Source organism: Fluviicola taffensis DSM 16823 (assembly GCF_943372375.1).
In the GTDB taxonomy this organism is placed as follows: Bacteria; Bacteroidota; Bacteroidia; order Flavobacteriales_D; family Crocinitomicaceae; genus Fluviicola; species Fluviicola taffensis_A.
Genome location: NZ_CALRYJ010000001.1, coordinates 229,870 through 460,555, shown reverse-complemented (window position 1 = coordinate 460,555; position 230,686 = coordinate 229,870). Strand labels below are relative to the sequence as shown.

Below are 230,686 nucleotides of genomic sequence, written 5' to 3'. Positions count from 1 at the left end.
CCGGATTTTTTGGAATCTTGAGCGGAGCAGGACTGGTTGGATATCTTCATCCGGAGATTTCCGCTATTTCACTAGCTACTTCTTCTGTCCTATTGGGAATCGTACTGGATTATTCCTTCCATTTTTTCACGCATCTGAAACACTTGGGAAGTGTTGTGAAAACGGTAAAAGAGATTAGTTCTCCCATGACTTTGGGAAGTTTCACAACCATTGCTGCACTATCTGCCTTACTTTTCACCAATTCGGTGGTACTTCAGAATTTCGGGTTGATAGCGCTTTGTACCTTATCAGGATCGGTTATTTTCACCTTGTTATTTCTTCCGGTTCTCATTGAACGATTGAATATCCGGATCAACGAAAACAGAAACTATAAAAATAGGTTTAAACTAAACAAATCGTTCGTTCGCGTCTCCTTCTTGCTGATTTCTTTGATTTCTTTGGTTTTCTTGTACAAGTCTTCGGGAGTGAATTTCGATTCGGATATGAACAACTTGTCATTCCACACACCGGAATTGAAGAAAAAGGAGAAATTTTATACGGGAATCAATCCCAATACGGATAAGAAACTATTTGTTTTTTCGTCTGCTCCAACCAAGGAGGATGCGCGCTATCAAAATGATGCAGTTTATGAAACTTTTGTTTCAACCAGGGGGCAATACGGAATTTCTGAATTTATTTCCTTGTCGCCCTACCTGCCTTCGAATCATACTTTGAAGCAATCGGAAGATAAATGGGTACTATTTTGGAAATCCAATCCAAAGGTGGAAGAGGAGATCAGACGACTTGCACCTGCATCCGGATTGAATGCTAACGGTTTTGGATCCTTTTTTGAATCCATTAAAAATCCTTCTTTTGACAAACAGGAAGGGGAGGAATTGGTAGGTGAAATAGGTCTTAACAAGTTTGTTTCCGAAGATCGGGGCTTACATACCTATGTCACCTCCATTACGGTAAAGAAAGACAAACAGGATCTTGTCAAGGAACAATTGGCGAAAATAGATGGTGTATTTGTGCTCGATATTTCAGAGATGGCCAAATCCATGTTGAACGTGGTAAAACAGGATTTCGATTACCTGTTCTTATTTTCATCGTTACTTGTGTTCTTTTCATTGTTGGTTATCTACGGAAGGATCGAATTGACCTTATTTGCCTTTTTCCCTATGGTTTTAGGCTGGATCTGGATTTTGGGAATAGCAAGTATCTTCGATATTCCGTTCAATTTCATCAATATCATTGTTGCGACCTTCATCTTTGGATTAGGGGATGATTTCAGCATCTTCACCACCGATGGATTGATCCAGCAAGCCCGGACAGGCGAGAATTCACTGAAATCGACACAATCCGGAATCATCCTTTCCGGAATAGCGACCATAATCGGAACCGGAGTTCTTATTTTTGCCAAACATCCTGCTATTCATTCCATTGGAGCGATCAGTGTGATCGGAATCGGATCCATTATGCTCATCACACTCTATGTTCAGCCACGTGTTTACAATTTCTTTGTATTGAATCGATTGAAGAAAGGGCGCGGACCGATCACCTTTTTCTATTTCATTTACAGTCTCCTCTTGTTTTTCTATTTCTTTGTCGGAAGTCTGATCCTGAATATCCTGTTGATTTTCATCCTGATTCCAACACCGATAAAACGAATTCATAAACGAAATATTCTGAACTTTTGTATTTCCAAATTGGCTAAATCAACACTCTATGCAGGGATTCATGTAAAGAAAAAAGTAGTTGATGCCCATAAGTTGGATTACAAGAACCCAAGTGTCATCATTCCGAATCACACTTCGTTCCTGGACATTCTCGTGGTTTTGATGTTGCATCCGAAAACGATTATCATGGTGAAGAAGTGGGTTTATAACTCTCCGATTTTTGCTCCTTTTATTCGTTATGGTGGTTATCTGTTCGCTGAAGAAGGTGCCGAAGGAAATTTGGATGAAATCAAGAGTCGCATCGAACAAGGTTATTCAATCGTAATCTTTCCGGAAGGTACACGAAGTGCTGACGGAGAAATCAAACGCTTTCACAAAGGAGCTTTCTATATTTCCAAGGAATTGAATATCCCGATTCAACCCTTATTGATTCTTGGAAATCACGAAGTCAATCCGAAGAACGACCTGATTATTAATCAAGGTCAGATCCTGATAAAACCATTGGACCGATTGGTTTCTCTGGAAGGGGAATCGTATAGTGAATTTTCTAAGCGTGCAGTAAGGATCATGCGCGAAGGAATGCAGGAGTTCAGAAAGGAATATGCGGATACGTCTTTCTATACACGAAAAGTACTTGAAAATTACTTGTTGAAGGGTCCGATTTTGGAATGGTACGTCCGGGTTAAGTGGATGATGGAGCGGAAGAACTTCGATTTCTATAATCGGTTGATCGGGGATAAAAAGCGCATTGTGGATGTGGGATGTGGTTATGGATACCTTTCCGTTTTCCTGAATTATTTCGATTCGTCCAGGGAAATTGTTGGAATGGACTATGACGAGGATAAGGTAGCTGTGGCAAATCATTGTATCAAGAAGTCTGATGGATTAAGTTTCCAAACTGCAGATATTCGCGAATGGGAATTACCGGAAGCGGATGTCTACTTCTTTAATGATGTAATCCATTATTTGCGTCCGAAAGAGCAGTTGGATTTATTGGAGAAAGTGAACCAAAAATTGGGTAAGGATGGAATTATCGTTATCCGAGATGGAATCATTGAATTTCAGGATAGATTGAAAAACACCAAGTTAACAGAGATTCTTTCCACGAAATGGTTTAAGTTTAACAAGACAACCAATGAGCTATCATTTTTGTCTGCAAAAGAAATTGAACGTTTCGCTACGGATAATGGACTTGGATTCGAATTGATCGAGCATTCATCCAAGACCTCCAATGTATTGATGATCCTTAAAAGACAATAAGTTGAACTCCGGACAAAAAATAGTGGTGATTGGTAGTGGAATCGGCGGCTTGGTAAGCGGCTTGATATTGGCTAAGCACGGCTATCATGTTCAGGTTCTGGAGAAAAATCATCAGATTGGCGGTTCATTGCAGGTTTTCAGTCGTGATAAGAAGATCTTTGATACCGGTGTCCATTATGTTGGCGGATTGGATAAGGGAGAAAACTTGTATCAAATTTTCAAGTATTTGGAAATATTTGATGATTTGGAAATGAAGCGATTGGATGCCCATGCCTTTGATATCGTGCGTTTGGCAAATGGAGTAAGGGTTAATCATGGAATAGGCTATGCGAATTTCAAACAAGAACTGAAAAATAGTTTCCCTGAAAATCAGGAGGATGTAGATCGCATTGCAGATCAGATCCAGCTCTATTGTACCTACTTTCCGCTTTACAATATTGAGCTGGAGTCAGAGATCAATTATGTGGAACACACCGAAATATTGGAAGTTGGGGCTTGGGAACACTTGTCAACCTTAACAAGCAATGAAGATTTGATCAAAGCGATTTTGGGATCAGGACCTTTATACGCCGGAGTGAAAGGAGTGACTCCATTTTACGTTGTTGCTCTGATTTTGAACAGTTTCATAAAGGGAAGTTACCGTTTTGTAAATGGAGGTTCCCAGATAGCGAAATTGTTGATGAAAAGGATCGCGGAGAATGGAGGTGAAGTGTTGAGAAGAAAGGAAGTGGTTTCTGCAAACTATCAGGAGGATGGAACGATCAGATCCGTGATTTGTTCAGACGGGTCAGAGTTTGAGTGTGATTTCGTAATCTCTAATCTGCATCCCAAAGAAACAGTTCGTTTGTTTGGAAGGGACAGATTCAGATCAGCTTACGCCAATCGGGTGAATGCACTTCCGAATACCATTGCATCATTCATGATTTACATTTCACTTCATGAAAATGCACTTCGGTATTTCAATTCAAATTATTACGACTATTACACGGATGAGATCTGGAATGAAGAATTTCATTTTTCGGAAGCTTGGCCGCAAATGACGTTTACATCTGCACAAGTTTCAAAGAATACGGAAGAATACGCAGAATCCATCTCAGTGATGTGTTACCTTGATTTTAATGAGTTCAAATCATGGCAAGACTCCATACGCACCATTGTAAAAGAAGGAAGCAGGGAAGAGTCCTATGAGCAATTCAAAAAGATCTGTGAAGAGCGCATTTTGAAGCGCATTGAAGAACGCTTTCCGGAAATCAGATCAAAGATCAAAAATATTTATTCTTCTTCCCCCATCACCTATCGGGATTATGTTTCGACACCCGATGGCTCGATGTATGGGATCCAGAAGGATTTCAAGCATACCCACAAGACGCAAATCAATACAAAAACCCATATTCCCAACCTGTTTTTAACCGGTCAAAACATTGTTTTTCATGGAATTTTGGGCGCGACCATTGGTGCTCTTGTAACATCTTTTAATTTTGTAGACAATAAGCAAGTAGTAGAAAAAATCAAAATGTATGACTAAAGAAGTTGATGTTGTAGTAATTGGGGCAGGACCAGCGGGTTCTGTAGCGTCCTCTAAACTGATTAAAGAGGGCTTAAAGGTTTTGGTTTTAGAAAAAATGCAGTTTCCAAGATTCGTCATTGGTGAAAGCTTATTACCCCACAGTATGGATTATTTGGATGAATTAGGTCTTCTTCCTGCTGTTGAAGCCTTAAAATTCCAGGTTAAAACCGGAGCATGTTTTTATCACGATGGGGAGCGGTGTGATTTCCTGTTTGAAAATCAGTTTTCAAAAGGTTGGTCGTATACTTTTCAAGTGAAGCGTGCTGATTTTGACCATACTTTGATCAAGGAGGTTGAGAAACAAGGCGCTGAAGTGGAGTTTCAGGCTGAGGTGACAGATGTGAAAACGTCTGCTACCAAACAAGTCGTTACTTATCGCGATGCAAACGGTGATATTCATGAAGTTCACTGCCGTTTCGTAATGGATGCAAGTGGATATGGACGTGTACTTCCTCAAATGTTTAATTTGGAAGTCCCTGTTTCAACTCCGCCACGTGGAGCTGTTTTTGCTCACTTGGATGATACCAGAAGAACTCCGGAAGACGGAAGAAATATTTTTGTTCATGCATTTAACGACAATACTGCGTGGATCTGGTCTATTCCTTTTTCGGATGGTACGGCTTCTGTTGGAATTGTCGGAAAGAAAGAATTCGTTGATGAATGCTATGCGGATGGCGGAAAGTTGTTCAAGCAGAAAGTGGCTGAATTTCCCGGATTAAACGGTCGATACGATGGTGTGGAATTCATGTTCGAACCACGCACGATTCTCAACTATGCCGTTTCCGTGAAACAAGTGTACGGGGAAGGATATGTCTTGTGTGGAAATAGCACGGAATTCCTGGATCCGATCTTCAGTTCAGGAGTGACATTGGCAATTTCTTCCGGTTATAAGGCTGCTACATTGGTTGCTAAGCAATTGAATGGAGGAGAAGTGGATTGGGAGAATGAATACAGCGTTGTCCTGAAAAAAGGAATTGATGTGTTCAGAACTTATGTATTAGCTTGGTACGAAGGAACCTTAGGAGATATTTTCTTCAGTGAAAAAGTGGATGAAACAATCCGACAACAAATTTGTTCTGTTTTGGCGGGATATGTTTGGGATGAAACAAATCCGTTCGTTAAGAAACACAGCACCTTGGTGAATGCCATTGCTCACATTGTGAAGATGTAATAAATAAAAAAGTCAAAAAGTCGGGGCGGAAAATTTTCCGCCCCGACTTTTTTATTTGAAAATAATTTTCTCCGGTTTGCGCATGTGATTCTTAAACACCTGACTTCTCAAATAGTCGGTTTCCAAAAACACAAAATGGGGAACAACCCGCAATTTCGCTTTGCAATCTTCAATGATCTGGTTCATAACCGGTGAATGTTCTATCCGGTTTTCCAGCAGGATGGTAATGGTATCGTGACCTAAATAATCTTTCGCAACTTCGATCTTGTAACAGGTGATTTCTGATCTGCTGTCAAAAATCTCGTAAATTGAAGGTGGAAAAATAGTGGTTCCTTTGAATTTAATCATTTGGTTCTTCCGACCTAAAATAGGTCCGACGCGTGGAGAAGTTCTTCCACAGCTACAGGGTTCTCTGTAAATACGTGCAACATCACCTGTTTTATAACGGATCAGCGGAGTTCCTTCCGTTCCCAATGTACTGATGACAATTTCACCTTTTTCGCCATGTGCGAGTTCGTTTCCTTCTTCGTCCAGAACCTCCAGGTAAATCAGGTCTTCGTTCAAATGTCCACCTTGATGCGCTTGACATTCCGTAAAAGCAGCGCCCATTTCCGTAGAAGCATAGGTAGAGAATAATTCGATATTCCAATCCGCATGAATGCGTTTTGCCAACACATTTTCAGACAGGTCATCTTCACGGATCGGTTCACCGATACAAATCGCGGAACGAACGGAAGTCTGGTTCACATCGATGCCGTTCTGCTTGGCGTAATCGATAAGCGTAATCAAGAAGCTTGGTACGGCAATAAGGATAGTCGGTTTGTTTTCCAGGATCGAATTCCACTGCAATGCCGGAACTCCCGGACCAATGCGAATCATTCCTGCATTTAACTCCTGAACCCCTAAATAATAAGCCAATCCGGCCATGAACTGCTTGTCAATCGTAGTCATGAGCTGAAACAGATCTCCGGATTTGGCGCCCGTCAATTCAAACGATTCCTTTTCGTTTTTGGCTAATCGAAGTAAATCTTGTTTTGTCAGATATAGAGTTACCGGTTTTCCTGAAGTGCCGGATGTTGTGACGTATTCAGCAATCTGATCGGAAGGAACGCACAGAAAATCGCGGTTACTTTGCGATAAATCCTCTTTTGTAGTAAATGGAAGAGTCCGGAAAGTTTCCCAATTCAATTGTTCCAACGAATGTTTTGCGAAGTGTTTTTGGTAAAATGGAGCATGCTTTACGGCATATTGAATGGTGTCAACCAATTGCTCAAGTGCTTTGCTATTTTCCATTTTTTCGACAGTCTTTGATCAAATTTCGCAATTCTTCTTCAATCTGAGGGGAAGCAACCCGCTTGGTAAGTGCGATTTCGAAGTTGGAAATGGCTTTTTTGGGTTGTTTTTTCTTCTGGAAATACTTTCCTAATTGCTCGTATGTCACGTATGATTCTGAATTGTTTGAAATGAAATCCGCAATCTGCTTTTGGGAAAGATTCAATTCCTTGTCAAACATCAGGTAAGCACTGATTTGTTGTTTAACGGTTTTGAAGGCTTTGAATTTTTGGTAAGCTACCGAAGTGACAAAGGCATCTTGTGGAATTGAATCCACCAATTGGATATGCTTTGTCCGGAATGTCTTTGTTAGGTCATAGCCAAGGAAAGTACCTAATTGATAATCGGAACTTGAAATGAAGTACAACCTGCTTTCCGGTTGCATCACGACACTGTGATGTGCTTGCAATTGATTCAATGCTCTTGGATTTCCCATTCCTAAAGTGTCGCCATCCCAACCAGTTTGATTCCGGAGAATAGTAGCTGCAATTACCGGGTTCAATGCCTTGGATTTTCCAAGCAACTGGTTCATCCGCTCGAAACGGTACTTCGAATCGCTTTGGGAAATATTTTTGATGTTTATATTGTCTTTTTTGAATCGTTCCGATTGGTAATGATTGGCGCAGACCAGGACGTCCGTTTTACTTTCATAAACGCCCATTTTTTTAGGGGATTTTTCAATCAATACCGCCTTTCCATCTGCAGCAGATGAAACCATCAATGTTTCAGAAACAAAGGTGTTCCGTTTTTTGGCGATTGCTACCGCTTCATCGATGTTTTTGGCATATTGCAGAATTTCACGGGCCAAAAGCGAAATGGGCATTTTTGAGCTGGTCGGCAAATCGGATTTCGACGCGTTGATAGTAACTGTCAACCCTTTTTCGTTCATCCCGGAAGCAACACCGGTGAATCCGGCCCAGGAATAAGAAGTGAACTTGTATCCCTTGCTTGGATTGACAAAAATGATCAACTTGTTTTTCGCAAAATCGTCACCCACATAAAAGTCAAAGTTTCTTCCCACCAGCAACTGCTGATTCTCACTTTTTTCCCCTTTCACCACAAACGACGTACAACCGACTACGCTGTAATCGTTCAGTGCATGACCGATGTCGTGAGCTGCATGATAATTCAGGATGCGGGTATATTTTGAGGCAATGTAATCGTATCGATCGGAAAATGCCAGTGAAATACCATAAATCTCCTGTTGGTTTTCAAGCGGAATATTCTCCGGCAAATCACTGTTGAAGAAACCGACCATCAACTTGATGAGGTGTCTCCAAAGCTTATTGGGAAGGAAATTATTGATTTGACCGACAAAAATATCTTCTTGTTCCTGTACCAATTCCTTGGCAAGTTTCCCATAAATGACACCTCGTTCATAGGGTTCGCCTTCCAGGTACATTTCCCAAATACCGAATTCGTTTTTCTTCAGGTATGAATTGCCTAATACGTAATGATCTTTTCCAACTTGTTTTCGTTCACCAACATGAATAGTTGGAACTTCAGGTGTGTCAATTTGGGCATTGAAGAGAACGATCGTAAATAATACGAAAATGAATGCAAAAAGTAACTCGGTTGGAATCCAAATGAGACGGAATAGGTATTTTAAAATGGTTTTGATCACGGGCATTGAATAATTGAGTACAAATATAAGTTATTTTTGAGGGGAATCCTCCCACATTTCAAGTACGCTCAGCTATGATAAGTATAATTAACAATCCGAATTCTACCGTCGCTTATTTCAAGCAGGAAGACTATGATCAGTTGATTTCAAGTGGCGTGAATAAGCGTGCAATTGAAAAAGGCGGCATCAGGACCTTGCTTCAGGAACTTGGCTACGGTGAGGACGAGATTCTTTACAAGGAAAGCGGACAACCCTATTTGAAGGATAAACCCGAATTATTCCTGTCGATCTCCCACGCGAAAGGCTGGTTTGCTGTCATCATTGGAGTCGAACCTGTGGGAATCGATATCCAAACGCAATCATCCCGATTGAAGGAAGGTCAGGATTACTTTCGAAATGAAAATGAACGTTCCTTTTCTGAGGATGAGACAGCGCTTCATTTGATCTGGGGGGCGAAGGAGGCTTTCTATAAATTGAAATCCGGTGAACTCCGAGATTTGAAAGAAGATGTCAGTGTTTCGGGCATTTCAAGTGATACGCTGGTTCTTACTTTTGAATCGACCGGATACGAACTGAAGTATTTATTGCTTGAAAATGCATTTCTTGTTTTTACGATTTGAAAAACAGCTCTTTGGACAAGGAATGAGAGTCCGGATTTTGATTCCCTTTTTTTGAGCGGTGCTTTCAAATCTGACAATAATGATACATTTGTCTTATTGATAACATACTACCTATGAAAAAAGTATTTTTTGGATGCTTGTTTGTGACAGTTTTGATTTCCTGCAAAAAGAATCACGATTGCTCTTGCGATTACTACACAAATGGAGAAAAACAGACGACCAATATCACTCCGTATAAAGAGACCAAAGCCAAGGCAAAGAAAAAATGTGAAGACATGAATAGCGAAGGAAGTTTTAGTTTCGGAGGGATGACGGTTCAAAATGAAACAAGATGTACGCTTGTTAACTAGTTAAAACGAATTTTATGAGAAAGGCTTTGTTTCTAATTGCTTGTTTTGTCGGCTTTCAATCTTTGGGGCAGACATTCCACGTGTCGGATACCTCAGCCTTAATTGTGAAGACCACCAACCAATCTCCGGCTCATTGGTACATTGAGGTGTTCTCCGATTTATCCGTTGATACTTCACTTAGGTGGAAAGCGACGCATTTTGATAATGTTCCTGTGGAATGGGAAATTTTGATGGATGATCAGACCAATTCGTATTCCAATGTTCAGGTAGGCGATAGTGCCGATTTTGAATTGTTGGCCAATCAAGCTTTTGCTAAGAAATTGATCATTGGAGCTGTTTTGAATGGAACTCCCGGACATGGAATTTGCTACTTTGATGTTTATGATCCGGAGAATCCTTCTTTTGTTCAGACAATCAGCTATGAATTCATCGTTACATCAACTGTCAATGGATTGATCGATCTGAATGAAGATTCCTTTCTCGAATGGAAGACCGGTATCTTGAAAGTGAAGGATGGACGGGAAGCCGAATTTGAAGTCATTGATTTAGCCGGAAGAACAATTTTGAAAAACAAACTAATAAATCAGTTAGAAGTTTATAAACTTTCGGATAATCAAGTTTTAATTATTAAAGTGACACTTGATAATAATACATGTATTATTAAGATATTCAATTGATTGAAATTTATTGTTCTTCGATATCCAGAATTTTATCAGCCAAAACAGAACTAAGTTTATAGTAGCTTTCTTCTGACCAACCACCAACATGAGGAGTAAGCAGGATCTTATCTGATTCCAATAGGAACTTCAATTCTTCATTGTGTGAACTTTCAAAGAAATTTTCGAACGATTTTTTTTCAAATTCATTCACGTCTAGTCCGGCTGCTTTGGTTGTCCCTTTTTGAATAGATTGAATTAAAGAATTAGTTTCAACTATTTTTCCTCTCGATAAATTCAGTAAATAGATTGATTTTCCGAGTCCATCGAAAAATTCCTGGTTTGCAAAATGGATGGTTTCTTCATTTTGTGGGATATGAAAAGAGATGACATCTGATTTTCGGAGAACTGCTTCCAGCGTTGCTTCAATGACAAAATCATCTCCGAAACCGGTCTTGTATTTATCGTAAGCTAAAAGCGTGATATCAAAACCGCGTAGTTTCTTTGCAAATGCTTTTCCATTGTTACCAAATCCGATGATTCCGACAGTTTTTCCATCCAGTTCCACTCCTCTGTTACCTTCGCGATCCCAGATTCCGTTCTTAACATCCCGATTTGCCGTATGAATTTTATTCATCATGCACAATAGCATTCCCAATGCATGCTCACCAACGGCATTCCGATTTCCTTCAGGTGCATTGTAAAGCTTGATTCCGCGTTTTTCGCAATAAGCCTCATCAATATTTTCCATTCCTGCTCCTGAACGAGCTATGAACCCAAGGGTCGGAGTGAATTGTAAAAAGGATTCATCTAGTGTGAAACGGGAGCGAATGACAAGTCCGTGAGCATCCTTCAATTGGGTTTCACATTGCTCTCTTGTCCAGTTGTGGGCTTCAATACATTCGTATTCACCACTTTGAATGAGTCTTTCGGAAAGAATCGGGTGAACAGTGTCGAGAAAGAATACTTTTTTCATGGAATGAATTTGGTACTCCGAAGTTACTTCTTATTCTTTTTCCTCTGACTTCTTTAGTGCAAACTGCAAAATAAACTTGACAATTTGTTCTATCATGGAAAGAGTTGTGCCATTTCCTTCTCCGATATACTCCCGGAGTAAATTCATCGGTCGCAGGTTTTCACCGGTCTTTTCGAAGCCCATTTTTATCTTCTGCGCATGAATTTCACGCTCGAGCTTGAGGATTTTCAAATCCAGCTCAATCTCTTCAAAAGAAGAATAGATTCTTGGTTTTTTTTCCATCAGTTATCGAAGAATAGTTTAGAAAATCCGCGCACAAATCGTCGCTCGACAAATTTGAGGCGTAGAAAACTGATTAAGATAATCAATACGAAGTAAGCTCCGGCAACGATAAGGAAACCTAGAGCGATACTGTCAATTGCGTTTCCGATAGCCAATGCTGCTGCAACGGATCCAAAAAGGAGAGCAATCATCAAGAAGAAACCAAGCAGAAGAAACCGGACTATCATCCTGGTTGATTTCATAACAAATTGAAATCCCCACAGTTTGTAGTATTGAACAGTACTTTCTACATAAGCCTTCGTTTCTTCTTGAATCTGCTGAGTGCTCTCTTTTAATTCTTCAAATGCCATCTTATTTAGCTGTTGCGGCGGCTTTTTTAGCTCCTTTTTTCAAAAGTTCCAATTTGTCTTCTAAAAGTGAGATCAATTCATCTTTTTCATGGATTCCACTTGAAATGGCGTTATCCAGAAATTCACTGATGTCTTCACCTGCATTTTCTGCTTTACGATGCAACAATTCAGCTAATTCGTGATATTTATCCAATAAACCATCTTTCCCCTTACCCAAATTGTCTTTTAACTTTTGACGGGTTGCGGATCCTTTATCCGGGGCTAACAAAATTCCGACTCCTGCTCCGATTACTGCACCTGCTAGAAGTGCGATAATAATATTTCCTGTGCTACTTGACATGATATTTTGTTTTATGTGTTCTTAATAAATTTAACCAAAAAATCGAGTTTGCTGAAGATAGGGGAGATCTTTTAACGTTAATTCTGAGTTTCAAAAGGGTTTGGCCACGAATTTACGAATCCTTTGCTCGGCTAACGCGCTCGCTAAATATCCATTTCGTAATGTAAGTTGCACTTTTTTAAAGTACAAACCGTTTGTATTTTAGACTGTCTTCATTGAAATTAACCAATAATCCAAGTGGCAGATCAGAAACTGCGAGATAGTTAATGACTTGTGCAAAATGAGATCTTGTAAGTTGGGCGGTAGATTTTACCTCCAGAATAATGGAATCAAAAACGACGAAATCCGCGTAAAAATGATGAGGTAGAATAATGTCCTTATAATGAACCTTGAATTCCTGTTCTCGAGTGAATTGGATTTTCTCTCGTTTGAACTCATATTCCAAAGCGTCTTTATAAACTATTTCGGAGAAACCATGCCCTAAATTTTGATGGACTTCCATGCATAAACCTATAATTTCATAGGCTTCACTTTTTAATACTAATTGCTTCATTTACTTTAAGATAGCAAAAAAGTTCATTTCAAAAAATTGGAAAAGCGTTAAAATAGTTCAAATAAACAAAAATAAGCGAGCGCGTTAGCCGAGCTGAAATTTGTGAATTCGTGGCGAGTCTGTTACTTCAACTCAGACATGACGAAGCTACTGTTCACCTGCCCGATATGCGGAATGCGTGCCAGCTGGTTCTTCAGGAAATCCTGGTACACTTCCATATTCGCCACTTCAATCGTTAGCATGTAATCCGTTGCACCTGCCACATGATAGGCATGACTCACTTCCGGTAATTCCTTGATGGCATTTTCAAACACGTCAATTCCTTCCTTTTCATGACTTTTCAAGCTCACCTGACAAACCACTTTCAGATCTTTCCCGATTGCCTTTCGATTGATAAGCGCGGTATATCCTTGAATGACACCAACGCGTTCCAGGCGCTTGATCCGCTCGAAGGTCGGAGTGACCGATAATCCGATTTTATTGGCCACTTCTTTATTATTCATCTTTCCGTTCGATTGGAGCAGTGTAATGATTTGTTGATCAATGGAATCCAATGCAGACATAGCTTTTGTTTTAGAAAAATATTCTGGTTTGAGTTGCCAAACGGGTATAAAACAGAATATGTAAATTGTATTTCATGAAAATAAGGAATAATATTCTACGATTGATTCAACTGGCAAAATTTGTTTTTACTTAGTGGACGTCAAAACGATTATAAATTCGGAATCTGAAAGATTTAGTTGGATTGATATACGTGATAAGATAGGAAACTGTTAAAAAATTTCGTTTTTGATCGAGCGGATGATTGATATTGAGCAAGATGTGGTTTTGCAGCAATTTATTTCACAAACGATTAAACAACGTTTTATAATATTTCTCCGTCATAGATAGAGAAAGTGGGAGTTGATTGATTTATTACAAAACAAGAACCCCAACGCTTACGCTGAAGCTACAGCGAAGGCGCATAGACACCACAGTCTAAATTACTACTGCAATGCCCGGTTGACGAAAATTCGACCGGGATTTTTTTATTCTGTACCATCACCTTTTGTAATGAATCTCCCCATTTTCTCAGAGAACCGAATGCCGGCTTTATCGACAAATTGATAGTAGAAATGCGAGACGAGAAAAGACACAGCCATGGATGCAAGGAATGAAATCAAAAAGGGAACGAAATAGGTTCCCGGTTTCCATAATTGTAGAAAAATGAAACATCCCAGTGAGCACATGACAGCCAAATGCAGTAAATAGAAGGAAAAGGAGATCTTTCCAAGATACAAGAAGGGTTTGATTGAAAAGAAACGTATGAAATTTCTATCGAAACAGATGACAAACAGGATGCAAAAAGCTCCCAATACATGGAAAAGATCATAACTGTTAGTGCAGCTCCATGCCAAAGGTTTCCAGATACTTTGCTCGGTGAAGAATCCTTGGGGGTAGGAACTGAAATAAACTCCCGTAATCAGAAGAACCAGTTTGATACTGATCCCTTTCCAGCCTTTTGGAAACGAAAAGCCATCTACGAAAAGCTTACTGATCAATGATCCGAGTATGAAAGCAGCATAGAATTTCTTGTCAGTACAAAGGATTACCGCCGCGACAAGAATATGAAGAAGAATCGTCTTTTTATTATTCCCCATCAATGCTAGAAAGGAAAACAGTAATAGAGAACCCAGGAATTCAATGGTCATGGTCCAAAGCACCGCATTGTATCGGTTGTCATTATTTAAAAAGACATCCAGGAAGATATTCTTCAGGACATCTCCCAAACCTTTCATATCGCTATACAAACCTTGGAACCAATCCTGCGATTTGGTGATCTCACCGACATGTTGGTGTGAGAAAAGTCCGAATAGATGGAGCAGGTAACAGATCACAACCGATCCGGCCACCGGAAGAAGCAATCTGAAATAGCGTTTGGCGGCATATTCCGTCAAGAGTTTGCGGCTTCCCGATTGATGAAACTTATAACTGAGTACAAAACCACTTAATACGAAGAAGATCGAAACTGCGAAACCGCCGTTAAAGAAGATGTTGAGCGGTGTTTTTGCAATCAGCATTTCCGCTCCGCCGTTTCCCAAATGGATTTTCTCCGGATTCAGATAATTGATGGCAGGAAAGAACCCCAACCCGAAATGGTGCAGCACCACTATCATCATAGCTACCCCGCGAACGCCATCCAGGAAACCCAGACTATGCTTTTTAGATTCGATACTCATGCGGGACTAAAGTAGGAATAAAATGGGTTGGGAGTTCCAATCAGTGATTATCACACAGGAGTTAACTGATCGTTATTTTTCCAGATTCAATTTGGAGATGCGAGAACGAATGGCACCGTTTGTTCTTCCAAAATGGGTAGATAGGTTTTTTATACTCATACCTTCTATAAACATTTCGGAGAGTTGAATGTCGAACTCGTCTGTCCAGGGTTTGTATGCATCTTTATGTCTGGTTCTAAATTCTTCTACAGAATAACTTTTTGGAGGAGGAACCTTCGAATTGGTTATTTCTTTAGTGACAATTTCAGCCTGATCTCCGAACTCAGGTTCAACCTCTAATAGGTGGATTGTTTCTGAATTTTCAGTTATTTGAAATGAAGTCGGAATCAAAAGTGCGGGAATTGATAATTTGTTCTTAGTACGTGTAATAGCAACATATAGCAAATTTATTTCTTCGTTTAGTTTGGTGTAGTCCAGATTTGCTTTTTTTAGTTCGACAGCAGCTTTCTTTATTTTTTCTTCTGTAATGAAATCGTTTGCCAATTCAATCGAATCATATTCCATTCCCTTGCAGCGATGAACAGTCGAGAAAATCATTTCAGCCTGTTCTTTATCATCATGATTTAAGTGTTTTTCCTTGATAGTTTTAATAATTTCCGGAATTTCGTTTCCATATTCTTTCACTATTTCCACCATCATTCCAAGCTCAAGGTCTTCCGTTTTCGAAATATACCCTTCCAATTCTTGTATCGATTGCATTTCCTGGATTAGCTTATCTCGAATTAATCTCCGTTTGTTGTTGTACAAATTCAAAACATCGTAAAGAGATGCCCCATCTTCTGCGTAAGTATAGGAATTGAAATTTCCTTCGAAATAGATGTTTTGAACCTGTTTATTTTTTGTTACGAACTCGATGGCCTTTAAAAGCAAGCCCAAATTTGTACGTGCAATGATAGCTTTAGATTTTAATTCCTTATTTTTTGCACTTCCAATAATGGTCAGATTGACCTTTAAATCCAAATATTTCTTCCAATTCAATACAGATAGCGCCAAATCTGCAATTTCTTGATTGAAACGAAAGCTATTAGAAAGAAAATAAGTTTGGTAATCTGCCTTCTCCAAAGAATTGACTGCAAAGCGCCAACTATAGATCTGTTGATGTGTATCCCCAACAATCACTTTTACAGCTTCCTGATTGAAGAAAACTTCCAGCATGGCTGCAGAAGCGTCTTGACCTTCGTCAAAAAGAATATAGTCATAAGCGAGTTTAGGATTTGATAATTGAAATTTCTTCAGATAAAAATCGTGAGTAATATCCATTTTACCCTGCTCCATTTTTTCAAATAATTCCTTCGTATTCTTTAAGATATAGGAATAATGAAGTTTAACAAATGCTTTCGCCTTAAAACCGGTAACAATTTCCAGGTAATCCAAATCTTCAAAGGTTCGTTTATCACTATTGCAGAAGTAGGAAAAGTATTTCTTGATATGATTTGCCAGAACAAATTCAGAATGCTTTTCTCCGTCACCAATGAGTGCCAGGATCTTGGCAATCTCATGAATTTTATAACCTTGTGCATTAATTCGATAAGGACTATTCATCACAATATGCCGATAAGCGAGGGAATGGGCTGTTTCAACGGTTACATTTTTGAGACCTTGCTGTTGGAATTTTCTCTTTGCGTCCAATTTCACTGATCTGTTGAATGCCAGGTAAAGAATTTTGCTTTTAGCAGGTTTGCTTTTAGCATACTCGATAATCGTAGTGGTCTTCCCGGATCCGGCAACAGCATTGATTTTCATGTTTCCGGATCCACTTAAAATTTCTTTTTGTTCTGAAGTTAATTTCATAAAAGCGAATAGTTTAAAAAATGAGGTTTAAAGGCAAGAAAAGACCTTTTCCTTATTTAAGTTCAGAATTATTTTGGAGAAAATCAAGAAATTATTTTGTTGATTATCAATCCGAACAATGAAATTTCTTATCCGGTAACTCTTTAAATCTGAAACTAGAATACTTCATAGCTCCATGACTTTTTTAATTGCTTTTAACAAATCAAAACCTTCAATAACTAAGTGCTGGAGGTGACGGAGCTCCTCTTATTCATTCTCCATTTTCAATTCTCCTAATTCTCCCTATCTTCGCACTACAAAATCTTTTGAATACATACACATGAATCCCAATACTCCCTTGTTGATTTACAACAGCCTTTCTGGTGAAAAAGAAGTGTTTAAGCCCATAATCGCCGGTAAGGTGGGAATGTATGTCTGTGGACCTACGCTTTATAGCGAGCCGCACATGGGGAACATGCGTACCTTCATCAATTTCGATTTGATTTACCGCTACTTGCTCTATTTGGGTTACCAGGTGAAGTATGTGCGCAACATTACGGACGCCGGGCATATTACGAATTCGGCTGGTGAAGCGGTTGATTCGATTGGAAAAGCTGCACGTGTGGAGCAAGTTCAATCCTTGGAGATCGTGTACAAATACAACGTGAAATTCCAGGATTTGCAACGCATATACAACTTGTTGCCTCCGTCCATTGAGCCTACAGCTACCGGACATATTCAGGAGCAAATCGAAGTGATTGAGAAAATCATCGAGAACGGATTCGCTTACGTGGTGAACGGATCGGTATATTTTGATGTGCGCGCTTACGGAGAGAAATTCGAATATGGAATCCTGAGCGGTCGGAAAGTAGATGAATTGGCGGAAGAAACCCGCGAATTGAATGCACAGGATGAAAAACGCTTCTTCGCAGATTTCGCCTTGTGGAAAAAGGCAAATCCGGACGATATGCAGATCTGGCGCTCACCGTGGGGCGATGGAAACCCGGGTTGGCACATCGAATGTACTGCCATGAGCACGAAATATTTGGGAGATCAGTTTGATATTCACGGAGGTGGATTGGATCTGAAATTCCCGCATCACGAGGATGAAATTGCACAAAGTTGCGGTTCTGCAGGCGTAAGTCCCGCAAATTACTGGATGCATGCAAACATGTTGAACGTGAACGGACAGAAAATGTCCAAATCCCTGGGGAATTACTTCTTGCCAAAGGAAATCGTGGATGGAACGACGGAGGTGTTTGACAAACCGTATTCGCCACAAGTGATCCGTTTTTGCATGATGCAGGCGCATTACCGCAGTACCCTGGATTTCACACCGGATTCGTTGAACGCAGCAGAAAAAGGATTTACGCGTCTATCTGAAGCATACGGGAAACTAGGTTCTTTGGAAACGGCAGATACTTCTTCCCAGAATGTTCAAGCGCTGGTAGATTCATTATATAAAGCAATGAACGACGATTTCAATGCACCGATGCTGGTAGCAGGGTTGTTTGAAGCGGTGAAATACATCAATACTGTTTCGGAAGGGAAAGCAACAATCACTTCAGGTGATTTGGAATTGTTGACCAAGGAATTCACCGGATTCGTATTCGATGTTCTCGGTTTGACCATTGAAAAAAGTTCTGCAGGTTCAGATGGCGCTTTGACGGCGGCAATGGATTTGGTATTGGATATGCGTAAATCGGCACGTGAAAACAAGGATTGGAGCACATCAGATAAAATCAGAGACCGTTTGGCAGAAGCTGGAATTGTTGTGAAAGACGGCAAGGATGGCGTGACCTGGACGGTTAAATAGAGGATTCATGTCTCCCCTTGAGGGGAGAACAAGAGGGGTGGCCATCCCCCTTTGTCCCCCTTCGAAGGGGGAGATTGGTTAGGTCCTCCCAAGTAACAATATGAGTGAGAATTTCGGAAAAGCATACAAACTCTGCAGTCGGAAAACGATTGACTTTCTCTTTAACGAGGGAAAGCAGCTGCGTGCGTTTCCGTTAAAGGTGTATTATTCCGAAAGCGAATCGGTGGAAAAGGTTCCTTTTCAAGTCGTACTTTCTGCTCCAAAACGTCAGTTTAAAAGGGCGCATGACCGCAATTATGTGAAGCGTTTGATGAAAGAGGTTTTGCGCAAAGAGAAACAACCCCTGGAAGATGTATTGAATGAATCCGGAAAGCAATTGTCACTCTTCATCATTTATACCAACAAGGAAGTCTTGACTTATCAGGAGTTGGAAAAATCTGTGCGGAAACTGCTAGTGAAACTCATTGCTGAATTGAAAGGCGAAGCTTAATCAGACTATCCATAATAATCCTAGGTGTTTTTCTCCTACAGATTCACAAATTAAAAGCGAGCTTATCAGTCTCGCATGTCATAAAGTGGCATTTAGTCTACATAAACTAGAACTTTCGGTAAGGATAATTCTTTTTATTAAAATGCTTGTTTTTGAAATCCACAATTAAACCAACTCCAATAAGACATTGAGATAATTAGGCTTCCTAAGTTCGATATAATGATTGGAAAAAGACGGGTTGCTGATGCGGCCGGTAGGCGCATCTAACTTATCTGTGCATCAGTGGGAAAACAAATGTATTGCTACAAATGTGCGGGCTTATGATAAATCTAGGGTTGTTTGTTTATTTTACGATTCGTCAAAAAACCTAAAAAAACCAATCCTTTTCCCAATCTTTCGGTATTTTTACCTCCTTAGACACCATTTTACGGAATGGTTTTTGAAAGACATCACACTAGAAAAAGCGAAGCTTTTGATGAAAATCAAGTGGTAGCGCAGTTAAAGAAATTTAAAAATATGAAGCAATTCTTGCATGTTTTCGCCTTGGTAAGCATCCTTATCGGGTTCAGTTCTCCACTAAAAGCACAGTCTAACGGATTTGAGGAAATTAAATCCATGGAATTGATGGATCTCATTTTCCAGCAATTGGAAACCAACTATGTGGATGAGATCAAGCCGGGAGAAATGAGTAAAACGGCTATTGATGCCATGTTGAAACAATTGGATCCGTACACGGTTTATTACCATGAATCAAACATGGAAGATTACCGCATGATGACAACCGGACAATACGGTGGAATCGGTGCGTTGATTCGGAAAATGGGCGATTACACCTTTATTGCAGAACCTTACGAAGGAAAACCGGCACAAACATCCGGAGCAATGGCCGGAGATAAGATTCTTTCCATTGACGGAAAAGATATGAAGGGCAAACCGAGTGATGAGGTTTCAGATGCCTTGCGCGGACCGAAAGGTTCCACGATTCAATTGAAAGTGGATCGTGCCGGACAGGAAAAAACAATCTCCATCACACGTGATGAAATCAAATTGGCGGATGTTCCGTATTTCGGAATGCTGAACAATGGAACTACCGGATACATCAAATTGAATAGCTTTACGCAAACCGCTTCTGCTGAAGTGATTTCAGCTTACGGAAAATTGAAACAACAAGGAATGACTTCGTTGGTGTTGGATTTGCGCGGAAATGGCGGTGGTTTATTGATTGAAGCAGTAAAAATTGTGAATGTCTTTGTGAAAAAGGGACAGACAGTTGTGACAACCAAAGGACGTATTCCGGAAGAAAACAGAACCTATGCAACATCTGCGGATCCTTTGGATCTGACGATTCCATTAGTTGTCTTGGTGGATGGAGGTTCGGCTTCAGCATCCGAAATTGTTTCGGGAAGCTTGCAGGATTTGGATCGTGCAGTGATTATCGGAGAGAATTCCTATGGAAAAGGGTTGGTTCAACGCACGTTTGATCTGAAATACGGTTCGAAAATCAAATTGACAATCTCTAAATATTATACACCATCCGGTCGTTGTGTGCAACGTTTGGAATACTACGATAAAGAATTGGATGATAAACCTAAAGCTATCGCAGATTCCTTGTTGAAATCATTTACAACTGCAAACGGGCGAAAAGTGATTGATGGAAGAGGGATCGAACCGGATATCGTTGTGGAGAAAGGTGATTATTCGCGTTTGCTATTGATGTTGGTTAGCAATAACGTTATCTTCAATTACGCAACGGATTACAAGCGTTCACACGAAACAATCGGTCCGGCAAAGACTTTCCAATTAAGTACGGAAGACTATGCAGCATTCAAAGCTTATGCATTGAAACAGGAATTTACCTATTCGACAGCGTCCGAGGAACAATTGGAGCGCATGAAGAAAACGGCTGAGGACGAAGGTTATTTTGAGGACATTAAATCCGACTACGAACAGTTATTGTCGAAAGTGACTCCATCAAAGGAACGGGATTTGGATAAATTCAAGGAAGAGATTAATGACATTTTATCCAGCGAGATCGTATCGCGTTACTATTATCAGAATGGTCGCGCAGAACAAGCGTTCCAATTCGATAAAGATGTTCAAAAAGCAGTTGAAGTTCTATCCGATACCAAAAAGCTAAATACTATTCTTGGAAAATAAGCGTTATCGATTCATATAGCGATTACTTATGCTGGATAGACTGACCGGTAAGCCCGTTCATTATTATATTCAATTGGTTGCAATGATGGGAATTGCAGCTGGATTGCCTTTTAGCAAAATTCCCCTTTCAATTGGAATGATGCTTTTAGGGCTGAATGTCATTTTGCTCTGGGATTGGAAAACCGTCTGGAAAAATTGGAGTTCCAACAAATGGCTGTGGCTCTTGTTTGCCTATTTCGCAATCGAACTCCTTTCCGTCTGGTGGTCGGCAAACAAAGCGGAAGCGTGGGATGTTATTCGCAGGGAACTAACGCTTTATGTAATTCCACTTACCATCGTAGCGATTCCTTTAACTGCCTTCAAACATTACAAATGGGTTGCTTTAAGCTTTTTGGCGGCTGTTTTCCTCACCAGTTTTATCAATGTAGGAACCTACTTTCATTGGTGGGGATCCAAAATCTACGATGATATCCGAAGCCTTTCATTATTTGTCTCGCATTTGCGTTATGCAATGATGATCATACTTGCGGTGGTATTTTGCGCAGCATGGTGGATCCGGAAGTTTCCATATCGTTGGATCGCAGCGTTATTGGCAATCTGGTTCATTTTTTATACCATTCTTTCTCAAATTGGAATGGGAATGTTTACACTTTCCGGTGTGATCTTGATGATGTTTTGGTTTAAAGTGAAATCCATTCGAATTCGTTGGATAAAAAGAACTTTTATTGCTTCATTCAGCGCTTGTGTTCTGTTCGTTGGAATCTTCCTTTATGTGAAACTTCAACCCATTCCCCAAAAAGTGAAAATCAGCGTTGCCAATTATGGAACCAGGTCCGTGAATGGGAACCTCTATACCTTCGATTTGATGGACAGCATCAATTGGGAAAATGGATATCCCGTTCAGGCTTTCGTTGCAGAAGGAGAATTGAGAAACGAATGGTCAAAATGTTCCAAAGTGAATTATGATACCGGTGTGGATCTGAAAGGAAATCCGGTTCGGGATATTTTATGGAGATACATGACCTCCAAAGGATTGAGAAAAGATTCGGTTGATTTTCAAAAGATGAGCAAACAGGATATTCGAAATGTCGAACGTGGATTCGCTTCGGTGGAGATGGCAAAAGGTGGAATCTCTGCTCAGATATACCGCATGCGTGGTCAATTGAATGATGCTGAAAATCCAAATGGAAAATCACTTTTGGAAAAAATAGAATCTTTGAAGGCAGGAATCACCATTATAAAAGGACATCCGGTCAGTGGAGTCGGAGTTGGGGATCTGAAAGCATCTTTTGCACAAGCCTATGAATCGAATCATTCAAAACTCACCATTGAAAATCAGCATTTGACACACAATCAATTTCTGACCACTTGGATCGCCGGCGGAATGTTTTGTTTTATTGCTTTTATCAGTTTGTGGATTGCCCAGTTTACTACTGCGTTGAAAATTAATGCATTCGAATGGACTGGTTTCCTGGTGATCACCTTACTTTCTTATTTGATTGAGGACACTTTACAAACCCAAACGGGTGTGACATTTGTAGCTTTCTTTTTCGCCTTCTTCATTACGGGAAGGAAGATTTTGTATCCGAAAGATTAGTTCCCTCGTTCAAAAGCTTCAATCGTTCAACCGTTTAAATAATTGTGAATGGAACACTTTGAACTTTTTAAACTCATAAGCTGGCAAAACGTAGTCGAAGACAACCTTATTTAGATTTAATATTCATGTAACCGACAATTGGTTGGTTCTTGGGTTTTAAAGACTTACTTTTGCATCAAAATTGAGTATCCATGCGTTTCGAACTAACGAAAGAATTCTTAGAGCGCATCCGACAAGCCATCTCGTCGGAGGATGACCAATGGGTTAAACAGCACATTACAGACCTCCACTTTGCCGATATTGCTGATATCATGGATGAATTATCCATGGAGCAATCCAAGTATCTGTATTATCAGTTGGACGAAGAACTTCAGGCAGATGTTCTGATGGAGTTGGAGGAAGAGGTACGTGATCGTTTCCTGGGGACTTTGTCGTCCAAGGAAATGGCAGAGCAGCTGGAGAATTTGGATTCCGATGATGCCGCCGATATCCTGGGGGAACTTCCTGATGATAAGATCCAGGAGGTCATTTCTCAAATGGAGGATGACGAGGCTGCTGATGACATCGTTGATCTCTTGAATTACGATGAAGACACCGCCGGGGGACTCATGCAAAAGGAGTTTATCCAGGCTAGAGTGGACTGGCCGGTGAATCGCGCATTGGTTGAACTTCGAAGACAAGCAGAAGATGTGGAGCAGGTTTATACGATTTATGTGATCGATGACTTGAACAAGTTGGTCGGAGTACTTTCATTGAAAAGATTGCTTTTTGCGAGTCCGAAAACCCCGATTCGGGATCTATACGAAGGCAAGAATTTGATATTTGTCACTACCAGTGATTCTTCTGAAAAGGTTGCGAAAGTGATGGGAAAATACGATTTGGTTTCGGTACCGGTTGTTGACCTGCAAGGAAAATTGGTCGGACGCATTACCATCGATGATGTCGTGGACGTGATCAAGGAGGAAGCGGACAAGGATTTCCAATTGGCTTCGGGTATCTCGGAGAAAGTGGAATCCAATTCCAGTGTTTTTCGTATTTCACGAGCGCGTTTGCCTTGGTTGCTGATTGGAATGCTGGGTGGAATTTTGAGTGCACAAGTTATCTCGCGTTTTGAAACGAATATTACCCATCTTCCGGCTCTTGCCTTTTTTATTCCATTGATTACTGCGATGGGAGGAAATGTAGGAGTACAGTCTTCTGCAATCATCGTGCAATCGCTTGCCCGTGGCAATGACCCCTTTGATAGTATCTTTTCAAAAGTGGGGAAAGAAGCCATTGTCGGTTTGGTGAACGGTTTGCTTTGTTCCTCATTGATTTTCGGAATTTCTTACTTCTTCAATGATTACCGCTTGGCTTTGGTTGTCGGGATCTCACTATTTACCGTAACTATTTTCGCTGCCATCTTCGGAACAATGATTCCGTTGATCCTGAATCGCTATAAAATTGATCCTGCTCTGGCAACAGGTCCCTTCGTTACCACCACGAATGACGTATTGGGTCTGTTTATCTATTTCACAGTAGGTCTTTTATTGTTGAATTAGAAGAAAGTATCTATCATATCCCTCTTTTTCTTTTACCACAAATACACAAATTAAATGGCTCGGCTACCGCTCTCGCATGGATTGTGGATAAGCGCTACCGGTAGGAGCGCTAAAAATTTGCGCATTTGTGGGAAATATAGAATCACTTGTATTTATCGAACAAGATATAAAAACAATAAATTTTAGAACGTTGTTTTTTAGCCTTTTAAGGTCTATTAGTAAATAAATTTCAATTTTTTTTCACTTTCAAAAATCCAAAACTTTTTACTGGTCGTAACTGAGTCAAAATTATTTAATTCAAAACTTAACGATTATGAAAAAGGGTTTATTATCAATCGCATTAATTGCTACAACAGCAATCTTTTCTAACTCATTCGCTCAAGACAAAACGGTCATGGTTGGTGGAGAGTCTATGTATCCTGCAAAAAACATTATTGAGAATGCGGTTAATTCAAAAGATCACACAACTTTAGTAGCAGCAGTAAAAGCTGGTGGATTAGTTGAAACATTACAAGGAAAGGGTCCTTTCACCGTATTTGCACCTGTAAATGATGCATTCGAAAACCTTCCTGCCGGAACTGTAGAAACATTGTTGAAACCGGAAAATAAAGGAACATTGGTGAAAGTATTGACTTACCACGTTGTTGCCGGTAAAATGGACTTCAACACGATTGCAGCAGCAATTAAAAAAGGTGGAGGTAAAGCTGAAATGACAACTGTTGCCGGAGGTAAATTGTGGGCTATGATGAATGGTGATCACAACATTACATTGAAAGACGAAGCAGGAAACGTTGCAAACATCTCTACATACGATGTGTATCAATCAAATGGGGTGATTCATGTGATTGATAAAGTGTTGATGCCTAAAATGTAATTTCCACGGAGGCTGATCCTGAATCGAAAAAGAACTGGGAGTTACAGCGTCAACAACAATTCAGGATAAAGTACCAACCAACAAACTCATAGCAAGAGTTGAATCCGGACTCCCGACGATTTTGTCGGGACGTCCGGGTTTTTTGTTTTTATTCCACCACCGTATTTCTTTTCACTAGGATCGGACGAAATAAATCCTGTTTTTATCTACCAACCCCTCGATTTCTTGAAAAGCCAATTTTTCAGAAAGTGGAACCCATTCAAAGTATACACAAATGGATTGATTACCTTTGTGAAAATTTTCCGCATGACATTTCACGATTTAAATATCAAAAAACCAATACTTACTGCATTGGATGAGTTGGATTATACTACTCCAACAACTATTCAGTCGGCTGGATTTTCCGTGATGATGTCTGGAAAAGATGTGATTGGTTTAGCTCAAACCGGAACCGGGAAAACATTGGCTTATTTGCTTCCCACGCTTTCTCTGTGGAAGTTTTCCAAAGAACCGCATCCACAAATTCTGATTATAGTTCCGACTAGGGAGTTAGTTGTTCAGGTGGTGCGCGAGGTCGAAAAATTGACACCGCACATGAATGTTGCTGTCGGTGGCGTTTATGGTGGGGCAAATATCAATACACAAGCATCCATGGTTTTACAAGGATTGGATGTATTGGTTGGAACTCCTGGCCGTATATTTGACCTGCACGCAAATGGATCATTACAACTGAAGCATGTTAAAAAAGTGGTGATCGATGAGGTGGATGAAACACTGAACTTAGGTTTCAGACCACAGTTGATGCGTATTTTTGAGCTGCTTCCCGAAAAAAGACAGAATCTATTGTTTTCCGCAACGCTTTCAGAAGAAGTGGAAGCATTTCTTGAAGCCTATTTCGACAATCCGATTAAAATTGAAGCGGCGCGCGTAGGAACTCCTTTGGAAAAGATCAAACAGGAAGCGATTGCGGTTCCGAATTTCACTTCAAAGGTCAATTTGTTGAAACACCTGCTTGAAGAGCACAAGGATATGACCAAAGTGCTTGTATTCGTTTCTTCTCGCGTCTTAGCTGAAAAACTGTTTGAGGAATTGGAACCAATCTTCAGCGTTGAATTGGGAATTATTCACTCCCAAAAAGCTCAGAACTTCCGGTTTAATGCCGTGAACCATTTTCAGAGTGGGATTTACAAGGTATTAATTGCAACGGATTTGATCGCACGTGGTATTGATGTGACGGATGTGACACATGTCTTTAACTTCGATATTCCGGATAACCAGGAAAATTACATTCATCGAATCGGTAGAACAGGTCGTCAGGATAAGGAAGGTCATGCGATCAGCTTTGTGACGGAAAAGGACAGAGAATTATTTGCCCAGATTGAAGCGTTCATGAATAAAGAGGTGACAATTCAGGATTTTCCGGAGGAAGTGGAATTGTCCGAGTTGGTTTTGGATTTCGAAAAACCTCAGGTGGGGATGAAAACCCTGGTTAAAACACCAAAAGGTCAAGCCGGACCTGCATTTCACGAAAAGAAAGACAAAAACAAAAAAGTCAACGTTCGCTACAATCATAAGAAAGCCATGCAGGATAAATATGGCAAGCCAAAGAAAAAGGGAAATAAGAAGAAGTAATCTTATCCTTTTGATCGTTTAGTGAGTAAACGGCGCATCGGTTTTTCAAAAGACAAGTATACGATAGCCGAAAAAACTAGCAAAATCAGTACATAAAGCCAAAATAGTTTTGTCTCTTTTTTATCGGACATTGCTGGAATATATCGCTGACAAACTAACAGCACGATGAATTGAAAAATGTACACAGAATAGCTAATCTCTCCTAAAAATTGAAGTGGTTTCCAAGAAAGTATCGTCTTTACTTTTCCCTGTATTACTGAAACAGCTATTATAAAAAGTCCAAAATACAATGCCATATACCCGTTTTGTCTAAAACGTTCATGCGCTATTGTGTCACAATACATTCCCCATAGGAAATAGATCCCACTTAAAATAACAAGGACATAAATCTTCCTCCTCTGCAGGATAAGCCAAGATTGATTCCGTGCGAACAGAATTCCCGCGCAAATACCGATTAGGAATGTTGAGACATGCAATAATGGAAAATAATTCATGAAATAGCTGGGGGCATTTTCCGTCATTAACCATTGAATTGTCAGAATATTTAAACACCATGAAACAAGAGCTAAAATCAGTATGAATTTATTTTTGAGTCGTACAATATAGTAATAGATCCAAGGGAAAATGAAGTAAAAGAATACTTCAACAGACAGTGACCAGGCAGGAAAGTTAATGTCTAAAGCTATTTTGTATTTCCAAGATTGAAGTAGGAAAAGGGAGAAAAAATACTGATTGACCTGCCAAACGAGGGAAATACTTGGGTCGTATTCGAACCTGACTGCAAAAAAAAGAATAATGGATAAAAAATAAACCGGGTAAATGCGCGCGAAACGCCGCTTCCAAAATAATTTCTTTTCAATTTGATCGGGTAATTCGTTATTTTTCGCTTGCGATACCACCAATATAAAACCGGATAATACAAAAAAGTAGGTAATTCCGTTAATGAGATCACCCCCAAATTGGGAAATATGCTTTGTATTCATAGGCCAGCTAAACAACCCGAAATGAAGAATGACAATGGAGATACTAGCTAAAAATCGGGTAACGGTTAGTTGAGGGATTTGCATAGACCATTCTTTACCGCCGAAATTAACCATAAAATCCATCATAAAAAACGTTAAGTGAATCGTTAATTTTAACATTTCACCTACATTCGTTATTCTATGATTAAGATTCGGATCAATCTCGTAATTACAGCAGTATGGATAGCCATGCTTGCACTCTTGTTGATTCAAATCTTCCAAACCTTACAGCTATACGACCGAAAATCAGATGATTTCAAGAGTAAAGTCAACACAGCGCTGGAACGAATAGCCATTCGTTATGAGAAAGTAGAGGATTTGCGCAGGTATTCCAGCTTGATGAGCAAGGATGTTTCAGGCCAATACAGAGATGTTCTCCAAGAAGAATTCCAAAATTTATTCGAGGTGAAAGAATCCATTTCCATTCGCGATACAGTGTTGAATGTAAAGGGAAGATTGGAAAATTACCTGATTGTAACAGGAAATAGTTATGACTCGATTTCCGGATTATACTCCAAGCAGGAAGTTCTGGCCCGCGATGTAAGACAGATTCACGAATTATTCGATGGTGGCGGAACCAGTTTGTTCCATAAAGATTCCGTTCGGGCAGCCTACCATTTGGATCAGCGTGTGATGCACAAGATTGTCAAGAAAGCGAAATACATCAACGAATTGATGGTGGAAACATTTCGGGATAACATGTACCTGGATCCGGAAAAACGAATCAATCTGAAGATTTTGGATTCAATCATACGGAAAGAATTGGTAGCTGATAAATTACCCGATGACTTCAAATTCGTAATCGTAGAGGAAAACAACGAACCGGTCAAGTTCAAACAAGGTTTGGCGAACTACGATGAGAAGTTGGATACTGTAAAAACACAGGTAGCCATGCTGTTTCCAAATAAGATTTTGGAAGACAAGCTTTCATTGCATCTGAATTTTCCGAACAGCAAGTTCTTCGTTTTGAAGTCGATGGGAAGTTTGCTCATCGTGAGTCTGATACTTGCCATCTTGATTATTATCACCATTTCGTATATGTTCCGTACCATTTTGACTCAAAAGAAGTTGTATGAATTGAAAAATGATTTCATCTCGAATATGACACATGAGTTCAAGACGCCGATTTCAACAATTTCCCTGGCATGTGAAGCGATGCATGATCCTTCCATGATGGGTGGTCAAACGGAAACCGCTGCTCCATTTGTTAAGATGATCCAGGAGGAAAACAAGCGTTTGGGAGTATTGGTGGAATCCATTTTGCAAAGTGCGGTGATCGATCGCGGTGAATTGAAGGTACAGATGGAACAAGTTCCAGTAATTGAAGTCATTCAATCGGTGGCAAAAACTGCTTCTTTCCGGATTGCAGGATTGGATGGCGAATTGATTCTTCAAATGCCTAAGGAAGAGGTATTTATTGAGGCTGACCGGATGCACTTCACCAATATGGTGAACAATTTGGTTGATAATGCAGTCAAATACAGTAAGGACAAAATCCATGTGACGGTGAAACTGGAAGTTTTCGCAGATCGCTTGGAATTGTCCGTGATTGATAAAGGAATTGGAATAAAACGTGAACATATCTCGAAAATATTTGATAAATTGTACCGTGTTCCGACTGGGAACGTTCACAATGTGAAAGGTTTCGGTTTGGGATTGAGTTATGTGAAAGCACTCTCAGACATGTTCGGTTGGAGCCTTCACGTAACAAGTCAGGTAGGGGAAGGTTCAGAATTTCGTGTAACAATAAAAAGATAATTATGGGGAAGCAAAAATCAATTTTATTAGCAGAGGACGACGACAATTTAGGTCAATTATTGCAGACTTTTCTTAAAGCTAAAGGTTACCAGGTTGAGCTTGCTCGCAATGGAAAGCATGCATATGAAAAATACACGGACGGACATTTCGATTTCTGTATTTTTGATGTGATGATGCCTGAGATGGACGGCTTTACACTTGCAAAAGAAGTGCGATTGATCGATCCCAAGGTTCCAATCCTTTTCCTTACTGCAAAAGCGATGAAGGAAGATAAATTGGAAGGTTTTGAAAGTGGTGCGGATGATTACATGACAAAACCTTTCACCATGGAAGAGTTGTTGGCGCGTATCGAGGCAATTTTAAGACGCACAAGCCCTTCGGATAATGAAGAAAGCGAAATGCAACAGATCGGGACAATCCAATACGAGCCCGTTTCACGAATCCTTCATTTGAAGGAAGAAAACAAGAAGTTGACTACGAAAGAAGGTCAATTGCTTCACTTGTTGTGTAAAAACAGAAACGAAGTATTGGATAGACAAGCAGCTTTGCGTGCAATTTGGGGTGATGACAATTACTTCAATGGTCGTTCAATGGATGTATACATTGCAAAATTGCGGAAGCTTTTGAAGGAAGATGAACGCATTGAGATTTTGAACATCCACGGAAAAGGATTTAAATTGATTGTTCACGAATAAATTCTTAGAGCTATTGCTCAATTGGGGATAAAAACTATATTCGCTCCCGTGATGCGGAAAAGAAATCAAGAGACCCGTCCGCCATGGCAGATGGGTCTTTTTTCGTTTAGTAAAAAAACGGGCTTTTTACTGATACTTTTGGTATTTGGTAACCAGGCTCATGCACAAGAAGTATTTTCCATTTATTATCCGAGCGGTGATTATAAACTCCTGGAAGATAACAAGCAGGAAATCAATAAATACATCTTTTCGCACAACCTAAAGAAAATCGACAGTTTACAAGTCATCGGATTTGCTGATTCGACAGGTAAGAAGAGACTCAACTTCCGACTTTCAAAAAAACGTGCCGACAAGGTCAAGGATTTCCTCGAAGAGATCCTTCCTGCAAAAACCATCATTTCAAGCTTTGCCAGAGGAGAGGAGAATGCCCTTCGAAATCCCAATGAGAATCATAGAAGAGTGGAGATTCATTTGTTCTACGCAGGCAGACGATTGGTGGAGGACACGACTGAATTGTACGAATATTTTGGGAATACGAAAACCTGCTTTGTCCTTTCGGATTCAATCATGAAAAACTGCAACATCATCCGGTTCAATGATGGAAGGACGAATTACGTGGTTTTGGAAATGGAACCGCATCTCTTTTCCAAGAATCAGGTTTATTATACACTTACAAAAAACTCGCAATACGCAAAAATCGTCAAGTGGAAACTGGAACTAAGTGGTGAAGGATGGTGGAGACATGAGCGGTATCGGGCACGAATCAAGGAAGTGGATTTCGAGTCGTATGGGATTTTGACCAAGAAAGAAGTTCGGGAGGATTACAATGAATGCATGGTTTGTGATAAAGACATGAATGCTCCGTTGAAACTGAAGTCGGAACTCTTGCCTGAAGTCTATGTGATGCAAAATTTGCAACTGAGAAAGAAAACCCTGGAAGGAGAATATGTGCTCATTGTGCCACAGGATTATATTACACCGACAAGATCTTATTACTTGGACAGGAATTATGATCAGGAGATCAAATGGCGAACTAAGTTTGGAATTCGGAACAGACCCTATTTCTTTGCAACCGTCTCAGGGGATTATTTAAAGAACAAAGATTGGAATGTCTACTCCAATCGGTCTACCTGTATTTCGGCTGGTGATTCATTGAAGATCAATTATCCGCTGGACACCTTGAATCCACATCAATGTTTGCCTGAATCCAGAGGAGGATTGAATGCGTTGGAATACGGATTGGAAGCGAATTACTGGAATTATGATTCCCGGGCAGCGACTATTTCCGGGTATGCCCAATACACCGGAACCCGTTTTGAATACAGTGTCAATGTCGGAGTGGACTTGAAAGCCCGTATTTTGGCAATGGTGAAGACGGATTATTTATTTTTTTCCTATGACCCGTTCAAGCAGACATTTATCGGAAATTCGAATCGGTCCGTAATCCATGATTTTCACCCAACATTGGCTGCATATGTGGGAAGTAATCTATCTTTTCTAAGTGATCGTGGAAGTGCAGGATTGATTCATGCTGTTTATATTGGCGCCGCTTATAAGAACAATCCGTTTTCGTTCGCCTTTGACCGCTTTTACACAAATTTTGGAATCTGCACCAATTACCTCCATTCCGGTGGCTTGAACTTTTCATTGTATTTGCAAGTGGGAGTGAAGTTTAAAATCTAGGTCAGCAGCTTAAAGTCTAAATTTAGCAGTAGCGTAATAAAAAGACGAAAATTTAGTGCCGCTTTTAAAGCAAAAGTGGTTTTAGAAGCACTCAAGTAGAAAGAGAACTTGCAATAATTGTCCTTGGGATATTGGGATACGTGATCCATGAAAAATGCATGCTAATACATCTTGATTTTGAAAATAGGCTGTCCTATAAAATGGGAAAAAGATAGTTGAAAAAGTTAACGCCTTGATATTCTTTGTTAATAGCTTTTTATATAATCTTCCAATTTAACTTTGTCAGCTAAATTCATTTTCTGTTTTAAACGCATTTTGGACTTTTTAACGCTGCTTACTTGTATATTTAGAAGGCTTGAAATTTCTTTGTCAGAAAGGTTAAGCTTTGTCAAAGCTATGAGTCTGAAGTCCGTTTTTGATAAATTGCTATGTGCGGATTCGATTTTCTTTCGAAAATCAGGAAAAAGGAGCTGCAATTTAGAAATAAACTGAAGCCACTCATTTTCATCAGATGCAATTTTTGAAATTTCAACTTTAGACATTCCATCAATTTGATTCGATTTGATGTAACGGTCTAATTCCTTAATTAGATTGATTTTGTCGAGCAATTGAGTTTTTGTTGTTTCTAATTCGTTTTTAACAAAATCATTCTTCATTGTTTGCTTAGCTAGTTCTGATTCAGCGATGTTTATACTTAGTTTATTGATTTTATTTTTTTGTCGTGAAAGGAGAAAAAGGACAATCAATGAAATAAAAACAAAGAGAAGAATAATCAAGATTATTCGTGTTCGGCTTGCTTCAATTTGTAGTTCTTTTTTAATCAACAGATTTTTTTTCTTATTGAGTTCCGATTCATATTTTATATCTAACTCCTGAATATTCCCCAGAACATCTTTATTCATGATTTCCTTCAGTGTTTTTTGATATAATTTGTGGAATTTTAGTGCATTCGAAAAATCCTTCTTCTTTTCATAAACCTTATAAAGGTATTCATAGCAATAGGATAAATCTGCTGTTGAATTCATTGATTTGGCCAGAGCAAGTGCGTTATTGGACAATTTCAAGGCTTCTTCTAAATTTTCCCTTTCTAAGTAAAATTTACTGAGGTTCAATTTAACATGTAATATTCCTTTTTGATTATCACTTGCCGTAAAAACCCTTAGCGCATAGTTGTTGTAATAAAAGGAGGAATCCAATTCGTTTCTTTCCAAAAAAATATCTCCCAAATTTTGTGCAGAGTACCCTAATATTAACGAGTAATTGATTGATTTGGAAATTTGGAAAGCTTGTTGGTTATAGAACAAAGCCGAATCTATGTTTAGTTCTTTATAACTGTCTCCCAAATTATAATATGAATGGACTAGATGAATCGTATTGTTCGTTTTTTTTAAAAGCTGAACACTTTTTTTATAGTAGTAGATGGATCTTTTAATGTCTCCTTTAATGGAATAAACTTGTGCTGCATTTCCGAAAAAAGTTGATTTCCTATAATCGTCAGGCTGCAGTAATGTGGATGCTTTCATGTTGTAATACAATGAAGAATCATATTTTGCTTGGTACAAATAGATGCTGGAAAGCGCAAAATAATTAGACACTTTGAAGTCTACAGATTCCTCCTCATTATTTAGATTTTTGAGTATTCTGAAAGCAATTGATTTTGCATTTTCAAATGCACCTAAACCAATGTAATCATCGCAAGCGACTCTTAATAGTTTATTTTTTGAAAATTGATCGCCTTTGTTGAAATTAGACAAGCACTTAAAAATGAGTTTAAGCGAATGCTCATAATTTCCTTTTCGGTGTTGAATCAATGCTGATAATCGTACTATTTCATAGCAATCTTGAGTAGTAAGTTTGATCTTATTCTTTCTTACCGAATCAATATAGGCATTCGTTAAATCGTATTCACTAATATGTAAATTATACGCTGCGCAATTCAGATAATACCGATTCAAATATTTTTTTTGTTTTTTAAACGGATTCTGATTGCTTAATACTGTTTTTGCAGCGGCAGGATCTTTTGGTAAGAGATTATCAAACTTTTTGTCCAATATATCGAATGAAGATTGCCCTCGTACAAAAAATGACACAAAAAGGAAAATGGATATCGACAAGAGTTTTTTTGTGCTCTTATTATTTAATTTAAAGAAAGACCATACTGTCACTTCCACGTTGTCTTTGATTTTAGTCTACAAAAGTAAGCACAGATATATAAAGAATTAAGTTAAAAATGGTTTCTTGATGGTATAATTCTAGTTTTTATGGGATGTCTCCCTTTTGTCTAATTTATAACTGAAACATAGAAGTTTTTCTGTTCTAAGTTTGCAAAAAAATAAACTATGAAAAGATTCCGTTACTTATTGATCTTAGTTGTCTTTGGGCATTTTTCTTTTATAACACTTTCACAGGAAGTCCCTAAATCGGAGTTTTTATTGAATTCGATACAAACTGCCTTCGAAGAAAATAAAGGACAAGTTACCGGATCCGATGCTGATCAAGTAAAATACACCTTTAACAAAGGTGGGTTGAAACTGTTTTTATTAAAAACAGGGCTTGCGTACCAGTTTACAAAAATTCATCTTCCGGAAGGACAACATCCAACATCCAGGCACGATCATTTTCCGAATGGTAAACTCTATGCTGCGAATGACGAGAAATTCCGGACAGAAACCTACCGGATGGATTTGAAACTCATCAATGCCAATCAAAGCGCCAGAATTACGACTGAAGGGAAAAGCACTGAATTTGTGAATTATTACAACCATCAGGCGTTGGATGTTCATAGTTATACTAGGGTCATTTACCATGATATTTATCCGAATATTGACTGGGTCATTTATACAAAAAATGAAAGCGTGAAATATGATTTCATTGTGCATCCGGGTGGAGACCCAACACGCATTCAATTTGAATCTGTTTGGGCGGAAGAGATTCAACTTACCGCCGATGGAAGTTTGGTGCTGAGTAATAGAATGGGGAAAATTACAGAACAAACACCCGTCAGTTTTCAGAGAGGAAAAACAATTGGAACGCATTTTAACCTCAGCAATACTACTACCATAGGTTTCGATGTGGATAGTTATGATAAAACAATAGATTTAATCATTGACCCTACCATTGTTTGGGGTACTTATTATGGTGGTGAAGTGTACGATTATGCATATTCCGTCAAGGTTGATGATTCAGGGAATATATTTATAAGTGGTGAATCCAATTCGACTACTGCGATAGCCTCTGGGGGATACCAAAACACGTTAAATACGAATAGCACTGATGTTATGTTGGTTAAATTCAATTCATCAGGTGTGCGCCAATGGGCAACCTATCTCGGTGGGAATATGATTGACGATGCCTTTTCAAGTGCAATAGATCCTTCCGGGAATGTATATATCTGTGGAAGAGCGAATTCAAGTACAGGTATTGCATTTGCAGGACATCAAAATACACAAGCTGGAAGTGAAGATGGATTTTTGGCTAAATTCAGTACCATAGGCTCATTGTTATGGTCAACGTACTATGGCGGATCAAATTTAGACCAATTAAAGGCCGTTGATACCGATGCACTAGGCAATGTATTTGTTGTTGGGTTTACACTGTCAACCTCTGATATTGCGACCGTAGGGTCTGATCAACCTACGTATGGAGGTGGTTTTTTAGATGCGTTTATTGTAAAGTTTAATGCCGATGGTATTCGTCAATGGGCTACCTATTATGGAGGTTCCGGCATGGATCGTGGGCTTACCTGCAATGTTGATATTAATGGAGATGTATATGTTGGTGGATTCACAGTGTCAACAAATGGAATTTCATCAGGAGGATTTCAAAACACCTATGGTGGTGGCGGTACTGATGGGTATCTGGCTAAATTCAATACAAATGGTGTCAGAATTTGGGCAACTTATTATGGGGGCTCATCTGATGAATCAGTTGAAACGTGTACTACCGATCTTTCAGGAAATGTGTTTATCGGAGGGAGTACCCAGTCCACTAGTGGAATCGCATCAAGTGGTTTCCAGAATACGATCACGTCAGGTTCGGAGGACGCCTTTCTTGCTAAGTTTGATAGCAATGGCCAACGACTTTGGGGAACTTACTATGGCGGTTCCGCAGTTGATATAGCAAATAGTTGTGTAACGGATGATTTGGGCAATTGCTATTTAACAGGTACCACTTCTTCAAGCACGGGAATAGCATCAATGGGAATGCAGAATACCCATTCGGGAGATCGGGATGGTATGATAGTGAAATTTGATCCCAATGGAACCCGTTTATGGGGAAGTTACCTCGGAGGAACTAGTTATGATGAAATTCTTGGTGGTACAGTTGATTTGAATAACAATATCTATATCTGTGGTTATTCCAACTCCTTAGCAGGTATCGCAACCGGTGGCACGCACCAAACTTCGCGAAACGTAGGTCCGGACGCCTTTTTAGTTAAAATAAACGATATAACACCCTGCACACCAACTATCAGTATAACTAGTGCGCAAGGAGCAACAATCTGTTCAGGAACCTCGGTTGATTTTACTGCTGCCATTACCAACGGAGGAGGCACCCCGATCTACCAATGGAAAAAGAATGGCGTTAACGTAGGTTCAAACTCATCCGTATTTTCTACAAGTTCTCTAACCAGTGGCGATGTGATTACCTGCGAATTGACAAGCAACGCCGCTTGTGCCACTCCTGCAAGTGTATTGAGTTCGGGTATTACCATGACGGTCAATCCGACTGTTGTACCGACTATTTCGATTACGAGTGTGCAAGGAGCAACAATCTGTTCAGGAACCTCGGTTGATTTTACTGCTGCCATCACCAATGGAGGAGGCACCCCGACTTACCAATGGAAAAAGAATGGCGTTAACGTAGGTTCAAATTCATCGGTATTTTCGACAAGTTCCCTGACCAGTGGCGATGTGATTATGTGCGAATTGACGAGTAACGCCGCTTGTGCCACTCCTGCAAGTGTATTGAGTTCGGGCATTACCATGACGGTCAATTCAACTGTGGTACCGACTATTTCGATTACAAGTGCACAAGGAACAACAATCTGTTCAGGAACCTCGGTTGATTTTTCTGCGACGATCGCCAATGGAGGAGGCACCTCGACTTACCAATGGAAAAAGAATGGCGTTAACGTAGGTTCAAACTCATCCGTATTTTCTACGAGTTCTCTAACCAGCGGCGATGTGATTACCTGTGAATTGACAAGCAATGCTACTTGTGCAAGTAGCACAACTGCATTAAGCTCAGGAATTTCAATGACTGTAAATATTGCGCTTAATGTAACCGTTTCAGTCAATGGAATAACACTTACCTCCAATCAAATTGGGGCTAGTTATCAATGGATTGATTGCGATGGGATGAACCAAGCTATACCTGGAGCTACTGCGGAATCCTATACACCAACCAGTAATGGAAGCTATTCGGTAGTTGTTTCATTTAGTAATACTTGTGTAGATACCTCAGACTGTATAGTAATCAATACCCTTGGTTTAAAAGAACAAGATTTGGAGAATGAACTAGAAGTATATCCCAACCCAAGTCAAGGCGTTTTCTTTATAGCATCAAGAAGAGCTATTAAAGCAATTATTATCGATGGGTTAGGTAAAGTAATTACCAACATCGATTTGAAAAAGGGCACCAATCAGATTGATTTAAGCACGCAGGCTAGAGGAGTCTATTACATCCAACTGGATGCAAGTTCTCAACATCAAAAGGTTCAACTAATTATTAATAATTAGAAATGAAAGGCATGAAAAAACACTTTTTCATGCCTTTCATTGTTATGGTCGTTATAGCTTGTAAAAAAGTGTATGCTTGTAGTTGCTCAGTTGGTTGATGAGCTAACAAAAAAGGAACTGTAGAAAAGTCACAATATTCGGAAGTTCATGCATGCTTTTAAAGCTATATATTGATTTTTTAAGGGACCAAAATAAAGGATGATTCGATTCTTTTGTGTTTCGACATTCAAAATAAGTGCTGCTCTTTCTGACCTTACGAACTGTATAAAACTTGTTTTTATTGAACAATTAGATTTGAATTTTAAAGAGTTTGTTGATTCAGTCCTCTCACAATAATTCTGTCTTTAAAAGCGATAGCTTTTGCTTATCTTTGTTCTAGAAAAATGAAACTATGATACGCATTCAGAACTTTATCAATGGCGAATTGCTTGCACCTGTCAAAGGTCAGTACATCGATAATTACGAACCTGCAACAGGTAAGGTTTATGGTGAAATTCCGAATTCTACAGAAGAGGATGTTGAGTTGGCAGTGATAGCTGCTGAGAAAGCATTTCCGATTTGGTCGAACATGACAAATGAAGAGCGCGGAGCAATCATGATGCGGATCAGTTTGGGAATCGAAAAGCGCATGGATGAATTTGTTGCTGCAGAATCACGCGACAATGGGAAACCACTTTCATTGGCGGCACACGTGGATATTCCTCGTGCGGTTTCAAACTTTCATTTTTTCGCAACAGCTGTTGAACACTTTGCTTCCGAATCTCATTACATGGAAGGAATGGGAATCAATTATACTACCCGCAAACCAATTGGAGTTGTTGGGTGTATTTCACCATGGAATTTGCCTTTATACCTTTTTTCCTGGAAAATTGCTCCGGCACTTGCTTCAGGAAATTGTGTCATTGCAAAACCTTCTGAAATTACTCCATATACAGCATATCTCTTGAGTGAAGTGGTGAAAGAAAGCGGAATGCCTGCCGGAGTATTGAATATTGTTCACGGTTTGGGTCAATATGCAGGTGATGCCATTGTGAAACACCCGAAAATTAAGGCAATCTCGTTTACCGGAGGGACCAAGACAGGAGAATACATTGCGCGGACTGCCGGACCGATGTTCAAGAAATTGTCGTTGGAATTGGGAGGAAAAAACCCGAACATCATTTTTGCAGATTGTGATTTTGACGAAATGATCAAAACGACCGTTCGGTCATCTTTTTCAAACCAAGGTCAGATTTGCCTTTGCGGTTCACGGATCTTCATCGAGCGCAGTATTTACGACAAATTCAAGACGGCTTTTATTGAACGGGTGGAGAAACTGACAGTTTCCAATCCTAAGGATCCGAACGCGAAAATGGGAGCTGTTGTTTCCAAACCGCACATGGAAAAAGTGCTTTCTTACATTGAACTGGCAAAAGAGGAAGGCGGAACGATTTTGACCGGCGGCCATCGGGTGTATCTGGAAGTTCCGTATGACGACGGATATTACCTTGCTCCAACTGTAATAGAAGGTCTTTCTTACGATTGCAGAACGAATCAGGAGGAGATTTTTGGTCCGGTGGTGACATTGACCCCTTTTGACACCGAAGAAGAGGTGCTTATGATGGCGAATAGTACACAATATGGACTCAGTGCTACTATTTGGACATCCGACTTGAAAAGAGCGCACAGAACGGCGGATAAAGTGCAAGCAGGAATTGTTTGGATCAACTCGTGGTTGGTTCGTGACTTAAGAACTCCTTTCGGTGGTGTTAAAGCATCCGGAGTCGGAAGAGAAGGGGGTTGGGAAGCATTGCGCTTTTTCACCGAAGCGAAGAATGTGTTTATTCCGTATTAATTACGAATTACGTACAAATGCTTTTTTCTAAATAAGAAAGGTGACTGAGCGTAGTCGAAGTTACCTTCTGAATTTCCCCCTTTTCAGGAAACTCGCCACTTGAAATTCCAGCGAGCCGTATACTTCTTTTTTCTTCAAAGAATCGATGTGGAATAAGATATCTGTTCCTTTATAATTCCACAGACCATTGCAAGACGAACCTGTCGTCACTTTCGGAGATCTTCCGGCAGTATATGCACTAATGGTTTTTGGAAGGATATTTAACGATAAAGGCGGAGAAAACAGGAAGTGGTAGTGCTTTCCTTGTTTTGTGACAATTCCTTTTGAAAAGAGCGCAGAAACCAATTTGTTCCCACTTTCGTTTACAGAAAACAACATGGAATAAGCTGGTACAGCAACCTGATTGGTTTTCCGGATTTCTATGGGTTCAAAGTTTTCATCGTAGCTCATTTCCACGACTTCTTCGTTGATTAGTTGCGTTCCTCCTTCCTGGAAGGACAAATCGCCTTCCCAAGCCTCGAAAAAAGTGGTTGTGGGAAAACTGACCTTTTGTCCAAGTGCCACAATCCATTTGTAAAGCGGGTCGTTTGGATTTTTCTTGAACTCTGTGATATCCAAATGAATTTCCAGTGCTTTCGTAGAGAATTTACTTCGTTCAAAAGTAGATCCTGCTTTCTTCTCCTTTATTTTCAGTCTTTTGGGAGAATGCAGGTAGGTCTTTAATTTAATATTTAACGAGTCGCTGTCATGAGCAAACATCGCATAATCAAACCCAAATTTCTTAAGCCTTGGAGAGTTTGAATAGAGTACGATATCCTCCTCTTTAAAAACCGGATTTTTCAGGAATTTTTCCCAGGAATTTTCAATGTCCCCTTCGTGTGCAAAAATGGCTTTTCCAAGTCTGCGCTTGATTTTTGAACCTTTATAAACCAGCAAATAGTTTTTGTCGTAGAAAATGTAAAGTCCCAAATCTTTGATCTTCTTCACTTTCCGGTTGTAAATGATGGTGTCCGAAATGTGGATGTACTGTTCCAGGCGATTCAATCCATTCTGGATCTTTGAGCTGTCGTTCACCGTGACAAACGTTCCCCATTCGTCCTTCCCATTGGAAAAGAAATAACCCGTGCTTTGGATATCGATTCCAATTCCTTTTGCTTGTCCAAGGATAAAATCATAGGTCATGTATTCCCTGAATGGAACTTTGTTCTTGAACATCATCGAATTCGTTTCCCGTGCGATGTCCAACAGATTGTATCTGCCGACAATTTCGCTTTCAGGTAGACGATCGAGAAGGGATGGTGGCGGATCCGGTGCAAACAGACGCGGACGGATGTATAGGAATAAAGCCAATGCTGCGCACAGCAATGCAATTAACATGACTTTATTTCCAACCCCTTCCGTTCTCATTTAACGTGTTGTTGATACCAAATATGCTGTGTTTACTAAATCCAACAGGTATTTCCCGGCATTGTCAAAAGCACCATCAAACGTGTAAGTCAGATTGTAGGTTGTTTTTTGACTGGTTGTTTTGGAAGAAATGACTTCGACCTCTCCCTTTTTACCTTTCATGGAAGCCAATACATCAAAACGGTGGTCGGTTAGAATGGATTCAGGTAAACGGCTGATCATGTCCCCCAAATTCATATACCCATAGATTGAACCGCTTTTAGCTGCGTTTTTAGCTTGTTTTCCTGAAATTGCTTCTAAACCGTATCCATTGGAATGATTCTTCGCCAAATCCTCGTCATTGGTGAAGATGAACAAACCATTCTTATTGATCATATACAAGGGAACGGAATTCAGGATCGCCTCTTCATAAACCCAGTAATCACCCATGTTCTTGAACTGGGAAGTGATTCGGGACATGTGTTTCAGGATTTTGTTCGGAATATCCGGACGACCGGTTGTAAATCCTAAGGTAAAGATTGGCATGTCTTCCTCTGCCTCAATTTCCTTTTCGCCGTATTCAAAAGTCTCTTCGTCATAAAAGAACTCAATGCGTTTTGTTTTCACACGTTTGATTCCATTGAATGTGCCGAACATACTTCCTTTATAAGTATTGAAAAGCTCATCGGTATTGACAAAGTCATTCAACAATTCGATTGTCAATACGTTGGCAGAAATGCGTGCATTCTTTTCCTCGCTTAAGATTGGCATGATCACCTCATATGCTTTTTCGTATCCTTTTTTCAAGTCGATTGCATAGGTAAAGAAGCCGGTATTGTTTTTCGGGATGTATTTCAATACGTTTTTGTCAAACTTGGCACTGTTTAATTCCTGGTAAATGCTTCCCAATCCTTCGCCATAGTATGCTTCGACTTTCAAATCAATGGATTTTTGATTGAGTACGATATCACCTAACATCACATTCCCGGTGTATAATTCGTTCAGATCACGGTATAAATCCGGGAACATTGCCTGCAAGTAGAATAAGCTGTTTGTGTTTTTAAAATTGCGGCTGTTATCCAAATAGAAAATACCGTCTGAAGTATGTGTCAATTGTGCTGCCAATCTGGAATCCACTGCTTTTAGATTCACCTTTTTCACGAAAAGCTCTTCTGTGATGATGAACAAACGTTTACGTGAATATTCGGACTCAATACTGTCGCGCAATTCGTAATAATTTTTGAATAGGTCGTTGATTTCATCAACAGCAACCGGAGTTTCGTCCACCTCTTCTTCAATGATTTCCACTTCATCACCGTCTTCGTTCAGAGCCGGATCATCATCCATCAATTCTTCCTCATCATACGTGTCCATTTGTTCCTCATCGTAGTATTCGTCTTCCGTCCATGGAAGCTCAAATCCTCTGGAAGTCCAGATGGAATCCGTTATTTCAGTCAGTTTATCCTGATCTGTATCTACACGAATCAATAATCCGACATTTCCCTGGATCATCAAATGATTGAAGTAGTTGTTGTAGTATTCCGTTCCGGGAACCAGACTTTCCTTGCGGTCAAAATCGTCAAAAACGCTGAACAATTTCTCCTTGTCCGTGATTCCGAATGTGAAACCCGAAATTTCGAATTCCGGATTCTTTCCATAGAAAATATTCATTTTCTGGTTGAAGTCAATTCCGGCATCCTTGAGTGTTTTCCCTTGTGTGGAACCATCAAATAATTCGGACTGCAATTCAGTCATGAAATCGTATGAAACCAATTCATCCATGGATACTTTCTGAAGAATGGAAATGTTGTTCAGACTAAAGACTGTAACTGCATCTTTAGGAATAACATCTTCTGATTTCTGTCCCCATGAAATTGCTCCCAAAAGGGTGATCGGAATTAAGATTTTAATTTTCATAAATGAATGAATGAACGGATTCTACACGAAAGTAAAATCATTTTTTGAATTGGATGTGCTATTTCGTTTATCAACCAGTATTTGGTTGATAACTTGTGTTAAAATGAATCCCTTTTTGATTAATCTACGGAAATCAATAGGAAACAATAATCGTATTTCTAAGAATGGATGGATTTGTAGCAACTGAATAAGTGTTCGATTCGATTAAAGCGGCCATTTTACTTGGAGAGATCCGTGCTTGGGTATTGTCACATTTAACAATCGGTTTATCGAATCTGGAAACGGCTATATATTTCCCCTTTTTCAGATTTTCCTGGTCTTCGGCTTTCATTTTATGAATCACACTTTGGAAACTCGGAACGATGCGGGTGAGTGTTTTTCCGTCCCAGCTTAGCCAGCTTTCATCCAATGCCGGATCATTTTTATCCTTACTCTCTTCCTTTACGATCTCCCGGATTCCATTTTGCAAGGCAACTACGTTTTCAAAGTCACACGAAATGGTGAAAATGAAGTCGTTGTAGTTCGATTCCACCTTTACATTTGAAATTCCTTGTTTTTCCTCGAGCTTATTGCGGTAATATTCTATTTTTTCCTTGATTTCCGGAAGTTTTGGAATCCGCCTTCCATCTACGCTGTCAAGTGCCAGGATCGAATTGATCTTTACCTTGCTTGCACTCATATTGATGGTGTAGCGGTATTTCCCGGTTCCGTCCATATGAATGGTAATATCATCAAATAAATCTACACAAGAAGAAAGTGTAAGAACTAGAAAACCAATTAGAAAAATTCGCATAAGTCAATTTCAGGTACAAAAGTACGGAACAGGATGAATCAAAAACAATACCAGAAGAAGAAATATCAATTATTGTAGGAAAGAATTTTCGTTTTCCGTCACGGTAAAAGTGGCTGAGCGACCACAAATAAATGCGCGATTGTCCGAAATATGACCTACAGGAGCATCAAATGCGATTGGAAATGAACGATAATTCGCGTGTTCCAAAATGAGCTCTTCAACTGTCCATTCCGTTGGAGTTGCGGTGTCTTTCATATCGGTCATTCCACCGACTATTAATGCTGCAATGCGATCAAATACACCGGCAAGGCGGAAAGCCCAAAGCATTCGGTCGAGATGGTAAACCTGTTCGCCGATATCTTCGATGAATAGAATGGCGTTTTCGTAATTCGGGGAATAGGGTGTTCCGAGCAAAGAATAGAGAATGGATAAATTTCCACCAACTACATTTCCAGTTGCCGTTCCCGGTTTATTGGAGGGATTTGCTTTCCAACGGTATTCGTTCGGTTTTCCGCTCAATACGTTCAGAATGGATTCCAACGATTCTTTCGAGTTTTCCCGGAAGTTGAGCGGCATGGTGGAATGTGCGCTTTCAATTCCCAACCTCAATCCCAGGCAATGAAAGTTGGTAATGTCTGAAAATCCCAGGATCCACTTGGGTTCGCGTAACAGATTTGCCCAATTCACCAGGTCAAACAAACGGATTGCACCATAACCACCCCGATTGCAAATAATTGCTTTCACATCCGGATGATCGACCGCCCATTGCAAGTCACTCGCGCGATCTGAATCTGTTCCGGAAAAATAACGGTATTCGTTTGAAGCATTTGAACCTACAAGCACCTTGAAACCTTGATTTTCAAAGTACTTCTTTGCAAATTCAATGTGTGTCACTTCGATCGCCTTTGCAGGAGATACCAATGCTATTGTGTCACCGGGAACCAATTGAGGAGGACGAATCATGCGCTAAAATTAATTCAAAAGGATGAATGAAAAATATAAAAAATACGTAGGGGCGCGATTAATCGGAGTATATGTATTATTCGCACCCAAACCTTTTCGAGGATACCAAAACAATTATTTTACCGCAAATGCACAAATGTTTGAGGCGCTTACCAGTCGCCTCCGCCTCTCATAAATAGTATTACTAATTGCTTATTTGGTTCAAAAGCGAGTGCGGTGCGCCTATGCTGAAGCTTCAGCGTAAGCATTAGCCGAGCCATTAATTTGTGCATTTGTGGGAGAAAATAAGAATGGGTGTCATCCCGATAGCTATCGGGAGTGATTAATTCCCGATTAATCGCGCCCCTACTATCTATTTCTACTATCTATTAAGCGTTAATCGCTCCCATTACCACCATGTTTTCCATAGTTGGAGTTGGGCTACCACCCATTTTTTCCAATGTGATTGCAAATGCTGTAATGTTTTGAGCATTTACATCGAATGGTTCAGTCATTTGTTCCACTTCATCGTAAGTGAAAACACCTACAGAAACAGGTTTTCCATCTGCGATCACCCACAACTGATATTGCATGTTTGCAGGAGGAGGAGTGATTTTATCCGCATGCATCACTGCTTTCTTCATTCCTGTACTCCACATTACTTTTACAGCAGCTTCAGGTTCCATTTCGGTACCTTTCAGCATGACTGTCCGTGTGCTTTGTTCAGCAAGAACTTCTTGTACGGTTTGCAAGTGATCTTTTTCCAAAACCATGGCTTGTAGTACCTGACTATCTTCCAGATGTTTTTTTTCCATGGAAGCCAAAGAAGAATCCAGGCGTTTCACTTCCTGATTGGAAATGAACCAAAGTGATCCGATTCCAATGGTAAGGATCAATGAAGCAGCAGCCATCATTTTCCACATCGGACTTACTCCTGTAATTTCCGGAGTAGGTTTCATGGAAATGATTTTCGCTTCTTGCTTGCTTGCTTCAGGTCCCCGATAGCTATCGGGATTATCTTGAGGTGTTTCGGAGATCGTCTTTAAAATAGATGCACGAATGGCTGAATCCGGAGCCACCGCACTTTCAAGCATCATTTCTTCGCAACTTTTTTGTATGCGAATAAACTCGGCTTGAATTTCTGGGTATATCTTGGAAAGACACGCAACCTCCTGAACTTCCTGTGGGGAAGCGAGACCGAGTGTTACCGACTCCAAAATTCCTGACGCTATGTATTCGTTTATATCCACAATATCAATAATGTAAACCATTTTCTTAACTCCGCCATGGCCATGCGCGAACGGGTTTTCACAGTTCCGAGCGGAATATCCAACTCATCTGCTACTTCTTGTTGCGTGTACCCCTTGAAGTATAAGTATTCAATCATTGTTTGTTGTTCAACCGGAAGGCTATCTACCAATTGTCTTAAACCGATAGTGCTCACATTCTGTTGAACTGTTACAGAGCTATTTACGGTGGTTTCCAGAATTTGGATTTCGGACTTACCTTCTTTTTTTAATTTTCTTAATGCATCAATGGATGTATTCCTTGCTATATTGAGCATCCAGGTGAAAAAACTACCTTTCGTATCATCATACATCCGGATGTTTTTCCAAACCTTGATGAAGGTATCCTGAAGAACATCCTGGGCAATGGCTTCGTCATTAATGAATCTACCAATTACCCCATTAATCGCTCCACAGTAACGATCATAGACTTCCGCAAAAGCTTTCTGATCACCTGCTTTTACTTTAGCTACTAAAGCATTAATTTCTATGTTATTCAATGAATCCAACACAGCGAATTTAAGGAATTAAATTAATTCAAAATTCAAAATGAAAAATTAGGAAGAAACAAGGTTTTGAATTTTGCGTTTTTCATTTTGAAATCCCCTTTAGGCTCTCAATCCTTTTTATTAAATTTGCAGTCTTTTTTAGAAGACCTAAAATTATTTAATACACAGACCAATGAGTCGTAAATACGAAGAATATCAAGGACTAAATTTGCCCAATGTGGCGCAAGCAGTTCTTGAAAAGTGGAAAAATGAACGCGTTTTTGAAGCTTCCATCGCTACACGTGAAGGGGCGGAGCCGTTTGTTTTCTTTGAAGGGCCGCCATCAGCGAATGGTTTGCCGGGAATTCACCACGTTATGGCTCGTTCGATTAAAGATATTTTTTGTCGCTACCAAACCTTGAAGGGAAAACAGGTGAAGCGCAAGGCCGGATGGGATACGCATGGTTTGCCTGTAGAATTAGGTGTTGAAAAGGAACTGGGAATTACAAAAGAAGATATCGGGAAGAAAATCTCGGTGGAAGATTATAACAAAGCCTGTCGTGAAGCGGTAATGCGCTACACGGATATTTGGAACCGATTGACGGAAGAAATGGGTTATTGGGTGGATATGGAAGATCCGTATATCACTTATGAACCGAAATACATGGAATCTGTTTGGTGGTTACTGGGTCAGTTGTATGAGAAAAACCTATTGTACAAAGGATACACGATCCAACCGTATTCGCCTATGGCAGGAACCGGACTTTCATCTCATGAGTTGAACCAACCGGGTTGTTACCGTGATGTGAAGGATACGACGGTTGTTGCACAATTCAAGATATTGGAGAATCAAAAATTACCGTTCCATGACAATGTAGGTGCGCGACGCATCGCGTACCTACTTGCATGGACCACAACTCCGTGGACACTTTCTTCAAACACTGCATTATGTGTTGGACCGAATATTGAATACGTATTGGTTTCAACATTTAATCCGTACACTTTTGAACCCGTTCAAGTTGTTTTGGCGAAGGATTTGCTTTCTGCTCATTTTGGAAAAGGATTCTTGCAAGTTGAAACAGAAAACGAATTGGATAACTACGAACAAGGAGCTAAGCAAATTCCATTTATCGTTCTTGGTTCTTGCAAAGGTTCGGACTTGGTCGGAATCCGTTACGAACAACTATTGCCGGGAGCTTTGCCTTTTGAAAATGCAGATCAGGCATTCCGTGTGATTTCAGGGGATTTTGTCACCACTTCAGATGGTACTGGAATTGTTCACATTGCGCCTACTTTCGGTGCGGATGATGCGCGCGTTGCAACTGAATCAGGTGTTCCAGCCATGTTGGTACTGGATGACAAAGGAATTCCGGTTCCATTGGTTGATTTGCGTGGTCGTTTCCGCAAGGAAGTTTCAGATTCCGTATTTGGTTTGGCCGGAGAATATGTGAAGGCAGATTACCTTACGGATGCTGAAACACAGGAGGAATTTGAAAAGCAAAAGAACAGCTTAAAAGCAATTATCCCGGATTTGAAAGCATACATGTCTGTTGACGAGCGTATCGCCTTGAAATTGAAAATTGAGAATAGAGCATTTAAGATCGAGAAATACGAACACAGTTATCCGCATTGTTGGAGAACAGATAAATCCGTTTTGTATTATCCGTTGGATTCCTGGTTCATCAAAGTGACTAATGTGAAGGAACGCATGATGGAATTGAATAATACCATCAACTGGAAGCCGGCTTCAACCGGAACAGGTCGTTTTGGCGAATGGCTGAAAAATGCGAATGATTGGAACTTGTCCCGTTCGCGTTATTGGGGAATTCCAATTCCAATTTGGTCCACTGAAGACGGAGATGAGCGGATCTGCATTTCGTCTGTTGAACAACTGAAAGCGGAATGCGATAAAGCTGTTGCTGCAGGATTGATGGTTGAAAACCCGATGAAGGCATTTACACCAAATGATTTCTCCAAAGAAAACTACGGACAAATCGATTTGCATAAAAACTATGTAGATGAAATTACCCTGATTTCACCTTCAGGAAAGCCGATGAAGCGCGAAAGTGATTTGATCGATGTGTGGTTTGATTCGGGTGCAATGCCGTATGCACAATGGCATTATCCGTTTGAAAACAAGGAATTGATTGACGATCGAAAAGCATACCCTGCTGATTTCATTGCAGAAGGAGTGGATCAGACACGCGGATGGTTCTATACATTGCATGCGATTGCTACGATGTGTTTTGATTCGGTGGCGTATAAAAATGTGGTTTCGAACGGATTGGTGCTTGACAAGAACGGACAGAAAATGTCCAAACGACTTGGAAATGCGGTAGATCCTTTCGAAACATTGTCGAAATACGGTCCGGATGCGACGCGCTGGTACATGATTACCAATGCACAGCCATGGGATAACCTGAAGTTTGATACAGAAGGAATTACAGAAGTTCAACGCAAGTTCTTCGGAACGCTTTACAATACTTATTCGTTCTTTGCCTTGTATGCGAATATCGATGGATTCAATTATTCAGAAGCAGAAATTGCTTTGAATGAAAGACCGGAGATTGACCGTTGGATCTTGTCGAAATTGAACTCATTGATTGCTCAGGTAGATGAGGCTTATGCTTCTTTCGAACCAACTAAAGCAGGGCGATTGATCCAGGATTTCGTTTCAGATCAGTTGTCGAACTGGTACGTGCGTTTGTGTCGTCGTCGTTTCTGGAAAGGGGATTACGAAGCGGATAAGATTTCTGCTTATCAAACGCTTTATACTTGTTTGGAAGCTGTTGCAATCATGGGTTCACCTATCGCACCGTTCTATTTGGATCAGTTGTTCTCTGATTTGAATGCGATTTCAGGTCGTCATGATGTGAATTCCGTGCATTTGGCATACTTCCCGAAATCGAATCCGGAATTGATCGATTTGGAATTGGAAGCACAGATGGAAATTGCTCAAAACGTTTCTTCCTTGGTTCTTGGACTTAGAGCAAAGGAGAAAATCCGTGTTCGCCAGCCATTGCAAAAGATCATGGTTCCGATTTTAGATAATCATTTCGCTGCAAATATCCAGCACGTTCAGGAATTGATCTTATCTGAGGTGAATGTGAAGGAATTGGAGTTGTTGGCTCACGAGAATAACGTGTTTGTGAAGTCAATCAAACCGAATTTTAAAACGATTGGTCCGAAATACGGAAAACAAATGAAAGCGATTGCTGCATTGGTTGGACAAATGGACCAGCATGGAATAGCTGAAATCGAGACGAATCAAGGCTGGACCGGAAACATTGATGGAGATGAGGTTGTTCTGGATATGAATGATTTCGAAATCCGCGCGGAAGATATTCCGGGATGGTTGGTTGCTTCTGAAAACGGATTGACCGTAGCACTGGATAGCAGTATTTCTGAAACGCTTCGCATGGAAGGTGTAGCAAGGGAATTGGTCAATCGCATCCAGAATTTGCGTAAAGATTCAGGCTTAGAGGTTACGGACAAAATTCGATTGACACTCAAATCTTCCGAATTCATCCAATTGGCCGCAGAAGCGAATAAGCAATTTATTTGTGATGAAGTGCTGGCAACCGATTTGAAGATTACTGCAGAAAGTTTTGAAGGTCTTTCAACGGATATCGAAGAAGAAGCGGATACGTTGATCAAAGTAGAAAAGGTTTAATATATTTGTTAGCTGGGAGAAGACTATATGATATTGGTTTTCTCCCAACTTAGTTGAAATCACCTGCGTTATCTTTCATTATTTATGAAATGTCATTTAAATCAATTTACCATGTTGAATCGAATTTTAGTTATTCTTTTTTTTAGTTTTTCTACTGCTTATGCTCAGGATACCGGTTGGACTATTTCCAATGCAGGCGTTGGTACTTCGTTTGGATCCGATGTTGAAACAGACACGGACGGAAATGTCTACGCATTTGGATCTTTCACAGGCACTGTAGATTTGGATCCTTCTTCCAATGTTGCTCAGCTGAATGCAATTGTGGGTGAAACAGCCTGCTATATCGCTAAATATGATGCTGCAGGAAATTACCTCTGGTCGAAGAAGTTGAGCGGGGTTGTATTCGCACAGGATCTTTTGGCACTGGATTCCCAGGGAAATGTTTTAATCGCACTCTCTTTCCAGGATTCACTGATCGATTTGAATGGGAGTATCCATTATTCTTTGGCTGGTTCAATGGATATCGGAATTCTGAAATTGGACGGTGATGGGAATCAACTCTGGATCAAATTTACCCAAACAAATACACTGGAGCGATTTTTTTGCATGAAGGTCGATAATCAGGATCATATTTTGCTGAATGGTGTTTTTACAAGTACGTTGGATGTTGATTTCGGTCCGGGTATGGAACTGATTTCTCCGGCAGGAAGTTTCGATGAGTTCGTTCTGAAACTGGACGAGTTGGGAGATTTTATGTGGGTGCAAACCTGGTATGGCGGATTGGATGAGGTGCAAATGGATGGGGAACGAATGGATATTGTAGACATGGCGATAGATACTTCCCGAAATGTTTGGTTAACCGGTTATTTCAATACGACCATTGACTTTGATCCGTCTTCCGGAGATTTTACCGTTCAAAATACGACCAATGACTTCCGGGCATTTGCCTTAAAATTAGACCAGTCGGGGAATTTTCTGTGGGCAAAAACATTTGCAAGTACGATGGAAATCAGTTCAGCCGAAATAGGGGTAAATGAACAAAATGAAGCAGTTATCGGAGGGGTGTATCAAGGAACGGTTCAATTGGGTTCCGAAACCCTTTATTCACCCGATAACCAGAATGCTTATTTGTTAAAGATGGATGAGAATGGAACGACTCAATGGGCGCGCAATATTCAATGCCAGGGAATCAGTGGGATTAGTGCCCTGGAAGTACTGAGTACCGGTGTGATCCAGTTTGCAGGAGTTTTCCATGATACGATCTATTTTATGTCGCAGACGATAGGCAGGCAGTTGATCCCTGTTAATCCAGTTGACACTTACTGCGCCTGGTACACCAATTCAGGAGATGTAAAATGGGTTACCCGGTTTGAAGGGTCCGAATCGGTAATCATATTGGATATCACGAAAGGTTCGGATGATACGGTTGCCATGACAGGATACTATAAAGGAATCATTGATTTTAATTTGGGTTCATCGGTGGAAAATGAAACTTCGCAAAACACTTACCGTGGTTTTGTGAAGAAAATGTATTTTGATCCTTCCATTTCCCTTGGGTTAGAGGAAGAGGAAATGCATCTTTCGTATACCAACCCAGTGAATGATTACTTATTTTATCAATCAGACGCAATTATTGAAAATGCATCCATTTTTTCTCTGGATGGTTCTCTCGTCAGGGAACTAACTAATCCTGTGGGAGAAATCGATTTCCGGGGAATTCATTCAGGTGTGTATTTGGTGCATTTTAAATCCGGTAAGGGAATGCTTACTGCAAGAATTGTTCACCTGTAAATCAAAGATTCGATCTATACGAATTCATTTTTGAAGCAATTCATGCTGTTTTCTTAGTTGGTCTTCTTATTTTTAAGGAAAAGTGGGAGCGAGCAGGATGCAAGTGTTTAGAAGAACCAAGAAAAAAAAATTGGATGAGTTGTTTGATTCGTTTTACAACGAAGTGGATTATTCTGCCAATAACCTTCAATTTCTGGTTGATCTGGTTGCTCACTTTCGCCCGGAGAAAATAAATAAAGACCAGCCGGTTAGCATTCGATCCTTATTAGATTACCTGGAAGAAAATGCAGTTAAGCGCTATGCCATGTCTGTTTATCTTCGGAATGTGTTTCAAAACCGCAAATTCACAGCTATTTTAACGGATTCCGGAATTATTCGGGATGCTTACTTCATACGAGAAGTAAGGGAGCGTTTGACCTCAAAGATTTTACCCGAACAACCTGAGCCGGATACTTTGCAGTTTTTGTTGAACCAGGTTTTTTACAAGCAAAGTGACTTTGAGTGGATCCAGGAAATTTCGCTTATTGAAATCAACGAATTGGTTGTTTTACTCGATTTGCAGACCATTTACGGAAGTGAAGAAAGTTCTTCCAATTCTGCAATTACTGAAATTGTAAACGGAATCAGTTTGCTCATTCAACGAATAAGTGGAAGGGCTTTGGAACAGGATGTACTAATCATGGTTCCGGAATATGAAGACATCCAAAGTCCATTTGAATCATTTGAAAAGAAGTTGGATATCCTGTTGTCAAAGATCATTCACCAACGCAATTTTTCCGTTTCTGCAACCGATACTGATTTTCAGGATCTGGTGCAATTGCTGCAAGGGTGTCATCAGATCATCAATACAGCTTTTGATAACAGCGCAAAATTCGGGATTTCCATTCGTGTGAATCAAAGTTTGTTGCGAATCAGGCAGCAACTGTTCCGGATAGAAGTGCTTTTACCTTTACTAGCAACGGATTCGGAAGAAGACAAGCGGGACAATTCGATTTATCTGGCCATCAAACTCATCAAATTCAACTGTAGAAAGAATAACATCCGCAGGTTGATGTTGGATAGTACCCAAACGATTGCTTATGAAGTGACGCAACACACGGCAAAGACGGGAGAACATTACATTACCGAATCGAAAAAGGAATACATGCACATGCTTTTGACGGCAATGGGTGGAGGATTGATCGTTGGTTTCCTGTGTCTGTTCAAAGTCATTTTGGGAAAAGCCGAAGTGAGTGATTTTGGTCACGCATTCCTGTATAGCATGAACTATGCGTTCGGATTCATTCTTATTTATCTTTTGGGATTCACATTGGCAACCAAACAACCAGCCATGACAGCTGCTGCGATTGTTAAATCAATCGAAAGTGGATTGTCCAGTTCGGTAAATGATGCGGACAGACACCGCTCGTTTGCAATCCTGTTTTCACATTTGTTCCGTTCCCAATTCATTGCTTTTGTCGGGAATGTCTTGGTGGCATTTCCGGTTGCACTGCTCTTGATCTGGTCTTTGCAGGGATTAGCCGGTTTTCAGATAGTAGATCAGCACAAAAGTGAGGTATTAATGACCGACCTGAACCCGATTGGATCCTGGGCGATTTTACATGCGGCAATTGCCGGTGTTTTCCTGTTTCTATCCGGGATTATTTCCGGTTCGATTTCCAATAAGATCAAGCACAAGAAGATTTACAATCGCATCAAGGAACATCCGGTTTTAAAGATTTCCCTGGGGAAAGAGAATGCCAAGCGCTTTGCAGAATGGATTGAAGAGAAATGGGCGGGTGTCGCATCCAATTTTTGGTTTGGAGTATTCCTGGGTTCCACTGCATCTATTGGTATTTTCTTGGGATTAAACCTGGATATCCGGCACATTACCTTTGCAGCCGGAAACATGGCGCTTGGATTGTTTGGGGGAGATTTTGAAGCAGGCTGGTATCCGATCCTGATGGCAATTCTGGGAATCGGAATCATTGGCTTCGTAAATTTCATTGTCAGTTTTGCGCTTTCCTTGTGGCTCGCTCTGCGTTCACGTGATATTCCCATCTCAGAGCTGAAGTATTTATTTCATTCTGTTTGGTTGTATTTCAAGTACAAACCGGTTTCTTTTTTCTTGCCATTAAAAGATTCTTGATAAGTTCATTTATTGATGCATCAATTGATGGAACCCGCAGTAAATCAACCTTCAATATGTTAAATAATTCAGAAATCAACTACTGATTGTATATCTTAGTGCCACATTAATTATTTTTTAACTTACTATGAAAAGACAATCACTCCTAGTGGTTTCTTTCGCATTACTTTGTTGTGGTTCTGTTTTCTCTCAGGAATTAGGCGCAACAAAAGTTGCTAAGGAAAAACCAGCTCAAAAAGAAGAGAAAGGCTTAAATCGAGCTACTCCTATTTCTCAAAGTGTTCACAACGAACCCTTAAAATCAAAAACAAATTCTAAGGAAACTCCTGCAAAAAAGGAAGCCCAACCGATAGATCGTAAAACAATCAAATCGCCCAAAAAAACAGTTAAATAAACCCTATGAAAGCAATTAACTTACGAAAAGTTGCATTGGGTTTATTCTCAACTGCACTTATTACATTTGGATCGAGTTCGCTATCCAATGCGCAATCATTTACAGAAGGGTTTGACGATGTGGCAACCCTTACCGATTGGTACGTCATGAATAACAGTGATTTGCCAAGCACTACGGCTGGTTGGGGTCCTGGAAACCCGACAATCTTCCCTGCTTATGCCGGAGCCAATACGGACTCATACTTGAGTTGTAATTATCAATCAACTACTTCTACAGCAACAAATGCAACGATTAGCAATTGGCTGTTTAGCCCGAACCGTGTTTTCAATAACGGTGATGTGATCTCATTTTGGTCACGTATTCCTGCTGGAACAGAATATCCGGATCGTTTACAAGTTCGATTGAGTACCAGTGGAAATAGTACAACAGTTGGTACAACCCCAACGTCTGTTGGTGATTTTACTACCTTATTGTTGGAAATAAATCCAACATTAACTACCGGTGTTTATCCAAAAGTTTGGACTCAATATACAATCACTATCAGTGGTTTATCCGGTCCGACTTCCGGAAGAGTAGCTTTTCGTTACTTTGTAACAAGTGGTGGATCAAATGGAGCCAACTCCAATTATATTGGAATTGATTCCTATTCTTATACTTCAACACTAGCTGCACCAGGTAATAATGACTGTGCCGGAGCTGCTTTATTAACAGAGGGTGTATCTTGTACACCAACTTCCGGAACGATAGCTGGAGCGACTGCTTCAATTCCTACAACAGTTTGCGATGGTACTGCAAATGACGATGTATGGTATCGATTTGTTGCAACCTCTGCGAATACAAAAATCACCGTGGATGGATCAACAAACTTTGATGCAGTTTTTGAAGTCTTTTCAGGAAGCTGTGGAACTTTGACTTCCATGGCGTGTCAGGATTCGTCATTGAATGATGGTGTTGAATCGATGCAGTTTGCAAACTTAGTGGTCGGACAAACTTATTATGTGCGGGTTTTTGACTGGTATGCATATTTCCCCACTTCTTTGACCTTTACGATTTGTGTAACAGAAGTTCCTAGTTGCTTATTAACAGCACCCGGAGGTTCGGTTGCTGAAACTGAAACATGTGGCGCTGACTTGAATGGTGGTTGTAATTCTACTACACCTGTTTATCAGGATATCACTTGTGGAGATGTTATTTTTGGTTCTTCCTGGGCAAATAATGGATTAAGAGATCCGGATTGGTACCGCTTTACTGTAACGAGCGCTACAACTGTTAACTGGAATGTAAATGCTGAATTTCCGGCTGCATTGCTTTTTGTAAATATTTCCAATTGTGCAAGTCCGGTAATTGTTTCGAGTGTATTAGCAAATCAATGTACACCAACAACCTTATCTTATGCTTTCACTCCCGGGACTTATGTAGCTTATGTAGCACCTGCGCAATTTTACGGTTATCCTTGTGGAAGCAGCAATGATTATATTGCATCGTTAACCATGACAACAACTGCTCCGGTTATTTCTGCTGGCGGACCAACTACATTCTGTACACCGGGTACAGTGAACTTGACATCCACAGGAACAGGTTCTTTTGCCTGGAACAATGCCGGATCTCCAATTGGTGGAGCAACCACTTCTGCCTATTCGGCTGCAACTTCAGGATCTTACACGGTTCAATTAACGGATGCGAACGGTTGTAAATCAACATCGAATGCGATTGCTGTAACAGCAAATCCAACACCGGCAACTCCAACAATTACTGCTAGTGGTCCGGCAACATTCTGTGCCGGTGGTTCAGTAACTTTGACATCTTCTGCTACTACGGGTAATAGTTGGTCAACCGCAGAATCAACACAATTGATTAATGTGGGAACTTCCGGATGTTACACTGTTATAGCGAGTGCCGGAGGGTGTAATTCTCCTGCTTCAACGCCTTTCTGTGTTACAGTCAATCCATTGGATAATGCAGTATTTACTTATCCGACAAATTCTATTTGTGATGCTTCACCGAACCAAACTCCTACCACTTCAGCTGCGGGTACATTCTCTGTTACACCAGCAGGTTTGACTTTCGTAAGTACTGCAACCGGAGAAATTGATGTTGTTGGAAGTACTCCGGGAAGTTATTCCATTACTTACAGCACTTCGGGAACTTGTCCTGCAACGACTAACCAAACGGTAGTTATTTCCGGAAATCCTGACGCTACATTTACCTATGCGCAAGGAGCTTATTGTTCGAATGCAAGCAATCCAAGTCCCGTATTTGGAGTTGGAGCCAGTGCAGGATCATTTAGTTCAACAACCGGATTGGTATTGAACTCTTCAACCGGGGAGATTAATTTAGCTTCAAGTGCTGCAGGTACCTATACTGTTACGAATTCAATTCCTGCAAATGGATCTTGTGCTGCCTCAGTCGAAACATTCTCTGTAATCGTTAAAACGACGCCTACAGCAACCGTTTCCGGAGGAGGAGTACAATGTGGTACGGGAACAATTCCTGTGACTGTTGCTTTAACCGGAGCAGGTCCTTGGGATGTGACTTATTCTGATGGAACTACTTCAACAACTTCTAATGGAGTAAGTGCATCTCCGTTTACGATCAATGCTTCTGCAAATGGAACTTATACAGTGTCTACTGTCACCATGAATGGTTGTTCTGCAACAGGTTCAGGAGCTGCAACGGTTGTATTCAACGCAAATCCAACAGTGACATTTACTCCGGTTGGAAATCTTTGTGATAATGGAAGTGTTGTAACCTTGGTTGCATCACCTGCTGGTGGTTCTTTCACCGGTTCAACAGGTGTTTCCGGAACTACTTTTGATCCAAGTGGATTGACTCCGGGTTCTATTACCCTGACTTATGACTACACAGATGCAAATAACTGTTCAGGAACTGCAAGTTCAACGTTTACCTTGAATGCAGCGCCACAGGCAACGCTTGGAACATTTACAGATGTTTGTTTGCAAGCTGCTTCATTCGGTTTAACGGGTGGTTTACCAGCTGGAGGAACATATACCGGAACTGGTGTGACAGGTGGAAATTTCAACCCGGCAACAGCTGGAGTCGGAACTCAGGCAATTACCTATACAGTTACTGCTAATGGATGTACAGATGCAGCATCTCAAAGTATTCTTGTGGAAGATTGTGCAGGAATTGAAGAAGCAGCAATTTTCGGATTGGAAATCTATCCGAATCCTGCTAGTTCAGTTGTGACGATCAAAACTGGAAAAGATGTTACTTTCTCTATGATTTCCGAGGATGGAAAAGTGGTTTACCCTGCTTCATCTTTAAGCATGGATACAGAAACCCAAATCCAGGTTTCCCATTTGGCGAAAGGAATTTATTTCCTACACTTTACTGGTGCTCAAGGAAACTTGGTACAAAAAGTGATCGTAAAATAATCGAATTGATTTATTGCGGAATGCCGTCTTCGAAAGGAGGCGGCATTTTTTGTTTTTAAAGAATGCGGGGATTTCCAGCATTTTAGCTAATTTCGGAGCTCATGTCAAAGAAATACGCAGCCATAGATATTGGATCGAACGCAGCTCGATTGTTAATTGGAGAAATTGCCAGGGAAAACGGTCACCCGTATGTCAAAAAAATCTCTTATACACGTCTTCCTCTTCGATTAGGAGGAGAAGTTTTTGATTCGGGTGAGATCAGTGTCCATAAAGCAGAAGATTTTATCAAAACCATGAAGGCCTTTAGTCTGATAGCGGATATTTTTGATGTTTCTGCCATTCGTGCTTGTGCTACAAGTGCGATGCGAGATGCTAAAAATGGAGCGGAAGTCATTCAACAGATTAAAAGAAACACCGGAATTGAAATAGAAATTATTTCAGGTGACGAAGAAGCTCGTTTGATTTTCGGAACCTTTGCTTTATTGGATATCGAGCGCTCCGAATCTTATTTGGTAATAGATGTGGGTGGTGGATCAACGGAAATCAACGTATTCGAACATGGGAAACGTGTCGCTGCCAAAAGCTTTGATATTGGAACCGTCAGAATGTTGAAAAGCAAGGTCGAAAAACAAGATTGGCGTGAATTGAAGGGTTGGATCAAAGAACACGTGGAGGATAACCCACATTTGGTTTATGCAACCGGTGGAAATATCAATAAAATCCATAAGATTTTGGGCTTCAAAGAGAAGTCTCCCGTGACTTTAAGAGCCATGAATAAGTTGTACAAGGATTTGAAACCTTTGAGCATTGGTCAGCGCATGGATTTGTTTCAATTAAAGCCCGATAGAGCGGATGTAATCGTTCCGGCACTGGAAATCTTCCGGGTCTGTATGAGCGCGCTTAATTGCAAGGAACTATACGTTCCCAAAATTGGATTATCCGATGGAATTGTTTACGATTTGCATAAGAAGAAAGCGTAAAATCAGTATGGAGTGTATGAGATTTGACTGAACGTTTCAAAATAGCATGACCAAAAAACAAAAAATAGTGGTGTTCTGTTTGGCGGGAATGATCTCAGCAGTATTGATTGTGATTTACTTCAATTCAAAGACACATGTCTATCTATCTCATATAGAAGTTGGTTCGAAACCGCTTTGAAGAGGATTCTTTGATAAACCAGTTTACTGAGGAATTAATTTGTTTCCGGATTCTTCATTTTGACCAATGATTCTACAATGGAGCTTTTCTCCTCTTTTCCGTATCTGAGATTTAGTTTCTCCAATTCTTTAATGGCATGTTCGATTTCCAGCATTTTATCACGCAATTTTTGTTCTTTGTAATGCCATTTGATAAATCCATAGATCATCAGTGCAAGGCCAATACAGCCAAATCCGATGTACCCGCGTTGTTTTACGGATAAATTGTCTAGCGAAACACTGATTTTGCTGATATCTCCGGAAAGCGCTATTTCATCTTTGGGATCGAGTTGGCAACTTGCGATGAAGTGTTCAATCTGAAGTAGGTCTTGCTCCATCTGCCGGATCTTTCCAGGTCGAAAATGAGTACTTACTTTATCTGTTCTTAAGCTGTCGTTGGTTGATTGGGATTTTTCATACAGCGCTTTTTGTAGAGAAACTTTGACATCTTCTATTCCCATCTTGCTTTTTGCAGATGCATCGAATGTGATACTGATATTGTAAACGGAAAAGAGCAGAATTGTCAATCCGAAAAGGGAAATGAATTTATACAGATTGTCTGTTGGTGGTGTAATAGAAGGAATCATGGTTTTATTATTTACTGATAATGTATTAAGTTGTAATAGTTTTGTTCTTGTTTTTAATGATTTCTTAGCAAGCGGTTCAGGATAATCCCGAATTCATCAGCCTTTTCCGAAAAGCGGAGAATGGGGTTTTTACCCGTTTCCCGCAAGATCTCGATTCCGTCTGAGAAGGTTTTGATGCGCAGGATTTTATCGAATTTGATGGTCGTTTTCTTTTCCAAACCTTCGAAAATAATCCGTTGGTCGGTCAAATAGATTTTTCCACTGTCTACTCGTGTCAGCTGATGCCTGTACACAGAATCAATGGTGGATTCTTTACCCGTAAAAACTTCTTTCGGATTGCTGTTCAGGTTCACAACGGTCCAGTTTCTGCCACTGACTTTCAACCAATTTACATTCGGACATTCAAAATAGCAGACTTCCTGTTTCTGTAGTTTCAGTTCTGTTTCAATTTGCGGCAATTCCAGATTTTCCAAGCTCCAGTAATGTTTCAGCTGGTTCAATTTTTTGGATGTTCCGGAACTCGAGGACAACTTGATTCCCAGACTGGTCGCAATTGCATGTAGTTCCTTTTCCTCATCGGGTGAAAGGCGGGAATCTTCAGAAACGGTTTCAACATACGATTGGAAGAACCCCTTTTTTGCTTCTTCGGCAATTTTGGAAGAAAGTTCTTTCGGCAAGCTAAGTGTTTGTTCCAGATCGGACAGAAATTGTTTTTCTTCTTTGGAAAGTCGTCCGTCTGAAATGGCTTCTTCAAAAGACTGCTGATAGACAAGCTCTCCAATTTTCTGATGTAGGTTGTCAATACTTGCATCCGGTAACAGAAAAAGTGATTTTAAATGTAGAAGATCCTCCAATTCAGTCTGATCCAACACCTGATCTTTCAAACAATGAGCCAGGAAAACGGCGTAAAACTCTTCCAGATTGAGTTGGTATTCGGATCTCAGATCAAGTCCATATTTTGACTGAATTTGATCGATATCCTGAAAGGTGATTTCTTTTATGGATCGTGTTGCAAATAGATTGTTCAGTTCAATAATGGCATTCTCTTCGGGAAACTGTCGAAAGATGATCTGAGCCAAACTTTGTTTCACTAGTGGGAATTTTTTGAAAATAGTGTTCGCCATAGGATTTAGTATTTTCTGTATTCTTCATAAACCGGATGATTCCAATTGGCAACTCCTCCGTGATGCGAACAAGCTCCGCGTCCTCTGGCATCAGAGGTTGTCCCATCGTTGCACAGGGTTTCATAACCGATGATTTTCTTTCGAATCGGATTAATCTGCTCATGCAATTGTTCGGCCTGTTTATTTCCAAGTTCCATAGCCAGAAGGCAATCTGTTACGGCTGCCCGGATATTTTTGGATTTGCTGTAACAAAGAGCACGTTGATAGATTATTTCTGAATTCTTTTCATCGATCTGATACGCTTGATTGAGAATTTCAATAGCATCAGGATATTTTCGATTGTTTATTAAATCAGTGGCTTTGCTCATGAATAGTTGAAGCCGCTTTTGGACTACAACGTCCTTCTCAGAATCATACAAAACAAACTTTTCTGCTGAGACAAGCGCGAGAAGTGCCTGATCGGGTTGATGTACGGCCGCAAAACTGTCTGTTTTGGCTAAATAGGTTTCAAGACTATTATTTCTTCTCAGTTCCTTTGCTTCAGCATCCTGATGAGCTTTCAGATCCAATTGGAGTTGGACTTCCGCTTTATGAATTAGTTCACTTCTTACCTGAACAAATTTTAGCCCGAACAAGACATTGATTAATAATAAAGTTCCTCCGAGAATAATACGCACCTGATTGGTTAACCGGAGTTTCAATTGTTTGGCAATAGCCTTATTTGCTTTCGGGAAAAGCAACATCCCGGTCGTAATCAAAACTAGTGAAAAAGGGAAAAATGTGACTGCCGGAATAAGAGCACAAATGATCAGAAGAATTCCAAGAACAATCGAAACAATTCGTGCAAATTCATTGGTTTTTTTCTCCGGTTCCGATTTACCCTTGAAATGATCTTTAAGTACCCGATGTTCTTCGGGAATTAAATGAGGAAAGTACTTCATAACGCTTTTTAGGTTGAGCTTTAACACTCTAGGTTTCAAACCTAATCACTATAACTTATGAAATCAACCGTATTTACCACATATCTCCCGTGCGGTTTTCCGCATTTTTTCACTAGGTTTCACTAAATTTCGATAAATACTACTTTTGATTGTCAATTACAACTAAAAGTAGCGTGATAACAACTATTCGTGTTTGTTTTTCTAATGATTCCGGAAATGCATCCCAATACCTTTGTTGAGTCGAATTTTAAATAACTAGTAAGATGTTAAATGCAAAAATCATTGGTAACCGAATTGGAGATGCACGCAAGAAAATGAACCTTTCTCAGGCACAGCTTGCGGAGCATCTATTCATCAGTTCGCAGGCAGTAGGGAAGTGGGAGCGTGGTGAATCACTACCCGATATTATCATGTTGAACCGCCTGGCAGAAATAGTGGGAGTTGACCTGAACTATTTCTCGGAAAATGTTCAACAGGCAACTACGGAAACCACGAGTGTTGAGTCGTCGGGATCTACCGAATTGAGTCCGGATTCATCCGAAAAACAACATGCATTTGCCGGAAAAACGGAAAAAAATCCAAGTTGGGACATGTCCCGCGGAAATTGGGTGGATGCTGACTTTTCCGGATTGAAAAATCTGAATGAAAAATTCAGTTCCTCCAATATGCAACGTTGCAAGTTCATTGGTTCCGATTTGTCGGGCTTATTACTAAGCGGGAATAACATCGGTGAATGCGATTTCTCCGGTTCCGAAATCCGCAACAGTCACATTCGTCGGTCCAACCTGGAAAAGAACGGATTTAAAGACTGTTCTCTGAATGGAACTGAATTTTCCGGAAGTAATATCTCCAAGTGTGATTTCACCGATAGTGATTTCACCGGAGCAAAAATCAAAACAGGAGGATTTGATAATAATACAGTTAGCAATGCTTTGTGGAACGGTACTTCTTTCGTTGGTGCGTATCTCCTGGATATTGTTTTTGATGGCACATTGGAGAACTGTTATTTCGAAAATTGCACCTTTAAAAGGGTGACTTTCGAGCATGCAATACTGGTCAATACTTTTTTCAAAAACAATAATCTGAAAAAAATCAAATTCGTCGATTGTAAAGCAGATCGGATTACTTATGAATTCCTGAAACACGGCAAAGCGGATTTGAACGGAATTACACTCTTGGATGTTTGAAGGAATCCGTGTTTTTTGTTTGGGGATGTGATTCGATTTCCGTTGTTTTGAGAACCGTATATTTTTAATAAAAAGCCTGATTGTGTAATAGAGTCAGGCTTTATTAATTAAGGGATGAAATCCGTATTTTTGATATTGCTGATTCAGATCCGCATTTTAAATGGACCATATGAGTACATCTGCAACACATGACGAACGAATGGCAAAGCTGACTTTTGCTTCGGTGTATCCACTGTATCTTACGAAAGTCGAAAAGAAGAACAGGACGGAACAGGAGTTACAGCAAGTCATCGAATGGCTTACCGGATTTGATGCCGCAAAACAACAGCAATTGATTGACCAAAAGGTCACTTTTGAATCGTTTTTTGAGCAGGCAAAGTTGAATCCCAATGCAGAGTTGATTACAGGAATGATCTGTGGCTACCGCATTGAGGAAATACAAACCAAGCTGACCAAAGAAGTCCGTTACCTGGATAAGTTGGTAGATGAATTAGCCAAGGGCAAGAAGATGGAAAAGATCTTGCGCGGTTAATTCGTATTTATAAACTATTCACAACCGCTTTCACTGCATTCACCCGAACTTGTTGAACAGGACTTTGAATCGGTTGTTGCACATACTGTTTGTTTTGAAGTGGCAGAACTATATTTTGAATATTCAAAATAGCTTAGGAAGCTTAAACTAAGAACCAACCCGATCCAAAAGATAGCTTTTGATACTTTCACCTTGCGTTTTTCCTTATCATTCGGACCGCAATCACATTGGTTTCCTGTTTTGCAATTCAATTTAGGAATGACGTAGAGCGAATAATAGGAGATTGTAAATGAAACGGCACTGATTGCAATCAATAAGGGTTCGAGCGCATTGATAACCGGAGAGTTGGCAATGGTAGCAGAAGACACCCCGAATAAGGATGCTACCGGACTAGCGCAAACTCCTACGCAAGCACCGCTTTTGCAACAGGCTAATAAAATCGGAGCAGATGAAGTTAATCCGCCCGTAATAGTTGTCCAAATGGTTCTTTTTGCTTTCATCAATTTAAGTGTTTCTGTATAGTTTCTTTTTCAACCAAAATGCAATTCGCACCATAATAATCAAGGCCGGAACTTCAACCAAAGGTCCGATGACTCCTGCAAAGGCTTGGCCGGAATTAATCCCAAAAACACCAATTGCTACTGCAATGGCCAATTCGAAATTATTACCTGATGCTGTAAAAGAGAGTGCGGCATTGTCTGCGTAATTTGCTCCTGCCCATTTTCCTACCAAAAACATCAGAAAGAACATAACCGCAAAGAAAATCACCAATGGAATGGCTACCCGAACCACATCCATGGGGATGCGCACGATCATCTCACCCTTCAAACTGAACATCACCACAATGGTGAATAACAGAGCGATTAAGGTGATGGGAGAAATAAACGGCAAGTACTTGTTTTTGAACCACTCTTCTCCCTTCAATCGAATCAACGCAAAGCGACTGATAACAGCGATTGCAAAGGGAATCCCGAGGTAAACACCTACTGTTTTGGCAATTTCAACGATGGTAATATCCATTTTCAAAGCATTCACTCCGAATAAGGGCAAAACGATTTCCAGATAGAAATAAGCGTATAAACTAAAGAAAAAGACTTGTAATAAACTGTTGATCCCGACCAATCCTGCGACCAATTCCCTGTTACCTTCAGCCAGTTCGTTCCAGACAATCACCATCGCAATGCAAGGTGCCAAACCGATGATAATCAGACCTGTCATGTATTCCGGATAATCTTTCAGGAATAGGACTGCCAAACTGAACATCAAAAACGGTCCCACGATCCAGGTGATAAAGAACGATACCAGCAGTAATTTGGGTTTCGCCATTACTTTTGGAATTTTAGAGAATTGTACTTTCGTCAATGGCGGAACCATCATTAAGATCAAACCAATCGCCAAAGGAATATTCGTTGTGCCGCTTGAAAAGGAGTTGATAAATCCATCCGCATTCGGAACAAAATACCCGATGGCAATTCCGATTCCCATGGCCAGGAAGATCCAAAGGGTTAAAAATCGATCTAAAAAGCCTAGTTTTTTTCTTTCTGCTGCTGGAGCACAATTAGTTGCTGACATACTGAAAGTTAGTTAATTGATTAATGAAAATGCGTACAGTGTTTCCAATGCAATTTGTCTGCAACGCTCATCGTATTTTTCATCCTGTAAAGGAGTGTTATCGAATTCTTTTGGATCATCATAGGTTGTTCCTACGCGAAGTTCAACTCCCGGAATAAACGGGCAATTTTCTTCGGCATCACTGCAGGTCATAATTGCAGCGAACTCTGAATCCGGATTTTGAGGGTGATCGTATACTTTCGAAAAACAAACACTCGGTTCATCTCCATCCTTGTGATAGACATGGTAAATGGGATTTTCTGTATTCACGGTTTTCTGAACGTTGAAACCAATCCGTTGCAATGCACTTATCGCATTGATGTTAAAAGCGGTTGCTTCTGTACCTCCGGAGTATGTGTTCACATTCTCAATTTCAAAGTAATCGGAAGCCACTTTTGCACAAATTTGCCCAAAGTGACTTCTGCGGGAATTGTGCGTACAGATATAGACCAAATTGGTCGGTTTTCCTTGATTTCTCTTTGAACCGATGTAATTGGCGATTTTTGCTAAAACTGCCTTCCTTTCGCTTGGAATCGAATCAAAGTGATTCTTCAACTCATCCAGATAGTGCTTAATATGAGAATGCATAGATAACCTTTCAGTTAGGAACAACATCCGCTTTCCGGTGAACAGGAGTTTCCATTTGCACCGCCAAGTTCAACCAACTTTACCTTTTGTTTTTCCTGAGGAATTCCACAAGCATCAGAAGCCAAACAAGCTGTTGTTTTAGGAATCAACACAAAATGAGTTCCGTTGAAACCCAAATCGTATTTTCCAATAGTATCTGATTGATATTCTACCTCAATTTCGTTGTCCTCAATGCCCAACTTTTCTTCCGAAAGCTGAATGATATTTAAGAGTTTGGTTGGTTTCAAACGATGTTCAAAATCATTGGCATTCCACAATTGGAAATTCACCACTTGTTCTTTACGGATCGTACCACCGCAATCAATGAAGTGTTTTTGAATGCTTCCCACTTCTGTAACATGGAAATGTTCCGGAACAAATGACCCGTCCGGAGTTTGGAACGCTACATTTTCGAGCGTTGGCAAAATTGCTTTTATTTCTGAAAGTTTCATGATTATTTGTTTTGTTATTTGCAGCAAGATTCTGCGTTTTTTCTTGTTAGTTCAGTGAAAATCGAACCGATACGGTTTTGAATTCTTTGTATTGTTTCAGGGTTCAGACAATAGCAGATGGCTGTTCCTTCAATATTTCCCTGAATGATTCCGACATTCTTTAATTCTTTCAAATGTTGAGACACGGTTGGTTGAGAAAGCGGTAATTCGTTTACTATATCTCCACAAATGCAAGATTCTGTTTTCAATAGAAATTCAATAATTGCTATTCGGGCCGGATGCCCCATTGCTTTCATCCAATTTGCTAATTCATTCTGGTCGTCCGTGAAATGATCTGTTCTGGTTGCTCCCATATTTATCGTAATAAAACTATATTGCAATATTACGATAAATAATTGTAAAACGTAAAATTTATTTTTTTTGAAGAAAAAATCAAACGATTTCAAGTAATGAAGTTCCACAGGATTCACGGGATCTTAAATTCAAGGTTCTGAATTGAGAATGATGAGATCACATCCTAGTCTAGAACATCAATCCCGCTCTCAAAACGTGTCAAAAAGGAGCCTCGGAAGTGTGCGTTTGAGTACAAGAAAAGAGGACAAAATAAAAGAAATCACCGGAAGTATTGCTCCTATTCTAATTCGTCCGGTCATAAATAGCCCGATCACTTAGTATGTGCACAAGTCCATTTGTTATTTAGATTGATTCCTAACAATCAACAAGATACATCCCAGACAGCTTTTGGTGAATCGTTATAAAAAGTTACACTTAACAAAGTATTCGAAAAAAATTCAAAAAAATTTGGAATCAAAATATTTTTTATATATTCGACCGATTTTAGTAAAATAACCCTATTCACGATTCTAGATGAAACCACATTTAGTTCTAAAGACTTCGCGGTCTTTTAATTTACCCGATATCCCTTTTTGGGGAGATGTTGCTTTGGGAAAAGCAAAAGCGGATTCATCCTTTTCGGCGAATGTTGAGCAGCTTTTTAAGGAATATCATCTCAACTATGTTGTTACATCCGAATACCCCAAAAAGCATACTTCCTGGACTGAAGATGAAATCAAAGCGGAATTAAACCGGTTTTACAGATTCATTCTTTTAGAGGACATCACTATTCCGTCGGCATTATTGAATCGATTGGAATTGCTACCGGAAATTGAACACGTTCAATTAGGTGGAATTACAAGTACCCCGCTCCCTGAATTAACCATGTCTTTAGGAAAAAAGGATTCATATCGTTACGATCATGTTCGTAAATCGATTGGATTGGATAAAGTGTCCAGAGATACTTTAGGCGACCCTTCTGTCATAGTTGCTGTTCTGGATACGGGTGTTCAGTTGAAACATCCGGAATTACAACACTGTCTTTTACCGGGGTATGATTTTGTAGATATTATAGCAGGTGCAAATGAATTTATCGGAGATTTCTTAGGATATGATACCGATCCGGATGATGAGGTTGGACATGGTACTCATGTTGCGGGCATTATTGGAGCTAAAGGAATTCACATGTCACCCGGAGTTGTGCCAAACTGCAAAATACTTCCGGTACGTGTATTGGGAGCAATGAAACGAGGGGATGATCGTGTTGGTGCTGGGTTGATTGACAATATCAATTCCGGGATTAAATGGGCCGTCGATCATGGTGCTCAAGTAATCAATATGAGTCTTGGAATTGTGCATGAAGGAGGCGGTTTGCCGCACGAAGAGGTGGTGAAATATGCACGTGACAAGGGAGTTACCATTGTTGCAGCAACTGGAAATGACGGTCAGAACGCGAAATATTATCCTTCCTCTTTGCCACATGTAATTGGTGTTGGGGCATTGGATAAAGAAATGATAGGAGCTGCTGCCTTTTCAACCTTTGGGGACCAAGTAGACTTTGTTGCACCCGGAACAGATATTTTTAGCACTCATATTGACGGGAAATATGCCTTTTCGAGCGGAACATCTCATTCAACTCCTTTTGTTACCGGCGCTATTGCCTTGCTTAAATCGTATGCAAAACAAAAAGGAAAATCCTTAAGCGATCAACAAATTAAATACATCCTTAAACATAGTTCAGATAAACTGGGAAAAAGTTTCAAAGACTTGAAAGCAGGTTATGGAATGCTAAATCTAGAGGATGCTTTACAAATGGTAAAATATAAACTAAATATAAATTAATACAGTATGAAAACAATTAATCTTTCCCAGTTTGATGTGATCTCAGGTTCTAGCTTGACACCTTTGTCTAATCTAACATTCCCTGAAAAATTATCCATTGGTGAAACTTCAACGAACATTTTAAAACTAAATGAGCTGAGTGTGGTTATGGATAAGATGGCAACAAAAGCGTTGTATAATTTGAAAGAAAAGTATAAAACGACTACGCTGGTCATTAAATCCCCCTCATTAACTCCCTCAAAATAAAAGTCAGCCGCGGCTGGCGATAAATCAGCTTCACAAGCACTGCTTCCAATAAACAATCCGCCGCAGCGGATAGAATAACTAAATAAAAAAAGAATCTATAATTCAACTTTAAAATTGTAAAAATGAATATTGAAGACAAAATACGCCAGCATATCAATGATAATGGATTAACAGGTGTGATCACTCAAGTAAATGGCTTAATCAATAGCGCTAATTTATCCACGGTTGAACGAAAAATTATTTCGACTCCAGCTTTATATGCCACTTGTTTGGATTATGCATTTTTCGTAGAAAATGTGAATAATACAGATGTCAATGGAATCTTCCAGGCTTGTATGCGCAGTTTGCAGAAATTGGTTCAGGATTTTTATAGCGAATTAATCGATGAAGTCTTAACCGTAAGAGGAATTAGCTTACCGGCAGATGTCGATTTAGCAACGCAAATTAGTGAAATGATGTTAGGTGTAGTGATGCAATCTAATATATCAATTTCAACAGGTGAAGCGGCAGATGCCATCGTTGCTATTTACTACCGAGTGAAAGAATTGGGGCCAATTAATTATTTTGTACGCCAATACATTAATAATTCGGGCGATGTAGATCCAAATCAATTCACGGATAAGATCATCGATGCGATGGTGGATTATATGAGCTCGATGAAATTGGCTATTCCTCAAACAATTGGAGCATTGGATTCGGCCGTTACGAACCATTCATTTGATGAATATTTTGCACTGGCATTGGATTATGCATTGCGTGTAGAAAGTGGTGGTGTTGATCCGATTGATTTGTATCGAATTAAAGGAAGTCAAAATACATGGGATTTTTCTGTTGACCTTTTTGAAAGTTCTGCTAAACAAGGAATTGTTCCTAGAAATATATTGGGTGCCGGGGCATTGTATTACACCTACGTGTTGGGGGAGCAATTGCAATGTTTTAATTTGGCCGAAGCGTTGATATTGAAATGGGCTCGGGGGAATGTGTTTGTTTCGGATCCTTCAACTGAAGGGAAATTGTATCGTTTCTATAAGTTACTTGAAGAAAGAGCAAATAGCGACGAGCGAAGTATGTTGTTCAAACGAGTGCTTAATTTAAGCGATGCAACTTTATTGGAAGGCACTATTGTGAATGAGTCATTCTCACGTCTGTGGTCTGAATTAATGCATCAAATTGTGGAGTACATTACTAAAACGGAAACATCCAATAATCGTGATTTTGTTTCTCGTTTGCCGATCACCCAATTAATTCGTGAAATTCAATACAACTTAACATCGTTTTTCACGGGGATGGCTCATGTTCAGGCTACTGAAATGTACAACCATTTGCAAGATGCCATGGAAATTCTTTCAGATGATTCGATTATCAATCAAATTGCTCCTGGAAGAAGTAAGAACATTTGGTCTGTTATTGATGGTTTGCATAAAGAAACTTATGGTTCCGCACCGAATATTACAGCGTATAAAACAGCAGCTGTTGAGGGTTACAAATTGTTCCAGTATGTTTCAAACTTCAACGATGCGATGTTTGATAATAACCAATTTATCAGTTTCATTCAGTCAGCAGAGTCATACATCATAGCCTTGAGCCAGGAAGGATCCACGACAGATAATAGCGGAATCAGCAAAGGGGAATTAGCAGCAGTTGAAGAAGAATTTGAAGATTGGGACAATTAATTTGTTTACAACCAATCAATGATTTGTTCAAGTATTAAACTTAAAATATTCAATTATGCCAGAGTTATCTCCTGAAGAAATAAAAAATCTTGCGCGCTCCGAAGCAAAAGAAGTCCTTAGTAGGAGCAGTGCATTTCAAGTGATGTCCAGACCCGACCAAATGTCCATGTACAAAGACATGGTATTGGCCAATGCTAAACGTTTGTCCGAACAGCAGGGTAATGGAATGCTTGATAAAATGAGAGGATCTCAAACGGCTGATAGAGCCAGTGATCTAATCAAAGACAGTCGACATAAAGCAGACATTGGAAGAGGCGTCGAAGCTTTTGACGAACTCGTTGATACAGTCGATTTTCCAACGTTCGTAAAGGACCTTGTTAAGGGTGTGTTTGATGCAAACATGGCCGTAATGAAGGAACAAACTGAAAATTATATTCGTTTAATGAAAGAGGCGTCTAAGTCGGTTGCTCAATTTGTGAAGCAAGTGAGTGATGAGGATGCATTCGGTGAATTAGCCAATTCGAATGATAATTTCAATTTATCCTTTGATGAAGATGGAGCAAAATTAATGGGGAAAGACGGTGAGCCTGCTGATATGGAGGACAATGAAGTCAAAGCCGCAATAATGGATGCGAAATTGAAGATGGCAAAAGAACATCGCAAAATCCTGCAACAAATGATTATGATGGGAATTACCCGAATGGTTGTTGATAAAGGAACGATTAAAGCAGGTGTTGCATTTGACTTTAAATCCACAACTGATGCTTCTTTTCAAGACAAGGCGATGAACAAAAACAGTTCATCCGGAGGAACCCACATGAAAGCTAGCGGTGGATTAATCGGTTCCATATTTGGCGGTCCTTCCGGTGGTACGAGTAACTCGAGACAATCAACCTCGGTGAGCGTTTCGTCTGCAAAAAGTTCGATGCACGATGAATTGGCGGCAAAGTTAACCGGAAACGTGGAGCTACAGTTTTCAACCGACTACTTCAAGCTGGATAAGTTTGTAGATCTCTACAAAATTGAAAGTGATACTGAAATAGCTACTAATCCGAATCGCTCCAATCCGGCTGAAGCAAAAAAATAGATTGATATGGCACTTGCTCTCTTAAAATATGATGTGAATTCAGGGAATAATCAACAATTTTCCGGTGATATAGGTAAGAACCGCTATTTCCGGATTATTGTTGGTGGTGCTGAGACGTTCAGCCGTTATGGCGTTCCTTTGATTAAGGACCAAAAGTTTGCAAGTCCCATGTATGGACCTATTCTGGATTCATCATTTGGTAGAATACATTTTGAGATACCCGCAAATTTAATTACCCATGAATATGCGTATGTGCAATTGTATTCGTACAAGGACAAGGATGAAAATGGAATTGCTATTTCGTCTATTGTCCGCGTAATTCCCAGCTCAACGAATAACCATTCCATGCAAAATTCAGTTTCTTTTTCAGTTCAGACGAACCCTCCGGTTTTTATCGAAAAAGCAATGGGAAGTGTTGCTTTTCAATACAAAGAGAAGCCCGTTTCAAATGCATTGTTTTTAGATAAATTGATGGAGTTCTTGCCGAAAGCGATTCCCATGATTGGTAGTTTGCTCGGAGGAAAACCAAAAACGGACCAAAAAGGTGGAAGTAAATCCGGTTTACAGGATCAGTTATTAAAATTGATTCAAGATCCGGAACAGTTGCAAAAGGTAATGGATTTGCTAAAAGGATTATTGACCCCTGCTTCATCCGGTCAGGAAACCAAAAGTGAAAGTAAAAGTTATGCCCGGTCAACTAAGTGGTCAGGAGCTATGATGGACCCAATGACGATTATGACTCTGATTTCTGCCGTTACAGACGGATTACAGAAATTAGGAACCATTGGTGCTCAGATCAACAAAGATGAGCTGGATACGATTGTAAAACTGAATCCTGGAGTTGTAGATGCGGATGTACAAGGACTTTTGAATCAGATGAGCGTCTCAAGTACAAGTCGTGCGATGATGGATCCAGCGACAATTACCACCTTGATTTCCAGCATTACAGATGGTTTAGAGAAGCTGGGACAGATTGGTGCTGACATCAACAAAGATGAGCTGGATACGATAATAAAATTAAATCCGGGAGTTGTAGATGCGGATGTACAAGGGCTTTTAAATCAAATGGGAGTAAAAACCTACCCTTTCCCTTCCATTAAATTTAAGAACAGCGCTTTAGCCCGTTTGGAAATTCAAGGTTTAAGTGCCTTGTCCTATAGAAATCAATCGTGTTTTTGCTTTTCTTATGGCAGAGCAATGGGCTTCCCTCTAAAGATTAACGCGCCAAAAGAGATTCCGAAAGGAATTGTTCAATTGATTGTTCGGCGGGAAAATGGTGAGACACTGATTCAGCACCGCTTGGAACACAACGGATCGAATCAAGGGATTTTATCGATTGTACCTGAAATACCGGCCTATTTGGCGGATGATTTAATTCCCGGTGAAATGTACAAGGCATATATTGCGGTAATTTGGCGCGGGAAGAACGGTGAGAAATTGGGCGCATCGATTGACCTTCCGATCCTGGTTACTTCGGGTTATTTCTACGATAGAATCGGGTCGTCAAAAGAACCTGTTCCATTGAATGATATCAATACGTATCGTGCGTTTTGGCATAAAGTATGGCAATCTGATTTTACGGAAGATGTTGTGCGCTACGAGTTTGAATGCAAATATTACTTTGCTTTGGAGCACGGAAGAACCCGCAATGCACAAATGGAAACCATTGAGTTGATGTCTCCTGCAAGACCTCGAAAGATGGAAGGTAAAATGAAATCCGGATTGGTTATGAGTCCTACTGTACTCAATCAATTGCTACCTGCTCTTGGATCGTTTCCAATGCTCACGGAGCAGCAACTTGCTGCAGTAGAAGCGGAAGATTTTATTGTAAATCAGCAAAAAGCTTCCCGAACCGGTCTTGAATATAAAGGGAAAACGGGTGAAATGGCCGCACTTTGGGTTTATCCTGAAGTTCAGGCAACCGAAGTTTATTTGCGCAAGGAAGGGGCTGTAAATCAATATGGAAATGTTGAAAATACAATCGAAGAAGTCGTATTCTTTCCTTCCATCGTTTCGGCACATTTTATTGGTGTAACCTCAAATTAGTAACTATGAAAGAGCAAACGTTATTCCCTGCAGTCCAATCTGTTTCTGGTGCCTTTAGCGCACAAGATGCGACGGTATTACTGGATGGGTTGAAGGTGGTTTTTGACAAAAAAGTGACTGCAACTCCTGTAGATATTGACTATAAAATTTCAACAAAAACTTTTGAAAACAACGGAAAGAACATATAATCAAATTGACGAAAAGCTTCAGCCCTTTTCAGTGCTTATCGAGTCGTTGTCTGCTATTACGCATGCAGCACCGGAGTCTGATTTTTGGGAAGCGCTGAAGGTTGACAAGATTATAGTTGATCTACCCTTGGAAATAGATGTTTTGGTGAATGATGACAACACAATAACCTTAGGTTCGGCACCTCCGACTCAACATATCGAAACGAGTTTTATGCCGACGATACAAAATTTGAAATTAACAATTGTTAGACTAGAAGATCTCAATGGCGAACAAGAATAATAAATCTTGGCAATTAGAGGATTTTATTGATTCTCTGGTTTACGAGCTGGACAAGGCTCGTGAGACGCTTTCCATTAAGGGATTGAGTAGTCCGTTGACTTATGCTGTTAAAGATGTTTCGATGGAATTGCATGTGTTTCCGGAATACAATGGAAAAGATGTTCGTTTTGTTACGGCAGGTTCCGGCGAATCGGGTACTTCTAAAATTAGTCTGTCGTTAGGATCCATAACGGATCGTCAGATTCGGGAAACAGCAAAAAAACCAATTGAAGCAGACGATATCGCATTGGATGAAATTGAAGAAATTGATCCCGAAACGAAACTTCAATTGAACAGGATGGGAATAAGATCTGCCAAAGAGGTGGAAAAAATCCAAAATCAAAATATCAAGGTGAGTAAACCGGGAACAACAGGTGAAGGTGGTTCCTCAGGCAGCATTGATTTTAAAAAATTAGCAGGGTTAATAAATAAAGCTCAACGGGGTCAGAATCCACCAAAAGTATTTGCAGCTCAATTGGCAAATGTACAAGGGAAAAATGTTTTGGCAATTAAAGGGGAAAATCTGGTAATTAAAAATTCGGATCAGCTCAAAGCATTGTTAAATAGTAAGGAAGTAAGAGTTATTCAAGCGGGTGCAAATCAAATTGTGTTGGAATTGGCTGAGTTGCCATCAAAAAAAGACAACCAATTGATTGTCCAATTGGACGAACATACGGTCTTTAATCTGAATGTTACTGCAAATCCTAAGTGAGCTTGTATTAAAAAACAAAAATAGTATGGTACCAGAATTTAAGAAATTAATGCATAAAAGAGCTTCAAAAGGTCATTATGATCATAAAAAACCAATAAAATTGATGTTTAAGGATGGCTTAATCGTAAACAACAACACCCACGAAAAAAGTCACAAATCCTATCATCATGGCATGAGTATACAATCTGATGCATTCAACTATTTGCACGAGGCATTTGAGGCGGACGATGATCATGAAGAGGATGAGAACATCCAGTTTGATGACGACAATGAAGATCAAAGTGAACTAGCAATGGCGAAAGCATACGATTTGTCGGGGGAGGAAACTTATGCTACAGCTAAAGCCTATGATGATGATGATGACTTCCATCCTTCAGCAGATTTGAAGGAAGAACCGGCAGATCGAAACAATCCTTTTTCAGATGTTTTTCAGGTGGATGATCATTTATTTGAAGAAGACACGAATTCAAGAAAGGACAATGCTATAGAAGACGAAGATATTAACGATCAATTTGCTCGTGATTTGCAAGCCGTGCTGTCAGGTCAGAAAAGCTTAGCACAATTAACGGAATATGCAGATGATACCCATGCAAAAGAAGAGCAAACGAAACCGACAAATGATCCGTCCGTGCAGCAGGTGGAAGAAAAAATGGTGAAAGATGAAGCTGTTTTTGAACAATTAGCGCTTGATATGAATCGTTTGCAAACCTTCCAATTGGGTGATGTGCATCTGGAAGAAATTTTTGATAGTGTAGATGCCGACTTATTGAAGGAGACTTCGCAAAAACAAAAATTGGAAGACGTAGTTACAGAGGCTGCAATGACTTTGGATGGAATGGAAATGGCAGAAGATTTTGAGTATATGGAATCTTTAGCCGAATCAAATTCAGATAATCAGCAAAGAACAGAAACCAACAATAACTATGAAGATGCCGAAATTATTGTGGATGAGGTGGAAACAAATGAATCTGCTGAATTATGAACAGATTATTGAAACTTCAAAGTAGGGTTCAAGGGTTTGGCCAACCACCAAAAGCTGATTTTCAAATCAATGGAAGTGGATTAAAACAACCTGCGCTGCCTGTATCTGTACAAAATGCTTCGTCGGCTTACCTGCTTGTTGTAGGACAACTCATGCGTAGTGGTCAAAACACCTTACTTCCGCGAATGTCTGTGCAATTGGAAGGGATTTTTGTTCAAGGTAAACGATTGTCAACAAAATCGGTGGTAGATTTTGCAAAAACAGATAGCAAAGGTTCGTTTGTTTTGCTAGTCTCGTATCCAGTTGAACTAAAAAACAGCTTGTTACAAGCAAAAGCAAGAATTCAAGTAGCTGGTCAGGATGGGGCTTTTGAACTGCCGATTTTACCATACGAAGGTTCGGGGAATAGCGAATGGAAGAAAATGCTCCGGGAAAAACCTGTAAACAGTGTTTTGCATCGATTGCATTTGCCTTCTGAAGAAAAACTACTGCAGTCAAAACAGCTTGAATTAATAGCTGTTGATACGATAAAAATAAATTAATCACTACTCACAATTAATAAAATTCAGATTATGGAAAATTTCATAAAGAAACGTAAGGATAGAAATGTTTTACTTGAAATTGAAAGGGCTCAAAAGAAATTGCCTCAAAATCTGGGCTACGGAAGGTCATTGTCAGATTTATCAATGGCAAAAACAGGTACGTCCCATGATTATGTTATCGCAAATAATGGAACAATCACTTATACTGCCGGAACGAATACGACACATCGCTATTTTTTTGAAGGCAACCAAAATCCAACCTATACCTTAGTTACTAATGCTAGTGGATTGGTACAGTTCCCGGATAACGGAATTGGCTTTGCACGCTACGGGACGGTGGATGCAGGAGGAACTGATAACGGGGTAGCTTACGGTCCCGGAGACCATTTTTTGCTTCCTATTACTGCTGCGGCGTTGTTCGGTTTGATGCGTCGATTGAATGCAGACCATCAGTTTACCGTTTCTCTTGGAGACATGTCTTCTTCGAATGGAAGAGATCCCTGGCAAGCAGGTTTCGCTCACCATGCAGGACACGGTCATAATGGAAACCGCTCCGGTTTAGATGTCGATTTCCGCTATTTAAATCGTCAAGGAACCAGTTTTCAAGCGGAAAACGCATTTAACAATCCGAATTTTAGTCGAGAAAATAACCAAACGCTTTTCGATACTGCCAGACAATTCGGTTTCACATCAAATTTCCAGGGAAACAGCGGTAATCTGAACAATGTAGCAAGAGAGGATGGACATAACGATCACGGACATCTCGGTTTTGTAAGAAATAATGCGACAATCGTAACCACTACATCAGGTTCCAAATCGCTTAGTCTCTCTTATGAAAAAGCACGCGTCTCTGCCTTGAGTATTCCAAAAACCTGGGACACTCACACCGATAAAAGAATTCTGGAATTGCATCCGGATATCAGAATGACGGTTGCAGAGTACATCAACCTGATGGATACGAAGCACGGAATGAAGCTTCGTGTAACCGATAATCCGTATCGTACATTTGAAGAACAGGATGAATTGTATGCGCAAGGCAGAACGAAACCCGGAAAAAAAGTAACGAATGCACGTGCGGGAGAAAGTTACCACAATTATGGATTGGCCATTGATGTGGTAGAAATTAAACCGCAATTTGGCTACGAAAAAGGCTATGACCAAAAGCGATGGAGCTTAATTGGAAAAGAAGGTAAAGCAATGGGCTTTGAATGGGGCGGAGATTTTAAAAACCTTGTAGATAAGCCACATTTGCAAATGACCTTTGGGTACAGCGAAGGTCAGTTATTGGCATTGGTAAAAAAAGGTGCTTTGATAAAAGGGACCACCTATGTTCAATTAACTAATAAAACGAGCAAAGGCCAATCGTATTATAGCGGAGGTTTGACCAGACCTACACAGATGAGTGCAAATGGTATCGCATTCCTGAAACGATGTGAAGGATACCGTGATTATGTCTACGATGATGCAAATCCGAATGTGCAAAACCCAACTACATGGAGAGGGTTTTTAACGATCGGTCACGGACATCGCTTAACAAATGCAGAAGTGCAGGCATACCGACAAGGAACTTATCAATTCCAAAATGGAATTACGGCAGCGCAAGCAGAAACGCTTTTGGAAGGTGATTTAGCTTGGGCTGAAAATGCAGTAGCTAATTTTGTCACCACCACATTAGCTCAACATCAATTCGATGCGGCCGTAAGTTATGTCTACAATGCAGGTACCGGAAACACCTTATCCATGAATTTTGGGACCTTAATCAATAACGGAGAATTCGCCGCTGCTGCACTTGAAATGGATATTGTTACTTCAGGCGGTGTTAAGAAAAGAGGTCTTTTCAGACGTAGAAATGCAGAATACGATTTATTTCAAAATGGTGTTTACGGGAATTTCAATACGTATGAAGACACTTTCTTAACGTTTAAAACATCGGTTAGATTATCCTCATCCCAGTCCTTTTCAGATCCTTTTCCCCACATTAAAAGTGCTAAGTTTAAAGCCTTTTTGCCTACCATTTTGAAGCATGAAGGAGGATTTGTGAATAATCCGGCTGATCCGGGAGGTGCGACCAATAAAGGAATAACCATAGCAACTTTCCAAAAATATGGAGAATCACTTTTAGCGATCGAACCGACTTTGGAGAATTTAAAAAAACTGACCGATGAACAAGCCGGACTGATTTACGAGCAGATCTACTGGAACAAATTGTCAGGCGAAGACATCAAGGATGTACAGGTTGCCTATCAATACGTGGATTTCTATATCAATGCCGGATCAAATGCTATTCGTACCATGCAACGAACTTTGAATGGATTAGGAAAGTCGGTAGCAGTTAGCGGAATTATGGATCGGGATATATTGGATGCAATAAATGCATTAAATGCAGAACAGGTCTTCAACGCCTTCCGTTCAAGACGGATCCAATACTACGAACATTTGGTACAAAAGAAACCTCAAATGGAACAATTCCTGAAAGGTTGGAAAAACCGTGCAAATAGCTTCGTTTATTCATCCGGTGGAATGTCCGAGGGTAGAAGTTTTATAAACGCGTTTGGTCTGAATCCGAATGATTATACCTGGGAAACATACAAGGTTAAGGCAGGTGAAACTTTGTGGTCCATTATTCGCAGCAAATGGAATCTTCCGGCTTCTGATGCATCGAATGTCAAACAAGTAAAAGAACTTGTGGAAATGGTCATTTCAAAAAATGGGAAATCAGATTCGTGGCAACCCGGATTAAACGATGCCATTCAGATTCCGACAGCCAAAAAAAGTTCGTCTGTTGCCGGCACCAGTAATCTGAATCCAACAGATTACAACTGGACAACATATAAAGTGAAGGCAAATGAAGGATTGTGGTCCATTATCCGCAGCAAATGGAACCTTCCCGCTTCGGACGCATCAAATGCCAAACAAGTAAAAGAACTGGCTGACATGACCATTTCAAAAAATGGAAAATCAGATTCGTGGCAGCCTGGTTTGAATGAGACCATTCAGATTCCGATTTCGAAGAAAGGTTCCTCGGCTCCTACCCCTAGTCCTGTAAAGACTACAGGTGGAAGTAGCACATTGACCAACGGTTGGTTTAGCGATAGCAAGATAAAAATTGATAAAGTTAAAGAAGCCGATCACGGGGCGATGACACCGGTTGCAATTGTTTTACATCGAACGGAAAATGACAGTACAGATAATACCGTGGAAGGATTTAAAAAAGGGATTGCGGCGCATTTTGTTGTAGGAAAAGATGGCGCAATCATTCAAACGGTCGGGACTAATCGAATTGCTCACCATGTTGGAAAGATCCGATCCAAATGCGAGCAAGAAAAATCCTGTTCAGTAGATGATGCAAAAATCATTAAAGACCTTTGGAGTGAAAAGATAATATATGGTGATAAGGTTCACAAAGTCTATAAGCATGAATCTAAAAAATCATATCCGAATCGATACCCTTTTAATGAAGATTCCATTGGAATTGAAGTAGTGGGTGCTTACCACGAGTCTACTAAAACATGGGATTCTGTTCCTACTGCACAAGCAGATTCAACAGCCTATTTGGTTAATTTATTAAAGAAACAATTGAGTTTAAGCAACACGGATATTTATACACATGAGCAAATATCTTACAAAACGGAAGGTGAAGGACAAACGGTTTACAATGCAATCAAGTCCAAGATTTAATACCTCTGACGGTAACAAAAAATGGGGGAAGTTCACTTCCCCCATTTTTTTATGCTTTTGGCTGAGCTTGTTTGACAATTTTTGGTGCAGCCTTTTTAACTATTTTCGATTTTACGATAGGCTTGGGTTTTGTTTCTTGCGGTGGAGTTTTCTGTTCTGCAATCACTCCATCCTTAACTTCTTTCACAGGTTCTTGCTTCACATCAGGTGGGGTATCAGTAGTTGTTTCTTTTGGAATAGTTGCCTTTTCACTCCATCCAAAACCAGCAAATATCTCCGGAATGACGTAAACAAAAGCCTTGAAAGTTTCGTCTGAGACATTCCTGTTTTTTACAAGTATTTCAGCTTCAAGCGCATAGTTTATTTTTGTTCTGCCATTTGGATTAATCACTTGAGGAGTTAACCAGGTGATAAAATCATCTTCGCTATTGGTGGGTTTATTGCTCGTAGATTTCAGATTGAGAATACTTAGACTTTCGTACCCATTCGGTATTGGTAGTATGGAGGAATCTTCTGCATAATCAATTTCATAGATTCCGGCATACATGCCAAATTTGAGTCGATGTGTGCGTTCGGCTTGGGTAAATGATACGTCGAATTTTAATGAAATTTTAGCACGGTTTTTTGTTTTTCCACGAACTACTTTGAGTTCCAGGTTTTTTATTGTTGCCATGAATAGAGGTTTTATAAATCACGCTTAAATTAAGTATTTTTTGTATTAACCAATGCTGTTAAACAAGGATTTTACAGAATAATTTTTAGCTTGAAAAATGACCTTATTTCCAAGCCATAAATCCTTCGTAAGCAAAGTATAATACCGTTACATAAAAACTGTATTTGATTAGTTTCTTTACTACTTTGTAGCTTTTAAAAAGTAATGGATTCATCACCCATTTGTTAGCTGTTGTTTTTGCTGTTTGTTCCATTTGGATTGATTTTAGTTCGTATTAAAAAGACTTTTTAATTTCGATTGTCCAATTCTCGATGCTTTCAGGAAGGGGTCTATCGGCTTTGTCAAAAAAGAAATGTTCTTCAACTTCCAACCCTGAGTATAGGTAAATCCCTTTGTCGGAAGTCAGCAGTAAAGCTTTGTCCATTCCGATTGCTTCATATTCTGATTTTGATTTTCCGTGTGTATTGATAATGAAAGCTTTCTTGCCAACAAGTAATCCTTTTTGGATACCTTGATCGTATCGATAGGCAAAACCATAGCTAAAAACCCGGTCAATATATCCTTTCATGATGGCAGGTAAACCAGTCCACCAAATTGGATGAATGAAGGTGATGCAATCTGCCCAGGTAATGAAGTCTTGTTCTTGTTTTACATCTTCTGCTACCAATCCATTTCGTTGACCTGCCATATCTTCCAAAGAAAGTATCGGGTTAAAGTTTAATTGATATAAATCCCTTACGATCACTTCGTGTTTACCTTGTTCAAGATGTTCAACAAGTGTGTTTTTGAAATGGCTGTTTAAGCTATTGGGATTAGGATGGGAATAAATAATTAAATGTTTCATCGTTTTGTATTTTGATGAAACAAATGTAGGATGCGGTTATCGGCTAAAATTGTAAGAAAACGAAATCAGGATATTGGATTGCAAATGTCCTGTTGAAATTGGAGGTATTTGGTTGGACTAAGGTTGAGGTAGTGCTTAAAGTCTTTTATAAGCTGACTTTGGTCATAATAACCACATGCTGCTACAATTTCAAACCAATCTATTTTTGAAGTGGAGGAAGCCAGGCTTTGAATGAGTTCCACTGTTTTTAAGAACCGTTCATAGCGATTATGTTCTTTAGCGGAATAACCAAAGTGCTTTTTATGGTTGAGTTGTATATTTCGCTCTGTCTGGCTATTCTGACAGGCAACAGATTTGATCGGATTTAAGGATTGCTCCTTGAAGTTTGCTAATTGTTCGGCAATTGCATTCCGATTTACTAAATAAGGCTCACTGAATTTAAGGAGGTGCTCAGCTCTTGCATGGATATCGGTCAATTTACTCAGTTCAAACCACAACATGCTAAAGCAATCGTCATTTACTAAATCCTCCGGATTCATAGGTACGTGCTCAGCAATTGCTGCATTACCGAAAAAACGGTAAAAAGCGTCATCTTTAAAATTGATGGTTAGTATTTCGGAATTTGGAGGGAGAGCGTAATCAAAAGCGTGCTTAATCGGACCAATCATCAGGTATTTGTCGATCTCTATCCGCGTCTGTTGTTTGGAAAGTAAATAGGGTTTTTCTCCGAAACTGAGAATCAAAATGGTTTGGTAGGACGGCAATAATGTTTTGGTGATGAGTTCGTTTGACTTGTTTTCAGCAAAATAAAAATGAGTAAATACTTCTTCAAATCTGGTCGGTATCGCTATTCTAAAGTTAGTGTATTCCGGATTGTTTTCTATCATTTTGTTTGCCTTTTAAAACGATTGTTGATTAGAATTACCACTGTTCAAAGTTAGCACTTCTGTCCCAATTTTAAAAAACAGGTCAGAATGGGAAAGGTGATTGATTTTAGTAAAATCTGATTTTGTTACTTGGATGCAGCGATGTAATTTCCACTATTACTTAAATCGTTGCTTCTGTCTTTCAAATTCACGGTTTCCACGATTGTCAGATTTGAAATCTTATAGGTTTATCTTTCCGATAATATCGGTGTTTTATGAATGAAACCGGTTGTTTCCAAATTGTCAATCATAAACTTGGCTAACTGTTTTCGGCTCATTTTAAAAGGCTTTGGCGTTTTATCGTAACAAACGTCCAATTTTCGCAATATTTCTTGGTTGTTCAGTCCAACAGGTCTTACAATTGTCCAATCAAGTTGCGAATTTTGAAGTAATTGTTCCTGCTTGTTATGGTCAGCAAACACTATTTTGAAATTGGATATTTTGATAAACAACTTCATAAACCAAGGTGCGTATTTGTATGAGTTTCCAACGCCAATGGAAGATAGAGAAATAATACGTTTTATGCCATGTTCACGCATACATTCTATAACGTTGTAAATGGTCTTTTCTAAGGTATGAGGCGGGTCTATCTTTTTAAACGAAATACTGTCCTTTTCAGAAAGGGCACTTAATACGTTAATTACATAGTCACAGTTTTCTATTGCCTGTCGAATGTCTTGAATGTTTGTTGGTTGTCCTTTTATGACAGTTAATTTGTCTGAACTCAAACTTATCTTTTCGGGATTTCGGACCAAAGCTGTTACGGAATATCCTTGTCCCAGGGCGTATTCTACTGCCAATTTTCCTGTTCGTCCTGTTGCACCTAAAATCAATATTCGTTTCACTTTGTATCTGTTTTAATGTTCTGTCGCAAAATTATCTACATTCGCTAAACAATCGTAAGCACTATACTAATAGTAAGCGCTATACTAATAGTAAGCACAGTAACAAATGAAACAAGAAACACAAAACAATGACTGTTCAAAAGCCGATTTAATGGCTGTCAAAGATGCTTTGGAAGTACTTAACGGTCGGTGGAAATTACAGATATTAATTGCTTTGTTAAACGGTACCAAACGGTTTAAGCAAATTGCGAGGGAAATAGATGGAATAAGCGACAGAATGTTGTCAAAGGAGTTAAAAGATTTGGAAGAAAATCAACTAGTTGTTCGTAAAGTTTATGATGCTTTTCCCCCGATTGTTGAGTATTCCACTACCAAACACGCAGAAACTTTAAGTACTGTTATTTATGCGCTCCGTGAATGGGGCTATCTTCATAGAAAGAAAATTATCGGGAAATAGGTGTTTTTTGTCACGGTAAGTGGTTAATGCAATCCTTTCCGCAGTGGTGTAAGTGTTAATCCTCTCTGCGCCTATGCTAGAGCTCTTCACCTTCGCGTAACTGCTATGGTGGAGCAAGGTCAGCGCCAGGATAAAGGGGAAACGAAATCCCAGCTTCGAACACGAATTCCGCTCTCAAAACTCACACTCGTCCCTGAAAGAAAAGAACGAAACACAGAATTTTCGGAGCGAGTTTGAGTTTGAGAGAAGGGGGCAAAAAAGAAACGGGATCATTACTTTCGTAACACTCCCGTTCTTTTTTGTGAGGCTACCGCAACTAGAGTCGAACACGATGGATGAGATTTTATCGTAGGGACTTAATTACGAATTTAAAAACCATACATACCTCCGGAAACTGAAATTTGCTCACCTGTAATCCAAGCTGCATCTGCAGAAGCAAGAAATACAGCCGCTTTTGCAATATCTTCCGGTAAGCCTCTACGACCAAGCGGTGTATTGGCAATAAACATTTTTTCATATTCACCACCAACCGTAACACCAGCATTAATAGCACCTTCTGTCTCTGTAGCACCAGGTAAAATAGAATTGACACGAATATTTTTCGCACCTAATTCTTTTGACAATGAAATTGTTATAGCATCAAGTGCCGCTTTACTTGAAGAATATAATGAAGCTGATGGAAGGGGCATTTTACTTGCACCTGAACTGATGTTGATGATATTGCCTCCCTTGTCACCAAACAGTTCCAAAGATTGCTGAATCGCAAGTATCGATCCAAGGACATTGGTATTGAAATGCTGGTGAAAAGATTCTACTGATACGTGTTCAATGGGTGTATATCCTTGAAAAGCTGCATTATTAACCAAAATATCGAGAGTACCGAAGGCATTCTTTGTTTCTTGAAACAATCTAATGACATCTGCTTCTTTCGATACATCACCCTGAACCGCAATTGCTACGCCTCCTTGATCTGTTATTGCTTTCACCAATTTATCTGCTGCTTCTTTGCTTGAAGCATAATTGACAACAACTTTTGCACCCTCTTTGGCAAATGCCTTTGCAATTCCTGCACCGATTCCTTTTGATGCACCTGTAACTACCGCTACTTTGTTATTTAATTTACTCATTTTGTTATTTAATTAATGTTTATGCGTTTTGTTAATTCAAACCGTCGTATTGATAGATGTTCGTATCTGATTAATTTTGGCAATGTGACCCGATTCATGTTTGATTAAAAGCTCTAGTGTGCTAGTAAAATCCAAATTGCCAAAAGCTTTAAAATCTTTGAACATTCCTTTATCGAAATCAGATTTTAATAAATCCAATATGGGAAGCAACAATTCTTTTATTTCCTTAAATTCTAAATCAATATTAATTGAGCCAGGTTTGGTTCCTGACATGTAATTTTGAATGAAATGCTGCTGAATATGTGGATCAAGCTGTCTAGCCGAATAAAGGTGAAATTGTGGTATCACCAAAATGTGACCAAGGTTCCAAAGAATATTATTGTTGCTCCCATCTGGTATAAACCCTAAAGTTTCATTACTCAAACCATTCAATTGCAAGAGCAACGCTGATCTTTGATTTTTTAATACTTCAATGTGTGATGTAATATCCATTTATTTAAAAATTGGTTTTAGAATTATTATTTAGCCAGATAGGACATACCTCCATCTACAAGGATTTCAGCGCCAAGTATAAACGAGGAATCATCAGAAGCGAGAAAAACTGCTGTTTTACCAATATCAGATGGTTGCCCAATTCTTCCTATTGGCATTTCACTCGCAAAGTGTGTTTTTATAACGTCAATTTGATCTTCGGGAATAAACTTGTCAAATGCTGGTGTATCTGTTGTGCCGGGTGTTATAACATTTACTCTGATTTTTCTGCCTAAAAGGTCACTTGAAAATGCTTTTGCAAAAAAGATTACAGCTGATTTTGCAGCACCATAAAGCGTGAAATTTGGATATGCCCGATGTGCTGCGTTTGACCCGATAAGAATAATAGAGCCGCCATCATTCATATAAGGCAGTGCTTTATTAACGGTGAAGTAAACACTTTTCAGGTTTAAGTCAATTGTCTGGTCAAATTCGGCTTCGCCAAGAGTTGCCACAGTTCCGACAGTTCCACCACCTGCATTGGCTACTATCACATCTATTTTACCAAACTTTTCAGATGTTTCTTTAAATACTCTTTCCAGATCGGCAAGGTTTGTTACATCGGCATTTATGGCTATAAAATTATCACCAAGTTTAACCACAGAACTATCTAAAGTTTGCTGATTTCTGCCAACAATAACTCCTTTTGCACCTTCATTTTTTAATGCTTCAGCAATACCAAATCCAATACCACTATTACCACCTGTAATCACGGCTACTTTGTTTTTTAAACTCATTTTTTCTATTTTTTTACAATTGTTTCGTAAAGGTACCTTCATTAGTATATATTTGTAACCATAAAGATGTATTCTGGTTACCAGTAAGTAACCACTAATTAAAAAACGATGAGAGACGAGAAATTTTGCAATTCAAATTGCCCGTTTACAAGAGCGATTGGGACCATTGGTAATAAATGGAAGCCGATAATTATAAATGTAATTAGCACTCGCACTATTCGGTTTGGACAGTTAGATGCCATTATACCGCACATAACTCGAAAAGTGCTTACCGAACAGCTAAAAGAATTGGAAGAAGATGGTATCTTAGAAAGATTTGCCTATAAAGAACTACCGCCAAGGGTAGAATATAAATTGTCTGAAAAAGGTCTGGCTTTTTTGCCGATTTTAGAAAGTATTAAAGAATGGAATCACAAATATGAAACAGTTCCTATACTCAAAGAGGAAGTTAGTGTATGATTATATTCATTTGTAATTTGAAAAATTTAGGATTTTGATAACAAGTCTCAGATTGAAAAGAGCATTCAACTTGCGTCAAACACTCTTTTTCTTTTCGTGATCCTGATTAGAGATATTTCGAACTATTTGATAGACGATTTAAATTCTTTACTCTAATTCTCCCTCACTCTCAATACTCACACTCGTCCCTGAAAGAAAAAGTCTAAATTAAGTGTGAGCATAGGGCTTACTTCTTCATACCTTTATACTATGATACAACAATATACGCTGGATTTTCTGTCCGATCTAAAAGCAAATAACAACCGTGATTGGTTTCAAACAAACAAACTAGTTTATGATAAGGCGCATCAAGATACCATTGCTTTTGCGGATTCTTTGCTCGAAAAAATGAGGGTTCATGACTCAATTGAAACACCATCAGGGAAAGCAAGTTTGTTTCGTATTTATGCCGATACACGCTTTTCAAAAGATAAAGCACCCTACAAAACACATTTCGGAATCCGATTCAGCAGAGCAACAACCTATTTGCGAGGTGGATACTATTTTCACCTGGAACCAGGAAACAGTTTTATGGCCGGAGGATTCTTTTCTCCAAATCCGGATGATTTAAAACGCATTCGGGAGGATATCAGTTTCCATTACGAAGAATGGAAGGAACTGGTAAGTCAGCCTAAATTTATTGAGGTATTCGAGGAATTAAAGGGTGATGGAGTAAAAACAGCCCCAAAAGGTTTTGATAAGGATCATCCGGCTATTGAGCTATTGCGGAAAAAGCAATTTATTTTGAGACATGATTTTACGGACAAGGAAGTACTGCAATCAGACTTCGTGGAAAGACTAGATCAAACATTCCAGGAACTTCGTCCGTTTTTCGATTACATGAGTGAAGTGTTAACTACAAATTCGAATGGGGAATCGATCTTATAAGAAAGTTAATGTATTTGGACCGTTGACAATGATCAAAAACGGGGATAAATCAATGGTTTGCGGGAGATTTTACTTCACCACCATTCTTAATCCTCCCTCAGGGAGGAAAATCAGATTGAAGCTTCGAACACGGATTTCCTTCCTCATTCTCCGCTCTCATTCTCGCTCTGTAAAAAGAAAAGCCTCCAAAGTCGAACACCCTTAATCAAGATTAAGAGACAGCATAGTTATTTAAAAGATTTGCCACTAGGAAAGGTAGTGGCTTTTTCTCAGTGTAATTATTGCCCTATCTTTTTAGTGGCTGTTATACGCTGATGCTTGTCATTCAACTCTGAACACTTTTTCGATAGAGCCATCACTATAAATATATATCTGGACAGTGTTAGGTTTAATTGTAGTCTCTCTTCCTAAAAGATCCACGATCTTAATTAATTCTTTGTCGTGATTCAATTCGAGTTCTCCAACAGCCAAGGAGGTATACGAACCACATTGTACACCACCAACATTGCTATAAATAAGTTCTGCTTCAGTGAGGTCTGCCCAGTTTCCATATTGTTGAATTCTGGAGTACACAATACCCAAGCCTTCTTGATATTCATCACTGTATGCTGAAGAACCGTTTCCATCATATGGCACAAAGCAATCACAACTATCGCAATACATGTTGAATTCATCATACATTCTGATTCTAGCCCTAATACCACAGTTGTCAATTGAGTCATGTAGGTAAATTGCAGAGCCTTGAACTCCTTTGTGGGGTAAGGCATATATGATGCTCCCTTTCTCGTATACAATGGGGTTAGGGTAGATGATATTATATGGATCAGGGTAACCCGGAGCACCTATAGGGGTCTCATCTATTTGCGTATCTATATTTAAGTATATCCATACCGAATCACTTGTTTCAATTCTATTTTGAATAGTAATTAGTTTATGAGAAGTTGTTTGGAGACCCCAGCCTTGGAGGAAGTTTACACCTCTTAGTTCAAGAGTGTCACCTGGTGCCCATGGATAGACTTCATCATAGGTTAGCTGATAGTAACCTATTGTGGGGTTAAGTTGCCCCATTAATGTTAGACCTTTTTCAATAGACGGAAATGAATGACAATCGATGAAACTAACTATACCATAGTTCTCACTTAAATTAATTTCAAATCCATTGAGTGGGCTTGAAAGCAAATTCCCTAATCCATCATATTTCCAAATGGTGAACGTTTTGACCCAATCTGATGAATCGATTACTGATTCTTGATTGAGAACATCATACCTGATGAAGTAGTCATAGCTAACTCCACTATAAAAAATAGCCGAGTCACCAAGGGTTAAACCGAAATCGAAGGATAATACTTCACCTGACGCGTTGCTATGAACTAATTCCTCAGTTAATGCATTGTAAGTGAATTGGCGACCAAGCCATGTAGTGTCGGCAGTTGGTTGGATTACACCTCCCCAACCTTGACATACGGTTCCAGTAACATTGACGGTATAGTTCGACTGTCTAAGATATTGATTAAATATTGTGGTGTCACCACTAAATGAAGTTAGGGTAGATAAGAAATAATAATCATTATCAGAAGGATCAATTGGATTCACAAATCTTTTAGGAGAGACCGTAGTGAATGGACTGTACCCTTGGCTAAAACTAACACTAGTCCAGATTATTGATAGAATGAATACTAAATACTTCATAATAGTTTCTTTATTAGAACGAAAAATGTTCTACAGTGGTCAATCATTGCGTATAACTTGTATATATGCCTCACTCCAACGACTTAAAATCTCGGATTTCACTCTGAATTTCAAGAATCTTTGTGAATGGTTTTGTTACGTTATTACCTCAATACTACACAATAATTCTGAAAATGATGACGTGTTTAAAAATTCCCGAAAGAACGTTTGCTGAAAGCCATTAGGATTCTAACCGCTTTGGATATTTGAAAAACCGAATAAAATCAAGGGTTTTCGGGAGGTTTTTCTTCGCCACCCTCCTTAATCCTCCCTCAAGGGAGGAAAATCAGACTGAAGCTTCGAACACAGATCCCTTCCTCATTCTCATTCTCCGCTCTCGCTCTCAAAAAGAAAAGCCAGAAAGAATCAGACGGAGAATGAGAATGAAGTGCAAAAAGAAAGCCTCAATCCCGTATGTACGGGATCAAGGCTTTTCTTTTTGTTGTGACCCCGGAGGGATTCTAACCCCCAACCCTCAGAGCCGAAATCTGATGCGCTATACAGTTGCGCCACGGAGCCAGTTCGATTGAGATTTCTCGACCGTACCACAAAATTAGTTGCTTTTTTCACTTCTCTTGCGAATTTTCCAATAATTTTGAAGAGAATGCGTTTATACACCAAAACAATTTTCATGCGAAATCTTCTTTTAGTGATTTTAATAGGTCTGTCCTCATCAACGTTTGCACAGCTTGGAATGGGTCAGTGGCGCATGCATGTATCTGCTTCACAGGCAATTGATGTGGCTTATGGAGATGGTCTTGCATTAGCAGCCTTGAAAACCGGCGTGATTGAATACGATGAAGCTGCGGGAGAAACCAAAATATACAATGATCAAAATGGTCTTTCGGATATCCTGGTATCATGCATTTCTTACCACTCGGGAACAAAATCCTTTTTTATCGGTTATGATAATGGGAATATCGATCAACTTTATTCGGATGGAACCATCGTGAATATTCCTGCAGTCAAGTTGGCTGCAATCAGCGGAAACAAACGCATCAATAGTTTTACCATGAGAGATGGAAAGGTGTTTGCTGCCACTGGTTTCGCGATTATCGTGTTGGATCCCATCAAGCATGAAGTAAAAGACACCTACAATCCGTTCGCGAGTCCGAAAAACTATCAATCGGTCTTGTTTTTAAATGATTCCATTTATGCATTGCACAACGATGGAATGGTCAAAGCTTTTGAGAATAATCCCTTGCTGGGAAACCCGAATAACTGGTCAGTGGATACACGTGTGGATGTTCCGGTTTTGGAGGTCTCTTATCAAAAAGCGGTCGTATTGAATAATGAGTTTTATATCTGGAGCAGAAGAGAAGTATATGGCGGGGATTCGATTATGAAGGTTACTGCCGGCGGTCTGCAAGAGGTGATCGGTCATCAATTTAATATGGAAATCACTCAATTTCAGCTGGTAAACAATAAACTGGGGGTGAGTTTTTCAGACTCATATGTCCTTTTTAATGAGGATGCATCCATCTTTTTTACAGTCTATAATTATTCCAATCCATCTCCTCAAATTAAGTCTGTTGCATATGACGGAAACAGTTACTGGGTTGCAGATTTTAAAAATGGATTGGTGAAATACGATGTCTTCGGAACTTCGAAAATGATTTCCGGGGAAGGTCCGCCAAAAAATGACTTTTTCAGTATCAACGGGAACGAAGGAAAGATTGTGGTAACAGGTGGGACCATTGATCGTGTCACTTTGAATTTCAGTGTTTCCGGAGGGTATACGATGAAGGATGAAGATTGGAACCTGTATGATAAGGAGACACAATCAAGTATGTGGGGAACCGGTATTTGGGACATTGGTGCAGCAGCAATCAATCCGAAGAATCTGGAGGAAGTTGCGTTTGGCGGATATTGTCTGAACGGATTAAGTATCGCTAATGGTTCTGAAATAACGCAGGTTTACGGAGCTTCCAATTCAATTTTGGAAAATACCACTTTGGGTAACAACATGACCTGCATTACCGCTCTCGAGTATGATGATGATGGAAATTTATGGATTGTAAATGGTTATTCGAACAAGATATTGAAGGTTCGGACTGCAGATGGGAGCTGGTACGCAATGTCAACTAATCCATTGATTTCTGCGGCTTTTGCATCGGAATTGGCAATCGATTACAACGGCAATAAATGGGTTGGGGTTTATGGTAAAGGATTGATGGGGTACAAGGACAACGGGACCATTTCCAATACTTCAGATGATATCATCAAAGTGATGCAAACCGGTGCAGGTTCAGGAAATATGCCTTCGGATAATGTAACGGCAATTGCGGTGGATTTTGACAATGAGATCTGGGTTGGAACGGACAATGGATTAGCTGTTCTGTATAACAGTGATGGTATTTTTTCGGCTGCGGGAACAACGGATGTTTCTCGTATTTTGGTAACCTATGATGGAAATGTGGAGATGCTGCTTGGAAATTCATATATCTCGGATATCGAGGTTGATGGGGGTAATCGGAAATGGATCGGAACGGCTGAATCCGGAGTGTTCCTGGTTTCAGCAGATGGACAAGAGGTGATCTCAAATTTCAATAAGGACAATTCCCCCATGATTTCAAATGTGGTTTTGGACATGGAGTTTAATCACTTGACAGGTGAACTTTTCATCATTACTGACAATGGAATGGTTTCTTATCGTGCAGATGCCAATTACGAAGATGCTGATTATGCTTCAACAACTGTTTTCCCGAATCCGGTAAAACCAGATTTCTTCGGACCGATTACCATTCAGGGAATTAAATACGGAAGTGATGTGAAAATCACGGATGCAGCAGGGAATTTGGTGTACAAAACCACTTCCAATGGTGGAACAGCTACCTGGAACGGAAAAAGATTGACAGGTGAAGACGTGAGTTCCGGAGTTTATTTTATCTGGACTGCTCCATCGGATGGAAAAGGGAAGAAAGTAGGGAAGGTAGTCGTAATCCGATGAAAACGACAGATAAAGCGGTTGTTTTATCACGCTTGCCCTATTCTGAAACCAGTTTGATCGTCAATCTGTTTACACTGGAATCGGGACTTCAAACATTTTTATTTCAGGGAGCTAAAAAGAAGAAAGGGTTGATCTTATTTCCATTGGAATTGGTGGAAATCACTTATTATAAGCGGGGCGACAGCAGCTTGCTGAAGTTGACGGAAATGGAGAGTACGGAGCCATTGCATCACCTTTTGGCGAATCCCTTGAAATCAAGCATCGCTTTTTTTGTTTCCGAATTGATGATGATCTGTTTAAGAGATAATCATCAGGACAAAAAGTTGTTCCGGTTTTTAAGTGATGAAATCCAATGGTTGAATCTGACAGAAGAACTCAGCAATTACCTGATCTGGTTTTTAGCGCAGGTTTCTAAATTGGAAGGTTTTCAGCCAGAAATTCAAAGCAATCCACCCAGATATTTCGAATTGCAGGAAGGTAAATTCACCAACGAACTTCCATTTCTTCCGGCATATCTGGAAGAAACCTGGTTGCATTGGCTTGCAGACAGTTTACAATATGACAAACTTGATTTCCTGTCACTTTCAATCCCGAAAGAAGAACGGGTGAAACTCATTGATGCCTGGTTGGAATATTATCAGTTTCATGTAAGCGGAATGCGCAAAATGAAATCACTGGAAGTCATCCGGACGGTTTTTAGTTGAATTGCGAATCAATTAATTTTTCCGTTCTATCTCCTTCAGATTCTCCATTTTCTTTGTTGCCAGGAATCCGTTGATATCATCGAAATGTGTTTTCACGCGCTTGTTTCCAAACTCATACACTTTCGTAACCAAGCCATCCAGAAAATCACGATCATGAGAAACCAAAACAAGTGTTCCGTCGAAAGCATTCAATGCATCCTTGATGATATCCTTCGTTTTCATGTCCAAATGATTGGTCGGCTCATCGAGAATTAACAAATTGACAGGTTCGAGCAGTAGTTTAATCAGTGCAAGACGTGTTTTCTCTCCTCCTGAGAGCACTTTCACCTTTTTAGTAGAAGAATCCCCGCCGAACATGAATGCACCTAGCAGATCTTTTATTTTGGTACGGACTTCTCCTTCGGCAATGCGATCAATGGTTTCAAAAATGGTCAGTTCTTCATCCAGAAGAGAAGCCTGATTTTGGGCAAAATAACCGATTTGTGTGTTGTGACCCAATTCCAGGTTTCCGTCAAACCCGATTTCATTCATGATCGCCTTTACCAATGTAGATTTTCCTTCTCCATTTCTTCCGACAAAAGCCACTTTCTCTCCGCGTTCAATAGTCACGTTGACATCTCCGAAAACAAGGTGATTATCGTATTTCTTGCTCAAATCCGTAATGACAACCGGATAAGATCCGGAGCGGGGAGCAGGTGGAAACTTGAGGCGTAAAGCGGAATTATCCACTTCATCCACTTCAATGATATCCAACTTTTCGAGCATTTTCACACGGGATTGGACTTGCAATGTCTTAGAGTAAGTTCCTTTGAAACGTTCAATGAACTCAGTGGTTTCCGCTATGAATTTTTGTTGTTCCTCGTATTGTTTTTGCTGCTGTGTTCGGCGTTCCTTGCGCAATTCCAGGTAATGGGAATATTTTGCCTTGTAATCATAGATACGACCCATTGTCACTTCGATAGTGCGATTGGTGATCGCATCGACAAATGCACGGTCATGCGAAATAACGACAACAGCCTTGGCGCTGTTCACTAAGAAATCTTCCAGCCATTGAATGGATTCGATGTCCATGTGATTGGTGGGCTCATCCAAAAGGATCAGATCCGGTTTTTGAAGCAAGATCTTAGCCAATTCGATCCGCATTCTCCAACCACCGCTGAATTCAGAAGTTGAGCGGGTGAAATCTTCCCGTTCGAATCCCATTCCTTTCAAGACCTTTTCTACTTCACCGTCGTAGTTGATCTCTTCGATTGAGTAAAATTTTTCACTCAATTCGGAAACGCGTTCGATGAGTTTCATATAGTCATCCGAATCATAATCTGTTCGTACGGTCAGCTCCTGATTCAGTGCTTCTATTTCGTCACGCATAGCGAAAATAGCTGCAAAAGCTTTGCTTGTTTCTTCAAAAACAGTACAATTGTCTTCGGTCAACAAATGCTGTGGCAAATAAGCGATAACGGCATCTTTTGGTGCAGAAATACCTCCTTTAGTGGCTTTATTTACCCCTGCAAGGATTTTCAATAGAGTGGATTTACCTGCTCCATTTTTCCCCATCAATGCAATTTTGTCTGTGTCATTAATGACGAAGGAAACGTCGCTGAATAAAACTTTTCCGCTGAATTCTACCGTTACATTATCTACTGAAATCATATTTTCCGATTTTTGGAGGTGCAAAGGTACTGACAACTTTGGAATTCACGGAAGATTCAAATGCCAAAAAAGGCTACTTATCTGGAATAAGTAGCCTTAGTAGTAGTTCATAGGGTATTTTATACAAAGGGGATGACCAACAGATCTGTTATGACCGTGACAATGAATGCGTTCAAAATCCATCTCATAGGAGACACGGCTAACAGCAAACTCAAAGTAGTCATTGTTGGGATTACTACAATAATCAGCGACCATGTATGGAGTGCGGCGCCGTAATTCATCGTGACGCCACCTAAACATCCTATAATTAGTAAGGTGATTGCAATAACCCCGAATCGGTATTGGTTTGCCAGACTTTCGAGTTTCATCCAATTGCTTTGTTTTATTTCTTGAGCTTTCATAGTTTCTTGATTTAACAAAGCAAAGTTCCGGATAGGTGGAAGAAATTAAAATGAGCCAAATCACAAAAAAAGTTGATTTATCTCATCTTCTTGGTCTACTTGTTTATATTTGATTTAACAATAAGTGTAAAAATTAGGTTATGAAGAAGGTAAAATTTATGTTATTGTTGACAACCATGGGGTTGTTTGCAGGAAGTGCACATGCGCAGGGGTTTGGTGGAAGTGGAAGCAAGTACTTGCAGTTAGGTTTAGGTCTAAACCAGCACTATTCGCTTTATTCGGATTACGATAGAGCGTACAACAACCAATATGGAGCATTCAACCTCCAGATGGAATTTGGTGTGCACAAGTATATCGGTCTGGGTTTTATTGTGGGAGCTGAAGTTTCTGCAAGAAATGCAGGTTATTACTATGGTGGAGTTTATGCTCCGGGTTATGTCTCCCCTTCAAATCCTTACTGGAGTGTTGGTATTCCAATTGGTTTTATTGCAAACTTTCACTTTTTGCAATTGATTGCCGATAAAGCAGGAAAATCATTCGCGGACAAGATGGACGTTTATGGTGGTGTGAATATCGGTAGTGGACCTGTATTTAGAAATGTGCGGGAAAAATACAAAGATGAAGTGTATTATGATTCTAGTGTGGGGGCGCTGTTTTTTATCGGACCACACGTGGGATTCCGCTATTTTCCGAGTGAAAAGGTTGGGGTTTATGCAGAAGCCGGTTATGGAAAATCATTGATTACCGGTGGAGTCGTTTTCAAACTGTAATTGAAATTAGAATAAAAAAGTCGGGGCGAATCCCGTACATACGGGACGCCCCGACTTTTTTTTGCACTATAAATGAGTTACATTTTAATAAATGATTCAGAATACTTTTGACCATTCTTGGTTTTGATAACCAGGAAATAACGTCCGCTAACCAAACCTGTCAAGGAGATTTTTGAATCTTTCTTTTGGGTTTCCAAAACGCGTTCACCCAATTGAGTGTAGATTTCGACGCTTGTAGCACCCAACAGATCAAAGTTTTCAATTGTCAGATAATCAGTTGTCGGATTCGGGTATAATGTGATTTTTTTACCGTCGACTTCCAATAAGCTCAAAGGATGTGAACCTTCCACAATTGTAATAGGAGTATTAATTGTCGGATTGTTCACCTGATCAATTTGTCCGGAAGGCCATTTGATAAATAATGAATCAATTCCGGTTGCTGTTCCAATTCCAAAGTGTGCATTCAGTGTGTTCATGTATTTGAACCCGTCACCACTTCTGATATCCCGGATTTGTTTCCCCCATGAACCGTAAATCTCTACACGAGCACCAATTCCATTTGAATTACTTTGAATCCCTTGCAAGTTAATTGTAATCCAGTTATTGCTGTTTTTGTCGCTCATGTAAATGGTATTCCCATTTCGGATATCTAAAAATCCGTCGTTGTTCATATCGCCCACGGAACCACTGGAGAATGCATAGACAACCGGCTCAAACGTCATATCGCCGTTTCCGAACATGATTTTATTGCCTCCACCTAATACATCTGCAAACCCATCGTTGTCAAAATCAAAAGAAACATGTTCAATGTTTAAACTTGGATTGGTATCCCATCCGGATCCGGCAGTTACATTGGAGAATGTTCCGTCTCCATTGTTTTTCATCAATTTATGTGTACCATCATCGGTAGAGCTCGCCCCGATTGCTGCATCCATCCAACCATCGTTGTTGAAGTCGTTCCAGGCAGAAGACCAAGTTTGAATTGGGTCAGCCATATTTGCAGCTGCGGAAACATCCGTAAAAACTCCGCCGCCATCATTTCTGTGCAATTCGTTGATTTTTGCTGTAGAGGCTCCTCCACGACATTTCGCGATGAAAAGGTCTTGATCCCCGTCATTATCATAATCAGTCCAAATAGAGCCATAATTTCCACCTTCAGGATGATCTCCCAATCCTCCCTGATGGTAAATAAGGTTTCCACTTCCATCATTCAGGTAGTAAACATTCGGGTCAATATCATGGCAAGAAAACGCATCCAGATTACCATCATTATTAATGTCTACAAAATTGGTTCGCTGACAGAAAATATATTCACTTCCGGAAACTTCAGTATAAGCCGTTCCGGTTGCATTTGCTTTCATGAATGTAACACCATTGCCACTTCCATAAAGCATATCATTGAACCCATTTTTATCAATATCACCAATGGCCATACTCCAAGACGGTTGAAACATAGTTGTAGAAGTCGGAATATTGGTAGTTACATAGGCACCACTGATTTGTTGGTAGAGAATCTGTACACTGGAAGCTGATACTGTTACGATATCATCCAGGAAATCTCCGTTCATGTCCGTGCTGGCTAAACCGTATGTTCCACTAATTGATGGAAAAGTATTCGCAGTAAATGTAATTGGAGGAGTCACAGGAACTACTACAGGATTTTCCGTAAGCTCAAAGCTAAAACCAGTAGATGACCAGCGATTATCAAAGCAAATAATGTAAGTGGTTCCAGTCGTAACGTTGAAACTGGCTGTGGATGTTAAACCTGATCCACCATCGTCATCACCTGCAACGCAAACGGGTGCACCACAAGTTCCGGAATATACGTGAAAACGCGTATCAACTCCAGCTGTGGCTGCCAAATCGGTTGTCAAATTGATGGTGTAATCAGCAGTAGGAATATATTTATACCATTCCGCGGCAGTTTGTCCGGTACCATTTGCCGTACAAATCAGTGTTGGGATCTCCGTTCCGTCAACTGCTGTGACTACATATGTTCCAGCAGTAATCAGCGATGCTGTAGCACAAGTGTTTTGAGCTTGAGAAAGCCAAGGCATTCCAAGTAAGAGAAAAAATGTAAAATTAATTTTCATAATCGTTTGGTTTTAAGTTCATAAATAGTGTATTAGTTACAGGTTTGTTTCCAGTTAATCCAATCTTCAAGTAATTGCAATCCTTCCTCGTGAACAATGGTTCTTCCGAGCAGTGGCATCCGTTCACTTGGGACAGTGGATCCCAGACGGTAATACATCATGGAGCGATTTTTATCACTTGGCTTGATGATGTATGCTAATGATGAGTTGATAAATTCTTGAGGTTCCACACATAGACCCAGATTAATGGGGTCAGTAGTTTCTGAGAATGCCAAACGCATCGGGCGATAAGAGCAATGTTTGCCTTCACTGTGACAATGAGCGCAGTTGATATCCACATACGACCGAAAACGCTCATCAATTGTTTTTGTCTGATCCATGTAATTGACAGTAGAAACGATATTTCCGGGAAGATTATTTTGTAAATATCCAATGGAAACCAACTTTTGCAACTGATTTTGAGTACCATCTGAATAGGCGTAATCGACATTCAAATTTTGTGGCTTAATCCCGATTGGAATGGGTTGATCATTTATTTTGTGACAGGTATGACATTCGGTTTCATTTGGAATTCGGTATGCCGTACTTTTTGGTACGCCGTTTTGAAGCCAACTGATATTGGTGTTACTTCCCTGCAAATCCAGATATGCTTCTGTTTGTTCGGTATTCCAGACATAATCCGCGAATATCCAACCGGATGATTTGCGGATCATGATGCGTGTTTCTATGATTCTCGTATTTCCGGCAGGTTGGACGTCATCATAATAAAATGTCTTGATAAGTGCGGCACCAACAGGTAGGTCCAAAACATCGTGATCACTGACATAGGTTGCCTGCGTTCCGGTCGGTAACCAAATGAATCGTTTCTTGTGTGCATAATCCGTGAAAAGCCCTGAAGCCGGTTCATAAGGAATTACGTGTTCGGCCGGGTTTTGATTTTTCATTTCTCCTTCGAAGAAACGGTAATCGGATAATTTGGTATAGGGAACAGTTGACAGATCCACGGAAACTCCGGTACCCTCCTCAACTGGTGGATCAATTGGCTCTACTTTTGCTTTCTTTTTGCACGAAGGGAACAAGAAAAGCATCGCTGTAAATGCGCTAACAGCACAGACAGAGAGTATCAATCGGTTCGAATCAGTTCTTTTTCGGTTCATAAATAGTATTGTAGCTTAACCTAAATTGTGGGAAATTCGGAATAAGGTAATATTTATTTTGAATATTCTTTCATTTCAGTTAGTAATTGTTTCACAAGACTATAGATGTCAGGTTGATAAAAATAGTTGCCTGAAAAGGTGAGTTTGTGAAAATTTTGTTGATTTATCAAATTGGGTATAAAATTTTAACGGTTGTGAAATTCACAAAAGCTATGTGGCCTATGTTCCTATGTGGTTTACTTATTTTAACCACAGTAGTGCACATAGAACATATAGGGAATAATTATTCTAAATTTTATCCCAAAATAAAAAACCCTGACAAATCTAACTTTATCAGGGTTTTCAGGTATTCTTTTATGGAAAGAACTAGCCGATAAAATCTACATTCAGAATTTCATCCGTTTTAGTCACTTTTAATAATCCGTGTTTTGTAAGCCCCTTGATACTGACATCCCAAGCCTTGTTGCTCAAGTTTACAGATTCTTTCAAGCTCAACAATTCCATTGTTTTTTCACGTTGCATGATATCGAAGATCAGTTGCTCGTTTTCATTCAGAACAACTTTCATCACTTTTTCAGGACGCATTTGTGGGAAGAATAACACTTCCTGGATAGAAGGATTATTCGTTAAGTACATAATCAAACGGTCCATTCCAATTCCTAATCCTGAAGTTGGTGGCATTCCGTATTCCAATGCACGCAAGAAATCCTGGTCAATCATTCCATTCGCCTCATCGTCTCCTTTTTCAGCTAAACGAACCTGGTCTTCGAAACGTTCACGCTGATCAATCGGATCATTCAATTCCGAATAAGCATTTGCGATTTCTTTTCCGCAAACCATCAATTCAAAACGCTCGGTCAATTCAGGGTCTTCGCGGTGCGTTTTACACAAAGGCGACATTTCTTTCGGATAATCCGTGATGAATGTCGGTTGAATGTAATTTCCTTCACATTTCTCACCGAAAATCTCATCGATCAATTTTCCTTTACCCATTGTTTCATCGACAGCGATTCCCATTCCTTTGGCAGCGGCTCTCAATTCATCTTCCGATTTTCCGGAAATATCAAAACCTGTGAAATCAATAATCGATTGACGCATCGTAACACGTTTATATGGAGCCTTGAAGCTGATATGGTGTTCACCGAATGTGCATTCCGGTGTTCCGTTTACAGCCTTTGCGCAGTGTTCCAATAAACGCTCTGTGAAATCCATCATCCAATTGTAATCCTTGTAGGAAACATAGATTTCCATTGCTGTAAATTCCGGATTGTGCGTTCTGTCCATTCCCTCGTTGCGGAAATTTTTAGAAAACTCGTATACTCCGTCAAATCCTCCGACAATCAATCGTTTCAAATACAATTCATTGGCAATTCGCATGTATAATGGGATATCCAAGGCGTTGTGATGCGTGACGAAAGGACGCGCAGCAGCTCCTCCCGGGATTGCCTGAAGAATTGGAGTTTCAACCTCCATATAGCCTGCATCATTGAAGAAGTTACGCATGGCAGAAAACAATTTCGTGCGCTTTACGAAAACCTCTTTTACTTGTGGATTCACCACTAAGTCAACATAGCGCTGACGGTAACGCATTTCAGGATCTGTAAATGCATCGTGTATTTTTCCTTCCGCATCTGTCTTAGGAAGTGGAAGCGGTTTCAAAGACTTACTCAGTAATTGGAATTCTTTCACGTTCACGGAAACTTCCCCGACCTGAGTTTTGAAGACTTCCCCTTTGATTCCGATGAAATCACCTAGATCCAACCACTTTTTGAATAAATCGTTGTAAAGCATTTTATCTTCTCCCGGACAAATTTCATCGCGGTTGAAATACACTTGAATTCTTCCTTCCGAGTCTTGTAGTTCAGCAAAAGAAGCCTTTCCCATCACGCGTTGACTCATCATTCTACCTGCCAGACAAACTTGCTTTCCTTCTTCAAAATTGTTCTTGATTGAAGCAGAGTAGTCCGTAACCGGGTAAAGTGCTGCAGGATATGGATCGATTCCCGCATCGCGTAGGTGTTGCAACGTTTGTCGTCGCTGGATTTCTTGTTCTGATAATTCTTGTGACATATCTTGTTATTGTAAATTCATCAGGCCTTTACTCCCGATAATCAAAATTCGTAATAATTATTTTTAATAGTTCAAAAAGTTGCCTTCGACTTCGCTCAGTCACCTTAGTAACTCAGGTAGTTGAGCGGAGTCGAAACTACCAATGTGGACAGCTATCACAACCGTTTTTGGTCTTGATATAGAACATCAAACCCAAAGATACATTGTAGGAAGCTAATCCGAAAGCTTGTTTTGCACGTTGATTGCGATCATTTGCCCGTGTCTTTACGCCCGGGAGATGTGCAAAAGCCAATCCGCCTTCCGCCTGAATAAAGACGTGTTTGAAAAACTCCAACCGCATACTGGCATTGGCACCGATTCCGTAACCGGAAAGTGCTGTTGACCGATCGGTTTGTTCGTTTGCAAACAGGAAGTTGGTTGTTGTCAGCATCGGACCTAAATTCAATCCGACATTTCCTGTAATTGCAAATTGACGTTTGTCTCCGACTTCCCAAACATCAAAGGAACGCATCAATTCGATTCGTAAATAGTTCAATGCCTTGTGTTCGTAATGAAAATTGTTGCGATCAATTGCAGTTGTTTCCTGGTTGTAATTCCCTTCCCAAAGCGAGTCAACACCCATATCGAAATGACCATCCAAAGTAACTTCCTTGTCGTGCGACATCACGTAATTGAAATGGTCTACCCCAAGAGAGAATGCCCATTTTTCAGTGAAATAATAACCGATCCGGAAATTGTATTGCGGAATAGTCATATTCGCCGGGTTCAAATAGAGATTTGCTCCAAACTTGGGCTGCTTATCCGTTGCCTTGACACCTTTCAACGTGAAATCATAATCCGAACCAATAAAATGAATGGTGGATTGCGAATAAGCGGTGCGATTGTAACCCCAATAGAAGAAAAGGGTACCTGCATTGGTACTTCTTTTCCGCTGATGCTTTCTGATTTGTGCATCGGCTGGAGTTGCAATAACTGCTAAAAGGAATAGGAATAACAGCTTTCTGAACATGTTGAATTATTTGGTCATTTTAAGGAAATGTACTTCTTTCTCTGTTAAATGTCTGTAATATCCTCTTGGTAAGTCCTTTTTGGTCAAACTTGCAAATTGGACACGGTCCAGTTTCACGACTTCGTATCCCAGTTTTTCAAACATACGGCGTACAATTCGGTTTTTACCTGAGTGAATTTCGATTCCGACTTCACGGGAAGATTTTCCGTCTTTCACATATTCAGCCTTATCCGCTTGAATGCGCCCGTCTTCCAATTCAATTCCACGCATCAGCATTTCCAAATGTTCAGCCTGAACCGGTTTATCTGCTTCCACATGGTAAATTTTTGTTGCTTCGTAACGTGGATGAGTCAGCTTTTTAGCCATATCTCCATCGTTTGTAAACAACAACAATCCGGTTGTGTCACGGTCTAAACGCCCTACAGGGTAAACACGTTCCTTACATGCATTGATGATCAAGCCCATTACAGTCTTTCTTCCCAAGGGATCATCCATCGTAGTGATAAATCCTTTTGGTTTATTCAAAAGCACGTAACGTTTGATTTCCGCGTTAATTGTTTCACCGTCGTATTGTACCTTGTCGCCTTTTTTGATTTTATAACCCATTTCAGTTATAATCTGGCCGTTCACGGAAACTACTCCGGTCTGAATCAATACATCTGCTTCTCTGCGAGAACATACTCCCGCATTGGACAAATATTTGTTCAAACGAATATCTTCTTCGTTGAAAGTTGGTAATGGGTCACCTTTACGAACTTTTGGTTTGTAATGAGGTTTTGAAGATCCGTCTGCAGCAGTCGGTCTTGGTCTTGGAGTACTGCTTTTTTCAGTATCCGGTTTTTCCGTTCTTGGAGCTGGTTTGCCCCCTCTAGTTGCTGGTTTCTCCGTTCTCGAAGTCGGTCTTCCAGTTCTCGAAGCAGGTTTTGAGCCACTTGGCTTCGTTCCTCTTCCTGTTGTTGTACGGCCTTTCCCTGTACCTGTTTTTCTTGTGTTCATCACGAGCAGAATTAAATGTTTACTATCGCAGTAGACGCGGCAAAGATACGGTGTTTAATTTAAAAATGGTAGAAACTTGAATATCAGAGGGGTTAATTCAAAATTAAAAATGCAAAATTCAAAAAGGGATTTACCTGATTTTCTGCGAAATCTGCGCCATCAGCGGGAGAAGTATTTTGGTGAATTATTAGGTTGAAAATGCATCTTCAATGTGTTCCAATTTCGTGCGGAATTGATTGTGAACGATGGAAATGATATCAAAACGAACCTCGTTGGGTAAATCCCTGGATTGAATGTATTGATTGGCGCAGGTAATGATTTGTCGTTGCTTTTTCTTGGTAACTGCCATCCAGGGTTCTCCAATTTCAGCTGTTTGCCGGGTTTTCACTTCAACCACCACGATTTTTTCATCTTTCTGTGCAATGATATCCACCTCAAATTTCAAATAGCGGAAATTAATTGTCCGGATAGCGTATCCATTTTTGACTAAGTGTTTTTGAGCCATTTGCTCCCCAAAAATGCCTAATTCCTGATCTGTCATGAACCATTAGTTAAAGTGAAATATAGCCGCGCTAACGCTTGCTAATATCAAAAGCTATCGCTTTCTCTTACTTAATTTAAGAAAAAAGGTCGTTTGATACAAACAAATTTGATACAAACAAAAAAGTGCCTTCGACTTCGCTCAGTCACCTTTTTATTTTCAATCTTGTCAAACACAGGTCGCTGAGCGAAGTCGAAGCGCCGAAGTTTACCTCGCTCTAAACTCAATATTACTTCCTCCGGTTTTAATGACTTGTTGTCCGAATTCAAAGTCCAGTTCTTTCGCCACTTTACCACGTTTGTCGAAGATCTTCATTTTTCCGTGTTTCAATCCATCTTTATAATCCGTTTCAGAAACCGGATTTCCTCTTCTGTCCAATTCAGTGGATTTCCCATCCAACAACCCGTTTTTATAGTTGGTCGTGTTACTCGGGATTTTTCCTCCAGGCCAGTAAGTATACCAAACACCGTCTTTCTCACCGTTCTTGTAATCTCCTTCTTCCGTTTTTCTGAAGTCCTTTTGGGAGAATGAAATCGAATGACCATCTTTCACACTTTCCTTCACATCATAGTCTTTCAACGGACCATTTTGAATCTTCGATTTTTTAGTGATTACCTTATAATTGAACACGTCTTTCGGCTTGCCATTATCAAAGAAACTGGTCCATTCACCTGACTTTTCACCTTCTTTGTAATTTCCGAAAATGTTCGGTTTCCCGGTAGGGAAGTAAGATTCCCATTTTCCGTGAAGTAACCCATTTTTGAAAGTCGCAATGTTCTTTTCCTTCCCGTCTTCCCAATAGTTTACCCAGGTTCCTTCTTCTTTGCCTTTCACATATTTTCCGGACATGAGCAGTTGACCGTTTTCATACCAGGTATCCCATTGCCCTTCTTTTTCATCGTTCACATAAGGTGAGCTTTTGAACTTGCTTCCGTCCTTGTAGAAATATTGCCAGGTTCCGGTTTTCTTATCGTGATCGTATTCCGCATAATTCCGCAGTTCTCCTGTCGGATACCAATACGTCCATTTTCCGTTTTGTTGACCTTTGTCAAAAGAACCTTCCATATCCTTGGTTCCTTTTTTGGTATACCAGGTCCACAAGCCGGATTTCTCACCGTTTTTGTAGGTTCCTTCAACGTTTACCTGTTCGTTGTCGTAAAAGTATTTGTATTCACCATCGAGTTTTCCATCGACGTAATTGCTTGTTTTTTCTTTTTTTCCGGTGTAATAGAAGAAATTCCAGGTGCTGTCTTTTTCTCCGTTTTTGAATTTCCCTTCAATGAGTAAATATCCGTAAATGGAGACTTCTTCAAAAGAACCATCTTTCAATCCGTTTTTGTAATTGTACCATTCTTTCTCCGTTCCGGTATCAAAAAAAGTGAGGTATTCGCCATTTCCATTCATCACCTTTTGGGTATGTAGGCTATCCGGCATCCAGAATTCCCGCAGATAGGTGGTTGAATCAATAATCTCCTCCACTTGTTTTTTCTTTCCGTTGAGGTAATAATATTCCCAGAACCCGGTAGGTTTCCCAATTTTGTAATATCCCTGAACGCTTAATTTTCCTGTTTCATTCCATTCTCTGAATACGCTGTCCTGTTCTCCCATTTTGAAGTAACCTTCCTGCTTGTTCTTACCGCTGGAATAACTTGCAATGACCCTTCCATGCAGTTTTCCCCGGAAATAATTGCGCTCTTCGATCACATTCCCGAAACGGTCATAATACAACCATTTGCCGTGCTTATCGCGGGATTCACCCAATAGATCTTTGTAATAACTACCAATGGATTCTAATTGAGTTTGCTGAAAATCATAATAGTTTTTCTCTTTGGCTGTCAGATTTTCCTTGTTTATGACCTGACCCATCAGAGTAAACGAAAATAAAGAGAAGAGGATACAAACGAATTTCATGGAATTTGATTGGTATTTCAATTTAATAATCACTAGTGAAATGAAATGTTACAAGAATTATTTTTGCAGGAAACCTTTGATGACCAACAAGATTCCGGTTCCGATGATAATCAGTCCGATCAGTCGGTTGAGTCCCACCAAAACATTTTCAGTGATAAAAGGTCTTAGTTTCTTGGCACCCATAATTTTCAGCAAATCAACCGAGAAGAAGGTTACCATGATAATCAGGATATACCAGTAGGTACTTTCATCAATGGCAGTGTTGGCACTTTTCTTTCCATCCGCACCCAATGCAATGACGGTGATCCAATAAAAGATCACACCGGGATTGGCAAAATTTAGTAAAAACCCTTTGAGTCCCAAGAGAATCAGGTCTTTCGTTTGATTATTCAGTTGTTTCTCTGCCTCCTTTTTGTCTTCTTTCGGTTTCTTGAGTAAGGTGACTAATCCGAATATGACGAGAATAAATCCTCCAACGATAGAAATGATATGTCCGTATTCACCTGAAGTGATTTTGCTTACTTCCGAATAGAATATCAATGCAATGATAATGTAGATCAGATCGGAAACGAAAACACCTATGTCAAATGCAATAGCGGCGCGAATTCCTTTACGGATACTTGTCTCCAAAAGAAGAAAGAATACAGGTCCGATCATTATACTGAGTATAAATCCGGTGAGAATGCCTTTGAGTAAAATATCTAGCAAAAGTTCGGTTTTTCTGTTTATACAAATATAGTCATTCGTTCTACGTATGAGTTCATATTCTGAAAGAAAGCAAGGGATTAAATCAATCCCGATAATTATCAGGAGAGGTCAATATTCAGGGGATTTTGTAAAAAAACAGCCCGGATGTTATTTTAACTGCTAATAAGTCATTACATTTGCATGTCTCGAAAGTTGTTGCAAAGTAGTTACAACCTTGAAAATAAGTGAAGTATGAGAACGGCCATTGCCAATAAAAAATTAGAAGCGATTATTTCCAATGTGGAAAAAGAAGGGATTACTTACAAAGGTCTTGTGGACGATTTGAAAGAATTGCGCGAACAAGCCTTGAAAGAACAAGATCCTTTGGTGGTGAAAGTTTTGCGTTTGTCATACGAATTTTTGATCGATAGAAATGGGTTCGATGTACAAGCACAATACGAAGAAGATGAAGAAGGAAACGAATATCCTTTGGAAATAGAAGGTCAAGAGAACTTCTTGTACTTGCTCAATCTTTTGAAAAATGCCGAGCATAAAATCAATAGAGAAGAAATTAAGGATTACCGTACTGCTTTGAAGCAAGAGTTGTACTAACAGTATATAAAACATTAAAAACCCCGATTCTTCCTGTAAGATTCGGGGTTTTTTATTGGAATGTTTTTTAACACTAAAAGTTCAAAGTTCTATGGTTTAAACTTTTGATCCCGATAGCTACCGGGATTGAAACAATTGAACTTAGTTCGTGAATTTGTACTTGATGATGCAAAAAATCGCTCTGAAACCATCTTTCCAGCCAATTTTCTTGCCTTCCTCATAGGTTCTTCCATAATAGGAGATACCTACTTCATAGATTCGAATTCCTTTGCGCTTTGCTAGTTTTGCAGTGATTTCGGGTTCAATTCCAAAACGATTTTCCTTGATCTTGATGTCTTTTGCGATGGAAGAGCGAATGAGCTTATAGCATGTTTCCATGTCCGTTAAGTTCAGATTCGTCATGATATTGGAAAGACCTGTCAGGAATTTATTTCCCTTCGAATGCCAATAAAAAAGAATACGGTGAGGTTGTTGCCCCATAAAACGGGATCCGTAAACAACATCTGCATTGTCCATATAAACCGGCTTCAATAATAAATTGTATTCTTCCGGATCATACTCCAAATCAGCATCCTGAATGATGATGTAATCACCCGTTGATTCCTGGATAGCACGATTAATTGCCGCACCTTTCCCTTGATTGTAGGGCTGGGAAAAGAAACGGATATCCATATCCGGATTGGCAGCAATATAAGCTTCAATGCGCTCAACGGTATTGTCTTTAGAGCAGTCGTTTACGATTACCAATTCTTTGTGAACATCGTTTTCCAATTGCACCTTCTTGATCTTATCAAGAATCAGGTGAATGGTTGGTCCCTCGTTGTAAGCGGGAATAAGAATGGATAATTTTTGAATCATGAGTTGGATAACGTAAAAAAAGGAATTTTATTAAATACTCATTTCAGGAACAAAGTCCGGAACAACCAGATCTCCTTCTGTTTTTGAAATGATTTCTTCCACACTAACTCCCGGAGCGCGCTCGATCAGGTGAAATTTATTGTCTTTGATCTCCAATACGGCTAATTCGGTCACTACTTTTTTAACACAGCCAACCCCCGTTAAAGGCAAAGTACATGTTTTCAGTATTTTCGATTCACCTGCCTTATTTGAATGCATCATGGCAACGATGATGTTTTCGGCAGAAGCAACCAAATCCATTGCGCCTCCCATTCCTTTGACCATTTTGCCCGGAATTTTCCAGTTGGCGATATCCCCGTTTTGTGAAACTTCCATAGCTCCAAGAACGGTCAATTGAACATGTTGACCACGAATCATGGCGAAGGACATGGCTGAGTCGAAAAATGCCGCACCCTTGCGTGCCGTGATTGTCTGCTTTCCTGCATTGATCAGATCCGGATCTTCCTCTCCTTCAAAAGGAAACGGACCCATACCCAAAATTCCATTTTCAGATTGAAATTCAACTTCAATCCCTTCCGGAATATAATTTGCAACCAAGGTTGGAATACCAATTCCCAAATTCACATACCAACCATCGCGTAGTTCTTGTGCAATTCGTTTTGCTATTCCGGTTTTGTCTAATGCCATATGTGTTATTTTAACTCAATAATCTGAATTGTCGGATTCGTAAGCTTGAAATGCTTCCTTTCCGGATTCCAAATATAAATAATCAATCGGGATTCTTCGTTGAGAAAATGCTTTGCTGTATATGGATAGTTCATTTTAAACTGCTTGATGTTCTCCCCATAATACCAGCGAAGGTTTTGGTAATCGTATCTGAGGTTCTTTTCTGCGGAATCATTGGTGGCAACAACGATATTAAAATCATTCAATTCGGTGTCCGTTTTCAAATCACCTTTCAAATCAATTTGGATGAACTTATTTCTCCATTCCGGTCGAATGAGCCCGTCGTAAAACAGGATGTATTCTTCATCGGATTGCTTCGTCTTTCCAATAGAATCAAACAAATGGATCTGTGTGAATGGTTTTTTCCTTCTTAATGCGATATAGGAGCTTGCAGGATCTTCCGCTACAACGTTATACATGCTGATATCGTCTTTTGGAAACAACCAGGTCGTTTTTGTAAGGATCAGGTCACTCGTTGGCAAAAAATCTTTCTGAAGTGTTCCGATGTGTTTTGCCTGATGATTGGGGTTGGTTCGCTCAAAATAGGCATAAGTCAATTGCTGAATCGGATAAATACTAACCGTTTCATTCGGTTTGAGGTCTTTTATAGCACTTTGATAGAATGCTTCACTCATGCGGTCGTCCGGTGAGAAAACAGAGGTGTTCAGGTTCAATTTGGCGATAAAACTGATTGGGAAGAATAAGAGGACCAATAGCACATACCTGGAAATCCTGTTTTGAGCGAAAAGCACTGTCAAAGCCAAAATACATAGCGGAATCAGGTACATGGCTGCACGATCCTCCGGATAGTTGACCTTCATGACTTTTGCCAGGAAAAGAATAGCGAGGATGTTTCCGCCAATGAGCATGCACAGCCAGAAAGAAGTGCTTGTAATGAATTGCAGCCACGATTCTTTTTCCCACTGGATGAAGAGAAGAATTGCTCCGACCAGACCAATGAGCAAATAAGCAATCCGAAGCCAATTCGCATCATAAAAAAGAATATAGCGCGAAAGGGTTTTTCCGGTGACCCACCACAATCCGTCCAGGCTTCCATAGTACAAAGCTCCGGCTTCCTTTAAAGCAAAGCTGAATTCGACCAAGGGAATGAGCGCATAGCAGAATACAATGATCAGAAAGGTATGAAAGACCAATGCTTTGATCCCTATTTTTTTCGAATGCAGAAGTGTGATGAAGATCACATAGGTAACAACGATCAGACTTGTGATGAGATAGGTCAGATTCGAAAGTATCGCCAAATAGAAAAATAGGAGTAACAGGATCAGATGACCGGTATGCTTTTCCTTTAGCCACAACGACAGCTGCAATAAACCGGCCATGAAGAACCCAATCCCAAGGCCATAACCTCTGGTATAACTGAAGTAATCAAAAATCCAGGGAATGGTGTTTAATGCCACAAAGCACAATTCTCCCCAAAGACCGATGTTCAGGTTGCGTGTGAGTTTTCTGCTCGACCAAAAATAGAGGCAGAAACAAGCAATTGCAGGAACGCGGAAAAGGAAAAAATGTGTGCCGAACCAACGATAGGAAAGGTTTCCCAACCAACTGTTCAGTAAATGATTATTGGCATCCATCAATGAGCGACCACCTTTGATCTCCCCTGTTTCAATATAGTGGAAATAGGTTGCTACTTCATCGTGAATAGGTTCAACAATCCATGCCCGAAGAATGGCGTAAATCAATAAACCTAAAAACAGGATCCAGGTTGTGATTTGTATATGGGAGTTTTTTTGAATCAAAGTCTTATTAATTAATTCGTGGCTACTAAGTTATTTGAACTTTTGGTTACCGCAACAATTTTAACCCGGACAGCTTTCAAAGTTACTTCATTCAAGTCGTCATTGTAAAACCAGATGTGTAAAAATCGATCTTCAGGTAGAATGTAAATGAAATGGTTCGGATAATGGAAGCTGTAGGCTGTTTTTCTACCGAAGTACCAATTGAAGCGGGTATTATCTGCTCTTCGCTCTCCAGTTACTGATTGAATTTCATGACGCAAATTCAAATCCAGACAGTATTTGTCTAACTGAACAGATCCATCGATGGTTGTCTGTATCAATTGATTTGAATAACCTTCAAGTGGCAAACTCAACAAGGAAATAACTGACTGGTTACTTTTTAGTAGCGGAATCAAGGTGTCGAGAATGAGTTGCTTTTCAACCTTTCCGGTTCTTTTGTACAAACGGGTTCCACTTACCTGATCATAAAGTAAACAGGAATATCCGGGCCAATTCAGTTTGTCGACCCATGAAATGTGATAATCCCCTCTGCTTAAGCTATCCGTTGTCAGATAATCTGTTGCGACATGTGGTGTTTTCTCTTTTCGGGTAAGGTATGCGTAACTAGCCTGCGAAACATAGTCGGCGGAAATCACGTCATCCGTCTGAACCTGATCGGCAATTTTTTCATAAAAAGTGCGATGAATGCGGTCTTCCGGTGAAAAAACGGAAGTATCCAGGTTCATTTTGTATACAAATGATACCGGAAACCAAAGCAGTAGGAGCAGGCTCCATTTTGCGGCGGGTATTTTTTGTACGAGCAAACCAAAAGACAAGATGAAGATCGGAACCAAATACATCCCGACACGATCCATGGGATAATTCACCTGCATGAACCGGGCAAGAACTACAAAGGAAATCAACGCGAATCCAAATAATGCAGGAATCCAGCATTCGGGTTTTTGAATGAAGTTAAGAAAGCCTGTTTTCCTCCAATTGATTAGAAAGATCAGAACAAGAATCAGAATGAGAAACAGGAAGATGAATTTCAGGAAATCGGTGTCTGTGAATAAAACGTTCTGAGCAAGGGATTTTCCGGTCACTTCCCATAATCCGTCCAGGCTTCCCCACCAAAGTCCTCCAGCTTTCTTGAGTTTATTGATATAGATGTAAACGGGAATCAAAAAGGTAATGAAACACAAGGTGGTGATCCAGAAACCGAACAGTTGTTTTGTGGTGAATTGTTTGGAGCGGATGAGGGAAATGAAGATGAGGTAGAAGAGTAGGATTACCAATGGAATAAGCAAACTGAGATTGCAGAGCAATGCAATCAGGAATGAGAGCATGATCCCGATATAAGAAGCGGTCTTGTGACTTTCCAGCCACTTCTGAATAAAACAAAAAGCAAGTATGAGAAATGCCAATGATGGTCCGTAACCTCGTGAAAAGGAAAAATAATCGAAGATCCAATGAATGGAAACCAGTGCAAGAAAGATTAGGATGGAGAAGTTGGTTTTGGTTTTCAGAAGGAATTTCCTGCTTGCAAAAAAGTAGATGGGGAAGGAGCAGAGTGCAAATAGACGGTATGCAAAAAAATGATCTCCAAACAAACGAAAGAATTGATGTGAGACCAAGGAATTCAGGACATGGTTATTGGCATCCATGGTTGCTCCACGACCAGGTAAATAGCCTGTTTGGATATACCAGTACAAAGTTGCCAATTCATCAAACAATGGCTCAACGAATACAGCTCTTAGGATGGCATAACCCATCAGGAAAAGAAAAAGTGGCCAGATGAGCCACTTATTATCTAATCGGAAGAATGTCATTTATCTTGTTCGAACGGTACGTTGTTCGATGCGTTTTTCAAATTTCTCCCCTTGGAAAATGCGTTGCACGAAAATTCCGGGAGTATGAATGAAGTTTGGATCCAATTCTCCTGCAGGAACCAATTCCTCCACTTCAGCAATGGTGATTTTACCGGCCATTGCCATCATGGGATTGAAATTGCGGGCAGTTGCCTTAAAGATCAGGTTTCCTTCCGTATCACCTTTCCAAGCTTTCACGATTGCAAAATCTGCTGTCAGGGCACTTTCCAAAATATGTGGTTTACCATTGAAAACACGTACCTCTTTTCCTTCGGCAACTTCTGTTCCGTATCCGGCAGGGGTGAAGAACATCGGAATTCCGGCGCCACCGGCTCTGCAACGTTCTGCAAGTGAGCCTTGAGGAATCAAATCAACTTCCAATTCACCTGAAAGCATCTGACGCTCAAATTCTTCGTTTTCTCCCACATAAGAAGAAATCATCTTTTTGACTTGCTTATTCTGTAATAGTAAACCCAATCCAAAATCGTCCACACCGGCATTGTTTGAGATACAAGTCAATCCTTTTGTACCCATTTTCACCAATTGTCCGATGGAATTTTCAGGGATACCACACAATCCGAATCCGCCAACCATCAAGGTCATATTATCTTCGATGCCAAGTAAGGCTTCTTCAACATTTTTTACAACTTTATTCATCGCGTACTAGTCAATTTTTATTTCCTCGATATCGACTGCCAGTGAATCGGAATCTTCTATTTCAATGATCTCATCGGTCAGATTAAATACCGAATTGTCGTAATTTCTTGGGGCTTCAAAGTCAGTCGTGGAAATAGCTATTTTAGGATCCTTGTAGACCTTATTCATGTAATATCCATAGATAGGAAGAGCTGTTCGCGCTCCCTGACCTTGATCCGTACTTCGGAAGCGAACACCACGATCTTCAGCTCCGACCCAAACTCCTGTTGCCAGATCCGGTGTCAAACCAACAAACCACCCATCTGAATTGTTTTGGGTAGTTCCCGTTTTTGCAGCTGTTGGATAAGCAATATTTCCATAGTCGGAACCACCGCGTAATCTGCTTGCTGTACCACCTTGTACTACACCTTTCATCATTTTTAGAATGGTGTATGCCACATTTTCATTCATGGCTTCCTTGGAAACCGTTTTCGCACTGTAAATAACATGCCCGGAACGATCTTCAATGCGCAAAATACTGGTTGGTTTATTGAAAATTCCCTTGTTGACAAAAGTAGATTGTGCACCCACTAATTCGTAAAGTGACAAATCCATGGATCCTAAACACATTGCCGGTACAATATCCTGATCCAGTAATTCGATATCCATATCACGCATCAATTTTGCTACTGTTTTTGGTCCGGCCAATGCGCCCATTTGCTTCATGACATAAACCGCAACACGGTTATTGGACATAGCAAGTCCTTTTTGAATGGAAATCGTTCCTCCGGCTTTACTTCCGTCCGAATTTCGTGGACACCACTGTCCATCCGGATTTCCGTTCGGATCATACAAATCGACACAGTAGGAAATGTTAGGAATTACCAAACCTGGCTTAATCACATTCATGGTAACACCGGCTGCGTAAATGAACGGTTTGATTGTGGAACCTACTTGTCGTTTACCCAATTTTACGTGGTCGTATGCGAAGTGGTCAATGTTTGCACCACCAACCCACGCTTTTACAAATCCGGTGCTCGGTTCGATTGAGATCAAACCTGCCTGCAGGAATGATTTGTAGTATCTCATGGAATCCATTGGACTCATGATCGTATCGCGTTCGCCATTCCAACTAAATACGCGCATTTGAATTGGCTCATTGAAAACGCGTTTGATGTCTTCATCTGACATACCTGCAGCTGATAAATTGCGGTAGCGGTCCGAGCGACGCATAGAAGAATTCAGGATGCTTTTTACTTCGTCATCAGATAAAGAATTGGAGAAAGGCCAGTTTTTCGACGATTTGTTGTTTTTGTCGAATTGTGGCTGCAATGTTTCCTTTAAATGTCTTTCCAATGCATATTCTGCGTGTTCCTGCATATCTGCATTCAAGGTCGTGTAAATGCGCAACCCATCTCTATAGATATCGTATGGAAGACCGTCTTCCCGTTTGTAAACCAACGAACCATCCTCTTTTTTCGAATTCAATAATTCAGTCACTTCATTTCGTAGTGATTCTCTGAAATAAGGAGCAATTCCTCTTTTATGATCGACGATCTGGTAGTTAGTAATCAATGGTTTTTTGCTCAGACGATCATACTCCGCTTGCGTCAGTTTTTGACGAAGTGCGCTGTTTTCCTCATTTGAATTTTTGAGCCATTGCATCAATACCTGATTGCGTCTTGTCAATGCTCGAAGACTGTCGGAAGCTCTCGCATCTGCAATTTCTGCAGCACTAATAGCTGATGGGTCGACACCTTTGTTTCTGGCTAATGAAAGACGGTAATTTTTGATTTTGAATGTATATGGATTGTAAAGAGCCGGATTTTTACACATTCCGACCAACATTGCAGCTTCTTCTTTAGATAATGCTGCCGGTTTCTTATTGAAGTAGACTTTTGAAGCATTGGAAATCCCTACCGCATTGTATAGGAAATCGAATTGATTCAAATACATGGTGATGATTTCTTCTTTTGTAAAACGTGCTTCCAAACGAGTTGCAATAATGTTTTCACGCGCTTTTTCGTTCAATCGACTCCACATTCTTCCGATTCTTCCTGAAGAACCGCTTTCAACATCTTCACCATTTGCTCGTGCCAATTCCTGACGTTCGCGCAATTGAAGCGTATATAGTTGTTTTGCAAGCTGCTGAGTAATGGTGGAAGCACCTCCGGCACCACCAACATTGATAATTGCACGTCCTACGGCTCTAAAATCTACTCCGGAGTGCTCGTGAAAACGCTCATCTTCCGTAGAAATCAACGCATCCGTTACATTCGGGCTTATTTTGCGGTATTCGACAGAGGTTCTATTGATCTTCCAGTAGCGACCCAGTTCTGTTTCACCGTCATCAGCAATAATGACAGATGCCAATAATTCCGGTGGATTATCCAGCATCGCGACAGGCGGAAGATTGTCTTCCGATTGGAATAAAAGCAATGCTCCGATGAAATAAAGCGGGAAAGTGGCAAGTAACCAATAAGTGATGGTTGCTCTTTTATGTTCTTTTGGTGAAAAAGACTCAGTTGATCCTTTACTTTTTTGTGCCATACGACTCATTTGAATGGTAAAAATAACGAAATTCGATTCGCAACAGCAAATATCGAAATTCGGAAGCAATAGTTCATCGGTTTGAAGGATACTTTCTAACAAAAAAATGCTAAAAAGAATGTTAGATTAAACAAAGAGGGCACGCGATTAATCGCGTGCCCTCTTTGTTTATTTTTGAAAAAGAAGTTTTACTTCTTTTTATTATGCTCTTTTATAAAATTTTCAATAGCAGCTGTCATGCTCGGTGCATTCGGCATTGGAGCATGAACATCCAGTCTCAGATTGTTTTTCACGACCGCATTTGCCGTAGTTGGACCGAAAGCAGCGATCAAGGTTTTGTTTTGTTTGAAATCCGGGAAATTCTTGAATAAACTTTCGATTCCACCAGGACTGAAGAAAACAAGCATGTCATAATACACATCTTCCAGATCACTTAAATCAGATGCAACCGTTCGGTATAGCATCGCTTTTGTGAAAGGAATTTTGGCTTCTTCCAATGTCAATGGAATTTTATCTTGTAAAATATCCGTACAAGGAAGCAAGAATTTTTCTCCTTTGTGCTTTTTAATGGGATCCACTAAATCTTCAATAGTTTGTTTACCAAAGAAAATTTTGCGTTTGCGATACGTTACATACTTCTGCAAGTACAAAGCTACTGCTTCAGAAATACAGAAATACTTCATAGTATCGGGAACTTCGAAGCGAATTTCTTCTGCGATTCTGAAAAAGTGGTCAACAGCAGTTTTAGAAGTTAATATTACAGCCGTATGATCTTTAATATCGATTTTATGAGTGCGGAATTCCTGAACAGGAACACCTTCCACGTGAATAAACGGCCTGAAATCAATTTTCAACTTATACTTTTCGGCCAAATCAAAATACGGAGACTTATCGCCTTCTGGTTTCGGTTGTGAAACCAATATTGTCTTAATACTCAAGGTTTATTTTGTTTTAGCGTTCAACATTTATTTAACCTAACCAACCTGAAACCTCACCTGGAAAGACCAGCTTTATACCAATCAAAAGGGGCAGAATTTCGAGGCTCCAAAGGTACAAAATTATATAATACCATGATACGCCAAGTTGCAAGGCGTGATAAAAAGCACGAATAATTCGTAAAACAATGAAGAACAGGAAGGTTCCGCCGATAATAAGTTTGGATTCCGTTACCAATTCCGGCTGAAAATAGATGAAGAAAAACTCAATCAGGATAACGATTCCGGCAGTTTGAGCCATTGTCAAAGTCAATTGGTTGACTTCCTGGATAATTTGACTGAAACCCGTAATTGTACCTGCTAATGAAATGGTGAAAAGATGGTAGAGCAATAAGATTCCGGGAAAGGTTGTGAGGACAATTGTCTGATAGGTATTGAAATCCACGATGGAAAAATGATTGTACCAATAAATGTAGATTCCACTAATAATAATGTACTGAAAGACTAAAAAAATGGATGAAAGTGAATTTTCCCGGATCCCGTTCTTGTATTGTTCCGAAAGACTTTGAAAGAAAAAAGTGTTTTGTCCGAGGATTAAAAATATTTCACGCTGTCTTAAACGAGCTGCTGAAATCAATAAGAGACACAATCCTAAGGCAGCAATAATCAAATAAGAGTAGTTGGAGCTCCTTTCCGTGAGAACCATCACTTCATTTGATGCCGAAGTAGTAAAGAATTGTCCGCTTAATTGCATGAACCAAATTAATATTCTGGTACAAAAGTACTATTTGTAATTCATAGTTCGATTTTTATTCATTCGGTGATTTGATTACATTTGCACCAATAATTGAAAATAAATTCAAATGAAATCTGATTTATATTCTCATCCGGATTATCTATTCATGGATGAATTGCTTACAGATGAGCAAAAGTTGGTACGCGACGCCGCTCGTGCGTGGGTAAAGAAAGAGGTTTCCCCGATCATTGATGAGCATTACGAAAAGGCTACTTTTCCAATGCATATATTGAAAGGATTAGGAGAAATTGGTGCTTTTGGACCTTATATTCCGGAGGAATATGGTGGACCGGGATTGGATCAGATTTCTTACGGTTTGATTATGCAGGAATTGGAGCGTTGTGACTCCGGATTGCGTTCCACTGCTTCTGTTCAAAGTTCTTTGGTGATGTACCCGATTTGGAAGTATGGATCTGAAGAGCAAAAGAAAAAATATTTGCCGAAACTGGCTACCGGAGAAATGATGGGTTGTTTCGGATTGACTGAGCCTGACCATGGTTCGGATCCGGGAAGTATGATTACCAACTTCAAGGATATGGGTGACCATTACTTGTTGAATGGAGCGAAAATGTGGATTTCGAACGCACCATTTGCAGATATCGCTGTAGTTTGGGCGAAAGATGAAACAGGTCGTATTCATGGATTGGTAGTTGAACGCGGTATGGAAGGATTCTCAACTCCTGAAATGCATGGGAAATTATCACTTCGTGCTTCTGCAACAGGGGAGTTGATTTTTGTGAATGTAAAAGTTCCGAAAGAAAACTTGCTTCCGGGTCGTTCCGGATTAGGAGCTCCTTTAAGTTGTTTGGATTCTGCTCGTTTTGGAATCGCTTGGGGTGCTTTAGGTGCTGCAATGGATTGCTACGATCAGGCATTGAGATATTCGAAAGAGCGCACACAATTTGGTGTTCCGATCGGAGCATTTCAATTGACACAAAAGAAATTGGCTGAAATGATCACTGAGATCACGAAAGCTCAATTCATCACCTTGCGTGTTGGTCAACTAAGAAATGAAGGAAGAGCAACATCTGCAATGATTTCCATGATCAAGAGAAACAATGTCGAAATCGCTTTGGATATTGCACGTGAAGCTCGTCAAATCCACGGAGGAATGGGAATCACTAGTGAATATTCCATGATGCGCCACATGGCGAACCTGGAATCGGTTCTGACTTACGAAGGAACACACGATATCCATTTATTGATCACCGGAATGGATGTTACCGGAATTCCTGCTTTTACAAGAGAGAAACCGTAATAAATTCAAAATTCAAAATTGAGAATTCAAAAAGGTGACTGAACGCTTGCGCTAAAGCTTCAGCATAAGCGTAGCGTAGTCGAAGCCACCTTATTTAATATTAAAACCTTCGGATGGATATTCGGAGGTTTTTTTATTTTAGCGCAAAATCTAAAAAAGCAAAAACTTATGGAAAATGATACACTGGACTCGATTGCAATGACGAGTACGCCAACCAAAGATTTGGATGGAGCAGGAGGTATTTTGACAATGGGAATTATTTCTATTCCTTTTTGTATGGGTCTTATCGGATTGATATTGGCAATTATCACCCTGACACGATCCGGGAAAGCATTGTCACTCTATAGAGAATACCCGCATCAGTATACGGAAAAGTCGTACAAGAAAGTAAAGGCTGGAAGAACGTGTGCCATTGTTAGTTTGTCCCTTTTGGGAGCTACCATCATCCTTATTTTTGCAATCGGGGGATTGGCATAAGAAGTTCCGGATTATAGAAAAATAAAAAGCCCTTGTACGATTTCTTGCAAGGGCTTTTTGTTGGGGGCATGTTTTTTTGAATGATACCTAGTTCCAATGTATAATTTGTCCGGATATCATGGAGTCATTGTACGAATCACGTAATCGGCTCAATTTTTTTGCTGCATCTTCATCTCCTAAATCAGCTTTAGCTTTCAATTTGTAATACAAGTCCAAAGAGTGCCCGTAAACATCCTGTTCAAGCACTTGTTTAATTTCAGAAATTCGACCATTTACACCAATTAGGAAGTGTTCCAATTCACCTAATTCGTGTAATTCATCTTCTGATAAATTCTTGCGATTCAGAAGTTTAGAGTAACGCGGCAATAGAATCCCCAATAAGTCGATAAATCGATCTAATTCTCGTTGAATGGCTGCCTGTTGTTCTTTAAATCCCATATTTGAAAAGTATATCTTTTTGCGGAACAGTAAAAATTTAAAGCATTTTTTAACATTTGATTTCTTTCAACAATTCTGACTGCATAGAAACCTCCGATTAATCCCTAATTTTGTTCCATGGCTGGCTGTTATATTCATATTCCTTTTTGCGCTCAAAAATGTAGTTACTGCGACTTTCATTTTTCAACCAATCACACCTATCAAAGTGAGATGGTGGACATGCTATGCAAGGAAATCGAAATCAGGGCGAAGGATTGGAAGCAAGAACAATTTGAAACTATTTATTTCGGTGGTGGAACACCAAGTGTTTTGACAACGCCTCAGTTGGACCAATTGATTTCTCGGGTTAAGGAGAACTATCAACTAAGTAATTCAGTGGAAATCACCATGGAATGCAACCCCGATGATTGCTCTTTGGAGAACTTGTCAAATTGGAAAGAATTAGGAGTTAACCGACTGAGTATCGGAATTCAATCATTCAATGATGAACAACTGAAATGGATGAACAGGAGCCATCAGGCAGCTGACAGTTTGAATGCAGTCCGTAACGCCAAAGAAGTCGGATTCGATGAGTTGAGCCTGGATTTGATGTATGGCTTGCCCAACATGACTTTGGAAGAATGGAAGGAGCAATTGCTTCAGATCATAGCACTGAATCCGGAACACATTTCTGCTTATTGTTTGACAGTTGAACAAAAGACTGCCTTGTCCAAATGGGTGAAAGAAGGAAAATTGGTGGTTTCCAACAACGACCAGCAATCCGAACAATTTGAACTGCTTGTTTCCACTTTGAAGGAGGCTGGATACGAACAGTATGAGATTTCCAATTTTGCGCGAAATGGACATTACTCCAAGCATAACACTTCTTATTGGAAAGGGGCAACGTATTTGGGAATCGGTCCCTCTGCGCATGGATATAATCAGGTGGAGCGGTATTGGAATCAGTCAAACAACAGGACCTACCTGACGGAGTTAAAGAAAGGTCACTTGCCGGAAACGGTTGAAACGTTGACACCTTTTGATCGATTCAATGAAAACCTGATGATCGGATTGCGAACAAAATGGGGTGTTTCGAAGCAATCATTATTCGAATCAATCTCTCCGGATAAAGAATGGTTTCAGATCGTAAAAGATTACGAGGATAAAAAATTAGTGCTTCAAACAGAGGAACAAATCCTTTTGACACCTGCAGGAAGGCTCTTGGCTGACGCGATTGCTTCGGATTTATTTATAATTGACACTTCGACTGCGCTCAGTGTCCTTTAGAGAATTGCAATCAAACTTACTGAGGTGACTGAGCGTAGTCGAAGTCACTTCTCCAGCGTCTCCAACCCAAACTGACAACGGTAATCTTCGCGCTTGATTTTCTCCAAAAATTGATCCTTGCTGATCTTGACCAGATTTTCTCGATTCGGTCTTTCATGGAACAAATGGTATTGAATTGTTTTGTAGCGGGTTGAAAAAGGAACAATTCCTGCTTTCTTTGCCCTGAATTCGATATCCGTATCTTCTCCAAATCCCGGATTGACATAGCTTTCATCAAAACCATTGATCTTGATCAGATCAGCCTTGTGCCAACCCATGTTGGATCCCAATAGGGGAACTATTTTTCGTTGCAAAAGGCTCCACAAAGGGAAACTTTCCTCTACACTCGTGCTTTTATTGCGGATCATTTCCAGGTAACCCGGAATGGTCTTTTCACCATTGCGGATCTTAGCTGAAGTGGTTGCATCCAGGTTCACTCTTCGCGCTACACAGACTCTTCCTTCCTGAATGTGACGAACATACTGTTGAATGAAGCGGGGATGTAAGACACAATCTCCATCAATAAAAATTAAGCGATCCGTTTCAGAAGCACGAATGGCTTTGTTGAGTATTTTGGTTTTCAAAAAACCCTCGTCTGCTTGCTGCAAATGTTTGATCGGGAAGTAAGAACGGAACTTTTCAATTAATTCGTTGAAGCAGGGATCGTCGCAATCTTGCGAAATAATGACCTCAAAATCCCTTTCTTTTTGTAAAGCAACACTTCTAAGAACAGCCTCTAACGCACTGACATCTTTGTAAACGGAAATAATAAGAGTTGCTTTCACGGCGCAAAGATAGAAAATTAACATTTAGTATTTAGTAACCTTTTGGAATAGTTAGTTGCGGAGTCCGATAGACGCATAAATTTGCAGGATGCAGTTCATTTACACCAGTTTGGTTTTTATCCTCCTTTCGGTCAGTTCTTTTGGTCAGGGGATCACCATTTTGATTGATCCGGGACATGGTGGTTCGGATCCGGGGCATGAGGCAGCAGATAAGAATTTATTGCCTGAAAAGGATCTGACCTTAAAAATCGCACTCAAGTTCGGTTCTTATCTTTCGGAGAAACTCGAGAATGTGACTGTTTTGTATACTAGAACAGATGACCGATATCCGACATTGGATGAGCGTGTGAATATGGCGAATTCAAAAAAGGTGGATTACTTTATTTCGGTGCACATCAATGGAAGCCCGAATATCAATATCAAAGGGACGGAATCACACGTCCACTCGATGAGCTCGAAGGCATCCGTCAAGTTGGCAAGGGCATTTGAAGACGAATTCAAAACAAGGGCCGGACGAAAATCAAGGGGTGTAAAAGATTCGGATGACCGCGAACACTCTTTGCAGGTTTTGAAGTTTACAGAAATGACGAGTGTTTTGGTGGAGTGTGGGTTCATGACTAACGTTTCGGAAGCGAATTATCTGAATACGTCGGAAGGTCAGGACGTTATTGCATCTGCCTTGTTCCGTGCAATGAGAAGTCATCTTCAGGACACACATAAAAACATTTCATTTACCAAAAAACCAGCCGGTCAAAATGAGGTTTTGAAGCAGACCGCATCCACTGGAAAGACATACAGTGTTCAAATAATGAGTTCGAAAGAATGGTTGGATACGGAGAAAGGAGGGTTCAAAAACCTGAAACATGCAGTAAGCCGAACACAGATTTCACAAACAGGTTACCGTTATAAGTATTTTTCCGGAAGTTTTCCCTCGAAATCGGAAGCGGAGGAATATTGTAATGAGGTGAAAAAGAAGGGTTTCCCCGATTCAATTGTAGTAGAAAGAAAGAATTAACTTGAAATGTATTACTTTTGTTGAGAAACACACTTGAAACTCATTAATTTACCATCAAATAGACTATGGCAACTGTTTTTGAAACACGCTTAATTGGAAATATTGGAAAGGACGCCGTTGTGAAACAAATGGAGCGTGGGGTCATTGCCGTAAATTTTCCCGTTGCGCACAATAAGAATTGGCGTGATAAGCGTACGGGAGAAGCTCGAACCAAAACGACTTGGGTAAATTGCACGATTTGGAAAAAGGAAGGCGCAAATATGCGGATTCTGGATTTCTTAAAGAAAGGTGCCTTGGTTGAACTGGTTGGAACACCATTTGCAAAATCGTTTTCCCAGGAAGATGGTTCTTCCAGATCTGAAATCCGATTGAATGTATCCCGAACGAATATTTTAAGACCTGCAAAATGCGAAGAGGATCTTCCGTTCGACATGATTGATGACAACGAATCACCATGTGAAGAAGAAGGTTGCGACGCAAGTTTGGATGATTTCACCTTGACTGAAGATGATTTTTAGTGCTGAAAGTCAGGCTACTACTCGATTGAACAAAAAATATTTTCATTTTTTTTCGCTGAGTTTGTGTTAAAAACAAATCTTTAGCTATATTTGCAACCGCGAAACCAGATTCCTTCTTAGCTCAGCTGGTTAGAGCATCTGACTGTTAATCAGAGGGTCGCTGGTTCGAGTCCAGCAGAGGGAGCAAAAAAGTTCAACAGAAATGTTGGACTTTTTTATTTATATGACCTACTACGTTTACATTTTATATTCTCCTTTACTTGATAAATATTATGTTGGTTATTCATCTGACCCATGGTTGCGACTGAAACAGCATAATGAAAACGTGGATGACAAATATACCGGTCGCGCAAAGGATTGGCAACTTGCGTGTGTTTTTTTAACTGAAACCAAGTCAGAAGCAATTTCTATAGAGCGTTTCATAAAGAAACAGAAGTCCAGAAAATTATTGGAACTACTTATCGATATCAATTTTAATCCAAACGGACGATTGGCTCAGTTGGTTAGAGTCCCGCACGTGCGGGATTAATCAGAGGGTCGCTGGTTCGAGTCCAGCAGAGGGAGCAAAAAGACCAGGACTAGTGCTGGTCTTTTTTCGTTTACGATTGAACGAGAAGTGTATCCCGATTGAATCAGATTGGAACATCTGGAAGCCTAAGGGCAATGTCTAGTCCTAAATAACCGATACAGGTTTTAGACTAAGATAACGAATAATTATACCCCAGCAAGCACAGGTTTGCTGGGGTATTCGTTTTTGTAAGTTGTTATTTTGATTTCATTTTATTGGTGCATCTATTCGGGCGTTTTCATTAAACAGGAATAATGTAGTCTATAACCATTAGTGCTTGATAGAACCAAATGCCCTATAAATTATTCCTTCTTGTTCTCTTACTGCCTTGAAGTGCATTTTACAACTGGTTTCGTCTGGAAATTGCTTGGTGAACTCACGTTATTTAATATCGGTAGATTCAAGAAGTGCATACGAGAATGCGTTTCCATGAATCGCTTTTGCACGCGCACAAATAGACATAAATACATCGAAATCCTTTGCTCTCTTAAAGACTTGACAACCCTCGGACCAATTTTCAACCCACGTTGAGTCTTCTCCAGACTTATGAATGTTGATTCCGAAGATTCCCGTATCCTCTTTCGTAAAGTCATATTTTTGATCTTTATTTGCGTCTCTGAATACCGTTACGTTAGCCAATCTTTGGCAAAGAGCATCGTATTTACCATTATGTTTACCAATGGTCCAGGCACCTCTGTATTGTCCAGGCTTAAGTATGGCAACACCTTTCGTGTTATGCAACTCCACAACTGCCTTCTTTCCAGGGTCAGTTGTGGCATTCCAGCAGAAGAACTTCCAAATTCCATCCTCTTTATAGGATATCGTCATAAAATCATCGAATACATTTGTGACTTTATCGCCAGCTGTCTTATTTCTAATGCCTACAATGTTTACATCGAAATTCTTGTTCGCTTCATCTGAAAACCAGACATACCCTTTAGCCTTTACGGCTACCTCAATTTGTTCTCTTGTGTACATGTCTTATGCTTTTATAGTTTTTCCCTACTTATAAAAGGCCAGTTTACAGTTCTTTTTTTAAGCAGGATTTTAGGTTATCGCCTCTCATTAAATTGACTGAATGAGACCAGTCTCCCGCTGCTCTCCTGAGCGGAACTGGCAGCTTTTTAAGTGGGTGCTGCTCCACTAAAATTGTTTCGTAAAGAGTTCGCAACACAATTTTGATTTTCCTTCCTTTCCGGTCTTATTCGCTTAGTAAATTGTATTCTTCTTTTTATCGGAATAAATATTCCCCGTACATGCCCGATGCAGTAATTTCCTGCCCGGTCAAAACAAGGAAGTGCAATAGATTCTCGCTCATTAGAAGACCTACTTTCTATCCATAAGATTTGTGAGAAAGCATGATAAATAAAAGGGGAGTCACAGAATACGTTTAGTATCTGACTTTAAAACATCAAAATTATTTATTGTACGTGGTTAGACCATTCCAATTATTACTGTAGCACCAAGCTAATATGATAATCGCTTTTTTGCTATCGAAATATTTTTTCCATGTATTTGGAGGTGTATCCTGATTAACATTTACGGCTTTTACTGTTTGGATTTCTTTACTTTTATCCTCGAGAAAAAAAGTCTTTTCACCAACTAAATTGCCATTTGTATCACCATGTGTACCGGATAGAACATAAATTAGCACATTATTCATGTCTTTGCCTAAATTCTTTCGGATTTCATCAATCAATATAGAAACTTCACCCTTTGTGGTAACATCATCAAAACCATATATTGGCTGTAAGCGATCTTTTGGAAGAGGCTTTATAGTTACTTTTGCCATCTTATTAATAATTATAAAAAACACCTACTCTTTTCCGGCTTTTCGGTTATCGCCTCTCATTAAATTGACTGAATGAGATCAGACCGTTTTTCCTCCGCTGCGAGGTGGGTACTGCTCCACTTTCATAAAATGACTTCAACGAGAAACACTGAATCGTTATTCTTGGTTAAGCACCGTGCATTTGCTCCTTCTAAAAGTCATCGCCACTGCTGCATGCTGATCGACCAGTGACTTCACCGAAACTATAGATTAAGAACTTTCTACCAAACGAATCGTGATACTACCCTGAATACGGAGGATGAATCGTTGGTATTGGGTGACTTGATTGATAAAACCGCGCCGTTTATGCAAGTCAGAAATAGACGATTCTCCGACCGGAATCTACTTTTATTCGAGTTTCACCAGGGTAAAACCAGAATCGATTTTCTTGATTTTATGCCTTCGGATGATGTAAGAATTGTGTAGCAGGAGAAACAGATCCTTCGGGAAGAATGGTTGCGATTGTATGTAAAGTGGGTTCGCGGTGTAGTTGATGCAAGTGAAAAAGTTCCTCTGGTGATAATTCTCCTAGTGAACCAGAAGGTTGAAAAAAGGTCATTTTCCAATGCTTGATCCTTTCAAAACCATCGTGAATAGTATAAAATCAGTTCAGTGAAAGACAGCCATTAGGTCACAATAGTGTATATGCCCTTTGCATTTTCCATGTACCGTCTGCTTATTGGAACCAAATCGCCAGTTGTCAGGTAGACCGTATATTCGCTTGTATCAATATGTCTGACGAACAATTTGTTCACTAAAAAATTCCTGTGCGCTCTAAAAAAAAGATCCTCCGGAAACAGCTCCAAAAGTTCTGCCAACGATTTTCTGCACACAAACTTCTTTTCATTCACGTACAATTCCGAATAACGTCCCTCCACCATTATATGTGAAATGGAGTCCTTGTCCAATTTGATTAGACTGGTATTACGCTTTACAAATAGCGCTTTTTCTTGCTTGCTACAATGCATGTTCATATACAATGGGTTCTTGATAAACATGACAAAGCTATTTACACCGACCAAACATATATCAACATGGTGATACCATCCGCTATTCGAGGGAAAAATGGATCAAATCAGGGGACACAAAGGGTCTCAATTCCACTGAAGCTACCACGGAAATACAATTCCCGATCGAGATCGTGAAGCTCGACGGCGAAAGAAATAACAGAAATTTCGTCACTTATACCCACGAATTTCGCGTTGGTGACCAAGTGCCTGCGAGGAGCCATAACGTGCTGTAAGTTTGACAAAACAACGAACAAGCCAAGCCATTTAATGCTGGAAAATATTCTTTATTAATTCAAACTAAATTTTCAAAAATGGGAAAGATTTATTCATTAGTCATAGCCATTGTCTTGTGTTCTTACACGGAATCATACGCTCAAATTTCATCGCCTAAAATCAATGGTCAACCGGTGCAGGTAGGCATCAAATTTCTAGTCAATGAAATTCTTGAAATCAGCACGGTTGAAGAATCGTTCGACATCGATGGTTACCTCACGCTTATTTGGAACGACCCAAAAATCGCCGAACTGTTTCCGGAGTCGCAAGACAAGACCATGATAATATACATGCCCAATATGGTAGATTCTATATTTGAACATCACCTTTGGCACCCGAATGTTGAAATAATGAATTCAATAGGAGCTCGCAACATATCTCAAAAAAGGATCGAATTGAGAGGAACACAAATTGTATATGTAGAACGATTTCAAACCAAAGTACAAACAGAAATGAACTTCGCACGTTTCCCATTCGACGAACAAACGTGTAGCTTGGTATTGGAAAGTTTCGGGTTCAACAAGAATGATTTTGAGTTCGTCAATTTGCCTGTTGACCAATTGGTGGTCGATGACATTGAAAACGACGCCTGGGAATTCTCTACCATTGCTACTGAGGTTTATCCTTTTGAATATAAAAACTCCATCTCTAAAAAGGACAACGAATCGATACAATTCTCACGGTTTAAATTCTCGATTCATGCGGCACGAAAATCTGGGTATTTCATCTGGCAATTTTTTCTGCCCTTGTTCATCCTTCTCGTTGCAACCTGGTTCATTCCAGCGTTGTGGAAAACCGGGTCCTCACATGAACTGATTTTCACCATGTTGCTTGCTTCCGTGATGTTTGGTTTTTATACAAGTCCTTTTCTCCCGCAACTTTCTTACAACACATTTCTGGAGGCTACGGTTATCGTTACGAATGGAGTCGTTTTTTCCACCTTGTTGCTCGTCCTCACACGAAAAAATGATGCATCGAAAGTTCGTTTTTATTGCCGTATTTGGTTTATACCAGTTATGAGCATTGCCGCTTTTGTAATTACTTCAATTTACTTTTTTCTGGTATGAGTTCGAAAGACGATAAAACACAGTTGTTCATTCACTTGGAGAAATTGATTTTAACTGTCATGAAAGAACATGACAGTTGGGTCGATCAGCGCGCGAAAGCTCCTGTTGATGAGGAAATTAAACCAGCAGATGCGCCGGAAAAGAAAAGGGTGTATGCTCTCAAGAGATGGTTGTTGTGGCTTAAATCTTTATTTACAAAATCCAGAAATAAATCCACGGTTTCTGCAGAAGATGAGCTTAAAGATACTTACACTTCTAGTTACTTTGATAAAGACCATGATTTCTCGTTTTCCATCGATTCGAAAGTGAGTAATCAGAAAAGCAGCCGATTGACAAAAAAGGCATCTATTACCAAACAACATACAATCAAGATACGCGTCGGACAAAGTGCTCCATACGCTGACTCGAACCAGCGCGATCGCAACGGCTGATTTTTACCTACTATGGGATTTCCTTCCCATACAGCGTTGCACGTGTGTTCGTTCGTCCGAAGGGGATGTCTCTAATTGTAGAGCATCCCCTTTTTCAATGTGAATCGGTTCGACTTCTACCATTCACTTTCACCAGCATCCAATAAGTTACTGCACTACCTTGAGCATCAGATCCGAGTTTTAGAGCTTAGATCGTTAGCTATTCATCGACCAGTGCTCTTATAGCGTGTATCTTAAACGAATCAATCGCCTAAGGTTTGCTCGAAAGGAACACAAAAAAAACCGTCTCTGAATCCAGAAACGGTTTTTCCTCGCTTTAAGAAGCGATTATCCACTATCCACTATTCACTATGGCCTTTACTATTTCCCGTTGATGATTCAGGACTTCCTCAAGGTGCAACACTTCGGTCATTGGGTTGGCCAAAACCACCCTCAGGCAAGTAATGGGATTCTCTCCAAATCGCTTGATACAGAGGTGCGTTCTGGAAACAAAGGTTCGTCCTGACAGAAATTGTCTTTTCTGAAGGTCAAGGTTCATCTGATCTATCTGCTCGTTAATCTCCGCTGTAAAATCTTTAGGTTGCAAGTCACGGTATTCCTTCGGAAGATACCTGTAGAGTATGATGTTCAATTCCGGGCGAATCAGCAATTGGAAATCTTCTGATAGATAAATCATCTCTGCGAACTTACGTGCTAAATCTGCTGAATCATCTACGAGTTGGGCATAGCCCGACTTTCCGAGCATATCAAGGTTCATTTTCAAGTACAATGCGTGCGCCGGACGTGATCCTTCAAAGGACCTCTGTCCCAAATCAAAACTGTTTTTTCGAATGGTGTATTCAGCCGTTAGTTCCATTTCGTCTGCTAAATGGGGGTCTTTGAAAAACAACATCCCCATACCCATCGGTACGTAAAGCTGTTTGTGTGGATCAAGCGTCACTGTGTCTGCCATTTCAATACCTTTGAACAGCACAGCTCTCCTTTTGGAAAAAAGAAATGCACCTCCCCAGGCAGCATCTACATGAAAATGCGTTTTGTATTGTTGCGCCAATTGAGCCATTTCGAAGAGCGGATCTATGGATCCGCACTCCGTGGTTCCTGCTACCCCAACCAACGCGATAATACTTCTTTTGTTCCGGTAGCATTCTTTCAATTTCATTTCCAGTAAATCGATGCGCATTTTTTGATTTCGATCTACTGGTATCTTTTGCAAACATTTCGATCCTAAGCCCAACATACGGGCAGCCTTTTCCATCGAATAATGGGCTCTTTCCGAACAAATGATGACAGGTATGGTACTGTTGAACGTGTTCATCCCAATTTCTTTCCATTGAGGGAAGGCCTTGTTTCTCGCACACAATAAGGCACTTATATTCGCAAGGGTACCTCCGGAGCAAACTATTCCGAGGGTTTCATTTTTATCGAATACGCGCTGCTGGTAAAAACCACGAGGTCCACCATAGATTAGCTGATGCATTTCGGCAATGAGTTTACGCTCATACAGCGTAAGAACTTTGGACGTTTCTTCCTTCACTACATTCTGATTCAAAGCCACCAATAATTGGGCTATGGGAAATACAAAATTGGGCAGATGAGTAGTCATGTGTCCTATAAAATAAGGTGATGACATATTTACACTTCCCGGTAGCAAGACACTTTTAAGCTCCTCCACAATTTCACCCATGTCTTTAGGTTGACTGGCAATTCCTTCAAAGGGAAGCTCAAGCTTTAACTCATCAAAGTCTCGCTGATTACTGATTGCGTGTTGCGCACGATGCTTCGTCCACTCCGACACGAATTCTTCCAACCTTGGTGAAGAATACTGAAAAAATAATTTCTTGTAAGATTTCATGTTGCGTTTCATTTTCTGATTATCGGGGACTTCCATTTGCGCCAAGCACTCAATACAATGAAGGATGTACTTCCAATCATGGTTATTATAACTCCAATGAAAACCTCATGTGGGTTCAGTCTATCGGTTTGCCAAATAAGAAATTGACTAAAGAAAATTCCCCAGAAAATGGACACTTCTGGATCGGCAGTTCCCATTAAAATTGGATTTTTCCGCACAATCAGACAGTTGGCCAAAATGCCACCGCCGCACGATGTGACACAGCCTAAGAACGGCCCCCAAATTCCTAATGGCTCCAGCTTCATCTCCACTGCCACCCCGACGCCAACAATCGTATAAGCTCCCAAGGCCATTGCCTCAATCACGATCCTGACCGTGTTAAATCCTGCTTCACTGCGAAGGGTGGATTTTCTATAAGACTCATATTTTCGGGATAGCCAGAGGTGTATGCGCAGTAACGCAAATCCCAAAATAGAAATTCCGAGTATTACTTGCATAATGATGGGTGAAGTCATCAGTGAAAGAGGTCGATTGACCAAAAGATCCCTTACGATTCCACCACCAGCGCAGAAGAGTAACGTGAGCAATATCACACCGAAAACATCAAGTTTCAAATCATACGAAAGCAATAAACCGGTAATGGCGAAAAATAAAATTCCGATTAGATCAATGATGAAAAACCAATCTGTTTGAACGGTGATATTCATCAATACCGGAAAGAGGTGTTTTTTGATCATTTGATCAATTTCGCCCCGTTCTGTCAACCTGTCCAACCCAATGTTGAACTGATCAATGTATCGGGAATAGGCTATTCTTTTAAGAGAATCAGCAGGTTTGTGCAGTAGCAGATGAATGGGCTTTTTGGGCAGTATAATTTGATGCTCCTGAATCTCTTCTCCCCAATCGTTATCCCAAAGTACGCGTGCACCAACTAGGCGATCGGAAATGACTAAACGAACTTTCCCACTCATAAAGTTTTTGAAGTTCTGTTCCTCAGTTTTTGCAATTGCCAGACATTCACCACCTTCCTTTAGTTGTTTTTCTATGAACCTGTTGATCTTTACGCTCGTGTATTTATAACCTTCGATCGCGCCCAATTTAATCTTGTGTTTTTCGATATAATCCAACAGATCATCTAGTTTATCGATACGGGCAATTTCCTTATCCGATCTACCGCAGTAAATGCTGTTCCATTCGAATCGATAGGGTTTGGAAACGAAATAATTTTCCTTTCGGAACTCCGTCATGAAAGCACCTCCCGTGAAATCCTTACCTCCGTTGCGTACGTCTTGTTGATTCTTATCCCACGAATCGTTATCACTTTCGTCAAACTTGACTTCAATTCCCGACTCTTCGAAAATTTTACTGATTAGCTCGTAGTCCAGACCCGTAAGTTTACGATTGTCATCCAAACTTTGATAGGGATTCCAAGAGTACCAAGCTCCCTTGAGCTGTTGTGCGAAGCTGCCATATGCTGACAATAACATCGCACTTATAATGAATGCTTTTATCATGTTCGTTCGATTATTGAATTGGTGAATTGCAAGATTTCAAATCCTACCATTGATAGGTAAAGAAGAGTCGACCATCGAAAATGCCATTGCGACTATCGGGTGATAAGGTGGTTTGGGCGTATGCCAACTTGAGTGCAGTTGATAGATGTGGGCTGATCGTGCATGAGTAAATCAGGTCTATCTCATCTGTGTAACCATCCGGAATCAAATGATAGGTGCGGAAATAAAGCGAGTACAGGCGGTGAGCAATGCGTTGCTTTTTCACAGACTTCAGTGCGATAGATGCATCTACAAAAAACGATTTGCTTCCAGTCGTGGCTCCAAGATCAATTTCATAAAGTGGTTCTTTGACCATAAGATTATTTGCCTCAAACGGTGTAACAATACGGCCATCCGGAACTTGCGGAGTTACAAAAAAAGATCCCGCACCTATAACCATTGGTCCTAAACCGACCTTTGCCCCTAACTGAATCAGGTTCACAAAAATCTGGAGAGAACCTGCAGTATCGCTCGAAGGAAAAGCCTGATTGACCCAACGTGTGGCAATTGTAATGTCGGTGTGGTCTTTGTGGTACAATTGCCAATCCAAATTTACCCCAACCGTGTTCATGGTTTTGTGTGCATAGACTTCATAAATTTCTGCATCAATGGTATCCTTTGCCAGCGAAAATTGCTTTTTGAAATTCAAAAATTGCATGCCCGGAACTTCGTAATCCAGATTCAGAAATTGGCTCGCTCTTTTAAACGGGGCGTTAGGTCGCCACATACTGAACCGATGCACGTGACCCAAGGTTATTTCCGCATTTTTCCGTGTTTTGAGTGAGATTTGAAGAGCTTCATAACTCTGATCTTTCTGGCGGATATTGTAGGTGGGGAAATAGGGCGATTTGAGATCAATTCGACCCAATTTTACTTCGATATGATTCGCTTGGAATTGATGCGAATAACGCAACGAAATCTTATTCAACATGTTTATTTCATCGTTTCCCAACGTCTGCTGCGCATCGCAATCGCAATTACCCATTTCCAAAAAGGGCTTGGCAAAGACGTATTGTGCATCGATTTGGAAACCCTTGCCTAAGCGAGCATTGTAGTTGAGCGTTGTGGCAATCGAGTTAGACCATTCGGTATAGTCTGTCTTCGATGGAAAATCGGATGTGCCTGAGTGAACTCGGCCCATGGACAAAAAATTTACTTTTATACCCAAACTCTGCCATTTTAGGTCGGTTTCACGTTGCGCCTGTGCGGCACTCAGCATGAATAGGGGTAGTACGATACGTAGAAATGTTTTCATAATTATAAAGTTTATTTTGTGAAATGGAATGATGGATCAACTCAATCATTTTTCCATGTTGGACAAATGTCTGTGTATTTGACACTGTGTTTTTCATACTGGACATCAGTGTGATAATGAAGGGAATAAGCGTAGGAAAAAAGCGCTTGAAGGATTGTGCCACCGGTCAGGGATTTGACAAAATTCTTAAGTCAAACGCAGGTTATTTGATAAAGCTGCAATGCTCCTGCAAGGTCTGCACGAAGGAATCACCCACGGGAATTCTCTTTAAGCCCAGCTTGACATGCGCGAATCCGGATTCTACTTCTGTTATCTTATCCAGTCGGATGATGTAAGAACTATGCACCCGAATAAATTCACTGTTCGGAAGTAAAATCTGCATGGCAGTAAGACTGAATTTTGATTCAAACAACTGATGAGTCGTTTGAACAGCAACGTAATTTTTCTTTGATTTGGACTTTGTGATCCAAAGAATCTCCTCAAAAATTAATGGCGACCACTCGCCTTGCGATTTTACGAATATGCGTTTCATAGTGTAAGGTCTTTTCACGTTTCGATTTGAATTCAAAAAAGGTGGCCCAAAAAACTTCTGCACATGAGAATTCATCAGGCCGCTTCATGCTATCTCGTTGCTACAATTCTTTGGCGGGATCTAGTGAAACCTAGCTTTTGCCCTTAAAATGCTACGGCGAATTTTATACATGCAGCTCTACATCAGCGAAATAGCCGATGCAACGAAGCACTGCAAAATATGGTTGATACTACCCGAAAATGAGGCAATGAATAGCTGTTTCCGGAGAATGTTACTTCCCGAAGTTGACCAAGTAAATAGCTGAACGAATACTTAAATTTTGGTCGCTCACCACAGGCTGACAGTTTAAAGCTGTTTGGATGATGCCGAATGAAAGGAAATGTGTCTTGCCAGGAAGGAAGGGTATTAACCTGGAATCTGAGCCCTCAACTGCTTTTCAAAGCCCTCGATGAGCTTGTTGAGTCCTTCTGTATTTTCTTGTGGTCGGATGTCGATTTCGAGAGTTGCAAAAGTAGACTTCTTTTTGCCTCTTGACAAAAAACCCTCTCGGTTCGAATTGGTGAAACTTACCATTAAGTCGTTGTTCTCTAAAGCAATTTCAAGTTCAGTGGTGAATTTTAAACCTTCAATTCGTGCCGAAGATATAGGAACTACCGTGATCAATGGAACTTCTACCAACCGCTTTTCAATTGTACCGCCATCTGCCACAATCGGGTATTCTATGACGATTATTTTGGCTTGATATTTTCCCGTTTCACCGTCTTTGTTAAAGAAGTTGTCGATCACTTGATCGTGCGAATTCACAAGTGTTGCATTCGCAATTTCGGCAGCATTGTTGATCGCTTCTACTAGTTTTTTTAATTGAATCATCGCTTATTTTTTGAGAGTGTTTTGTTTTAGTTTTTCCAGTTTATCTATGGATTCTTCCACGAGATCAACGCTTTCGCTTGCGAGTGAAACTACAGCACCACACACCGCGCATCCGAATTTCCCCCCCTGGATAAGTGCCTGTACCTCAAATATTATCGGGTTCTGGCAGACAGGACATGGGATCCTTTGATCATTTGTCATCATCATCTTACTGATTTTTAGTTGGAATTGATTTTTGTTCTACACTAGACGCACTGATGTTTTTTGTGTACAACTCAAGCAAGGTGGTAAACCCGATGGTCAATGGAATCGTTCCGGCGTTCATCTCAACAGACAATTTCGAAGAATTTGTTCGCTGATATTGACTGTTTTCTTTGGAACTGGAGTCGTAACTGACGATTCCCTTCATCTCCAAATTTTTATCATTGCCTTTGGAATTTTTATCGCTTGTCTTGGAGGTGTTGAGTTGTGAAACTATTTCCATTTCAAACTTGACATTTACATCCGTTACGCACAGTGAACTAAATGGTATGATGGTCAATAACGGCACTTCAAAAGTAGATGTTATCTGTTCCATTTTCGGAGGTACACTTTTGTCTGTTTCCTCAACCAAATTGTTGCGGGTCATGGTGAGTGTGATCATTTTTGGACGGTATTTCACTTTACCAGTTCCCTTTTCTGTGTCCGCATAAAAACAAGATTTGAGCAAGAAATCTGTTTGCTTCGTTGCCATGGCTGCGTTTGCATTCGCCGCAGCGATGAACGGAGCCGCAAGAAGTTGATTGATGTTGATTCCCTGAGTTACGGCGTCGTTACTTTCATTTTTCATTTTGCTAATTTCGTTTTAAGGATGAGTAGAAGAATGAGGCTCAACGGCTGTCAAGCCCCATTCTTCATGCTTGTTGCTTACGATTGACTGCCATCATTGCCACCTGATTTAGCAGGCAACTGAATTGGTTCGATAGACTTAGCGAAGGCTTCGATAATCGTGTTCACACCTTTTGGAAGTGGTAACTGAGCCGCATGCACTTCTACGGTGTACTTGGCCGAGTTACTTTTCTCATAGTGTGAATTCATCGATTTCTTATCTTCACTGGAATAGCTTGCAGATCCCTTGATTGTTGCCGAGAACGGCCCATAACCGATCTTCGCTTCGAAGCTGCCTTCCCCTGCAGATTTCTTTGTAGATTCCTCCGTGTGCTCTTCTCCATAACTCGATTTCACCTCCATTTCAAATGTGATTTTCACGTCATCCACGGCTAAAGAGTTTAATGGAACAATCGTTAACAAAGGCAGGTTGAACTGTGTGGTTACCGATTGAATTGACGCTACACCATTTTCATCCGCAGGAGGGGTGATAACCCCACGCTCCAGGCTCATTTTGATCATGATCGGCTCATAATCGTTTGCTTCTTTATCGCCGACCTTTTTAAAGCATGTATCCAGCATGAACTTGGTTTGCGTCAACGCCATCGCTGCATTCGCCTTTGCTGCTGCGTTTAATGGTCCTCCAATTAAGGAATCCATTGGTAGCCCTGAAAACTGTTGGGCCATTGATACTAATTCTTGTGACATAATTATTGTTTTAATTTATGGCAGGTCATGCAGACTCTACCAGAATTTATCGATTTTCCTACTCTCTGTGGTTTTCGGAATCCCCATTTGTTCAAGGTTCTGTTTGAAGCTTCATGAATAATTGAACACTTCAAAGTAAATGCATTGATTTCTTGGGAAATAGCGTTAAAACACGTCATTTTTTTTTCCCGTATTTGTACGGTATCAGTAGTATTTAAGGTCAGGAGTAAAGAAGTCGTTCGAAATAGCGTAGACCACAAGACCCGCCACATTTTTTGCCCCGGTTTTCGCACACAAACGTTGCCGATGACCCTCAATCGTTCTTGGGCTTAGAAACAGTTTTTCGGCAATTTCTTCATTGGTATGTTCCTGACAAATCAACTGTAAGATTTCGATTTCACGCTTAGAAACCTTTTCTGCAGATTTGAAATACATCGACTTTGCACTGCCCTTCAGAAATGCACGTAGCATTTCATTATTCTCGGATGTGTAATGACTCCCCTCCTTCTTCACACCCAAAATGGTTGTTTTCAGATCATCTAACGAGGCATCTTTTGATACAAATGCAGCCGCTCCGGTTTTAACTGCATGTGTAAGCAGCACTTTATTGTAAAAAGAGGAAAGTACAATAACGGGAATGGAGGGAAATTGCCGCAATATCGTTCGCATAAGATCGAAGCCATCCATCGATTCTAATTGAATTTCCATCAGGATAATTTCAGGGAGATTTTCACTGCGTGTGCTGGCTAAAATTTCGAGAAATTCCGGGGCGTTATGTGCAACTATTACCGGATCAAACAACGAGGAATGTGAAAAAACAAGCGTCATTCCCTCGATGAAAAGAAGTTCTTCATCAATGTGCGCGATACGAATTATCTGATTACTGGTATCCTTCATTTAGTGAATTTTAAGCGTCCCAATAGGGAATCTGTGTCAAGAATTTCAAAAAAAATAGCGCGTGTCGAGCGTGATGAGAGAGGTCGCATGGCATAAACGACCTCTCTCATTTATTAAGTGTGGTATGTACGATACGCGTGCCCATCGCTAGATATGATCTGTCGAATGTGACATCATTTGAAGAGAACCATTATCCCTTAATAAGTGTGAATCTAAACGCTAATTTTTGCAGTAACGTATCTTCGAATAATGATCGCTCGCATGGACGGCTTATGGTGTTTACAAACCCTTTTGTCCACCTTTTATGAAATCGTACAAATCGTCCACACGACTCTTTGCTTTGCCTAATCCTCCTGTCGGATCCTTGTCAATTTCCGCTTTAGACTTTCCCCAACCCGCATTGGCGTGGTAAGCTGCACCGACTGCACTTGCAGTATTTGCTGCTTCATTCATGCTTGTCATTCCATATTCAGATAAGCGGGCCTTTGAGGAAGTAAGATTGTCCTTAAAATAACCAATCAATACGTCAGTTGCCACTTCCAGTTCATTCAATTTATCGGGAAATTGGACAATATCGACATCGGTATGTTTTTTAGCCGCCACATAGTTTCCTTTGAACGTAAGTTGGTTCATTCCGCGCCCACGGTACTTGTAGCCTTCGTCGGCTGCATTTCCAAAACGTCCGCCGTAGATCAAATCGAAAAATGCTTTGGGATCACTCTTCGTTTTTGTGAGCGCCTCTTCCGACAGCGACGACACCCGACTTCCGAAAATCTTCCGAATCCGTTCGTTCGATGTGGATTGATAGCCTGTTTCTCCCTTCGGAACGAAAGCACTTTCTTTTGACACCACTGCCAGAATTCCAGCCTGTATAAAGGTGTTCGTGATTCCTTTGGTGCTCATTACCTGCACCATAAAGTTGATGTTCTTTTTTTGCTCAGCACTTAAGCTGTTGATGTATGTATTCATATGATTTGATTTTAAACTTGTTTTTAGATTTTTTCGTGATCCTATTTTCGTGTCCTACCCATTACGCCTTGCGTAAACCTTCTCCTAAAAATTCCCTTCATGAAAGTCACTTTTTATTACTTGGTTTATGCCGCCTCGCTGATCCATTAATGGAAACACCCTGAAGGATAGTTAAAACCCGCATTTTTGCCTAGTAAAGCTCTATATGTTGCGCATTTCTTCTAGCGACGAATACGAATCTATGGAAGTAATGACATGCTGCAAAGCAATGATGATACTACCCTGAATAGAGGTGATCAATGGTGCGTATTGGGTGACTCAATTGATAAAATCACACTGTTTTAGCAGGTCCGAAACGAACGATTCTCCTACTGGAATCCATTTTTCTCCGAGTTTCACATGGGCAAAACCAGAACCGATTTTCGTGATTTTATCCAGTCGGATGATATAGGAATTATGTACCCGGATAAACTGATTTTCAGGAAGAATGGTTGCGATCGCATTTAAACTCAATTTCGATTCAAATACTTCTTTTCCTGAATGAACAGAGATATAATTTTTCCTCGTGCTGGATTTTGTAATCCAACAGATTTCTTCAAAAAACAGAGGTAGCCATTCCCCTTCCGATTTAACGAATACGAATCTCATCAGTGAAAGTGTTTTGTGAAATTGTGGATCTTATCTGGTAATCAAACCAAGCAGTGTTTCAAGGCCTATTTGACCAACCCAGCAACGTTTTTTGAACCGGTCTTTTCCAATAGATTTTTCCGGTAACCTTCTACCGTTTTTGGACTTAAGAAGAGTTCTTCCGCTATTTGAAGCGTTGTTTTTTCATCGCAAATCAAACGAAGAACGTCTATTTCGCGTTGATTTAATGAATCGCGACTATCTGGGTTCCAACCAGGTTTTGACGATTGACTGCTGGTGATTTTGCCCAGTAAGGCCTTGCTAGTTCGCGGATTGAAAAACATTCCCTCTTTTTTTACCGTGCGGATTGCGTCAATTACCTCATCCGGGGGACTTTCTTTAAGCAAGTATCCATTTGCTCCAATTTCCATCATATGTACAATAAATGAATCGTGTTGATGCATCGTAAGAACTAACACCTTAATTTCAGGGAAATGTTTGCGCAGATGTTCAAGTGTTTCTTTGCCGTCCATTATCGGCATCTCAATATCCAATTGTACGTCTTTTACCTGTACATTCTCATAGTTCACCACTTGGTAATCTGCCGACAAATAACCGATCTGATTTGTTCCCAGAAATAATTGGAAGTAGCGGGTGAAGGAATTCGGATCTTGTTTTTTAAACATGGCTAAATAAATTAAATTGTTTGTAATAATAATTAGGAGGCTACACCGCAGTAAATGATATAATTCACTACGTAATAGGGCTGCATGTTATTGTGGGGCTGATTTCCGCCAAAGTACCCGGATAACAATCAAACCGCCCGCCTCCTTCTTCTGTGCACCGACTCAAAGTTTGATTTAATCCTCCGAAGCTATGTGAATGACTTGGAATCTCGTCTTCAATTAGCGTGTGCTGTTCTTCTCCACCTGTATTGAAAAGTGTGTAAATGTTTCCTGAATTGGCTTGTCCGGCACCAATTAAAGTACACCCACTCAAATTGGGCAACGTGACTTCGTTATTAACAGGCATGATATAGTTTGCAATGGGGAGCTTAGCCTTTACTTGTTGTCCATTGCAAAGGTACCAGCCTTCAGTCAAATTATTTGCAGTTAAGATGCTGGCAATGATCGTTCCCACCGGAACAGTTGTTGAAATTGACATAATTGTAGATATTATCCCTACTCATCAGGCTTTTCGGTTCCGCCTCTTGTGATTGTACTGCACAGGAACAGTTCGTTTTTTTAAGTGGGTTCTGCTCCACTTTTAGAAATCAATTGGAGACACTGTAAGTTGAATAATGGTTAAGCACCGTTAGCTTTTGTCTATATCAATGATTTACTGTGACAAAGTTGAACTATCCAACGACCGGCTTCAAGCCCAATAGTCCGGGTTTTTCAATAGGAATGAGCATGAATTAGTATGAGGGTATTCCCTGAAAGTAACAGGAATGGAAGGTGCTTTTCTTGTGGTATTGATTTTCAATCAATATTTTTGGTTTTTAGTGGTTTTAGCCTGGGAAAGATGTTTCTTTTTGAGTTAGATTTGGAAGTACTAATTTTAAACTATCCTCATGAAAACACTATTTACAGTACTGACAATGTCTGTTTTTTCGTTCAGTCTACCCGCACAGAAAACTTCGCCTAACCAAACAGACGCAGATAATTGTTCACTCACCAAAAGACAAGTCTTGAGACAAGCTGTTCAACTATGGAAAGGCACTTATGAAATACTCCGCTGTGATGGCTTTATTGATGAAGAATCCAAATATGACAATCATTCGTTTAAGAAGACAGATTTAGATTCGTTACGGAGGTATACAGGAAATTATAGTGCTTCAGGTGAAATAATTTTTCGTTATTACATGGAAGAAAATGTAAGAATACCCAGAATAGCAATTGGAGATGGGGGCGACACCAACGTTTATTTAACAGTCAATGAGTCTGGGCAAGGAACATTTCAAACACTCAAAGAGCTAAGCCCTAAATTCGGTGCGTGGAAATCTTACCTTGACACAAATAAGGATTTGCTAGTAAACATTGTAGAATACAGATATTGCTGGAAGTTCTTAGATATCCCTCAAAATGGGGCTCTCGAAATAATACATGTTGCTTATACAGTTTCTCCTGATAACATAAGATATGACGTCCCTCAAAATGAGTATGAAGGATACATAGCCTTTGATCTTCTCTTTAATTGCAAAGACAACCCAAGGCTAGATAATTTATTAACACCTCTGCAATTAATAGACTTCGCCGTGCCTTGCCCAAAAAACTGTCCACCTTCAAAATAAGTAAATGCGTATGCTCGTCTACTTCATGTATATTGTCACTTTTCTCCTCCTTATTCCAATTTCGGTTGGGATAAGGAGGTTTTCCAGACTGGAAGTGGAAACAAAATGGCTGCTGTATATGCTTGTTCCCGTAGCCGTCAATCAGTTTTTCTCTATCTGGTGGTCGAATTATGTGATGCCAAACAATCTTCCTTTTTACTACTTGTATATCCTGCTGGAAGTATTCTATTTGGTAAAGATTTACAGCCTTTCATTGAAAAGCAAGCCTTTTCGATTGCTAATATGGTCGGGTGTGATTCTTTTTTTTGCTTTTTTTATTTTCCGGTTTGCCGGTCATTGGGATCGAATTTGGGTGTATTCAACAGAAATAAGAGCCTTGGAAGCAGTTATTGTAATCATTTTATCATCTTGCTATTTCCACAACGAATACCGGAAAGAGAAGATCATTAACTTCCTCCAAACGCCCGGATTTTGGATTCATGGAGGTTTAATTCTTTATTTTTCCTGCAACCTGCTCCTTTTCGCTTTCAGTGATCTAGTATTTGCTCAAAATGAAGACATCTTCCAATCGATTTGGTTCATCCATGGAATTGTAACCATTTTATTATATCTTGCTTTCACAATTGCGTTTTTATGCATTGGGAAGGAAACCAAATTCTGATACTATTCATTACCAGCACAGCACTAATACTGTTGCTTATTATTCTTGCCTTTGCGTTCATTGCTTCCTATCAAAAAAAAGTCGTTTTACAAAAGTTGCGCATTCAGGGGGATGAAAACATGTTACAACTAAAACTCCTCCAGGCATCAGTTTATTCTCAGGAATTGGAACGCAAACGTATCGCTGCAGATTTGCACGATGAAATAGGTTCTTTACTCTCCAGTTTGGGGTCTAATATGAATTATCTCAAGACAATTGATTCCATTCCAAAAGAAGAAAAGGCTTTTATCGAACAAGCTGTAAAACTAATCGATAACGGTCTTAGCAATGTGCGCCGGATCAGTTATGACTTACTTCCGCCCACATTGGTCAAATTCGGACTTTACGAGGCTTTGCAGGAATTGATCGGCGAAGTGAATCATCTTTCGCATATCAGGATTTTCGCAAACTTTGAACCTTTAAAGAATAACTCTTTTCCAGATCATATCGGCCTTGCGGTTTTCCGAGTGTTCAAAGAACTAATTGCTAATTCTCTGAAAGAAGAAATGGTAAGCGAAATCTTTATTCAGTGTCATCTTACGCATGAACTTACTTTTGAATATTCTGATAATGGTAATGGATTCAGTGATACACAGCAAACACAAGGGTTGGGGATTTTCACCATGCGGAGTAGAATTCAATCGGTTTATGGAACAATTCAATTTTCTACGGCTACAGATAATTTTTTTGCCGCCATAATCAAAATACCACTAAACACAAAAAAAACATGACAAATCCTGAAATTATCAAAGTTGCAGTTGTAGACGATCATGCACTGGTTCGTCACGGAATTAAACTATTTCTGAAACAATTTGAAGATGTAGATGTGATCATGGAAGCCCAACATGGTCAGGATTTTTTGGATCAATTAAATACGATTAAAGTCGACTTAGTATTGCTCGATCTCGAAATGCCGGTAATGGACGGAAAGGTAGTTTTAAAGTATTTAAAATCGCACTATCCCGAAATTTTGGTTCTCGCCTTAACAATGCACCAACATGATTCATTTATTTCCCATATGATGGAACTGGGAGCAAATGGATACTTGCTTAAAGAAAGTCCCCCGGAAGATGTGATTCACGCCATTCGAACAGTATCCAAAGAAGGTATTTTTTTCAACAAACTGACAAGCAGAGCTCTTCTTGGTCGGGTAATGGCTGAAGCTAATTCAAAGGGAGCTAGTCAACATTTCACAATAAATTCCTTAAAACAACGAGAACTTGATATACTAAAACTCATTGTTGCTGAGAAGACAACCGAACAAATTGCAGAAGAATTGTTTTTAAGTCCCAAAACGATCGAGGGTTACCGAAAAAGTCTTTATGAAAAAACAGGAGCTACTAATGTTGTCGGATTGGTTAAGTTCGCGATAAAACACCATTTAGTTTGAATGTATACATTTTCGGTTCAAGTCCAACAAGGTTATCACGCCCCTCCGAAACACCAGTAAAACCGTGTTTTTGGTTCGATCCGCGCCCAAAAGGGGGAGCAAAAAAGTTCAACAGAAATGTTGGACTTTTTTATTTATATGACCTACTACGTTTACATTTTATATTCATTCAGCATCATGTTAATTATTCTTCGGAAATGATTATCCACACTCTTTCCTTTTTACCTAAATTTAGTTTCATGAAAAATCGATTCTTGATAGCGACTGCAATTAGTTTATTTTGGCTAACAGCTTGTAGCGATCCCGGAACGCTTGGATCAGTTGGAGATACCGATTTAAATTGCCCGGCTATGGATGTAGAACAACGGGTTGATGTTTTATTAGAGATAAACCCTTTCAAAATTAAAGAGAAAGATACAAGTGCAGTAAACTGGTGGAAAGAAGGCGGCTATGACTTTTTGACATACCGATGTGTCAATATTCGAAAAAGACTTTATATGATAACAATCAATTCAGATAGTCCGGTTGAATCAAGTATTAGCATTCGCGCTTACTATGACCGAAACAAAAAAGACTGGATAGTTGCAAAGAAATTCACTGGTTCGGATAATTACCGCGCGGAAAAAGCAATGAAGTATTTATCCAATGAAATGAGTACTTGTCTTTAAACAAACAATGTTCTAGGTAGTTAATGTTCCGAGTTGCCCTTACTAAGAATCCAATGAGCCTCAGAAATGAAGGAAAAGCTTAAAATCATCTCCCTTTTATTACTAATTATCCATTTCATAGTTGCTTGGATATTATTGAATAGCGATTTCTTTTATCAACCATTAATTATCAATGATCTTGTTTATGCATGGCTGCCAGGGATTGTGATTTTGGCAAATGTGATCTATATGATCTTAAAAAAAGCCTATGCAGATTCGTTGAGCATGCTAATGATAGTGGTCTCCATTTTAACTGTTGGTATCTATTGGCATACATTGTCTTTGTTTGTTGGGCATAAATGAATTAACAGTTACAAAAAGAGCCATCATTCCTGACAGCTCTTCTTTATTGATAATCGTTTTTTTATCTATCTCCAGCTGCTCCAACAATCAAATCTTGATGAATGGTAAAAGAATAGGTTCCCGTGCGATCCCACATGGTTACCCAACCGCTTGATGATCCGCCGTTGCAAGCGCCGAAACGAAGAAAACACAGCGAAAGCTGACTGGTTGTTTGTGGATTGTGTTTGGGATAACAAGACAGGGTTATTACTGGGTGATCAAATAGTTTAATTTTACTGATAAACTTGTATCGGTTATTTAGAACTAGTTAGTTATTTCCCGATTCCATATTTTTCGATTGGAATATTGTAAAATGTTTGATGAACTGCTTCCCAAACTCCTTTTGGGGAGCTAGGTTTTTCATATGGAGCTTCTGTCATCTGCCCTCCCATAATCAGATTTCGATAATTGCCAACATAGGATGTAATCGATTTATCCTCGTAATTAGCAATTGCGATCGCAATTTGGTCAGATCTATCCAACGTGGTGTACGTACCAAAAAAAAAATTCATTTTCAATTTTTGACATGATGCGTTTACATTCTATACTCATTAGGTATTGATCGATACTATGTCGGCTATTCTTCTGATCCTTTTACTCGTTTAGAACAACAGTCGACTAATTCTCCTGAGAAAATATATTGGAAAAACGAAAGGTTGGAGTATTTGAAGTGTCTATTATAAGGACTACAATTCTATTTAATTGTTAAAAAATAGGGCTACACGTAATTTTTTTAAAACAGGTTTTTTGCTTAAATCCCAATAAATTCCTCAACTAAATTGCGAATTATTTTAGTTGAATCAATTTTAGTCAATTTGGCAGCCTCCATTTTAACATTTTATTTTGATGAAATAATTACATTTGCTAAGATTTGTTAAATCACCTGAATTGAAGGTAACAACCATTATATTATTCATTGTAATCAGTCCTTTATTGTTTGCTCAAGAAATTGACTCAATAAAAACTCCGTTTTTCACTTTGGGAAGGACAGATATTGACTTGGGTGCAAATGCAGGTGTTCAATCAAATTTTTTAGACAAAAGAGGGAGAATGAATCATTTTGTGGAAGTTTCTTCTTCTTTCATGTTTAAGAATATCCCACTTACTTTTCAAGGAAGGCTTTCAGACGAAAAATACATTTCCGGTAAACCCACTTATTTTAGATTGAGTTATGATGCCCTTGCGAAATACCGCATGCGAAAAGCGGAATTGGAGCATGAAATCGGCATGATAAATACCGATATTGGTGGAATCAATCAGGATATTTATGCTTTGGAAGGGAAGATCAGCTATTTGGATTTCCTATTGGAACAGTACAAACTGCTGAAAGGCAAAAACAAACCTCAGATTCCAACCGGAACGTTGGAAAAACCGGAACTTCCTAATGGAAAGCTTCCCGATATCAGCGGAAAGATTCCGGATACCCAAATCCCGGACTTAAAAGCTCCGGAGACGAACAAGATTGATTTTGATCGATTGAATCTGGATTCCATCACCCAGAAAATTTCTACTTATCAAGGAACTTTGGATAAATGGAACGGAAAGATCGATAGTCTCCAAAGCCTGAAAGATTTAAAGTTGAATGACCTCAATGCACTAAACCTGAAAAAGCCCAACGGTTTTTTGGATGGTATCAAACGCATTGATTTGGGATTAACTTCTCTTTCAGGAGGTAAAATGTCGAACAGCAGTGTGCCTATTCAAGGTGTTCGATTCAAGGGAACTTACCGCAAATACTTTTACGATGCCGCTGCCGGATTAACCGTCCCAAATAGATTGTTTTCGAATTCTGTGGTGGATCAATACCTGAACAATTCGCAGAACATATTCAACATGAACCAGTTTTTTACGGTGAATACGGCACGTTTTGTAAGCTCCATCATTATCGGTTATGGAGATGAGGAACGCAATTCGGTTTCTGTGGAGAATTATTATAATGGAAGGGATCTGCAAAGCATCCTGCATAAGAAGAGACAAGTTACAAATAATACCTCCAATGTCAGTTTCACGCTTTCTCCATTGAAATCGGGTAGATTATTCATTAGTGGAAGCATGGGGCAAACGATTCCGATTGGAGATTCTGTTTCAAGAAATTATTCCTCTCAGTTGGCATATACAACCAAGGTTAAATACCGCTTAAACCGGATGCATACCCAAATTTATGGGCAGGTGAAACGAATTGGGGTCAATTACGATGGGTTTTCCCAAGGTCTGTATAACTCGGGATTCCTGCATCATGAATACGGTTTTCAAAGTAAATTATTTAAACACTTGACAATTGCCGGTAAATATGTCGGAGATCGCTATGATGCGGGCTCAAATGGAAAAGGGCTGATCACCAATGGTGTTCATATTGATGTACAAGAAACAATCATTAAGAACTTGTTGCTTTTTGCCGGTTACTCGCTGATCAATGCACGTGGAAATGATTCGATTACTTATGGGAATAATTCCTTGTATCGTGGAGGATTCGTTTACCAAAAGAGATTTGATAAGACCAAATTCACCTTGTCCGGCAACAGTACTTATTCACGGGTAAACGGATTGGACTCTGCTATTCAAATGACGAATGTGATCCTGAAATCTGAGATTGCTCATAAATACCTGTTTTACGGTGTGACTGCCAATTATCAGGATTTTAAGGGAATGTCCAAAATTTACGGAACGAACCTCATTATTTCCCCTGAACTGGGAGCAAAATACAAAGGCATTCAATTTTCATCTGCTTTCAACTACTTGAGAAGTCAGCAATTTTCCAATCAATATGGTTTCTCATTCACCTTGAGTGCTTCACCCGGAAAACATTTTACCTGGTATATGACGGCAAGAAGATGGTTGCCGACAGATGCATTAAACTTCATAACGCCTGATGTTGATTATCCTATAAGACCTTGGTTCTGGGAGTTGCGATTAAAAATTCACTTAAATGTTCTAAAATGAGATTAGCTTATTATCTATTGCCAATCATACTGTTCAGCTTTTCGAATCTCTTTGCACAGCAAAGTGCTTTTCCTGTCACGCTTTCAAATCCGATGGATTTCGATACGATTATCGAGACGGAACCGAATTTCATCTGGCAGACCAACATTACGGCGCTCCAAACAGATCCGCGTTATTCGCAGCGATATGTATTATGTGAATTGCAGGAAAACCAATTGAAGGGTGATGCGATTGCAGTGAATACTCCCATTTTGGTTTTGGATGATTATCAAAACACGATGCATTCGTATTCATCGAGTGCGACTCCCTTGGAAGAAGGGCATACCTACGTTTGGCAGGTTTCAATTTTGTTTAACAGTTTAATAGTTGATCAGTCGGAACCCTATCAATTCACAATTCTGAAACCAAAGGATCCGCTACCCAATTTTTATCCGGTAGCATTTAAGAATGATGGACAAATGCTTTCGATTGTCAACGAGAAGATCGGCTTGTTGACCGATGAAACCGGAAACCTGAATTTGAAAGTCAATATTTCTACAGGAGGAAAGATCGTCAAATCGGTTTATTTGAATGAATTGTTGAATGGGGAAGAGAAAGCAGATCAGGTAAGCGAGTATAAAGGCACCAAACGCTTTTATATACTGAATCTGAAAGATTTGGATCTGGAAAAAGGAGTGTATAAAGTATCCTGGAATTTGAAAACCAAAAGACAGTACACATTTAATTTTACAATTAGCTGATGAATTACCTATTGACCATTATATCACTGTCACTTTTTATCTCCGGTTCCTTTTCCCAAAAGGGGAGTAAGTTAACGCCGGATTCCTATGTGAAGTGGTGCTCCTCTCCGGACTTTTTGTGGAAGAACAAGGATACGATGGGTGGAATTATGTATTCCGTCAGATTTATTCCGAAACAATACGATATCGCCAAATGTGCCCTGAATCATTGTGAGAAAAAAGAAGTTCTGATGGATGATTTGAAGACAATCGGAGGCTCTTATGGATTTATGTTGGAGTTAAGTTGTGAGCAGTTTTCCAAGGATATTTTTTCCTTTCCAAGTAAAACCGGGATGAATACAAATGATAGAAAGTTATATCTGAATAATTATATCAAAGGTGATTTAGTTGGAATTTCATCTTCTAATGATACCATCAAATGTACTTCTGCTATTTATGAGGCCAGCATGCCAACGCGAGTGAGAGTACTTTTTGATTTGGAGGCGACCAATAAACCGATAACGAAGATTGTTTTCAGAGATCGAATGATCAACAACCGATTTATAGAATTTAGTATACCTGAATTAACGCATAAACAAATACCGACCTTGAATCTTAAGAAATATGAATAAGAAGCAAACATCGCAAGGAACCAGAAGTATTTCCTGGTTTTTATTAATCCTTTTTACCTGGTCTACTTTTCAACCGACTTTCAGTTATGCAGGCGGACCTACACAACCGGAAGCAAGTGCTTTTACACCAGTTGGTGTTTCTGACATGGTGGATCCGTTTACCGGAGACTTTTCCTACAACATTCCATTGATGGATATTGAGGGGTATCCGCTTAACATCGCCTACAACTCGGGGGCGTCTATGGATCAGGAAGCTTCCTGGGTAGGATTGGGTTGGAACCTGAATGCTGGTGCAATCACACGGAACCTGCGCGGTTTACCGGATGATTTCAGTGGAGATGAGGTAGAAAAGACCTTGAATACGAAACCAAACTTCAATATCAATATTGATGCAGGAATAACTGCAGAGGTTGCTGGATTCAGCATTCCTTCAGGTGGAAGTGGTGGTTTGAGCGTTGGAGTAGGGCTAGGATATAATAATTATCGTGGTTACAATTCTTCTATCAGTATCGGTCCTTCTTTTGACTTTGGTAAATTCCTGGGGGGCAATCTAACCGCTGGGTTTTCCTTATCGGGAAGCAGTGAGAACGGTGCTTCTTTTTCACCGAACGTGAGTTTGAGTTACAAAGAGAAAGTCGATGACAATACAAATGTGAAGAGAACTGGTACGATTGGTACGGCATTTAATTCTAGAGCCGGATTACAGCAGTTGACTTATGGCTTCAGCGCTGCCAAATCAGTTACAAAGGATGTAACATGGTTGTCTCTCCAAAAGGATAGTAAAACAGGATTGTTCTCTTTTGTTCAAAAGACAAGTAAAGTGAAGGACTACGATCATTCCGCGGGGATTGGAGGAGCATATAATGTCGGATTGGCAGAATATTTACCGACACCTCAGCATAAGAAATTCGGAGCTTCAGTTAGTTTCAAGATGAATATTTCCGGTTCAATTTTTTTATTGGATGGACAAGGGAATGTGGGAGTTTCAGTATCCCGCTCATGGATTTCTGATGACAATAAGATCATGAAAGTTCCTTCTTATGGTTATATGTTCTCGGAAGTTGGTCAGACATCTACCGAAAATCAATTGGATTTTAACCGGGACAACGACCAGGCATTTTCGAAATACAGTGTGAACCTTCCATCGGCTTTTCAAACATATGATTTGTTTTTTGTAAAAGCTCAGGGTACAACAGGAAGTTTTAGAGCTATTCGTAATGATGTGGGGTATGTTTATGATCCATTCAGCAGCGCATCTGATGTGGGTGCCGATGTGGGGATGGAATTGGGATTTGGTAACCTGACAGATATCGGAGTAGATATCGAAATTCCAATCACAACGAACACAAATGGACCATGGACTAATAATAACTCTGCCACTTCCGGGTTGGCTTTCAAAGGGTCCGGGTTGGGTAAAATTGTTCCTGCCTACGCAATGGTAGAGGCAAGTGAAAGTTCTGTTTTACGCGATGACCTGATGACCAGTCAATTTAACGGAACAGAACCGGAGAGATTATTATTAGCCGGAAATGCATTGATGCCGAAATTGAAAAACACACTTGTTCAGTCAGCAGGAAATAAGGATATCGCCAAAAATCAAAAAACAGTTCGGGATTATTCAAACAACCAACTGTATTTTTTGAGTCGGGGAGAAGTTGAAGCAGGGTTGGGGGTTATCCCATACAATGCAACGAATCTTTACTCGGGAGCCAAACCTTACCATATCGGAGAAATCACCCAATTGGGAACGGATGGAAGACGCTATGTATTCGCTCTACCTGCATACAATCAGTTTCAGGAGGACGTTACTTTTGCTGCCGGTAGTGATATCCGTGGAGATGGAGAAATCAACTATCTGAATGATCAGAGTGGTTTATTGAACGGAATTACTGCAAATGATGATTCAATAGCTAATACGCGAGGGATTGATCATTATTATAGTGCGACAAAAACACCTGCATATGCTCACTCCTATATGCTTTCAGCTGTGTTGAGCGATGATTATGTGGATTCGGATCCGACACCAGGACCTTCGCCGGATGATTTGGGTTCTTATGTCAAGTTTTCTTATAAATCAGTCAAAAACTTTACTTGGAGAAACCCAATACAAGGAAATACAGCTTATTACAATGAAGGAATGCGCTCGGATCCTACGGATGATAAGGGAAGTTTTGTTTACGGGAAAAAGGATTTGCATTACACAGAGAAAATTGAAACAAAGAATTATGTAGCAATTTTCAGCTTTGAACCCCGTCATGACGGAAGAAGTGCAAGTAGCAGAGACGGAAATATTAATCCGGCAGATGCGCAGAGTATGGTTTTATTGAAAAAGATTACTCTTTATTCGAAGCCGGATTACAATGCACACATTTCGGATTTGACTCAAGCAACTCCGATCAAGCAGGTTGTGTTCAATTACAATTATAGCCTTTGCAGAAATTATCCGGGGAATGATGAAAGTACTTCATCTGATGCGACTAAGGGAGGTAAATTGACTTTGACGGAAATTCAGTTTACTTATCAGAATTCACAGAAAATGAAATACCGTAGCTACAAGTTTTCCTACGGAAATGCCGGAACCCGATCTAATCCGAATTATCACATCAAAGGATCTGATCGCTGGGGAACTTACAAGGAACCTATTGTTGGAGGTGAAGATCTGATGGCCACACCATTGAACAATTCGGATTTCCCTTATGCTGAACAAGACCCTTCAAAAGCAAATGCAAATGCGATTGCCTGGAATCTGGTAAAGATCGAATTACCATCGGGAGGAGAAATCAATGTGACTTATGAATCGGATGATTACGGTTTTGTGCAGCATAAGAAGGCAACTCAAATGTTCCAGATAGTCGGGGTTTATTATGCAGATAATACGTATAGCACGATTATGAACGGAACGGACGCTGCGATGAAATCGTTGGTTTCCGGAAGTGATGAGAATGGGGGATTGTTATTCAATCTGACGAATCAAAGTGATGCGGCCTCTAAGTATGGGAAAGCAGGACAGCAGTTATATTTTAGGGTACTTTCCGAATTAAACCCGGGTGGTGGAACGTTTAAAGAAAAGACAGAGTACGTATCGGGTTACGGAGTTATTGAAAATATCAGCATTAAAAATATAGGAGGCGTGAACTACGGATTGATCCGATTAAAACCGGAAAAGTTGAAAGATTCTGATTTATCTGCTGAATATAGCCCAATCATTAAACAATCCATTTTGTTCGGTCGTGCTCAATTGTCGCGAACGATTAATAGCGAATTTCCTCAGAGTGATGAAGATGGGGGTGGCGAACAAGCTATTATGAATTTTGTGAATGCTACGATCAATATGGTCTCCAGTTTCCAGGAATTAGCAACCGGTCCGAACATGCCGATTTACAATCAGGGTAAAGGAAAACAGATTGTATTGAACAGATCCTGGATCCGTTTGGAGTCCCCGACAGGTAGTAAGTTTGGTGGTGGAAGCCGTGTCAAGGAGATCCGTATCAAAGATAATTGGGATGACATGGGAGGTGCTGCTGAAAGCGAGTACGGACAAACCTTCAAATACGTTTTGGAAGATGGAGTTACTTCCTCCGGAGTTGCATCCTATGAGCCGCAATTGGGTGGTGATGAAAATCCATGGCACACGGCTTACATTGTAAACAACGTGAAACGTTTGGCAATGGACGATAAGATGTACATTGATGATCCGATCATGGAATCCCAATTCCCTTCTCCGGTTGTAGGTTATTCGAGAGTGGTGATTGAAGATCTGAAGTATGCAAATGTAAAACGCACAGCTACCGGGAAAGTGATCAAAGAGTTCTATACAGCAAAAGACTTTCCAACGATCGTTAAGAGAACAAATGTAGACATGTTGACGGATCATAGTTTACTTCCATTACTTCCGAAATACCAGTATTTAACTGCTAATCAAGGATTCAGTATCGAACTGAATAACATGCATGGAAAAGAAAAGAAAGAAAGTGTATATGGAGAAGGGCAGAGTGCTCCACTTTCGGAAGTAACCTATTTTTATAAGAGTACCCCATTGAATTTGGATGGCGTCTTAAACCAACAATTATCCAATACGATTCAGGTTATCGATGAAAAAGGAGTAGTTTCCAATGCCACTGTAGGGGTGCGATACGATGCAGTAGCTGATTTCAGGGAAAGTGCTACAAAAACGATTGTTCCGAAAATTCATATCAATACGAACAGCTTTATCTTGGGGCTAATCTTCATTGCAATTCCGCCGGTATATCCTGGTTACGATCAAACGACGAACCGTTTCAGAAGTGCTACGATGAATAAAACCATTGAGCGATCAGCTATTTTGGAAAAAACGGTTGCGACTCAGGAAGGAAGTAGTGTGGAAACAAATAATCTGGCTTATGATGCTAACACGGGTGAAGCATTGCTAACTCAAACAACAACCAACTTCAATGACAAGGTGTATTCGTTGAATCATCCGGCGTATTGGAATTATCCTTCTTTCGGACAAGCTTCAAAAAATATTTCTTATGCATATAAAGCACCTGTTGTTACCAATAATGGCTTTGTGGCGATTCCTGCTCAATACAATTATTTTGCTGAAGGTGATGAAGTTTCAGTTACTATTGGAGCTATGGTTAAGAAAGGATGGGTTATTGATGTGAATACCTCAGGAATAAGAATCATTGACAAAACAGGAAATCCATTCACTGGTAATAACGCCGTCATTAAAGTAATCCGTTCCGGATATAGAAACAAACAAAGTACTTCTATGGCAAGTATGATTTCATTGAATAACCCGATCAATGGATTGAGTACAAATCAGTTTACAGGTGTGTTGAATGCCGGTGCAATTGAGTTCGGTCAGGATTGGAAAAGCTATTGTAACTGTTTTACAGGATCTAATATAACCAATCCATACATCATAGGAACAAAAGGAAATTGGAGACCGATTCGATCATATACTTATTTGACAGATCGTATTCAAACGGCTTATGATGGAAATACAAATATCCGAAAAGATGGTGTTTTCAAATCGTATGGACCATTTTACAAGTTAGAGAATGGAATATGGGAGAAAAATGGTCAAAATTGGACCTTTGTTTCTGAAGTAACGCAGTTTTCACCAAATGGAATGAGTCTCGAAACAAGAGATGCTCTTGGTCGCTATGCATCAAATCAATTTGGATTCAATAACACCCTGACAACAGCGGTAGCGGCAAATTCAAAAGCCCAACAAATGAGTGCTGGAAACTTTGAAGACTTGAGTTACTCGAATTGCATGGATCAAGGATTTTTCTCACAAGCAAAAATCAATGGAGGAAGTTTGGGAACAATTCCAGCTTCTTCGATTTCAACAACGCAATCACATACGGGTAAAACGAGTATCAAAGTAACGACTACAGCGCCTGTTTCGTTCCAGAATGTCGTGTCAACCTGCACCGTTTTACCGGATTGTAATTTGGCTTTAACCTGTGGGAAAAATTGCACGAGTGTTACCGTCTCAGGTGGGGTTGCTCCATACACCATGGAATATGAATCAATTGGTGGAGCAACTGTTGAACAAACAGGAGGCAACACATTTGTAACGTCCGTTTTGAGTGCTTCAACAAATAGCTTGCTTATTACTGTAACTGATTCAAAAGGTTGCAAGATCGGAATGAAGCTAACGGTTAATGGAACAAATGTGATATCAGAAATTATTCAGTTTTAATTGAATCGAACAGTTATGAAAATAGTATTAGTCCTAACAATAATTCTCAGCATTTTTAAAGTAAGTGCACAAGATTCTCTCACAAACTATTCTCCGAATAGGGCATATTCTTTATGTGATAGTCCGAACAAGCTAATGTTTGGTGCATCTACCGGGTTTGTATGTCAAGGTGGGTATACAAAAGTGTATTACATCATTAAACCCTTGTCGGACGTAACTTTGGGAACTACCAATCTGTTTAAATTCCGCGGATATGCAACAAGTGGTACAACAACACCCCTTTCAACATCTTATAAACTCTATGGAGCGTTCAATGCAAATGACGATTATGCCAGTTGGGTTGAGAATGGTATTGTTGGACCTGTTTTAATTGGAGGCGCCACCACTGCTCAGCAAAGTTTGGCTACGACTTTAATTGCGAACAAGCACTATCTATTGGAAGTGACAGTTCAGGGATGTTCAGGAAGAGTGGATTTTGAATTTACTAACTTTGATTTAAGTTGTCGCCAACAAATTGATTGTGAAAACTGTATCCCGAAATTTCAACCTGTTTCCGGAGACTATTTAGTTACTGCATGGGTGAAGGAAGAAAATGGAAACGACAAGATAACTTATACAAATTGCCAACTGAAAGTAACGACAAATAGTGTACTTACCAATATTCCGGTTGCTGGTCAGATTGTAGACGGTTGGCAGCGGATGGAAAAAGTCGTTACAACTGGTCCCACTGGGGATTTTAAAATTGACCTGATTGCACTTTCCCCATCCGTGAATTGTTATTTTGATGATATCCGTGTCATTCCCAATGATGGTTCAATGGTAAGTTATGTGTATGATCCGATAACATTACGTTTGGTTGCAGAACTCGACGAACGGAATTATGCAACCATATATGAGTATGATGAAGAAGGAAAACTCATTCGTGTAAAGAAGGAAACCGAGAAAGGTATTATGACTATCAAACAAACAACTGAAAACACCTCAGTTAATGGATCCTATTAAGATGATGAAAGATATTACGATACTTATTTGCTTGCTTCTTTCATTTTCCGGAATAAGTCAGGAACGGAAACCATTAGATGCAAAATCTTTTAATTCGGAGATGGCACTTTTGGGAAAAAAGATGAATGCAGAATTGATTTCCTGTAAATTCAAGAAAGAAGTGTTTAAGGACATCAAATCTTCCCAGTTGATCGAATCTTCGACGGGTGAAATAATTCGTGGAAGAGGGTTTGATTATAAGATGACAAATCCTGGAATGATCAGTTATCAAATGGATAATATCAATGTGATGGTGGATTCAACAGAACGAATGGTCTACTTAAGTAACATCGATTCATCTATGCGGCAAGTTGCCCAAATGCAGCAGATTCCGTTGGATGCATTAAAGCAATATAAATTGGAGAAAGTGATTTTTCCGGACTACTATATCTTAAGAGCTGAGCCTGAAAATATTTCGATTGGGGTCATGGAATTTTATGTATATATCAAATCGCAGGAATTATACAAGCTAAATATTTTTTATCCTCCGGGAAACTATTTTTCGGAATCTATGGAAGATGAAAGCATCGAGTCACCTTATTTATCGATCATATTTGAACCGATGCGAAAACTGAAAGAAACATCGGATCTCATTTCGCTAAAGAATATCTTGGAAAAGAATGCTTCCGGGGATTATGTTTTATCCGATTCCATGAACGGATTCCAATTGAAAGATACACGATACAAATACAAACCAACTAAATAATCGAGTCTATGTCATTAGTAAGATTCATACCGCTTTTCATCCTTTTTCTTGTTTCTTTTGGAGCAAGTGCAACATTGTTACCTCACAATACTTTCGTACTGACCGGTTCGACTGCTTCGGGGACTTCTTCCATAACACCTCCGGGTTGGTCTCTGAGTTATACGGATTTTACCAGAAAAGGAGTTATCACCTTTGGGGTAGATCACCATTATACAAGTATTGTAAGTCAATCGAAAACAGAAATCACTGTTAGTATAGAGAAGTACGCTACTTATTCTGCATTGACTCCAACGTCGACCGAAACCAAGACGATGACTGTTTATTACTATCCGATTGATTCATTGAGTTATGTAGATGAAAACACCCTCACTATTGACAATGTGGAGAAATTGAAAGTTACGATCACCCAAATCAAGGTGAATGGAGTGGTTCAGACTGTATTGCCGGCGAACTTGTATTTGCAGGGTGATGTATTTGTGGATCGGGTTTATAACTTTTTAACTCAAGTGAATTTCACGGCTTATAACTTGACAGTTGGTACACCTTTGGATAACGACTGTGATGAAATAGATGATGAATTGCTTGTTTCCTGGAATGCCGTGCCAGGTGCTGAGGAATACCAATTGGAATGGACTTTCGTGAATACAGTAGATGTTACAGTGGGGAATATTCCCAATTTAAAGGTGGATTTTCATACGAATTCAACGCGGATTTCGACTACCAACCTAAGTTACAAGGTTGCATTGATTTTTGATAAAAGTGTGGTTTGTTTCCGCGTGAGAGCCGTTGGAAGATCTCTGGTTGACCCCGGTAAGTTCTTGTTTTCTGCCTGGTCAAGTGCAGATGGCTCTATTGCTTTGAGTACCATTCCAACTACTGCAAAGTACCAGGTCTTAACTCCCTATGATGTCAAAAAGAACTGGCAGTACAATGTCACATTTGCAGAGGAAGGAAAGAAAAAAGAAGTGATTTCCTTCTATGATGGATCATTACGTAATCGTCAGGTGGTGACTAAGGTCAATTCGGATCACAACTCAATCGTTGGTGAAACAATTTATGATCATCAAGGTCGACCTACTATTCAAGTGTTACCGGTTCCTGTGTCAGCACCTGATTGTGAAGTGGAAGACACCGAAAATTCGTTAAAGTATTATTCAAATTTCAACAAGAATGGTTCCGATGTTGCTTACTCGAAGTCGGATTTTGATTTGACGGATACCTTGAATCCATGTAATTCAGATACGGTTTATGGGATGAATGTCAATTCCGGTGCATCAAACTACTATTCTACAAGCAATTCTGACATAATGGGAATCCAAGCGTTTGTTCCAGATGCAGAGAATTACCCTTTCATTCAAGTAGAATACATGCCGGATAATACAGAGCGTATTCGCCGTCGGGGAGGTTTTGGGGAAAACTTCCAATTGGGAAGTGGTCACGAAACGTTTTATTTTTATGCTCATCCGTTCCAGGAACAATTGGATCGTTTGTTCGGGTCGGAAGTGGGTGATGCGTCACATTATCAAAAAAATATGACGGTGGATCCCAATGGTCAGGTAAGTATTTCTTATCTCGATCAAGAAAGTCGTATAGTTGCTAGTTCACTGGCTGGTCAGGCTCCGGACAGTTTAATTGCCTTACCTTCTGCAGCGGCAGTTGCGCCTTTGACTGTGGATTTATTCGCTAAGGATGCAAACCAAAACTCAACGTCAAACAAATTATCTACGGATGGAACTTCCAAAGTGTTCAATCAGACAATTGCATTAAGTTCCGTTTCCGATGTAACCATCTCCTATGATATCGCTATCGGGCAATTTACCAATGAATGTTTGGGTAGTTTGTGTTTCAATTGTGTTTATGACCTTTCAATTGAAGTACGTGACTTATGTGGGACATTAAAGAGCCCACTGGCATTATCGGATACAATGATAGGTCGCTTTACAGTTGGTGAAAATGGGCAGGTAACGTTTAAAACGGATTGTGCTCCTTATACATTCAACAATACCTTTGTCATCGAAGATTTGCCTGTAGGAACGTATCAGATTACAAAAATATTGACTGTTAATCAAGATGCTTTGGATGCCTATATGGATATGTATACAGATACAGCTTCTGGTGTAAATACGTGTATTGATAATTATTCATCAATTCTGAATCAGGTAGGAGAAAGCTCCAATATCGATGACTGTCTGGAGGATTTCAGTTGTGCGCAATGTGTAACAAATTTGGGAAGCTTGTTGGAATACATCCAGGCAGGTGGAACAGAAGAAGAATACAACCAGGAATTAGAAGCGTGTAATGCTCCGTGTAAAGCTGCTTCTTATTACGAGAACATGCGCAATATCATGTTAGTCGACGTAAGACCTAACGGGCAGTATGCGGAGTATTTGAATAATCTGAACCAGGTTCAACCAACAATTTTCCCGCTTTCTGTATTGAATAATTCAATTTCCAATCACCTTCCAAAGGCAAATTCAAACTGGAAGACTCCGCGTTATGACGTGGAATCAACTATTCAGAACTACTACTTTGACGAGGATGGAGTGACAAGATCCCGTATCATGTTGGATAATGTAACCATATTAGCTAATGTGATCACAGCTTCTACCCCTGCAGTGGAATCCGGAGTAACTATAGGTGTTAACGCGTTTTTAGATCCGGCAAGCGGAAATTATTATACCTATCCTCAGTTTTTGTTGAATCTGAGTGATTTCGCGAGTTATTACAGTGTCAATCCTTATTGGGCAAATTCATTGATCTATTATCATCCGGAATATCCTTATTTGACGAAATTCAAGGAGTTTTATGTTCATACGAACTTAAACTTTCCATATAGCTCGGAGACTTTTGATGCGACTATGACCAGCGTGAATACGTGGGCAGCTGCTACAACGGCAGGTTTCTTAAAAGCGAGTCCTGGTTCTTACACTGTGAACAATCGGATTAATCAATATTGGGCAACGAGCGGTTCCTTTCCAAGAGACGAGTTCGCGGGAAATCCTGCTTACAACACGCAATTATTAGCAAAGATCAATAACTATGCTACGATCAATGGAGTTTCTTATTCGATGTTCCAGGTTGCGGCAATGATCAACCGTGGTGGAAACGCGATGATCGGAAATGTTCCGACAGCTACCGACCTAGATTGGGGAATAGATATTTCGGGTTACACCACTACTCAAAATACAGAGCTTCATAATGCAGAATGGATGACTTTCCGTGGGATGTATTTTGCTGCAAAACAAGAGATTCAGCTGGCCGCTGCGCAAACAATTGCTTTGGGAACAACAGATCCTGGTTATAACAATTGTATCGGGAACCTTGATTTTGATGCATATGATAATGGATTCCTGGTTGTGACTCCTTTTACACCTCCTTTCTTTACAGGTGGATTCATCAGTACAGTTCAACCATGTGGAGCATCTACTTATGAATATTATAAATACAAAGAGATTCGCTTCGGCAATACATTGGCAAATGTAGAAACAGATCCAAGCCAGATTGCATATCAGCAATATTTGCTAACGGGTCAATGTCCGATAGCAAGTTCTTTTGAACGGGTACTTACTCAAGCTGCCGGAACCGGAGTATTGGATGACAATGGTTTCCCAATCAATTTAACATCACTTTCAGGATTGGTCCTTGCCATGCAGGATTTCGAAACTCCTGTTTCAATTCCGACTTTAACATGGAATGAAACTTATACAAGTACCATTCTTCAAGTGCAATGGCAGGAGACCGGCGTAGGTACATTCGGAACATTCAAATTGGGGAAAGAACCAGGAAGTATGACTTACAATTGGTCGGACATTATTTCTTTCGGAAATATCCAATTCACTTCAGTGGTCGGATCTTTATATGAATTCACCATTTCCGCTAAGGTGAATATCGGAGGAAATATCTACACACAGAATCTTACCGGAAATACAACCTTTAAAATCGGTAATTGCACCTTCCCGGATGTTTGTAAAATGAACGACTTTGGAAAAGTGTTGAAAAACATGACCAATACATTGGCTCAAATGGGTACCATGTCAAGTACGTCTTTGGTTGATTTGAGTGTAAATCCGTATGTGACTTTCAATAACAATACCTTGAAATACACGGTGAATCCTACTTATACAGCAGGCGCATTGATTAAATGGAAATACAATTCAGCAATCCCAGGATTTGAACTGACGGATGGTGTAAAAACAATCCGTATTAAGATTTTGAGCACGAACCCTTCCGCTTTCAGTCTATCATCCCTTTCAACAATCAAGTCGATTGCTGATTTGATACCAGGTCACAATAATACAATGGACTTGGTATGTAACGACGCAGCAGGAAATTATTTGGTGACATTATCATGTGATCTGATTAGATCAGACAATGTCATGATACCGGTTGGTGATTGTGGATTGGACGATGCTATTTTATGTACGGGTGAAGAATATGATATGTATGACGATTTGATGGCTGTTTTGGAGTTTTCATTGGAAAACCAAAATGAACCGTTTAATTTATACAACACACCCTTGTGGACTTCTGTATTAAATAGTCAATTGCCAAGTGTTCCTTCATCAATTATTGGTACTGATGATGTAACAAGACGTATTCTGACGTATGATATGCCTGGATCTTGTGATTTGGTTCTCACATATAACGGAGTGAATCCTTCTTTTAGCTACGACGCAATCGTGTCTGTAGATGGTGTTCAATTGTTAGAACAGAACAATTATGGCTCATACAACGAGTTTAGACTCTATATTTCGTATTCAGCAGGCGGTACAATTTATCATGATTCCATTGATGGAACTTCTTGTTTTAACTTAAAAGAATGTACGGCTTGTACTCAGGCTCCAAGTGAAGATTTGCAGGAACCTGCTCTTTCGGATCAAACAGATGGAATTGTTGATTTGAGCTTCCTGAACGATGAACTTGTTACTCAGATAGAAAATAATTCTGAGGTATATTGTCTGGATATGTATGAAGACTATATCAGCGCATATAACTTGGCAATTGATTCCATGCTTTACAATGGATGTACGAATCCACAAATAGCGCTTCCAATGCTTTCATATGAAGATTTTGTTGCTGAAAATTTGTGTTGTGAATCCGGTTTTATGGCCTTGTCGGATATGCTCTGGAAATTGATCGGTATTTCGATAGTAGGAAGTTGTTCACCAACAGTTCCGAATCCAAACGTTACTACTTGCGGAGAACTCAATGATGGCGATTCGCAATATTGCTCAAAAGTTTATACTGAGTACAGCAAAGTAGTGGGATATTTTAATAATTGGACACCTTGGGGAGCTGCTAATAATATTGATTTGACAGTTGCAAGTCAAGGTTCATACAGTTGTGCATGCTTTGCGAATTACATGACTTATTTATTCGAGTATATTACGGCTTCAGGAACTGAAAACTTAAGTCATCCATTGAGTATCGGAGATTACTGCGCGCAGATGAGTTCAACTCCTGAAAATAGCTGCTCTCTGGAGTACGATCAGTATGTTGCAACAGTTACTAATTTCAATACAAACAATGGATTAGGTGCTCCTGTTCCACTGATTGATTACGACGTTTTTGTTGACAAAGGATTGTGTAACTGTGTGGATGAATACTGTTCCGAATTGAATTTATTGCTGAATGGAATTAAAACCAGAGAACTTCCTGATTTATTGGATTTTTGCTTGTCAAGTCCTGAGGTTCCTTGTGTGATGGATACTGCAACGATTCATTTTGAAACGTTTGATGTGACGTTGGAAGATCCATGTACGGAATTTTACCAAAGTAACAACGAAGTCAACGCTCAAATTATATACAATGAACAAATTCAGCAGCTTCAGACACAGTTAGGTACTGAGTATATCAGACATTGTATGAAGGCAGTTGAAAATATGTCGATGACCTACAATGAAATTGAACACCACTTTACTTTATACTATTATGATCAGGCAGGAAATCTGATTAAAACGGTTCCGCCGGAAGGAGTAGAATTGGTAAATGTTAGTGACCCGACGATTAAAACTGCAATACAGGGAGATCGTTTGAACAATACACACCAGGTGATTACGAATCACCGAATGGCTACGACTTATCTATACAATTCCTTGAACCAACTGGTTGCTCAGAATATGCCGGATCAGGATGCAATGGAAGTATTTGATTTGTCCTTGCCGAATGGTTTGCCAATGGCATTGAGTACCACTGCAATTCAGATGATTGATGCAAATCAAGGATACTTGAGTGGATATATGGACGCACCATCTGCACCGATGTTAAATCGCGGATATTTGTACAAGACTACAAACGGTGGGTTGAACTGGACACGTGTGATAAATACACTTGGTTCGGATTTGAAAGAAGTGAAAATGGCTTCTGCTACGGTTGGATATGCCATTGGAAGTGGAGGGATTCTTCTCTTGACTAATGATGGTGGTCAAAACTGGGATTTGGTCAATACTTCATTGAGTTCTCAGTTAGCTGCCATTGAGGTAGTGGGAATAGATGCATATGTACTGGAACGTTTTGGTGGTCAGATTCGCAAAGTAACTTCTGCGGGTGTGGTAACTGCCTATGGAACTCCACCTACTGCAAGTGGCTATTCGGTTGCGGAATGGAAGGATTTTACTTTGCAGGGAAATACGGCAAATATGATCGGAATAGTTTATCTGGTTACTTTAACGGAATCATTGGTTAATTACGATGCGGTCATTATTAGCAGTACAGCTTCAGCTTACGTGGTTGACAAAACATTGGTTGGTAATCTGGGTGCTATTTCCTTCTTTAATGCTACAGATGGTGTCATCGCAGGAGTTGACGGAAATACGTCCTTTATCAATGGAAATTCGACTGCTACCTATAGACAACAACTGAAGTTATCAGGAACAGCTGGTTTGATTGATCAGATATACATGCTTGATGCACAAAAGGGACTTGCACGAGTTACTGAAAATGGGATCAAGGTTATCCGCAAAACAACAGATGCAGGCTTAACTTGGACGGCATTGCAAGATAATTATGCAGGTGCTAAAATGACCCTTATCAGAAGAACCGGAACAACGATGGAAGTAATGCTTCAGGGGAATACGGGAACTCCTTTGAATACGTGTTATACAAAGAATGTATTGGTAACTTCAGCTGGAATTTTCAGTGAGATAGATCAGACTCCTTCGCTTGCTCAAACGTATGACTTTGAGATTACCGGAACCTATTATGATGGAACCAATGTCACGTATTTTGGAGTCGGTCTTTCAGGAGGAAGTTATAAGTTATATCGCTCGAATACATTCATAGGAATGTCAGCCGATGTGACTTATACAGATATCGCAACTTTAGGATCAAGTGCAATTGTTCCAAAGGAAATGGTTATTGTTAAATCCGGATCTGGAGTTGGAGTTGAAGTGCTTGCAACGAATGGAATTATTTACCGTTCCAAATCAATTACAACGATTGGGGGTGCTTATGATCCGTTTGCAGCTGTTTCCGGAGCGAATGCTGATTTTGTTTCCTTGGATAAAATCACCATCTCTTCTTTGGATTATGTATTGGCTTACCGTTCTTCCGATAAAAAGATTTATGGAAAAGCAGGAACTTCTTCAGGACCCTATTTTTCCTATAATACGACATTGACTCTTGGAACATCGGCTATCATCAAGTTGGCGGTTCATGGTTCGAATGTCACAATTGCAGGTACTAACGGAGGAATCTTTACTTCCAGCTCAGTTACCGGGATTCCGACATCCAATGGTGGTCTTTCCTTGACATTTACTGACAGAACACAACATCGCTTGACTGGAATGACAAGTCTTCGTAAAACTGCTTCTGCAGTATTGATTACGGGGCAAAACGGTCAGGTCTTTACCCGTCCGGTCAGTGCGTCACAAAGTACCATTAGTCTGCGTCCGATCGGAAGCACGTCCAATGTTTCAACAGCAAACGAATATGTTTCAAGTACTATCGCGTACTACCTGATAGCTGGAGCTGACGGATTGTTGGCAACCTTGAAGTCAACAACATGGGGATTGGAGCCAGCACTATATACGACGGCGGGCTCAAAAGTTTCTGATCACAGTGCAACGAACGATATCAATGACATTGCTGTGAGTGGACTTTCGGTTTACCTTGCGGGCGAAAACGGTTCGGTTTACTATACTGCGAATATTACAACGGATTTCTTCACTCCTGGGTTAAGTGTATCGAACAAAGCGCTTCAGGGAATTGACTTTGTTTTCGGCACAACGAACAAGGCGATGGCAGTTGGTGCAGGTTCTGAAGTTTATCGATTCAATAATACTTTCGGAACACGAATCAACCGGGTATTCGCTGGAAAAATGAATGATGTTCATTTTGAGAATGGACAATTCGGTACAATCATCGGAGATTACTATTTCGTTCGGTCTACCGTAGATGGAGGTTTAAGCTGGAAAATCGTTAATCCGGGTACTTCAATGGGGACTACAGGATTGACGAAAACCTGGACCAAATCAAATCCGAACGGAACACACTTTGCACTAGTTGGTTGTGTGAATTACCTTCTTCAAATAAATAATGGTACAGTTGCACAAGCAGCTTTGGCTGGGACTGTGAATGACATTCAGTTCTCGAAAACCACACCTTTATATGGATATGTGGCATACACCAATACTTTAGCCAAAGTCTCAATTTCTCCTGCAGGAGGATCGGCTTCTACGCCTTCATCGGTTTATACGGGCACTAGTGCCATTCGTGCTATTCATGTATTTGATAACAAATCTGCACTGATGGTCGGGGATGCCGGAAAGATCCATTATTATAAGTATGCTGCAGGAGTAGGACCGAATTATGCCCTTACAACTGTCTCAGGTGTTACTTTCCGGGAGGTTTACTTCCTGGATGACAAGATCGGATTGGCGGTAGGTAATTCGGGAACGATTTACAAATTGAACTCTCCGAATAACGATAATGTGACACATGACATTTTGGCTTCCGGATTTACTGCAACGAATCAACTGTTTACAGATCCATTATCCGTTGCACCGAGTCTGTATAACATTACAGCGTTGGCATTCAGTTCACAGAATACGGCAGTATACGGAGGAAACTTCACAACAACAGCCAATGCGAATGCCAACCAGGCGATGGTTCGCAACTTGAAGTTTGAAAGTGGTTTGTATTCTGAAAAATTCTATTACGACCGTTTGGGAAGAATTGTAGTGGGTCAAGATTCGCGCCAATATGGTAATTCAACTATTATTAGTGATGATAAATATTCCTACACATTGTATGATGCTTTGGGTCGTATTATTGAAGCTGGTGAGATGTCCAACAACGGTGATGGACCGGTCTTTACAAGTATTTTCGGTACAAATGTGGGAGGGTTAACTGTTCCGAATGTAATTGACGATGGGAAGATGAATGATTGGTTGAATTATGATCCGACTCTTACGCGTAAAGAAGTAACCAAGAGTTACTACGACAAAACAAATACAGTAATCAGTACAGAAGTTACAAATTTAACTACTTTGAACAGTGCAACTCAACGCAAACGTATTGTCCATATTACTTATTCAGAAGTATATTCTTTGAATGCAAATGAATACGATCATGCAACCCATTATGACTACGATATTCATGGTAATGTGAAGACCTTGTATCAGGATAATCGTTTAATTAAAAATATGACCGGTATCGGTGATCAGCGTCTTAAACGACTGGACTACATTTATGATTTGATTTCTGGAAATGTACATCGTCTAGATTATCAGAATGGAGAATCCGACCAGTGGCATCATGCTTATAATTACGATGCGGATAACCGGATTACAGATGTGTATACTACATTGGAAACGCCATTGACTACGGTTAATTCTTCTACTGCATCCATCCAAAACGAACCGGAATGGAGTACTATGTGGGATCGTGAAGTGAGTTATGAGTACTACCAGCATAGTCCCTTAGCACGAACAGTGATTGGGGATCAGGAAGTTCAAGGGATTGATTACGTGTATACATTGCAAGGTTGGATTAAAGGGCTGAATTCCAATACACTGAATTCAAATCGGGATCCGGGACTAGATGGTGCAAGTTTGAGCGATCATCATGCTGTAGCTCGTGATGTTTATGGTTATAGTTTGCATTATTTTAATAATGATTATGCTGGGGCAATAGGAGGAAATAATAGTTTTATTGCCAATCAATCAGGAAGTGACTTAGTGTCAAATTCGTACAATTTGTATAATGGTAACATTGGAAAAGTAATTACAACAATTACACATCCGGATACTAGAGCTGTATTGCCATTAGGAAATGCTTACAAGTATGACCAGTTAAATAGGATCAAGGAATCCAATAGTTTCGATAATCTGAATTTAGGATCCAATAGCTGGGGAACTGGGCAAGCAACTAAATACAAAAATACCTTTACGTATGACGCCAATGGAAATATTTCAGGTCAAGCTCGTTACGACGGATCTGGAGCTCTAATTGATAACTTAAATTATAAATACAAGGATATTGCAGGTACAATTGGAACAACAAATCCGAAAAGACACAATCGGTTGTATTCGGTAAGTGATACACAGGATTACAACGATTTGGATATTCATATCGGTCAGGGTACGAATAACTACACCTACGATGCTGATGGGAGATTAATTGGAGACGTCCAGGAAAGGATTGCCAGTATTACATGGCGTATGGATGGAAAAATTAAAAAAATCACACACACGTCAAGTTACAATAAGAAAAATGTATCTTTCGATTACGATGCTTTGGGGCATCGCATTGCCAAACATGTTTATTCGGATGCCAATGTGTTAGAGGGATCAACATATTATATTTTGGATCCTCAGGGAAATGTCATAAGTGTGTATGAACGGTCTATCAAGGCTGATGCATCCAATATTTCGTATACTCAAACAGAGAAACATATTTATGGATCTTCCCGTTTAGGAGTCCATAATGAACGAATTGCCTTGCTTGGAACTCAAAACGATGTTTATTCCATGGGGAATATTCAGCATCATATCGGAGATCGAAGTTATGAATTGTCTAATCATTTAGGAAATGTCCTGACAGTAATCTCCGACAAAATTGTTCCTCATAACAATGGAGGCAGTCTGGATTATTATATGGCTGATATTCGCCAGGCAACTGATTACAGTCCGTTTGGAGTGATTCTGGAAGGTCGTAACTTTGAACCGGATCCGTACGTAGAAAGTTTCCCTACAGTACAAACAATTTACAGCAACAATTTTGAGAGTTCGGCTGTCGTTGTTTCCGGAACTACAACTACGGTTGATGGTTGGTACAATTTCAGTGCGTCCACACTTTCAATAGATAATACGAGTACAAGACGTGTTAAAGTGGTGAGTACGAATGGTACACATGGAGCGAACCAGTTCTTTGCAGTAGCAACCGGAGCATCGCATACCTTATCTGTTAAGATTGATAAGGGAACAACTTCTAACGTAAACATTGTCGTATTCTATAACTGTCCTAGTATGACTAGCAGTTCCGGTTCTCCGTCTACTGTCGTTTCTGCAACTAGTAATGGTGTCTATACGGTAAACTTTACAAGTACGACAGGTTATGTGTTTATACAAATCCGACAGTCAGGAACCTATTATTTCGACGATGTCTCAATTGTTAATAATGCAGCAATAGGGACAGTGACTCATAGTACAGTTTATCGATATGGGTTCCAAAAACAAGAGCATGATGATGAGATAAAAGGTGGGGGAAATAGTGTGAATTATGCATTCCGTATGCACGATCCACGAATTGGAAGATTCTTTGCAATTGACCCGCTTCAGATTGAATTCCCTTGGAATAGCCCGTATGCATTTAGTGAGAATCAGGTAATTCATAAAATTGAATTAGAAGGTAAGGAAAGTGCTGAGTTAGACCGCCCAAATGGGGTTCTATTTCCTGCTGGATACGATAAATTTGAAACCACTCAGGAAATCAAGGTGTATGAAGATGGCGATATAATTGCCACAATCACCTTAACTATTGTATTTGTTCCAATAAAAGAAACGAATGGTAAAATCAACTATCTTTATAAGAGTCACCGTACAACTAAAGAAACAAATCCTTCTGAGTTTGAAGACGTTGAGTTAGTGTTTTCAGCTGAGAATTATGGTAAGACGAACCCGGATGGTAGTGTGACGTGGCGGACTGAAATGGATCTAGCCGTCGTTGTAAGTTATTCGAAGGTAGTAACAACAACAACAGTAACGGGAAGTATAGAAATAGGAAAAGATGGAGGTAAGGTTACTGCTGGTGTGTCAGGAAGTTGGGCCACATCGTCGGCAAATGGTTCACGAACATTTGAACAAGGTCAAATGTTGCAAAATAAAAACAGTAGGGCAACTCTTAAAGTAAGTAAAAAGACAATTAGCAAAGATGTGCCGGAAGACGGCGGATTTGATGATACGGCTAAGGTAGTATTTGGTGAAGTGAATGAAATATCTATTCCATAAAGTTAGAATAACTATGTTTATAAGAAGTCTGAGTATTGTTGGTTTATTCATTTTTGTGATTCTGTTTTCTTGCAGCTCTAAGAATGAAGTGGTTATACATGATCTTAAAAATGAACATGTTAAGATGTTGAATGACACTCTTCTACAAGTGCCAATTAAAATAAGTTGTTTTAAAAACAATCGGTTAATTGAAGTTAGAAAAGACCATATCCTTATTAGGAAACTTAAAAGATTTAAAAATCAGATAGTTTGTACTAATATAAATTTTGGGGAAGGGATTAAAACGGATGAGATTTATTCATCATTTACATTTGGTGTTTTTAATCGATTTAAACTGTTTAATACTGACAGCCAGATTACCCAGCTTTCAAACTATTCAGATATTAAATTGAAGTACACAATCAGTTCAGAAAAAATCGAAATGGGCAAATTGAAGCAGGACTTATATTTTGGATTGCCTGTAGAATTTAATATTGATAGTGAAACGAAAAATTCTTATACACGACAGTTTGTATATAGAATTAAATTATTCAAAAATAGTTTTGATTTAAAAGCCAATCTGTATTTTGAGAAATCTATAAAAAAGGAAATCGCTGGGGATATTTATAAAGTAAAATTTCTTATCGGTAACTAAGATAGTGCATAACACCATTGTGCAGAATTTTATGATTCTGCGCAATGGTTATTCTAAAGTTTTTTATTCATAACTCATCGCAACCAATCCTTACGCAACTTCAACTGCTCTGCCGTTGCATTCTCCACTTCCGAAATCTTCCCGTCTTCCAGTTTCAATCCAACTTTTAGCAGCATTTCCTCCAATGGAAGTGCTTCCGTTCCTTCAATGTAGCTTGAAATGAATTCTTTCACCTCAGGATATCCGCTTACATTGATCATTTCGGGAAAAAGTTGCTTGTCTTCAAATGCCTTTCCTTTGTAATGAGCCATTAAGTCCAATACGAGATCTTTCGTTCCGTATTCTCCTCCGGATAATTCACGGAGTTTGATATCCAGGCACAAATTGATCAAAGCGCCTTTCAGATAGACATTGTAATACTGATCCTGCATTTCCATTGGATGAAGACTCAAGTCGGTCATAGCCAATTTCGGATCGAAGTGTTTCATATCTGCAATCTTGCCTTCTACTATCTTGTAAAACTCCTTGTCCGTTCGCAAGCCGGTTTTAATTGGCATGTGCATGGTGAAGTATTCAGTCATTCCTTCATAGAGCCACAAATGTTTCGAAAAAACCGGTTCATTGTAGTCGTAATTTTCAATTTCAACCGAATGCAAACCCAATGGCATCAGCGTATGGAAAAACTCATGACTGGCGATTCCATAGATATTCTGACGGATGGTTTGAATATCCAAAGGCATGTACAATAAAATCAAAGTTGAATTCGAGTGTTCCAAACCATCGCCGATTATATGAGTGCGATTCGGGGCCAAACTGTGGTAAATCAGAAAGGTGTAGCGGTCAACAGGTAATTTATTGTTCAGGTATTTGGTCTGATTGATGAGAAGTGGTCGGATGTATTCGGCAATGTCTTTGGAAATGCGTTTTCCCGAGGTGGAATAACAGGCAACTTCGACCGAAATTCCCGGTAGCTGGATCATGGTGGTGTCGGGCAGAGCATACAGGATGGGATTGTCTACCAATTGATGGTAATCCTTGGCAAGAAACAGATCGTGATCAGGTTTTACTGTTTTCTTCAGACTTGTTGCAGGATACAGATTGATTCCTTTTCGAATGCTGACTTCGATCGGATGATTGATATGCCCTCTGAAATAACCGAAAAGACTGTTTGGCGTAATGACGAATGAACTGTCACTGAACGAACTTGCTGCCGACCGGTAAAAACCTCCTATCATCTTATCGTCGAATGCTTCCCATGCGTCGTCCACTAAATAAGAAACAGAGGCAATGCGCTGAGCGTCCTGAATCTTCCATGAATTCACATCCGTTTTTTCCGTTTTCAGTTTCTTTCCTTTCTTATCGAATACTTCGAAGGATGAAACATACTGCCCGAAATTCATCGCTCCATAGATTCCAGGAATGATCTTCGGAAAACAGTAGGTGAGGGAATCCTCCGAAAACCCTTCAATCTTTAAGCGAACAGCCAGTTTGTCATTAGAAAGAGCTTTCAGGCTTGTTTCGTAACGGTATCTGATCTCTTTTGTCTGTCCGTTTACGGTTTGGCTGATGCCGATGAAAACAGCAAGGACAAAGCGAAGCAAAGTAGTTCTTTTCATGTGTTTTTGTTTGACGTCTGTTTCTAAGACTGCTTGAGGTTCTAAAAGTTACAATTTAATTTGCTTGATATCTGCATGCTTATTTGATTTCATGGTGTTTATTCGCGGCCCCATTTTTCTATAAAATACAAACCCCCGACGAATATTATTCATCGGGGGTTTAGCTACCACACGTACTTCACTATCAACCTGTACATGTATACCTCTAAATTAAACCTAAACTGAAACCTAAACTAACCTAATTGTTACCTAACTTATAGCGTTATGATTGATAGTACGCTCTTAATTTTTCTTCATAATGAGATTCAATGTCACAATAGCTGTCTTAGGAATTTTGTAATTCAAACCCACTATACCATAATTCCTAAGTCGAGACTATTGTAATGCTGTTGGTACTATTTCTTAGTTTAGCGGTGTGGTCCCAAAGGGACCTTTTACCACTTAAACGGAAATATTTCCTATATAACTCAAATCTTATTTCAATCTGTAATCACTAGTAGAAAACGTTTTTTCAAAGTGAATTTCTTACATACTCTATTATAAAGAACGTGCCAAAGCGCAATAAATAAAAAAACCGTTGATTATCAACGGTTTCAGTTTTGGTATTACTTCGAAATATTTTCAAAATGAAAAAAATATTTTCAAAATGAAAAATAAATAAGTGATCCTTTAAGATTAAATTCATTTTTTAGTGTGAGTTTGAGAGCGGGTATTGAGAATTTTTAAGCTTCACTCTAACAACTCACACTCCGTACTGTTTAATCCTCATCTTCTTCTTTTAACATGCGATAAATGGTTGTTTGACCGATATCCAATTTATCTGCAACCAACTTGGTGTTGTTGTTATATTTATCCAGGAACAATTGCACGATCCGACGGTTGTATGCCCTCAAACTCATTTCTTCGGCAATGATTCCCGATAGAATGTCTGCACTTGCAACCACAATATCATCCGCGTCAATGACATCATTCATGGACATCACAGCAGCAAGTTCGATAACCGATTTTAGCTCCCGTACATTTCCGGGCCATGGGTATGCCAACAGCTTATTTTGAGCAGCCGGACTGATTTTCTTGACAGACATCCCATTTTCCTTACAAAAACGCTCTACGAAACTCTTACTCATCAATAAAGTATCTTTTTCGCGTTCGCGAAGTGGTGGCAATTCAATCGGAAGTCCAAACAGACGATAATACAAATCTTCACGGAAAGCTCCCGATTTCACTTCCTGGAGCAGGTTTTTATGCGTTGCAACGATGATGCGACAATTGAATTTGTAGATCTTATTTCCTCCAACGCGTGTAATCTCCCTTTCTTGCAATGCGCGCAATAATTTTGCCTGGAATACAGGATCCAATTCCGCAATCTCGTCCAGAAACAAGGTGCCTCCGTCCGCTTCTTCAAATTTCCCGATGCGGGTTTGATTTGCACCCGTAAATGACCCTTTTTCGTGACCGAACAGTTCACTTTCGAACAGTTCTTTTGGAATTGCTGCAACGTTGATCGCTACAAATGGTTTGTCCTTGTAAATGGAATTATAGTGGATCGCTTTTGCAATGACTTCCTTTCCCGTCCCGGTTTCTCCGGTAATGGAAACGGTGATATTATTGGAGACCGCTTTTTGCAATAACATGAAAATGTGTTGCATTTTACTGCTTTGACCAATAATGGTATCGCTGAAATTGTATTTCGTTTGAACTTCTTGTTCTAACTTTTCAATTTTCTTTAAGAGCTTGGTTTGATTCTGAGCATTTGCAAGGGTATTCAACAAACGGTTCCGGATGTCTGTTCCTTTTACAATGTAATCGTAAGCTCCTAATTTCAATAGACTGACTGCTGTTTCAATTTCCTCCTGTTCAGAAATGACGATTACCTGCGTCCCGGGACACAATGCCTTGATCTTTTCCAATAACTCTTCACCGGAAATATCCGGTAAACGGTAATCCATGGTGATTAGATCCGGTACATCATTGTTCAAGCGTGTAAGTAAGTCTTTTCCTGTTGAAAAGGATTCCACCTCGTAATCCGGGTTCAATGAAACGGTATGGACTAAAAGCTTCTGATACCAGTCGTTGTCTTCTACAATAAAAATCCGTTGTGTGATATCGGTTTCCATAGCTTATTCTTAATTTAATTTTTCCTTTACTTGTGCAATGATATGTTGTGCCTGATCTTCAAAAACTTCAATCAAATCCTGCATCTCATGAACGACAACGGTTTCTTTGCCCATGCGTTCAATTTCCTTTAGGGTCGTATAACAATTGTTTGCTCCGAAATGTTTGAAAGGTGCAGCCAGTTGATGTGCCAATTCGGATGTTTCTGACCAGTTTTCATCTTGTGCCAATTCTCTTATCTTGATTAACCCTTTTTCGGTTGAATTCACGAAAGTTTGGAGCAATTCCTTATAAAAACTGTCGTTGTTGTTTGTCAATTTTTGAAGACTTTTGAAATCAGCTTCATCTAATTCAGTTCCCATATTAAGGTCTTTATAAATTTGAAATAGTATTCTTCTTAATTCTTCCGGATTAACCGGTTTTGTTAGAACCTCTGCCCAGCCTGAATCTAACATGAGTTTTCTTTTTTCCGGCTCCAGGGTTGCGGTTAAACCGACTACCGGGATTTGGTTGAGGGTTTCCATTTCAGTCATCTTTTCGCGCAACTCATGTCCATTCATCTCCGGCATTCGCACATCCAGCAAGATAAGATCCACATCGTTGTTTTTCAATTGCTCCAAAGCCTCCAAACCATTTGTTGCTTCTAACAAGGTCAGATTAACACCGTGAAACATACTTCGTAACAGCGTACGATTAAATGGTTCATCATCTACAATCAGGACACTTTTGTCTTTCAGGAATGAAAAATCAGTTCGGGATGGTTCTCTGGGTGCATTAATTTTATCCTCCGTTGTTTCAAATGGAATTTCAATGAAGAAAGTGGTCCCGATTCCTTCTTTACTATTGACGCGGATTGTGCCGTTTTGTTTGTCAATAATCTGTTTGGTAATACTCAAACCCAAACCGGTTCCGCCATATTTGCGTGTTACCGTCAGATCAGCTTGCTCGAAGGGCTCAAATATGCGTTCTTTTTGTGTCTCAGACATTCCGATTCCCTGGTCCTGTACTTCAATCAGACAATTGATATGATTGCTGTCTAGAAGTTCGAATTTCAAATGGATTGTAATCAGACCGTCCTTTGAGAATTTGTTGGCATTACTGATCAGGTTGATAATGATTTGTTTGAATCTGAGCGGATCTCCCAATACGTTCGGAAATGGATTCTCGTCCAGTTCCACGATCAATTTGTTATTTCGTTCCATTACCTGTAGCTCATATTGCTCATGAAGCACCATGATCTCATTGGCAGGATTGAAAGCGATTTTTTCCAGTTGGATGTGATCCTTTTCCAGTTTGGACAGATCAAGGATCTCATTGGTGATCTGGGAAAGGTGTTTAACCGAATTGCGGATGATCTTTACTTTCTTGGCTGCACTGGCATTCAAGGGTTCAAAGAACAATTGCTCGGTGAAGCCTGAAATGGCATTAAGCGGTGTGCGGATTTCATGACTCATGGTTGCCAAAAAGCGCGATTTTGCCTCTGTCAGTTGATCACTTTTGTCTTTGGCCAATTTGAGCTGAGCATTGGTTTCCTTGGATTTGGTAAATAAAGTGATGATCAACAGAACGATCATTAGAATCAATAAACTCGAAATAATACTGAATAGAAGGATAATTTCATTGGTTTCAGCCGCAACTTGTTTGGCATGTCTGGTTTCTTTCAGAAGCTCCTTTTTATCTGCCAATTCGATTGCCCGAAAAACTTGCCCGATTTGTTTACTCAATTGGTTGTTTTTTTGTTCCAAATTGAGTTTGTACACGTTGAGAAAGGATTCTTTGGAGACCGCTTTGTTTTTTACAGATTGGATTTTTTTGGCAATTTCGTTCGTGCTTGCTGCCGCAATTTCAGAGGCTTTAATTTTTACTTGAGGAGTGGCTGTTGGTGTTGGGGAGGCAACAGTTGGTTGGTTTTTTTTATTTTTCCGCTGAAACCATTTTTTTTTGGCTTCTTCCTCTTGTGGTTGAACCTGTGGAGTTTGCAATTCATTCACACGATCACGAATCTCCATTTTTATTTGTGCCACCTCACTGGCATTTTGAACTTCATTCTCTACAATGGACATCGTTTCATTCACTCTGTTCTCATTCTTAATACTCATTAAAGTATCTAAGTTGGAAAAACGAGCCTGAACCAATGAACCAAGTCCTTTTATTTGCTTTTGATAAGTAGAATCAGCTGTTTTATAGGATTTGAGCAAGTCAATTTTGCGCTTGGTTTGTGATTCGAGAATTTCAAAATCTAAGGGTGCATCGGGATTGTTTTGATACAGATAGGAATAGGTAAGGTTATCTGATTTCAGGATATTGTCATTCAGGTCGCGTACCAGAAATCTTCTGGATTCTTTTAAATCCGTTGGAAGCGGACTTTCTGAAACTTGGGCTAAACGGTCATAAACCCAATATCCGGTGGTACATACGAAAATCAGGAGCAATCCGATGATTGTAAATAAAACACGTTCAAAAAGAATATTTTTCCAACCTTTTTTCATATTGACATGAATTTTCATTTTGAAAAATACGACATTTTTTTGATTGAAAGTTTTCAAAATGAACTTTTAACTGGCTTTAACGAACAGAATCATCTGCTCAATGCACAAAGAATACTTCAATTGCATTATTTCAGAAGAGAAGTGAATAGGTGAAATTTGTAGGATTAAAAAAATTGACCAATGACTAATCTTCTGAAAACCGACTCTGGAGTTTGCTTTGTAGTATTTAATTGAAAGGTAGTACATGAAGTTATTACTGCAATTAAAGTAAGATTTCCAAAACAAGGTATAAGAAGGAAAAGGGGGTGATTGAACAGCGGTTTGATTGCCCTTTTTTGTTTCTACTTGTCTTTTAAATCCTGTTTGGAACTACCATCATTATATAACCTTAGCAAGCCTATGACTTTTCCGTTTTCTTTCATCATTTTTAAGCGCAAATAATCGATCTCCTCAATGATAAAAGTATCTGGATCCAGCGCGATTAACCGGTTTTTTTCAGTTCCGTTTCTTTGATAGAAAAGTGTTCCGTTTTCAAGGAGCAATTTCCGTTCTCCATAATTTCCAACATAGGATTCTAATATTTCTTTCTTTAATTGAAAAGGATTTTGTTTTGTTTCAAGACCATTCAGAATCCATTGATAGCGTTGTTCTTCAGAAGTGTTTTTGATGCTTAAATCCTTTAAAGCCATTTTTTGAGCCTCAAAGAATGCATCTTTCGCATTTACTTTAATCATTGGTTCAATGCCTATTCCTTCCCATCTAACAGCTGTTTTTGATAGTGATTTTATAATTCTTACAGCCGAAATATAAGCGATGTATTTCACATTTAACACCTGAATCTCGACAGGGTTTTCTCCGCCTCCGGTATTCTCTCCGATTAAAACCGCTCTTTTCAGCGTCTTCAAATTATAGGAGAATGCTTCCGCTCCTGAAAAAGTAGCTTTTGAAGTAAGAATATATAACGGAATATCGACCAATTTTTTTCCTGGAACATGAGGAAGTGTTTGAGAAACATAATAAGTGTCGGTATACCGATTGTAACTGGTAGAGAATTCAATATCTTCTTCCAGAAAATAACTCAGTAATAATTGAACCATATTATCATCACCACCTCCATTATTGCGGAGATCAATAATTAAAGCATTGCAATTGGAAAGAAAATTGATTGCGGCAATGGCCGTTTCTGCTGCATATTTTGGTGGACAAAACTCTCTCAGATCCATGTAACCGATGTTTCCTTCAAGAATTTTCACCTCTTTAAATCCAAAGTTTGTTTGTTTCAGTTCTTCAACTACTTCTTTGGTATAATAACTTGCTGTTGGTTGTGAAATCATTTCCGCAGCACTTTTGGGATCATAGACAATTCCCATGTGTTTATCATTGGTAATGTATTGAAGATCCAGATCCAATTGAAAAGCAAAATCAGTTGGTGTTTTAAATGGATCATAATCGCCTTGATCCATTTTTTTGTTAAAGTATTTCCTGATTTTGGAAACATTTTCAGGATAGATATAAACTGTATCCAATTTTTCGCATAAGGATTTGATTAACTCTTTTTTTTCTGGTTTGGAGATGGATTCTACCTCCCTTTTTTCCTGGGCATAACTAGTTGTGTTGAGTAACGTGCACACAAAAAAAATCAACACGAATAATACGTTATTCAAAAGGGTGTTCATTCACTAAGAATTTGAATGTTAATGATATGAAGGAACTTTTTAATTGGCATTAAATCAAATAAAATGAAGTTAAATGGTAATAAAGAATGTTTCAACGGTGTATTTACTAATAAAATAAACAACATCTGACTTCGTTATTTAACAAACTCATTCACATGAAAACCACATTTGTCATTTTCTGTTTACCATTTTTTTCCGTTGCGCAAAACCCGAATAGAACTATCTCCTTAATAGGTGGTATTGAATATAAAAAGGAGAGAACCTATGCCTGGAATATTGAAGTCAACTACAACAGTTCACTAGCAAAACATCCAAAATGGTCTTTTGAAAGAGGGTTAAATTTCAGTGTTCTTGAATACAATGCAGATCCAGCCTATACATTTGATACTGCGTCTGTACAAGTCACTTACGGAGAGATATATTATCCCAACGGTCCGAATGACATCTATTATAGCAAAACAGAACACCTCGACTATTCGAGAATGTGCATGTTTCGTCTCCAAGCGGGATTGAACCGGAATTTCATTGATAATGGAAGGTTCACGTTATCAGCGGGTATAAATGCAATTCTGAATCTAAAACTTGGTGAACGCCAGGTTGGAAGAACGGTGTGGGTTCCTTCATGGCCGTCAAACACTTATAAAGTTCAATACTCCAAATTCGACAGGAAAACAGCACAAGCAATTGGAATAACCATTGAGCCTCATATAGACCTAGGCATTCGAGTAAACCGGAAAATTTGGTTTACTTCCAGATTGGCTTATTATGTACTTGATCGACTACAATTGAATATAGGATGCTCATATAGATGGTAACGAGGAGTTGAAAAATTTGCTTGTGCACGATCTTAATTCAACATCATTCTCGCTTTCAAAAATAAAGGCTCAATGAAGAGCGAGAAGGAGAACGAGTCCCGATAGCTATCGGGAGAAGACAAAAGAAATAACGGCTGCAAAGTTAAAACTTCACAGCCGTTATTTTTTTGGTACATGGAAGCGGAAAGAAATCGAACTTTTTTGATGATATTCATCTATCATTGACAAATGTGATTAAAGTATTGTCAATGTTCATTCCAATAAGCTTGATTTGATCAACCAAAAGAATGACATACTGATTCATATTTAAGACTTTTTGCTTTATTTGTAGTAATGTTCATTGATAATAACCAAATCTCAATTAATGCTATTCACAGATCCAATCGAAATTCCTCACGAGCTAAGTAATTTAGAGAGAACCCCGGAAGACGTAAGTATTTTAATCGGCGCTAACGGAAGCGGAAAAAGTACCCTGTTAAATAATTTATCGCAACATTTTCTCACAAGGGGTCAGGATGTTATCGCTATTGCCAATTCTATTCACGATAAGTTTGAAACAGGGCATAGAAATTTTAGGACATTACGCGGACGTGCTGGAAGAAGGCAAACTCGTTTGATAATGAAAAAGGCTTTAGAACGAATTGCCCAAACAGATATTCAAAAATTAAAAAACGCGTCTCGTGCATTAACTTATGTCCAATTTGACCCAGTAATTGGATTCAAGATCGAGAATCTTGATTCTCGATATGAAGAGCTGATTCAGTTTACAAGTTTGTCAATTGTCGACCAAGAAAGGATTATCTATCTGCTTGATATTACAACAAAACAATCTTATCTAGAAATTTTATGGTTAGAAATAGAAGGATATGATTTTGAAGAGGTACAAAAGTCCGCACTCACGGAGTTATTCTTGTGGGAATCGGTTCTTCGTAAAGCAAACATAATCAATGGAATAGAAGTGTTTCTAAGGAAACAAGGAAAGGTCATTTCAATGTTGGATGCGAGTTCAGGTGAGTTGGTTTTGATAACATCAATAGTGTACCTGTCAACTGTTATTACAGAAAACACTGTAATACTAATTGATGAACCGGAAAATAGTCTACATCCTATTTGGCAGAAAGAGTATGTCAAAACGATTCTTGATATATTCTATCTGTACCAACCAAAGATCATAATCGCGACACATTCGCCACTTATTGTTAACGGTGCTGAGTTATTCACAGAACAGCCTAAGATATTTAAATCTCATAATTTTTCCTTTGAATTACAACAAAAAGACCCTGTAAATGTAGAAGAAATCTATTCTAGATTCTTTGACCTTAATACTCCACAAAGTATGTTCTTAACTCATCAAATAATCAGACTACTTAATTTATTAGCCGCGGAGAAAATTACATTGGACAACTTTAATGTAGTCCTTTCACAAATGGAAAGGAAATCCTATGATCCTAGACAGATTGAGGCATTAGAAGCCGTGAAAAAACTAGCAACAGAGATTTAAATCAAATGATATTAGACATTAACGAAGATGATATTGCCAACATTAAATTGGCTATTCAGCAAGGTGGAAAGGTTTGGGAAAACCCCTTGATACAAGGATTCAAAACAAAAGTTAAAACTTATTACAGACACTACGAGAACGAACAATGTTGTTACTGTAGACGAGATCTTGAAGACGAATTCAATATGGTAATTGATATTGAACACATTCTACCTAAAGGTGAATTTAAGGATTATATGTTTCAGCTATTTAATTTGAATATTTCTTGTAAGCGATGTAACATGCTTTACAAGAGAGAAAAAACAGATTTTGTAATTGATCTTAATGAAGTATTAAAAACACCAGAAGATACCACCCATTATAAAATGATACATCCAAATCTAGATAAGTACTTCAATCATATCAAGTTAAACAAAATAGTAGATGACAAATACAAATTGATTAAATATCAAGTTTTGAATGGTAGTCCAAAAGGACAATTTACTTATGATTATTTTAATTTGAAGAAAATTGAAATTGATACCCTTAATGGTGCACAAGGTGTCAAAGAAAAACCTGAACTTTCTGAAACGATTGATCCTAAAATCGCAAATGCACTAAAGGATATTTTTAAATCTATCTAAAATCATGATTAAAAGTAATTAAGAGCAAATAAGAGATCGGAGGATTACAATTGTGAGAGACGAGGGCAACGAAGTGAAAAGCCAACGAAAACGAAAAAAGCCTTTGGAAATTTCCAAAGGCTTTTTACTTCGTGGTACATCGGATTGGAAAGAAATCGAACTTTTTTGGGGATGTATACAATGTCTAATGATCGCACTATAATAAATATTGAAGCCTAATAACCAATTTGCTTATATTATTCCTTGACTCTCTTTATTGGAGACAATGCTTGCAACTACTTCTTCAATCTGATATTCCACAAATCTATTAGCCTCCCTTATACACGCCATAAATAGAAAAATAAGTAGCGAGACAATCGTTATGAACAATCTTAAATCGATGATCATAGCATTTCCAATAATTCCTATTTTGGCTTCAATGACTAAAAGGGTAGCGATGAAAATAGATATTGATAAACCATCATAAGTTGCTGCCATAACCCAATAACGTCTTAAGAATGCTAAAGATTTTGCATACTTTTCATTGTCTCGCAATTTTGCCCATAAGAGGACGTATAGACGCCAGATTCCTCTGTGTTCACTTCGACTTAAGTACTTTTGAATTTCTGGATCTGAATCCATTCCATGAGCTTTAAGAATTTTCTCAAATCGCTCATCAAAACCCTTAGGTTTCTGTTTTCTTTGTCTAATAAAATTAGCTGGATAAGCTAAAATCCCCATTCTTATCCACCTACCTAGAGCAAATGATAATAATCCGTTTATATAGCAAAATAAAACAATTATAATAATGCTTCTTGTCTCATAGAAGTTTATTGATAATGGTAGCTCTCTTAATTTTATCCAAGCAAGTATTATACTTGTAGTAAAAAATCCCGACACAAAAAAAGACAAATCAAATATGTCAAAGAAATCACTTATTTTATCGAAAACAACTTTTAGTGCTTTTCCTATTTCTTCCATTTTTCAAGTGAATAGAGTTAAACTCAATATTAGTAAAAAAAGGAATTCAGATTATTTAATTTGAAATAAAATCACTCAAATTAAATTAAGAATCTCAAAGTTTACAGAGAGTTGTTTCTTTTCCAATTCCCCCACTAAAAAGCAGATGAAAGAGAAATCAATTAGAATGAGAACGAAAATGAAGACAAAAAAATAACGGCTGCAAAGTTAAAACTTCACAGCCGTTATTTTTTTGGTACCTCGGGCCGGAATCGAACCGGCACACCCGAAAGTACAGGATTTTGAATCCAGCGCGTCTACCAGTTCCGCCACCGAGGCATTTATTTTTGCTGTCCGACTGACAGCCCACTTACCGATGTAAGCGGGTGCAAAAATAAGGAATTATTTCAAATCAACAAGTGCATCTGAAAAAATCCGCATTTATTTAATAATTTTCAGTGTTGCCCGCTCATCTCCTTTTATCAATTCAATGAAGTAAACACCGCTTGCCAATTCTTGTAAATCGGTTATTGTTAGTGATTTATCATAAGAAGATGCCGTTGAAATTTCCTGTGTTTTAATGACTCTTCCTGATCCGTCCCGAACGATTAATTGCGCTCCTACCAGATCCGCTTGTGTCCATTCAATGGTGATAATGGAGGAAAAAGGGTTCGGATAAGCGGTGATCTTATTCGCATTCACCAAATCCTGAATTCCAAGCATGCTGCATCCGTTCAATGTTCCAGGCATGTTTGCATCCAACCAGGTCAATCTTCTGTGGAACCAATCTTTCAAGCGTTGCACCTCTTCTGCGTATGTCTGACTAGGAGCTTGTACTTCCGGAGTTCCGGTCACGCTTCCCAAATGTCCCCAGGTTTGATAGTGCCAAGCCTGACTTTCATTCACTACCAAAGCAACAGAATCAATTTTTGCATCGAGATAGGATTCTTTTAGGATACTTCTTCTCATATCGTCGTAACGGCAGCGTAATTCATTCGCAAATAAGGTGTCTTCCAACAAACGAATATACCAACCCGGTGCATGCACATCCTGATCACACGCCCCATAAATAAACTGGGATCCGTCTTCAGAACCGCCCCACATGTCTTTTTCAGCCCAATCAAAATCCCAGACCGGTCCTGCTTTCAACTTTTTCACGGTTCCGTCCGCCTTGTCTCTGTCCTTGGAGAAGAAACGACTTTTCTTAAATCCATCCCCATTTCTGCAGACTTCATTCACAATGAAATAATCAATGAAAGAAGGAACATCGATGAATGCACGATAACCCAAGCTAGGATGTGCGAAGTTCGTTCCATACAAGGCATCTTCATAATCATCGATGAAATTTTGAATATAGGTTGTTTGCTGTGGCATCAGATCTTGTGGTTTCGGATAAACATAAACCATGTGAATATCCAATCCGGGGAATCCGATCGGACTGTAATTCAATTGCCACGAATTGGTGTTGTCCCAATAATCGATTTTCAGGATGTAGCCGCCTGTCAAATCAATCCCGCTGATATCGATAGGTTCCAATTTATTCACATCCACGCGGTCATTATCCCGTTTGATTTTCTCTCCCAATAGATAAATTCCCTGATATTCCCCGTTCATAACGACATCCACCAAGCGGGTACGTGTAGCATAATGCCCCATGGAATCGAATAGGTGAAAGGGAAGAATGTTTCGTGCAAACGATTTGTCATTGTAATTCGCAAGCAAGACCCAATCGCTCTCAGCCGGCATTCCCAATAAAGATGAATCCATTGTATTTCCATTGATATCCCATGTTTCGAATGCATAAGGTTTTTGAGGAAGTGATAAGGAATAATTTCCACGATACTCAATCCCGATTTTCCCGTTATAATCTGATGGTGAATCGGTCATGTAATTTCTCACTCCTTGTCCATTGAAACGGATTTTCATGTCCGCCATCACTTTTGGATCGTTTTGAATGATATTTCCATTGGTATTGATCTCAACAATCGGCAAAAGGGAGGAGGTAAAGGAAAAATAACTTGCCGGATTGCTTCCGAAGGTGATAGAAAAGGAAATGACATTTCCCTGATCTGCACCATAATTATCATTTACGCGTAAGTTCCAGGTTCCATTCGGATTTTGTCCGTTATTCACCAATCCCATTTGACCCGAAGGTTTGAATGTTCCTGTAAAAGGAGCCGTACCGGAAGATAGACTGCTGGCAGCATCTGCATTTAAGCACGTATTCGTAAAATTGTCATCTCCACCACCTGTGTTGGAAAACAACATACCAACCGTACCGTCCGGAGCAACGATCCAAACTGTTAAATCTGCATCGTAAGTATGAGTCAGATTGATACAAACCGTTTCCAATCCGAAATTTACAGTGTCAATGCTTGTCGGAAGACCGGTAACAGAAACAGGGATGTCAATCGTAGTGTTATCATTGATTGGTCCGCCACCGCCGGTAAATGTTTGACAAAACACGGAATAAGAGATGCTTAGGCATAAGCACAAGAGAGCGTTTTTCATAGTTTTTCGTAGTTCTACAACGAAAATAATTAAAATTGGCTTAACGTTTTCTTAATGTTGGATTTTAACATTGGAAGAATCAGATTATTATGGGAATCCCATTCTTTGCGCTCTTCTTCTCTTGCGTTTTATTAATTCTCTTTTTATTTTTCACCGCGAAGAAGCAAAGGGCGCAAAGTATTAACTTTGACATCTGAAACACGATCAAAATGTCTAAAATCCTGATTAAGAATATTCACACCTTGTATCAAGTCGGAGAAGATTTTCCGGAAATGATTTGCGGTGAAGCGATGAAAGAAGTTCCAACCATCCAAAATGCTTTTTTGGCTTTGGAAGATGGAGTAATTATGGCTTACGGTCGAATGGAAGATTGGGAAGGAATTACCGATTGGCGCGGTGTTGAAGTAATTGATGCAGAAGGTCAGAGTGTATTGCCCGCTTTTTGTGATCCACATACACACACCGTTTTTGCACGTACACGGGAAGAAGAATTCGTGGATCGGATCAATGGATTGACTTACGAGGAAATTGCTTTGAAAGGCGGTGGAATTCTCAACTCAGCCAGAAGATTGGGTGAGCTTTCGGAAGAGGAATTGTTCCGGGAAGCGATGAAACGGGTGAATAAGATGAAAGCCAACGGAACGGGAGCAGTTGAGATCAAATCGGGATATGGTTTGTCTGTCGAGGCCGAACTGAAAATTCTGCGTGTCATCAAACGCCTGAAACAGGAAGCTGGAATCGCAATCAAAGCTACTTTCTTAGGGGCTCATGCTTTTCCGAAGGAATTCAAGGAAAATCACCAGGCATATATCGATTTGATCATCAATGAAATGATTCCCTTGATTGCCAAAGAGGGGTTGGCAGATTATATCGATGTGTTCTGTGAACGCAATTATTTCTCCGTAGAGGAAATGCAACAGATTCTTAAGGAAGGAAAGAAAGTCGGGCTCATTCCAAAAGTACACGTGAATCAATTTTCCATTATGGGCGGTGTGAAAGCTGCTGTGGAATTGGGAGCGCTTTCTGTAGATCATCTCGAAGAATCAGATGACGAGGATATCGCCGTATTGAAAGGAAGTAAATGTATGCCGACATTCCTGCCGGGTTGTTCACACTTCATCAGCATTCCTTATGGAAATGCGCGCAAATTTATTCAGGAAGGACTTCCGGTTGCTTTAGCTACGGACTACAATCCGGGAACAACGCCATGCGACAATATGCAGCAGATTTTTTCATTGGCTTGCGTGAAAATGCGATTGACTCCGGAAGAAGCATTGAATGCACTGACGATCAATGCCGCTTATGCGATGGGATTGTCGGAAACACATGGAACCATTTCACTTGGAAAGTCCACACCGGTCATTTTAACCAAACCGATTGATTCCCTGGCATATATTCCTTACGCTTTTGGAGAAAATCATGTGGACAGACTGATTTTTTAGTTAATTTTAGATTTGTTTAACGAACCGGAACAAAACTATTCATCCTTTTAAGCGTCTTATAGCCGTATGTACAAAATTGGATTCTTTCTTTTTCTTTTGAACTGCCTTCCTGTTTTTGCTCAGGAAGCGGGAAAGGAATACCAGTTATTGTGGGAAATCAAGGCGAAAGGGAATAAGAAACCGAGCTACGTTTTCGGAAGCATGCACTCGAACGATCCACGCCTGTTCAATTTCCCGGATTCCCTATACACAGCTTTTGCAGGTGTTGATGCGGTTGTACTGGAAACGGACGTCACGCAGATTTACGACCAATACGATGTCCGCTTGAATCTCTTCAACTTCGATCTGTTCGATAAAAAACGTTCCTTCGCAAGTTCTAAAAAAGCGACACAAACGGTTTACGGTTCGGAAGACGGAAGACCTCAATTTCTGGATGCTTATTTTCAACAGACCGGTTATTGCGGCGGAAAGAAATTTTACCAGTTGGAAACGGTTCAGGATCAGTTGAAATTGGCTGAAAATCCGGAATTGTTCAGTACCAAGACTGCAATAAACGGCTTGTTTTTCAGTAAGGAAGCATTTATTCAAACCTATATCAACGGCGACATTGCCTCATTAACGAATATGTTGAAGGCGCAATTCAAAAGTTCACCGGAAGCTTATGATGAACTGATTACCAAACGAAATCAGATCATGGCAAAAGGATTGGATACCTTGATTCGTAAACGAAGTGTTTTCTGTGCCATTGGCTCGGGTCATTTGTATGGGACAGATGGTGTTTTGCAATTGTTGAGACAAAAAGGATTCCAAGTGCGAGCAGTTAAGGCAACGTATACGAATTCGACAGAAGCAAGTAAGAAATTAGTCCAATCGTGGAAAAGTTATTCTGTAACAGATGAAGAAAACACCTTCCGAATGACTTTTGGCGGGAAACCGATCTTATTGGAAGATGATACGAAGAAACATTACCTATACCAGGAATTGGGTCAGGGAAATACCTTTGAATTGCTCATTCATGCTTCCGCTGATTATCTGGATGATAACCGATACAACTTTGTGGAGAACGAAATTGCCCAAACCAAGGAATTTGTGCTGGACGACGGTGCAAAAGGAATCGAAGGACTGGTTCTGGATCCGATCAAAGGCTACCAATGGAAACGGTTCATCCAATTTGGAGATGCTTGCTATGAATTGATCTGCTACGGAGGAAACAAATTCATGCACTCCGACCGATCGCTCAAATTCTTCCAAAAGTTTGAAATCCTGACAGAAAAGGAGTAACCAACAACTACTTGTTTATTGATTTTTCGCAATCTTCAAATGAATTTATCGGATAAGAGTAAATTCGAATCATTAATTGCGAATCATGATTGAAAGAACACTCGAACCAATCCTCCGACAAAAATGCCAGGAAAGTAAAATTGTTGTGCTCAAAGGAGCACGAAGAACGGGAAGACTCACCTTGATTTCCCGGATTTTCAATTTGGAGGATCCCGGCATTGGAATGATTGATTGCTCGAATAAAAAAGAACGGAAAGCGATGGATTCCCTAAAGGAATTGAAAGCATTCAGTCAGGATAAAAAAGTAATTATTATCCGGGATGCTCAGTTGCTCGAAACCCTTCAGGAATACATTGATTTTGCCATTGAACTGGATTCCCTGGAAAATGTAATCCTGATTTGTTCATTTGAGCCGGAATTACACGAAGATTTATGGGAAGCTTTGAGAGAACAGGGATTGGAACTGAATGTGTTCCCGATTTCCTATTCGGAAAGTGCTAAGTTTCATGGTTTGGTGCAGGAAGATAAATCGCTGGAGCAGCGTTTAATTTATGGCTATTATCCGGAAGTGGTGATGCAGGAAGATCAGGCGGAAAAAATCGTTTCGGATATTATTGAGTCTAGTATATTCACGCAATTAGGTGCCTCCGAGCGGATCAATAAAAAAGACAATCTGATCAAGTTGTTACGGCATTTGGCTTTCAACATCGGAAAGGTTATCAGTTTCAATGATTTGGGAAAGAAGTGCGGTTTGGACAATGAAACAGTGGAACGTTATGTGAAATTGTTTGCAAAGGCAAACATCCTGATGTTGATCTCTTCCTACAGCAATGGACACCGTTACGAGTTGAAGAAAAGCCACGTGGTTTACTTCCTGGATAATGGGATCCGCAATGCCCTGATTCGCGCTTATCAACCTTTGGAATTCCGGAATGATGTCGAAGAATTGTGGAAGAACTTTGTCATTAGTGAGCGATTCAAAGCCAATCAGTATGCCGGAAAAAATCCGGAGGTTTTCTTTTGGTTGACCCACACCAAACAAGAAGTGGATTATTTGGAAATCAATGGAGAAGAAGCTTTCGGAACAAAAATGAGTTGGGAAGATTCGAAAAAGATCAAAGTACCGGCTTCTTTTCAGGAATTGTACCCGCAGATCAAGGTGACCGGAATCAGTAAAAAGACCTTCTGGACTTTCCTACGGAAATAAATCCTGATTTTTTTACCACGAGGGACACAAAGAGCACGAAGTTATATCTGATACTTGCTGTAGTTTAATCATACTATTTTTTCTTCGTGTGCTTAGTGCTCTTCGTGTTTATTCTGAATGAGAGATCCTTTGCTTACTGAATCTTTCCAAAGCGACAAAAAACACCCCGACAAATACATATCTGCCGGGGTACGATGATTTATTTGTTTTGAACAGGTATTAATATTCGCCAACTACAAAGTATCGATCACTTCCAACTGTAAAGGAGGTAAAACTTTCCGTAGCGGTTGTTCCATAAGTTCCCCAGGAATCAGGTAAACCGTGACAAGACGAAAAGTCTGAAAATCCTAACCAAAGACCTTCCGTATGCCCCGTAGTATTATGGGTTACCTTGTAAATGATATATGCCCAATTCATGTTTAGAGAAGTGAGATAGGTATTTGCAAGTGAAAGAGAAAGAGGAGCTGCTGCACCCCCTGAACTGTTCTTTTTTGTGAACGTAAGTCCCGGATAATAGGTGTTCAAAGTAATGAAATTTGCAAAAGAAATAGAACCGCCTGCAGCAAGAGTGCAATAGCCGGAAGTTCCGGAAGGATTATACTCCCTGATTTCAGGATAACAACTGGACGTTTTAGATACCGTATTGAAATATAAGGTATAATTAAGGGTCGCATTGATAACATTTAAAGTAGTGTTTGCTCTGGAAAAGAATGGAGCAACCAATAAAATTAAGATAAGACTAATTAACTTTTTCATGACGTTTATTTTTTAGAAGTTTGAGAAATGTAGATTTTGAATGCTTTGTTAAGGATTTGATTCACATCGTTGTTTGTCTCCTTTACCAATTCGCGTTCAGTGATTCCGGTAGAGATTATCAGTGCTTTTGCAGGTTCAAAAAGGATTTGCTTCCGCTCATCCGACAATTCATCCCCATAGGCTTGAATGTACTCTTTTGTGGGAGCATACTCAGGTCTGTTCATTTCGTTAATGGCTAGCCTGAAATTTTCTAATTCCGGAGATGCCTGTTGAGCAGCAACTTGTTTTTTGTGCAGACTTTCCTTAGTCGCTTGGTGGTCTTTGTTACAAGACAGCATAGCAAGAGCTACAACACCAAATAGAATTGTTTTTTTCATGATTCAATGAATTAATGATTGCAAACAAGTTATCAAATATTCCACTTACTAGTTGATAGGTTGAATTTTAATCATTTAAATCAGTTTTTGTGAAAATTATGAGTCCTGATAAACAGAATCATGAATTTTTTCTTGATTTTCACGAAATAGTTCCCGCAGATTATCACGGATAACGCAGAAATTGAATTGTAGCATGTGTTTTAAAGAATTAAGATATATATCTGCGTCATTAGCGTGATCAGCGGGAGCCAAATATCTCAATGCAATATCGTTTTAGCCCCATTTTCACCTAAAAATAATACGGATGTCTCGAATATCTTCGCTATTTTCACACAACTCTCAAATCGCACAATGAAGACAAAAAAAGAAATAGTAGAGAACTGGTTGCCACGCTACACAGGTGAAGAACTGGCAAATTTCGGAGAATACATCCTGATTTGCAATTTCCTTAATTACGTGGAGAAATTCGCTGCCACCTACGAAGTGGATGTGATAGGGAGGAATAAGCCGATGCAATGTGCAACAGCAAACGGAATCACCATTATCAATTTTGGAATGGGAAGTGCATCTGCTGCTACGTGTATGGATTTACTTTCTGCAATCAAACCGAAAGCTGTTTTATTTCTTGGAAAATGTGGCGGATTGAAGAACAAAAGTGAGGTGGGAGATTTGATTTTACCCATTGCTGCAATTCGTGGTGAGGGGACAAGTAATGATTATTTCCCTGCTGAAGTTCCAGCATTACCGGCCTTTGCGCTTCAAAAGGCAATTTCCACTACAATCCGTGACGCGGGTTTTGATTATTGGACGGGAACCTGTTATACAACCAACCGACGGGTATGGGAACACGATGAAAAGTTCAAAGAATATTTGAGCAGCATTCGTGCAATGGCGATCGATATGGAAACGGCTACGATCTTTATGGTTGGTTTCGCAAATAAAATCCCGACCGGAGCATTGCTTTTGGTAAGTGATCAACCGATGACACCTGAAGGAGTCAAGACCAGTGAAAGTGATTCAAAAGTAACTACCGGATATGTGGATGCACACCTGACAATCGGGATCGATTCATTGAAGCAATTGATCAATAACGGACATACCGTAAAACATCTGCGTTTCTAGAACAGGGATTAACCACGAAGCAGACAAAGAGCACGAGGTTTTTATTGACACTTCATTTTATGATGGATTCTTATATTATGAATCTGCGCCATCTACGAAATCTGCATGCAAATATTCTGTACGCTTCCGTGCTTATCTGCGGGAAAGGATGAGGTGTAAATTCTTTGCGGACTCTGTTTCTTTGCGGTTCAATTAAACTTGCCTGTTCTTATAATTTGTGAACTTCTGCACTCCTCTGCGGGAAACTTAACTCAAATTGGTATCTTCGGCGAAAATCTGAAATCCATGCGTCTCTCTCTTTTAGCTTTTGGCATACTCTTTCTTGCTCATTCTGTTTTAGCTCAAAGCAAATTGAATTATGTCAATCCACTCATTGGAACCTCCAAGATGGGACATACTTTTCCTGGTGCGACGGTTCCATTTGGAATGGTTCAATTGAGTCCGGATACCGATACAATCCCGTATGCAGTTGACGGAAAATACAATCCGAATGTTTATAAATATTGTGCAGGTTATCAATACGAAGATCCGACGATTGTAGGATTCAGTCATACACATTTCAGCGGAACAGGTCATTCTGATTTGGGTGATATCCTGATTATGCCAACCAGTGGAAAGCTCCAGTTGAATCCGGGAGTTTCCGCTAATCCAAAGGGCGGTTTCCGCTCTGCATACAATCATCAAAATGAGATCGCTAAACCCAATTATTATTCTGTTCAGTTGGAAGATCATCAGATTAAGGCAGAATTAACAACAACAACCCGAGTTGGGATTCACAAATACACCTTTTCAGAACCCGATTCCGCACACATTATTCTGGATTTGGTTTCCGGGATTTACAATTATAATGGGAAGAACGTAAACACTTACGTTCGTGTTCTGGATGAATTTCATATTGTTGGTTTCAGGCAAACATCCGGGTGGGCGAAGAACCGAACGGTTTATTTTGCTATTGAATTTTCGAAACCGATCAAATCCTATGGATACGACGATTTTCAATCAAAGAAAGTCTACCAGGGTTTTTGGCGAAAGTTCAACCTGAAAGCTGATTTTCCTGAAATGTCGGCTTCGCAATTGCGTGCATTTTTTGATTTTGACCTGGATGGATCCAAAGAACTCCTTCTAAAGGTTGCGATGTCGAATGTAAGTATGGAAGGCGCTTTGTTGAACATGACCACTGAAGCACCTAACTGGAATTTTGATGATTACAAAAAAGCAGGAGAAGATTTGTGGAGTCAGGAATTGAATAAGTACGAAGTTCAAATGCTGAATGAAGGAGATCTGACGAATTTCTATACGGCGGTTTATCATACTTGTTTGGGACCTACGGTTTACCAGGATGTTTCCGGGCTTTACCGCGGGTTGGATTTTTCAGATTACCGTAATCCGGACGATCAATTGAATTATAGCACCTTTTCACTTTGGGATACCTATCGGGCTTTGCACCCATTGTTCAATCTGGTTCAGCGGAAACGGAATACAGACATGGTCTTGTCCATGATAGCTCATCAGCATCAAAGTGCAGAGAAAATGTTGCCGATCTGGTCGCATTATGCCAATGAAAATTGGTGTATGATCGGGTATCACTCCGTTTCTGTTATTTCAGATGCCTATAATAAAGGGTTAGATGGAATCGATTATAACGAAGCACTGAATGCCTGTGTACAAACTGCACGAACCCGTTATTTCGAAGGGATCGATTCCTATATGGATTTGGGGTATGTTGCGGAAGACAAAAGTGGAAGTTCTGTTTCCAAAACATTGGAATATGCTTACGACGATTGGGCAATTGCCAAGTTGGCTTATGGTCTGAAACGCATGGATATTTACGAAGAATTCTTTGAGCGAAGTGAACATTACAAAAATGTTTATGACCCCAATTCCGGTTTTATGCGTGCTAAACTGAGTTCAGGAAAATTCATTGATAAGTTTGATGCACTGGAGACTCATCAGGCCGGCTACATTGAAGGAAATGCATGGAACTACAGCTTATATGTTCCTCATCAGGTGGAATCCATGATTCAACTAATGGGTGGAAAAAAACGCTTTGCTTCGCACCTGGATTCTTTATTTACCATGCAACTTGCGGACAAATACTTTGAACACACGGAAGACATTACGCGGGAAGGGATCATGGGTTCTTATGTTCATGGAAATGAACCGTCCCATCATGTGATCTATTTGTTTGATTGGGTTGAAAGACCGGATTTGACTCAAAAGTATATCCGTCAGGTACTGAGAACGAAGTATCTTCCAAAAATTGATGGATTGAGTGGGAATGATGATTGCGGACAAATGAGTGCGTGGTACATTTTCAGTTCGCTTGGGTTTTATCCAGTTTGTCCGGGTTCGGATGACTACATTTTAGGAAGTCCCTTGGTTCAAACTGCAAAAATTCACCTGGAGAATGGAGCCACGATCGATATCACAGCAAAGAACCAAAGTGAAAAAAGCTGTTATGTGAAAGCGGTCTACCTGAATGGAGTGAAAATGAAAGATTTCAAATTAAACTTCCAAAGCGTGAAAAATGGCGCAAAACTGGTATTTGAAATGACCGATAAACCAGCAAAGACATTCTGAGAATTCAATCTTATAAGTTAAAAGTGATTTGATTTAAGGATTTAAATAGTAAATTCAGAGCTCAAATTACTCTCTTATGAAAAGAAAAGCTATACTCTCCAGTATGTTTTTCCTTAGTGTATCGCTATGTTCGATTGGGTTTTCCCAGACGACACAGCTGAAAAAAGGTACCTGGAAAATGATTACAGAAAATGAGATTCCAATAAGTGGGACTCGTTACATTAAGCCAACAAAATTCTTGACCTTTAAATTGGATGTGGCAAGCATGCATCAGGTTTTATCGCAGGTGAAGCGCATGGATGATCCGAATTATATCCCCGTTTTTATTGAACTTCCGAAACCGGATGGTACTGTAGGAAGTTATCAGGTTCATGAAAATGAAACCATGTCTTTAGGTTTGGCAGCTCAATTCCCTGAAATCCGTTCTTACGATGGTATTGCAATGGATAATTCCGGCGAGGTTGTCAAATTTGATTTGACTCCACAAGGGTTTCACGCCATGACATTGATTCCGGGAAAACCGAGCTTGTTCATTGATCCCTATTCTTTTGGAGGCGGTGATATAGAAAACTATGTGGTTTATTCCAGAGCAGATTTTACAACCGACAAAACCTTCTCATGTCATTTGGAAGAACAATTCCCGACTGAGATCAAAGGATCGACAGATGGTATCGTGAAAAGTTTTGGTAACTGTACCAAACGCACCTACCGTTTAGCATTGTCAGCAACCGGAGAATACACCACGTTCCACGGAGGAACAGTTGTATTGGCACAAGCTGCTCAGGTAACAACCATGAATCGTGTGAACGGTGTTTACATGCGTGATCTGGCGGTAACAATGACGATCATAGCGAACAATAACATATTGATCTTTACAAACTCAGGAACGGATCCGTTTACAAACGGAACCCCGGGAACGATGATCAATCAGAACCAAACTTATACCAACACAAACATTGGTGCTGCAAACTATGACGTGGGACACGTTTTCGGAACAAATTCGGGTGGACTAGCCGGTTTGGGAGTTGTTTGCAATAATAGCCAGAAAGCAAGTGGAGTAACCGGTTCCGGAGCTCCTGTAGGTGATCCTTTCGATATTGATTATGTAGCACATGAATTGGGGCATCAGTTTTCCGGGAATCATAGTTTCAGAGGAAATGCCGGTTCTTGTTCAGGAAATGCAAATGGTGCAACTGCAATGGAACCTGGTTCCGGTAGTTCAATCATGGCTTATGCCGGGATTTGTTCTCCACAAAATGTTCAAGCGAATTCTGATGATCACTTCCATGGAGTGAATATGAATGAAATGCATGTTTTCATTAATGGAGGTGGAAATAGTTGCGCTGTTTCAACTGCTATCCCAAGTCAATCCGCTCCAACAATTACGGGAAGTGTCGGAAGTGTAACAATTCCTGCAAATACTCCTTTCGCTTTGACAGCAACAGCAACAGATCCTGACGGAGATGTATTGACGTATTGCTGGGAGCAAATGGATAACCAAAATTCCACGCAACCTCCGGTTGGTACGTCTACAAACGGACCAAATTTCCGTTCAAGAACTCCTTCTGTAAGCGGAACACGTTATTTCCCTTCTATTGCAAGTTTGATGTCTAACGGACCTTTCACTTGGGAAGTTCTTCCAACTGTGAGCAGAACAATGAATTTCCGTTGTACTGTTAGGGATAACGAAGCGAATGGTGGGTGTAACGATCACGAGGATTTAGTGATCACAACAACTAGTACAGCTGGACCGTTCATTGTAAATTACCCAACTGCAACAGGAATTACTTGGCCGGGGAATTCAACTCAAACTGTAACCTGGTCTGTAGCAAATACGGATATTGCACCGGTTGCCTGTGCGAATGTGGATGTCATGATTTCCACAGATGGTGGTGCTACGTTTTCCGTAATTGCCAATAACGTTCCGAATGACGGATCTCAACTAATTACAGTACCAAATACTGCGACTACAACTGCAATTATTATGGTAATCTGTGAGAACGGAACATTCTTCGATGTTTCAAACAATGTTTTCGCAATCACTGCAGCAACCAATGATTACACCTTGAATTTTCAGAACGCAAGTGTTTCTGCATGTCAGGGAACAGATGCTGTGTTTACGGTAGTTGTCGGACAAATTGGTTCTTACACAGATCCGGTTACTTTATCTGCAACAGGAAATCCTGCCGGAACGACGGTGGTTTTCTCTCCAAATCCGGCAACTCCGGGAACAAATGCAACAATGACCATTTCAAATACAGTAGGTGCAACACCGGGAACTTATAGTTTGACAGTAAATGGAACTTCCACTTCCGGAGGACACTTTACAAATGGTACGGTCTTGATTTCCACTTCTGGTGTGGCGGCTTCCACTTTATCCAGTCCTGCTAATGTTGCAACAAATGTTCCGGTAAGTCCGGTAATGAGTTGGACGAATGCTGGAATTGGGGTGCAATTCAATATTACGATTGCAACAGATGCAGCCTTTACAAACATTGTTGAAAGTGCAACAGGATTAAGTTCTCCAACATATACGGCTACTTTATTAAGTCCGGCTACAACCTATTTTTGGAAAGTTGAAACATTGAATTCATGTTCTGCTCCGGTAGCATCAACAACGTTCTCGTTTACAACTGCTTCTTGTATGACATTCAATTCAACGAATGTGCCTGTTACCATTTCTGCTTCAGGAACACCAACAGTTACTTCTACTTTGAATATCGCAACGGGAGGAACAATCAACGATATCAATGTGGTGAACTTGGCTGGAACACATTCCTACATCAGTGATTTGACTATAAAATTGACAAGCCCTACTGGAACCATCGTTAATTTGATGGTCAATCCATGTAATAATGAAGCTGATTTCAATCTGAATTTTGATGATGAGGCTTCAACAGCAACACTTCCTTGTCCGCCGGTTGGTGGAGGTTTTTACATCCCGGCAGCGGCATTGTCTGCTTTTGATGGACAAAACATGAGTGGAGCTTGGACTTTAACGATTTCAGATGCAGTCAATCAAGATGGTGGAGCATTGAGCTCATGGGGATTGGAGATCTGTTATACTCCTTCAACTCCTTGTACGCCTCCTACAGCTGCAACTATTGGAGGAACAACGACTATTTGTCCTGCCGGTTCAACAACCTTGTCTGTAACTGCCGGAACATTGAATGATGCAACTGCTTGGCAATGGTATTCCGGAACATGCGGTGGAACTGCTGCCGGTTCAGGAACATCCATCAATGTATCAACTCCGGGAACTTATTTCGTAAGAGGAGAAGGAGGTTGTGTCACTGCAGGAACTTGTGTCACGGTAACAGTTACTCAGACAACACTGAACCTGAATACTACTGTTGCCGGAACGACGATTTCTTCGGCTCAGGGTACTGCGCAATACCAATGGATCAATTGCGGAACAGGAAATAGTGTGATTGCCGGAGCTACCAGCCAATCATTTATTGCACCTGCAAATGGATCTTATGCAGTAATCGTTACAAAAAGCGGCTGTACAGATACAAGTGCTTGTGTAACTATCTCGAATTTGGGAATTGACGATTTGAACTTCGAGGATGTTTCGGTTTACCCGAATCCTTCCAATGGAAAAATCACGGTTTCTTTCAATAAAGAAGTGAATTTGAAATCATTTGTGATCCGCGACGTAACCGGAAGAATGGTTCGCGAGGAAAAACCACAGACAACCAGTGGAATCACATTCGATATTTCTACTGAAGCGCAGGGAATCTACTTCCTGAATATCGAAGTAGGTGGAGCAACCCAGTCTTTCAAGTTGATTAAGAATTAAAGAGACGTCAGGATATTGGGACCTCAAGACTTTAGGACTAGATCCGAGTCTTGAGGTCTTAGATTCTAAAATTATAAAAGCCCTGATACCATTGTGGTGTCAGGGCTTTTTTATTGTCGTAGAAGAATTTTCATGATATCGCGATATCATAAAATTATCCTTGAATAGTTGCCAGAATTTCAGCGAGTTTATTTTCATCCGGAAGCAGGAGCGTTTCTTCAAAAGCTGTTCCGGATTCGACCTTTACTTTGGATGTTCCCGAAAAATGGACAGCGTCAATACCGGTTTCTTTAAGTTCCGGGATCAATTCTTCCTTCACTCCACCGCCAGCCATAATTTCTATCCGGCCATTTGCATACGAAACGAGCTCTTTCAGACGTTTTATTCCGTGAGCCACACTTTGATCAGATCCGCTGGTCAAAATCCGTTTAAAACCCATTTTTATGAGCTGGTCCATTGCGGTCTTCCAGTCATCAATCGAATCGAATGCCCGGTGAAAGGTGAAATCAATGGGAGGAGCAGTGCGCTTCCAGGTTTCCAAAGCTTCCACGTTCAATTTGAAATCTTTCGTCAAAGCCCCCACAACCAATCCTTTGATTCCGGTATCCTTCATTTCCAGGATCTGATCACGCATCACCACGATTTCGTCGTAGTTGTAAACAAACCCACCCGCTTTTAAACGAATGAGCACATGCTGTTCCAGGTCAAAGGTGTTTTGGATCCAGTTGACCATCGCTTTTGATGGAGTTAATCCACCCTGTTCCAGCGCAACACAGGTTTCGATGCGGTCTATTGGAAGTTTACTAACGATTCTTGCGGCCTCCAGGGTGCCAACACAAATTTCTATTTTCATCGCGATAAGATTAGTTCGTTAATAAAGGTCCATGGAGTGAAACCGGCACCGGTTTGCCCCGGAGGAATCAATTCCTTGCTGTAAATGAGTACTCTGACGTAACGTGCTTTCATTTTCTTCTTTACTTCGATGAGGTCTCCATTCATTTTTGATTTAGCGACGTTTTTGAATTTTTTTCCATTGGAACTGGTCTGAATCTGAAACCGTTCGGGTCGGTAGATCCAGGATCCGGGATCGTTTAAGGTTCCTATCTGAAGGTGATTGAACTTGGTAACCTCTTCCAGATCCAAGGTAAATTGGATGGTATCTTCATTGAATCCTAACCATTGATCTCCTTTCCACGGAATTCCACCGATAACACCATCAGTCAATCCCAGATTTCCGTTGTGATTGTATTTTTCATGTGGTTGGGTATCAAATTTCACCGATTTCCCCAATGCCAAATGTGAAGTAAAGGTATAATCACAAACACGGAGTTCCTGGTCGCCAATATTGGAATGGATCAAATAACGGTGTTCCTGAACTTGCGGTGTTCTTTCGATATTAATTCCGGTTACTAGTTCGTTGTTCAATGAAAAAACGACCTCATTGACTGGTTTGATCAGACCATAACTGATTCCGGTTTTATAAGGTCTGATTTCCAGTTTCGGATCTAAAAAGGAAGTGGAAAAACGAACTCCGTCATTTCGCAGTTGCGGCAGATAGTAATTTGAAAGTGCTTCTACAAAATCGGAGTAAGGAACTTTACTTTTATTCCACAATACTTCCGCCATGGCAACCAATCGCGGAAATGCGTTGTATTCAACCGCCTGAATGTTTGGTAAATATTCGGTCCAGAGATTGGCCTGTCCACCCAGGATGTATTGCTTATACTCCTCTTCCAATCGGTTTACAGGATTGAACTGATATACCTTTTCCAGGGGTAAATACCCGCCGATAGCCAATGGTTCTGATGGGTGTCCGCTTTGATAATAATCGAAATAACAATAGGAAGTCGGAGTCATGACAACCGAGTGTTTTTGTTTTGCGGCTGCAATTCCACCTTCCACTCCTTGCCAGGACATCACTTGTGCATTTGGAGCCAAACCACCTTCCAGGATTTCATCCCAACCAATGATCACTTTTCCCTTTTCATTGACGTGCTTCTCGATGTCCCGGATGAAGAAGCTTTGAAGTTCATGGCTTGTTTTCAACTTGTTTTCGGTCATGATTGACTTGCATTTAGGACATTTCTCCCAATTCACCTTCGGGCATTCGTCACCACCGATATGAATGACATGCGAAGGAAAGATTTCCATCACCTCGTCCAAGACATCTTTCAGGAACGACCGCGTTTTTTCCTGACTGCAGAATACTTCATCAAATACTCCCCAGGTTCCGACCACCGGAAGTTGTTGTCCGGTGCAGCTCAGTTCAGGATAAGCAGCCAATGCAGCTCGCGCATGTCCCGGCATTTCGATTTCCGGAATGATTTCAATCCCGCGGATTTGTGCAAACCGGACTAATTCTTTTGCTTCTTCCTGTGTATAGAATCCGCCGTATTTTTGATGGTCGTATTCAACTGGTTGTTTACTAAAATGACCGATTAAAGTACTATCTCTCCAAGCTCCGACGCTTGTAAGTTTCGGGTATTTCTTGATTTCAATTCTCCAGCCTTGGTCGTCCGTCAAATGCCAGTGAAAACGATTGAATTTCAGCTTAGCCATCTGATCGATAAACTTTTTCAATTCGTTGATGGTAAAGAAGTGACGGCTGCAATCCAGGTGAACACCCCGGTAGGAAAACGCGGGTTGATCCGAAACAGTTACTCCGGCAAGTTCTCTGGGGTTTTGTATCAATTGGTTCAGGGTTTGGAATGCATTGCGCAAACTTTCGTCATTGCTGTATTGAATGTCAATTCCGGAATTGGAGACAGTCAAGTTGTAGCCTTCGGTATAAACAAAGGTCTGGATCCGATTCAAGCGGATCGTTGCCTGTTTAGAGGGAACTGCTTCCAGGTGGATGAATTGTCTCCCGAATAATTCCTGAAAATAAGGAAACAGATCCTTCGGAATTTGCGTCTCATCTACTGTCAATCGACCATTGAACACGAATTTGGTAGTAGTTTGTTCCAGTTTTATCGGTTGTGGAAATACCGGACCGTGTTGAGCTGATAATTGAGTTGTAAAAAAGAACAACAAAACAACGAGCGTGATTTTCATAAGATTAAAGTTTGATTCCTACTAGGATGATATCATCGATTTGCGGAAAGGATCCTTTCCAGTTCTGTAAACTTGTCTGAAGGATTTCTTCCTGTTCTTTGGCAGAAAGGTGATTAATCGCCAACAGCAATTGCTTGAGATTTTTGGTCATGAATTTCTTGTTTCGTTCACCACCGAACTGATCGGGATATCCGTCAGAGAACAAGTAGATGGAATCCCCTTTTTGAAGTGGAATGGTGATTTCATTGAATTCGTAATCGGAATAATTGTTCCCTCCGATAGACATTTTATCGGGTGAATATTGAATCAGTTCCTTGTCGCGGATCAACCACAGAGGTCTGTTAGCTCCTGCATATTTTACACTGCTCAGATCTTTTTCAAAAATACAGATTGCCGTGTCCATCCCATCTTTATTCTTAATGGTATCTGCTGAATCTTGTTTCAAGGATTCAATGATGAACTTATTGACATGATTCAGGATCTGGGACGAACTTTCAATGCGTTTTTCAAGGATGGCATAATTCAAACCGTCAATTCCCATCATACTCATGAAGGCTCCGGGAATTCCATGTCCTGTACAATCCGAAACTGCGAAGATCTTTTTGCCATTTTCCGTTTCGGTGAACCAATAGAAATCGCCACTCACGATATCCCTTGGAAGGTACATCACGAAAAATTCCGGGAAGCAGTCCTGGATGGATTTGATTTGAGGCAATCTCGCTTGTTGGATTTGCAAGGCATATTCGATACTGTCTGAAATATCCTTGTTCTTGATCTCAATTTCCAGATAAGCCCTTGCAATCAATTCATTGTCTTTCTTCTTCCGCAAAAAGGAACGATAGATAAAGAATCCGAGAAGAAATAAAAAGAAAATGACGACGAAGAGAAAGATCTTGAAGTTGCGTTCGCGATCCAGTTCAGCATCCGACAACTTTTGTTCCTGCTCCAGGTTCTTTATTTGAAGTTTGTTTTGTTCATACTCCAGTTTCGCACCCATTTCCTGAATGTAATCGCGGTTGTTCCGGGCATTGACAGAATCATTGGTTTCTGAGTAAAGCTCCATGTATTCAAAAGCCTTGTCTAATTTTTTTTGAGACCGATAGATTTTGGCTGCCAGATAATATCCTTCGGCGAGTTCGGGAGGAAAATTATGTGCTTTGGCAAGTGAAATGGCTTTCTCGAATAAGGGAAGTGCTTCTGATGATTTGGATTGTCGGTTCTTCACTTTTCCTAAACCCAGATAACCCAAACATAAATTGTAGGATTCGTTGTCAACTTTTGACAGAATCGCAATTCCGGCATTGTACTCTTTTTCTGCTTCAGGTAAGCGATTTAAGTCATAGTTTAAAAGACCCGTTGTAATATGAATAGTTCCGATTGCATCAATACGTTGGCTGTTTTTTGCTAGTTCGATGGACTTCTCACACGATTTCAGTCCTTTTTCATATTGCTTGGAAGTCAGATACAAGTTTGCCAAATCATCGTAGTTGATAATGATACGTTCCTTATCATCAATTTTAATGTTCAGTTGCAACGATTTCAATAAGTATTCTTCAGACAGATCGTATTTCTTTTGACCAAGATAAATCCACCCGATGTTTCGATAACATTCGGCAATTTGCCCCGTGTTTTTGGTCTTTTGGAAATTCTTGAGTGCGTTGATATAATATTCCGAAGCGTGATTGTAATCTCCGGAAAACCAATACAAGTTCCCCATGGTGTTTTGCGCTCTTCCGATGAGTTCCTTGTCTTTGGTTCCTTCGGCAATTTGCATCGCTTTGGTGGTCAGTTTGAACGCTTTCTTGTAATCGGAATGGGCAATGGGTTGTGCTTCCTTTAAAAGTTTCAATACCGTGATACTATCTCCTGCGATTGCTTTTTTATCCGAATTACCTGCTTTTTTTCCGTTCAGATCGGTTGCATCATCCGTTTTTTCTACCGGATCGATGATGTTGAATAATTCAATGACGGATGCAGGTCGCGTAGAACAAACATTCTTGGAATCCAGGTTGGATTTCGGAATTTCAAAGGAAAATGCGGAAAATTGAAATACCCAAAGCATATATAGTAGAACGAATATTCCTTTTCGCTGAATCATTGTTTTATTATTTCTGTCACAAATTAAGTATTTATATTTAACCTTTAGTTTAAAAATATCCGGATTTCATGAAAGTATCAGTTGGACTCAGTGTTTTAATCGCGCTAATTTTGGGAGTAAATGCTTTTGGGCAGAAGAAAATTCTTGGTCCGGAGGTGTATAATTCCTGGAATAGAATAGGGGATGTACAACTTTCTCAAGATGGAAGGTTTAGTGTTTATTCCATCAAACCTTACCGGGGTGATGGGTATTTGTATTTGGTGAATTTGGCGTCGGGGAAAAAGGATTCGGTTGCACGCGGATATGAGCCCAAATTTGATGAAACCGGAAATTATATTGTCTTTAAAATTCATCCCGGATTCGATACGTTGAGGAAAGCCGAGTTGGCAAAAGTGAATAAGGACAAATGGCCGAAAGATTCATTGGGAATCTGGTTTGTTCAAAACGATTCGCTGGTGAAATTCGATCAGGTGAAAGAATTCAAATTGTCTGAAAAAGGGAATGCACTTGCCTTTCTTTCTACCAGGAATGAATGGCCGAAAGGTTATTTGACGAAGGGTGAAGCAAAAAAGGAACAAAAGCACGAGAAGAAAAAAGGAAAGATCAAGACGGATGGGAAATTGCTCACCTTGATCGATCCGATTTCCAAGCAGAAAAAGTGTTTTAAAAATGTTACCCAGTTTGAACTCAGTAAGGACGGAAATTACACCGTTTTCGTGCAACAGGAAAAGTTTAAAAAGGATTCCGTCCGTTTGGGGATTTATGATTTCTCGAAGAAAGAAGTCTGGATGGACAAGAAACGTGTTTCGGAATACGCGGGAATCAATTTCTCCGGAAAGAATAATTCGCTGCTTGGGTTGGCTACTGTGGATACAGCAAGCAATAAACGGTGGTCCTTATTTGTCATTCGACCGGATACCAAGGAATTCAAACAATTGATTGATACTTCCATGCAATTCGCAAATGAGGAGGTATTATCGTCCAATTTCAAACCGTATTTGAATAACAATGATACAGATGTCTTTTTCGGAGTTGCCGACAGACCTGAAAAACCGGTCAAAGACAGTTTACTGGAAAGTGAAAAATCAAAAGTGGATTTGTGGCATTGGAAAGATGACCGCCTGCAGCCTCAGCAATTGGTTGAATTGAAAAGAGACCAAAGCAGAACCAATTTGGCGGTTTATCATTTGAATTCCGGACAGGCAGTGGTGCTCGGAAATGACAGCTTGTTTGTTCAGTCAACTGAAAGATTCGACCAACAAGTCCTTTTGGCGAATTGCGATGCCATGTACCGTTATGCAACCTGGCATACGATCAATCCGACCAATTATTACCTGATCCGGGTTTCGGATGGGAAAATCAGCACATTGAGAGAACGAACATTTACGAGAGGCTTCTTGTCTCCAGGTGGAAAACAGTTTGTGTTTTGGAATGAACGCGCAAAGAATTATTATTTGATGGATGTAGATTCCCAGATAGAGGAATGTCTCACATGCAGTTGGAAAGGAAATTTCTTTGAGGATAAAAACGGAATGATAGAGGACGATGAGCCACAAGGAATAATTGGTTGGGGACCAAACGACGGGAATCTGTTTATTCAGTCGGATAAGGATATCTTGTCGTATGATATTGCCTCAAAGACGGTGCGTTCTATCACTTCTATCTTGCAGAATTCCGATATGGATACCAATTATACCTATTCATTATTCAATCTGAATCCGGATTCCGTGCGCTATTATCCGGAAAGCACGATCTTGACACGTTTCAGTAAGCTAAGCAAAATGATGGATGTCTACCGGGTGAAAGGTTCTTTCTCCAATCCGAACTTTGAATTGATCTCGGGGTCGAATCATCACTATTTTAATTTTTTAAAGGCGAAAAAGGCAGATCAGCTCATTTTCAACCGTTCTTCCAATAGTGATTTCCCGGATTTATTCGCGACAACCAGACCGGGAGCTGAAATAGCTCAAATTTCCCGGGCGAATCCTCAGCAAAGTCAATACAATTGGTCTACCGTGGAATTGATCAAATGGACGAGTTATTCCGGAATTCCATTGGAAGGCCTGGTGTATAAACCTGAAAATTTTGATGTGAATCAGGAATATCCCTTATTGGTTTATTACTACGAAATGTATTCGGATGATATTCACAATCACTATGCTCCAAAACCAACGGCTTCCATTATTTATCCAACAGAATATGCTTCTGCAGGATACGTGGTCTTCATTCCGAATATCCGTTACGTAGCCGGTCATCCCGCAAATAGTGCGTACGATTGTATTTTGAGTGGAACAGATGCCGTTTTAAAGAACTATTCGAATGTGGATTCGAAAAGAATGGGTCTGCAAGGTCAAAGTTGGGGTGGATACCAAACAGCACAATTGATCACCATGACAGACCGTTTCGCAGCGGCAATGGCTGGGGCTCCGGTTGGAAATATGTTTTCAGCTTATGGCGGAATCCGTTGGGGTTCCGGATACAGCAGGCAGTTTCAATACGAGCATTCTCAAAGCAGGATCGGAAAAACAATTTGGGATTCACCGGAGCTGTATGTGGAGAATAGCCCGATCTTCGGCTTGCCAAAGGTGAAAACGCCTTTGCTGATCATGCATAACGATGAAGACGGGGCAGTTCCATGGTACCAGGGAATCGAACTGTACACCGGTTTGCGCAGACTTCAAAAACCTGTTTGGCTCCTGAACTACAATGGGGATGATCACAACTTGATGAAGCCGGCGAATAGAATGGACCTCAGTATCCGAATGCGTCAGTTTTTTGATTTCTATTTGTTGAATAAACCGGAACCCTTGTGGTTGAAGGAAGGTATTCCCGCGATTCAAAAAGGGAAGAAGTACAAATATGAGTTAACAGAATAAAAAAAAGTCGGGGCGAAAAATTTTTCGCCCCGACTTTTTTTTGATAAAATAGATTGGTTAAATAAAAACCGTTTCCTCAGATGTTTCTTCTTGCTCAACTTTGATGATGCCGTTTCCCACGGCACCACCCAAGCTTGCTTTTATTTTAAATACGGCTACACCACATTGCCCCAACTGATAGATATCGTTGTAATTGAATGTGGCTTCACCCTGCTCATTGGTCGTTGTTACTTTCGGATCTCTGATTGATCCATGACCGGTAGAACCTGGGGTCTCTTCACCTATTAGTTCCACCGTTGCACCGGCTACACGGCTATTGGTTGAATCCAGCACATAGATCTTCGCAATCGTATCTTCTTTCTTTCTGCAAGAACCGATACCGATTAACGTTGCTCCGATAGCTAAAGTCAAAATTGAACGTGATAACATAGTACACTTGTTTTATAGCTCCAATTTCCAACATAAAAAGAGAAGCTCCCTTTTCAAATGAATAAAAGTGCGTTGCGGATGTTCCTTTTTGAATTTTGCATGAATAAAAAACCCTGACGTCCCGTACAAACGGGAGTCAGGGTCTAAAATTATGGGAATGAGGAGTTACTGGATAAATACAGTCTCTTCGTTTTCTTTTTCCTGTTCTATTTTGATAATCGCTTCACCTGAAAGCGCATCTTTTCTAGCTTCGATATTCAAGACAGCTACTCCAGCTTGTCCTAATTGGTATACATCATTGAAGTTGAAAGTAGCAACTCCGGAACCATCACTATATGCTGTGTCAAAAAGAACAACCGGTGGTGAATTTTGAACCGTTGATTCGCCTTTCAGCACAACTTCTGCTCCTGCTACTCGTGCGTTTTGAGCATCAAGAACATAAATATAAGCAATGGTGTCTTTTTTCTTTCTGCAACCAGTAGAAGAGAAAATGACGCCCATACCAATAATAAGTGCTCCGAAAAATGCAGATTTAATAATTGTATTCATGTTATTCGGTGTTTTAGAGTATTAAGGTTCAAGATTAATTGTGATCACATTGGTGATACGCGCTCGGCAGCGAATATATCCCGATCCTTGTCTTGTATCAATTTTTGCCAGTACATCAAAGTAACCTGTCGTCTCTTTCTTACCTAATTTGCTAAAAAAGTCTTCCATGTCGAAGTATGCAAAACCGGATGAGTTCGTTTGAACCGTATCTACATAAGCAGGTGTCGCAGGATCAGAGTTTACATCCCCGATAATGACAACCTTCGCATTATTAACCAATTCATTGCTGTTTGAACGCACAAAAACCTTTAATACAGAAGGATCTTTCTTACAGGAAGACAATACAATAAGTATTGAAATCAAAGAAAAATATCCAATGTTACGTACCATTTTGTTCATAGTGTTGTTTTTTTTCGTTGTAAATATAATCTTTTTGGGATTATAATCTGATTCTCCACAATTTCGTAACTTCGTTGCTTGAAAAAGTATGTTTTTAAACATCAAATTAAAAGAAAAAGTTACATTTCTGGTAATATTTTTTTAGAAAGACGTTTAGAAAGTAAAAAGGTTGTAAAAGAAGAATGAAAGAGCAAATCGCTGCAGCTAAGGAAGCTATTGAAAATTATGCCGTAACAGACCTCAATTCTGTCGAAGCATTCCGGATTCACTTTTTGGGTTCCAAAGGAGAATTGAAAAATCTTTTTGGTGAATTGAAGAACGTTCCAAATGAGGAAAAGAAGGAAGTTGGACAACTTTTGAATGGTTTGCGAATCCTGGCTGAAGAAAAATGGATGGTTTCCAAAGAAAATCTGGAAACGATTCAGGGAGCCGATTCAGATGTGGATGTTACCAGACCTGCTGAACCGATTCTTTTGGGAGCAAGACATCCGCTTTCGATTGTTCGCAGTGAGATCATTGCCATTTTTGAACGCATCGGTTATTCGGTTTCGGAAGGTCCGGAAATTGAAGACGACTGGCATAATTTCTCCGCGTTGAATTTCCCGCCGGAGCATCCTGCGAGAGATATGCAAGATACCTTTTTCATTGAGAAAGGTGAACGCGAAATGGCGTTGAGAACACATACTTCTTCCGTTCAGGTTCGTGTAATGGAATCTTCAACTCCTCCGATTCGAACTATTTCTCCGGGAAGAGTTTACCGCAATGAAGCAATTTCAGCTCGTGCACACTGTTTTTTCCACCAGGTAGAAGGGTTATACATTGATAAAAACGTTTCATTCGCCGATTTGAAGCAAACACTCGATTATTTTGCGAAATCCTTATTTGGAGACAAGGCAAAGATCCGACTTCGACCATCTTATTTCCCCTTTACTGAGCCAAGTGCAGAGGTAGATGTTTCTTGTACTATTTGTAATTCAAAAGGATGCAATGTGTGTAAATACACGGGTTGGTTGGAAATTTTGGGATGTGGAATGGTTGATCCGAATGTATTGGAAGCTTCCGGAATTGATTCGGAGGTCTATACCGGGTTTGCCTTCGGAATGGGAATTGAACGGATCGCCCAATTAAAGTTCAGAGTAAACGATTTGAGACTTTATTCGGAGAATGACGTGCGTTTCCTGAAACAATTTAAAGGAGTGAATTTCTAAGATGGGACTTTTTTCAAGTAAACAAAAGGTCGAATTTCCATGGGTGAAATTGACCAGTTCGGAACAATTCCACGAGTTGTTGAAATCCTCGGGAGCAAAACCAGTCTTGTTTTTCAAACACAGTACACGTTGTAGTATTTCTTCCATGGCACTCAATCGGTTTGAGAACAATATGGATCCGGAAAGAGCAATTTGCGTTTATTTGGATTTAATAGCATACAGACCAATCTCTGCTGAGATTGAAGCTGTGACAAAAGTAGAACACCAATCTCCGCAAGCAATTCTAATAAGTAATCACGAAGTCATTTATACCGAAACACATTCCGGAATAAATGCATCAGATATTTTGAAACTCATTTAACTATGAAAAGAAGATACGGAATCATTGCACTCCTCATTTTGGTCTTGGCAGCATTTATTCTTGTGCCAATGCTAAAAAATTGCGGAGGACCAACAACGGAAGATACGGAATTGGCTAAATTTCAAACTCCGGGTGATCTCCAGGTAGTTTATGGAACCGAAGTTCCGGTAAAGTTTGCCATTCCTGCAGGTTTGGTGAAAGTGGAGTTGCTTTACAATGATTCGGTTTTTGAAACTTGGGATAACCCTAAAATGCAAACCCGGACTGTCGCGATGAAAACGAATTATTACGGAGTTGGAACGAGGTCATTGGTTTTGCGTTCCACATTCAAGGATGGAACCTCTTTGGATAATTCCATCAACATTCGGGTAGTATCTGACATCACACCGGAATTGGTATTCACTAAGATCGTGAAGGAATACCCGCACAATGCAGAGAATTATACCCAAGGATACGAGTTTGATGGAAATCAATTGTATGAAGGAACGGGAGATCCGGGTCAGCAAGGGAAAACATTGGTTGGACCGGTTTCTTTGGAAACTGGCGCTTTCAGTGAACCGAAGAATGGGTTGGATGCAACCTATTTTGGAGAAGGAATTACCATTTTGGGAGACCTTTTGTATCAGATTACCTGGCAGAACAGCAAATGTTTCGTATACGACAAGAAAACCATGGTTTTGAAGAATGAATTCACGTATGTGGGTCAGGGATGGGGATTGTGTAACGATGGAAAATCCATCATCATGTCGGACGGTTCGGAACGGATTACTTTCCGTGATCCTTCTTCATTCCAGGCAACGCGCGTAATTGAAGTATACGATAATACAGGTCCAAGGATCCAACTGAACGAGTTGGAATATATCGACGGAAAGATCTATGCGAATGTGTACCAAAGCGGAACAGTATTAGTTATCGAGCCGACAACCGGAAGAGTCTTGCAAGAAATCGATGCGAATGAATTGGTGGTTCGCGGGAAGAATGGCGGAGATGTTCTGAATGGAATCGCATACAACAAGCTCACCAAGAAATTGTACATGACCGGAAAGTACTGGACAAAGACCTTTGAAGTATCTCTTAGCAAGTAATTCATGATTTCTCCTTACAACGACGAGTATTTTATGCGTCAGGCATATATGGAAGCGCAAAAGGCTTTTGATTTGGGAGAAATCCCGGTTGGTGCCGTTGTCGTTGTAAAAAACCAGATCATTGCCCGGGCACATAATCTGACAGAGCGTCTTCACGACGTGACTGCTCATGCGGAAATGCAAGCCATCACGGCTGCTTCGGAATACCTGGGAGCGAAATACCTGAAAGATTGTACGCTTTATGTTACACTCGAACCTTGTGTCATGTGTGCCGGAGCACTTTACTGGTCGCAATTGGACAAGATCATTTTCGCTGCACGTGATGAAAAACGCGGTGCCGGACGTTTCCAAAATGAATTGTATCATCCCAGAACAGTTGTGAGTAAAGGTCCGATGGAGAACGAATGTTCCCAATTGATGATTGACTTTTTTCAGAATAAGCGGGATTAGATTCATTACGAATTACGTCCCGATAGCTATCGGGATACGAATTACGAATTATTTTTCTAAAGAATTTTACGATTGTGTGCATAAAGTGATGGGTTTGTTGGAGTCAAGAAACCAGAAGAAAGGACTTCTTTTAGAAGCAAAATAGCGCTAAAATAGAGTCAAAACGGGTGTTAAATTCTTAACCTAAGCATACTCTATCCATGCTTTATCTATGCTCTATCTATTCTCTATCCATAAACTACTTCTAGTTGATCCGGCAAATACTCTTTTTGTAAACTTGCAGATGTTACACTTTTGAGAAGTGGGAGTTAAGCTGGCATTCTTTCCTTTTTAAGAAATAGCAAGCGCGGAAAAGCGATTTCTGCCTTATATCAATAAAATTTTACCATTTATCCGCTTCCGTTTCGCAACTGCCAAAAAGAATCTATTTTTACGGAAAGACATTTTATGCAGCAAGAAATTGTATTGGAAGTCAAAAACTTGGTGAAGAACTTTAAAGGGGTTCAGGCAGTGAAATCAATCAACCTGAATCTTCATAAAGGAGAAGTACTTGGTTTACTTGGTCCGAATGGTTCCGGTAAAACGACAACACTTGCCATGTTATTGGGAATTCTACATCCAACAAGCGGATCATTTTCATGGTTCAATAACGGAACACAGGACGAGAATCGTAAGCGAATCGGTAGTTTATTGGAAACACCGAATTTCTATCCCTATTTGAATGCTTACGACAATTTAAAAGTTGTCGGGATCATTAAAAACGTACCGAATTTGCAGGAACGGATCAATTCTGTTTTGGAAATGGTGGACTTGAAGGAGCGTGGTAAACGACCTTTTCGATCTTATTCATTGGGGATGAAACAGCGACTGGCAGTTGCTTCGGCATTGCTTTCGAACCCGGAAGTTTTGGTGTTGGATGAGCCCACAAACGGATTAGATCCTCAAGGGATTGCAGAAATGCGTCAATTGATTATTGATATAGCCAAAGAAGGTAAAACCATTATCCTGGCATCTCACATCCTTGCTGAGGTACAGATTATTTGTTCTCATATTGTGATTCTTCGCGAAGGAGAAATGGTCTACAATGGTTCAATGGAGCGTTTGTTGAATCAGGAACAAGCATTTCGCCTAAGTGCGGCAAATATGCAGCAATTGGAGCAGGCTCTCCATTCCATACCGGGAATTTCCATTGCAGAACGAACAGAAACGGATTTGCTTGTTACGTGCAACGAAAAAATCGACGGAAGTTTGATCAATAAACGTTTGGCGGAACAGGGAATTTACCTGTCGGAATTGCATGCGCATCAAAAGAATTTAGAAACCATTTTCTTAGAAAAACTAACCAAATGAGAGAGTTAATTGCTATCGAGTACGCGAAATTAAAGAAATTTAATGCGTTAAAAATCATATTTGGAGTATACATGTTGACCGTTCCCGGCTGGATGTATTTTATGAATTTCTTTTTCCAATTGGAACCGGGTATGAAAGCCTTGTTTACCAATGAAAATCCGTTTGATTTCCCTCATATCTGGAGTTATATTACTTTCAGCGCCAGTTTCTTCAATGTGCTGCTTGCAGTAATTGTTGTGGTAGTTACAACCAATGATTTTCAGTACAAAACCATGCGTCAGAATATTATTGACGGAATGAGTAAGCAGAAAGTGATCTTGAGTAAGTTCATTCTGGTGTTTTTTCTGAGTTTGGCAGCAACGCTTTATACTGCTCTTGTTGGATTGGTGATCGGTCTGATAGAATCAACCTCATACGATTGGTATCAGAACATTCATTTGATCGTTTTGTATTTTATTCAAACCTTGGGTTATTTCAGTTTTGCCTTTCTGTTCGCAATCATTGTGAAAAGACCCGCAATCGCCATCGTGTCCTTCATTTTGTATTTCCCTGTTGAAACGATTATTGGTAAAATAATGAATGCAGAGGTATATCAGGTATTTCCATTGAAGGTGTTTGCTGATTTGACTCCGATGCCTTTCTTTAAATCAATTGTGGCTTCAATGAAAACTCAGGGTGGTAAAACTCCGTGGATTTTGGATACAAATATTCAGATCATTCTAAGTTTGGTCTACGTGTTTTTGTTCTTTTTATTGTCTTATTATTTATTGAAGAAGAAAGATTTGTAATAATTCTTTAAAACCTGTAGGACTGCGATTAATCACAGTCCTACAGGTTTTTTTCATTTTGGATTCATAATTCATAACTACCTTTGTACTATGAGTTCTCCAAAAACCATTTGTGCCTTATCAACTGCTCCCGGAATGGGTGCGATTGCCTTGATTCGCTTATCAGGAAAGGATGCCATTTCCATCTTGTCGCAGGTTGCAGGTAAATCATTTGAACAAGCAGCCTCACACAGTGCGCATTTCCTTCGGTTGAAGAATCCGGACGGGTCGGTTTTGGATGAAGTGGTGGCGACTATTTTTCATGAAGGACATAGTTTCACAGGAGAAAACACGGTTGAAATTGCATGTCACGGTTCGGTATTCATTCAACAGGAAATCATCCGTTTGTTTTTGGCAAATGGCTGCGAATTGGCAAAACCGGGAGAGTTCACCATGCGTGCTTTCTTGAACGGACGAATGGATTTGAGTCAGGCGGAAGCTGTTTCCGATCTGATTGCTTCCGAATCCGCCCGTGCGCATGAAGTAGCCATGAACCAGATGCGTGGATCTTTTTCCAATGAATTGCGCGATTTGCGTGAAAAGCTCATTCATTTTGCTTCCCTGGTGGAATTGGAATTGGATTTTGCGGAAGAAGATGTGGAATTTGCGGATCGGACAGAGCTATTGGCTTTGGTGACGGAAGTTTTGGCTTATGTGAAAAGACTCATTCATTCCTTTGAATTGGGAAATGTATTGAAGAATGGAGTTCCGGTTGCAATCGTCGGGGCACCGAATACCGGAAAAAGTACGCTTTTGAATCAGTTGTTGGGTGAAGACCGGGCAATTGTGAGCAATATCGCCGGAACAACGCGTGACGTCATTGAAGAAACCCTGAATATTGATGGGATTTTATTCCGTTTGATTGATACAGCAGGAATTCGCGAAGAGGCAGCAGAGGAAATCGAAGCATTGGGGATTCAGCGTTCGTTAGATAAAATCAAGCAAGCCAAAATCGTGTTGATGTTGAGTGATTTCAGTGGAGATAATTCTTCAACTGAAGGACATTTATCCATGAACTCGGAAGAGACCGGTCGTTGGGCGGATGAACAGATAAAAGTCTATCCGGACAAACACTTTTTGGTGATCGGAAACAAATACGATCTACGTAAAGACCAATCAAACGCAACATGGACTTTTGAAACTCCGTTCTTGCCAATCAGCGCCAAGAATGGAAGTGGAATAACAGAATTGAAATCGTGGTTGTCCCAACAAATCTTGGGATCCTTCAATACGCAATCCGATACGATTGTGACCAATGCCCGTCATTTGGATGCTTTGGAAAAAACACAGGATGCACTGGAAAAAGCAAAATGGGGTTTGGAAACACAAGTCACCGGAGATTTCGTCGCGATGGACATCCGTCAGGCTATGTTTTGGTTGGGAAGTATCACGGGTCAAATTTCCGAAGACGATCTGTTGGCGAATATTTTTAGCAAGTTTTGTATTGGGAAGTAAATTATAAAGTGCTAAGTAAATCATAAATAGTTTACGCTTTACTATATTAATTTTGCATTCAAGATCCTATGTAAGGATTTCACTATTCATTCAAGCCATAGTTTCATTGAAAATTTAACATTTGGCTAATATTTATTATATTAAATTTGTATCACACCTCAAACGAAAAGTCATGACAACAGAAAAAAAAGTACTCAATGCTTTAGGAGTATTGTTGGTGTTCGGGTTGATTTTATTAATCATTAGATTTTTAAACAAAAAAACTGAGACTAAACTCTATTCAGATGACGCTTATGCAGTATTGCAAGATAATGATAAGCTTCATGAATTAGATCAGGCCGTTTCTAATTATCACAAAAGCGGTAAATGGTCAAATGAATAAAAAACAATTAAATTTGTTATGTGAGTTTTACTGTTGATTTTATACTACTATTCATTTTGGTTGTTATACCTGGGTTGATTTTCAAAAGATTTTTCTTTTTTGGAGAGTTCTCAAAGCAGTATACAACTAAAGAGTCAATTTATAAATCATTATTTTATAGCATTATTCCTGGAATTTTAATTCAACTCTTTTCTTATTGGTTTTATATTACTATTCATGACCCATGGTTTAATACTGAAGATGTATTAACAATTTTCAAGGAGTTGTTTTCTAATAAAACAGAATATTCGATATCAACAGAAAGGTTTTTTAAAGAAGGATTTAATTTTTTCCTTTTACATGAAGTTATTGTCTTTACCCTTGCAGGATTTATTGGATTGATATTTTCAAGATTAATAAGATTGATGAGATGGGATATACACTTTAAAATTTTTCGTTTTCAAAATCAATGGTATTATGTTTTTAGTGGGGAGATAAAAAGGTTCAAAAAATTCAAACATTTGAAAAGGATTCTTGGAGAGGTTGATGGAGAAGTTGTTAAAACAAATCAAACTCATTTTCCTCCATATGGAGATATATTGGTGGAGGATGGTGGACAGCAAAATTTATATACTGGTTTTATAGTTGACTATGATTTAGATTATGAAGATGTAAATAATCTTGATAGAATATACCTTATTGGTGCAAGTCGTTATAGGCTTAAAAGAGATGGAGAAGATTTGACTAATCTAGATGTTCGTGGAAGTAGAGTAAAGGTGCCGATTAAAGGAGATGTTTTTATTCTTGAAGCTAAGAACATTCTCAATATGAATTTAACTTTCATACCCACAAAGCAATTGGAAAAGGTTAAAAGTGAAGTATGGCAGCGAATTAATAAGGTGATTTATTTTGCTGGTTTATTTATATATTTTTTAGCCATTATATATTTTTCATTTATTAATTCCTCATTACTAAATAGCATATTTCCTAATGTAACATGGTTATTAGTTGGATATGGATTCTTTGCAAGAATGCTAATAGCATTGACAATCGTTCAGATTATTTCTCTTATTATCCCTTCTCAAATAGATATTATTAAAGGTGGTGAAAAAGAAAACATAAGTAAAGAAAATCAATCGAATTATGCGGAATTGATAGTTGAGTTTGAGGATGATGCAATTGAATTGAAACAAACTGAGGAGCAGAAAATCAGGAGATATGATTATTCTTGGAAAGATTTTGGACTAAAGATTATTTATCTGTTGATATTTATTGGTTTGATGCTGATTTTCTTTTAAGTATCAAAGACTCATTCTGCTTATTCCTAAAGCAACCTATCTCAGTCGATTACGTTAATATTAAAGAAGATTTCGTATCTTCCAAATTATTACTTATGTCGATGAAAAATATGCCCCCATTTTTATCGGATGAGACCTATTACAAGAAAACCCATTCACACCGTTTTTCGAGAGGTCTTCTATTCGTTTTGCTGCTATTTTTTGCTTCCGGAGTGCAAGCTCAAGGAGACGATTGTAGCCAAGCGCTTGCATTAAGTAATGTGACCAATTACTGTTCGTCTACCACTCAATACACAAGCGCAGGATGCACTGCCGGCACATTTGCTGCAGCACCTTGTTGGACTGCTTCTGCCACTTCCGATGTTTGGTTTTCATTTGTAGCTATCGGAACCAATGTATTGATATCCGTTAATGGAGCTACCATCCAACAACCTCGGATTGCCATCTATTCCGGAAACTGTGCCGGACCGTTGAACCAAGTAATCGGTGGTTGCACGAATGGAACGGGTGGTTCTCCGGATTCCCAGTTGTTTAATACCGGTTTGGTTCAGGGAACCACTTACCTGATTCGAATCAGTACGACTGCAGCTCAAAGAGGTTCTTTTCAGTTATGTATCAATAATTATACACCCCCACCGGTTGCATCTGCAGATTGCGGAGGAGCAGGAAGGTTGTGCAACAAGAATTCGATCAGTGTCACCAACCTGACGAGCGGTGGAGTGAATAATAATGAAAATGCAGGTACCTGTTTGTCCGGCTTTGGAATTTTCGAAACCAATTCGGTTTGGTACACCTGGACTTGTCAAACGGCGGGCACTTTAACAATGGATATCATTCCGGCGAATCAACTAGACGATATTGATTTCATCATTTTTCAATTGAGTACGGCAAATCCTTGTGGACCAAGAACTGCTATCCGTTGCACAGCGACCTCTTTTATCAATGCGAATGCAAGTACGGGATTGAATGCAAGTTCAACAGACCAGAATGAAACAGTTGGCTGGACAGGTATTGAAGATGCTTATGTGCAGCAAATCAATATGACCGTGGGAACCAGTTATGCTATTTTGATTAATAATACGAATGCGACCAACGGATTTTCATTGAATTGGGGTGGAACAGGAACATTTGTTGGTCCGGATGCCAATATTACAGGCGGTCCGTTTACAGTTTGTGCCGGAACTCCGATTTCCTTTGATGGCAATACTTCGACCAACTACAGCACCCTGAACTGGAATTTTATGAATGGATCCGGTACTCCTTCCAATCCTACCGGTCCCGGTCCACATACGGTATCTTATCCGACTCCCGGAAATTATGTTGCTATCTTGAATGCCACTTCCACCACAGGCTGCACATCCGTTGAAACGGTAAATGTTACGGTCAATCCGTTTGTCACACTTGCATTTGCTGCTGTTCCGGATATTTGTTCCGGTCAGCCCACTCCCGCATTTCCTGCTCAAACGAGTATACCTACTATCTTTGGAACGTGGTCACCTGCTGCTATCAGCAACACCGTAACGGGAACATACACTTTCACTCCGAATGTGAACCAATGCGCACTTCCGGGAACTATTTCCGTGAATGTGTTGGCTACAATAACACCGACCTTTCCAGCTCATCCTACTTATTGTTTAAATGCGACTCCACAAGCTTTGCTGCCCACTTCCGATAATGGAGTAAGCGGAACCTGGTCTCCTGCAACAATTAACACTTCAACTGTAGGCACAGTCAATTACACTTTTACTCCAACTTCAGGGTCATGTACTTTACCTGTAACCCTTGCAATTGTAGTTGGTCCTGCTCCAACACCTTTGTTTACCCCAATTCCTGCACTTTGTTCGGGTGATGTGGCTCCTGTTTTACCAAGTATATCGAATGATTCGATTACGGGAACATGGTCGCCCGCAGTTGTAGATAATACGACTTCCGGAAGCTACACTTTTACTCCAAGTATTGGGGAATGTGCTTCAACAACAACCATGGCTATTACTGTAAACAATCCGATAGTGCCGAATTTGACTCCCGCGGGTCCATTCTGTGATAATGCAACGACTGCAGCAAATTTAACGGCTGATATTGTAGGAGGAATCTGGTCGGGTACAGGAATTACTAATCCAACAGGGGTTTTCACTCCAAGTATTGCCGGAGTAGGAACACATGCGGTGACCTATGTTCATACACAAGGTTGCGGAGGAACAAATACGATGAATATTGTGGTCGAACCTGCACCGAATTCGAATTTTACTGCGGATGCTTTGAGTGGTTGTATTCCATTAAATGTTCATTTCACATCGGATCCTGCGGTTACCATTTCTGCCTGGGACTTTGGAGATAATACCACTGCAAATGGAGTAGGAGGTGTCGATCATACGTTCAATACGGCTGGGACTTATTCCATAACACTTACGAATACTACCAACGGCTGTTCATCCGGTACGACACAAACAAGCTACATCACGGTTTATCCAAATCCGGAGGCGTTATTCAATGCCAGCCCACAAGTGCTTTCCCAAACGGAAACGGATGCGCAGTTTAATAACCATTCCATCAATGGAAGTTCTTATTTCTGGAACTTTGGAGATGGGGATAATAGCAATGCCGAGAATCCGAGTCACCATTATCCGCAGGTTCCCGGGAATTATACAGTCACATTGACTGTTACCAGTCCGGATGGTTGCGTAGACGTAGCTTCATTGATCCTTACAATAAAGGATGACCGTATCATCTATGTTCCAAATACGTTCACACCTGATGGGGATGAGTTTAACAATGTATTTGCTCCCGTTGTGACAGCAGGTTACGATACTCAGAACTATTCATTCACGATTTACAATCGTTGGGGAGAAACGCTGTTTGAATCCCACGACGTGACTAAAGGTTGGGATGGAACCTACATGGGGAAATTGGTCCAGGCAGGAATTTATACGTGGACTATCCGTATCAAAAACCTGGACGATGACCGATATGAAGTGTTCAACGGTCATCTGAACATGCTGAGATAAAAACTTACTTGCAATTACACAAGGTGTAAAACGCGAAATTCTTTCTTGTCTTGATACACATTCCTTCACGGATAAGCGTGTAATGTCTGTTCAATCGTGTTTTGGAGTTGGGTTCTAAAATCAATTCATCTGATGCTATCGACCAGGTTCCTTCGGCAACAATCGGTTTGGACGCTTTCGTCAAATCCGTGTAAACGAAAGTATGATTTTCATTCAACTGCAAGCTAGGTGCATTCTTCCCGTCACCACCAAAATTTCCTTTCGGTTCATTCACCATGTTTTGCGCATTGGAGTTAAAACTCAAAAGGATTCCAACGAAAATTAAATAGGTTCCATTCATAATTACTTGTTTAGTAATGCAATATATGAAATCTATCCTGGATATGAATTTAATTTTAACGGATATAATTGAAAAAGTAACGGGATTGTTAAATTTGTTGTGCGCTCATAGATTTTTTGTATCTTACTCGCCATTAACGCATTTTCGTTCTATCAACTATGCAAAAATTAATACTACTTCTCTTCAGCGTTTTCGCTGTGATTACTATTCATTCACAAGGATTCCAAGTGAATTTTCAAGGACAAAAGCAACAAGGAATGGGGCTTGCAGGAACTGCACTGTCTGAGGACGCATCTTCCTTATTTTACAATCCTGGTGGGGTTGCATTTGTAAAGAAGAACGAAATCAATGCGGGGTTTTCTCCCATTTTCGCGAATACCTTGTTTGTAGATTCGGCATCCGGTGATGGTTATCGCACAAAATCCCCCATGGGAACTCCTTTTTCGGTGTACGCCCTTTTCGGATTTAAAAAAATGGAGTCATTGAAAGTCGGGTTGGCGGTCTACACTCCGTTCGGAAGTACGATCCAATATGAAGACGCCTGGATCGGAAGATTTGCGTTGACCAAATTGTCGTTGAAATCCATTTATATCCAACCAACGGTTTCTTATAAGATCAATGAGCATTTTGGAATTGGAGCAGGTTTCATCGTTTCAACCGGATCGGTGGACTTACAGAAAGACATTCCGGTTCAATTTGCAGATGGATCTTATGGTCATGCGGAATTGACGGGTAAAGCACTGGGCTTCGGATATAATTTAGGATTGAGTGCGAAGATCAACGAACACTTTTCTCTTGGCTTGACTTATCGTTCGAAAGTTTCCATGAAGGTGAAAGAAGGAGATGCGAAATTTACTGTTCCCGAGTCCTTGAGCACCAATTTTCCCAATGGACCGTTTACATCGTCACTTCCACTACCTAGTGTTTTGACTCTTGGGGGATCGTACGATACAGGAAAAAAATGGCAATTTGTACTTGACATCAATTATGTAGGTTGGAAAGCATACGATACCCTGGCTTTCGATTACGAATCCAATACCGCAAGCTTGGCGGATACCAAATCTGCCAGAAAATATAAGAGCATTGTTGCATTCAGAGGTGGAGCAAACTTCAAAGCTACTGAGTTAATTTCCATCCGATTAGGTGGAGGTTACGGGTTTTCACCGGTTCAATCGGGTTACGTGACACCTGAATCACCGGATGGTAACCGCATTTATGGGACGGCAGGTCTGGGATTCAAGTTCAATGAGCATTTCAATGTGGATTTATCCTTTTACTACACGCATATCAAGCGAACAGATAGAAATTACGAGTCAAACTTGCAGGGTACATTCACGACCATTGCAATTTCTCCGGGTATTGGTTTAAGTTATAAATGGTAAGAAAATGAAACAGGTTTTAGCTACTGTATTGATTGGAACTCTTGTTTTGAGTTCATGCAAACCGAAATATGAAAAACCGGAAAGCTCAGCGGGTGATCTGGATGTGACCCGTTTTGTAATGATTGGTGGTTCACATACTTCAGGGTATATGGACGATGCGCTGTATTATGAAGGACAACAGTATTCCATTGCGAATTTGGTAAGTGCGCAACTGCAAAAAGTTGGTTCCGGACCATTCTACCAACCTTATATGTCAAGTAATTCAGTTGGGGTGAGTGGTCAGGGAATGTCCAGATTCAAACTCGGTTATAAAACGGATTGTTTAGGAGTGACTTCACTTTCACCTGTTCGCTTGGCATCCAGTGGTGATGTGGCTGCTTTTGGATCGAATGTGTACAATTCGAGTCAGACTTTTGGAAACTTTGGAGTGCCGGGAATGACAGTAACTGTTGTCAATGTTCCTTCATACGGAGCACTGAATCCTTTCTTTGGTCGAATGAGTTCTTCCGGAACAGCAAGTGTTTTAGGAGATGCGATGGCTTCAAGTCCTACCTGCTTTGCGCTTTTCGTGGGAATAGAGGATGTGCTTCCATATGCTCAAGGTGGTGCCAGCAATGGAACAATGGTTCAGGGGGCTACTTTCAGTATTGCTTACGAACAAATCGTTCAGTCTTTAACTGCGAATGGTGCAAAAGGAGTTGTTTCATTGATTCCTGACATCACAGAGATGCCTTATTTTACGACGATTCCTTACAATGGATTGAATCTGACTCCTGATAAAGTGGCTTCCTTGAATGCAATTTACAATCCGATTGGGATTTCATTTCAGGAGGGACCAAACGGTTTCATGATTCAAGACCCAACAGCAGGGACGTTTGGCGTAAGAAACATGGTAGCCGGTGAATTGGTATTGCTTAGTACTCCTTTGGATTCTGTAAAATGCAATTCAATGGGTTCTGTTTTTCCTTTTAGAAATGAATTTGTTTTGACATTGGATGAATTAAGTCTGATCAGAGCTCAGATTGCGGATTACAATAATGCAATTACAGCGATAGCATCAACCTATAATCTGGCAATAGCAAAACCGAATGAAGTAGTCAAAAATCTGCAATCAGGAATTGTTTATAATGGAATCACTCTGAGTGCAAAATTTGTATCGGGTGGCGCCTATTCCTTGGATGGAATTCACTTCAATCCAAGAGGAAATGCCATTATTTCAAATGAATTTATCCGGGCTTTGAATGATAAATACAATGCCAGCATCCCAGCTATAAATGCGGTTAATTACCCATCAGTTACATTCCCATAATCTTAAAAACAAACACATGAAAATTTCTACTTTTCTCTTATCCACACTACTATCTTCTGCGGCATTGGCACAAACGCCTTGTCAAACCGGAAGATATGCAGACGATGTTTATTCCAACGTAACGTTATCAAGCAATATTGTTTACGGATCGAACACCTCTTTTTCCGGTTCAACGACCTCGTTGACATTGGATTTTTATGAACCTGCAGCAGATACCTCAGTTGCAAGACCTTTGATTATTTGGGTTCACGGAGGTAGTTTCCTGGGAGGTACCAAAACAGATGCAGATGTACAATCATTATCCAACCGTTTCGCAAAAAAAGGTTATGCGTGTGCTTCGATCAATTACAGAACCGGATTTTTCCCGATTGACTCTGCGAATGCTATCAAGGCGGTGCTTCGCGCAACGCAGGATTTGAAAGCTTCCATCCGTTTCTTTTACAAGGACAGAGCGACAGCAAATATGTACAAGATTGATACGAACCGTATTTTTATCGGAGGAAGTTCTGCAGGAGCGATTACGGCTTTGCACGTTGCTTACCTGGATCAGGATTGTGAGATTGAGGATTATATCAACGGAACCGGTCTTGCTGCCTTAGGAGGTTTAGAGGGTGCCAGCGGTAATCCCGGTTACTCTACAAAAGTAGTCGGAGTGATCAACCTATGCGGTGCATTGGGAAGATACAGCTGGTTGGAAGCTGGAGATGTTCCTTTGGTTTCTGTTCATGGAACAGCTGACGGAGTTGTAAAATATAACCGTGCAATTGTAAACCCGGGAGTTCCATTGATGTACTTGGATGGAAGCCGCATGTTGCTTGAGAGAAGCTGTGCTTTGAGCCACCCACATAAATTGTATACTTTCCCTGGTGCGGATCACGTTCCATATGCAGGAAGTACAGCAACAGAAATTGCATACATGGATACCACTGCAAATTTTGTTCGTGATTTCCTTGTTCATCAATTAGGTTGTACGAATATGGACCTTCAACCTGCGAATCCTCCGGCAGAAAATGCTTTTTTATATCCGATCAATTACTGTGATGGAAGTCCGGTTAATGAAACATGCATATTGGGCTTGACGGAATCTGAGCAACAGGAGATGAATATCTATCCAAATCCAGCTTCCAGCGACTTGACAATCGTTTGTGAATCTGCCGGAACCAAGAATCTTTCTATTGTCGATTTGTCCGGTAGAGTTGTTATGGAAAAAACAATGAATTCCGGAACAATGACCATTTCTGTTGAAGGTTTCAAAAATGGAACATACTTCATTCGATTGGTTGATACGGACTCTCAAAATGCAATTACGAAACAATTGGTAATTCAATAAGAGTCTGCCTTGGTCCGCCAGGGCGGAAAGACTGCATGTGGCAAGGACAACTTGTTTAACATGAGGGACAAAACTTTGATTAATATAAAGCTTCCTTCGGGGAGCTTTTTTTATATTCGCACTTTAACAGGAAAGTTTGGCAACAAATTTGTAACTTGAGGACAAAATGAATAAAATGAAAAGCATTGGCGTATTACTGGTATTGTTATTTACTCAAACAAGTCTTTTTGGACAAAAGACGATTCGGTTGACAGTAAAGGAAGAATGTGTACCATGCCGCCGGATGATGGCACAGACTTGTTTTCAGGTGCAAAAAAACGGGTCTAAAACCTGGGAATTGTTCTATGAGCGAATTGCAGGATTTGAATATGTCGCAGGAAACAGATATGTCATTGATGTCATTGAAACCGAACGCCCGGAGCCAGTTCCACAGGATTTATCCCGATATACCTATAAGTTGGGGAAAGTGATCTCTGTAACTCCGATGATCAGCACAAGTGAAGGTGTCCTGTATAAGGTTATCCGAATGAACGGTAAGGAAGTGGTGAATGCAGATGTATCATTCAGTTTCGATAGCACTTATCACCAAATTGCAGGAAGAAGTGGCTGCAATAATTTCACGACTCCCATCAAGATGAATAAGAAGCAAAGTAAGATTTGCGTAAAAACCGGTGCATCAACCAAAATGGCTTGTCCTGAAATGGAAAGTAAGATCGAAGACGAGTTTCTGAAATCAATTTCGGAGAAGTCATTCAAGATTTCCCACAAGGGCGGTTTGATGATCTGGACAGCCAAGAAGAAGGAGGTTCTCGTTTTGGAAACCGCTTCAATGCCTCTTCCTCAAGACCCGTCATCCACTGGAAGACCTGAAAAAACGCCATGGAATTATTTCAACCAACAAAATTTGAAATTGATTCAAATGGATGGAGTTACTGTTAAGGACTCGAAAGCAGTCCTCAAAATAGACATGTCAACGAATTCATTCACTGGAAGCAATGGCTGTAATCGCATTTCAGGAAATATGAAAACAACTCGGAATACGGTTGCTTTTTTCGATATCATTTCTACAAAAATGATGTGTACGGATGCATTGGTTGCTACAACTGAAAGACGCTTCATGGAAATCATAGGAAGCAAAGGATTAACAGTCGATTTCGCAGAACAAGTATTTAACATCTACGATTCCTCAGGGAAATTGGTGTTAATGTTCGCTGTGGACGCAACCAAATAAATTTATTAGAGTTTTAATATCAGTTTTCATATATTTATACACCAAAAATTTTTTACTATGAAAAAACTAATCAAAATTTCTGCGTTTGCAACATTGGTATTTGTTGGAGCATTTGGAATTCAGTCATTTACTTCTTCAAAAGCTGTGTCTTCTGAGAAAGTTCTGAGCAATATCGAATTTAAAGTTATCAATGATTCATCCTCTGAATTCAAGTACTGCGTGAATGGCGGTCACAACTACATTAGTGCAGGGGCATCTAAAGGATTTAGTTATAGTGAAGGTACAGAGCTTAAGTATTTGGATGGAAGTAACTGCGGTAGTTTATGGTTTAAAGTTACCAGCTCTATGCACGGTAAGTCATTTAAACTTTCTGAATTGAAGTCGAAATAAATCATTTTTTGAAATATTGAACAAGAAGCCTCTTTTTTTAAGAGGCTTTTTTGTTTTGCACAATTTCTTTTAGCTTTTCAATTTAAATATGGTTAATTCTCTATTCGGATTGATTGAATTCCGTTAATTTCGTAAACAGATTTAATGGATATGAAACGAATTTTGCTTTTAGGCGCCGGCCTCTCTGCTACCACTCTTATTAAATACTTACTTGATCACGCTGTCGGGAATAATTGGCAGTTGCGGGTAGTTGATAGATCTTTGGACCTGGTGAAACATAAGTTGGCAGATCATCCTAGCGGTGTGGCACTTTCATTCAATGCATTGGATCGGAACGAGCGCTGGGAAGAACTTCAACAGGCTGATCTGGTAATCTCCATGTTGCCTGCGCGCTTTCATGTTGAAATTGCAAGGGATTGTCTGGAATTGAAAAAACATCTGATCACCCCCTCATATGTTTCTGCTGAAATGAATGCGCTGAATGAGGAAGCTCGAGAAGCAGGATTGATTTTCATGAATGAAATAGGAGTTGATCCCGGATTGGATCACATGAGTGCCATGCGTATTGTTGATTCCATTAAGAATCAAGGAGGGGAAATTACCGGATTCAAATCTTATTGCGGGGGGTTGGTAGCCCCGGAAAGTGATAACAATCCTTGGAACTATAAATTCACTTGGAATCCAAGAAATGTGGTATTGGCGGCTCAAGGTGGAATGGCTTGCTACATCGATAGACATCAATACAAGTACATTCCGTATACGCAGGTTTTTACGCGCCTGGATACTATTTCCGTTGACGGATATGGTGACTTTGACGGATATGCCAACAGGGATTCATTGTCGTATCGCCACATTTATGGCTTGGAAGATATTCCGACTATGTACCGTGGAACACTTAGAAAACCGGGTTTTTGTAAGGATTGGAATGCCTTTGTTCAATTGGGTTTGACAGATGATCATCTGGTACTTCAGGATTCTGAGAATTTGACTGCCAGAACTTTTATCAATGCTTTCCTGCCATTTGAAGAGGAAACACCGGTTGAACAGAAGTGGATGAATGCATGTGCTCCTTTGGGAATTACGGATATATCCAAATTTGAATGGTTGGGTTTATTTGACGGTTCTACAAAATTGGGCTTGAAGAATGCAACCGCTGCCCAAATTTTGGAGAAACTCCTGTTGGATAAATGGGTTTTGGAACCACACGACAAAGATATGTTAGTCATGGTTCATCAATTCACTTATTTGCTGAATGGCGAACGCCGGTTCATTGAATCTTCCATGGTGAATCTGGGGGATGATCAAGAACACACGGCAATGTCTAAAACGGTTGGTTATCCGGTAGGAATCTGCGCGAAACTCATTTTGAAGAATCAAATTTCGGAAAGAGGGGTTTTGCTTCCGACAAAGCCCGAAATCTACAATCCGATTCTGGATGAACTGGAAGAATTGGGAATAGCATTCCAGGAATTGGAAAAAGTGGTTTAAGAAAAGAGTGCGCTTCTATTAGCTAAACGATAGATAACGACTCCCAAAACGGTTCCGAAAAGCAATACCTCATCCGGAAAGTTAACAAAGTAGGAAACAAGCAGTATCAGCCCGAAGACCAATGAAAGCAGGAGTCCTTGTTTTACGGGTTCACGCGTAAAATAATTCACCGGGTATTTCCGGAAGAGTTGGGGAAGTAAGAATTGCTGTTTGTAAGTCACATAACCGCTAAGTACCATCAAGGGAATCAAAATGAATCCTTGTTGGATCCCCATATCACTATAACTCAAAAAAGCCCATATACGCTCTGTCCAGGAAAAGGATGCGTGAATGTTAGGCAGAATGTAAAAAACAGCGAGAGAGGTGCTTAAAATGCATAAAAATGCAATGATCAATTGCTTGCTTGCCAATTGCTTTTCAGGAACATTGCCACTGAATTGAATCCGCTTTCGTGCTTTGAATACCGTGAGTACCCAGAATAGGATCCAATCAATCAAATAAAACAGCAGGATGAAGCTGGCATCCCATTTCCAATAAAAGTATCCTAGGATTGGAAGAAGTGCTTCAATCAGTGTTTGAAAAAGAACAGCTCTCTTTGGCGTCATTTGGATAAACGCTTGATTGCTTCATTTGAAATAGCGAAATCAGGATTGTATTTCAATGCTTTTCTGTAATACTGAATTGCCTGATACTTTTCTCCTTTTGTTTCATAGGCAAGACCCAGATTATGCCAGGCTTCCACATAGCGAGGTTCCTTTTGTAAGGTCTCATTGTAGAAATAGATCGCACTGTCCAGATCATTTTGCTTGAACTGTTTAATCCAACCCAACTGAAACAATGGAGGGGTAAAAGTCGGATCTTTCTTCAGCATTTCACGATAGATGACTTGTGCTTCCTGCAATTTGTCGAATTCCTGGTAAGCATACGCCAGGTTGTAATGCGCCTCGATGTTATTTGGTCGGATTTGTGTTGCGGTAATGAAGTACTGGATACATAAGGGATCTTGTTCTTCCTGATAGATCAACCCGAGTTTGATGTAAGCGGCGAAGAAATCCGGATCTTGATCAATCGCGGTTTGATAGGATGATTTTGCCAGTTCACGATTATCCAGGCTCAGATAGATACTTCCTTTTAAAATATAAGCATCCCGGTATTTTTTATTGATGCGCAATGCTTCATTTATAAAATAAAATGCTTTCTCATTATCTCCTTGTTGGGCATAAGTGGTCGCTAATGCAACTAAAGCCGCCAAATTTTTAGGGTCTTTCTTCACCACATATTTGAAATGTGTTTGTGCCGACATCACATCGCTTGGTGTTCTGTTCGCCCGATTATTCAGGGCATTCGCATATAAGAAACGCGCTTCGAGATTTCCTTGCTGCATGCGGTATGCTTTTGCACCATCCTGAAGCGCTTTTTCATAATCGTAGCGTTCCAGCATCAAATTACCGTGTTTGATCAGGATGGGAACACTATCCGGATATTTTTTGAATAGCTGATCGATGGAAAGTTCTTTTTGAGGTTTTTTTGAATTGTTTCCGCCACATGAGCTCAATACTGCAATAAAACCAATAAAAAATAGAATGCGCATAGTTAAATGAATCTGACAACAAAAATAAGGAAATGTATTTAGCTATTGGTATTAAACGTGCTCTTCTTCCGAAGCGTTGGTTTTCTAAATTTCCCTTAAATGATTACCATGGAACTTATATTCGCTTAAGACACTTAAATGTTCATTTCGGATTACGATACATTCATCTAAGGATTTAGTTTTTAGCGGGATCCTTACTATTGTATTACTATAACTTAATGCGATGATTAACAATTTATTACTAATTGTTTTTCTAACTTTTGCGTCTTTTTCTTTTGGTCAGGGTAATTCCACATACGACCAGAGGTTACTGATTCATTTTACAGAAGAACAACTTGCGGAGATGCCACAGCAAAAGCTGGAGGCGATTACTTACTATTACTGTCAAAGTTATTTGATCGATGATTCTCATGTGATCGGATTTGACATCCATACATTTGATGTATCCCAATACGAGGAGTTGCGAAGAGAGTCGGTTGATTACTCATTCGCGAATGACGAAGGGTTGATCATAACCTTGCTCGCAAAAGACAAGTATTTACCGAAGGCAACACTTAAGAAATCATGAAAAAGCTATTAACAGGTTTGATGGTGGCTTCTGGTTTTGCTGCTTTCGCCCAAATGCCTTATACATGGACAGCGGGTGTAAATCCGGGCTGGACTAATACAGGCGCTTTGCAGTGGAGGAACGGATGTTCAGTTGTCACAACAAACTGCAATGGAAATTATACTAATAATCTCAATACAACCTATACTTCTCCAACTATTGATGCAAGTTGTGCAAATGCATCGACCCTTTCGGTAACTTTTACGGCAAATGGAAATGCGGAGTATACCTGGGATTTTTTATTCGTTGAATATTCATTGGACAATGGGGCTACCTGGAATAACCCTTATGGTCCCGGAATCGGATGGACCGGAAACTTCGGTGCCGGAACTACCATACCGGCAATTATAACCCCCACATCATCTACATTTCGATTTCGGTTTAACTTTCAATCTGATTTTAGCAATGTATCAACCGGGTATAAAATAACCGATTTCGATATTGCATGCAATGTGGTTCTTCCGGTTGAAATCTATTCATTTACCGGAAAAAGGGTGGGGAGCGAAAATCAATTGGATTGGATTACGCAATCTGAAAAGGATAACGACTACTTTGATGTGGAATGGTCTACGAATCCGGAAGCTGAAATCTGGACGAGCATCGGTACAGTGCAGTCGAAAGGGAATTCTACGGAGAAACAGAATTACTCGATGATGCATTCAAGTCCGTCTGTAACCAAGAAAAATTATTACCGGATCACTCAGGTGGATAAGGACGGAGCACGAAGAACTTTTGAGGAATTGGTTCTTGTCGACAATACCATGAAGGAAAATCCGTTAAAGGAAATAGTGAACTTGCTGGGGCAACCGGCAGATGAAAATACTCCGGGACTTGTTATTTATATCTATGAAGACGGCACGAAAGTGAAAAAATTTCAATAGTTTTTGACCTATGAACCGGTGCTGTGTGAAGAAGGTTGGTATCTAAACCCTGTACCAACCTTTTATTTTTTGCTACAATTCAATCAACCGGAAATTCAGGCTATTAGAATTTGGTCAAATAAAAAACCCCATGTTGATTAACACGGGGTTTCACTATCGTTTTGTTGATTTTTATAATCCTAGAAGAACCGCATACGGATCTTTTCCTCCGAATATGATTCTTTCCGGATTTTCGATCATCTCTTTTACTTTTACCAGGAATCCAACAGATTCTTTTCCGTCGATAATTCTGTGGTCGTAAGACAATGCCAAATACATCATCGGGCGAATTTCAACCTTCCCATCAATTGCAACGGGACGCTCAATAATGTTGTGCATTCCCAAAATAGCTGATTGAGGAGGGTTGATGATCGGTGTTGACATCATCGAACCGAAAACACCTCCGTTTGTAATGGTGAAAGTACCACCTGTCATGTCCTCCGGAGTGATTTTTCCGTCGCGAGCTTTGATCGCCAAACGTTTGATTTCTCTTTCAATTTCAGCTAAACTCATTTGCTCCGCATTGCGAACAACCGGAACCATCAATCCTTTTGGTGATGAAACTGCGATGCCAATGTCAGCATAGTTATGGAAAATCATTTCGTTTCCGTCAATTTGAGCATTCACTGAAGGGAATAAGTTCAACGCTTCCGTTACTGCTTTTGTAAAGAAAGACATGAAGCCTAAATTGACCTCGTGGAATTTAGAAAACTGATCTTTGTACTTCGCACGCAAATCCATAATCGGTTTCATATCCACTTCGTTGAACGTCGTCAACATAGCCGTTTCATTTTTCACAGAGACCAAACGCTCTGCGATTTTACGACGAAGCATGGACATTTTCTCACGATTCTGATCACGAGTTCCTCCCCATCCTTGAGTAGCATCAGCCGGAATACCAGCTGCCATTGCCTCAATGACATCTTGTTTCGTAATACGTCCATCTTTTCCTGAACCATTGATTTTCGTTCCGGAAACACCGTTTTCAGCCATTATTTTTGCAGCAGCAGGTGAAGGAGTTCCTTTTGCGTAACTATCATTGACCGGTCCCGGATTAGGAGCTGGTGTGCTTGCTTTTTCCGCAACCGGAGTTGCTTCAGCCGTTTTCTCAGCTGCAGCAGGCGCTTTCTCTTCTGCTTTTGGAGCAGCTTCAGCAGGAGCTGCCGAACCAGCCGGTCTTGCAGCTGACGTGTCAATCAAGCAAACTACTTGCCCCACTTTTACTACATCACCTTCGGCCGCTTTTAAGGTAATAATACCCGCTTGCTCTGCCGGCAATTCCAATGTTGCCTTGTCAGAGTCAACTTCTGCAATAGCTTGGTCTTTTTCTACATAGTCACCATCCGCAACTAACCAAGTTGCAATTTCCACTTCAGAAATTGATTCTCCCGGACTAGGTACTTTCATTTCAAGGATTGACATAATTGAATCGTATTTAGTTTTGTAATTATCTTATTTCGCTGCTACTGATGCAAATTGAAACACATCAGCGAACAATTGTTTCAAACGACGTTCGTGTAATTTCTTGGAACCTTCAGCTGCTGCAGCAGATGCCGGTCTTGTTACTCCAATAAATGGAATGTGTCTCAAATTCATCGCCATGTAAGTCCAAGCTCCCATATTTGCAGGTTCTTCTTGAGCCCACATCACATGTTTAGCGTTATATTTTGCAATAACCGCATCAATTTGCTTTTGAGGCAATGGATATAATTGTTCTACACGGACAAATGCCATCGTATCAACACCCATTTCCGTTGCTTTTTCCTTCATTTCGTAATAGAATTTTCCGGAACAGAAAACGAGGGTATCCACCTGACCGACTTTTGCAGTCGAATCATCAATCACTTCCTGGAAACGACCACTTGCCATTTCTTCCAATGTGGAAGTGGCAGCCGGGTAACGCAACAATAATTTTGGCGAAAACACGACCAATGGTTTGCGGAATGGACGAACCAATTGTCTGCGAAGTAAATGGAAATGATTGGCCGGTGTGGAAGTGTTCACCACCTGGATATTGTCATCAGCAGCTTGCTGCAACCAACGCTCCATGCGACCACTAGAGTGTTCTGCACCTTGCCCTTCATATCCGTGAGGAAGAAGCATCACCAGACCACTTTGCGTTGACCATTTGTCTTCACCGGCAGTAATGAACTGATCGATCATGATTTGGGCACCATTGAAGAAATCTCCAAACTGTGCTTCCCAAATAGTCAATCCTTTCGGGGTTGCCAATGAATATCCGTACTCAAATCCAAGAACCGCATATTCAGACAACAAAGAGTTGTAGATAGTAAACGGAGCTTGTTTCTCGGAAAGCATGTTCAAGGTTTCGATTTCTTCCTCGTTGTCTTCTGTCTTTACAACAGCATGACGGTGGGAGAACGTTCCACGCTCCACATCCTGACCGGAAATCCGCACAGGAATTCCTTCTTCCAATAGGGTAGCATAAGCCAGCATTTCTGCTGTTCCCCAATCCAAATTATTGTTTTCAACAGCAGCTAAGCGGTCGTCAAAGATCTTTTGAATCTTACGGAAATATTTTTTACCTTCAGGTAAAGTCGCCAATTTTCTACCCAATTCCAGTAATTTCTCTTTCTTGATCCCTGTTTCAGGACTTGAATCGAAATCTTCAGATTTGCTGTGGCGGAAACCTTCCCAAGTTTTACTTAAGAAATCCCATACCACTGCTTTTTCATTCTTACGAGCTGTTTCGAACTCGCTTTCCAGGTAATTGTTGTACTCGTCCTCAATGTTTTTAGCATCCGCTTCAGACAATGAACCCTCAGCAGTCAATTCCTTCTGGTAGATCACTTTTGGATTCGGATGTTTTGCAATGATATCGTACAAATTCGGTTGCGTGAATTTAGGCTCATCTCCTTCATTGTGTCCGTATTTACGGTAGCACAATAAATCAATAAACACATCGCGGTGGAATTTCTGACGGTATTCCATTGCAATTTCAATGGTTTGGATAACCGCTTCAATATCGTCTCCATTTACATGGAACACCGGTGTAAGGGTCGTTTTGGCAACATCCGTACAATAGGTCGATGAACGCGCATCGTGAAAATTTGTTGTAAAACCAACTTGATTGTTCACTACCAGGTGAATGGTTCCACCAGCACGGTATCCGTCAAGCAAAGCCATTTGAATCACTTCATAAACGATGCCTTGTCCGGCAACAGCTGCATCCCCGTGAATCATTACAGGACATACCTTGTTTTCGTCCTTGAAATGACTGTCCAGTTTTGCACGTGCAATTCCTTGAACAACCGGATCAACCGCTTCCAAGTGGGAAGGGTTCGGAGCAAGTGTCAAACCGACTTCTTTTCCGTTTGCGGTCTTAACCGTGCTTGTATATCCCTGATGGTATTTTACATCACCATCGAAAGCACCATCCGCATCAAATTCCTTCCCTTCAAATTCGGAGAAGATATCCTGAGGACGTTTTTGAAAAATGTTAGTCAGTGTATTTAAGCGTCCGCGGTGAGCCATTCCCATTACGAAATATTCAACTCCCAAGCTGGATCCTTTTTCAATCAAAGCATCCAAAGCCGGAATCAGTGCTTCACCACCTTCAACGGAAAAACGTTTCTGACCCACATATTTTTTACCTAAAAAGGCTTCAAAATTGGAAGTCTGAACGAGTTTTTTATAGATATGTTTTTTACGTTCGATGTCAAATTTCGGACGATTTTTCACTTCGATGCTGTTTCTGAACCATTCCAGACGCTCCGGTTCGCGCATAAACATGTATTCGATACCGATGGATTGGCAATAACATTGCTCCAAATCCTGGATGATATCGCGTAATGTTGCGGCACCAATCCCAATTTGTTCACCAGCTTGAAAGACCGTATCCAAATCAGAAGCTTCCAAACCGAAGTTTTCGATAGCCAATGTCGGTTCATACTTTCTGCGTTCGCGAACAGGGTTGGTTTTTGTAAATAAGTGACCACGAGTTCGATACCCGTTGATCAGATTAATCACTTTGAATTCTTTCTGAAAATTTTCAGGAATTTCAGCACCGTCTTCGTAGTTCATACGGGCAAAATCAAATCCTTCGAAGAACTTTTGCCAGCTGCTATCTACGCTTTCAGGGTCTTTAATATAAGATTGATATAAATGGTCTATCGCATTTACATCTGCATTTCCTACGTACGTCACTTTATCCATGTTCGAGCACACTATAATGGTGGGTAAAGTTAAAACTTTTAGTCCACGCGTGAATAGGAAATCGCGATAAAAAATGCAAAATTGATATATATTGTTTAAGGGCAAACATAATGACATCCCGATGGCTATCGGGAGAATGGATTAATTATCAAGACTAGCTTCTCTTAGACCTTGAGAATTGATGATTTTGTCATTCATAATTTCTTTTCACTTGTACTGAATCTGATAGAATACTTTCATCAGTTCACGATGCAGAATGGCGTTGGAAAGATAAA

The 230,686-nt window shown here is 40.0% G+C and carries 184 protein-coding genes and 3 tRNA genes (2 of these 187 running past the window's edge); 94 read left to right on the top strand and 93 right to left on the bottom strand.

Annotated features, from left to right (window positions below; translation table 11 throughout):
- The 3 genes in view from AAG807_RS01925 to AAG807_RS01915 are tightly spaced (at most 1 nt apart) and all read left to right on the top strand, a layout consistent with a single transcriptional unit that may run on beyond the window.
- Positions 1-2,918, top strand: partial view of a 1-acyl-sn-glycerol-3-phosphate acyltransferase gene (locus tag AAG807_RS01925; RefSeq protein WP_341900290.1) — the 3' portion only. 886 nt of this gene lie to the left of the window's left edge; only the last 2,918 of its 3,804 coding nucleotides appear in the window; the start codon falls outside the window, past its left edge; the stop codon is at positions 2,916-2,918.
- Position 2,919: 1 nt separating this feature from the next.
- The gene (locus tag AAG807_RS01920) at positions 2,920-4,443 is read left to right on the top strand and encodes an NAD(P)/FAD-dependent oxidoreductase (RefSeq protein ID WP_341900288.1); all 1,524 of its coding nucleotides are present in this window, start codon (positions 2,920-2,922) and stop codon (positions 4,441-4,443) included.
- Positions 4,436-5,656, top strand: a complete 1,221-nt coding sequence (locus AAG807_RS01915) for an NAD(P)/FAD-dependent oxidoreductase (protein WP_341900286.1) — start codon at positions 4,436-4,438, stop codon at positions 5,654-5,656. Before AAG807_RS01920 ends, AAG807_RS01915 begins: the two co-directional genes overlap by 8 nt.
- Positions 5,657-5,707: 51 nt before the next feature.
- Here the strand turns inward: AAG807_RS01915 and AAG807_RS01910 are convergent, their stop codons facing one another.
- Together AAG807_RS01910 and AAG807_RS01905 are read right to left on the bottom strand one after the other, a co-directional pair.
- A complete protein-coding gene (locus AAG807_RS01910) occupies positions 5,708-6,949 on the bottom strand; it encodes an AMP-binding protein (RefSeq protein ID WP_341900284.1) in 1,242 nt (413 codons plus the stop codon).
- Positions 6,939-8,618, bottom strand: a complete 1,680-nt coding sequence (locus AAG807_RS01905) for a C45 family peptidase (RefSeq protein WP_341900282.1) — start codon at positions 8,616-8,618, stop codon at positions 6,939-6,941. The genes AAG807_RS01910 and AAG807_RS01905 overlap by 11 nt, the downstream gene beginning before the upstream one ends.
- Positions 8,619-8,686: 68 nt before the next feature.
- Between AAG807_RS01905 and AAG807_RS01900 the strand changes: the two genes are divergently transcribed.
- The 3 genes from AAG807_RS01900 (at position 8,687) to AAG807_RS01890 (ending at position 10,259) form a co-directional block, all read left to right on the top strand.
- Positions 8,687-9,232: a hypothetical protein gene (locus AAG807_RS01900; RefSeq protein WP_341900280.1), complete on the top strand. Its 546-nt coding sequence runs from the start codon at positions 8,687-8,689 to the stop codon at positions 9,230-9,232.
- Between the two features lie 113 nt (positions 9,233-9,345).
- A complete protein-coding gene (locus AAG807_RS01895) occupies positions 9,346-9,582 on the top strand; it encodes a hypothetical protein (protein WP_341900278.1) in 237 nt (78 codons plus the stop codon).
- Positions 9,583-9,596: 14 nt separating this feature from the next.
- On the top strand, positions 9,597-10,259 hold the full coding sequence (locus tag AAG807_RS01890) for a hypothetical protein (RefSeq protein ID WP_341900276.1): 663 nt from the start codon (positions 9,597-9,599) through the stop codon (positions 10,257-10,259).
- A 7-nt stretch (positions 10,260-10,266) separates the two neighbouring features.
- On the opposite strand, the gene AAG807_RS01885 is transcribed toward AAG807_RS01890, so the two are convergent.
- The 8 genes from AAG807_RS01885 to AAG807_RS01850 all read right to left on the bottom strand — a co-directional run bounded on the left by AAG807_RS01885 (position 10,267) and on the right by AAG807_RS01850 (position 16,809).
- A complete protein-coding gene (locus AAG807_RS01885) occupies positions 10,267-11,214 on the bottom strand; it encodes an NAD(P)-dependent oxidoreductase (RefSeq protein ID WP_341900274.1) in 948 nt (315 codons plus the stop codon).
- 30 nt (positions 11,215-11,244) lie between these two features.
- Positions 11,245-11,496 (bottom strand): DUF6327 family protein, encoded by a 252-nt coding sequence (locus tag AAG807_RS01880; protein WP_341900272.1) that lies wholly within the window; start codon positions 11,494-11,496, stop codon positions 11,245-11,247.
- Positions 11,496-11,846, bottom strand: a complete 351-nt coding sequence (locus tag AAG807_RS01875; RefSeq protein WP_341900270.1) for a competence protein — start codon at positions 11,844-11,846, stop codon at positions 11,496-11,498. The genes AAG807_RS01880 and AAG807_RS01875 overlap by 1 nt, the downstream gene beginning before the upstream one ends.
- Before the next feature lies 1 nt (position 11,847).
- Complete coding sequence (locus AAG807_RS01870; RefSeq protein WP_341900268.1) at positions 11,848-12,186, bottom strand: YtxH domain-containing protein; 339 nt, start codon at positions 12,184-12,186, stop codon at positions 11,848-11,850.
- A 178-nt stretch (positions 12,187-12,364) separates the two neighbouring features.
- Positions 12,365-12,739 (bottom strand): GxxExxY protein, encoded by a 375-nt coding sequence (locus tag AAG807_RS01865; protein WP_341900266.1) that lies wholly within the window; start codon positions 12,737-12,739, stop codon positions 12,365-12,367.
- A 122-nt stretch (positions 12,740-12,861) separates the two neighbouring features.
- Positions 12,862-13,302 (bottom strand): Lrp/AsnC family transcriptional regulator, encoded by a 441-nt coding sequence (locus AAG807_RS01860; RefSeq protein ID WP_341900265.1) that lies wholly within the window; start codon positions 13,300-13,302, stop codon positions 12,862-12,864.
- Between the two features lie 465 nt (positions 13,303-13,767).
- On the bottom strand, positions 13,768-14,958 hold the full coding sequence (locus tag AAG807_RS01855; protein WP_341900264.1) for an acyltransferase: 1,191 nt from the start codon (positions 14,956-14,958) through the stop codon (positions 13,768-13,770).
- A 72-nt stretch (positions 14,959-15,030) separates the two neighbouring features.
- Positions 15,031-16,809 carry a UvrD-helicase domain-containing protein gene (locus AAG807_RS01850; protein WP_341900262.1) on the bottom strand — a complete coding sequence of 593 codons (1,779 nt, stop codon included), beginning with the start codon at positions 16,807-16,809 and terminating at the stop codon, positions 15,031-15,033.
- A gap of 319 nt (positions 16,810-17,128) precedes the next feature.
- On the opposite strand from AAG807_RS01850, the gene cysS reads away from it, so the two are divergent.
- The 7 genes from cysS (at position 17,129) to AAG807_RS01815 (ending at position 26,895) form a co-directional block, all read left to right on the top strand.
- Positions 17,129-18,604: a cysteine--tRNA ligase gene (cysS, locus tag AAG807_RS01845; RefSeq protein ID WP_341900260.1), complete on the top strand. Its 1,476-nt coding sequence runs from the start codon at positions 17,129-17,131 to the stop codon at positions 18,602-18,604.
- 100 nt (positions 18,605-18,704) lie between these two features.
- A complete protein-coding gene (rnpA, locus tag AAG807_RS01840; protein WP_341900258.1) occupies positions 18,705-19,094 on the top strand; it encodes a ribonuclease P protein component in 390 nt (129 codons plus the stop codon).
- Between the two features lie 516 nt (positions 19,095-19,610).
- Entirely contained in the window at positions 19,611-21,251 is a 1,641-nt protein-coding gene (locus tag AAG807_RS01835) for a S41 family peptidase (protein ID WP_341900256.1), read from the top strand.
- Between the two features lie 28 nt (positions 21,252-21,279).
- The gene (locus AAG807_RS01830; RefSeq protein ID WP_341900254.1) at positions 21,280-22,848 is read left to right on the top strand and encodes an O-antigen ligase family protein; all 1,569 of its coding nucleotides are present in this window, start codon (positions 21,280-21,282) and stop codon (positions 22,846-22,848) included.
- A gap of 191 nt (positions 22,849-23,039) precedes the next feature.
- The gene (mgtE, locus tag AAG807_RS01825) at positions 23,040-24,389 is read left to right on the top strand and encodes a magnesium transporter (RefSeq protein ID WP_341900252.1); all 1,350 of its coding nucleotides are present in this window, start codon (positions 23,040-23,042) and stop codon (positions 24,387-24,389) included.
- Between the two features lie 313 nt (positions 24,390-24,702).
- On the top strand, positions 24,703-25,263 hold the full coding sequence (locus AAG807_RS01820) for a fasciclin domain-containing protein (RefSeq protein ID WP_341900250.1): 561 nt from the start codon (positions 24,703-24,705) through the stop codon (positions 25,261-25,263).
- 306 nt (positions 25,264-25,569) lie between these two features.
- Complete coding sequence (locus AAG807_RS01815; protein ID WP_341900249.1) at positions 25,570-26,895, top strand: DEAD/DEAH box helicase; 1,326 nt, start codon at positions 25,570-25,572, stop codon at positions 26,893-26,895.
- A 2-nt stretch (positions 26,896-26,897) separates the two neighbouring features.
- On the opposite strand, the gene AAG807_RS01810 is transcribed toward AAG807_RS01815, so the two are convergent.
- Positions 26,898-27,962 carry an acyltransferase gene (locus AAG807_RS01810; RefSeq protein WP_341900247.1) on the bottom strand — a complete coding sequence of 355 codons (1,065 nt, stop codon included), beginning with the start codon at positions 27,960-27,962 and terminating at the stop codon, positions 26,898-26,900.
- 96 nt (positions 27,963-28,058) lie between these two features.
- On the opposite strand from AAG807_RS01810, the gene AAG807_RS01805 reads away from it, so the two are divergent.
- Genes AAG807_RS01805 through AAG807_RS01795 form a run of 3 tightly spaced genes read left to right on the top strand, consistent with a single transcriptional unit; the run spans position 28,059 to position 32,053 of the window.
- Positions 28,059-29,675 carry a HAMP domain-containing sensor histidine kinase gene (locus AAG807_RS01805; protein WP_341900245.1) on the top strand — a complete coding sequence of 539 codons (1,617 nt, stop codon included), beginning with the start codon at positions 28,059-28,061 and terminating at the stop codon, positions 29,673-29,675.
- Positions 29,676-29,677: 2 nt separating this feature from the next.
- Positions 29,678-30,370, top strand: coding sequence for a response regulator transcription factor (locus tag AAG807_RS01800; protein WP_341900244.1), 693 nt, complete (start codon positions 29,678-29,680; stop codon positions 30,368-30,370).
- 51 nt (positions 30,371-30,421) lie between these two features.
- Positions 30,422-32,053, top strand: coding sequence for an OmpA family protein (locus AAG807_RS01795; protein WP_341900242.1), 1,632 nt, complete (start codon positions 30,422-30,424; stop codon positions 32,051-32,053).
- Positions 32,054-32,298: 245 nt separating this feature from the next.
- Here AAG807_RS01795 and AAG807_RS01790 read toward each other — a convergent pair whose 3' ends face one another.
- Positions 32,299-34,224 (bottom strand): hypothetical protein, encoded by a 1,926-nt coding sequence (locus AAG807_RS01790; protein WP_341900241.1) that lies wholly within the window; start codon positions 34,222-34,224, stop codon positions 32,299-32,301.
- A 168-nt stretch (positions 34,225-34,392) separates the two neighbouring features.
- On the opposite strand from AAG807_RS01790, the gene AAG807_RS01785 reads away from it, so the two are divergent.
- A complete protein-coding gene (locus AAG807_RS01785; RefSeq protein ID WP_341900239.1) occupies positions 34,393-37,794 on the top strand; it encodes an SBBP repeat-containing protein in 3,402 nt (1,133 codons plus the stop codon).
- Positions 37,795-38,185: 391 nt separating this feature from the next.
- Positions 38,186-39,628 carry an aldehyde dehydrogenase gene (locus AAG807_RS01780; RefSeq protein WP_341900238.1) on the top strand — a complete coding sequence of 481 codons (1,443 nt, stop codon included), beginning with the start codon at positions 38,186-38,188 and terminating at the stop codon, positions 39,626-39,628.
- Between the two features lie 60 nt (positions 39,629-39,688).
- Here the strand turns inward: AAG807_RS01780 and AAG807_RS01775 are convergent, their stop codons facing one another.
- The 6 genes from AAG807_RS01775 to AAG807_RS01750 form a co-directional block, all read right to left on the bottom strand.
- Positions 39,689-41,035 (bottom strand): hypothetical protein, encoded by a 1,347-nt coding sequence (locus AAG807_RS01775; RefSeq protein WP_341900237.1) that lies wholly within the window; start codon positions 41,033-41,035, stop codon positions 39,689-39,691.
- Positions 41,036-42,931, bottom strand: coding sequence for a hypothetical protein (locus AAG807_RS01770; protein ID WP_341900236.1), 1,896 nt, complete (start codon positions 42,929-42,931; stop codon positions 41,036-41,038). It lies immediately after the preceding gene.
- Between the two features lie 133 nt (positions 42,932-43,064).
- Positions 43,065-43,724 (bottom strand): hypothetical protein, encoded by a 660-nt coding sequence (locus AAG807_RS01765; RefSeq protein WP_341900235.1) that lies wholly within the window; start codon positions 43,722-43,724, stop codon positions 43,065-43,067.
- 69 nt (positions 43,725-43,793) lie between these two features.
- Positions 43,794-44,687 carry an LD-carboxypeptidase gene (locus AAG807_RS01760; RefSeq protein WP_341900233.1) on the bottom strand — a complete coding sequence of 298 codons (894 nt, stop codon included), beginning with the start codon at positions 44,685-44,687 and terminating at the stop codon, positions 43,794-43,796.
- 368 nt (positions 44,688-45,055) lie between these two features.
- A complete protein-coding gene (locus AAG807_RS01755; RefSeq protein ID WP_341900231.1) occupies positions 45,056-45,763 on the bottom strand; it encodes an anti-sigma factor in 708 nt (235 codons plus the stop codon).
- A gap of 143 nt (positions 45,764-45,906) precedes the next feature.
- On the bottom strand, positions 45,907-46,461 hold the full coding sequence (locus AAG807_RS01750) for a sigma-70 family RNA polymerase sigma factor (RefSeq protein WP_341900229.1): 555 nt from the start codon (positions 46,459-46,461) through the stop codon (positions 45,907-45,909).
- A gap of 172 nt (positions 46,462-46,633) precedes the next feature.
- Between AAG807_RS01750 and ileS the strand changes: the two genes are divergently transcribed.
- The 6 genes from ileS to AAG807_RS01720 all read left to right on the top strand — a co-directional run bounded on the left by ileS (position 46,634) and on the right by AAG807_RS01720 (position 58,801).
- Positions 46,634-50,113, top strand: a complete 3,480-nt coding sequence (gene ileS / locus AAG807_RS01745; RefSeq protein WP_341900228.1) for an isoleucine--tRNA ligase — start codon at positions 46,634-46,636, stop codon at positions 50,111-50,113.
- Between the two features lie 111 nt (positions 50,114-50,224).
- The gene (locus tag AAG807_RS01740) at positions 50,225-51,904 is read left to right on the top strand and encodes a T9SS type A sorting domain-containing protein (protein ID WP_341900227.1); all 1,680 of its coding nucleotides are present in this window, start codon (positions 50,225-50,227) and stop codon (positions 51,902-51,904) included.
- Between the two features lie 97 nt (positions 51,905-52,001).
- A complete protein-coding gene (locus AAG807_RS01735) occupies positions 52,002-54,032 on the top strand; it encodes a recombinase (RefSeq protein WP_341900226.1) in 2,031 nt (676 codons plus the stop codon).
- Positions 54,033-54,159: 127 nt separating this feature from the next.
- Positions 54,160-54,426: a hypothetical protein gene (locus tag AAG807_RS01730; RefSeq protein WP_341900224.1), complete on the top strand. Its 267-nt coding sequence runs from the start codon at positions 54,160-54,162 to the stop codon at positions 54,424-54,426.
- A 5-nt stretch (positions 54,427-54,431) separates the two neighbouring features.
- Positions 54,432-57,821, top strand: a complete 3,390-nt coding sequence (locus AAG807_RS01725) for a choice-of-anchor J domain-containing protein (RefSeq protein ID WP_341900222.1) — start codon at positions 54,432-54,434, stop codon at positions 57,819-57,821.
- Between the two features lie 101 nt (positions 57,822-57,922).
- Positions 57,923-58,801: an exopolyphosphatase gene (locus AAG807_RS01720; RefSeq protein ID WP_341900220.1), complete on the top strand. Its 879-nt coding sequence runs from the start codon at positions 57,923-57,925 to the stop codon at positions 58,799-58,801.
- 212 nt (positions 58,802-59,013) lie between these two features.
- Here AAG807_RS01720 and AAG807_RS01715 read toward each other — a convergent pair whose 3' ends face one another.
- The 3 genes from AAG807_RS01715 to AAG807_RS01705 are packed head-to-tail and all read right to left on the bottom strand — an operon-like array spanning position 59,014 to position 61,669.
- Positions 59,014-59,604 (bottom strand): hypothetical protein, encoded by a 591-nt coding sequence (locus AAG807_RS01715; protein ID WP_341900218.1) that lies wholly within the window; start codon positions 59,602-59,604, stop codon positions 59,014-59,016.
- A 53-nt stretch (positions 59,605-59,657) separates the two neighbouring features.
- Positions 59,658-60,728 carry a hypothetical protein gene (locus tag AAG807_RS01710; RefSeq protein WP_341900217.1) on the bottom strand — a complete coding sequence of 357 codons (1,071 nt, stop codon included), beginning with the start codon at positions 60,726-60,728 and terminating at the stop codon, positions 59,658-59,660.
- Positions 60,729-60,733: 5 nt separating this feature from the next.
- On the bottom strand, positions 60,734-61,669 hold the full coding sequence (locus tag AAG807_RS01705; protein ID WP_341900215.1) for a hypothetical protein: 936 nt from the start codon (positions 61,667-61,669) through the stop codon (positions 60,734-60,736).
- A 263-nt stretch (positions 61,670-61,932) separates the two neighbouring features.
- Here AAG807_RS01705 and AAG807_RS01700 point away from each other — a divergent pair, with 263 nt between their 5' ends.
- Positions 61,933-62,856 carry a pentapeptide repeat-containing protein gene (locus tag AAG807_RS01700; RefSeq protein WP_341900212.1) on the top strand — a complete coding sequence of 308 codons (924 nt, stop codon included), beginning with the start codon at positions 61,933-61,935 and terminating at the stop codon, positions 62,854-62,856.
- Positions 62,857-63,025: 169 nt separating this feature from the next.
- Positions 63,026-63,388, top strand: a complete 363-nt coding sequence (locus AAG807_RS01695; RefSeq protein WP_341900211.1) for a DUF2200 domain-containing protein — start codon at positions 63,026-63,028, stop codon at positions 63,386-63,388.
- Between the two features lie 14 nt (positions 63,389-63,402).
- Here the strand turns inward: AAG807_RS01695 and AAG807_RS01690 are convergent, their stop codons facing one another.
- The 5 genes from AAG807_RS01690 to AAG807_RS01670 are packed head-to-tail and all read right to left on the bottom strand — an operon-like array spanning position 63,403 to position 66,431.
- A complete protein-coding gene (locus tag AAG807_RS01690; protein WP_341900209.1) occupies positions 63,403-63,888 on the bottom strand; it encodes a hypothetical protein in 486 nt (161 codons plus the stop codon).
- A 4-nt stretch (positions 63,889-63,892) separates the two neighbouring features.
- Positions 63,893-64,960: an ACR3 family arsenite efflux transporter gene (gene arsB, locus AAG807_RS01685; RefSeq protein ID WP_341900207.1), complete on the bottom strand. Its 1,068-nt coding sequence runs from the start codon at positions 64,958-64,960 to the stop codon at positions 63,893-63,895.
- Positions 64,961-64,972: 12 nt separating this feature from the next.
- Entirely contained in the window at positions 64,973-65,587 is a 615-nt protein-coding gene (locus tag AAG807_RS01680; protein ID WP_341900205.1) for a protein-tyrosine-phosphatase, read from the bottom strand.
- Positions 65,588-65,601: 14 nt separating this feature from the next.
- Positions 65,602-66,078 (bottom strand): DUF6428 family protein, encoded by a 477-nt coding sequence (locus AAG807_RS01675; RefSeq protein ID WP_341900203.1) that lies wholly within the window; start codon positions 66,076-66,078, stop codon positions 65,602-65,604.
- Between the two features lie 14 nt (positions 66,079-66,092).
- On the bottom strand, positions 66,093-66,431 hold the full coding sequence (locus AAG807_RS01670) for a metalloregulator ArsR/SmtB family transcription factor (RefSeq protein WP_341900202.1): 339 nt from the start codon (positions 66,429-66,431) through the stop codon (positions 66,093-66,095).
- A 514-nt stretch (positions 66,432-66,945) separates the two neighbouring features.
- Between AAG807_RS01670 and AAG807_RS01665 the strand changes: the two genes are divergently transcribed.
- From AAG807_RS01665 to AAG807_RS01615, 11 genes are all read left to right on the top strand, one after another.
- Positions 66,946-68,253: a S8 family serine peptidase gene (locus AAG807_RS01665; protein ID WP_341900200.1), complete on the top strand. Its 1,308-nt coding sequence runs from the start codon at positions 66,946-66,948 to the stop codon at positions 68,251-68,253.
- A gap of 6 nt (positions 68,254-68,259) precedes the next feature.
- Positions 68,260-68,499, top strand: a complete 240-nt coding sequence (locus AAG807_RS01660) for a hypothetical protein (RefSeq protein ID WP_341900198.1) — start codon at positions 68,260-68,262, stop codon at positions 68,497-68,499.
- A gap of 122 nt (positions 68,500-68,621) precedes the next feature.
- On the top strand, positions 68,622-70,172 hold the full coding sequence (locus tag AAG807_RS01655; RefSeq protein ID WP_341900196.1) for a hypothetical protein: 1,551 nt from the start codon (positions 68,622-68,624) through the stop codon (positions 70,170-70,172).
- Between the two features lie 55 nt (positions 70,173-70,227).
- Positions 70,228-71,259: a hypothetical protein gene (locus AAG807_RS01650; protein WP_341900195.1), complete on the top strand. Its 1,032-nt coding sequence runs from the start codon at positions 70,228-70,230 to the stop codon at positions 71,257-71,259.
- A gap of 6 nt (positions 71,260-71,265) precedes the next feature.
- Positions 71,266-73,305, top strand: a complete 2,040-nt coding sequence (locus tag AAG807_RS01645) for a hypothetical protein (protein ID WP_341900194.1) — start codon at positions 71,266-71,268, stop codon at positions 73,303-73,305.
- Between the two features lie 5 nt (positions 73,306-73,310).
- On the top strand, positions 73,311-73,493 hold the full coding sequence (locus tag AAG807_RS01640; RefSeq protein ID WP_341900193.1) for a hypothetical protein: 183 nt from the start codon (positions 73,311-73,313) through the stop codon (positions 73,491-73,493).
- On the top strand, positions 73,468-73,773 hold the full coding sequence (locus AAG807_RS01635; protein WP_341900191.1) for a hypothetical protein: 306 nt from the start codon (positions 73,468-73,470) through the stop codon (positions 73,771-73,773). The genes AAG807_RS01640 and AAG807_RS01635 overlap by 26 nt, the downstream gene beginning before the upstream one ends.
- Complete coding sequence (locus AAG807_RS01630) at positions 73,757-74,524, top strand: hypothetical protein (RefSeq protein ID WP_341900188.1); 768 nt, start codon at positions 73,757-73,759, stop codon at positions 74,522-74,524. The genes AAG807_RS01635 and AAG807_RS01630 overlap by 17 nt, the downstream gene beginning before the upstream one ends.
- Before the next feature lie 172 nt (positions 74,525-74,696).
- Complete coding sequence (locus tag AAG807_RS01625) at positions 74,697-75,506, top strand: hypothetical protein (RefSeq protein ID WP_341900187.1); 810 nt, start codon at positions 74,697-74,699, stop codon at positions 75,504-75,506.
- Positions 75,503-76,048, top strand: coding sequence for a hypothetical protein (locus tag AAG807_RS01620; RefSeq protein WP_341900185.1), 546 nt, complete (start codon positions 75,503-75,505; stop codon positions 76,046-76,048). The genes AAG807_RS01625 and AAG807_RS01620 overlap by 4 nt, the downstream gene beginning before the upstream one ends.
- 30 nt (positions 76,049-76,078) lie before the next feature.
- Positions 76,079-79,726, top strand: a complete 3,648-nt coding sequence (locus tag AAG807_RS01615) for a glycosyl hydrolase 108 family protein (protein ID WP_341900184.1) — start codon at positions 76,079-76,081, stop codon at positions 79,724-79,726.
- Between the two features lie 49 nt (positions 79,727-79,775).
- Here AAG807_RS01615 and AAG807_RS01610 read toward each other — a convergent pair whose 3' ends face one another.
- The 5 genes from AAG807_RS01610 to AAG807_RS01590 all read right to left on the bottom strand — a co-directional run bounded on the left by AAG807_RS01610 (position 79,776) and on the right by AAG807_RS01590 (position 83,014).
- The gene (locus AAG807_RS01610; protein WP_341900182.1) at positions 79,776-80,399 is read right to left on the bottom strand and encodes a hypothetical protein; all 624 of its coding nucleotides are present in this window, start codon (positions 80,397-80,399) and stop codon (positions 79,776-79,778) included.
- Between the two features lie 103 nt (positions 80,400-80,502).
- The gene (locus tag AAG807_RS01605; protein ID WP_341900181.1) at positions 80,503-80,652 is read right to left on the bottom strand and encodes a hypothetical protein; all 150 of its coding nucleotides are present in this window, start codon (positions 80,650-80,652) and stop codon (positions 80,503-80,505) included.
- 21 nt (positions 80,653-80,673) lie between these two features.
- The gene (locus tag AAG807_RS01600) at positions 80,674-81,243 is read right to left on the bottom strand and encodes an NAD(P)H-dependent oxidoreductase (RefSeq protein WP_341900179.1); all 570 of its coding nucleotides are present in this window, start codon (positions 81,241-81,243) and stop codon (positions 80,674-80,676) included.
- Positions 81,244-81,308: 65 nt separating this feature from the next.
- The gene (locus AAG807_RS01595; protein WP_341900177.1) at positions 81,309-82,130 is read right to left on the bottom strand and encodes a helix-turn-helix domain-containing protein; all 822 of its coding nucleotides are present in this window, start codon (positions 82,128-82,130) and stop codon (positions 81,309-81,311) included.
- A 227-nt stretch (positions 82,131-82,357) separates the two neighbouring features.
- On the bottom strand, positions 82,358-83,014 hold the full coding sequence (locus tag AAG807_RS01590; RefSeq protein ID WP_341900175.1) for an NAD(P)H-binding protein: 657 nt from the start codon (positions 83,012-83,014) through the stop codon (positions 82,358-82,360).
- A 106-nt stretch (positions 83,015-83,120) separates the two neighbouring features.
- On the opposite strand from AAG807_RS01590, the gene AAG807_RS01585 reads away from it, so the two are divergent.
- A complete protein-coding gene (locus AAG807_RS01585) occupies positions 83,121-83,471 on the top strand; it encodes a helix-turn-helix domain-containing protein (protein ID WP_341900174.1) in 351 nt (116 codons plus the stop codon).
- 368 nt (positions 83,472-83,839) lie between these two features.
- Here the strand turns inward: AAG807_RS01585 and AAG807_RS01580 are convergent, their stop codons facing one another.
- From AAG807_RS01580 to AAG807_RS01570, 3 genes are read right to left on the bottom strand one after another with little or no spacing between them, the layout of a single operon-like run.
- On the bottom strand, positions 83,840-84,598 hold the full coding sequence (locus AAG807_RS01580) for a glucose 1-dehydrogenase (RefSeq protein ID WP_341900172.1): 759 nt from the start codon (positions 84,596-84,598) through the stop codon (positions 83,840-83,842).
- A gap of 36 nt (positions 84,599-84,634) precedes the next feature.
- Entirely contained in the window at positions 84,635-85,090 is a 456-nt protein-coding gene (locus tag AAG807_RS01575) for a DinB family protein (RefSeq protein ID WP_341900170.1), read from the bottom strand.
- 26 nt (positions 85,091-85,116) lie between these two features.
- Complete coding sequence (locus AAG807_RS01570) at positions 85,117-85,908, bottom strand: glucose 1-dehydrogenase (RefSeq protein ID WP_341900168.1); 792 nt, start codon at positions 85,906-85,908, stop codon at positions 85,117-85,119.
- A gap of 66 nt (positions 85,909-85,974) precedes the next feature.
- Here AAG807_RS01570 and AAG807_RS01565 point away from each other — a divergent pair, with 66 nt between their 5' ends.
- Both AAG807_RS01565 and AAG807_RS01560 read left to right on the top strand, forming a co-directional pair.
- Complete coding sequence (locus AAG807_RS01565; RefSeq protein WP_341900166.1) at positions 85,975-86,325, top strand: helix-turn-helix domain-containing protein; 351 nt, start codon at positions 85,975-85,977, stop codon at positions 86,323-86,325.
- A gap of 249 nt (positions 86,326-86,574) precedes the next feature.
- Positions 86,575-87,252 (top strand): DUF2461 domain-containing protein, encoded by a 678-nt coding sequence (locus AAG807_RS01560; protein ID WP_341900164.1) that lies wholly within the window; start codon positions 86,575-86,577, stop codon positions 87,250-87,252.
- A gap of 321 nt (positions 87,253-87,573) precedes the next feature.
- On the opposite strand, the gene AAG807_RS01555 is transcribed toward AAG807_RS01560, so the two are convergent.
- Positions 87,574-88,941, bottom strand: coding sequence for a hypothetical protein (locus tag AAG807_RS01555; RefSeq protein WP_341900163.1), 1,368 nt, complete (start codon positions 88,939-88,941; stop codon positions 87,574-87,576).
- Between the two features lie 484 nt (positions 88,942-89,425).
- Positions 89,426-89,499 (bottom strand) — tRNA-Arg (locus tag AAG807_RS01550).
- 112 nt (positions 89,500-89,611) lie between these two features.
- On the opposite strand from AAG807_RS01550, the gene AAG807_RS01545 reads away from it, so the two are divergent.
- Positions 89,612-91,930, top strand: a complete 2,319-nt coding sequence (locus tag AAG807_RS01545; protein WP_341900162.1) for a two-component regulator propeller domain-containing protein — start codon at positions 89,612-89,614, stop codon at positions 91,928-91,930.
- Positions 91,927-92,634: a DNA repair protein RecO gene (recO, locus tag AAG807_RS01540; RefSeq protein WP_341900159.1), complete on the top strand. Its 708-nt coding sequence runs from the start codon at positions 91,927-91,929 to the stop codon at positions 92,632-92,634. The genes AAG807_RS01545 and recO overlap by 4 nt, the downstream gene beginning before the upstream one ends.
- Before the next feature lie 12 nt (positions 92,635-92,646).
- Here recO and AAG807_RS01535 read toward each other — a convergent pair whose 3' ends face one another.
- Positions 92,647-94,284: an ABC-F family ATP-binding cassette domain-containing protein gene (locus AAG807_RS01535; protein WP_341900157.1), complete on the bottom strand. Its 1,638-nt coding sequence runs from the start codon at positions 94,282-94,284 to the stop codon at positions 92,647-92,649.
- A gap of 119 nt (positions 94,285-94,403) precedes the next feature.
- Complete coding sequence (locus AAG807_RS01530; RefSeq protein ID WP_341900155.1) at positions 94,404-94,652, bottom strand: hypothetical protein; 249 nt, start codon at positions 94,650-94,652, stop codon at positions 94,404-94,406.
- 173 nt (positions 94,653-94,825) lie between these two features.
- Between AAG807_RS01530 and AAG807_RS01525 the strand changes: the two genes are divergently transcribed.
- Complete coding sequence (locus AAG807_RS01525) at positions 94,826-95,455, top strand: hypothetical protein (protein WP_341900154.1); 630 nt, start codon at positions 94,826-94,828, stop codon at positions 95,453-95,455.
- Between the two features lie 77 nt (positions 95,456-95,532).
- Here the strand turns inward: AAG807_RS01525 and AAG807_RS01520 are convergent, their stop codons facing one another.
- The 8 genes from AAG807_RS01520 to AAG807_RS01485 all read right to left on the bottom strand — a co-directional run bounded on the left by AAG807_RS01520 (position 95,533) and on the right by AAG807_RS01485 (position 105,940).
- The gene (locus AAG807_RS01520; protein WP_341900151.1) at positions 95,533-97,548 is read right to left on the bottom strand and encodes an FG-GAP-like repeat-containing protein; all 2,016 of its coding nucleotides are present in this window, start codon (positions 97,546-97,548) and stop codon (positions 95,533-95,535) included.
- 32 nt (positions 97,549-97,580) lie between these two features.
- On the bottom strand, positions 97,581-98,705 hold the full coding sequence (locus tag AAG807_RS01515; protein ID WP_341900149.1) for a hypothetical protein: 1,125 nt from the start codon (positions 98,703-98,705) through the stop codon (positions 97,581-97,583).
- A gap of 366 nt (positions 98,706-99,071) precedes the next feature.
- Positions 99,072-100,775, bottom strand: coding sequence for a lysine--tRNA ligase (lysS, locus tag AAG807_RS01510; protein WP_341900147.1), 1,704 nt, complete (start codon positions 100,773-100,775; stop codon positions 99,072-99,074).
- Positions 100,776-100,911: 136 nt separating this feature from the next.
- Complete coding sequence (locus AAG807_RS01505; RefSeq protein ID WP_341900145.1) at positions 100,912-101,784, bottom strand: hypothetical protein; 873 nt, start codon at positions 101,782-101,784, stop codon at positions 100,912-100,914.
- 6 nt (positions 101,785-101,790) lie between these two features.
- Positions 101,791-102,780: a pseudouridine synthase gene (locus tag AAG807_RS01500; RefSeq protein WP_341900143.1), complete on the bottom strand. Its 990-nt coding sequence runs from the start codon at positions 102,778-102,780 to the stop codon at positions 101,791-101,793.
- Positions 102,781-102,967: 187 nt separating this feature from the next.
- The gene (locus AAG807_RS01495; RefSeq protein WP_341900141.1) at positions 102,968-103,321 is read right to left on the bottom strand and encodes a YraN family protein; all 354 of its coding nucleotides are present in this window, start codon (positions 103,319-103,321) and stop codon (positions 102,968-102,970) included.
- A 207-nt stretch (positions 103,322-103,528) separates the two neighbouring features.
- The gene (locus tag AAG807_RS01490) at positions 103,529-105,232 is read right to left on the bottom strand and encodes a hypothetical protein (RefSeq protein ID WP_341900140.1); all 1,704 of its coding nucleotides are present in this window, start codon (positions 105,230-105,232) and stop codon (positions 103,529-103,531) included.
- A 57-nt stretch (positions 105,233-105,289) separates the two neighbouring features.
- Positions 105,290-105,940 (bottom strand): LysE family transporter, encoded by a 651-nt coding sequence (locus AAG807_RS01485; protein WP_341900137.1) that lies wholly within the window; start codon positions 105,938-105,940, stop codon positions 105,290-105,292.
- Between the two features lie 231 nt (positions 105,941-106,171).
- On the opposite strand from AAG807_RS01485, the gene AAG807_RS01480 reads away from it, so the two are divergent.
- On the top strand, positions 106,172-106,531 hold the full coding sequence (locus AAG807_RS01480) for a hypothetical protein (protein ID WP_341900136.1): 360 nt from the start codon (positions 106,172-106,174) through the stop codon (positions 106,529-106,531).
- Positions 106,532-106,672: 141 nt separating this feature from the next.
- On the opposite strand, the gene AAG807_RS01475 is transcribed toward AAG807_RS01480, so the two are convergent.
- The 8 genes from AAG807_RS01475 to AAG807_RS01440 form a co-directional block, all read right to left on the bottom strand.
- Positions 106,673-107,389 carry a glycosyltransferase family 2 protein gene (locus tag AAG807_RS01475; protein WP_341900134.1) on the bottom strand — a complete coding sequence of 239 codons (717 nt, stop codon included), beginning with the start codon at positions 107,387-107,389 and terminating at the stop codon, positions 106,673-106,675.
- Between the two features lie 30 nt (positions 107,390-107,419).
- Positions 107,420-108,076, bottom strand: a complete 657-nt coding sequence (locus AAG807_RS01470) for a CoA transferase subunit B (RefSeq protein ID WP_294861063.1) — start codon at positions 108,074-108,076, stop codon at positions 107,420-107,422.
- A 5-nt stretch (positions 108,077-108,081) separates the two neighbouring features.
- Positions 108,082-109,875: a hypothetical protein gene (locus AAG807_RS01465; protein ID WP_341900133.1), complete on the bottom strand. Its 1,794-nt coding sequence runs from the start codon at positions 109,873-109,875 to the stop codon at positions 108,082-108,084.
- Positions 109,876-109,886: 11 nt separating this feature from the next.
- Complete coding sequence (locus AAG807_RS01460; RefSeq protein WP_341900131.1) at positions 109,887-111,683, bottom strand: hypothetical protein; 1,797 nt, start codon at positions 111,681-111,683, stop codon at positions 109,887-109,889.
- The gene (locus AAG807_RS01455; protein ID WP_341900130.1) at positions 111,684-112,379 is read right to left on the bottom strand and encodes a CoA transferase subunit A; all 696 of its coding nucleotides are present in this window, start codon (positions 112,377-112,379) and stop codon (positions 111,684-111,686) included.
- A 6-nt stretch (positions 112,380-112,385) separates the two neighbouring features.
- Complete coding sequence (locus AAG807_RS01450) at positions 112,386-114,908, bottom strand: transglycosylase domain-containing protein (RefSeq protein ID WP_341900129.1); 2,523 nt, start codon at positions 114,906-114,908, stop codon at positions 112,386-112,388.
- A 188-nt stretch (positions 114,909-115,096) separates the two neighbouring features.
- On the bottom strand, positions 115,097-115,846 hold the full coding sequence (locus AAG807_RS01445) for a uroporphyrinogen-III synthase (RefSeq protein ID WP_341900127.1): 750 nt from the start codon (positions 115,844-115,846) through the stop codon (positions 115,097-115,099).
- Between the two features lie 31 nt (positions 115,847-115,877).
- Positions 115,878-116,597, bottom strand: coding sequence for a DUF4271 domain-containing protein (locus tag AAG807_RS01440; protein ID WP_341900126.1), 720 nt, complete (start codon positions 116,595-116,597; stop codon positions 115,878-115,880).
- 109 nt (positions 116,598-116,706) lie between these two features.
- On the opposite strand from AAG807_RS01440, the gene AAG807_RS01435 reads away from it, so the two are divergent.
- Positions 116,707-117,897, top strand: coding sequence for an acyl-CoA dehydrogenase family protein (locus AAG807_RS01435; protein WP_341900125.1), 1,191 nt, complete (start codon positions 116,707-116,709; stop codon positions 117,895-117,897).
- A 168-nt stretch (positions 117,898-118,065) separates the two neighbouring features.
- Positions 118,066-118,374, top strand: coding sequence for a hypothetical protein (locus AAG807_RS01430; RefSeq protein WP_341900123.1), 309 nt, complete (start codon positions 118,066-118,068; stop codon positions 118,372-118,374).
- Between the two features lie 87 nt (positions 118,375-118,461).
- Here the strand turns inward: AAG807_RS01430 and AAG807_RS01425 are convergent, their stop codons facing one another.
- A complete protein-coding gene (locus AAG807_RS01425; RefSeq protein WP_341900121.1) occupies positions 118,462-118,812 on the bottom strand; it encodes a hypothetical protein in 351 nt (116 codons plus the stop codon).
- Between the two features lie 117 nt (positions 118,813-118,929).
- On the opposite strand from AAG807_RS01425, the gene hemW reads away from it, so the two are divergent.
- Positions 118,930-120,078 (top strand): radical SAM family heme chaperone HemW, encoded by a 1,149-nt coding sequence (gene hemW, locus AAG807_RS01420; protein WP_341900119.1) that lies wholly within the window; start codon positions 118,930-118,932, stop codon positions 120,076-120,078.
- Between the two features lie 44 nt (positions 120,079-120,122).
- Here hemW and AAG807_RS01415 read toward each other — a convergent pair whose 3' ends face one another.
- Positions 120,123-120,902: a glycosyltransferase gene (locus tag AAG807_RS01415; protein WP_341900117.1), complete on the bottom strand. Its 780-nt coding sequence runs from the start codon at positions 120,900-120,902 to the stop codon at positions 120,123-120,125.
- Between the two features lie 88 nt (positions 120,903-120,990).
- Here AAG807_RS01415 and AAG807_RS01410 point away from each other — a divergent pair, with 88 nt between their 5' ends.
- From AAG807_RS01410 to AAG807_RS01395, 4 genes are all read left to right on the top strand, one after another.
- Positions 120,991-121,917, top strand: a complete 927-nt coding sequence (locus AAG807_RS01410) for an N-acetylmuramoyl-L-alanine amidase (RefSeq protein ID WP_341900116.1) — start codon at positions 120,991-120,993, stop codon at positions 121,915-121,917.
- Between the two features lie 65 nt (positions 121,918-121,982).
- The gene (locus AAG807_RS01405; RefSeq protein ID WP_294861047.1) at positions 121,983-122,435 is read left to right on the top strand and encodes a single-stranded DNA-binding protein; all 453 of its coding nucleotides are present in this window, start codon (positions 121,983-121,985) and stop codon (positions 122,433-122,435) included.
- Between the two features lie 110 nt (positions 122,436-122,545).
- Positions 122,546-122,619, top strand: a tRNA-Asn gene (locus AAG807_RS01400).
- An 18-nt stretch (positions 122,620-122,637) separates the two neighbouring features.
- Positions 122,638-122,964, top strand: coding sequence for a GIY-YIG nuclease family protein (locus AAG807_RS01395; protein ID WP_341900113.1), 327 nt, complete (start codon positions 122,638-122,640; stop codon positions 122,962-122,964).
- Between the two features lie 420 nt (positions 122,965-123,384).
- Here the strand turns inward: AAG807_RS01395 and AAG807_RS01390 are convergent, their stop codons facing one another.
- From AAG807_RS01390 to AAG807_RS01380, 3 genes are all read right to left on the bottom strand, one after another.
- The gene (locus AAG807_RS01390; RefSeq protein WP_341900769.1) at positions 123,385-123,981 is read right to left on the bottom strand and encodes a hypothetical protein; all 597 of its coding nucleotides are present in this window, start codon (positions 123,979-123,981) and stop codon (positions 123,385-123,387) included.
- A 439-nt stretch (positions 123,982-124,420) separates the two neighbouring features.
- Entirely contained in the window at positions 124,421-124,795 is a 375-nt protein-coding gene (locus AAG807_RS01385; RefSeq protein ID WP_341900111.1) for a hypothetical protein, read from the bottom strand.
- A gap of 665 nt (positions 124,796-125,460) precedes the next feature.
- Positions 125,461-125,832 carry a LytTR family DNA-binding domain-containing protein gene (locus AAG807_RS01380; RefSeq protein ID WP_341900109.1) on the bottom strand — a complete coding sequence of 124 codons (372 nt, stop codon included), beginning with the start codon at positions 125,830-125,832 and terminating at the stop codon, positions 125,461-125,463.
- Positions 125,833-126,155: 323 nt separating this feature from the next.
- Between AAG807_RS01380 and AAG807_RS01375 the strand changes: the two genes are divergently transcribed.
- Positions 126,156-127,184 (top strand): hypothetical protein, encoded by a 1,029-nt coding sequence (locus AAG807_RS01375; protein ID WP_341900107.1) that lies wholly within the window; start codon positions 126,156-126,158, stop codon positions 127,182-127,184.
- A complete protein-coding gene (locus AAG807_RS01370; protein ID WP_341900106.1) occupies positions 127,181-127,615 on the top strand; it encodes a hypothetical protein in 435 nt (144 codons plus the stop codon). Before AAG807_RS01375 ends, AAG807_RS01370 begins: the two co-directional genes overlap by 4 nt.
- Positions 127,616-127,949: 334 nt before the next feature.
- Here the strand turns inward: AAG807_RS01370 and AAG807_RS01365 are convergent, their stop codons facing one another.
- The 12 genes from AAG807_RS01365 to AAG807_RS01310 all read right to left on the bottom strand — a co-directional run bounded on the left by AAG807_RS01365 (position 127,950) and on the right by AAG807_RS01310 (position 138,909).
- Positions 127,950-129,467: an aminotransferase class V-fold PLP-dependent enzyme gene (locus AAG807_RS01365; RefSeq protein ID WP_341900104.1), complete on the bottom strand. Its 1,518-nt coding sequence runs from the start codon at positions 129,465-129,467 to the stop codon at positions 127,950-127,952.
- Positions 129,468-129,475: 8 nt separating this feature from the next.
- Positions 129,476-130,981 (bottom strand): TRIC cation channel family protein, encoded by a 1,506-nt coding sequence (locus AAG807_RS01360; protein ID WP_341900103.1) that lies wholly within the window; start codon positions 130,979-130,981, stop codon positions 129,476-129,478.
- A 43-nt stretch (positions 130,982-131,024) separates the two neighbouring features.
- On the bottom strand, positions 131,025-132,275 hold the full coding sequence (locus AAG807_RS01355; RefSeq protein ID WP_341900101.1) for a hypothetical protein: 1,251 nt from the start codon (positions 132,273-132,275) through the stop codon (positions 131,025-131,027).
- Positions 132,276-132,477: 202 nt separating this feature from the next.
- Positions 132,478-132,807, bottom strand: coding sequence for a LytTR family DNA-binding domain-containing protein (locus AAG807_RS01350; RefSeq protein ID WP_341900099.1), 330 nt, complete (start codon positions 132,805-132,807; stop codon positions 132,478-132,480).
- A 405-nt stretch (positions 132,808-133,212) separates the two neighbouring features.
- Entirely contained in the window at positions 133,213-133,677 is a 465-nt protein-coding gene (locus AAG807_RS01345) for a DUF2589 domain-containing protein (RefSeq protein ID WP_341900097.1), read from the bottom strand.
- 208 nt (positions 133,678-133,885) lie between these two features.
- A complete protein-coding gene (locus AAG807_RS01340; protein WP_341900095.1) occupies positions 133,886-134,506 on the bottom strand; it encodes a DUF2589 domain-containing protein in 621 nt (206 codons plus the stop codon).
- A 77-nt stretch (positions 134,507-134,583) separates the two neighbouring features.
- Entirely contained in the window at positions 134,584-135,252 is a 669-nt protein-coding gene (locus tag AAG807_RS01335) for a DUF2589 domain-containing protein (RefSeq protein ID WP_341900094.1), read from the bottom strand.
- Between the two features lie 204 nt (positions 135,253-135,456).
- Positions 135,457-136,149: a response regulator transcription factor gene (locus AAG807_RS01330; RefSeq protein WP_341900092.1), complete on the bottom strand. Its 693-nt coding sequence runs from the start codon at positions 136,147-136,149 to the stop codon at positions 135,457-135,459.
- Positions 136,150-136,428: 279 nt separating this feature from the next.
- The gene (locus AAG807_RS01325; protein WP_341900090.1) at positions 136,429-137,118 is read right to left on the bottom strand and encodes a hypothetical protein; all 690 of its coding nucleotides are present in this window, start codon (positions 137,116-137,118) and stop codon (positions 136,429-136,431) included.
- Between the two features lie 318 nt (positions 137,119-137,436).
- Positions 137,437-137,766 carry a LytTR family DNA-binding domain-containing protein gene (locus AAG807_RS01320; RefSeq protein ID WP_341900088.1) on the bottom strand — a complete coding sequence of 110 codons (330 nt, stop codon included), beginning with the start codon at positions 137,764-137,766 and terminating at the stop codon, positions 137,437-137,439.
- Positions 137,767-137,831: 65 nt separating this feature from the next.
- Positions 137,832-138,431, bottom strand: coding sequence for a response regulator transcription factor (locus AAG807_RS01315; protein ID WP_341900086.1), 600 nt, complete (start codon positions 138,429-138,431; stop codon positions 137,832-137,834).
- 67 nt (positions 138,432-138,498) lie between these two features.
- Positions 138,499-138,909: a hypothetical protein gene (locus tag AAG807_RS01310; protein ID WP_341900085.1), complete on the bottom strand. Its 411-nt coding sequence runs from the start codon at positions 138,907-138,909 to the stop codon at positions 138,499-138,501.
- Between the two features lie 409 nt (positions 138,910-139,318).
- Here AAG807_RS01310 and AAG807_RS01305 point away from each other — a divergent pair, with 409 nt between their 5' ends.
- The 5 genes from AAG807_RS01305 to AAG807_RS01285 all read left to right on the top strand — a co-directional run bounded on the left by AAG807_RS01305 (position 139,319) and on the right by AAG807_RS01285 (position 142,796).
- The gene (locus tag AAG807_RS01305) at positions 139,319-140,038 is read left to right on the top strand and encodes a hypothetical protein (protein WP_341900084.1); all 720 of its coding nucleotides are present in this window, start codon (positions 139,319-139,321) and stop codon (positions 140,036-140,038) included.
- A 4-nt stretch (positions 140,039-140,042) separates the two neighbouring features.
- Positions 140,043-140,699, top strand: coding sequence for a hypothetical protein (locus AAG807_RS01300; protein ID WP_341900083.1), 657 nt, complete (start codon positions 140,043-140,045; stop codon positions 140,697-140,699).
- Positions 140,700-140,818: 119 nt separating this feature from the next.
- Positions 140,819-141,469 (top strand): histidine kinase, encoded by a 651-nt coding sequence (locus AAG807_RS01295; RefSeq protein ID WP_341900082.1) that lies wholly within the window; start codon positions 140,819-140,821, stop codon positions 141,467-141,469.
- Positions 141,466-142,128 (top strand): response regulator transcription factor, encoded by a 663-nt coding sequence (locus AAG807_RS01290; protein WP_341900080.1) that lies wholly within the window; start codon positions 141,466-141,468, stop codon positions 142,126-142,128. Before AAG807_RS01295 ends, AAG807_RS01290 begins: the two co-directional genes overlap by 4 nt.
- Before the next feature lie 239 nt (positions 142,129-142,367).
- Positions 142,368-142,796, top strand: coding sequence for a hypothetical protein (locus AAG807_RS01285; protein ID WP_341900078.1), 429 nt, complete (start codon positions 142,368-142,370; stop codon positions 142,794-142,796).
- Between the two features lie 653 nt (positions 142,797-143,449).
- Here AAG807_RS01285 and AAG807_RS01280 read toward each other — a convergent pair.
- Positions 143,450-143,689, bottom strand: coding sequence for a hypothetical protein (locus AAG807_RS01280; RefSeq protein WP_341900076.1), 240 nt, complete (start codon positions 143,687-143,689; stop codon positions 143,450-143,452).
- Positions 143,690-144,065: 376 nt separating this feature from the next.
- Here AAG807_RS01280 and AAG807_RS01275 point away from each other — a divergent pair, with 376 nt between their 5' ends.
- Genes AAG807_RS01275 through AAG807_RS01240 form a run of 8 tightly spaced genes read left to right on the top strand, consistent with a single transcriptional unit; the run spans position 144,066 to position 167,990 of the window.
- Complete coding sequence (locus AAG807_RS01275) at positions 144,066-146,117, top strand: hypothetical protein (RefSeq protein ID WP_341900074.1); 2,052 nt, start codon at positions 144,066-144,068, stop codon at positions 146,115-146,117.
- Entirely contained in the window at positions 146,114-146,857 is a 744-nt protein-coding gene (locus AAG807_RS01270; protein ID WP_341900073.1) for a hypothetical protein, read from the top strand. Before AAG807_RS01275 ends, AAG807_RS01270 begins: the two co-directional genes overlap by 4 nt.
- On the top strand, positions 146,857-147,468 hold the full coding sequence (locus tag AAG807_RS01265) for a hypothetical protein (protein WP_341900070.1): 612 nt from the start codon (positions 146,857-146,859) through the stop codon (positions 147,466-147,468). The genes AAG807_RS01270 and AAG807_RS01265 overlap by 1 nt, the downstream gene beginning before the upstream one ends.
- Entirely contained in the window at positions 147,461-153,160 is a 5,700-nt protein-coding gene (locus AAG807_RS01260) for a hypothetical protein (RefSeq protein WP_341900069.1), read from the top strand. The genes AAG807_RS01265 and AAG807_RS01260 overlap by 8 nt, the downstream gene beginning before the upstream one ends.
- Before the next feature lie 15 nt (positions 153,161-153,175).
- Positions 153,176-154,162, top strand: a complete 987-nt coding sequence (locus AAG807_RS01255) for a hypothetical protein (RefSeq protein ID WP_341900068.1) — start codon at positions 153,176-153,178, stop codon at positions 154,160-154,162.
- On the top strand, positions 154,149-154,907 hold the full coding sequence (locus AAG807_RS01250) for a hypothetical protein (RefSeq protein WP_341900066.1): 759 nt from the start codon (positions 154,149-154,151) through the stop codon (positions 154,905-154,907). The genes AAG807_RS01255 and AAG807_RS01250 overlap by 14 nt, the downstream gene beginning before the upstream one ends.
- An 8-nt stretch (positions 154,908-154,915) precedes the next feature.
- Complete coding sequence (locus AAG807_RS01245) at positions 154,916-167,356, top strand: hypothetical protein (protein ID WP_341900064.1); 12,441 nt, start codon at positions 154,916-154,918, stop codon at positions 167,354-167,356.
- Between the two features lie 13 nt (positions 167,357-167,369).
- Complete coding sequence (locus AAG807_RS01240) at positions 167,370-167,990, top strand: hypothetical protein (RefSeq protein ID WP_341900062.1); 621 nt, start codon at positions 167,370-167,372, stop codon at positions 167,988-167,990.
- A 74-nt stretch (positions 167,991-168,064) separates the two neighbouring features.
- On the opposite strand, the gene AAG807_RS01235 is transcribed toward AAG807_RS01240, so the two are convergent.
- The 4 genes from AAG807_RS01235 to AAG807_RS01220 all read right to left on the bottom strand — a co-directional run bounded on the left by AAG807_RS01235 (position 168,065) and on the right by AAG807_RS01220 (position 175,886).
- Positions 168,065-169,606, bottom strand: coding sequence for a hypothetical protein (locus AAG807_RS01235; RefSeq protein WP_341900060.1), 1,542 nt, complete (start codon positions 169,604-169,606; stop codon positions 168,065-168,067).
- Positions 169,607-170,364: 758 nt separating this feature from the next.
- Complete coding sequence (locus AAG807_RS01230; protein ID WP_341900058.1) at positions 170,365-171,723, bottom strand: sigma-54 dependent transcriptional regulator; 1,359 nt, start codon at positions 171,721-171,723, stop codon at positions 170,365-170,367.
- Between the two features lie 9 nt (positions 171,724-171,732).
- Positions 171,733-174,210 carry an ATP-binding protein gene (locus AAG807_RS01225; protein ID WP_341900056.1) on the bottom strand — a complete coding sequence of 826 codons (2,478 nt, stop codon included), beginning with the start codon at positions 174,208-174,210 and terminating at the stop codon, positions 171,733-171,735.
- A gap of 341 nt (positions 174,211-174,551) precedes the next feature.
- Positions 174,552-175,886, bottom strand: a complete 1,335-nt coding sequence (locus tag AAG807_RS01220) for a S41 family peptidase (RefSeq protein ID WP_341900054.1) — start codon at positions 175,884-175,886, stop codon at positions 174,552-174,554.
- Positions 175,887-176,041: 155 nt separating this feature from the next.
- On the opposite strand from AAG807_RS01220, the gene AAG807_RS01215 reads away from it, so the two are divergent.
- The 3 genes from AAG807_RS01215 (at position 176,042) to AAG807_RS01205 (ending at position 178,825) form a co-directional block, all read left to right on the top strand.
- Positions 176,042-176,701 (top strand): hypothetical protein, encoded by a 660-nt coding sequence (locus AAG807_RS01215; RefSeq protein WP_341900052.1) that lies wholly within the window; start codon positions 176,042-176,044, stop codon positions 176,699-176,701.
- Positions 176,702-177,065: 364 nt separating this feature from the next.
- Positions 177,066-178,202 (top strand): AAA family ATPase, encoded by a 1,137-nt coding sequence (locus tag AAG807_RS01210; protein ID WP_341900050.1) that lies wholly within the window; start codon positions 177,066-177,068, stop codon positions 178,200-178,202.
- Positions 178,203-178,207: 5 nt separating this feature from the next.
- On the top strand, positions 178,208-178,825 hold the full coding sequence (locus tag AAG807_RS01205) for a hypothetical protein (protein ID WP_341900048.1): 618 nt from the start codon (positions 178,208-178,210) through the stop codon (positions 178,823-178,825).
- A 231-nt stretch (positions 178,826-179,056) separates the two neighbouring features.
- Here the strand turns inward: AAG807_RS01205 and AAG807_RS01200 are convergent, their stop codons facing one another.
- The 3 genes from AAG807_RS01200 to AAG807_RS01190 all read right to left on the bottom strand — a co-directional run bounded on the left by AAG807_RS01200 (position 179,057) and on the right by AAG807_RS01190 (position 182,275).
- Positions 179,057-179,785 (bottom strand): hypothetical protein, encoded by a 729-nt coding sequence (locus AAG807_RS01200; protein ID WP_341900046.1) that lies wholly within the window; start codon positions 179,783-179,785, stop codon positions 179,057-179,059.
- A gap of 233 nt (positions 179,786-180,018) precedes the next feature.
- Positions 180,019-180,103: transfer RNA gene (locus AAG807_RS01195), tRNA-Leu, on the bottom strand.
- Between the two features lie 102 nt (positions 180,104-180,205).
- Positions 180,206-182,275, bottom strand: coding sequence for a CotH kinase family protein (locus AAG807_RS01190; protein ID WP_341900044.1), 2,070 nt, complete (start codon positions 182,273-182,275; stop codon positions 180,206-180,208).
- Positions 182,276-182,484: 209 nt separating this feature from the next.
- On the opposite strand from AAG807_RS01190, the gene hutI reads away from it, so the two are divergent.
- From hutI to AAG807_RS01175, 3 genes are all read left to right on the top strand, one after another.
- Complete coding sequence (hutI, locus tag AAG807_RS01185) at positions 182,485-183,717, top strand: imidazolonepropionase (RefSeq protein ID WP_341900043.1); 1,233 nt, start codon at positions 182,485-182,487, stop codon at positions 183,715-183,717.
- Between the two features lie 66 nt (positions 183,718-183,783).
- Positions 183,784-184,998: a TraB/GumN family protein gene (locus AAG807_RS01180; protein ID WP_341900042.1), complete on the top strand. Its 1,215-nt coding sequence runs from the start codon at positions 183,784-183,786 to the stop codon at positions 184,996-184,998.
- An 85-nt stretch (positions 184,999-185,083) separates the two neighbouring features.
- Entirely contained in the window at positions 185,084-186,205 is a 1,122-nt protein-coding gene (locus AAG807_RS01175; protein WP_341900040.1) for a DUF4143 domain-containing protein, read from the top strand.
- 219 nt (positions 186,206-186,424) lie between these two features.
- On the opposite strand, the gene AAG807_RS01170 is transcribed toward AAG807_RS01175, so the two are convergent.
- Both AAG807_RS01170 and AAG807_RS01165 read right to left on the bottom strand, forming a co-directional pair.
- Positions 186,425-186,961, bottom strand: coding sequence for a hypothetical protein (locus AAG807_RS01170; RefSeq protein ID WP_341900038.1), 537 nt, complete (start codon positions 186,959-186,961; stop codon positions 186,425-186,427).
- A gap of 5 nt (positions 186,962-186,966) precedes the next feature.
- Positions 186,967-187,338 (bottom strand): hypothetical protein, encoded by a 372-nt coding sequence (locus AAG807_RS01165; RefSeq protein WP_341900036.1) that lies wholly within the window; start codon positions 187,336-187,338, stop codon positions 186,967-186,969.
- Positions 187,339-187,689: 351 nt separating this feature from the next.
- Between AAG807_RS01165 and AAG807_RS01160 the strand changes: the two genes are divergently transcribed.
- The 3 genes from AAG807_RS01160 to AAG807_RS01150 all read left to right on the top strand — a co-directional run bounded on the left by AAG807_RS01160 (position 187,690) and on the right by AAG807_RS01150 (position 194,842).
- Positions 187,690-188,460 (top strand): AMP nucleosidase, encoded by a 771-nt coding sequence (locus AAG807_RS01160; RefSeq protein ID WP_341900034.1) that lies wholly within the window; start codon positions 187,690-187,692, stop codon positions 188,458-188,460.
- A gap of 285 nt (positions 188,461-188,745) precedes the next feature.
- Positions 188,746-191,040: a GH92 family glycosyl hydrolase gene (locus AAG807_RS01155; RefSeq protein WP_341900032.1), complete on the top strand. Its 2,295-nt coding sequence runs from the start codon at positions 188,746-188,748 to the stop codon at positions 191,038-191,040.
- 76 nt (positions 191,041-191,116) lie between these two features.
- On the top strand, positions 191,117-194,842 hold the full coding sequence (locus tag AAG807_RS01150; RefSeq protein ID WP_341900031.1) for a reprolysin-like metallopeptidase: 3,726 nt from the start codon (positions 191,117-191,119) through the stop codon (positions 194,840-194,842).
- A 154-nt stretch (positions 194,843-194,996) separates the two neighbouring features.
- Here the strand turns inward: AAG807_RS01150 and AAG807_RS01145 are convergent, their stop codons facing one another.
- From AAG807_RS01145 to AAG807_RS01135, 3 genes are read right to left on the bottom strand one after another with little or no spacing between them, the layout of a single operon-like run.
- Entirely contained in the window at positions 194,997-195,695 is a 699-nt protein-coding gene (locus AAG807_RS01145) for a copper homeostasis protein CutC (RefSeq protein ID WP_341900030.1), read from the bottom strand.
- Positions 195,692-197,896: a family 20 glycosylhydrolase gene (locus AAG807_RS01140; protein ID WP_341900029.1), complete on the bottom strand. Its 2,205-nt coding sequence runs from the start codon at positions 197,894-197,896 to the stop codon at positions 195,692-195,694. The genes AAG807_RS01145 and AAG807_RS01140 overlap by 4 nt, the downstream gene beginning before the upstream one ends.
- Before the next feature lie 4 nt (positions 197,897-197,900).
- Positions 197,901-199,994, bottom strand: a complete 2,094-nt coding sequence (locus AAG807_RS01135) for a tetratricopeptide repeat protein (RefSeq protein ID WP_341900028.1) — start codon at positions 199,992-199,994, stop codon at positions 197,901-197,903.
- A gap of 68 nt (positions 199,995-200,062) precedes the next feature.
- On the opposite strand from AAG807_RS01135, the gene AAG807_RS01130 reads away from it, so the two are divergent.
- Positions 200,063-202,870, top strand: a complete 2,808-nt coding sequence (locus AAG807_RS01130; RefSeq protein WP_341900027.1) for a prolyl oligopeptidase family serine peptidase — start codon at positions 200,063-200,065, stop codon at positions 202,868-202,870.
- 57 nt (positions 202,871-202,927) lie between these two features.
- On the opposite strand, the gene AAG807_RS01125 is transcribed toward AAG807_RS01130, so the two are convergent.
- From AAG807_RS01125 to AAG807_RS01115, 3 genes are all read right to left on the bottom strand, one after another.
- Entirely contained in the window at positions 202,928-203,299 is a 372-nt protein-coding gene (locus AAG807_RS01125) for a hypothetical protein (protein ID WP_341900026.1), read from the bottom strand.
- 165 nt (positions 203,300-203,464) lie between these two features.
- Positions 203,465-203,848, bottom strand: a complete 384-nt coding sequence (locus AAG807_RS01120) for a hypothetical protein (RefSeq protein WP_341900025.1) — start codon at positions 203,846-203,848, stop codon at positions 203,465-203,467.
- A gap of 21 nt (positions 203,849-203,869) precedes the next feature.
- On the bottom strand, positions 203,870-204,247 hold the full coding sequence (locus AAG807_RS01115; RefSeq protein WP_341900024.1) for a hypothetical protein: 378 nt from the start codon (positions 204,245-204,247) through the stop codon (positions 203,870-203,872).
- 182 nt (positions 204,248-204,429) lie between these two features.
- Between AAG807_RS01115 and pheS the strand changes: the two genes are divergently transcribed.
- The 10 genes from pheS to AAG807_RS01065 all read left to right on the top strand — a co-directional run bounded on the left by pheS (position 204,430) and on the right by AAG807_RS01065 (position 215,647).
- A complete protein-coding gene (gene pheS / locus AAG807_RS01110) occupies positions 204,430-205,455 on the top strand; it encodes a phenylalanine--tRNA ligase subunit alpha (protein ID WP_341900023.1) in 1,026 nt (341 codons plus the stop codon).
- A 1-nt stretch (position 205,456) separates the two neighbouring features.
- Positions 205,457-205,816 carry a bacillithiol system redox-active protein YtxJ gene (gene ytxJ, locus AAG807_RS01105; RefSeq protein ID WP_341900022.1) on the top strand — a complete coding sequence of 120 codons (360 nt, stop codon included), beginning with the start codon at positions 205,457-205,459 and terminating at the stop codon, positions 205,814-205,816.
- A 2-nt stretch (positions 205,817-205,818) separates the two neighbouring features.
- Positions 205,819-206,901 carry a glutaminyl-peptide cyclotransferase gene (locus AAG807_RS01100; RefSeq protein WP_341900021.1) on the top strand — a complete coding sequence of 361 codons (1,083 nt, stop codon included), beginning with the start codon at positions 205,819-205,821 and terminating at the stop codon, positions 206,899-206,901.
- 3 nt (positions 206,902-206,904) lie between these two features.
- On the top strand, positions 206,905-207,351 hold the full coding sequence (locus AAG807_RS01095) for a nucleoside deaminase (protein WP_341900017.1): 447 nt from the start codon (positions 206,905-206,907) through the stop codon (positions 207,349-207,351).
- Between the two features lie 447 nt (positions 207,352-207,798).
- The gene (locus tag AAG807_RS01090; protein WP_341900015.1) at positions 207,799-208,701 is read left to right on the top strand and encodes an ATP-binding cassette domain-containing protein; all 903 of its coding nucleotides are present in this window, start codon (positions 207,799-207,801) and stop codon (positions 208,699-208,701) included.
- A complete protein-coding gene (locus tag AAG807_RS01085; RefSeq protein WP_341900014.1) occupies positions 208,698-209,489 on the top strand; it encodes an ABC transporter permease in 792 nt (263 codons plus the stop codon). Before AAG807_RS01090 ends, AAG807_RS01085 begins: the two co-directional genes overlap by 4 nt.
- A gap of 90 nt (positions 209,490-209,579) precedes the next feature.
- Positions 209,580-210,983 carry a tRNA uridine-5-carboxymethylaminomethyl(34) synthesis GTPase MnmE gene (gene mnmE, locus AAG807_RS01080; RefSeq protein ID WP_341900013.1) on the top strand — a complete coding sequence of 468 codons (1,404 nt, stop codon included), beginning with the start codon at positions 209,580-209,582 and terminating at the stop codon, positions 210,981-210,983.
- A 172-nt stretch (positions 210,984-211,155) separates the two neighbouring features.
- On the top strand, positions 211,156-211,365 hold the full coding sequence (locus AAG807_RS01075) for a hypothetical protein (protein WP_341900010.1): 210 nt from the start codon (positions 211,156-211,158) through the stop codon (positions 211,363-211,365).
- A 20-nt stretch (positions 211,366-211,385) separates the two neighbouring features.
- The gene (locus AAG807_RS01070) at positions 211,386-212,642 is read left to right on the top strand and encodes a hypothetical protein (protein WP_341900008.1); all 1,257 of its coding nucleotides are present in this window, start codon (positions 211,386-211,388) and stop codon (positions 212,640-212,642) included.
- Positions 212,643-212,737: 95 nt separating this feature from the next.
- Positions 212,738-215,647, top strand: a complete 2,910-nt coding sequence (locus AAG807_RS01065; RefSeq protein WP_341900006.1) for a PKD domain-containing protein — start codon at positions 212,738-212,740, stop codon at positions 215,645-215,647.
- A 4-nt stretch (positions 215,648-215,651) separates the two neighbouring features.
- Here the strand turns inward: AAG807_RS01065 and AAG807_RS01060 are convergent, their stop codons facing one another.
- Entirely contained in the window at positions 215,652-215,987 is a 336-nt protein-coding gene (locus tag AAG807_RS01060) for a hypothetical protein (protein ID WP_341900003.1), read from the bottom strand.
- A gap of 158 nt (positions 215,988-216,145) precedes the next feature.
- On the opposite strand from AAG807_RS01060, the gene AAG807_RS01055 reads away from it, so the two are divergent.
- From AAG807_RS01055 to AAG807_RS01030, 6 genes are all read left to right on the top strand, one after another.
- Entirely contained in the window at positions 216,146-217,369 is a 1,224-nt protein-coding gene (locus AAG807_RS01055) for an outer membrane protein transport protein (RefSeq protein WP_341900001.1), read from the top strand.
- Positions 217,370-217,373: 4 nt separating this feature from the next.
- The gene (locus AAG807_RS01050; RefSeq protein ID WP_341899999.1) at positions 217,374-218,678 is read left to right on the top strand and encodes a hypothetical protein; all 1,305 of its coding nucleotides are present in this window, start codon (positions 217,374-217,376) and stop codon (positions 218,676-218,678) included.
- Positions 218,679-218,694: 16 nt separating this feature from the next.
- Positions 218,695-220,008, top strand: a complete 1,314-nt coding sequence (locus tag AAG807_RS01045; RefSeq protein WP_341899997.1) for a T9SS type A sorting domain-containing protein — start codon at positions 218,695-218,697, stop codon at positions 220,006-220,008.
- 175 nt (positions 220,009-220,183) lie between these two features.
- Positions 220,184-221,239 carry an META domain-containing protein gene (locus tag AAG807_RS01040; RefSeq protein WP_341899994.1) on the top strand — a complete coding sequence of 352 codons (1,056 nt, stop codon included), beginning with the start codon at positions 220,184-220,186 and terminating at the stop codon, positions 221,237-221,239.
- A 57-nt stretch (positions 221,240-221,296) separates the two neighbouring features.
- Positions 221,297-221,629 carry a hypothetical protein gene (locus AAG807_RS01035; RefSeq protein WP_341899992.1) on the top strand — a complete coding sequence of 111 codons (333 nt, stop codon included), beginning with the start codon at positions 221,297-221,299 and terminating at the stop codon, positions 221,627-221,629.
- Between the two features lie 150 nt (positions 221,630-221,779).
- On the top strand, positions 221,780-223,117 hold the full coding sequence (locus AAG807_RS01030; RefSeq protein ID WP_341899990.1) for a saccharopine dehydrogenase C-terminal domain-containing protein: 1,338 nt from the start codon (positions 221,780-221,782) through the stop codon (positions 223,115-223,117).
- Here the strand turns inward: AAG807_RS01030 and AAG807_RS01025 are convergent.
- Both AAG807_RS01025 and AAG807_RS01020 read right to left on the bottom strand, forming a co-directional pair.
- Entirely contained in the window at positions 223,114-223,722 is a 609-nt protein-coding gene (locus AAG807_RS01025) for a hypothetical protein (RefSeq protein ID WP_341899988.1), read from the bottom strand. The two genes, AAG807_RS01030 and AAG807_RS01025, sit on opposite strands and share 4 nt — an antisense overlap.
- Positions 223,719-224,708, bottom strand: a complete 990-nt coding sequence (locus tag AAG807_RS01020; RefSeq protein ID WP_341899986.1) for a tetratricopeptide repeat protein — start codon at positions 224,706-224,708, stop codon at positions 223,719-223,721. Before AAG807_RS01020 ends, AAG807_RS01025 begins: the two co-directional genes overlap by 4 nt.
- Before the next feature lie 223 nt (positions 224,709-224,931).
- Here AAG807_RS01020 and AAG807_RS01015 point away from each other — a divergent pair, with 223 nt between their 5' ends.
- Both AAG807_RS01015 and AAG807_RS01010 read left to right on the top strand, forming a co-directional pair.
- A complete protein-coding gene (locus tag AAG807_RS01015) occupies positions 224,932-225,276 on the top strand; it encodes a hypothetical protein (RefSeq protein WP_341899984.1) in 345 nt (114 codons plus the stop codon).
- Entirely contained in the window at positions 225,273-226,196 is a 924-nt protein-coding gene (locus AAG807_RS01010) for a hypothetical protein (protein WP_341899982.1), read from the top strand. Before AAG807_RS01015 ends, AAG807_RS01010 begins: the two co-directional genes overlap by 4 nt.
- Before the next feature lie 171 nt (positions 226,197-226,367).
- On the opposite strand, the gene odhB is transcribed toward AAG807_RS01010, so the two are convergent.
- From odhB to AAG807_RS00995, 3 genes are all read right to left on the bottom strand, one after another.
- The gene (gene odhB, locus AAG807_RS01005; protein WP_341899980.1) at positions 226,368-227,657 is read right to left on the bottom strand and encodes a 2-oxoglutarate dehydrogenase complex dihydrolipoyllysine-residue succinyltransferase; all 1,290 of its coding nucleotides are present in this window, start codon (positions 227,655-227,657) and stop codon (positions 226,368-226,370) included.
- Positions 227,658-227,687: 30 nt separating this feature from the next.
- Positions 227,688-230,411, bottom strand: coding sequence for a 2-oxoglutarate dehydrogenase E1 component (locus tag AAG807_RS01000; RefSeq protein WP_341899978.1), 2,724 nt, complete (start codon positions 230,409-230,411; stop codon positions 227,688-227,690).
- Positions 230,412-230,618: 207 nt separating this feature from the next.
- A protein-coding gene (locus tag AAG807_RS00995) for a hypothetical protein (protein WP_341899975.1) crosses the window boundary here: on the bottom strand, positions 230,619-230,686 show its final stretch. Its footprint extends 277 nt past the window's final position; 68 of the gene's 345 nt are visible here — the last part of the coding sequence; its start codon lies off the right edge, out of view — the gene reads right to left on this strand; the stop codon is at positions 230,619-230,621.

Excerpts from the sequence above, each read along its gene's own strand:
- AAG807_RS01560 (WP_341900164.1), top strand. The coding sequence starts at position 86,575 with ATGATACAACAATATACGCTGGATTTTCTGTCCGATCTAAAAGCAAAT.
- AAG807_RS01220 (WP_341900054.1), bottom strand. The coding sequence starts at position 175,886 with ATGAACACCCTTTTGAATAACGTATTATTCGTGTTGATTTTTTTTGTG.
- AAG807_RS01730 (WP_341900224.1), top strand. The coding sequence starts at position 54,160 with ATGAAAAGACAATCACTCCTAGTGGTTTCTTTCGCATTACTTTGTTGT.
- AAG807_RS01655 (WP_341900196.1), top strand. The coding sequence starts at position 68,622 with ATGAATATTGAAGACAAAATACGCCAGCATATCAATGATAATGGATTA.
- AAG807_RS01700 (WP_341900212.1), top strand. The coding sequence starts at position 61,933 with ATGTTAAATGCAAAAATCATTGGTAACCGAATTGGAGATGCACGCAAG.
- AAG807_RS01530 (WP_341900155.1), bottom strand. The coding sequence starts at position 94,652 with ATGAAACTCGAAAGTCTGGCAAACCAATACCGATTCGGGGTTATTGCA.
- AAG807_RS01235 (WP_341900060.1), bottom strand. The coding sequence starts at position 169,606 with ATGAAAAGAACTACTTTGCTTCGCTTTGTCCTTGCTGTTTTCATCGGC.
- AAG807_RS01290 (WP_341900080.1), top strand. The coding sequence starts at position 141,466 with ATGACAAATCCTGAAATTATCAAAGTTGCAGTTGTAGACGATCATGCA.
- AAG807_RS01115 (WP_341900024.1), bottom strand. The coding sequence starts at position 204,247 with ATGAACAAAATGGTACGTAACATTGGATATTTTTCTTTGATTTCAATA.
- AAG807_RS01210 (WP_341900050.1), top strand. The coding sequence starts at position 177,066 with ATGCTATTCACAGATCCAATCGAAATTCCTCACGAGCTAAGTAATTTA.
- AAG807_RS01055 (WP_341900001.1), top strand. The coding sequence starts at position 216,146 with ATGCAAAAATTAATACTACTTCTCTTCAGCGTTTTCGCTGTGATTACT.
- AAG807_RS01470 (WP_294861063.1), bottom strand. The coding sequence starts at position 108,076 with ATGGCATTAGACAAAACCGGAATAGCAAAACGAATTGCACAAGAACTA.
- AAG807_RS01795 (WP_341900242.1), top strand. The coding sequence starts at position 30,422 with ATGCGGAAAAGAAATCAAGAGACCCGTCCGCCATGGCAGATGGGTCTT.
- AAG807_RS01050 (WP_341899999.1), top strand. The coding sequence starts at position 217,374 with ATGAAACAGGTTTTAGCTACTGTATTGATTGGAACTCTTGTTTTGAGT.
- AAG807_RS01625 (WP_341900187.1), top strand. The coding sequence starts at position 74,697 with ATGAGTATACAATCTGATGCATTCAACTATTTGCACGAGGCATTTGAG.
- AAG807_RS01875 (WP_341900270.1), bottom strand. The coding sequence starts at position 11,846 with ATGGCATTTGAAGAATTAAAAGAGAGCACTCAGCAGATTCAAGAAGAA.
- AAG807_RS01150 (WP_341900031.1), top strand. The coding sequence starts at position 191,117 with ATGAAAAGAAAAGCTATACTCTCCAGTATGTTTTTCCTTAGTGTATCG.
- lysS (WP_341900147.1), bottom strand. The coding sequence starts at position 100,775 with ATGTCACAAGAATTATCAGAACAAGAAATCCAGCGACGACAAACGTTG.
- AAG807_RS01405 (WP_294861047.1), top strand. The coding sequence starts at position 121,983 with ATGGCAACTGTTTTTGAAACACGCTTAATTGGAAATATTGGAAAGGAC.
- AAG807_RS01015 (WP_341899984.1), top strand. The coding sequence starts at position 224,932 with ATGATTAACAATTTATTACTAATTGTTTTTCTAACTTTTGCGTCTTTT.
- rnpA (WP_341900258.1), top strand. The coding sequence starts at position 18,705 with ATGAGTGAGAATTTCGGAAAAGCATACAAACTCTGCAGTCGGAAAACG.
- mgtE (WP_341900252.1), top strand. The coding sequence starts at position 23,040 with ATGCGTTTCGAACTAACGAAAGAATTCTTAGAGCGCATCCGACAAGCC.
- AAG807_RS01335 (WP_341900094.1), bottom strand. The coding sequence starts at position 135,252 with ATGTCACAAGAATTAGTATCAATGGCCCAACAGTTTTCAGGGCTACCA.
- AAG807_RS01495 (WP_341900141.1), bottom strand. The coding sequence starts at position 103,321 with ATGACAGATCAGGAATTAGGCATTTTTGGGGAGCAAATGGCTCAAAAA.
- AAG807_RS01595 (WP_341900177.1), bottom strand. The coding sequence starts at position 82,130 with ATGATAGAAAACAATCCGGAATACACTAACTTTAGAATAGCGATACCG.
- AAG807_RS01180 (WP_341900042.1), top strand. The coding sequence starts at position 183,784 with ATGTACAAAATTGGATTCTTTCTTTTTCTTTTGAACTGCCTTCCTGTT.
- AAG807_RS01855 (WP_341900264.1), bottom strand. The coding sequence starts at position 14,958 with ATGAGTATCGAATCTAAAAAGCATAGTCTGGGTTTCCTGGATGGCGTT.
- AAG807_RS01020 (WP_341899986.1), bottom strand. The coding sequence starts at position 224,708 with ATGCGCATTCTATTTTTTATTGGTTTTATTGCAGTATTGAGCTCATGT.
- AAG807_RS01505 (WP_341900145.1), bottom strand. The coding sequence starts at position 101,784 with ATGTTCAGAAAGCTGTTATTCCTATTCCTTTTAGCAGTTATTGCAACT.
- AAG807_RS01780 (WP_341900238.1), top strand. The coding sequence starts at position 38,186 with ATGATACGCATTCAGAACTTTATCAATGGCGAATTGCTTGCACCTGTC.
- recO (WP_341900159.1), top strand. The coding sequence starts at position 91,927 with ATGAAAACGACAGATAAAGCGGTTGTTTTATCACGCTTGCCCTATTCT.
- AAG807_RS01045 (WP_341899997.1), top strand. The coding sequence starts at position 218,695 with ATGAAAATTTCTACTTTTCTCTTATCCACACTACTATCTTCTGCGGCA.
- AAG807_RS01755 (WP_341900231.1), bottom strand. The coding sequence starts at position 45,763 with ATGATGCTTGAAAGTGCGGTGGCTCCGGATTCAGCCATTCGTGCATCT.
- ileS (WP_341900228.1), top strand. The coding sequence starts at position 46,634 with ATGAGTCGTAAATACGAAGAATATCAAGGACTAAATTTGCCCAATGTG.
- AAG807_RS01330 (WP_341900092.1), bottom strand. The coding sequence starts at position 136,149 with ATGAAGGATACCAGTAATCAGATAATTCGTATCGCGCACATTGATGAA.
- AAG807_RS01440 (WP_341900126.1), bottom strand. The coding sequence starts at position 116,597 with ATGCAATTAAGCGGACAATTCTTTACTACTTCGGCATCAAATGAAGTG.
- AAG807_RS01760 (WP_341900233.1), bottom strand. The coding sequence starts at position 44,687 with ATGATTCGTCCTCCTCAATTGGTTCCCGGTGACACAATAGCATTGGTA.
- AAG807_RS01785 (WP_341900239.1), top strand. The coding sequence starts at position 34,393 with ATGAAAAGATTCCGTTACTTATTGATCTTAGTTGTCTTTGGGCATTTT.
- AAG807_RS01525 (WP_341900154.1), top strand. The coding sequence starts at position 94,826 with ATGAAGAAGGTAAAATTTATGTTATTGTTGACAACCATGGGGTTGTTT.
- AAG807_RS01585 (WP_341900174.1), top strand. The coding sequence starts at position 83,121 with ATGAAACAAGAAACACAAAACAATGACTGTTCAAAAGCCGATTTAATG.
- AAG807_RS01850 (WP_341900262.1), bottom strand. The coding sequence starts at position 16,809 with ATGAAATTAACTTCAGAACAAAAAGAAATTTTAAGTGGATCCGGAAAC.
- AAG807_RS01660 (WP_341900198.1), top strand. The coding sequence starts at position 68,260 with ATGAAAACAATTAATCTTTCCCAGTTTGATGTGATCTCAGGTTCTAGC.
- hutI (WP_341900043.1), top strand. The coding sequence starts at position 182,485 with ATGTCTAAAATCCTGATTAAGAATATTCACACCTTGTATCAAGTCGGA.
- AAG807_RS01885 (WP_341900274.1), bottom strand. The coding sequence starts at position 11,214 with ATGAAAAAAGTATTCTTTCTCGACACTGTTCACCCGATTCTTTCCGAA.
- AAG807_RS01615 (WP_341900184.1), top strand. The coding sequence starts at position 76,079 with ATGGAAAATTTCATAAAGAAACGTAAGGATAGAAATGTTTTACTTGAA.
- AAG807_RS01740 (WP_341900227.1), top strand. The coding sequence starts at position 50,225 with ATGTTGAATCGAATTTTAGTTATTCTTTTTTTTAGTTTTTCTACTGCT.
- AAG807_RS01890 (WP_341900276.1), top strand. The coding sequence starts at position 9,597 with ATGAGAAAGGCTTTGTTTCTAATTGCTTGTTTTGTCGGCTTTCAATCT.
- AAG807_RS01680 (WP_341900205.1), bottom strand. The coding sequence starts at position 65,587 with ATGCATTCTCATATTAAGCACTATCTGGATGAGTTGAAGAATCACTTT.
- AAG807_RS01360 (WP_341900103.1), bottom strand. The coding sequence starts at position 130,981 with ATGATAAAAGCATTCATTATAAGTGCGATGTTATTGTCAGCATATGGC.
- AAG807_RS01490 (WP_341900140.1), bottom strand. The coding sequence starts at position 105,232 with ATGAAATTCGTTTGTATCCTCTTCTCTTTATTTTCGTTTACTCTGATG.
- AAG807_RS01085 (WP_341900014.1), top strand. The coding sequence starts at position 208,698 with ATGAGAGAGTTAATTGCTATCGAGTACGCGAAATTAAAGAAATTTAAT.
- AAG807_RS01225 (WP_341900056.1), bottom strand. The coding sequence starts at position 174,210 with ATGAAAAAAGGTTGGAAAAATATTCTTTTTGAACGTGTTTTATTTACA.
- AAG807_RS01200 (WP_341900046.1), bottom strand. The coding sequence starts at position 179,785 with ATGGAAGAAATAGGAAAAGCACTAAAAGTTGTTTTCGATAAAATAAGT.
- AAG807_RS01460 (WP_341900131.1), bottom strand. The coding sequence starts at position 111,683 with ATGACATTCTTCCGATTAGATAATAAGTGGCTCATCTGGCCACTTTTT.
- AAG807_RS01620 (WP_341900185.1), top strand. The coding sequence starts at position 75,503 with ATGAACAGATTATTGAAACTTCAAAGTAGGGTTCAAGGGTTTGGCCAA.
- AAG807_RS01120 (WP_341900025.1), bottom strand. The coding sequence starts at position 203,848 with ATGAATACAATTATTAAATCTGCATTTTTCGGAGCACTTATTATTGGT.
- AAG807_RS01895 (WP_341900278.1), top strand. The coding sequence starts at position 9,346 with ATGAAAAAAGTATTTTTTGGATGCTTGTTTGTGACAGTTTTGATTTCC.
- AAG807_RS01315 (WP_341900086.1), bottom strand. The coding sequence starts at position 138,431 with ATGTTTAAAAAACAAGATCCGAATTCCTTCACCCGCTACTTCCAATTA.
- AAG807_RS01350 (WP_341900099.1), bottom strand. The coding sequence starts at position 132,807 with ATGAAACGCATATTCGTAAAATCGCAAGGCGAGTGGTCGCCATTAATT.
- AAG807_RS01205 (WP_341900048.1), top strand. The coding sequence starts at position 178,208 with ATGATATTAGACATTAACGAAGATGATATTGCCAACATTAAATTGGCT.
- AAG807_RS01725 (WP_341900222.1), top strand. The coding sequence starts at position 54,432 with ATGAAAGCAATTAACTTACGAAAAGTTGCATTGGGTTTATTCTCAACT.
- AAG807_RS01240 (WP_341900062.1), top strand. The coding sequence starts at position 167,370 with ATGTTTATAAGAAGTCTGAGTATTGTTGGTTTATTCATTTTTGTGATT.
- AAG807_RS01670 (WP_341900202.1), bottom strand. The coding sequence starts at position 66,431 with ATGGGAGCAACCAGAACAGATCATTTCACGGACGACCAGAATGAATTA.
- AAG807_RS01665 (WP_341900200.1), top strand. The coding sequence starts at position 66,946 with ATGAAACCACATTTAGTTCTAAAGACTTCGCGGTCTTTTAATTTACCC.
- AAG807_RS01090 (WP_341900015.1), top strand. The coding sequence starts at position 207,799 with ATGCAGCAAGAAATTGTATTGGAAGTCAAAAACTTGGTGAAGAACTTT.
- AAG807_RS01720 (WP_341900220.1), top strand. The coding sequence starts at position 57,923 with ATGTCAAAGAAATACGCAGCCATAGATATTGGATCGAACGCAGCTCGA.
- AAG807_RS01245 (WP_341900064.1), top strand. The coding sequence starts at position 154,916 with ATGTCATTAGTAAGATTCATACCGCTTTTCATCCTTTTTCTTGTTTCT.
- AAG807_RS01820 (WP_341900250.1), top strand. The coding sequence starts at position 24,703 with ATGAAAAAGGGTTTATTATCAATCGCATTAATTGCTACAACAGCAATC.
- AAG807_RS01000 (WP_341899978.1), bottom strand. The coding sequence starts at position 230,411 with ATGGATAAAGTGACGTACGTAGGAAATGCAGATGTAAATGCGATAGAC.
- AAG807_RS01800 (WP_341900244.1), top strand. The coding sequence starts at position 29,678 with ATGGGGAAGCAAAAATCAATTTTATTAGCAGAGGACGACGACAATTTA.
- AAG807_RS01295 (WP_341900082.1), top strand. The coding sequence starts at position 140,819 with ATGTTACAACTAAAACTCCTCCAGGCATCAGTTTATTCTCAGGAATTG.
- AAG807_RS01765 (WP_341900235.1), bottom strand. The coding sequence starts at position 43,724 with ATGCGAATTTTTCTAATTGGTTTTCTAGTTCTTACACTTTCTTCTTGT.
- AAG807_RS01390 (WP_341900769.1), bottom strand. The coding sequence starts at position 123,981 with ATGTACACAAGAGAACAAATTGAGGTAGCCGTAAAGGCTAAAGGGTAT.
- AAG807_RS01735 (WP_341900226.1), top strand. The coding sequence starts at position 52,002 with ATGCAAGTGTTTAGAAGAACCAAGAAAAAAAAATTGGATGAGTTGTTT.
- AAG807_RS01165 (WP_341900036.1), bottom strand. The coding sequence starts at position 187,338 with ATGAAAAAAACAATTCTATTTGGTGTTGTAGCTCTTGCTATGCTGTCT.
- AAG807_RS01435 (WP_341900125.1), top strand. The coding sequence starts at position 116,707 with ATGAAATCTGATTTATATTCTCATCCGGATTATCTATTCATGGATGAA.
- AAG807_RS01900 (WP_341900280.1), top strand. The coding sequence starts at position 8,687 with ATGATAAGTATAATTAACAATCCGAATTCTACCGTCGCTTATTTCAAG.
- AAG807_RS01835 (WP_341900256.1), top strand. The coding sequence starts at position 19,611 with ATGAAGCAATTCTTGCATGTTTTCGCCTTGGTAAGCATCCTTATCGGG.
- AAG807_RS01375 (WP_341900107.1), top strand. The coding sequence starts at position 126,156 with ATGGGAAAGATTTATTCATTAGTCATAGCCATTGTCTTGTGTTCTTAC.
- AAG807_RS01915 (WP_341900286.1), top strand. The coding sequence starts at position 4,436 with ATGACTAAAGAAGTTGATGTTGTAGTAATTGGGGCAGGACCAGCGGGT.
- AAG807_RS01555 (WP_341900163.1), bottom strand. The coding sequence starts at position 88,941 with ATGAAGTATTTAGTATTCATTCTATCAATAATCTGGACTAGTGTTAGT.
- AAG807_RS01385 (WP_341900111.1), bottom strand. The coding sequence starts at position 124,795 with ATGGCAAAAGTAACTATAAAGCCTCTTCCAAAAGATCGCTTACAGCCA.
- AAG807_RS01060 (WP_341900003.1), bottom strand. The coding sequence starts at position 215,987 with ATGAATGGAACCTATTTAATTTTCGTTGGAATCCTTTTGAGTTTTAAC.
- AAG807_RS01580 (WP_341900172.1), bottom strand. The coding sequence starts at position 84,598 with ATGAGTAAATTAAATAACAAAGTAGCGGTAGTTACAGGTGCATCAAAA.
- AAG807_RS01140 (WP_341900029.1), bottom strand. The coding sequence starts at position 197,896 with ATGAAAATCACGCTCGTTGTTTTGTTGTTCTTTTTTACAACTCAATTA.
- AAG807_RS01870 (WP_341900268.1), bottom strand. The coding sequence starts at position 12,186 with ATGTCAAGTAGCACAGGAAATATTATTATCGCACTTCTAGCAGGTGCA.
- AAG807_RS01570 (WP_341900168.1), bottom strand. The coding sequence starts at position 85,908 with ATGAAGGTACCTTTACGAAACAATTGTAAAAAAATAGAAAAAATGAGT.
- AAG807_RS01575 (WP_341900170.1), bottom strand. The coding sequence starts at position 85,090 with ATGGATATTACATCACACATTGAAGTATTAAAAAATCAAAGATCAGCG.
- AAG807_RS01515 (WP_341900149.1), bottom strand. The coding sequence starts at position 98,705 with ATGAACCGAAAAAGAACTGATTCGAACCGATTGATACTCTCTGTCTGT.
- AAG807_RS01860 (WP_341900265.1), bottom strand. The coding sequence starts at position 13,302 with ATGTCTGCATTGGATTCCATTGATCAACAAATCATTACACTGCTCCAA.
- AAG807_RS01250 (WP_341900066.1), top strand. The coding sequence starts at position 154,149 with ATGGATCCTATTAAGATGATGAAAGATATTACGATACTTATTTGCTTG.
- AAG807_RS01905 (WP_341900282.1), bottom strand. The coding sequence starts at position 8,618 with ATGCCCGTGATCAAAACCATTTTAAAATACCTATTCCGTCTCATTTGG.
- AAG807_RS01095 (WP_341900017.1), top strand. The coding sequence starts at position 206,905 with ATGATTTCTCCTTACAACGACGAGTATTTTATGCGTCAGGCATATATG.
- AAG807_RS01425 (WP_341900121.1), bottom strand. The coding sequence starts at position 118,812 with ATGGGATTTAAAGAACAACAGGCAGCCATTCAACGAGAATTAGATCGA.
- AAG807_RS01650 (WP_341900195.1), top strand. The coding sequence starts at position 70,228 with ATGCCAGAGTTATCTCCTGAAGAAATAAAAAATCTTGCGCGCTCCGAA.
- AAG807_RS01030 (WP_341899990.1), top strand. The coding sequence starts at position 221,780 with ATGAAACGAATTTTGCTTTTAGGCGCCGGCCTCTCTGCTACCACTCTT.
- AAG807_RS01565 (WP_341900166.1), top strand. The coding sequence starts at position 85,975 with ATGAGAGACGAGAAATTTTGCAATTCAAATTGCCCGTTTACAAGAGCG.
- odhB (WP_341899980.1), bottom strand. The coding sequence starts at position 227,657 with ATGTCAATCCTTGAAATGAAAGTACCTAGTCCGGGAGAATCAATTTCT.
- AAG807_RS01130 (WP_341900027.1), top strand. The coding sequence starts at position 200,063 with ATGAAAGTATCAGTTGGACTCAGTGTTTTAATCGCGCTAATTTTGGGA.
- arsB (WP_341900207.1), bottom strand. The coding sequence starts at position 64,960 with ATGTCAGCAACTAATTGTGCTCCAGCAGCAGAAAGAAAAAAACTAGGC.
- AAG807_RS01025 (WP_341899988.1), bottom strand. The coding sequence starts at position 223,722 with ATGACGCCAAAGAGAGCTGTTCTTTTTCAAACACTGATTGAAGCACTT.
- AAG807_RS01280 (WP_341900076.1), bottom strand. The coding sequence starts at position 143,689 with ATGAATTTTTTTTTTGGTACGTACACCACGTTGGATAGATCTGACCAA.
- AAG807_RS01695 (WP_341900211.1), top strand. The coding sequence starts at position 63,026 with ATGAGTACATCTGCAACACATGACGAACGAATGGCAAAGCTGACTTTT.
- AAG807_RS01155 (WP_341900032.1), top strand. The coding sequence starts at position 188,746 with ATGCGTCTCTCTCTTTTAGCTTTTGGCATACTCTTTCTTGCTCATTCT.
- AAG807_RS01610 (WP_341900182.1), bottom strand. The coding sequence starts at position 80,399 with ATGGCAACAATAAAAAACCTGGAACTCAAAGTAGTTCGTGGAAAAACA.
- AAG807_RS01865 (WP_341900266.1), bottom strand. The coding sequence starts at position 12,739 with ATGAAGCAATTAGTATTAAAAAGTGAAGCCTATGAAATTATAGGTTTA.
- AAG807_RS01320 (WP_341900088.1), bottom strand. The coding sequence starts at position 137,766 with ATGAGATTCGTATTCGTTAAATCGGAAGGGGAATGGCTACCTCTGTTT.
- AAG807_RS01255 (WP_341900068.1), top strand. The coding sequence starts at position 153,176 with ATGAAAATAGTATTAGTCCTAACAATAATTCTCAGCATTTTTAAAGTA.
- AAG807_RS01125 (WP_341900026.1), bottom strand. The coding sequence starts at position 203,299 with ATGTTATCACGTTCAATTTTGACTTTAGCTATCGGAGCAACGTTAATC.
- AAG807_RS01480 (WP_341900136.1), top strand. The coding sequence starts at position 106,172 with ATGAGAACGGCCATTGCCAATAAAAAATTAGAAGCGATTATTTCCAAT.
- cysS (WP_341900260.1), top strand. The coding sequence starts at position 17,129 with ATGAATCCCAATACTCCCTTGTTGATTTACAACAGCCTTTCTGGTGAA.
- AAG807_RS01260 (WP_341900069.1), top strand. The coding sequence starts at position 147,461 with ATGAATAAGAAGCAAACATCGCAAGGAACCAGAAGTATTTCCTGGTTT.
- ytxJ (WP_341900022.1), top strand. The coding sequence starts at position 205,457 with ATGGGACTTTTTTCAAGTAAACAAAAGGTCGAATTTCCATGGGTGAAA.
- AAG807_RS01175 (WP_341900040.1), top strand. The coding sequence starts at position 185,084 with ATGATTGAAAGAACACTCGAACCAATCCTCCGACAAAAATGCCAGGAA.
- AAG807_RS01160 (WP_341900034.1), top strand. The coding sequence starts at position 187,690 with ATGAAGACAAAAAAAGAAATAGTAGAGAACTGGTTGCCACGCTACACA.
- AAG807_RS01340 (WP_341900095.1), bottom strand. The coding sequence starts at position 134,506 with ATGAAAAATGAAAGTAACGACGCCGTAACTCAGGGAATCAACATCAAT.
- AAG807_RS01910 (WP_341900284.1), bottom strand. The coding sequence starts at position 6,949 with ATGGAAAATAGCAAAGCACTTGAGCAATTGGTTGACACCATTCAATAT.
- AAG807_RS01705 (WP_341900215.1), bottom strand. The coding sequence starts at position 61,669 with ATGAAGTACTTTCCTCATTTAATTCCCGAAGAACATCGGGTACTTAAA.
- pheS (WP_341900023.1), top strand. The coding sequence starts at position 204,430 with ATGAAAGAGCAAATCGCTGCAGCTAAGGAAGCTATTGAAAATTATGCC.
- AAG807_RS01710 (WP_341900217.1), bottom strand. The coding sequence starts at position 60,728 with ATGGCGAACACTATTTTCAAAAAATTCCCACTAGTGAAACAAAGTTTG.
- AAG807_RS01450 (WP_341900129.1), bottom strand. The coding sequence starts at position 114,908 with ATGGCACAAAAAAGTAAAGGATCAACTGAGTCTTTTTCACCAAAAGAA.
- AAG807_RS01640 (WP_341900193.1), top strand. The coding sequence starts at position 73,311 with ATGAAAGAGCAAACGTTATTCCCTGCAGTCCAATCTGTTTCTGGTGCC.
- AAG807_RS01270 (WP_341900073.1), top strand. The coding sequence starts at position 146,114 with ATGAGATTAGCTTATTATCTATTGCCAATCATACTGTTCAGCTTTTCG.
- AAG807_RS01035 (WP_341899992.1), top strand. The coding sequence starts at position 221,297 with ATGAAAAAACTAATCAAAATTTCTGCGTTTGCAACATTGGTATTTGTT.
- AAG807_RS01380 (WP_341900109.1), bottom strand. The coding sequence starts at position 125,832 with ATGTTTATCAAGAACCCATTGTATATGAACATGCATTGTAGCAAGCAA.
- AAG807_RS01520 (WP_341900151.1), bottom strand. The coding sequence starts at position 97,548 with ATGAAAATTAATTTTACATTTTTTCTCTTACTTGGAATGCCTTGGCTT.
- AAG807_RS01805 (WP_341900245.1), top strand. The coding sequence starts at position 28,059 with ATGATTAAGATTCGGATCAATCTCGTAATTACAGCAGTATGGATAGCC.
- AAG807_RS01355 (WP_341900101.1), bottom strand. The coding sequence starts at position 132,275 with ATGAAAACATTTCTACGTATCGTACTACCCCTATTCATGCTGAGTGCC.
- AAG807_RS01430 (WP_341900123.1), top strand. The coding sequence starts at position 118,066 with ATGGAAAATGATACACTGGACTCGATTGCAATGACGAGTACGCCAACC.
- AAG807_RS01325 (WP_341900090.1), bottom strand. The coding sequence starts at position 137,118 with ATGAATACATACATCAACAGCTTAAGTGCTGAGCAAAAAAAGAACATC.
- AAG807_RS01600 (WP_341900179.1), bottom strand. The coding sequence starts at position 81,243 with ATGAAACATTTAATTATTTATTCCCATCCTAATCCCAATAGCTTAAAC.
- mnmE (WP_341900013.1), top strand. The coding sequence starts at position 209,580 with ATGAGTTCTCCAAAAACCATTTGTGCCTTATCAACTGCTCCCGGAATG.
- AAG807_RS01170 (WP_341900038.1), bottom strand. The coding sequence starts at position 186,961 with ATGAAAAAGTTAATTAGTCTTATCTTAATTTTATTGGTTGCTCCATTC.
- AAG807_RS01545 (WP_341900162.1), top strand. The coding sequence starts at position 89,612 with ATGCGAAATCTTCTTTTAGTGATTTTAATAGGTCTGTCCTCATCAACG.
- AAG807_RS01065 (WP_341900006.1), top strand. The coding sequence starts at position 212,738 with ATGTCGATGAAAAATATGCCCCCATTTTTATCGGATGAGACCTATTAC.
- AAG807_RS01770 (WP_341900236.1), bottom strand. The coding sequence starts at position 42,931 with ATGAAAATTAAAATCTTAATTCCGATCACCCTTTTGGGAGCAATTTCA.
- AAG807_RS01040 (WP_341899994.1), top strand. The coding sequence starts at position 220,184 with ATGAAAAGCATTGGCGTATTACTGGTATTGTTATTTACTCAAACAAGT.
- AAG807_RS01345 (WP_341900097.1), bottom strand. The coding sequence starts at position 133,677 with ATGATTCAATTAAAAAAACTAGTAGAAGCGATCAACAATGCTGCCGAA.
- AAG807_RS01645 (WP_341900194.1), top strand. The coding sequence starts at position 71,266 with ATGGCACTTGCTCTCTTAAAATATGATGTGAATTCAGGGAATAATCAA.
- AAG807_RS01285 (WP_341900078.1), top strand. The coding sequence starts at position 142,368 with ATGAAAAATCGATTCTTGATAGCGACTGCAATTAGTTTATTTTGGCTA.
- AAG807_RS01305 (WP_341900084.1), top strand. The coding sequence starts at position 139,319 with ATGAAAACACTATTTACAGTACTGACAATGTCTGTTTTTTCGTTCAGT.
- AAG807_RS01075 (WP_341900010.1), top strand. The coding sequence starts at position 211,156 with ATGACAACAGAAAAAAAAGTACTCAATGCTTTAGGAGTATTGTTGGTG.
- AAG807_RS01365 (WP_341900104.1), bottom strand. The coding sequence starts at position 129,467 with ATGAAATCTTACAAGAAATTATTTTTTCAGTATTCTTCACCAAGGTTG.
- AAG807_RS01775 (WP_341900237.1), bottom strand. The coding sequence starts at position 41,035 with ATGAGAACGGAAGGGGTTGGAAATAAAGTCATGTTAATTGCATTGCTG.
- AAG807_RS01830 (WP_341900254.1), top strand. The coding sequence starts at position 21,280 with ATGCTGGATAGACTGACCGGTAAGCCCGTTCATTATTATATTCAATTG.
- AAG807_RS01100 (WP_341900021.1), top strand. The coding sequence starts at position 205,819 with ATGAAAAGAAGATACGGAATCATTGCACTCCTCATTTTGGTCTTGGCA.
- AAG807_RS01500 (WP_341900143.1), bottom strand. The coding sequence starts at position 102,780 with ATGAACACAAGAAAAACAGGTACAGGGAAAGGCCGTACAACAACAGGA.
- AAG807_RS01455 (WP_341900130.1), bottom strand. The coding sequence starts at position 112,379 with ATGAATAAAGTTGTAAAAAATGTTGAAGAAGCCTTACTTGGCATCGAA.
- AAG807_RS01535 (WP_341900157.1), bottom strand. The coding sequence starts at position 94,284 with ATGATTTCAGTAGATAATGTAACGGTAGAATTCAGCGGAAAAGTTTTA.
- AAG807_RS01690 (WP_341900209.1), bottom strand. The coding sequence starts at position 63,888 with ATGAAAGCAAAAAGAACCATTTGGACAACTATTACGGGCGGATTAACT.
- AAG807_RS01410 (WP_341900116.1), top strand. The coding sequence starts at position 120,991 with ATGCAGTTCATTTACACCAGTTTGGTTTTTATCCTCCTTTCGGTCAGT.
- AAG807_RS01310 (WP_341900085.1), bottom strand. The coding sequence starts at position 138,909 with ATGTCAATTTCAACAACTGTTCCGGTGGGAACGATCATTGCCAGCATC.
- AAG807_RS01810 (WP_341900247.1), bottom strand. The coding sequence starts at position 27,962 with ATGCAAATCCCTCAACTAACCGTTACCCGATTTTTAGCTAGTATCTCC.
- AAG807_RS01190 (WP_341900044.1), bottom strand. The coding sequence starts at position 182,275 with ATGAAAAACGCTCTCTTGTGCTTATGCCTAAGCATCTCTTATTCCGTG.
- AAG807_RS01370 (WP_341900106.1), top strand. The coding sequence starts at position 127,181 with ATGAGTTCGAAAGACGATAAAACACAGTTGTTCATTCACTTGGAGAAA.
- AAG807_RS01815 (WP_341900249.1), top strand. The coding sequence starts at position 25,570 with ATGACATTTCACGATTTAAATATCAAAAAACCAATACTTACTGCATTG.
- AAG807_RS01395 (WP_341900113.1), top strand. The coding sequence starts at position 122,638 with ATGTTGGACTTTTTTATTTATATGACCTACTACGTTTACATTTTATAT.
- hemW (WP_341900119.1), top strand. The coding sequence starts at position 118,930 with ATGGCTGGCTGTTATATTCATATTCCTTTTTGCGCTCAAAAATGTAGT.
- AAG807_RS01605 (WP_341900181.1), bottom strand. The coding sequence starts at position 80,652 with ATGGAACAAACAGCAAAAACAACAGCTAACAAATGGGTGATGAATCCA.
- AAG807_RS01630 (WP_341900188.1), top strand. The coding sequence starts at position 73,757 with ATGGCGAACAAGAATAATAAATCTTGGCAATTAGAGGATTTTATTGAT.
- AAG807_RS01230 (WP_341900058.1), bottom strand. The coding sequence starts at position 171,723 with ATGGAAACCGATATCACACAACGGATTTTTATTGTAGAAGACAACGAC.
- AAG807_RS01475 (WP_341900134.1), bottom strand. The coding sequence starts at position 107,389 with ATGATTCAAAAATTATCCATTCTTATTCCCGCTTACAACGAGGGACCA.
- AAG807_RS01135 (WP_341900028.1), bottom strand. The coding sequence starts at position 199,994 with ATGATTCAGCGAAAAGGAATATTCGTTCTACTATATATGCTTTGGGTA.
- AAG807_RS01145 (WP_341900030.1), bottom strand. The coding sequence starts at position 195,695 with ATGAAAATAGAAATTTGTGTTGGCACCCTGGAGGCCGCAAGAATCGTT.
- AAG807_RS01675 (WP_341900203.1), bottom strand. The coding sequence starts at position 66,078 with ATGAAACTTTCAGAAATAAAAGCAATTTTGCCAACGCTCGAAAATGTA.
- AAG807_RS01215 (WP_341900052.1), top strand. The coding sequence starts at position 176,042 with ATGAAAACCACATTTGTCATTTTCTGTTTACCATTTTTTTCCGTTGCG.
- AAG807_RS01010 (WP_341899982.1), top strand. The coding sequence starts at position 225,273 with ATGAAAAAGCTATTAACAGGTTTGATGGTGGCTTCTGGTTTTGCTGCT.
- AAG807_RS01300 (WP_341900083.1), top strand. The coding sequence starts at position 140,043 with ATGCGTATGCTCGTCTACTTCATGTATATTGTCACTTTTCTCCTCCTT.
- AAG807_RS01715 (WP_341900218.1), bottom strand. The coding sequence starts at position 59,604 with ATGATTCCTTCTATTACACCACCAACAGACAATCTGTATAAATTCATT.
- AAG807_RS01265 (WP_341900070.1), top strand. The coding sequence starts at position 146,857 with ATGAATTACCTATTGACCATTATATCACTGTCACTTTTTATCTCCGGT.
- AAG807_RS01880 (WP_341900272.1), bottom strand. The coding sequence starts at position 11,496 with ATGGAAAAAAAACCAAGAATCTATTCTTCTTTTGAAGAGATTGAGCTG.